The following is a 230,686-nucleotide window of genomic DNA, read 5'->3' on the forward strand; positions in this document are numbered from 1 at the left end:
GCCCGAATTATTGCTTGGGATAAAGTTGTCAGGACAACTTACGAATAGTGCAATAATTGGTATATGGTGCGTCTGAGTGGACTCGAACCACCGACCCCCGCCATGTCAAGGCGATACTCTAACCAGCTGAGCTACAGACGCAAGGGTTTTTGAGCAAACCTAAGAGGTTGATCAAACTTTCATGTTTAAATGGTGCGACCGAGTGGACTCGAACCACCGACCCCCGCCATGTCAAGGCGGTACTCTAACCAGCTGAGCTACGGTCGCATCCTGTGATATCAGTGCAAAGACTTATATCAAAATATGGTGCGTCTGAGTGGACTCGAACCACCGACCCCCGCCATGTCAAGGCGATACTCTAACCAGCTGAGCTACAGACGCAGATTATAACAGTTTCTCTATCAAGAGATGGTGCGACCGAGTGGACTCGAACCACCGACCCCCGCCATGTCAAGGCGGTACTCTAACCAGCTGAGCTACGGTCGCATCCTGTGATATCAGTACTAAGACTCATATCAAAATATGGTGCGTCTGAGTGGACTCGAACCACCGACCCCCGCCATGTCAAGGCGATACTCTAACCAGCTGAGCTACAGACGCAAATTTTTCAGTTTCGATTACGAAAACTGGTACGACCGAGTGGACTCGAACCACCGACCCCCACCATGTCAAGGTGGTGCTCTAACCAGCTGAGCTACGGACGTACTGTGAACTTAGGAATGACTCACTCCTTAAGAACGACACGAATATTAACGAGTGATGATCATTGGCGCAAGTGTTTGAGTTCGCTTTTTTTCATTCCCTTGGCCTGTTTGCTTATGCTTTGAGCGTGCAGGGCTAAATGTGGCCGAAATAATAGGCAGTGGGGTGTCATTTAAAAGAAAAACCGTGCAGGCAATGTTCACAAGCGGTGGGTAAATCTGGTAGTAGGGTGCTGATAACTAAACGAAATATTGTGGAGCCTGTCACAGATCGTGCGTACCCAGTGCTAATGACGTGGTTTCAGTTAGAGAAAATCGCGTGATGTCGGCCATCCTGACGGTGAATCAAGAGGGAGAAAATGGCTGTACAAAAGACAGGTGAGGATAGCGGAAAGGTCAAATGGTGAATAAGGTGGAGAGGAAATGGTGAAAAGGAGAGAGCGGCGAGATAAAAAAGCAGGCCACTGAATGACCTGCTTGGGAAAGATAAGAAAATAGTCGGCAGTGTTTTACGTGGAAATGTCGACAAATCACCGCTTCATAACGGCTCAGGCGTTGAGTGGCACCTGATGAGCTAGGTTGACCGGCGCCTTACCCTGATACTTTTCAATGTCGAGCTGTGCCATCTGACCACAGTTACCCTGTGCCAGCTGAGACGAACCCTGGTCGAAAGTCAGGACATTCACACAGCCGTTGCGGCATAAGCCACCTGCCTGTCCCGGTGTGGCGGAATCGTACCAGGCACCCTCGCAAATCCGTACCACACCTTGTCGGATGTCTTCTGTGACTTTTGCGCCAACCAGAATCTGTCCACGGTCATTGAATGCGCGAACCAGATCACCGTCTTTAATGTTGCGCGCTTTGGCATCGGTCGGGTTGATCAGAATCGCTTCCCGGTTGGCGACGGCATATTTTTCACGCAGCGGGGTATTATCCAACTGAGAGTGCAGTCGCTGTGTCGGGTGTGCGGTGTTAAGCGACAGCGGGTATTTGGCAGCAATCTCTGCTTTATGCCATTCACGCGGCGCGTACCATTTCGGGTGCGGTGCGCAGTCTTCATAACCCATTTTGGCAATGGTGTCTGAGTAAATCTCAATGCGACCTGACGGTGTCCCCAACGGGTTCAGCAGCGGATTATCCCGAAATTCTGCATGGCGAACCCATTGCTTACTGGCTTCCGGAATCGGGAAAGAAATATAGTCGTTAGCATCCCAGAACATTTCAAACGGCGGTAACGGTACACGGTTCGTACGAGCCTGAGTTTTCATGCCGTCATACATTTCTTTCAGCCACTGCATTTCGTTTTTGCCTTCGGTATAGGCGTCTTTCACGCCCAGTTTTTCCGCCAGCGCGACATAAATGTCGAAATCATTCTTTGATTCATGCTGTGGCTCGACGACTTTGTGCATCGGGAAGACATAACGCTGCGAATAGTCGCCACCCATGTCGATGTCGTTACGCTCATAACTGGTGGTTGCCGGTAGCACGATATCCGCATGCTTGGCTGAGGCTGTCCAGTACGGCTCTTGTACGATAATCGTATCGAGTGTCTGCCAGGCCTGAAGCAGGGTGTTGATGTCCTGATGCTGGTGGAACGGGTTACCACCGGCGACATAGACCATCTTGATTGACGGATACGTGACAGTGCGGCCATTAAACTGGATTGATTTACCCGGGTTCAGAATCGCTTCAGCGATACGGGCAACCGGGATAGGTGACGGTGAGCCTTTCGGCGCAGTACCGGCATTAATGCCAGACAGAATGCCGCCTTTGGCTGTTGGACTGCCACCTGACGAGTAGTGGTAGCTGAAGCCAAAACCGCCACCCGGTAAGCCGATTTGTCCCAGCATTGCTGCCAGAGTCACCAGCATCCAGTTTGGTTGTTCGCCGTGTTGCTGGCGTTGCATGCCCCAGCCAGCCATCAGCATGGTGCGGTTTTTCGCAAAGTCGCGCGCCAGTGATTTGATCACGTCGGCATCAATGCCACAGATCTCGGCGGCCCATTCTGCCGTTTTGGCTTCACCGTCGGCGTCGCCGGTCAGATAAGCCTGGAATTTATCAAAGCCAGTGGTGTAGTACTTGATAAATTCTTTATCGTGAAGGTCTTCGCTGAGTAGAGTGTGGGCAATACCCATCATCATTGCGACATCGGTGTAAGGACGCGGGGCAATCCACTCGGCATCCATGTACTCCACGGTTTCATTGCGAACCGGGTCAATGGTAATAACGCGGGTGCCTTTGTCTTTCAGGGCCTTCAGACCTGCCTGACCTTCATGATCCGGAACGTTCCAGGCGTTTTTCAGGGTCACCATGGCATTAAAGCCCCACAGCACAACCAGCTCACTGCTTTCAACCACGACAGGCCAGGCGGTTTGCTGCTCGTACACTTCCATCGAGCCCATCACGTGCGGCATGATCATCTGTGCAGCACCGGTAGAGTAGTCACCGGCATAGCCCAGAAAACCACCGCTCAGATTCATCAGACGGTGCAACAGGGTACGGCTGTTGTGGAACATGCCGGTGCTTTTCCAGCCGTAGGAACCGGCATAAATTGAGGATGGCCCGTACGTTTCCTGCAGGCGGGTGATCTCGCCAGCGACCAGCTCGATGGCTTTATCCCATGGAACACGAACCCATTCATCGTTGCCGCGCAGGGTTTTGCCTGCTCCCGGCCCGCCTTCGAGGTAGCTGCGGCGTACCATCGGGTACTTCACGCGGTTGGTGGCGTGTACCTGATAGGGGGCCATTTTGATCAATTCGTTCGGTGCCGGATCATCGTCAACCGGCAAGGTGTCGACCATTTTGCCGTCTTTGACGATGGCCTGAAACGCCCCCCAGTGGGCAGCCGTCAGAACGCCTTCATGGGCGGTTTTGGTGTACTTGAACTGCGGTAGCGCTTCTTCAATAGCGCGTGCCAGCGCGGTTTTCGGTAGCAGGGCATTAACGGCAGGTACAGCGGCTACGGCGCAAAGTCCTTGCAGAAAACGACGGCGACTTAATACGGTTTGTGATTCTTGAGTCATAAGTTTGTTCATAGTTATTCGCCTCCCTTCATATCGCTGGCGTGTTTCTGGACATACTGAGTCAGGATGCGACTTTGTTCCTTGGTCAGGGAGGTACGGGATTCCATCCCTTTAATTACACCTATCCACTGGTTGGAATTGAAGTGATCAAGCGGTGTCAGGCCGTGGCAACCGGTACAGTTGGCAGACATCAGCTGTGAGCTGTAATCCCACAGTGGTTTGTCGTTATCCAGTAACTTTCCGTTATCCAGCCACACAGTGAGACTGACCTGGTGCCAGGTAATATTGGTGGATTCATCGGTGAAAGACTCACCCACTTTCAAGGCCGCTTTGGCATCGTCGCCCAACAGTGCGCTCAGGATGCGTTTACCACGCGCAGCATAAATCACGGCATCAACCCCGTCTTGCTGCCAGCCAGTCACGGTGACTTCAATACGGTTCTGGCTGCGAGATACGGCAGAAAGCTGAGTCGTTGGCAGCAGGTTACCCTGATTATGGCTTTCGGTTTCACCCAGGTAAAAAGGTGTGGTTTCATAGGTGTAGAGCGTTGCTGCCGTTTTGGAAGCGGATTGCGCTGCTTTGGCCAGCTCTGCGGCACCTGATTGTGCTGAATCTGAGGTATCCGGCAGCAGGTGCGCGATGCCTTTATGGCAGTCAATACAGGTTTCGTTGTTGGCGATGGCAGATTGGTGCATTTCACGCGCAGCCGGGCGCTGATCGAGCAGCGTCATTGCCGTGAATTCATGGCAGCTGCGACAGGTAGCAGAATCATTGGCTTTCATCTGACTCCACACCGTTTCAGCCATGTGCTGACGGCGGGCTTCATAATCGGCGTCGGTATCAAGTGTACCGGCGATTTCATGATAGATGTCTTTAACCGCACGTACCTTGGTCACCACATAGCCCAGCGTATCATTGGGGATATGGCAATCTGCACATTCGGCACGCACCCCGTGCTTATTCTGGAAATGGATAGTGCCCTGATATTCAGCAAGGGGTGTTTGCATGGAATGGCACGAGACACAAAATTCAGTCGAACTGGTTTTATGCATCACCACAGCAGTGGTCGCCAATGCAATTACACCCAGTAAAGCCCCGATGGCCAGTAGCCAGATCAAGGTACTTCGTTTCATCTTTCCAATTGTCATTATTAACCTTTAGATACATTTTGAAATACACTGAAAAATTCTAGGGGTTTATACCTCTAATTGGCTAGGTGCGCCTTCTTTTTTTACGCCATGAATAAAAATAATTTTTTCGTGTTACATGGGTGTAAGTGGTTGATGGGTTGGGTTGATTTTTATTTTAGGAGAGGTGGCTAAGTTGTGTGCTAATTGTGTTGGCTGTAGCGATTTTAAGACAAAAGTGTAACTAATGAGCCATCTTGACAAATAAAAACGCAACAGAATGAGATGCCACCGGAAGAATCTGGCTCCGGTCTTGTTTGGGAATATGACAAGAGGTGACAGGAAATGAATGGACGGGGTAGTGTGGCGAGATGATGCAGAAAAGGCACTCGTGAACAACGAGTGCCAACACCATACTTGATGATTTGAGATAGAACGTTAGAACAACAGTGCCTAATTCGCGGCCGCGTTACCCTCGACCAGAGTCTCGGCTTCCAACTGCGTGTAGAGCTGCTCAAAAGCCTTGGTCAGTTTATGGTTGGGCAGCAAATGCGGCAGCGGCTTTTGGTGATAGTGCGATTCCTTCATTTTCACCGATAATGGCAGGTAAGGCTCCAGTATCGGCAGATCCAGATCTCGCAGATCTTCAATGATCTTTGTCGGGAAATTCGCCTGGGCATTAAACATATTGACGATGATCCCTTCGACGGCCAACGACGGGTTATGATCATCACGCAGTTCTGCGACATTATTCAGTAGCGTCATCAATGCTTGCTGAGAAAAACTGTCGCAGTCAAATGGGATGAGCAGTTTGTGGGCGGCAATCAGCGCTGCTTTGCTATAGAAATTAAAGTTGGGTGGCGTATCGATATAAATGCGGTCAAATTGCTTTTCTAATTCATCCAGCGCATCACGCAGCTTATAGATTTTGTAGCGGCGTTCTAATTCGGCCTCAATCTTATCAAGCTTGGGACTGGACGGAATGAGGTAAAGATTGTCAAAAGCGGTGGGTTGCGGGAAATCTTTGACTGGCGTGGAAACGGAAAACCAGCCAACGGTTTGGTTGAGCAAATCGGCAATGGTGCGGTCTTTGCTGTCTGAAGCATCGTGTCCCAGATAGTGGCTGCTGTTTCCCTGAACATCCAAATCGATTAACAAGGTTCGAAAGCCCTTTGCAGCACTGAGAGCGGCGAGATTGGCAGCAATGCTGGATTTTCCGACGCCTCCTTTCTGATTAAAGATGACACGACGCATATTATTTCCCTGTCCTGGTCTGGTTCTGATTCCTTTTTGTACCATACTTCAGCCGGTTATGCGTCGCAATGGCTATTTCAGTAACTCGTGATCCGGCGGTAATAATCGGGAAATCCACAGCACCAGCTTATGTTTCATATTAGGGCCATCTTCCTGATCAACCGCGAGGGGGGTGATTTGTTTTGCCTGTACCAGCAAGCGGTAAATACATTCCACCCGGTCTGTGGACGGGACTGATTTATCCAAATCAGCAAATCCTTGTTTTTTAGCAAACGCGAAGCCAAGTTCCAGGGCCTTCTTTAACAGTTTTGCTTCGTTTTTGTGCTTTTTCACGGTCGTCTCCGATGAGGAAGTGTTTGTACATACTAGGGGAATCGTTCGGTATTGAGTAGGCGCGTGATGGAATTCTTTGTGGTTTGTCGGCTTTATTGCGCACCAATCTTCATGTTGCATCGTTTGAATGTGCGCTGCCAGAATTTGACATGGTTGAGCGTGGCTGCGCGAAAGGCGGCGTGCAGCTCACCGTCTACATAATACTGGCGGTATCGGGCCAGAACGGTGTTTGCCCCGGTTTCAGGGGCTCCGGGTTTTGTCAGTAACGTTGCCAGTACCGGTTGTATCTGCCGGTACTGGGAATCAAGTTCAGCCAGATAGGGCTGAATGTCAGCCACGAAAAACTTGTAGAACACGTTCTGCAGGTATTCGGCTTTTTGTTGGTTCCGGTTCGGTCCACATATAATGCGGTTTTCATTCTGCTCCAGCAGGCGGGTGCTGGTGTCCAGCCATTCCGTGGCAAACTGAAGGGAATATTCCAGCTGTGCGACGTAGTGGTAGGGGTGAATCTGTTTTTGATGAGTTAATAAAGTGTCAGCTTGCTTGGCGGCGAGTTTTGAAGACTCCAGTGCCAATTCATTTTTGTTTATGTTGTTTTGACTCAGGATCGACTGGACAAACGTGAATGCTGCTAACGCTTCATCAAAACCATAAAAGGTGCCGAGAGGGAAAGGATGGGGGTAAGCGGTGAATTGCTGGCGCCACTCTTCACCTGTCGTCAGCATGTTCCAGGTATGCAACGGGAGCTGGGCGCGTTTCTGGCTGGAGTAACGGGTTAACATCGGCAGTAAATCATTGTCCTGCGGGAGTGTGTCAAGGCAATGCTGCAGGCCATTCAGAAGCAGCAGCTCATAACGGAGCTGGCGGGTTTTATCCTGGACTTTACCCAGAATGGAGTTGCGTTCAGCAATCAGGTGAAACAGCCCGCATTTTCTCAGCTCATAAGCATCGAGCAGATCCACGCGGATTTCTTCGACAGGTATAAATAAAGAACGCGTCGCAGGAAAAGCAAGCGGATCAGTCAGGGAGGGGGCGAGGGGATCGGTATCGAGCACTTTTGCCAGGCGCTGGTGGTAGGTTTCAAAGCCGTTAATGGCCGTGTTTCGCTCGCAGCCGTACAGCCATGCTGCGCTGATGATAGTGAACACGCCGGTCAACAGGATTTTTCGCAATACAGGTCGATACGAAGGCAAAGTTAATCCTTACACAATGAACACAGGCCAATCAGGGTGTACCGGATTTATCTTATCGGTAATTATGGCAAAAAGAACAGGCGGCACGGTGGCCGCCTGTGTTGTCATTATCTCGTTATCGCATAGACATCGCGAGCTGAGCCTCGTCGTCCTGACGCTGTACCCAGTGGAGGCGATAAGCCAGCATGAAGGCTGCGGCACTCAGGCCGACAATGTTACCAATCCAGAAGCCGTGAGGCCCCATTGGCGCTACGATCCAGTCTGTGATACCCAGCACGTAGCCGGTCGGCAGACCCAGAATCCAGTAGGCAATAAAGGTGCGAATAAAGATGGCTCGCATGTCTTTATAGCCACGCAGTGCACCCGCCGCGACCACCTGGGTCGCATCTGTGCACTGATAAATCGCGGCCAGAAACAGAAGTTGGCCGGCAATCATGATGACTTCCGGGTTATCGGTATACATCATGGCGATTTGCTCGCGGAACACGATGGTTGATACTGCCGTGATGACGGAAATGATCAGTGCCACCGCCAGACCGCAGTGGCTGGCTATGCGCGCTTCTTCCAGATCTTCCCGTCCCATCAGGAAGCCCACCCGGATACTCAACGCGGCCCCCAGACTCATCGGGATCATAAAGATCAGCGATGAGAAGTTACTGGCAATCTGATGGGCTGCAACGGTGATGGAGCCCAGCGGCGATATCAGCAGGGCAATGGCCGCAAAAAGTGACACTTCAAAGAAAATAGACGCCGCAACCGGCAATCCCAGTTTAAACAGGCGGGCAATCGCTTTGACCTGCGGGCGGTGCCAGTGAGCAAACAGCCCAAGACTGTTCAGCTTCTTGTTGAGTTTGATGTATACCAGCATAGCCACGAACATCAGCCAGTAGACAATGGCAGTGGCAACACCACAACCGATCCCCCCCATTGCTGGTGCACCAAATTCACCGTAAACAAAAATCCAGTTCAGCGGGATGTTGGCTGCCAGACCAATAAAGCCGATCACCATCGACGGAACGGTGAGTGATACTCCTTCAGCGAAACTCTTCAGGGTCTGGAAATACAGGAAGCCCGGTACGGCAAAGAGAACTGCATGCAGGTAGCCGATGGTTTTGTCGGCCAGTTCCGGCTCCACATCCATCATGTCAATCAGCACACCGGCGTTATACAGCACCAGCATAATTGGCACCGATACCAGAGTGGCAAGGAAGAAACCATGTTGTACTTCAAACGGGATACGGTCTTTTTTACCTGAACCGTTTAACGTTGCAACAATGGGCACTAGTGCGATCAACAGACCCACACCGAACAGAATGGCCGGTAACCAGACGCTGGCTGCCACGGAAACGGCTGCCATGTCGGTAGCACTAACGCCACCGGCCATCACGGTGTCTACAAATCCCATGGATGTCTGCGCGACAGAAGCAATCAGGACGGGAATGGCAAGTTTGAGTAGATGACGCGTTTCGCGCCGGTAGTTTTGCACGTGAAGGCTCCTGACAGGTAGAGGGAAAACGCGTGGATTATAACGGGAAAAGGGGGAGAGACAATTATCTGTGCCAGAAAAAGCGTTAATAACAACTGAGTTAATATCGGATTTTATCAGTGCTATCTGTTACTTATAGTACATTTATCGCACTGTGCCACGGGAATTTCGGGTGGAAAAACACGGTTGTGGTGTCCCTGAATGTGACGAGCTAAGAGCTAAGAGCTAAGAGCTAAGAGCTAAGAGCTAAGAGCTAAGCACAGCCTGATTCTTGCCTTTCTCTTTGGCGTCATAGAGTCGTTGATCCGCCGTTGCATAGGCCTGATGTGGGTCCTGCTGACAGTAGCTGGCACCGATACTGGTGGAAACATATATCGATTGCCCGTTGTGCAGATAAGGGCATTTTTTGAGGCCATCCATCAGCTGTGAAGACAGTTGCTGCACGGTATCTTCATCAATACCCGGCAACCAGAGAGCAAATTCCTCTCCCCCGATACGACCAAACAAGGCCTCGGAATCTTCCAGGTTGTGGCGCAGAATGCCGTCGCAAACCTGAGCAAAGTGTTTGAGAATATTATCACCAATATGGTGGCCGTATTGGTCGTTGACTCGCTTGAAGTTATCCAGGTCCATCAACAGTAACCAACCAGGCTGACATTGGCTGTCATTTTCAAGACGTTCCCAGAATGACCGGCGGTTTGCGATGCCGGTCAGGTAATCGCTGTAAGCCATATGTTTAAGCTTCTGGTTGGCGGCTTTCAGCTCGCGGGTACGGATTGCCACTCGTGTTTCCAGACTGTGATTTTGCTCTTCCAGCAAGGCATTCAATCGCAGTGTTTTATCCTGCTCGGCCCGAAGCGCCTGCAGGGTGCTAACCAGATGATCCGACATCTGATTAAAATTGTCGGCCAGCAGGCCCACTTCATCTCTCCGTTTCAGAGGGATGCGGGTATGCAAGTCCCCTTCACGAATACGGCGGGTGGCCAGAATCAACTGGTGAATGGGTTTGAGAACATGCCGGGTCGCCAGCGCCCCGATAAACAGTGCCAGCAGACTGATCACAATTGTAAACAGCAGGCCCGCTCGTTTTACGGTATTGAGAGGGGGGGAAAAGTCGGACAGTGGCGAATAGAAAAGAATATTAATCACATTGTTTTGTGCCAGCTGATAATAGCTGGTCAGCGCTACCCACTGTTGTTGACCGGTATCGACCAGTTTGACGGTGTCGGTGCTGGCGGTATTCTGTTGAAGAAGTTGAGAAATAACCGGTGTCGCTTGTTTATTTATGCTCGGCAACTGGCCGTTTTGCGGGGTGTGGCGTTTGTCGGTACTGGCCAGAATCTGCCCGTCATTATTGAATAACAGCACTTCACCGTTATCACTGAGTTTGTTACTTTTCAGCTCTTTAATCAGCGAGTTTAAAGTCAGGTCAACGCCCCAAACGCCTAACAGTTTTCCGGCTTCATCACGAAAGGCTTTGGTCAGGCTGATTCCCAATAAGCTGGTATCGACCGCTCCCGGATACATTTTGCTCCAAACCGGCTGGTCGGTTTTCAGCGAGTCTTTGTACCAGTCTCTTTCTCTGGCATCGAAAAAGCCTCGCATCGCAGTAAACTGGCGCTTTTGCCCGTTGAAATTAGTGGTAAAACTGTTGAGCGGCCCGGCTTTTTCCTGTGCCGATTGAAGAAGGGTAAAACCGCCGTTGCTATAGCCAAATGAAAGCAATCCGCCCTGAGGATTGGCAAAGTAGTAATAGTCGACGTTGTAGTGGTGGTTGAGCATGGTCACGATGTGGTCAAGTAACAGACTACTGTCAGCCACAATGTTAATCAGCTCCTGACGAATGCGGGTTTGCTGTTCGAAAATTTGCCTGGCGTCCTGAAACTGTTCATCAAGCCGTTCTTTCAGGTTGGCGCTGGAGTACTGATATAACCGCTCAATGGTCTGGAACATCACTTTTTCCGAGTTGTGATACCAGAGCATGACAATGGGCAAAGCTGTCATTGCCAGCAGTGTCATCAGCATCATTTGAAGCTTGAACGTCAGGTTGTAAGTGAACGTCTTCGTCATAGAAATACTTTTAGTGACTAATGGCAATGACTGTAAGTGATGGCTGGTGGCATTTTTTTGACATTATCAGGGCTGAGAATAAGTGTTTACCAATGATAGTTCAAATCAGATTGTAAAAAGATTTAAGGTAATGGTTTACATCTCGGTTAATTGTATAAAGAGGCGACTAATCCCCAGTCTGAATTGTGATATGGTGGTCGCCAGACAGTATCAGTACGATTCATGAGGAGTATCTATGTTTACCGGGATCGTTCAGGGAACGGCCGAAGTTGTGGCCATTGATAAAAAAGATCGCTTTCAGACCCATGTGATTCAGCTTGATGAGCTGATGCGTGCCGGTCTGGAGATTGGTGCTTCTGTGGCGCATAACGGCTGCTGCCTGACTGTCACCCGTATTGACGGTGACAAGGTAGCATTTGATTTGATGCAAGAGACCCTTGCGGTGACCAATCTCGGCCAGTTGCAGGTTGGCGATCGGGTGAATATCGAACGTGCTGCGAAGTTTGGTGATGAAATTGGTGGACACTCTATGTCAGGCCACATCAATGTGGCGACAGAGATCAGTGAGATCGAGGTGACGCCGAATAACTGCACCATTTGGTTTATTATTCCGGAGATGTATCAAAAGTACATTCTACGCAAAGGTTATATCGGGATTGATGGTTGCTCACTGACAATCGGTACGGTCGAAGAAGGGCGTTTTTGTGTACACCTGATTCCGGAAACATTGCAGCGTACCTTGTTCGGGCAGCGTCAGGTTGGCGAGAAAGTGAACCTGGAAATTGATCCGCAGACACAGGCAATAGTCGATACTGTCGAGCGCTATCTGGCGGCTAAAGATGCCGGGCAATAAACCCCGTTATTTGCGATTGGTCAACCTATCGCTCCCGTCCTCATTATTAAGCAGATAAGCAGATAAGCAGATAAGCAGCTTAACTGCTAAACAGAGAGTGGCGACGTACTCGCAAAAAAAATCCCTGCTTTGTAGCAGGGATTTTTTTCAGAATATTTGTTCGTCGTCTGCATCCACGAATAAGTGAATGGTCTTATGGAGTTCATCCACCTGCATGTTGAGGTGAATGGCATGACAACACGCCGGACAGTCATCATAAAACTCCTGACTACCGGCACTGGCATCAAGGGTGATTCGAATATTGTGTCCACAATGCGGGCAAATTACAGATTGTTCAGTAAAGTTCTTCATTTTCTACTCCTTGAAGCGTGCCAGGCACATTATGAGCAAAAGTCATACTTAACTTTTGCAAACCGGATATGTCGAGGCTTGCCTTGCCCTCACAACACATACTCTAGCGGTGGCGATTCCTTTTTGCCTCAAATTAACCGGAAACTTTGACCCGCTGAAAAGTTTTGGGGCAGCGGAAAGCAGATCTGAGTTAAGTTTATGAAAAATCCCAAATCTTTAAGGTTTTTACCTTACCGATACTGTAAATAATAGGTCATGTTTGCCACAATTTCTCTGGTTAGTGGCGCGGTGGAAATGTGCAACATATCAGGTGAGATACATTGCACACTGAAACAGACGGTGGGGCAGGTTAGATAGCAGCGAAAAGCTGCTGATTTACTTCGAGTAGCGAGTTAAGTTTGCGATCGGCAATTGCCCAGCGCGGGTCATGGGCGAAAGCGGCATCAGGCACGGCTATCCCTTTCATTTGTGCGGCTTTCGCGGCCAGTAGGCCGTTGACTGAATCTTCAAACGCCACACAGGCTTGCGGCATCACACCTAATGCATCCGCAGCATTAATGTAGACTTCCGGGTGGGGTTTCCCAAAGCGCAAGTGTTCGGCAGACAGTACGGCCTGAAATTTACCGGTTAGCGACAGTGAATCGAGCGTTGACTGGATCAACCGCATCGGCGATGACGATGCCAGCGCGATTTTCAGTCCCATTTCTTCACAGGTCGCAATGGCTTCCAGCACACCCGGAAGCATGGGTTTGTGCTCTTTGATCAACTCCTCAACTCGGCAGACAATCATCTCTGTGACTGTCGGAACATCGTGGCCTTGCCAAGGTTGTCGCTGATACCAGTATTCAACCACCTGATCGATGCGCAGGCCCATCGTTCTGTGAGTATCTTCCAGGGTAATGCTGACTCCGACAGAGGAAAAAATATCCACCTGAGCGCGTTGCCAGAAAGGTTCAGAGTCGACCAGCAGGCCGTCCATATCAAATACTGCAGCTTGTAACATGAGACATGTTCCCTTGTGGGCTCGATAACACCATACAAATCGGGCAGGCCGGTCAGCTTGCCGGTTTGTCATTCAGAGCACCAAAAGTAACACAAATCCAGACGGGATGTCAGGGTACGAAATGCCAGAGCAGAAAGAACAGAATCGAAAGCACCGAGTAGCCAGGCCTAAGCAGATAGACCTGAGTGGTAGATAGGCCTGAGTAGTAGATAACGGGGTAGTAGAAAGAGCAGAGCTGAAAAGCGAGAGTAAGCCTTTCAGCTCTTGGCCCACATTCTTGGCGTACCAGTGCCGATGCATAATTGCATCGGCGTTATCCGGGAACACAGTCAAAGAATACCGACGTTAGGGGAAGGCTGGACTAACCTTCGAGTAACCCCAGTTCATCAATCATGCGCTCTGCCTGAGCGATATATGTGCCGCCGAACAGATTGCAGTGGTTGAGAATGTGGTACAGGTTATATAGCGGCTTGCGGGATTCATAGCCTTCATCCAGCGGCCAGACTGACTGATACCCCTCATAGAAGGTGGGAGGAAACCCCCCGAACAGTTCTGTCAGCGCAATGTCACATTCCCGATCGCCCCAGTAACTGGCCGGATCGAAGATGATCGGCCCATTCACGGTGACGGCTGCATTTCCCTGCCAGAGATCCCCATGAAGGAGGGATGGTTTGGGCTGGTGGTTCATCAAAAGCTCAATCACTTTGCCGGTGATGGTATCAATATTGCCAAACGAGATACCTTTTTCATTGCACAGTTGAAGTTGCCAGGCAATACGTTGCTCAGCAAAGAATCGGCACCAGCGGCGACGCCAGTTATTGGGCTGTGGTGTCAGTCCGATATAGTTATCGATATCAAAGCCATACTCGGGCTGATCCCCCCAGGCGTGCAGACGCGCCAGTTTCTGGCCGAGTGTAAAGCCGGATTCGTTATCGAGCACTTTGGTGGGAAGATAATTGAGGATCAGAAACGATTTGTCTTTGCTGGTCCCGAGGTGAATACAGCGGGGAACCAGAATACAGTCAGCTTCGTTGAGGATATGCAGGCTCTCCGCCTCGGTTTCAAAGAGCGAGAGCTGATCACGGTCATTCATCTTCACAAAGAAGCGTTCATTACCATCACCAATGCAGTAGCATTCGTTGATATCACCGCCTTCGACGGGCTCCTTTTCAATGATCCTGAAGGGTCTGTCCAAAACATCAGAAAGTTGGTGAGAAATCGCTTGCCACATAGCATCCTCCACGTCACTTCACGTTGTTGGTGAGGCTGTTGCCTACTCAACATAGTAGCCCATTTAGCCGTGCAAGAAGTGGGTATCTATCAAGGTTTTACATCTGGCACTGACAAAAAAGTGAAACAGAGAGACATTTGGAGTGTGACTAACAGAAAAAAAGCCGGAGAAAACTCCGGCTTTACAGGAAGAAATGAAAGAATCTACGAAGAGATTACAGGCTCGGCAACAGCTCTTCTGGCATCAGGTTGTTGTACTGAGCTTCAGCCAGCAACTGGTTGGCTTTCTCGATATCCGGTGCAAAGTAGCGGTCTTTATCGTAAAAGCTCACGCGTGCACGCAACATCGCTTTAGCTTGTTCCAGACGCTCAGAGCTGCGGTTCGGATGACGGAAATCCAGACCCTGTGCCGCGGCCAGCAGTTCAACAGCCAGAATACCGCGGGTGTTGTCGCCCATGTCTTTCAGGCGACGACCAGCGAACGTGGCCATTGAAACGTGGTCTTCCTGGTTGGCTGAGGTTGGAAGGCTGTCAACCGACGCAGGGTGGGCCAGGGTTTTGTTCTCACTTGCCAGTGCCGCAGAGGTGACCTGAGCAATCATGAAACCGGAGTTAACACCGCCGTTGTCTACCAGGAACGGTGGCAGTTTACTCAGGCTGCTGTCGATCAGCAGGGCCATACGACGCTCTGACAGGCTGCCGATTTCTGCAATCGCCAGAGCCAGGTTATCGGCTGCCATCGCAACAGGTTCCGCGTGGAAGTTACCACCGGAGATGATGTCACCGTCTTCAGCGAAAACCAGCGGGTTATCAGACACTGAGTTAGCTTCCACTTCCAGCACATCTGCAGCGTGACGAATTTGCTGCAGACAAGCGCCCATCACCTGTGGCTGGCAACGCAGTGAGTATGGGTCTTGCACTTTTTCACACTGCTGGTGAGAAAGGCCAATTTCACTGTCCATATCCAGCAGATGGCGGTAGGCTGATGCCGCATCAATCTGGCCACGGTGGCCGCGGACACGGTGAATACGTGGGTCGAACGGGCGACGACTGCCCAGCGCTGCATCAACGGACATGGCGCCACAGACAGTACCGGCTGCGTACAGATCTTCTGCCGCAAACAGTCCTTCCAGGGCAAACGCGGTAGAAGCCTGCGTCCCGTTCAGCAGAGCCAGGCCTTCTTTTGGCGCCAGTGTGATCGGCTCCAGACCGGCAATTTTCAGTGCTGCTGCACCGCTGATGATCTCGCCGTTATGGCGTGCCTGGCCTTCGCCAAGCAGCACGGTGCTCATGTGAGCCAGTGGTGCCAGGTCACCAGATGCACCCACTGAGCCTTTCTTCGGAATGCACGGGTAGATTTCTGCGTTCACCAGTGTGATCAGTGCGTCGACAACTAGCGGGCGGATACCGGAATAGCCACGAGCCAGGCTGTTGATTTTCAGTGCCATCATCAGACGTACTGTGCAGTCGTCCATGAACTCACCGATACCGGCAGCGTGAGACAGTACGATACTGCGCTGCAGGGTTTCCAGATCTTCCACCGCGATACGGGTGTTGGCCAGCAGGCCAAACCCGGTATTGATACCGTAAACGACTTTGTCTTCTTTAATAATGTTATCGACAACCTGAGTACTGGTCAGCATGTCGTCATAAGCGTAATTAGCCAGTGACAGTGTCACGCGTTGACGGCTGATTTTACGAAGCTCTTTTAGTGACAACTTGCCTGGTTGAATTTCTAGCTGGTACATACTACGTCCTTATGGTTATCGAAGATTATTTCTGAGTAGATGGAATCATTGGTAGATCCAGGTTCTGCTCTTCGGCGCACTTAATAGCGATGTCGTAACCGGCATCGGCATGGCGCATTACGCCTGTGCCTGGGTCATTGCGCAGAACACGACCTACACGCTCTGCGGCATCATCGCTACCGTCACACACGATAACCATACCAGAGTGTTGCGAGAAGCCCATACCTACGCCGCCGCCGTGGTGCAGAGATACCCAGGTTGCGCCTGATGCGGTGTTCAGCATGGCGTTTAGCAGTGGCCAGTCGGAAACGGTATCCGAGCCGTCCATCATGCCTTCAGTTTCACGGTTCGGGCTGGATACTGAACCTGAATCCAGGTGGTCACGACCGATGACGATTGGCGCTTTCAGCTCACCGTTTTTGACCATTTCGTTGAACGCTTTACCCAGACGGGCACGGTCTTTCAGACCGACCCAGCAGATACGCGCTGGCAGACCCTGGAACTGGATGCGCTCGCGAGCCATGTCCAGCCAGTTGTGCAGGTGCGGGTTGTCGGGGATCAGCTCTTTCACTTTCTGGTCTGTTTTGTAGATGTCTTCCGGATCACCAGACAGGGCAGCCCAACGGAACGGCCCAACGCCTTCACAGAACAGCGGGCGGATGTAAGCAGGGACAAAGCCCGGGAAATCGAATGCGTTTTCAACGCCTTCTTCCAGTGCCATCTGACGGATGTTGTTACCATAGTCAACTGTTGCTGAGCCGGCTTTTTGCAGATCAAGCATCGCCTGAACCTGAACCGCCATCGACTCTTTTGCGGCTTTCATGACCGCGGCTTCGTCCTGAGTACGCATTTCAGCCGCGTATTCCATAGACCAGCCCTGAGGCAGGTAACCGTTTAGCGGGTCGTGTGCGGAAGTTTGGTCAGTGGTACAGTCAGGTACGATACCGCGGCGCACGACTTCCGGGAACACATCAGCAGCGTTACCCAGCAGGCCGACAGACACAGGTTTACCGGTTTGTTTCGCTTCTTCGACAATCGCCAGAGCTTCGTCCAGAGTTGTTGCTTTACAGTCAACGTAACCGGTACGCAGACGGTAATCGATGCGGCTTTCATCACACTCGACAGCAATCATTGAGAAACCCGCCATGGTTGCAGCCAGCGGCTGAGCGCCACCCATGCCACCCAGACCACCGGTCAGGATCCAGCGACCAGATGCATCGCCGTTGAAGTGTTTATTCGCCATTGCCACGAAGGTTTCGTAGGTGCCCTGAACAATGCCCTGAGAGCCGATGTAGATCCAGCTGCCTGCTGTCATCTGGCCGTACATCATCAGGCCTTTCTTATCCAGCTCGTTAAAGTGTTCCCAGTTCGCCCAGTGAGGCACGATATTGGAGTTGGCAATCAGGACACGTGGTGCATTGCTGTGTGTTTTGAATACACCAACCGGTTTACCTGATTGCACCAGCAGTGTTTCATCGTCTTCCAGCCGCTTCAGCACTTCGACAATCTTGTCGTAACATTCCCAGTTACGCGCTGCACGGCCGATACCCCCGTAAACCACCAGTGAATGCGGGTGTTCTGCCACATCCGGATGCAGGTTGTTCATCAGCATACGCAGCGGGGCTTCAGTCAGCCAGGATTTCGCATTCAGTGTTGTCCCCGTTGGGGCCTTGATAGTACGGCTCTCATCCAGGCGCGAATGTGTGTGGGATGTCGATTGTGTCATGTGGCTCTCCTTGCAAAGCTGCCCGTTATGTAATGGTATGAGTGGGCAGCGTTCTGTCGTTGAATTGATTAACTCAAAAGTCCTTATCGCAGGTTGCGGGCGACGGTCCATGCCAGTCGGGCGGCAAGCCTAGCGGTTTGGTTGTCGATGTCGAAACGCGGGTTATATTCCGCCATGTCGAACACCAGAATTTTGCTGTTACCCTGTGGCGTTTTCGCCGCCAGAATGGTTTTCAGTAGTGGCTCAATAATGTCGAATGACACGCCGCGAGCGGCAGGAGCACTGACTCCCGGTGCTGTCGCCGCCGGAAACACGTCGAGATCGATCGTGAGATACAGATAGTCGCATTGGTCGATAAACTGACCGAGAGACTCCTGAATATCCGGCAGATTAGCCTGCGTCATGTCTTCATCGTCGCGGTACAGCACGCCCAGGGCGTCTGCTTTTTCATACAACGCCTGCGTGTTGCTGGTCCTGCTCAGACCCAGACAGGCGTAACGGAACGGCCAGTTGTTCATTTCGCAGAAGCGGGCAATCTGGTGGAACGGTGTGCCTGAGCTGCCTTTCTGAGATTGCGTGCCCGCTGGCGGGTTACGCAGGTCAAAGTGCGCATCAAAATTGATGATGCCAATGCGCGGGGCCTTTCTTGGTTCACCATTATCTGAACCGTCAACCGCATGTTGTTTTTGCAGCAGGTAGTTGCCGATCCCTTGGAACGAGCCCCATGCCACTTCATGACCACCGCCGAACACCATCACTTTATGGCGCTGGCGCAGGGCATGGCAGACATCTTCACCAAGACGATGCTGGGCCAGTTCAAGGTTGCCGTCATTACAGCTGATATCGCCGCCGTCGTAGACTGGCTCCTGGTGGTGCCAGGCAAGGTTAGCGAGGACTTTGCGAATGGCGACTGGGGCGTCATAGGCGCCTGTGCGGCCTTTATTGCGTGATACGCCTTCATCGCAGGCGAAGCCCAAAATCATGATGCCTTGTTCATTAGCCTGATCAGCCGGCTGCACTTTCTGGTGCCAGCGCAAGCCTTTTGCGCCATCTTCAGGATCAGTCCGGCCTTGCCAGACATGCATATCAACGGCCATGGTGTGCTCCAGTTACTGCTGGTTGGAAAAAGAGGTGCCCGTCTACCACCCGGAATTTCAGATCCGGAACGCCAATTCGATATGACAGTTCGGCAGGGTGGCTGACAGACCAGACGGCAAGGTCTGCATCCATGCCTACTTTGATCTGGCCGCGGCTATCACTGACGCCCAATGCCTGTGCAGCATGCTGTGTGACACCGCGCAGGGCCTCTTCCGGCGTCAGTCGGAACAGCGTACAAGCCATGTTCATCATGGCGCGCAGTGAGGCCAGTGGCGACGTTCCGGGATTAAAGTCGGTGGAAATGGCCATTGGTACCTGATGGCGACGCAGTGCTTCAATTGGCGGCTGTTGAGTTTCCCGCAGGAAGTAAAATGCCCCAGGGAGCAGCGTGGCGACGGTGCCGTGCTGAGCCAGTGCCTCAACGCCTTGCTCGTCCAGGTATTCGATATGATCTACAGACAGCGCGCCCATTCTGGCCGCAATCGCACTACCGCCAAGGTTGGACAGTTGCTCCGTGTGACCTTTAATGGCCAGACCATGTTGCTTAGCCGCTTCGAAAACGCGCTGACACTGGGCAGTCGAGAAGCCGATACCTTCACAGAACACGTCAACGGCGTCTGCCAATTGCTCTTTGGCCGCGACAGGAATGATTTCCTGACAGATAAGGTCGATATAACCATCGGCATTATCTTTAAACTCCGGTGGCAGAGCATGTGCGGCAAGCAAAGTTGTGGACACTTTGATGTCAGCCTGCTGGCCTATTCGGCGCGCCACGCGCAGCATTTTCAGTTCACTGTCCAGTGTCAGGCCATAACCGGATTTAATTTCTACCGATGTGACACCATCATTTTTCAGACCTTGCAGACGTTCGCAAGCCAGTTCATATAGCTCTTCTTCTGAGGCATTGCGGGTTGCATTGACGGTGGCAAGTATGCCGCCACCGGCCTTGGCAATGGTTTCATACGGCACGCCATTCAGGCGTTGCTCAAACTCATTTGCGCGGTTACCGGCAAACACCAGATGGGTATGACAGTCAATCAGCCCCGGGGTAACCAGTGCGCCATGGCAATCAATCACTTCCGGATGGCCGTGGCAGTCATAGTGATCCGCATGACCGGCAAAGGCGATTTTGCCTTGCTCGATTCCAATCATAGCGTTGTCAATGATCTGGTAGCCCGTGTCCGGCATCATGGTGACCATCTTCAGGTTTGTCAGCACTCTGTCCATTTACATGCTCTGGTAAGGTGGTTGTTTATGTATATACAAATTATTAGTCAACAATAGGGTCAAAGACAAGAGATTGTGTAAATGAAATGTGATCAAAATGGCAATAAATCGATACTAACGCAATTTTGATAGTGCTTTATGACCAGGATGAAAGCCCGCCAAACGTGGCTGTCATCGAGTTTGGGAGGAAATGTCGTCAAGGAAGATAGTCAAATGGGGAGCTGTAGTTTGCGAGGTGGCTGAAAGGGAGGAAGGCATGTGAATGGGGGGCTTTGGCTTGCCTTTATCCCCTAACTCTAATTACTCAACAGTTTCAAAGTAGAACTTGTAGTCATGTACACCGTCTATCTGAATGCCTTTTTCTCTTAACTCAAGGTACTGCTGAATCTTAATCGTTCTGAAATCCATAGCCTTCAGCGCAAGGATTATCCGTAGTTCATCCATTGACCGTGACTTAGCAGCAGAGCTGCAGGTACCACAGATAACATGAGCCTTTGCTTTAAAACCAAGCTTATCAAGCCAGTTAAGCTCTTTCGGTTCTTTATGCATACCACAGAAGTAACAGCGGTTGTCTTGCTTCAATGCGGCCTGTTCCCTTGAAGCTTTAGGGCTAAGTGATTTTTTGGGTGGGGTAGTGTTGCTCTTCTTACTACCACTGAACATCGAGAACTGAACGACATTAGACATTTGGATAACTCTTACTCATCAAATACTCATCAAAGTGTATTCGTTTAATTGACTGCGTATAACGACACGTCATTATTACATGTCTTTGTATCCTATTTCTTGTGCAATCAACTAATCAAAGTACCATTAACGTATAAATGGTACTTATTACAGAGTATAAATGTCCGAACGAATGTGATCGGCTCGAGCAAGACCCGATATTCATTTAGGCGAGCTGTGCACTATTACCATGCATTGATGTTTTGCTATTACGCAAAGTCACTGACTCCGTTCTGTCCAATTCTATGCATCAGTCACCGCACAAAAAGGTATCGCAATGTTTGAATCGCAGTACTTAAACCACCTTGGTTCTGGAGCTGAGCTTGTACTTATTCCCCGGATGATAGAGCAGGGCAGTACTGATCAGGTTCTTATTACTCCAGGTACGGCGGTTCAGTAACAGGCAGGGGGATTGCGGGCTGATGTGCAGTAAATCCGCGATACGCTTGTTGGGCAGCAAGGCCTCAACGGTATGCTCGATGTCACTCAGCGGACAGGCTTGTACCAGATACTCGTTCGGCGTTTGAGTGGAGAAGTCCTGTGAGATGTAGTCCGGCGCATAGTCAGGATTTACCCAACGTTCCTCAAGCTGAATAGGGACGTCATTTTCATAATGAACAATTTGGGTAAAGTACACCTCGGTACCGTGCCTGACCCCGAGCCTGAGAGCGACCTCATCGGTGGCTTTAATCGTTGATTGCAGAATCACATCACTGGAGTAAGCATGGCCTCGATTCTTCACTTCTTCAGCAATATTACGAATTTCCATTAGCGGCGATTCTGCTTTTTTATGGCAGACGAAGGTGCCCAGGCGAGGAGTACGCTCAAGTAAGCCCTCGTTCACCAAATCGCGAATCGCTTTATTGGCGGTCATCCGACTGACGGAGAATTGCTCCGACAACATGATTTCGGTCGGCAGCTTATATCCCGGCGGCCATTGCCGAGAATGGATCTTATCTAATAGGTATTGCTTGATTTGAAGGTAACGCGGTGACTGAGCCATAACTGTAACTTTCCAATTGCCTATACAAATGAAAGCAAGTTTCTTTCGCTATAGCAAGTAAAAATGCCTCGAAGTGGGGCGTTTGTCATGGCTATGTAACTGAAAAGTGACTTGATTTGTTGAGAAATAATAACATTACGTCTTTCGTGGGTATAAGGGTGAAATTATGTCTAATTATTTCCGCTCTGGCTTTGCATTCTGTGACAGGCGTTTGTTATAGTGGCGCTCTGCCTTTGCATTGGGATATTGCTCAGTATTGCGGTATCGGTGTAATTGGCCTTCACTCATTAAGCTTATCAAAGCTTTACGTTTAAATTGAACATGTCTTGCTTGGTGTGCAAGACCACTGTTAAAGGATAAATACATGCCTGTAATTACTCTTCCTGACGGCAGTCAGCGTCATTTCGACAACCCAGTTTCAACTATGGAAGTCGCAGCATCAATCGGTCCTGGCCTTGCTAAAGCAACCATCGCCGGTCGTGTGAATGGTCAGCGCGTTGATGCGTGTGATCTGATCGAAGAAGATGCGAGCCTTGAAATCATCACCGTTAAAGATGAAGTCGACGGTCTTGAGATCGTTCGTCACTCTTGTGCGCACCTTCTTGGCCACGCATTGAAACAGCTGTACCCGCAAGCCAAAATGGCTATCGGTCCGACCATCGACAACGGTTTCTACTACGACATTGATCTGGACGAGTCGCTGACGCAAGAAGATCTGGAAAAGATCGAAGCGCGTATGCAGGAGCTGGCGAAGACAAAGTACGAAGTTGTTAAGAAAAAAGTCAGCTGGCAGGAAGCACGTGATACGTTTGAATCACGTGGCGAACCATACAAGATGGAAATCCTGGATGAAAACGTATCTCGCGATGATCGTCCTGGCCTGTACCATCACGAAGAATACGTCGATATGTGTCGTGGTCCACACGTTCCACATATGGGCTTCTGTCAGCACTTTACTCTGCTGAACGTAGCCGGTGCTTACTGGCGTGGTAACAGCGACAACAAGATGTTGCAGCGTATCTACGGTACGGCTTTCCACGATAAGAAAGCCCTGAAGGCGCACCTGACTCGTCTTGAAGAAGCCGCTAAGCGTGACCACCGTAAACTGGGTAAACAGCTTGACCTGTTCCACATGCAGCAGGAAGCTCCGGGTATGGTGTTCTGGCACCACAACGGTTGGTCTATCTTCCGTGATCTGGAAGTTTTCGTTCGTGACAAACTGAACGAATACGGTTACCAGGAAGTGAAAGGTCCGCTGATGATGGACCGCGTTCTGTGGGAACGTTCAGGTCACTGGGACAAATATGCAGATGCGATGTTCACCACGTCTTCTGAGAACCGTGAATACGCGATCAAGCCAATGAACTGTCCGGGTCACGTTCAGATCTTCAACCAGGGTCTGAAGTCTTACCGCGATCTGCCGCTGCGTATGGCGGAATTCGGCTCTTGTCACCGTAACGAACCATCAGGCGCACTACACGGCATTATGCGTGTACGTGGCTTTACTCAGGATGACGCACACATCTTCTGTACTGAAGCTCAGGTACAGCAGGAAGTGACATCTTGTATTAAGATGGTTTACGACACATATCAGACTTTTGGTTTCGACAACATCGTTGTGAAACTGTCTACTCGCCCAGAGAAGCGTGTAGGTTCTGACGAAATGTGGGATAAAGCTGAGTCGGATCTGAAACTTGCGCTAGAATCTATGGAGATTCCTTACGAGATTCAAGAAGGTGAAGGTGCGTTCTATGGTCCTAAGATTGAATTTACTTTGCATGATTGCCTAGATCGAGCTTGGCAGTGCGGTACAGTTCAGTTAGACTTCGCACTTCCTGAGCGTCTTGGCGCAACTTACGTAGGTGAAGATAACGAGCGTCACACGCCGGTTATGATTCACCGTGCGATTCTTGGTTCTCTTGAGCGTTTCATCGGTATCCTTATCGAAGAGTATGCAGGTTTTTTCCCGACCTGGTTGGCTCCTCAGCAGGCCGTTGTGATGAATATCACGGACAGTCAGGCTGAATATGTACAACAAGTGGTCGAAAAACTGCAAAAAAGTGGAATTCGAGTCAACGCAGACTTGAGAAATGAGAAAATTGGCTTTAAAATCCGCGAACATACTTTGAAGCGAGTACCTTACATGATTGTCTGCGGTGACAAAGAAGTCGAAGCAGGCGAAGTAGCGGTACGTACTCGCAAGGGTAAAGATTTGGGTAAATTTAAGATTGACGATCTTGTTGCTTACCTGCAGCAAGAGATTAGCAGTCGCAAGCTCAACGTTTTGGAGGACTAAGGTATTAAAGGCGGAAGAAGAACACAAGCACCAGTAAAGCAAAACCCACACCGTATCAACGGCGAAATCCGTGGCGTACGTGAAGTTCGTCTTACTGGTCTCGATGGCGAATCAATTGGTGTTGTTTCCATCGAAGAAGCAATTACTACTGCTCATGAAGCAGGTGTGGATCTGGTTGAAATCAGCCCTAATGCCGAGCCACCTGTCTGTCGTGTGATGGACTATGGCAAGTACCTGTTCGAAAAGAGCAAGGCTGCTAAAGAGCAAAAGAAAAAGCAAAAACAAATCCAGGTTAAGGAAGTTAAATTCCGTCCTGGTACAGACGAAGGCGATTATCAGGTAAAACTGCGCAACCTGACTCGCTTTTTGGAAGAGGGCAACAAGGGTAAGGTCACACTGCGTTTCCGCGGTCGTGAAATGGCCCACCAGAGTCTTGGTATCGAGCTTCTTAACCGAATTAAGGATGACCTTGGCGACCTAGCGGTTGTTGAGAGCTTCCCGAATAAGGTTGAAGGTCGTCAAATGACGATGATGCTTGCCCCTAAGAAGAAGTAATTACGGCATTCAAGTAGCAAAGGCGCTGCTTAACCGCAGCGCTTTTTGTTCGCCTGATTACTATGTTATTAACAATCAACAATGCGGAGTCTCATCATGCCTAAGATGAAATCCAACAAAGGTGCTGCTAAGCGTTTCAAGAAAACTGCTGGTGGTTTTAAGTACAAGCACGCGACTAAACGTCACATCCTGACTAAACGTACTACTAAGAACAAGCGTCAGCTTCGTCCAAACGCTATCCTTCCTGCATGTGAAGTGGCAGCAGTTGCACGTATGCTTCCGTTCGCTTAATCGTTTTTAGTTATAAATTTATTTAGTTAGGAGTCTCCTATGCCTCGCGTAAAACGTGGTGTACAAGCACGTGCACGTCACAAAAAAGTTCTTAAACAAGCTAAAGGTTACTACGGTGCACGTTCACGTGTTTACCGCGTAGCTTTCCAAGCAGTTACTAAAGCTGGTCAGTACGCTTACCGTGACCGTCGCAACAAGAAACGTACTTTCCGTCAACTGTGGATCGCACGTATCAACGCTGCAGCTCGTCAGAACGGTATGTCTTACAGCCGCTTCATCAATGGTCTTAAGAAAGCATCTATCGAGATCGATCGTAAGATCCTTGCTGACATCGCTGTATTCGACAAAGCGACTTTCACTGTTCTAGTTGAAAAAGCGAAAGCTGCACTGTAATTTCAGTCAGTTTTGATGAGGAAAGGAGAGCTTCGGCTCTCCTTTTTTCTTTTGTGCTTTGTACAACTGGCAGAGCAGCATTAAGCATTCAGTTATCTCTGCTGTGTTTTCCCTGAGCAGTTCCGCTCCCCCTGAGTTTCATCTCTTCTTTTTACCCGATGTTTTTACGCGTCGGTCTAAACTTCTACGCATCGCTCTGATAAGCCGGTAAAGCAGGCCGCTTGTATCCTTACCGTTTTGCTGCGGACTGTATTCAGTCATTCATCACGCACTCCCTTTACTGATAAAAAACTGATAGATAGAACTTACATAAAACGCGCTAGTAGCGCCGCATTCTGTAATAGGCAGCATTCAAGCTTAGTTTCCAGAACCAGTGTCAGAGAGCTCTGAGCCGTTGGGATGGTACGACGTTGCTGTAGGCAACCTAATTTAATGAGATCGTGCGTTGTCTTTAATTGGGTTTCTGTCTTGGTTATCTGTTTTAGCAACGCTTTTTCTCTGCCTCTTAACCGAGCAAGGCGATGTTTAGCTGTCATTGTTTGTTCAATCATCTTGATGAAGCTGGTTGAACTTGTATTTGTTTGGGGAGCTGGCTCCAAGGCAGATTCAATAGCGGACTCGCGGCTAAAAATGTCTTGGGCCACTTGAGCTTGTTTTCCTTCAAGCTGTTGCTTTTGGCGGTTGAGTTGGCGCAGCAGCAGCCGAAGCTGCCGCTGTTGTTTTATAAGGGAATATAAATGCGTGTTCATCACAAACAAAGTTATAGTCGGCTTTCATCCAAATCGTTTAACAGTTGCGCGGTTTTGGCTTCTTCAAGTTTGTTCATTAATCGTTTTGACTCAACCTGATCACGTACCGCTTTACTCAGCGTAATGGTCGCACTGACCAGGAAAAGGCTGCAGATACTGTAGTAACCTTTAATCAGCAGGTCGCCGGGTAATTTGATGATGCTGATGACCATCGCCACAACGGCAATCAGAAATGTCGCTTTGGCATAAATTAACCAGTATTTTTCTTGTGTATTCATTGTATTGCTCCTTATGCATTAACTTTTAGGGTCTGGTGAGTGATACCAAGACTTACAGCCTCATAGTCATTCGGTTATCACATTGAAACAAAACGAATAGTTAAGAGAGTTGGAATACATAACTCATCAATCGAACAGTGTTTTTAATTTAGTGGTATATTTCGGTTAATGCAACATTGTTTTTAATAAAATGTTTAAACAGAACGATTGGATTGAGATCATGCGATGAGACTCACGGTTTTATGTCATTGGATTTTCGACAAACTTTGCGTCTGATTATGATGCCTGCATGATCGAATCAGGTTTAAAAGGATGTGAGGGTGGCAAGCGAACGATTATCCACAGTGACAGAGGCAGACAACATGACGAAGAGAAAGGTGCTGGTGACAGGTTTTGAACCTTTTGGCGGAGAAGCACTTAATCCATCAGCATTGATTCTTGAGCAGTTAGCCCAACCGGAAGCGCAGTCCAGGCTGCATCAGGCTGGCGTGGTTCTTGTTACCCAAAAGCTGCCTGTGGTACGTCGCAGTGCAATTGAGCAATGTATTGTTGCTATCGAAAAGTATCTGCCGGATATGGTGATCATGCTGGGGCAGGCCGGGGGGCGTCCAGCCATTAGCTTCGAAAAAGTGGCTATTAATCTTGATGATTTTCGTATTGAAGACAATGCCGGTAACCAGCCAGTTGATGAACCTGTGGTGACAGATGGACCGGCCGCCTATTTTACAACTATGCCCGTTAAAGCCATGGTGCAGGCGGTGAATGGGGTAGGTGTCCCGGCTGAGATTTCTTACAGCGCCGGCACTTTTGTATGTAACCACCTGTTTTATGGCGTCATGCACTACCTGGCTCAATTCAACCGTAACCTATCGCGTTCAGAACAGAGCGATCTGCACATTCGGGCCGACTTTGTACATGTCCCTTTTTTGCCGGAGCAGACCATGGGTGATGGTCACAAACCTTCACTGACGCTGACGCAGATGACGGAGGGAATCTGCGCCGCAATTGTCTGTGCTGCGGTGACAGGTGACGACATCCGGTCACAAGGGGGAAATCTTCATTAATGCCGGTGAAATGAGCCTTTAATAGGACACCCAATAACAATCGCGGGATCAATGGGCTAAAGACGATTTTTTTCGCCCAATCCCACGCTTTTAGTGCGATTGGATTTGGATTTAGACGCATGTTTCTTTAGTATGTATCGTTACGCGAATTTATATCTCCCTAAAGGACGCCACCTGTAGGTGGATGAGGAAACGATGCAACATCTAGACGAGATTATTGCCAACGCAACGGCAGCTATTGAGCAGGCTGAATCATTAGTCGCTCTGGACGAAGTCCGCGTCCAATATCTGGGCAAGAAGGGCGAACTGACTCTTCAACTTCAGAGCCTGGGCAAACTTCCACCGGAAGAGCGTCGCTCAGCAGGTCAGGAAATCAACAAAGCGAAAGGTGCTGTACAGCAGGCTATTGCAGCGCGTAAAGACGCACTGCAAAGTGCCGAGCTGGAAGCGAAACTGGCCGCAGAAATGGTTGATGTGACTCTGCCTGGTCGCCGCATCGAAAACGGTGGTCTGCACCCGGTTACCCGTACGGTTGAACGTATCGAGCAATTCTTTGGTGAACTTGGCTTCAATGTGGAGTCTGGCCCTGAAATTGAAGATGCTTTCCACAACTTTGATGCGCTGAATATTGCCGCAGATCACCCTGCACGTACGGATCACGATACCTTCTTCTTTAACCCAGATCTGATGCTTCGTACTCACACTTCAGGGGTTCAGATTCGTACGATGGAAAATGGTAAGCCACCATTTCGTTTCATCGCACCGGGCCGTGTATACCGTAACGACTACGACCAGACTCATACCCCAATGTTCCATCAGGTAGAAGGTATGCTGGTAGACGAGAATGTAAATTTCGCACAGCTGAAAGGCATTCTGCATGACTTCCTGTGTAACTTCTTCGAGGAAGAAGTGGAAGTCCGTTTCCGTCCGTCATACTTCCCGTTCACAGAGCCTTCTGCAGAAGTAGACGTGAAAGGTAAAAATGGTAAGTGGCTTGAGGTTCTGGGCTGCGGTATGGTTCATCCGAACGTACTGCGCAGCGTAGGCATTGATCCTGAGAAATACTCTGGTTTTGCATTCGGTATGGGTGTAGAGCGTCTGACCATGCTTCGTTATGGTGTAAACGATCTGCGCGCGTTCTTCGAGAACGACCTTCGTTTCCTGAAACAGTTCAAGTAATCCAGAGGTTTAGACACAATGAAATTCAGCGAATCATGGCTTCGTGAGTGGGTAAATCCTGCGATTACTACTGACGAACTGACTCACCAAATTACTATGGCTGGCCTTGAGGTAGACGACGTGCTGCCTGTTGCCGGCTCTTTCACTGGCGTAAAAGTGGGTCACGTTGTTGAATGTGGCCAGCACCCGGATGCTGACAAACTGCGTGTAACGAAAGTTGACGTGGGCGAAGAAGAGCTTCTGGACATCGTTTGTGGTGCGGCAAACTGTCGTCAGGGCCTGAAAGTGGCTGTAGCGACTGTTGGCGCAGTACTGCCGGGTGATTTCAAAATCAAAAAAGCGAAGCTGCGTGGCCAGCCTTCTCACGGCATGCTGTGTTCATTCACTGAACTGGGTATTGACGTTGAGTCTGATGGCATCATGGAGCTGGCAGAAGACGCAGTAATAGGTACTGACTTCCGTGCGTTCCTGGGTCTGGATGACGTAACTGTTGACGTTGACCTGACGGCTAACCGCGCTGACTGTTTCAGCATTCGTGGCATGGCGCGTGAAGTGGGCGTACTGAACCGTGCAGACGTGACTGAGCCTCAAGCTGATGCAGTTGCGCCTTCTATCGATGACACCGTCTCGATTGACGTGAAAGCGCCAGCAGCGTGTCCTCGTTACCTGGGCCGTATCATCAAGAACGTAAATGTTCAGGCGGAAACACCACTATGGATGCAAGAAAAACTGCGTCGTTGTGGTATTCGCTCAATTGACCCTGTTGTAGACATCACTAACTACGTGCTTCTGGAGCAAGGTCAACCAATGCACGCATTTGATCTGGCGAAGATCGAAGGTGGCATCGTCGTTCGTATGGCTGAGCAAGGCGAGAAGCTGACTCTGCTGGACGGTACAGAAGCAGAATTGAACGCCGATACACTGGTTGTCGCAGACCACAACAAAGCACTGGCAATCGCCGGTATTTTTGGTGGCGAAGCGTCTGGTGTTACTGGCGAAACAAAAGATGTGCTGCTTGAGTGTGCATTCTTTGCACCTGACCATATCCGTGGTCGTGCGCGTAGCTACGGTCTGCACACTGATTCTTCTATGCGTTTTGAGCGTGGTGTGGATTACGCACTGCAGCACAGCGCGATGGAGCGAGCCACTCAGCTGTTGGTTGAGATTTGTGGCGGCGAAGTGGCCCCTGTGGTCGCGGTTGAATCTGACGCAGACCTGCCAAAGGCAAATACTGTATCACTGCGCCGTGCAAAACTGGACAGCCTGCTGGGTCACCACATTGCTGATGCAGATGTGGTTGAAATCCTTGAGCGTCTGGGTATGGCTGTTGCGACAACCGAAGAAGGTTGGTCTGCGATTGCGCCAACCTGGCGTTTTGACATTGCGATTGAGCAGGATCTGATTGAAGAAGTTGGCCGTATCTACGGTTACAACAATATTCCGAATCAGTCTCCGGCTGCTGCACTGAAGATGCACGATCACCAGGAAGCCAACCTGCCTCTGAAACGTGTTCGTCATCTGCTGGTTGATCGTGGTTACCACGAAGCGATCACTTACAGTTTTGTCGAGCCTGAGCAGCAAAAGCTGATCGTACCGGATGTTGAGCCGCTGGTACTGCCAAACCCGATTTCGGCAGAAATGTCAGCAATGCGTCTTGGTCTGCTTCAAGGGCTGCTGAATACCGTAGTTCACAACCAGAAACGTCAACAGCCGCGTGTTCGCCTGTTCGAATACGGTCTGCGTTTCATTCCTTGTGAGTCTGCTGAAAATGGCATGCGTCAGGAGCCGATGCTGGCAGGTGTTATCGCAGGTACTCGCAGTGAAGAACACTGGGATATCGCGACGAACACCGTTGATTTCTTCGATCTGAAGGGCGACCTGGAAGCCATTCTGGAACTAACTTCTAACGAGAAAGCATACAGCTTCAAGGCGGCTAAACATCCTGCACTGCACCCAGGTCAGTCTGCTGCCATCATCGTTGACGGTAAAGAAGTGGGTGTGATCGGTACTGTTCACCCTGAACTGGAGCGCAAGTTTGGTCTGAATGGCCGTACGATCGTGTTCGAAATCGAATGGTCAGCCATCGACTCTCGTGTGATTCCGGAAGCTGTAGCTTTGTCTAAGTTCCCATCTAACCGTCGTGATATCGCGGTTGTTGTAAATGAAGACATTGCAGCTGGTGACATTCTTGAGGCATGCAATGCTAACGGTGGTGAGCTGCTGAAAGACGTTAACCTGTTTGACGTTTATCGCGGTAAGGGCATTGAAGAAGGTCAGAAGAGCCTGGCAATTGCTCTGACACTGCAGTCAGCAGAACGTACCCTGGAAGAAGCCGATATTGCCGCAGCGGTTGAGAAGATTGTTACAGCACTGTCTGAGCAATTTGGTGCCAGCCTGCGCGATTAATGCAAATCCAGCATCGCGAAGGGGTGTTCATCGATCGATTAACAACCAGCCTTCATGATGTTTTAAGTAATTGTTTTATCAAGAGCAGTCCTTCGGGGCTGCTTTTTTTGATCTAACTCTAATTTATCTAACTTTTTGATAGTTAGCGGTTATTCCTATATGTCCATAAATTGATAGTTGGATATTTTGTAAATTATCAACTTTGCAGCAAATGTTATTGCTATCCATTCATCTAAAGCACAACCTGATGCATGTTTTTGACGGTTTGGCACATGCAAAAATCAATAATTTGACAGCAAGTTCACTTAAAAAAGTTGGCGGAAATCAGGAAGTTGGCATAAACTTGTCTCTAGCTAGGATATCCAGTGTCGAAAACGTCCTCCAGTTTTCTGACGCACAGGGTCTTACTGGACTAATACGCTGCAGGTATAGCCCTTGTTATAGCTGCGATCCATTCAACATAGTCTTGAGGGAATTATCTATGGCGCTCACAAAAGCCGATTTGGCTGAGAACCTGTTTGAGAATGTTGGATTAAGCAAACGGGACGCCAAGGATACGGTGGAAGTCTTCTTCGAAGAGATCAGAAAGGCGCTTGAGTGTGGCGAACAAGTTAAATTATCAGGTTTTGGTAACTTTGACCTTCGTGACAAAAATGAGCGTCCTGGAAGGAATCCAAAAACGGGTGAAGATATTCCGATTTCTGCCCGCCGGGTTGTGACTTTCCGACCAGGTCAAAAACTGAAAGCTCGCGTAGAAAATATCGAAATCAAAGAGTAAAACGCGGGACCGGATGATAAGAACCCAGGTAAGGTGTGTAGAACTTACCTGGGTTTTTCTTTGCCTGTTATTTGCTTCACTTGTTCGTTCCACATTTCCACTTCAGGTTAGCGAAAAATTCTTAGCCTACCTCCAATTACAGCGCTTTTTCTGATTAAATTTACTTAAAACGCATCAGATGTGTGATGTTGATGTTAAATATATGTTTTTCTGCGGTTTGATTTACAAGGGGAGAGCGCTAAAATGTCGGCATCCCGATTGAGAAATACTGATTAACAGGGAGAAGTTCAATGGGAATGTTAAAGCTGGTGAAAAGCGGAGACTTTCTGGCAGCAAGCCTGAATATGGAGCTGTCAGTAAAAACAGGAAAGTGGCATACCGCCAGCGGTGTAAAATGTGAGCTTCTTGGGCGAGGGATTTTGCAAATCACCCCGCCGGACCTCGCTGAAGATACAAAAGATATCGTGCTGTCTTCAGGGGTTCACGGTGATGAAACCAGCCCGATTGAATTGGTTCAGCAACTGGCACGACGAATTCTGGTTGATGGTCTGGTACCTGCCCACCGTTTATTGCTGATTATTGGCCATCCTGAGGCGATCAATCTGCACAAGCGGTTTGTGGTCGAAAACATGAACCGACTGTTCAATACCGAAAATCCAACAGAAAATCCTGATTGCCTGCGTGCAAACGAATTGCAGCAAGCGGTTATTAATTTCTATTCTCACCCTGATCGCCAACAGGCTTCACGTTGGCATCTGGATCTACACTGTGCGATTCGCGATTCAGAGCACTATACTTTTGCCGTTAGTCCATTTACGGAAAATCCTACCCGCAGCAAAGCCCTGTTTTCATTTATGCAGCGTGCTGAGTTAGAAGCGGTACTGCTGTCAAGCAGCTCGTCTTCGACGTTTAGCTGGTTCAGCGCGGAGAAATTTTCTGCTCAAGCACTGACGGTAGAATTGGGGAAAGTGGCGAAGTTTGGTGAAAATGACCTGGAGCGTCTGGCCGCTTTTGATCAGGCAATGCTGGAGCTGGTGACCGTACCGCAAGTTGAATACCACTGGCAGGGTGATCTGCTAAGTATTTATAAGGTCACTCGGACCCTGGTTAAACAGACCGATGAGTTTAAGCTGAACTTCCCGAATGATCAGGCTAACTTCACCTTTTTCGATCAAGGTAAGCTGCTTGGCAGTGACGAAGGGGTTGAATACTTCGCGTTAGAAGGCGGAGAAGCCGTTGTCTTTCCGAATGCCAATGTTGCTCTGGGTCAGCGAGCTTGTCTGCTGGTGCGTAAAACAGAGGTGAATCTGGGTGAGCAAATCACCGTGAAGTAAGTCGGATTGATTAAATCGGAGTCACTTTTGTCTGAATAATCATTGGGCTAGTGAGGGTTGCTTTCCATTTCCTGACTGAGCGAGTATGGTAATACCAAACTGGCTGGTCAGTTTGGTTTAAACCTCATTATTGTGTACTCCTGATGCTACTGAATGAACTAAGAGTTCGCCACGAGTCCAGATGGCGACTGGCAATCTTGATAGCAGGCGTCTTGCTAATGGCGGCCTGCTTTTTTTCCCTTGCGGTCGGTGAAATTTTTATCTGGCCGTGGTCACCTGACGGTCTGCTGGAACAGCAGTTACTGACACAATTACGTTTTCCCCGTTTGTTGGCGGCATTGGCGATTGGTGCCTCTCTGGCGGCCTCTGGAGCTGTGTTGCAGGTATTACTGGGGAATCCGCTGGCAGAACCCGGCGTATTAGGCATTTCCGGTGGTGCCAGCCTGGCTTTGGTTGTCGTCCTATTTGCTCTGCCACTCGCACCGACGCCATTGATCATGATGGCAGCGGCAATGGTTGGTGCGTTCTGTTTTACGCTTATTCTGGTCGGGTTGTCTCAGCGACGCAAAGTGTCAACGGCACGGCTATTACTGATCGGTGTTGCACTTGGGATTTTATCCGGTGCTATGGTGACCTGGGCTTTCTACTTCAGTGATGATCTGAATTTACGCATGCTGATGTACTGGCTGATGGGAAGTGTCGCCGGTGTGAGCTGGCCGCAACTGGTGCTGCTGGTCGCGATGATGCCTGTTCTTGTCTGGCTCTGCTTGCAGGGCAAAAAGCTGGATTTACTGATGCTGGGCGAAAACCAGGCCAGACAACTGGGGCTGGATGTCGCGGCATTTCGCTGGCGTCTGATTCTGATTGTATCCCTGTTAGTCGGCGCTTCCGTTGCCCTTGGGGGCATTATTGGGTTTATCGGGTTAGTGGTGCCGCATCTGCTCCGGCTCGCACTGGGGGCGGAAAATCGCTTTCTGTTGCCGCTCTCGGCTTTGTTTGGCGCTTTGTTACTGGCACTGGCAGATACTTTGGCCAGAGTGCTGCTTCCGGCAGCCGAGTTGCCAGTGGGGGTGGTGATTACAACGCTCGGTGCGCCATTGTTTATCTGGATGTTGCTCCGATCTCAGCTAGATTGATGGAATAAGCTTGATGACGTTATCTCAAACACATGCATCTGTGGTGATTCAGGCGCACAATCTGGCTATGCCACATCGTTTACTTCCGGTTTCTTTTGACGTGAAAGCCGGGGAAATTGTGCATTTAATTGGGCCGAACGGCAGCGGTAAAAGTACCGCCATTGCCATGCTATCGGGGCTGGTTGATTACCAGGGAGAGATTCAGTTCTCCGGGAAAGCACTAGTGCAGTTTGATTTGGCCACACTGGCCCGGAACAGGAGCTATCTTTCTCAACAGGACCGGCCCGCTTTTGCTGTGGCGGTGTATCACTATCTGTCACTTTCTCTCTCGGCGATTGGGCAGGTTGATGAAGAGCATGCGCAAGCGGCTGTTAACGAAATTTGTACCGCGCTGAAAATCAGAGACAAACTGAACCGAAGTATTCAGCAGCTTTCAGGCGGCGAGTGGCAACGGGTAAGGCTGGCGGCGGCGTGTCTTCAGGTGTGGCCGGATCTCAATCCGGATGCTCGGCTTCTGTTGCTGGATGAGCCGGCGGCAGCGCTGGATATCGGCCAGGAAGCGGTGATGTACAAATTGATCCGTAAAGTGGCCAACATGGGCATAGCTGTGGTGATGGCCAATCATGATTTAAATCGTACTCTGCGCGAAGCTGACAAAGTGTTGCTACTGAACAACGGTTCCTGTGTTGCCAAGGGGCAGCCCAAAGAAGTTATGACGGTTGAGATGCTGGAGCAGGTGTTTGCGACCCGTATTCAGCGTATAGAGCATGATGGGCGCGCCTGTCTGCTGTTTAATGATTAATAGGGTTCCGGGTGTTACCCGGATCGTCAAGGAGGAAAAATGACAATACCGAGCTGGGATCTTTCCATTGCTTATCGTGATCTGGATGATCCGAAGATCCAACAGGATCTGGCCTTCGCGGAAGAAAAATTGCCTGAACTGGTAAAATTTGAAACCGGGACGCCGGAAGGGCTGGCTGGTGCCCTAAAACTTCTGGCCAGTGTCAAGCTGCGAATTCATACCTTGTCTACATATGTGAACTGCCTGCTCTCTGTGGATGCATCTGATGTTGCTGCCAAGAAAGTGATGGGTAAGGTCAACAAGCTGCTGTCACAACTAGAGCAGGCCATCACACCGTATAACCAGGCAATCGTTAATCTTGAAGACAGTGACTTCAACCTGCTGATGACAACCTACGGCATCGAGGAATGGCGTTTCAGACTGGAATGTGCCCGTATGCTGAAAAATCGTCAGCTGTCCATCGCAGAAGAGCAGTTGATGACAGCTCTGGATCAGGACGGACGTGAAGCGTGGGGAAGGTTGTATGACAACATCACCGGCAGTTTGTCGGTTACCCTGACTTTGCCTCATGGCAAAAAAGAAACCATGGGGCTGTCACAGGCGGCCAGCCTTTTGTATGGCGGAGACAGCCTGCGTCGTGAACCAGCCTGGCGCGCGATTTCAGAAGCGATGACGGTTCATCAGGAAAGTTTTGCGGCGATTCTGAATGCCCTGGCCGGTGCGCGTCTGACTGAGTATGACAAACGCAGTCATACCGAGCAGGTACATTTTCTTGATCCAAGCTTGCATCTTAGCTGCATCCAGAAACAGACGCTGGATTCTATGATGAATGTAGCAAAAGACAGCCGCCCAATCGGGCAGAAAGCCGGTTTGCTGATGGCGCGTCTGTTTGGGACTGAGAAACTGAAGCCCTGGGATGAGCTTGCCTCTATGCCGGCATTGCTGTCGGCAGAGTCGCCGACAGAAACTACGGCCTCGAATGACGGTCAGACATACAGTTTTGAGCAAGGTATCGACATTATTCGTGAAGCCTTTGCTGGAGTGAATCCGGAAATGGGCGAGTTTGTCGATATGATGGTCGAAAACAAGCTGATTGATGCCGCGCCACAGCCAAACAAGCGCTTGGGGGCTTACTGTACCAAACTTGCCGATACCCGTACGCCGCTGGTGTTTATGACCTGGGGTGGAAGTATGTCCGATGTGCTGACACTGGCACATGAACTTGGCCATGCTTTCCATAACTGGGTGATGCGTGATATGCCGTTGCAAAAAACGCAATATCCAATGACGCTGGCTGAAACCGCATCGATCTTTGCTGAAAACGTGGTTCGCGATGCATTAATGGATAAAGCCCAGAGCGATCAGGACAAGCTGTTGATGCTATGGGAAGAAGCCCAGTCGGCATTGGCCCTGCTTATTAATATCCCGGTGCGTTACGAATTCGAAAAAGCGTTTTATGATCAGCGTTCGGCAGGGGAGTTCACTCCGGATCAGCTCAAGGCGTTAATGTCTGAGACCTGGCGTGACTGGTATGGCAATGCAATGGACGAAACCAGTGAGATGTTCTGGGCCAGCAAGCTCCATTTCAGTATCGCTGACATCAGTTTCTACAATTACCCATACCTGTTCGGCTATTTGTTCAGTAAAGGTGTTTATGCGCAACGTGCTGCGAAAGGTGAACATTTCTATGAAGACTACAAAGCCTTACTGCGTGATACCGGCTCTATGATGGCTGAAGAGGTAGTTGAAAAACACTTGGGCATGGACATTCGCCAGCCAGAATTCTGGCAGCAGAGTGTGGATATGGTAGCGAAACAGATCGACGAGTTCGAAAGGTTACTGGCAGCTTATCAGACAGAGAGTAAATAACAGTCAGCCTTTTAGCGTTCTTCATTCTCTATTTTCGTTTCTGATGTTTTGTGTAAACTCAGACTAGCAGAAAGAAAAACAGCCCGGGAGTTACCCGGGCTGTTGCTAAGTACATGTTGTTGCTTTTTTGATTGTCTTACCGACGTGATCAGAAGCTGTAGCGTGCACCCAGTTGGAAGTTCGTTTCTTTCAACACGTCAAAGTCGCGGTGAGCCAGGTTGGCTTCCAGGCTCATGTGCTCAGATACTTTGAAGTTGTTACCCAGACGCAGTTCAGTCATTGATTCATCATAGTTGGCAAAGCGTACTGCAGGCTCTACTGTCCAGTTATTCATTACCTGGTAACGTGCACCCACTTCACCGGTAAAGCCGCTGTCATCGTTGCTGACATTAACTGAGTGGCCAAAATAGTTCACGTCGTAATCAACAGTGATTGTTGACAGACCAGCCAGACCGTACACAGTCAGATCATTGTTAATCGGGAAGTAGTAACCTAGACCCAGCAGGCCCTGAGAAACGGTCAGGTCATCTTTTACCAGTGCTTCACCACGCGTTTCAACAAACACATTACCCGTAAAGTTCCAGCTACCACGCAGATAAAGACCTGTCATGCTGTCTGTAGAATCGTTGAAATTTACAGAAGTGTGGATATCTTCGTTTAACTCACTGTGAGACAGACCACCAGAAATGTAGTTGAAGTTCTGGGTCAGGTTACCATTGTCAGCCTGAGCGGCAAAAGTGGTTGTCAGAAGTGCAGCAAGCGGAAGAAGCATAACCTTTTTCATTTTTTTACCTTATTTTTCTATATTCATTCAATAGTGAACGGTGTTTAATTGATGTTTGCATTTCACCGTTGATGTTGTTGGCAGGATAGTAATCATAAATAAAATAGTGTGCAATAAAATTTTGACCATTGTTTTATTAAGTGGCTAATTTTTGCTCTTATGTATGATTTATGTGGCATATCGAGGTGGTTTCGGAGATAGGAAGTAAATCTCAGACTGCTAATTTTGAAGCGCATTATTAGGGGCTATAGTCTAACTTACTATCGTCTTCGTCTTCGTCTTCGTCTTCGTCTAAGAGTACCTGTTATATGTAAGTTTTCATTACTTGGTCTGAGGTGTGGTTGGAGTATCGCAGATTTTAATGATGAAAAATGGATAAAGCAGTGTATTAATAATATTCATCATAAGCATTGCAAACATTGTGTTCGACTAATTCCCTATAAGAATTTATTGTTTAAAGTGATGCCTTAATGTAATAAATTGAATGAGTTAGATTCATAATTTAAAAATTAGATCTTAACATCGCATTGGCCAAATTTTGAAAATGTGAATAAGCTCATAAGACAGTCATTTAGTGGCTTGTGACTCAATTTTATGCTTTCAATGTTGTTTCTATAGCGATTTAATACCTCCTCATAATTCAGGCTAATAACTTAAAAATAATGCTTTCTGGTATTGGATGAGCAATAAATTAATTAGCTGATACTGATATAAAATAGTTAAAACTCATATAGGATAAAGAAATGTCGATGAAAAAAATGGCTGTTGTAACTGTCTGCACTTTGGCGCTGACGGCGTGTTCTACAATGCAGCCTCCACGTTACTCAACGTCTGTTGATAATATTCAAAAACTTAAAACTTTTGATGGTGCTAAAGCTCGTGTTACAGAGCTTACACAAACGTCGAATTTTAGCGCGAACTGCCGCCTGATGGGGCCTATTGAGCCTGCTGATGGTTTAACCATTCCAGCATTTATCACCAAAGCAATCAATGATGAATTCAAGATGGCAAATATTTATTCAACTGATGGCACCCAAATAACGGGTGAAATCACCAATATTGAATTTTCATCAACATCTGGTCTGACAAATGGGTATTGGGATATTGGAGTGGTATTAAATTCGTCAAACGGTAACTCGATGTCTGTGAGCAATAAATATACGTTCAAAAGTGGTTTTGATGCCATTACTGCTTGTAATGCCACAGCGGATGCCCTGACGCCGGCAGTACAGGATCTCATCAAGACTGCAGTGAATAATCCTGCGTTTTCTGGTTTGATTCAAACAAACTAAGCGTTAGAAATAGTTCGCAATTTTCAGATGACGTTAAAAGGCATATGAGCATTATCATATGCCTTTATTTTTGATCATCAATCGCGATTGATAATATCTGAATACAGAACAGGAAAAGTACAAATGCGTTTGATATTGGCTGTAACCATGATTCTGCTGACTGGGTGCGCCACAGAGAGTAAAAAGAATATGAATATATGTTAAACACCGGAGAACCTGCCTCACCAGAGCAGGTCATCGCCGTTAAACACCACTGTCGATATGATGAGAATATCCAGTTAGTGTCTGAGTACATGGGTATGGCGATTTCCGTCGGGCGATATGAATCACAATTTGGTTCGAAGGCGTCAGCGGGCTATATCAACAAAGCAAGTGAGTTAATGACACAAGTCACTCAATGTTTGCATGACAATGGTTTGTCGACCCGAGAGAAACCTGTGCATGGTTAATGGTCGGGATGTAAAAATGTAAAACTGCTTATAAAGCATTGAAAAATAGAAGATCTTATTAAATAGATGTTATTCTGCTTACAGACTTTTGTATTCCCTTTTTATCATCGAAAACAAGGACGATTTATGAGTGAGAAAGTAGTCATTATTACTGGCAGCAGTCGAGGAATTGGGGCGGCAACAGCAAAATTACTGGCGCGAAAAGGTTATTCAGTCTGTGTTAACTATCGTGATAAAGCTGAACATGCAAATGATGTCGTGGAAGAAATTGCTAAGGCCGGTGGTAAGGCGATAGCGGTGCAGGCCAATGTTGCCAATGAGCAGGATGTGATTCGCCTGTTTGATGAGTCAGAGCGGGCGCTGGGGCCGGTGACTCATTTGGTCAACAATGCCGGTATTTTATTCACTCAATCTCGATTAGTCGATATCGATGTTGAACGATTCAATCAGGTAATGACAACGAACGTAACCAGTTGTTTTCTTTGTTGTCGTGAAGCCGTTAAACGGATGCAAAAAGGGCGATTGGTCAGTGGCTCGATCGTGAATGTGTCCTCTGCGGCGTCAAGATTAGGTGCGCCGTTTGAGTACATAGATTACGCCGCGTCGAAAGGGGCGATGGATGCTCTCACCAAAGGATTGTCGCTGGAAGTGGCCAGTGAGGGAATACGGGTTAACAGTGTGCGTCCAGGATGTATTTATACGGAGATGCATGCTGATGGCGGGGAACCGGGACGAGTGGAACGCCTGAGTCCGATGATCCCGATGAAACGTGGAGGTACTCCGGAGGAGGTGGCTGAAGCGATTGCCTGGCTGTTATCCGATGAAGCGTCTTACGTTACGGGCACGTTTATTGACCTTGCTGGTGGCCGGTAACGGGCTGCGGCCAATTTCACTGGCAGGCACGTAACGTGAAAGCATCAAGACAGAGTAAAGTTTAAGCCGTTAGCCGTTAAAAAAGGCCAGGCCGGAGAAGTGGCCTGGCAACATTTCAAAGTGCCCAAAGTAGCAGGGCAAGGAGTTGCGGAGAGAGGATACGCAAACACATTACAAGAGGATAAACGGTGGCATAGGAGAGCGCCGAGGCACCACTGCTGCTGTGCAGGCTGTTTGCAAAAGCCAGTGCCGGTGGATCCGTCATCGAGCCCGCAAGCATGCCGCAAATTGTCAGGTAGTTCAGTCCGCCAAACATTCTGGCAATCACCCCGACAGCCATTAGCGGCAAAAAGGTGATGAGTATGCCGTAGCCCATCCAACTCAGACCATCGCCATTAATGAGCGTGTCGATAAATCCGCCGCCGGATTTCAGCCCGACTACAGCCAGAAACAGCACGATTCCGATTTCACGTAGTGCCAGGTTGGCACTTGGTGGCATGAACCAGTAGAGCTTACCGATGCTGCCAACTCGAGCCAGAATCAGGGCCACAATGAGCGGACCACCTGCCAACCCAAGTTTGATTGCTGCTGGAAAACCTGGCAGATAGAAGGGAATAGAACCCAGTAACACGCCAAGGCCTATGCCAACAAACACGGGTAGCATTTGAACCTGTTGGAGCTTCTGGTGGGCATTCCCGACAATACCGCTAACTGCTTCAATCGCTTCCTGGCGGCCAACCAGATTCAGAATGTCACCAAATTGCAAAGTCGATTGGCTGGTTGGCACCAGTTCGACCCCGGCACGGTTTAACCGGGATACGACCACGTCGTATTTCTCTTTCAAATCCAAGTCGCGGATTTTTTTGCCTAACACAATCTCATTTGTCACAACCAGACGCTGGACACGAAGTTCGGTTCCCCGTGTAGACAACGAGGTATCCACTTCTTCGCCGATGACAAGGCGGGCTTTTTCGAGCGCTTGTTTTTCCCCGACCAGATGGAGCAGATCGTTGACCGCTATGCGCGTATCGGGCTTTGGAATGTGGAGGGATTCATCACGTTTCAGCCGTGAGCAGACAATATCACCTTCAGTTAATGCCGGAACTTCCTGAAGCATCAAACCGTTCAGGTTTGGGTTTTTGACCGCAATGTTCAGAGTATGCAGGCTGGATTTCTTGTGGCCGTTTGTTTCTTCGAACTGATCTGCTTCCTGGTCTATGTTGACTCTGAAGATCAACCGCAGCACCCACATGGTCAGCAGGATTCCGCAGATCCCGAACGGGTAGGCGACGGCATAGCCCATCCCTGTCATATCAAGCATGCTTTCCTGCGCCCCCAGTTCTGTCAGAATCTGCTGTCCAGCCCCCAGTGACGGGGTATTGGTGACAGCACCGGAGAACACGCCGAGTATTACCGGCAATGGGACATCAAAAATAAGATACAAGGCAATGGTGACCAAGCACCCGAGCAGCACAATCAAGGCCGCAAACGCGTTGAGCTTCAGGCCGGAGCTGCGTAACGAAGAAAAAAAGCCGGGTCCTACTTGTATCCCGATGGTATAGACAAACAGGATTAAGCCAAATTCCTGGATGAAGTGCAGGGTGTGGGTGTCCAGTGCTATGTCCCAGGTATCGGTGAAGTGCCCGACCAGAATGCCACCAAACAGCACTCCGCCGATCCCCAGTCCGACCCCGCAGATGCGCAGGTTTCCGAACCATAGCCCCAGCACTGCCACCAGCGCAAGAATGCTGATTGAAAGTGCAATGTCACTCATAAGAGAGCCTCCTGATTTATGAAAATCCTTTTTCACCAATAACAGGACGAGGAAGGGCGGGTGCATACTCTGGATGCACCTTATCTGATAATGTTCAGGCCAGTTGCTCACGGCAGTGTGGGTGTTGTCGTTTGGCTAAATTATCCCTTGCGAAATACGCTCGTCCTGTTGCGGTGGGTTGTACCCGAGAGGAGTAGCTTGGAGCGCCAGGGGTAGGCGGTAAAACTCGGTAAGAACTGATCCCGTTCCGCTAACGGGAGAAGTGGTTAGGGAGTTGTGTCTACGGCTGGTGGAGCCAAAACATTCGTCATACAACATTGAGAACGCAAAGTGTGAGAACGTTATCAATGCAGTATATCTGTATCGGGCTTAACCTGTTGTCTGAAAACCAAAATACCCCTGTGAAAATCAGGTGTTAAGGGGCAAAGAGGAAAACTGTGCACTTGAGCGGTTATTTCCTTCGCATGAAAACAAGATGTTATTGCCTTGTAATTATTGCGGTTATTTTTGTTTGTTATGCCATGACGGGAGGGAGTCGAACTCGCTTATCAGGTTGCGCAGGCTGTCGATGGCCAGAGCCGGAATAATTTCCATACTGCTGTTAGCTCTTAACAGTTGGTTCTGAGAAGGCGACTCACGCTTATCATCATTGCAGGTAAGTTTGTTAGTGTCAGTAATGCGAGTCACTTCATATTAATAACTCAGCTGATGTAAATAGCAGTAAGTATAATTAGCCCATATTTTCATAGGGTTAAATGGAATTACTGGAATGAAGAAGTCTTTGATTTCGCTATTGTCATTGGTTGTATTGACTGCATGCGGTGGAGGTGGCGGCGGCTCCAATAACGATACACCCACGACTGTGGTTCAAGAGCGGTGTGGAAATATACCAGAGATGTCATGCGCACATAACTTAGATGACCTTACGTTAAACGTTTGGTTGGAAGTGGGTGAACAATATAAATTAACAGCTAAGTCAGATTTTGCTCATATGAATGGCGTTGAGGTTTATTTACACGCCCCCGATAAATTGGAAATCCATGCACAGGGGCAGGTTTATAAGCCAACAGTTCATCATAGCCCAGCGACTGCCGATACATATGACGAATTACCTAGCGATGCCAGCAGCTATGAGGTTTATTGGTGGCGAAATGATACGGTTGTTGCGCAGGGGATTGTTGACAGGCTGCCTAAGCTTGTTGATGGGGTATGGGTTTCCTCTGATCAAACGACGGACAACCTTTCCATTCATTGGAACAATAATAGCGACTTTGTTTATGACATCGACGTGAGATATATGACTTGTACGGCTGCAGATGGCAATAGCGAGCTCTTTTTCCCAGCTACCAGTTATTACCAAGAGTTGACCGCACCCTTTGAGATTCCAGCGTTGACGTTATTTGGAAAGCGTATTTCAGAACTCAAGGAGAGTTATAGCAAGTGCGTTGTCGAATTTAACACGTTTGGTAAGGACACAACTATCAAGCCAGTAAACCTTATGGATGAAAAGATATATTTTCACGTGTTAGCTTATCAGACGCATGTCGGAACTGTTTTTGAGCAATAATATTTTCCAAAATGGCATCACCTAAATAAAAAGCTGCCCAAAGGCAGCTTTTTATTATTACGTTTGGCGGTCTGGTTTAACTCAGCCGCACTTGGAATCACCACAGTTCAGGCAGGTCTGGCAACCGTCTTTGACGATGACTGACTTGTTATGGCATTTGTAACACAGGGTTGCGCTTGGCGGAAAATTACCACTTTCCTCTACTTCTTCTGTTTTGCCTTCCAGTTCTGCTTTTTTGGCTTCCAGAAACGCCTGCTGGTGCTCGTCGACTTCTGGTTTGCCCAGCATGCCGATTTCTGTCAGGTGCTGCTCAATCACATTGCCGATTTCAGCAATCAGAGACGGTACGTATTTTCCTTTGTTCCAGTAGCCACCGCGTGGGTCGAAGACTGAGCGCAGCTCTTCCACCAGGAAAGTACAGTCGCCACCTTTACGGAACACTGCTGACATAATACGTGTTAGTGCCACAATCCACTGGAAGTGCTCCAGGCTCTTAGAATTGATGAACACTTCGAACGGGCGGCGAACTTCGTGCTCGGTACCTTCATTGAGAACCACGTCATTGATCGTGATAAACAGTGAGTGCTCTGAAATGTGTTCCGGGGTTTTCAGTTTGTAAGTCGTACCCAACAGCTTCTCAGGACGTTGCATGTCTTCATGCATGTGCTCAACTTCTACTGCAGGCTGAGCTGGGGCAGCGGCTTGTGGCGCTTCCTGCTCCTGGCTCTTTACTTTGAAGGCAACGATTTTACCGTCAATTTTTCTGGTCATTTTCTCTGAACCTGTCTCTTAAAACTTACCGTAGTAGCCTTCTTTCAGGGCATCGTATAGGTTTGCGGCGCTGTGAATCTCGCCATCATATTCGATTTGCTCGTTACCTTTGGCTTCAAAGGTGGTGCCGTCTTCCAGCGTAAACACGTAGGTCGTGTTTTCCAGATCTTTCTCTTTAACCAGAACGCCCTGGAAGACTTCCGGGTTGAAACGGAACGTTGTACAGCCTTTCAGACCTTTATCGTAGGCATCCATGTAGATGTCTTTAAAGTCTTCGAACGGGAAATCGGTCGGGACGTTAGCGGTTTTAGAAATCGAAGAGTCAATCCAGCGCTGCGCCGCTGCCTGCACTTCAACGTGCTGGCTTGGGGTAATGTCATCAGCCGTGATGAAGTAGTCTGGTAATTGGAATTCTTCTTCTGTGGTGTACGGCATGGCTTTTTTGTTGATCAACTGGCGGTAAGCCAGCAGTTCGAAGCTGTACACATCTACGCTTTCTTTCGACTTCTTACCCGGCACGATGACATTACGGGTGTAGTGATGCGCAAAGCTTGGCTCAATGCCGTTACTGGCGTTGTTTGCCAGAGACAGCGAGATAGTACCGGTTGGCGCAATTGAGCTGTGATGGGTAAAGCGTGCACCGTTTTTCGCCAGTTCTTCGACCAGTTGCGGCTCGACTTCAGCGACCTGCTGCATGTAACGGCTGTATTTGGCGTGCAGTACCTTACCTTTGACTTTATCACCGACGTTAATGCCGTCTTTCGCCATTTCAGGGCGCAGACGCATCATCTTAGCGGTGACTTCGAACTCTTCGTCCATTACCGGTGCCGGGCCTTTCTCTTTCGCTAGGCTTAATGCTTCTTTCCAGCCGGTCAGGGCCATTTCCTGCGCGACCTGTTCGGTGAAGGCGACAGAGGCAGCACTGCCGTATTTGTGTTTCAGCATGGTCAGGGTTGAGCCCAGTCCCAGGAAACCCATACCGTGGCGGCGCTTATGGTTGATTTCGTGACGCTGTTTTTCCAGCGGCAGCTGGTTAATTTCAACGACGTTGTCCAGCATGCGGGTAAAAATCGCCACGACACGACGATAAGTATCCCAGTCAAAATGCGCATTATCAGTAAAAGGTTCACGGACAAACTTGGTCAGGTTCACCGAGCCCAGCAGACAGGCGCCGTAAGGTGGCAGCGGCTGTTCACCACATGGATTAGTAGCTCTAATTTCTTCGCAGAACCAGTTGTTGTTCATCTGGTTCACTTTGTCGATCAGGATAAAGCCCGGTTCGGCATAGTCGTAAGTGGAGGTCATGATGACATTCCACAGGTTACGTGCAGGCATGGTGCGGTAAACCTTGCACGCGACACGGCCTTCTTCATCTTCAACCAGATTTTCTTTGGTCGGCCAGTCCGCCCAGACAATATTTTCGTCGTTGTGCAGATCAAGTTTATCCTGCTTGGCCTCTTTCGCGGTGACCGGGAAGATTAACTGCCAGTCCTGATCGTTTTTGACTGCCTGAATGAAGTCTTCGGTGATCAGCAGCGACAAGTTGAACTGACGCAGACGACCGTCTTCACGTTTGGCGCGAATGAAGTCGATGATGTCCGGATGACGAATATCCATGGTGCCCATCTGGGCGCCACGACGACCGCCAGCAGAAGACACGGTGAAACACATCTTGTCATAGATATCCATGAAAGACAGCGGGCCGGACGTATAGGCACCAGCACCCGAGACGAAAGCACCGCGCGGACGCAGGGTAGAGAAGTCGTAGCCAATACCACAACCGGCCTTCAGGGTCAGACCTGCTTCGTGTACTTTGTTCAGAATGTCGTCCATCGAGTCTTCGATGGTACCGGACACGGTGCAGTTAATCGTTGACGTTGCCGGTTTGTGCTCGAATGCACCGGCATTAGAAGTGATACGACCCGCCGGAATCGCACCGTTACGTAACGCCCACAGGAATTCGTTGTACCAGTGTTCCTTGACCTTGTTTTCTTCAAGATCGGCTAACGCACGCGCGACACGTTTGAATGTGTCGTCCAGCGTGACATCGATCGCATCTCCATGCTTTGATTTCAAACGATATTTGCTGTCCCAAATCTCCATTGACGTCGATTGGTACGCAATATCCATTGCCTGAGAGACTGTCGAAGCCGTAGGGGTTTTCGCCATTATGAATGCACCTTAATGTTTGTCGTAGTGTCTTGCCATCCCATCTCAAACCGCATGAACAACCGGTTTAATATGGGATTCACGCAGCAGTGTCGCGGCGTGGACCATTTTGGCAAGCGGCAGATCAAACCACTTACACTGATGATCTTCAAGTCTTGACAGGGTGATAATCAAGCAATGTAACTAAACGTTAAAACAGCAGAATTTATTAGATTAAATCGTTGTATATAACTCGTAAAAATTGTGACGTATTGTAACGACATCAGATGGAAAAATGCGCATCGCAGAGAAATTGCCACAAGTCGTTCACAAGTCGTTGAGAGTATAGGCCATAACGGGACTGAACAGGTGTGCTTGATGTGTTTGCTGTTAGGCCGTTTGTGTACACCCCGGTATGTCTCTGAATGAATGCCGCAGGCAGAATGTCCCCCCGAGTATTGAGGTTTGAAAGATAAGGGGCAGATAAAGGTGAAATAACCGAAAACAAGCATAGATAAACGCAGCAGTGAGAAGAGCAACATCAGTCGAGAAGAGTAACAGCAGGGAAGGAATATCGGCCCAGAGATATGAAAGTCACTGGGCCGTAATGGGACCGCTGGTTATCTGTTTCGGTGAGATCAGAAAACTATCTGAAATGAACCTAACCCGGAGTAACTCTGACGCGAGTTACTGTTTTTCAGACAGGTAGCGAATGGTATTCGCCAGATCTTCCAGGCTTTCATGCTCGCTGTTTTGCACCAGATATTTCCCTTTCACCAGGAATGTTGGCACCGAGGTAATGCCGGCGTTGGCTTCCAGTTGGTTGGCCTGAGTCAGGTGCTGATAGACTTCTTCACGCTGAGACTCTGAAAGCTGAAACGGGCTTTGCAGCTTGTATTTATCGAAAATGGCATTTAACGCAGTCTGGCGTTCATCTTCACTCAACGCGGTGCTGTCTTCCTGAATAAAACGGAACAGATCTTCTTTCAGTTCAGGGCTCGGCTTACCGTCAGTCTGGATGAACGCTGTGTAATACATGTAGGCAGCAACTTGTGCCCCCTGGTTGAACGTGACATGAACTTGTTCAATATTAACGCCAGCCAGTTTCTGAATGTCCGGTAGCATTTTCTCCATGTTTCGGCAGTGACCGCAACCCAGGGAAAACACTTCAACCACGCTGGCGGCATCGGGTGTTGGGGTTTTGACAACGGTGTATTTCACGCCTTCCTGCGGAATGTTCTGCTCACTGCAACCAACCACCGCGATGAATAGGGCGGTCATAAAACCAATGAGAGTAAGGTGCTTTTTCATAGTTTTCCATTAATCAGAAAGAAAATGTAATTATGGCCGATATTAAGCGGTAAAACGCGAAAATATATCAATATTATTGTGAATTTACGGTCAGATTAGCATCCTGTTTGCAGTTTCCGACAGATGCAGTATGATCGCCCGCTTTTATCAGCGCGGAGGATACGATGTTTATCGGTTTTGATTACGGAACGGCAAACTGTTCAGTGGCTGTTATGGAAAACGGTCAGCCGACGCTGCTGCCGTTAGAAGGCGAGAACACCTTTATCCCTTCGACGTTGTGTGCGCCTACTCGGGAAGCGGTAAGCGAGTACCTCTACCGCTTCATGGGTATCAGCCCGGCTGATTCGATTGGTGAGCAGGTGTTGCGTCGCGCGATCAACATGAACCGCGATGAGGACATAGAGGTTGAGAAAGGCGACTTGCTGTTCGGACAGGCGGCGTTGGATCTCTATCTCGCGGATCCGGAAGAAGTGTATTACGTAAAGTCGCCCAAATCATTCCTCGGCGCGAATGGTCTGCAGGATGTTCAGATCAGTTTTTTTGAAGATCTAGTCTGCGCCATGATGGCTAACATCAAATCGCAGGCAGAGCGGAGTTTGTCGGCCAGTATCGACAGCACCATGATCGGCCGTCCGATTAACTTTCAGGGAACCGGTGGCGAGAAAGCCAACCAGCAGGCTGAAACTATTTTGCGTCGGGCGGCTGAGCGTGCCGGATTTAAACACATTGCTTTCCAGTTTGAGCCGGTAGCGGCAGGACTGGAATATGAAAGCACGCTAAACGAAGATAAAACGGTGCTGGTGGTCGATATCGGCGGGGGAACCACGGATTGCTCGATGATCCAGATGGGACCAAGCTGGGCGGGAAAAACTGAACGTCAGTCGAGCCTGTTGGCTCACAGTGGCTTGAGGGTTGGTGGAAACGACCTGGATATTTATCTGGCATTTCGCCAGATTATGCCATTACTGGGCATGGGGAGTCAGACCAAAAAAGGCATCGACATGCCGGTCAGCCAATTCTGGAACCCGATTGCAATCAACAATGTAGTTGCCCAGTCAGACTTTTACGGATCAGCCAACTTCAAGACACTTGATCAGCTGCGCCGTGATGCTGCTGAACCTGAGAAACTGGCCAAACTGATTCGGGTTTATCATGAAACCCTGGGTTATCAGTTGGTGCGCAATGCTGAAGAATGCAAAATTGCATTATCAGAGCAGGCACTGAATCGTATTGATCTCGGGTATCTGTCTGATCAGCTTCATGTGGATGTTTCTCAGCATGAACTGGCAAGCGCGATTGAAGCGCCGAAAGCCCACATCAGCAAGTTGGTGGAAGAGGCAATGGTGCAAAGTGGTGTAACGCCTGATGTGGTATACATGACGGGAGGAACCGCCCGTTCGCCGGTTTTGCGCCAATGTATCGAACAGTTGTTGCCGGGAACGCCGGTTGTCAGTGGCAGTTACTTTGGTTCGGTTACGGCGGGTCTTGCCCGCTGGGCAGAACACTGCTTTCGATGAGTTAAGCAGTTGCTATTGTCCGGTAATTTAACAAGCCGGGCAGGGACAACACTCATCGCCGTGAGATAAAGACAAGCCTGGTTTTCACCAGGCTTGTTGATTTCGGGAAACGGGCTCATTTACGGCTTTTTGGCCCAGGCTGAACACCAGCCATTCACATTAACGGCTTTACCCGGGAACAGGGCACAAGGCCGCCATTCATCTCCCTCGTTACCTTGCAGCAGAGCACAGTTACCGCAGTGTTTTTCACTGTCAGGTGCTTGCTCGACATATTTTAATGCCTTTGCCTGAGGGTCATCGGAGGTCAGGTGCGGGAGGTCTTCTGCACGAGCAGGTTTTACCAGCAGCTGATTACCAATAGTGATCCCTATCAGGCTGCCAAGACTGAGTTTTAGAAAGCCGCGACGGCTTGATGTTCTATTCATGATTGCTTCCTTTGTTTGTATCACGACGTGCTTTAAAACGACGATCTTTTAAACGACATTACTTTTTATTATTGGTCGTTCTCATCCTAGACGAGTTTTGTCAAAGCGGGCGTGTTAACAGTCAAGAAAAATGAATGTGAATTTAACAATTTTGATACATTTTCACGCTAGATTAGGGTTAATAAAGAACGGTTGACGACTGTATAAAGACCGTTCAGTCCATGATCTCGATCATGGGGTTAAACATAAGTCACTGATAATAAATAGATTGATAGGCGGAAAGATTTACACAAACTATCAATTTATTGCTTGAAACATTTTGTTTACAAGTGCATGATCTTGTCGCGATCAGAATTGGCTCACGCAGGGTGAGCGACACGGGTCGTTTCAGAATAAAAGGTGTATGAGTAATGAACTTGTTTTTGATTGATATTGATGGTGCATTGGTGAAATCCGATAGTGTCGATCTGGATTGTTACTCGAAGGCTGTGGAAGATGTTCTGGGGTTCCGGCCTGAATTTGAATCAGATGATGAGTTGGCGCATTACAAAAGCCTGACGGATGCCGGTCGGCTTGATGAATTGATGATGAAATATCAAATCAGAGAGAGCCGGACACTGGTTCATCGTAAAGTTGAAAGTTGTTATCTCGCCCGGCTGAATGCGGCAATGGGCGATAAGCCTCAGGCATTGGTGGTGAGTCCGGGTGCTCAGGATTTTTTGACGAACATTCGTGAGCGCAAAGATACTTATGTTGCGATTGCAACCGGCGCGTGGGAATCAGTGGCGCGTCTGAAGCTTCGTGCTGCCGGGCTGGATATCGCTAACATGACAATGGCTTCATCGTCAGATGCGCTCAACCGAACAGAGATCATGGCATTGGCCGCTTTTCGTTCCAAACAGGACTCCGGGCAGGTATTCAGCCGTCGCGTAGTGTTTGGGCAAGGAACTCAAAGCCGGCATGCCTCTCAGGAGCTGGGCTATGACTTTGTAGAAGTTGGTGGAGGGACTTACAGTCGCAACCACATTCCTAATCTTGCTCACTATCAGGCCGTTTATTCGCAACTGTCACTGCAGTGCGCTTAGTGCATCACGCTTTACGACCACGGTCTGTAACCGTGACATGATTTTGGCTTCACCCACGATGTGAAGAGCCTTCCAGAATCAAGACCTGGCTGGATGTTGAAAGTCCCCCACGAAACAAATCGTTTTATAGTAGCGTTTCTATCGTTTCGTGGGGTTTACATGCAAGCTTGGCGTCCCATTCACTCTTTCGTTATTACACTTCTGTTCTCAACGGGTTTTATCTTCAGCATTAGCGTTAAAGCGGTAGAGGAGCAACTGCCGTATTGTCATCGTTATGCTGACCTCAATTTTCCGGATTATATGGCACTTTGGGACGAAGATGAGCCAGCGCTGACGGCATCCGCCTTTTTTGCCATGCTCAATATGGCAGCGGCCAGTGCTGACAAAACCTTTTTCAGCGAATTACTCAGTCAAATCGCCCGGACTTTTGTTCTACGCCAACAGTTTGATGAAGCAAACTTCTATCTGGATCAGGCAAGCCAGTATCTGGAACATGCACAGCCAAGAGCGAAGGTGTATTACTGGCGTGAGAAAGCACGGTTGATGGCCTATCAAAAAGATACTCAGGCAGCTGCCTGGTTACTGGAGAAAGCCTGGCAAGAAGCGCGGCAACATGGGTACGATCAGGTAGCGATAGAAACTGCGCTGGATTTGAGCGGGGTGGTCTTTACCCGTCTGCCTGAAAAGGAGCGTGCGGAGTGGAAACAACGTGCTCGGCAACTGGCCAAAACGACGGACGATAATCGGGCGAGACGCTGGCTGGCAGTTCATCAAGAGCGATTATCTATTTAGTTCGATGACTGAGCCTATTGGTTGAAATTGTCTCTGAAATGTCCGTCATTATGACAAAAATATGCGGGATTAGGTGGCAAAGTACCACAAAACTATGCTAATCCATTATAAGGGCCCCAAAACAATGTGGAGTAGTATCACATGGATGAGGATAGACAATGGATACTTCATTGGTTTCATGACGTTTGGGCAAATGCAGACGGGGAATGGTTGCAGCAATTGGCGGCTGAGCCGTTTCACTTTCATCTTCCAGGCGGTAAGTCTTACACGTTAAGCCACTCGGAATATCTGAACTTTGTCGCTATCTGGTGCCAGCGCTTCCGTGATGTCGATTTTGTGATCCGTGATGTGATTCAGGAGGGGGACAAAACGGTGGTATTGTATTCCTGCAATGCAACCTACAGCGGTGGCTGGGTGCGCATTCCGGCGAAAAAACAGCAAGTTGAGATGACCGGGATGGTGTACTTCAAAAAGTGTGGTGGACTGATCACTGACTGCTGGCTTGAAGACAGCAGTTTTGACCTGTATCAGCAATTAACCCGTTACCTCGACTAAGTGACAAGTGACAAGTGACTGTACTGCCGGAACGAGTATCGCAAAGGCTACAGATGACTGAGGTTGCTTGCGTGCTGTGAGAGCAGGTCAGACGCGGGTTAAACAATGCCCCAAATAAAAAACGGCACCTTTGGGTGCCGTTTTGGTGCATGCCATAAAAAGAGACATGTAACTAACGAATGTCTTCAGTGCTCCCTTGGGAATTACACTGTTTGCAGCTCAGCGTCGGATTCTGTGCTTGTAGCCGATAACTGCTGAAAGAACTGACGGGTTTCGCTGATGATCACGTCACGCAGTAACAGCAGGCCAATCAGGTTCGGAATGGCCATCAGTCCGTTCACGATATCGGCGATCAGCCAAATCATATCCAGTTTCAGGAAAGCGCCGGAAGCAATCAGAATCAGGAAGAACATTTTGTACGGCAGAATGGCTTTTACCCCAAACAGGTAAGTCACGCAGCGTTCGCCGTAGTAGTTCCAGCCCAGGATGGTGGTGAAGGCAAAGAACATCAGCCCCACAGTGACCATCATCGGGCCAATGAAGCTGGAGTTCATCCCACTCGCGAACGCATAGCTGGTCATCGCCGCACCCGCATAATCGCTCTGCCAGGCATTAGTCACCACCAGTGTCAAACCGGTCATGGTACAAATGATGATGGTGTCAAAGAAGGTACCTGTCATTGAGATCAGGCCCTGCTTAACACACGAATCAGTTTTAGCTGCGGCAGCGGCCATTGGAGCACTGCCCAAACCTGATTCATTGGAAAAGACACCGCGGGCAATACCAGACTGAATCGCCAGCATGATACCGGCACCGACAAAACCACCGGTTGCAGCATGGCCGGTAAAGGCGGAACTGATAACCAGAGCAATTGCATCCGGCAGGGCGCTGTATTGCGACACCAGTACAATCAGACAGGCAACGATATAGAAGATGGCCATAAATGGCACAACTTTGCTGGCCACGCTGGCAATGGATTTCACACCGCCTAACGTTACGGTCGCAACCAACAGTGTCAGCACAACAACGGTAATTTCTTTGGGCACTGCAAACGACAGCTCAGCCGCATCCACAATGGCATTCGCCTGCGGGAAAGTACCAATACCGAAACAGGCCACGCCCAGCGCGAATAGCGCAAACAGCTTCGCCAGCCATTTTTGTCCGGCACCTTTTTCTAGGTAGTACATCGGACCGCCAATCATCTGGCCATTGGCATCAGTCTCGCGGTATTTCACGGCCAGCAGACACTCAGCGTACTTGGTTGCCATACCAAACAGAGCAGCCAGCCACATCCAGAAGAGTGCACCCGGTCCACCCAATTTAATGGCAGTGGCAACACCGACGATGTTCCCCGTACCAATCGTGGCGGAAAGGGCAGTACACAAGGCGGCAAAACTGGATACATCACCCGCTGCTTTGCTGTTTTTATCGCCTTTAAACAGGTAGCGTAGCGCAAGAGGAAGGTGGCGAATCTGGATCAGGCCTAAACGGATTGTTAAATACAAACCGGTACCCACCAGCAACAAAAGCAGGGGAGGTCCCCAAATAAAGTTATCAATAGATTGTAGGAAGTTATAAAGCGGATTCATTCTCTTTACCTTTAAACATCAAAGGAAGAGATAAAGAACAACAGTTTTTCCCTTCGGTAAGGTGACAGAACAATGCGAAAAATCGACTCTGTGCTGCTGATCTTATCTCCTCTGTCCTTTTGCCTGAGAGTTTCACCTTCAGCAGTGTTTGCATCAGGTTTGCTCCTTCGGCGTCCGATTTAACGGATCTCTCCAGAGGCTCCTCCAACAACAGTCCATACCTTGCTACTCGCTCAGGGCGATCAGTAAGGTGCCTGAAAGATTTACAACCAGAGTTCATCGGGACGACAAACGGCATAGTTGCTTACTTCTTCGGCGGGCTTACACGTTTAGTGCTTGCCACTCTCCTGCTGTCTTCATAGGAACACGAAATTTGCGGATTCATACTAATGGATAAAAATGGGATTGTCTTCAAAAAAATACGGCTCAAAAGGGCTTTTTTAGATTGAAATAGAGTCATTGTGTGGTAAGTGACAATCTATCGGCTGTTTTTTGCACAATTCATAGCAGGGTGAGCGTTTCAATCGTGGCTCTCGAACTGGCGGCGTTGTATGGAGAGCAATAAGGCATCTGGTCTCCCGAGGTCATTTCTCAACGCTCTGCTAAGGCGTGTTGAGGGCGGATTGAGTGGATATTGAGGGAGTATTGATGTCATGTCGGGGCGTTAGTGCGAAGGTAATATACCAATGAAAGGTACTGCTCGCGTAAAAAACAAGCTCACAAAAAGTTCAATGTGGGTGACAGTGTCACCTTTTGGGTTTTATCTTATGCTCAACCAGTTGCGCATATGTGTAGCATGAGATGGTCTTAATCTTGCAAATATGTCTTCGTTGCTTGTTTTTCGCGGCGTAGACGAGACCTGGAAGTCAGGAATAATATTTAATAACAACCACTTTCTACTGATGTTTATAGATTATTTTGAAATATAAGTGTCATGTGATTAGAGAAAAATGACATAGAAAAAGAGAGGATTTATCAAGGAAAGCGAAAATAACTGACTGAACTCAGGGCAATAGCAGAACATCCTTCACGCATAGCCTTAAAGATGCAACAACTCTGTCATCTGGCATTATTGGTTTTTTTAGACGTTAATTATCCATAGGTGGTCACTTTTTTGACGGCTATAAAAATATAACAAAGTGACTTTCATCATTTACGACATGGAGAGTTTTGATGCATGCGCAATTGTATGTACACATAGATCAAGAATAAGGTAAATGCTCGTGATATGGGTTAGTTGTAGTCATTACGATAAAGTGGCAGAGGCCAAAGAAAACCTCAAATTGTCACATGACGTGGTTGATGTATCTCCCTTTGAGCTATTGTCGACGATGACCGGCCAGGAGCTGATTTTTCTGGAAGTAATCGACTCGACATCCAACGGCTTTGAGCTGCTTCGATCTGTCAAAAGTCGGTTCCCACAAGCGAAGGTTGTGGTGGTGTATCATTCACTTGATGCTGACCTTGCCCTCAATGTGTTGCGTGCGGGTGGCGAAGATGTACTGGCAGCCAGTGCCAGCAAACAGGAGATAGATGCCTGCTTCAGTCGCTTGCATACGCACAATGTGAAACCTGAACCTGTTCAGGGATTTGAGCAACGGGAACTGTCCATTCGCCCGGCACTGAAAATTATCGAAGAGAACATCAGTGCGCCGTTAAGGGAGGAAGATCTGGCCAATGCTTGTCATTATTCTCCAACCTATTTTTCCCGGTTGTTTCACAGTGTAATGGGAGTCACTCTAAAACAGTACATTATTAAAAAGCGACTGGATCTGGCGTGTGGATTATTAAGTTCAGACCGAGAAAAGATCTCTCAAATAGCACATTCTGCCGGTTTTAAAGATGTTTCATATTTCTCTCGCGTCTTTAAAAAACACATGGGTTGCTCCCCTGGTGAGTTCAGAATGAGAAAGCTTAATCTGAATGCATAATATCAACTGACCTGACATATCCCGATTATTGCTATGGCAGTCCGCAAGTCGGACTGCTTTTTTCTTTCTTATCAGCGCTTCGTTAGAGTATGTCCGGACTTATATCGAAGGGCTGAACCATAATTAAGACATCCTCCCTGTAGAGCAAAAAGTTACCAGACGAAGCGCAAATTACTGCTATCTTTAACTTTATCCTTGGTTGTAATCAGAGGGTGGTATGAGAGTAAGGTCTGTCCGATTGTTAATCAGCGCAATGCTTGTGATGTTTTCATTGGCGTCAGTCTCTGCTTTCGCAGCGTCAAGTCGGCTGACCGAAATCATAGATCGTGGTGTGTTGCGGGTTGGCACAACCGGCGACTGGAACCCGATGACGATGCGTGATCCTGCCACAAATTTCTACCGAGGGTTTGATATCGACATCACCACTGAGCTGGCAAAAGATTTGGGGGTGACGGTTGAATACGTGCCAACTACCTGGAAAACACTGGTTCACGGTGTGGTGACAGAAAAATATGACATGACAGGAAGTGCTTCACTCAATATGCATCGTGCCAGAGTGGCAGGCTATAGTGATACCTACTTTTATCTGGCGTTTGTTCCGGTGATCCAAAAAACCAACACCCCTCGTTTTCGTCAATGGCAAGACTTTAATTCCTCGTCAGTGATCGTGACGTCTCAGGCCGGTACGGTACAGCAAAATATTGTGAAAGATCTGCTGCCCAATGCCAGGCAGCACAGCGTCGATGGTCCTTCTGACATGCATCAGTTTCTGCTGGAAAATAAAACGACCGCCATTATTACCTCTAACATCGAAGCGGCGACATTGGTCAGCCAATATCCACAGCTGGCGATAGCACGTGTGGATGGAATGCGGCGTCCGACACCTATCGCCATGTTATTGCCCCGGGATGATCAGGCGTGGATTAATTTCGTCAACCATTGGATTGAGTTGAAAAAAACACAGGGATTTTTTGACCGGATTGCGCAAAAGTGGGGGCTGGTCAAACTGGATGTGAAATAAGTGCGGCTAACTGTATTCATTGAAATCTGGTTGGCGATTTTACGTGGTTGAGTTTAAAACGCTTGTCGCATCACTCCGTATGAAAGTCATCGCCACGAATTAACGTGGCGATTATTTTTTGAAGGAAGAGCGTTAACAAGCTCAGATCACTGTCTTGTCCTCTTTATCTTTGCTGTACTCCAGCTTTTTGAACTCCCGTTTGCTGAACCATAGTTGCACGAGTTAGCTAGGCGTTATCACTCGTCAGTTCCGACTGGGTAGTGGTGTGCGATAATTCGGTATGGTGTTGATGCCATTTAGCCAACACATAGACGAAAACTAGCTGGCTGATTAATGCGATACCAAGCACTAACGGATTTGCAAACACCCCGGCGACGATGAAACAGGCAAGGGCAATACCACCATTGAGTAATGCGTACGGCAACTGAGTTTTAAAGTGTTCAAACTGATCACACCCGGAGCCGGTCGAGGACAAGATTGTGGTTTCAGAAATCGGCGAGCAATGGTCACCAAATAACCCACCTGACAACACCGCGCCAATGCAGGCAAATAAAGGTGCATCAATCGCCACTGCGGTAGGAATAACCAGAGGCATCATGATAGCGAAGGTGCCCCATGACGATCCGGTCGCGAAAGAGATAATCGCAGACAGCAGGAAGGCAACAGCAGGCACCAGCCAGTACGGAAATCCGGCCTGAGCCTGTTCGGCAATGTAGGCGGCCGCGCCCAGTTCTTTGCCAATGCTGCTTAATGTCCAGGCCAGAATCAGCACGACAGCTACCTGCATCATATTGCTCATGCCTTTCAGGTACACGCTGATACCGTCCTGCCATTTACGCACTCCGTAATACGCCATCAGGATAATCACAGTCATTGCCGCAAAGAAATAGGCACTGGATAGTGCGGCACGAAAAAAAGACCCCGAGACTTTCTGGAAGGGAAACCCCAGAGGAACCAGCATAATGAGCAGTACTGATGCCATGACAATCAGTGGTGCGAACACAAAAGAGGCTTTTGCATTTTTATGCGTAAAGGGTTTCAGGGTTTCCGTACTTGCTCCGGTTTGAATACCGGCTTTGGCATTGGCTTCAGCCACGGCCATCGGGCCGAAATCGAGTTTTTTAATCGCAACCAGAGGAACAATGCCAATAGCCAGAAACGCGTAAAACTGAAAGGGAATAGCCTGAATAAAGGCATCCCAGTCGGTCACTTCCAACTGCAAGGCCGTGAACTCTTTTTGCAGCAGACCCATGATGTAAACCCCCCAACCGATGAAAGGGATCAGAATAGCCACCGGAGAAGCGGTCGAGTCGATAATGAATGCCAGCTTCTGACGAGAAAGAGACAGCTTATCAAACAGCGGACGAAAGACCGGGCCGACAATCAGTGGCGTACCAAGGTCAGAAAAGAAGATGAAAATGCCGCCGAGCCAGGATGAAATCTGTGCCCGGCACTTTGTGCTGACCCAGTGCGTCACTTTCTTGGCAAATGCGTATCCGCCGCCAGATTGTTCCATCAGCGCAACAAATCCCCCGATAAAGACAAGCAGTACAATGACCCCAGCGTTATAGCTGTCAGTGAGTTGAGGCACCAGATGGCCCTTCACCATGACACCGAAGTTATCCAGCAGTGAAAAACCATTCAGCATCACCACGCCACTGAATACACCACCAAACAGGCCAATAACAACGTTTCGTGTACTCAAAGAGAGAGTGAGAGTAATGATGATGGGTATGAGTGAGCTAAATTCTGGTTGCGCCATAAAACCTTCCTGTCTGTCGCGGGCTTGTTCGGGAAAATAAATACATCAATAAAGTGAATATAAATTTAAAAAATCTGAATGTATACCCTGAGTGAGAAATTTTTTAACAAAAAAGTTCCAGGGGACAGCAGATAGCAACCCAAAGACCATAGTGAACAGCATAAAGTCATAAATGATTTGTTTGTTTTTTGTACATCTTGATGTGCTGAGGTATCTGTCTGCCAAGAGAGCGCTAAACGGCTCAAGTGAACAACGATGAAAAAGGCATGAGAGACGAGAGATAAAAAATAGAGAGTGAGATTGTTGGTTATATGCTTGATTTATATTCACTTCCTATGTGATAACAGAATACAAGGGCTGACGAACTACGGTCGAGAATCTGCTAAATAGAAAGTGGATAACTTGAGAAAATTAAGAGACATAGAGAGAAAACGAGGTAAGTAATCATTAAGGGATTTATTTATGATGTCTTTTGCGGTGAAAACGCATCAGGCAACCCGTGTGGTGTCGTGATGTTAGACTCATGGTTGGATGATACGGCATTACTTCAAATTGCCACTCGGCTTGCCCAACCGGTTACAGCTTTTGTCATTGCGGACCATTTTGACGCAGTGAATGGTAGTGTAAAGGCGATGGAGGATGTCGGGATTAATTCAGAAGCAGAGGCAGATTCCGGCGCGTACCTGATTCGTTGGTTTTCACAGACTGGAGAGATCAACTTATGCGGTCATGGCAGCCTGGGAGCGGGAGCCGCGATTGCGGAACATTGGGGGGACAACCTTGCCCAGTTGCGATGTAAATATGGCAACCTGACCGTAGCGAGATTTGATCAACGCTATCAGATTGAGCTACCGGCCTGGCAAGCACAATATGTCGAACTGGCTGAGCTGTCGGTCAATCTGGATGCCTCACCGCAAGAGGTGTTCACAACCAGAGATCTGGTGGTGGTGGTGAACAGCGAAGAAGACGTTGTGAATTTTGTGCCCGACTATTCAAGCCTGGCTGACATTGACCCTTACCACGCATTTATCGTGACGGCACAGGGTGCCCCTGATGAATATGTATTACGCTACTTTGCCCCTAAAATTGGCATACCGGAAGATATCGCAACAGGTTCGGCGCACTGTTCACTGGCCCCATACTGGTTTGACAGGCTTAAAGCAGACACCTTAAATGTTCGCCAGGTATCCAGCGGCGGCGGCGCTTTCCGGGTCAAGAAATCAGGCTCAGAATCTGTTTTATTGTCATCCTTCGTCAAAAAGCGGGCAGAAATCGATCTGTTTTAACGGCGAACGTTTCGTATCGTTTGTGCAGTAGAGACGCCGACACGTTACAAAAACATGACTCAGTAAGGACACAAGAATGATCCACACACCTCGACTATTGCTGCGACAGTTTGAAAGGCCGGATCAACCGATCATGACTGCTTTATTGGGAGATGCAGAGTTTATGGCATATTCGCCGTCGGGTGCGATGACAACAGCACAGGCCGAGTTGCGTTTTGAGCAATTGTTGAATGCCTACACGTTACACGGCACAGGCAAACTGGCGGTGATCGAAAAATCGACAGGCCAATTAATTGGCTACTGTGGACTTGAGGCATTTGAATACCAAGGGGAACCGTGTGTCGAACTGGGGTATCGGCTGGCAAGGTCAGCCAGAGGGAATGGCTACGCCACGGAAGCCTCTCAGGTCGTGCTTGAATCTGCCAAAAAAGCTGGTTATTCCCGCATACTGGCATTAACCGAACACGATAATGTGCGCTCAAAACACATACTCGCGAGGCTGGGTTTTGTTGCCAGAGAAACCGGAATTTTTGACGGTATGCAGGTTCAGTTTTTTGAAAAACGGTGGTAGCAATCACAGGGCATTACTGATAGTGAGTAAACGCGGTGCAGTTTGATACTGGCGTCTGTTTACTTGTGGGGGCGTATTATTCGGACACCGCTTTTTCGTTCAGTTGTTTATTCATAACAGTTTTGTTGCAGTGAAAAAAGTAAAAACATGAAATCACAAGGAAGAGATTCAGTGAAAATAGGTATTGTCCAAATGCCAATGCAGTGGACGACAGAGGAAAATAGCACAACGATTTGTCAGTACATAGCGCAGCACGAAGATCTAGATTATCTGGTTTTCCCGGAACTGAGCTTGAGTGGTTTCCATCGGAATATTATCGCTCAGTCTGATAAATATACCGTTGATAACGCCATCAATTTAGTTGCTCAGGCGTGCCGAAAGTATCAGGTAAACGCCTTTATCGGTGCACCGGTCACGGTCGAGTCAGCCATATACAACAGTTATCTGGCCATATCCGCAGAAGGAAAATGCCTGACCCGTTGGGACAAAGTTGGATTGACGCCCAGTGAAGCACGCATTTTCTCTGCGGGGACAGCGAGGAATATCATCAAACTGGGTTCATCATACGTCACATCATTTATGTGCCGGGAAGCTGACGATCATGAGTGGTTTATATCTACTGTCGGTCATGCGCCGTTGAACTTTATCCTTTGGCCATCTTACATCTGCCATGGTGACGGCGAAGGGAGCGATGATGGTTCTAGCCAAAGCGGCTATTTTGCTGGCGCTTCATCCATTGCGAGGAACTTACAGAGCGTGGTTATTCAATGCAACTGGCCGTGCTCGGTAAACGATGCGGGTATAAAAGGCATGGGAGGTAGCCGCATCTACGGTTCTGATGGTGAAACTTTATATACCATGCCTCGTGATGAGGTTGCTGTCGGTGTTTTTGACCTCAATGAGAAAACTTTTGCAGTTCGTGTTTAATGGCTTGGCTTTTCATCAATCCAATAATAGCAAGCCGATTCATTCCGCATCTGAAAACGCGATGAGGAAGGCCGGTAAAGGAAGCTTAGCGAAAGAAGCCAAGTTAAAGAAGGTGGTCAGTTCAAGAAGCTCAGTTAAGGCAGGCCCGACAAAAGATTGGGCCACGTTGCAATATAAGTGAAACAAGGTAGAGATACAGTGAAGCCCGGCCCCAAGGGAACACAAGACGAGAGTAAGAAAAGGTCACGGTTAAGGATGGGGGGATGGAGGGAGCAAGCAAGGGTTGCTTTTCAAGCTGCCAAGCGCCTCTTCTCTGGAAAACCTGGACAGTAACTGTTAGAACATTACAAGGCGTTGATAGTACATCGCCTGACCCCTGACGTTATTTTCCCGATGACAGAGCACCGGAGAACGACTTGTGATTTTGTCAAAAATGACAGTGACATTAAAGAGAGACCGCTTATAAAAAACAAGGAGCACTATGGATTTATCACGCTATAAAGGCATTATTTTTGATATGGACGGCACGCTCATTGACTCCATGCCTGCCCACCTCGAAGCATGGGAAAAAACCTGTGCAATTCATGAAATTCCATTCGACAGAGAGTGGTTTTATAGTCTTGGCGGGATGCCGACGTTACGCACGGCTCAAGAAATTAACCGCCGTTTCCGTCAGCATTTCGATGTTGAACGACTGGCCAAAACCAAATCCACCTTTTTTGCAGAACTGGATGAGCAAGGCGATTTGATTCCGGCGACACACCGAGTTTTGCTGGATCACAAAGACAGCAAGAAAATCGCGGTAGGGACGGGATGTGCAATGATGAATGCCGAGCCATTACTCCGTCAAACAGGGATTCTGCCGTTGCTGGATGCCTTAGTGACATCCGATGATGTTGTGAACTATAAACCGGATCCGGATACTTTCCTGGAAGCTGCCAAGCGTATCGGTTTGGAGCCACATGAGTGTGTGGTCTTTGAAGATACAGCATTAGGACAATCCGCTGCGTTGTCGGCTGGGATGGACTGTTACTTGGTCGTCGACGGTAAAATCACAACGCTGACCCGAGCGAAACCACGAGCTGAGTTGGTCGGAAGTCTGTAAGAAACGATGTCTATTTCTATGGTTTGCTTTTTGACTGAGTCATTCATGCCGCTCCCTGGCTATAAAGAGACATAAGGCGCCAATACGGAGATTCACGAAGCACTCAGGCATAAAACGAATTACACATAGTAATATAAAGGGTATTCTTAATGCTCGTCGGAATACCCTGATAGCCATGAACAATTACAATCGACCCCATACAAACAGCAAAGGCCGTAATAACGGTTCGCGCAGCACCAGCACGGACAGCACCTGTTCTAATCGCTCCTGTACCAATAGCAGCGACATGCCTGCCGCGAAAATTTCAGGCTCTGACACTGATACGCCATGTACTGATATTTCACAGACTGCTTCTTCAAGTGCAGATTCTTTAAGTACAGATGCTTCGATTACAGGCACTTCAAGTTCAAATTCTTCCTATAGAGAACCTGCGCGTATAAAACCATTGACCACAAGGGCTTCACTTGCAAGCTCTTCGTCCACAACATCTTCGTCCACAACATCAGAAACGGAACCGTCAGCATCGTACGGCTTATCTGAAACCCGATTCTGGATTCAGAGGTTGAGTAAAACTGCAGTACGCGCTCTGCATATTCTGGGCGTTGCGGGGAGTGCAGGAGGGATCCTGTACGGGCTTGAAAAAGCAGTCTGGATACACTGGTGGATCATGGCGATGGTGACTGGGATCCTGTTGATCACCTTTGAATTGATGCAATCCCGATTATGGCTGATTCAGCTGAAAGGCGTGCTCACTCTGGTGAAGCTTGGGTTACTTTCATGCTTCTTTATTCTCCCCGAGGAAAAAGCGGCGCTTTATGTCGTTGTGATTCTGATGTCCGTCATCGTCGCGCATGGTCCGGCCGGACTGCGGCATTATTCGATCTGGCACCGGCGTCGGATTGATGAACCCAAAGGCAGAAAAAAGTCGATGCACGGTTAGTCAGAAAAATTAACCCTCTTGCCTGTGTTCACAGTCACTACTTGTATTTTCAGTTCCGCCCTTGTTCATCGTTACCCAAGTGAAGAGCCTTGCTGTTGACAGGTACTTGGTTGGTGACGGGTACTTGGTTGGTGACGGGTACTTGGTGACGGGTACAAAATGTCATCACTTTTTTGTGGTGACGCTACACTGATAAGTAGGTGTACTGCGTACGAAAACAGGAGAATAGCTGTGAAAAAACTGCTGAGTATGCTTTTTTTGCCGCTGGTGGTAACGGGGTGTTCACAATCTATCGATGAGCGTGCGGATCACTACGTCGAGGTCAGTTATACCTTGTGCGGTGCCAAGGTGCGTTCTTATTCGCAGGGCGACGACGGTAAAATCCGAATTGTTTGCGACAACAACAGCTATTTTTCAGTAAAAGATGAAGACACACTGGCTTATATGCATGAGCTGAATGGGGCGTATTGTCAGGGTAAAGGCTTTTCCAATTTTCATGAGAGAAGTCGGTATTTTACCTTTACCTGTGAAGATGACAAAAATTTCAATGTCCCTAAATAGGCAGTGATTCTGTCCATAAAGAGTCTCAAGACTAAGTGTAAATACTTGTTCGGATGAGAGCAGGAGACAAACACATCTCCTGCTCGGATGACGGGATGAGGTTGGTTCAGGGGCTGCTCTCGATTAGCTCCATTCCAAGTTTAATCTGTTTTTACGCTGTCTCTAAAGCCCTTGCACTAACTGATAACGGCGTTGCGGGCGGCCACCGGTTTTATAGTTCAGCACCAAGCGGATCATCCCTTCGGTTTCCAGATATTCCAGATAACGTCGGGCCGTGATTCGGCTGACATTCATACGCTGGCCAATGTCTTCGGCTGAAAAATCATCCATTTGTTCGTTACGCAAAATCGCTTTCAGGTTGGCCAGGGTCGTGGCATCAATGCCTTTGGGAGTCTGACGGATGGGAGCCGCCGGACATTTCCGGAGTAACTGGTCAATGTCCGTCTGATCAAGCGTGGTGGCCGCTGTCAGTTTTTCTCTGTAGCGAAGAAAATCCTCCAGCGCTTGATTGACCCGGGAAATTCGAATCGGTTTGACCAGATAATCCATCACGCCGAGCTGCACGGCCTTTTCGATGGTGGCGATTTCTCGCTCGGCGGTGGTCATAATGAAATGGCAACTGGCCTGACGCTCGCGCAGCAGTCGTACTACTTCTAATCCGTTGCCGTCCGGCAGGGTGATGTCGACAAAAATCAACTCAGGACGGTACATCTCAAACTGCCGCACGGCGTCGGCATAGCTTTCACTGGCGGCAATTACAGTAAATTGTGGATGCTGATTGATGGTTGACTCCAGGGTGTAACTGGCGCGGAGGTCATCCTCAATCAGCATGACGGTAATTTTTGTCATTGTATGTTCTTATCCAGATAAACGCTAAACAGGGTAGTGTGATGTTCGGTCCGCTCCCAATCGATACTACCGTGAAAATACTCTACAAGTTGACTGACCAGATAGAGGCCGACGCCATTTTGTTGTTCATCATCCTTGCTGCTGATCCCAAACTCCAGAATGTGGTCATGGATGTTTTCCGGCACACCGGCACCGCTATCCTGTACCTCCATAATGATGTGCTGGCTCCGGTCACTCAGATACAACTGAACGGTCGCCGGCTGCTGATCGCGGTTCTGCCAGGCGGCCAGCAGGGCATTATCGATCAGGTTCCCTAAGATAGTGACAAACTTATCTGACAGCGCTTTTTCGTAGCTGTTCAGGCTACTGTCTTCATCCAGACTGAAAGTTACCCCGAGATCTTTCGCTTTATTAAATTTTGCCAGTAACAGTCCGGCGACTGCACTGTCTTGCACCGTAGTGACGATACTGCGGATGATTGACTGGTAGCTGTCGGTTTCCTGCTGGATGAACTCCACCGCTTCGTCATGGTGGCCAATTTGTAGCATGCCGGACAGAACATTGAGCTTATTGGAATACTCATGCGTTTTGCTACGTAACAACTCGGTATAGTTCTTCAGATAAGTCACCTCACTGGCCAGTTCACGTTGTTCCAGATTGGCGAAGAACACGATCACATGGCCCTGAGTACCTTTTGTTGTCGTGATAGGGTAGATATCGGCGTGATAGGCGTGTTTGCCCATATTGAATGTGTCTTTTACACATGTTGCTTCGGCCGATGTCTGCTGGCTGCATAGCACCAGATGGCTGAGTGATGCGGAATACTGGGACAGGGGTTTACCGATAAAATCTTCGCGGCCAAAAATGCCCATAGACAGCATTTTACTGGCACTGTGGTTGACGGTGGTGATGCGCATGTCAGTATCCACGGCAATGATCGCGTCGCGGATACTGTTCAGGATCATTTCGTGCTCACGGAACTTATTGACGATAACCTCTGGTTCGTAGTCAAGAAATGTCCGCTTCATTTTAAACACGAAGGTGGCGGTTAGGCTGATGCCAATCAGGTACACCAGCGTAATCAGGCTGCCCAACTGGCCAAACTGCTCCAGCAGAATGCTGATACTGCGGTCATACAGGTAGCCAATGCTGACCACGCCAATCACTTTCCCGTCCGCCACAATCGGCGTGAAGTTACGTATAGCTTTACCCAGGGTGCCACTGGCGATACTGGTATGGTCGATGCCTTCAGTTAAGGCCGGGGTAATATCCTCACCGCGAAAAGGCAGTCCTATTTTACTGGGATCAGGGTGAGTCAGACGCAGGGCGTGATTATCTGTAACAACGATAAATGAGGCGTCAGTTTTACTGCGAATCGATTCAATATAAGTTTGGAGGGCGAAAGGCTGCTGGTGGTTTTTGGCCTGTACAGCCTCAATCACCACGGGATCGTGCGCGAGTACCCGCGCCAGTTCCAGACCGCGATCCTGAATACCCGCGATATGCGCATTCTGCAGCAAGTAGAAAATGACCGTTGTCACCACGACGACAATGGTGGAGGTGGTAGCGACAGTAGAAAGGGCAAGGTAGCTCTTCAGTTTCATGATGTTGTTATCCGGAAGCAGCGTTTCGCGTTAAGCCAGCCAGTATAACGTGTTCTTTATCAGGAAGGGTACGGCTTAACCTGAATCCGCATTTAATCGGCGGTATTTGGAACAAGCCTATATTGGCAATAAAATGCCGGGCAAGAGCCCGGCATGTCTGGCGCGAAAGCATATTGCTGCTGAGTTTGCTTGTTGCAGCAAAGATTTCTGCTCTCAGAGTTCTTGATGCCGTTTACAGCAATTCGAGAATCATGGTTGCCAGAATCAGCATGAAAGCACCGCCGATACGGGATGAAATCTGAGCAAACGGCATCAGCTCCATACGCTTACTGGCTGCCAGTACCGCTACGTCACCCGTACCACCCATGTTAGCCATACACAGGCCAGCAGTGATAGAAGCTTCGATTGGGTTAAAGCCCATCAGACGACCGATGATGGCGGTACCGACTACGGCACCCAGTACAGTTGCGAACACCATCAGGAAGTAAACCAGTGTCAGTGAATCAAGAATCTGGTTCAGGTCAGTGTAAGCAACGCCGATACCAACCAGTAGCGCCGGTGTCAGGTTGTCGACCACGAACTTATACCAACCGTGTGCTGCACGTTCCAGTTCACGAGGCATCAGACCTGCCACTTTAACCAGTGCCACGAAAATGATCATCAGTGCGTAAGTGTGCATGCTGATCACCGTACTCAGCATTGAGCCAACGTAGTACATAGTGATCGCCATCAGTGCACCGATACCCAGCACATTGATAGAAATTGGCTGCTCGTTTTCTTCTTCCGCTTTTGGTTCCGCAGCGCCGCGCATCAGCTGGCCGTTACCGGTCAGAGACGGGAACATGTTACCGACTTTATCCAGCATACCTGCCATCACGATGGCCAGAGCATTACCAATGGCCAGTGCCGGTACCATTTTAGACATCAGCATCTCTGCTGACATGCCTGTGTTACCAGACATAATTTCAACCAGTGGAACCGCACCTGCACCCATGCCGCCACCCATAATTGGCAGAGCAATAAGCATGACTGAGTCCATGAAGCCGTGGCCCAGCAGTGAACCGGCAATACCGGCAAACAGGAAGGCAACGGCAACACCACCTAAAATCACCGGGATGTATTTCAGGGCTGCTTTTTTCAGGACGTTTGTGTCCATGCCCAGAATAGAACCGGTTACCAGGCTGGCAATGAAGAAAGAAAGGAAGCCACCGCCTTTAACAAAAGAAGTGATGGATTCTGCGGTTTCTTGCGGAATCAGGCCACTGTGGAAAATGTAGGATGAGCCAAAAATAATGACAATGGCACCGCCACCGAAGAATTGGTTAACGATCGGTGTTTTGTCACCGGCAACGTTCAGAATATAACCCACGACGGCCATAATACCGATTGCACCGATTATTCCTGTTGGCATATTGTTCTGAACTGTTGCCAGAAGGATCACCGCTGCAGACAGCGCAAAGATGATGTTCATCATGCGTTTGTCTTTTAAAGACATGGTGTTATTGGAAAACATAGTTCACCTGTGTAATTCATTGTTGTGATTTCGGGGGTAGTTTAACAACTTGTACACAGGCAGAAATTGAGAACTTCAATTATGTAACTATGTCGCACTTTCGTAACTTTTGTAACCCTGGGTTGGATAATTATCTGGTTATTAAGCGAAAAATTGCGGTTATTTTTGACTTATTTTTGTACTATGCCGTATTAAGTTTATGTTGATAAGAGCTAAAAGCGAGATATTGGTTAGTAAACTTAGCTTATAGAATTTAATGAACCTACAATCATTTTTGAGATGCTTGATAAGTAGAACTTGAAAGTGATTTGTAGGAAGAAGAGGTTGCTGAGTGCGAGAATTTCAATCTCTAAACGGCCTTATTACCAGTCCATTGTAATTCATGCTACATATTTGAGCAGAATGCAACTCCCCCCAAGGTTAAATTTCAGTTTATTTGGCTTGTTTTTCAAACTTTATAGAGATAACCTTAGCGCGATCGGAATAAGTGTGCTGTGTCATATTGGTTGAGTTGCTATCAAGGATTGATATAAATGGTAAAATATTGGCTATCTTGCCTTGTCTTCCTATTTCTTTTCAGTAGTAAATCATTTTCTGACGAATCAGAAAATGTACCTAATAAAATAATTACTTTGGAATATATGGGGATAAATGGTGAGCATTTTGAGTGGTATAAGGATGGCGTTGAAGTCGTTTGGAACCCCCATGCACCCAAGTCAAATATTGATTCAGAACCCAATTTTTTCGGGTGGCTTTACATCAGTCATTTTAGCCCATCATTTTTAAATGAAAATCAGAGTGTTACGATTAGACGAAAAAACGCACTTAAAACAGAGTTATCAACTAAGCCAGCTGCACCCTATGCATTTTTATATAATAGCGGAGGGGCGAACTTATTCCCTTCAGAGTTTCATTTATATGAAAGAAACCCAATACGGTTGTACGTATATGGTTACGAGAAAATAGAGAGAAACACTACGTCAGAAAAGTCTTTCGTTTATGCTGAGCGTTTGGAATATACTATTGATGTTTTTATGAATATAACGGTTGGCGTTGAGTTGGATTACTACCAAAAGATGAAAATTTGATTGGTAGACATTTCTTCAAGTCAAGCATGAAAACTTTCTATCAAAGAAATTTTTGTTGTCAGATTCGTAGGACTGGTAAATACCACGTTATGTGTAAAGTACAATTATTTCACATTGAAGAGGCTACAGAAGCGTGGTGTCAGACTAAATAAAAAATAAAGCTAATTATTTTTTTTGTGCAATATATAATCTATTTGGGGTGTTAATAAACCGCGTTGTATGATTTTTGGGATATTTCTGAGGTTAATCGCTGCTTTCTTGGCAGTATTAATGTTGAAGTGGCTAAATAATAGACTCAATTATTCAATGTCTTATGAAAGCCCTGGGGCTTGTGTGGATTTTTCTTGATAGAGTTTATGTATATGCTGCTATCACCTCAAAAGTCGTTGCTGCTAGTGTCTACCCCACATAATTTTTGTGAAAGTTAGAGTGATACTTTACTCTTCTCGATCTTGTTTTGTTTGAAACTGACGTTAGACCAATGCGGACAATGCATGTCAGGTCAGACCAACAACATGACTTAACCATATAGAGTCCGGAAAACTGATTCGAGTCTATTGCAATATTATTTTTAAGTTTTTTTGTTCAGTTGTGTGCCTGATTGTTGCTTTCTATTCCAGTAAAAATGCAATAAATACAATTGTTTGACTGTTGGATTGCAACCTGTGTCGAGGCAGAGTTGAAGAATAAAACGCCAAACAAATACAATTAAATATAAAATTAAAGGTGAAATCCTGTTTGGAGTGTGGACAATACTCCGCGGCTAAAACGTATTATCCCTTCCGGCACCAGTATGGTGCTCGCTCAATCAAACGACAAAAACAACGATAGACAGGTACACCTTACGTGGTTTTCACGAACGCGCAACTCACAACGATTCATCATGCTCTGACGAAAGGGGCTGTATGTTTAGATGATCACCTGGTACAGGGTGTGCTGGTGTATGTCGAAAGTATAGTGATTAGCCACGGTATTGAGCGGTTCGATTATCTGGAGCTGTCGCAGCTTCAGAATCCGTGTGCGTATATTCGAATGCGGTCATTACAGCCTATCAACTTTTTTAATGACTGTGATGAACCGGATGTTGAAAGGGTATGTCGCGACCAGAACTTTAAACCCATTACGCTGCAGGTGTGTTATCCGGTTTATTATCCCAATGCTGATCCTGAACCTGAATGGCAAACCTATGCCAGATATGAGCGTGCGCAGGTCATCGAGGCGATCAACACGATGCTAAGCCTGCTCTGTGATCAGCAGTTCACAAGCTGTCGTCGTTGTCAGTGCTATTTACCCACGGGTTTTATGACCAATGGAAAATGCCGATATTGCTGTGTTGACCAGCGTCGTCATCGTGAAGTCAATCACCGGTAGGTCATGATAGAATGGCGTCTTATGGCGCTGTTAATGCCATAGGCGATACAGCCCCCGCATCTCATCTTGACGGACGATAGCTTGCTTCCCAGGTATATACAGACAACGTTGTACTATTAACCACGACTGATGACTACGACTGATAGGTCGCTTCAAGATTTCGCTGCATGATTTCCAGTTGCGCAAGCAGAGAAGGAACCTCTTGCGTTTTACCTCTTGAAATAGCCTGGCGAATTTTTTTCTGACAGGAACGAACACGACTGATGTAGTGTTTTCTGGCAAAAATCTTTCTTAGCCCGATTGCTTGGTCCATCACTTTCTCCTTAGCGACATTTGTACTTTTTTATTTAGTATTACCTAGTTTAAAAAAAGAATTGTCGGATTTATGTCAAAATTTTATTGCAACTAATGGCATATTGATGGGATATGGCTCGGTATCTACTTTTGCGTGACCTGTCTTATTGAGAGTTACATCAAAATGTTGATATGGAGCCAGAGTTCACAGTTATTCATTCAGCTTAAATGTTCCCGTGATTGCACGTTATTTGTTCATCTACCTTTTAAAAGCGTCTGTAATTAAAAGGAAAATAACGTGAAACTTAAAACAATCATCATCTCTGCCATGTTGGCAGGTAGTGCTGCCTCTGCCCCCGTTTTTGCGTCAGCCAGCGCATCCTCATTGGAACTATCTGGTTATACCGCAACGAAATACCCTATTGTATTGGTTCATGGCTTATTTGGCTTTGATAGCCTGGCCGGCGTAGATTATTTCTACGGCATTCCCCATTCGTTGACCAAAGATGGTGCGGCTGTATTTGTTGCACAGGTATCAGCAACAAACAGTACAGAAGCCAGGGGGGAGCAACTATTAGCGCAGGTCGAAAATCTGCTGGCCGCGACCGGATCAGAGAAGGTCAACCTGATCGGCCATAGTCACGGTGGCCCAACGGCCCGGTATGTGGCGTCTGTACGCCCGGATCTTGTTGCGTCGGTCACCAGTGTGGGTGGCGTTCATAAAGGATCTCGTGTGGCGGATGTGCTTAGAGGGGCTGTGCCGCCGGGCTCTATATCAGAAGGCGTTGCTGTAAAAATGGCTGAAGGATTGACTACCTTAATTGGGTTGTTGTCAGGCGGCCATAATCTTGAGCAAGATCCTCTGGCTTCACTGGAGGCGCTGACAACTGCTGGATCACTGGCGTTTAATCGTGACTATCCGGAAGGTGTACCTACCAGCGATTGTGGTGATGGCCAATTTCTGGCTGACAATGGGGTGTATTACTACTCCTGGACGGGATCTGCAACATTTACTAATGTGCTTGACCCGACAGATGGAGCCATGACGATGCTCGGCTGGGTGTTTGATGGACCGAGTGACGGGCTGGTTGGGGTGTGTAGTGCGCACTTAGGCAAAGTCATTCGCGATGATTACAAAATGAATCATCTGGATGAAATCAACGGCCTGTTGGGTATTCATCATCTGTTTGAAACTGATCCGGTGACGTTGTATCGCCAGCATGCAAACCGCCTGAAGTTACAAGGTTTGTAAGGGGGGATGTGATGGTGAAACATCGTCAATCTTTAGGTTGGGGTGGCCGTGTCGGTGAGGCCACCCGAAAACTGGCTGTCAGGCCATCGTATTTGCAGGATTTGGCTTTGAAGAATCGGCATGTGCAGAATCAAGCTGGGAACGCAAAAGCGCAAATTAAGAGCAGGCTTGGGGTGTTGTTATGTGCGGGAGTTGCGGCTTTGTCTTTTGCTGGCTACCAAAGCGCGCTTAACAGCCAGGCTTTATTGCCGTACCAGGCTGAACCCTCTTACGCCTCCGATAACCAGGAAGGCGCCGTTCTTGGTTTTGCTAAGGTAGGAGAAACCTCAGCTGAGACATCTGTAGCAGAAGCCTTGAATCTGCCGGTGGCACAAGTGCCTTCACAGCTTAACACTTTGGTTGACACTGCCTCTTACAAGGCGTTGTTTGACTATCTGCTGTCCGGATTGGGTGAGTCGGATCTTACGAGGGTTCGCGAGGCTCTGCAGCAGTATATAGACACCACCTTGCCCCCTGGAGCGCTGCCGACAGCAGACGTGATGAGGCTGTTTGATCAATATGTCGCGTACAAAAGGGCGCTGGCAGATATGTCGTTACCCGCTTCCTCTCCGTCGTCTGTCACAGAGCCAATTATTGCCGAAATTGAATCAGTTGATGTCGTGCCCATGAGTACTGAGGCTGTCGGTGTAGACGCTTTGCGCCAGCTCCATCAGCAAATTCTTGACTTGCAGGCGCGCTATTTTACGGGTGATGAGTCTGAGATGTTGTTTGCTGATGAAAACCGCTTGCGTCAGTTGGCTATTGATAAACGGCAAATAGCTTCCTCGGCAATGGATGATGAAGAGGCTGGCGATAGGGCACAGGTGCTGTTGGCTGGTCAGCCGGACTATATTCAGCAGGCTGAGAGAAATGTCAGTCTGGCGTCTCAGCTGACATCGGGGCAAGCCCTGCCGGAGCAGGAACGTTATATCTTGCGTTCGGCGCTGGTGGGGGAAGCCGCAGCTGAAAGGCTGGCTGATTTGGATCGGTCCAGAGAAACCTTTAATGATCATCTGACAGCGTATCTGGCGGAACGACAGGAGATGCTTGCTACACAGGGGCTCTCTGAATCGGATAAGCAGCTGCAGATAGGGCGGCTGCGCGAGTCTTTTTTTGCCAGAAAACAGTGGCGAAGGGTACAAGCGCTGGAGCGCCTGCATGACCGTGATAGTCTGGTGAATAGCTCTGTAGCGCCTTGAGTTGTGTGTCTTTGTTGCCTGCCTGAGTTTCTATTTTGAGTTGTGGGTTATGAATGCTTGGTTTCAGATAAGCAAAAGGTCGAGAACAATTGGAATGAGCTACAACCTGCGTCAATAAAGACAAACGCCAGGCTACTGCCTGGCGTTCTTTGTCTGCTGACATAAACAGTGTAGGTGTCATGTTTGGGTCTGTTGCTGTGTGACGTGCAAACAGGCCGGCGACAAAACCCTCAGGATTTCTGGGTTGGCTGCAGCAAAGAGCCCAGATAGCGGACAACGTGAGCCGCGTCTTGTGCGGTATGGGTAATCTTCTTGATGATAGCTTCGGCACGTTCTGTGTCATCACCCAGCGCGGAGCGGACTTTTTCATTCATTTCCTGAGCGTGCTCCAGTTTTTGTTTACAGTCTTCAAACAGAGCAGACAGAAACTGGATATCGACCTCACCGCCTTTGATAAACATTTCAGCGGCAAGCTTGTAGACAGTGAAAAACTTTGTCGCCATGTCTTTTTTGCTTGGGTCGCTTTCTTTCGCCCAGTCATTTGCCCAGTCTTTGAAAATAATGGCAATTTCCGGGTTAGGAATGATGTTTACTTGTTGCATCAATGGTGTCCTCAGGCGTTCAGCAAGTGGTTGTGGGGCGTCAGTGTACTGGAGGGGGGAGCAAGGTGAAAGTCAGTCACACCTGACTGTATGAATTATGATCACATTTGTACGGGGCAGCGTATGCCTTGTCAGAGATTCACAAACATTCTGCCTATGAGCCTATCCGTAACTCTGGTATCTGTCACTCGGGTATCAGTATCTCTGGCATCAGAAAATGGGCGTTCGCAGACAGGGCTGGTTGATCAATGATCGTGAGCAGGAGGATGTCGATGAAAATAGGGTTGTTTGAGCAATGCCAATGGTTACTGTTAAGTCAGAGAACTGCACGTACTCACGGACAGTTAGTCAAGCTTGTCAGCGGGCGATTGCTGGAGGGGATGGCACGATTAGGACGTGGTGTATTGGGTTGTACCGTATTGGGGCGTACTGGGCTGGGTTGTAAGGTTCTTGTTTGTACCGTTCTTACGCGTACGATTCTCAGGTGTACTGCTTTATGGCGTCATGTTCTATTTCGTCATGCTCTATGGGGCCATGATCTATGGGGTATAGCCTTCAGGTATGGTGCGCTTGGTTCGATTGCAGTGATTTCAGGTGCAGTATTGGCAGAGACGTATTCACCTGCTACTGAAAACCAGCCAAAGATTGAGCAACAGACATGCAGCAAGTTATTGTCCCATCAATTTAAAAAGCTCAATTCGTCAGATGAGATTGACCTGTGCGCTCAGTTCCGTGGCAAGGTGTTGTTGGTCGTGAATACGGCCAGTCAGTGCGGTTACACGCCTCAGTTTGAACAACTGGAAGCGCTGCATCAGCGTTATCGTCAGCAAGGGCTGTCTGTCATTGGTTTCCCGTCGAATGATTTCCGGCAGGACAGAGGCAGTGAAGCGGATTCTGCCAAAGTGTGCTATCTCGATTACGGTGTGACCTTCACCATGCTTGAACGCAGCCATGTTACCGGTGAGCAGGCGAACCCGGTTTTCAGGCAACTGGCTAATGACGCAGGTGTTGCTCCAAGCTGGAACTTCTTTAAATACATTGTCGATAGAAATGGTAAAGCCGTGGCTGTATTTTCCAGTCGTACCACGCCGGATGATCCATTGATTGTCGCGACAATAGAAAAGTTGTTGTGAGTGCTGACCCTGTGAAACGGGTATGTAACGTGGCATAACAAACACAGCCGACAAAATTGTCGGCTGTGGGGTAACAGACTGATTGTAAGGGCTAAAACCTGAAATGACAGCTTAAGGCAGCGGTGTGTAGGACTGTACCATCATCTCTGAGGCTGCTGGCTGAGACAGAGGCTGATTGGCAGCGGTCATAGCCTTGATGTAATTAATCAGCGAATCCGTGTACAGCAACCCGGTATCTTCACGACGTGCAGGGTCATTGTACACCGGCACCATTGCGTCATAACGGTCACCGCCAGCGGCGATGAAATCATTGGTTACCACGACATATGTGGCATCCAACTGAATTGGAGACCAGACGCTCTCATTACGTCGGCGAACCTCCACATTGCTGATACGACTGCCTTTAGCGGCTGTCATATCCAGGTCAAAGCGTAGATTTGCAGCGGCCGGAAAAGCGCCGGTGGAATTGTTGACAACCACGTTATCAATCGCATCTTCAATGGTATTGAGGATCTCTTGTCCGGTCATATCCAGATTCACCAACAAGTTGGTAAACGGCAGCACATCGAAGGCGTGGCCGACGCTGACGTCACCGGCAGGGATACTGTTACGAACGCCGCCGGTGTTCTGAATCGCAATATCAGAACGAAGTGACATGGCTTTAAAAGCTTCTGAGACAATGCTAGCCATGACACTGCCGTGCTGATTGAGGAAATCCCGCTCCGGTGAATTGGCGAGGCAAATATCCCCGTGAGGGTGGTTCTGGCCCGGAACGCGTTCTGCACACAGGTTGTCGAGACTGGTACCGATAATCTCCGCTTTTTTCTCGTCAATTTTTGATTTGTAAGTGTCGAGCAGAGTGGCGGTTGCTACATCAGCGTCAACAAGGCTCAGCTCCGCAGTATTGGCGACCTGAGTCTCGATAAGGGCTTTATCAGCTTCTGAAACCGGCTGTTTGTCGCGCTGGAAAGTATCACCCAGCATCAGGTGAGGGTGACCGCTACATTCGGTAACCTGACCGGCTGCATTGAAGGATACGGACAGTTCTCCCAGTGCTTTAGCATTTTCCCATGCCTGAACAATACATACCTGATCGCCGCTGGCATTATTGACGATAGTTGGGTAATCACCGGAAGGTAATAAACCGAGTGGTTCAAGAACAGTTTTATTTCCCAGTAAGGTATGGCTGTCACCGCCCACAATCACATCCACATCGCGCAGAGATTTTGCCATGGCAATATCATTCTTGTAGGTGTAATGAGAGAGCAAAATGATTTTATTGATGCCGTCAGCTTTAAGTTGATCAATATATTTTTGTGCCGTTTCGACTTCATCAAGAAAAACCGTATCTTCCGAAGGAGAAGAGGAGGCCTGTGTTTTTCCTGAGATATCCAGCCCGATAATGGCGACTTTTTCGCCGTTAAATTCTTTGATTACGTATGGCTGGTATTTATTAAAGATCGGGTTGGATTCCGGTACTTCAATATTTGCAGCCAGAACTGGCGTTCCGCAATTACCTTCAGCCAGTTTATCCATGAAATGGGAAAGCTGTGTATTCCCATCATCGAATTCATGGTTACCCAGAGCGAAAGCGTCGAAACACACCTGATTCATCATCAGGGTATCCGGCAGCTCTTCACGAAACAGGCTGTAATACATGGTGCCAGTCATCGCATCACCAGCGTGAAGTTTGAGGACGTTTTCATGCTGACTGGCTAACTCATTGACTTTAGAAACCAGTCGAGGGAAACCACCCAGTGACACCTGAGTTTCCTTATCCTGCAATAGCAGTGTGAAGTTGTCAGTTGCATCCAGTTTGGAATGATGATCGTTAATGTGCAGTAATGTGAGGTTGAGGGCTTTGCTTTCTTTGGCTTGGGTATCGTCATTATCTGATGAATTACAACCAGTCAGAGCCAGTGCCAGCGAAAGAGCCAGAAGAGATTTCACTTTTTTCATTATTTGTGCAGTCCTGTCCAATTATTTAAATCAGTCAGAAACAGTAGTGGGCATTTTTTTCAAAACTATGAAGCTGCTATTAGAAATCTAATCAGTAATTTGTTCACGAAGGTGTCATGTAATCGATGACAATAATATCAATGCTTATTTTTTGGCTTTTTATACTGAAAAACATACACCATTGTAAAAACGGCAGATTTTTAATTTTTTTAAAAGTAACCAATAATTGTGGCGCACAGCAGATTAGCAAAATGTCATTCTGGCTTCATATGTTAAGCCTAGGATGCTTTTGTATTTTTTAACGGAGTAAAAGATGAGACCTTTAAAACCATTAAGCGGTGCGATTGCACTTGCATTAATGAGTGCGCCGGTGTCGGCACAGCTTATGATTACGGAATATGTCGAGGGTTCCGGTAATAATAAAGCCATTGAACTGACCAACCTGTCAGCGGCAGAGATTAACCTTTCTGACTACAGTCTACAGCTTGCCGTGAACGGGTCAGACACTTTCAGAGCGCCAATCAGCCTGCAACCGGTAACACTGGCTGAAGGCGAGAGTTATGTGGTTTACCACAGCAGTGCGTCGGCAGAGCTAAAAGCGGCCGGGCATTTTGGTACCAGCCAACTGGCATTCAACGGCGACGACGTAGTGGCGTTGTTTGAAAACGGTACACTGATTGACAGTCTGGGCCAGTTGGGCAAGTCGATCAGCTTCGGTAAAGACGTCACATTGCGCCGTGATCCTTCAGTAACCACGGGGCGTACAGAGGTCGACAGCCCATTCGATGTTAATGACCAATGGGTTGTACTGGCAAAAGACACCTTTGACGGGCTGGGATGCCGCGGGCTGGACGCTTGCGAAGCAGAGCCGCCGGTTGTGTTCCAGTGTCAGCCAGATAAAGCGGTGCCGGTGTACGCAGTACAGGGAAGTGGCAATCGCAGCCCGTTAGTGCCCGACGGCCGTTTTGACAGTGAGGAAACTTACTTTGTGCAGGGCATTGTTACCGCTCGTGGCGAAAGCTTGTACAAAGGTTTCTACCTGCAGGATGCCCAGGGCGATGGGGATGAAGCCACCTCTGACGGCATTTTCGTTTATCTGGGCGGCAACCCGGCTCCGGCTGAGATTCAGCCCGGCGCGGAAGTGTGCGTCGAAGCGAAGGTGAAAGAGTATTACGGGAACACCCAACTGGACGTACAGGACAATGCATATGCTGTGCTGGGAGAGGGTTACCCGATTCCGTCTCCGGTGCGTTTTCGTGTTCGAGAAGGCGAAACACTGCATGACGCGCTGGAGCGCCATGAAGGAATGCAGGTTCTGCTGGATCAGGACAGTCCGCTGGTAGTGACCCGTAACTTCAGTTTTGATTACGGGTCATACCGTAACAACATGATGCTGGCTCATAATACACCGCTGTACAACCCGACCCACTGGTATGCGGCGGAAACGCAAGAAGCTCTGCAAATGGCGGCGGACAATGCGGTCAGCCGGGTGTATCTGGAATCTGACTTCAAAGCAGCGGACGGTGTACTGCCATGGTTTAATAATTTCAATCCGGAAACGGGCTATCTGCGAATCGGTGATCAGCTGACGGGGCTGACGGCAATGGTAGGTTACAGCTATGGTGAGTACCGTCTGGTTGCAACGAATCACATTACCAGCGGCGATTTGCTGCGCACCACAGCCAACGAGCGAAACGATGAACCACAGACGGCAGACGTCAACGGCCTGAAAGTCGCTGGCTTCAATGTCTTGAACTATTTCAACTCTTTTGCTGAATCAGGAAATCCGAACGCAACCTGTACGGAAGCCGTGGTTGCACCTGGTGCGAAATGCTATCGCGGAGCACCGACAACTGAAGAGTTTGCGATGCAACAGGCGAAATTGGTTAATGCCATTATTGCAATGGATGCCGATATCGTCACGCTGATGGAGCTGGAGAATAACGGCTTTGACGAAAACAGTGCGCTGCAATCATTGATTCAGGCGCTAAATGATGCGCAGCCAAACAAGAAAGATCATTATCGCTCGGTGAAAGTCCGTAAGTCAGATCTGACGTTTAAAGATGCGCCGGGATTTGAAAACGTTGCCTATTTCGGTGAAGATGCCATCAAAGTTGGCATTATTTACCGTCATCATAAGGTGAAGGCGAAAAATCATGCCCGTCAGATTCAGATGCCTGAACAGCATGCTCCGCTGAATGATGGTGCTACTAAGAGTGCTTATCAGCGTCACGCGATGATGCAGCGCTTTAATATTCCGGGTGCGAAAGATGACCTGACTGTGATTGTGAACCACTTTAAATCTAAGGGTTCCAGCTGTTGGGAAGATGACACGCAGTTTGCTGAAAAAGAAGATGTACAGGGTAGCTGTAATAACTTCCGGGTTTCTGCAGCAAAAGTGCTGGGCGAAGAAATTCGTCACCTGAACGGAGACGTGCTGGTAATGGGGGATCTGAACTCATACGGAATGGAGGATCCGATCCTGACGCTGACCAGCTTCGATCCTGAAGATCGTGGTGGCAAAATTTATACCGCGTCGCACACAACACTGGGCGGCAAAGAGTATGAAGCGCAAGGGCAGTTGATTGAACGCGGCTATGGCCTGATTAACCTGAAGCATAAAACGGATTACAGTTACAGCTTTGAAGGTGAACTGGGTAGCCTGGATCACGCTCTGGTTACCCCATCGTTGGCGAAGAAAGTGGCAGCGGTCGAAGCATGGCACATTAATGCCCCTGAGAGTAACCTGTTTGAGTACGGCAAGAAGTACACGGGTGAGTTAGAAAAATCTGACAATATCTATTCTTCTTCAGACCACGATCCTATCATTGTGACGCTGGATTACGGCAAACGTGCTCAATGGCCGGGAAAAGGGCATGGTAAAGTCCAGCACTGATAGCCCTTAGCAAACCGGGCGATGGGTAAAACGTGCTACAGGTAATTTGAGCAAAGTAGAACGCAAACAGCCAGCATTATGCTGGCTGTTTTTTTATTGAACATGGGAGTTGTACTGACGATTCCTTCCACAAAGGCCGTAGAACAGAGACCGGGATGATTTGTCTTCATTGGCATGGTGTAATCCCCATCTTCTGCTGACTCACTCACATCTCGGATGAAAAACCTCTTGATGTTTATATTCTCATCTAAACTTGCCTTATATCACGGGCTTACATAATTTTATCGCCGTAAATGTGACGTCGATCTGCTATTAATTTGACGCTTCACGCACTCTGTTATCAATTGTGTTGCATAATGTGGTGCGAAGTCACTATCTCATTAATAACGACAGGGATGCCAAGAATGAATACATTTGTCCGACCCTTGGTAGGGATGCTATTGGGTTCGACATTTTTTATCGCGACAGCCAGTGCCAATGCACTGGTTGGCGAAATGTATGACTATGAGAGTATTGGCCGTTCGTTCAGCCATCAGTTTGATAAGATTCTGAAGTTCGAATCTCGGCTGAATGCGATAAAAAGCAACAAAGTGGCTTTTCTGGATCAGCAGCAAATTGATCGGGTGAACCGGGTGCTGAGGCACATTCGGCAACTCAAGCAAGTTCACAACAAACTGCATAAAGGTAACTATTACTCTGTGGGCAGAGAAATTGTTGATGCCTCGCTGGGTAACCCGAACTGTGAAGTGCACACTATTGCGCTGGCAGCGGCAAAGACGATTCAGGTGTCCTGTACCGGATTAGGTTACGACATTGAGAGTGATACCTACTATTCCGAATATGCCTATTCAGATTTCTTTATGACCGAGAAACAGGGCAGTGGACGGGTAGTCGTAACATCCTTTATTGACGGGCGACTATCTCATCTGGAAGAGCAGATCATCGCCGTTGATGATGAAATGGCGCGGGTTTATGCCCCATATCTGCATGATAAGCAGCGGACATACAAAACGCCCTGAGTGAATCTGGCAGGCGTCAGTTAAAAAGAAAGGCTTTCAGATGATGAAAGCCTTTTTTCTTTGGGCGCTATTAGGAATCAGCTCAACAGAGTTGCCTATGCGACAAGTCTTATAAGCTAATTCAAGCGGTTATTCAGTCACTTCCGCATGACTGATTATTGACAAGGAGTCTGTAATCAGAAGCTTGGTAAAAAGCGCCGTGGAATAAACGACTAATCTTAAAGCGCGCGATTCAGGGTGACCACTTCGTAGCTCAGTGGCGTCAAAACTGGTTTCTTATCTGCAATGTAGTCGATCACTGCCTGGGCGTCGGTATTACAACGGGTATTAGCGGCCTTGCAATCTGGCCCCTGAGTGGCGTAATGCACGTTGTACTTACCGTTTACCGCCTCAATGCGCTGCACTTTAAAGCCTGTCAGCTTACCGTCGACATATGCCAGATCCACCCGGCCTGACTGGTGTTGTTGTGCCGTAAACAGTGGCGTCCAGCCATCATTGCCGCTGGCATTGTAATTATTGATCGCCACATTGTAGGTTTGGTCCGGATTAATGGCTTGCCAGATCGGTTGATCCTCTGTACCTGTCATGACTTCGATATAATCAACGCGCCCCGCTTTATGCGGCACAGTTTCGGTGAACTGGTAACGAAGATGACCGCCATATGGGAATTTGCCTGCGTGTGAGCCTTCTGGCAGCGTGGCCGTAACGGCACCTTCAATCAGGGTTACCACGTCTTTACCTTTGATTGGTACGACAGACATGAAGTTTGAAAATGGCAGCATTTCAAGTGAGACGTTGCCTTCGCGATATTCACCGGCATCAAAGTTTGTACGGATACCGCCAGCACCAATCAGGGCAAAATCCACTTTCATACCGGTGACGGCCTGAACGGCTGGAAGATTAGCCCAGTAGTATTGACCTTCGGCAATCAGAGGCGCGACATCAGAGCCGTGCTTATCCGTGCCTTTATCACCCGGACGACGCTCGTGTTTGATTTCTTCCGGTACGCGGGAAATCACTTTGCCATATGCTTGCTCAACCGCAGGCTTGTACTTGCTGTCGATCAACTGACGCATTGCCGCTGCTTCTGCAGCGATAACAAGGTTATCTTCACCTTCAATAAAGGTTTTGACCGTGTCAGCCTCTGTTGCACTGAACTGGCTGGTGGTTTCACGCAAAGGCGAGTGGAAGTAGGTGTCATTACTGAGCAGGGTGTTATGACCCTTGCAGCTAATCACATTGCCGTTGAGATCGAAACTGACGCTCAGCTGGCCGATAGCCTGTGCGTATTGTCCGGCCTGGACGACACAGGTTTTACTCTGGCCGTTCGGATTGTTAACCATCTGCGCATAGGTGCCACTGTGGTCGTGGCCGATGTTAGTGAAATCACCCAGCAGCGTGTGAGAGTGGCCACCAACAATCAGATCGATTCCGTTAACCTTTGCAGCCACGTCCAGATCTACCGCGTTGCCGATGTGGGTCAGGGCGATGATGTTGCGGATGCCTTTCTCATGCAGGAAATCAACCGTTGCCTGCGCAGAGGTCACCAGATCATGAAATTCGACTTTGCCGGTGTTAGGTGCCAGATTAGGCATATCATCAAGGGCTAAACCGAATACCGCAACCAGATTGGAATTTGCCGGCAGTTTATCCAGATCTGTCACAGGTGTTTTTTTGTAACCGTCATAAGCAAAGACGACAAAAGGTTTCAGATTCGTCTGGTCACGCAGGTCAGGATCCTGACTGGCATCCACATTGGCGGCCAGTACCGGGAAGTTGACCTCGCCGATGAAACGGTTAAGTTTGTCGTTGCTCAGGTCAAATTCATGGTTACCCAGCGCCATCGCATCCAGGCCCATTCGGCTGAGCAAATCGGCGTTCATCATCCCTTCATTCAGCTTGAAATAGCCGCTTCCCTGCCAGGCGTCACCTCCATGCAGAAACAGAAAACTCTGGTTATCAGACGCTGCTGCCTGACGGTATTGTTCTGCCATCGTTTGCAGGCGAGGGTATCCGCCAAATTCGTTGTAGACGCGTAACTCGTTGGCCATGAAACTCGATTTGACCGGATCAAAGTTAGAGTGGGTGTCGTTGATGTGTGCCACAGTCAACGAAAAAGGTGCATCCGATGGTGACTGGGTCTGACAACCGGCCAGAGCGAGAAGTACAGACAAAGAAATGAGAGGCTTTGAAAATGTCATTGTATTACCTATAGCGGCGGGTGTTACCTGAGTGACGGGGATGCCGGCATCAGATACCCACTTATTCTTCTGGTTGATTGCAAAATTTAGCGTCGAAAATGTAGCTAAATTCGCAAAATGCCTGAAATTTTGGCGATGGGACTATATCGGAGATGATTTGCTGCCGCAATCGGGGAATTGTCCTGACTTGTAAGGACATTTATCCGATAGTGAGTGTGCAGTGAGTACGCTGCGATTTAATCGTGAAAGAACTGAGTCCGGTCAGATTGCTTGAGAGCTTGAGAGCTTGAGAGCTTGAGAGCCTGAGAACGGTAGGGTGGAAAAAGAGAAGAGCGTGAGTAAAGGTAATGACTGTCAGAGGAGACAATCCCGGATAACAGATATCGCAAGCTTGAACAGGAGCTCAAAGTTTCATCGCTGTGGCTGGAATTAGCATAAAAAAGAGCCGGTGTGGTCGCCGGCTCATTAACGATGAATCTATTATTTGGTGCTGGTGACAGGCTCAGAGCCTTCCGGGTGCCATGCGCCATCCAGTTCTTCCAGCTCTGGGAATTTAGAGCGGTCAAACTCAGGCGTTTTGCCTTGCTTCAGCTGGGTTTCGTAGTCTTTGATAACTTTGATCGCCAGTTTAGACAAGAGTACCAGTGCAATGATATTGACCAGAGCCATCATACCCATCGAGGCATCTGCCAGGTTCCATACGACAGGCAGCGAAGCCACTGAGCCGAACATTACCATAGCCAGTACACACAGGCGGAAAATAAACAGGCCTTTCTTCGTGTTACCGTTCAGGAACATCACGTTGGTTTCAGCATAGCTGTAGTTCGCGATGATAGACGTGAAACAGAACAGAATAATTGCTGCCGCCATGAAGTAGGTTGTCCAGTCACCCAGCTCGCTGCTCAGTGCCTGTTGCAGCAGGCTGATACCGGTTGCTGCGTCAGGCTGGTTCATCACGCCACTAAGCATAATCATGGCAGCAGAAGCCGTACAGATAACTAGGGTATCAACAAACACACCCAGCATCTGAACAAAGCCCTGAGAAGCAGGGTGGTTTGGGTTTGGTGTCGCTGACGCTGCAACGTTGGCAGCAGAACCCATACCGGCTTCATTCGAGAACAGACCACGGGCAATACCGCTTTGCATCGCTTGTGCAACGGTGTAAGCAACACCACCGGCCGCCGCTTCCTGCCAGCCAAATGCGCTTTTCACGATAAGCATCAGAGCTGCTGGCAGTTCAGACAGGTTCATGATGACAATCAGCAGTGCAATTGCCAGGTAACCGATGGCCATCACAGGCACAATACGTGCTGATGCCGCCGCTACTTTACGCAGACCACCCATAATAAAGAAGGCAGAGAAAGCAACGATGATCATCCCCATGATTGTCTGGTCGAAACCAAATGAATGGCTCAGCGCATCCGTGATGGTGTTAGCCTGTACGGCATTGAACACCAGACCAAATGCAATGATCAGACAGATTGAGAACAGAGTACCCATCCAGCGTTGACCCAGGCCTTTTTCCATGTAGTAAGCCGGACCACCACGGTACTGACCGTCGATATCTTTGGTTTTGTAGATCTGAGCCAGTGTGGATTCGATAAAGGCAGTCGACATACCAAACAGGGCGATCAGCCACATCCAGAAGATCGCACCAGGGCCACCGGCCGCAAGGGCAACAGCCACACCGGCCATGTTACCTGTACCCACACGAGCTGCCATTGAAGTGCAGAAAACCTGATAAGAGCTGATACCGTTATCAACGTCTTTACCGCTTTTCAGAACACTGACCGCGTGACCAAATTGACGAATTTGAATGAAGCCCAGACGTAAAGTGAAGTAAACACCTACTGCAACCAGTAAGTAAACAAGGAGTTGGCCCCATAGTAATCCATTAACAGCACCAATAACGCCATTCAATGCGTCATTCAGCGAAGTTAAGAAAGATCCGTTCGTAACACTCATAGTAATTTCCTGTATATAACGCTTAGCAAATCGAACAATTCCCTAAGCAACTGGAACGTCCATTTATGTGACAGTTCATGAATACGATTCTGAATTTATATTTTTTATTGCTTGCGAAATTGAAGCACTGTGCAACTTGGTGAAGTTACATTTATGAAACATAGAATCAGATGTTTCATCTTCAGACGGGACGCTAAGTTAGCATGAAATATCGAGATTTCAGCGTGATCTAAGTCACATTTTATGAACGGTTTTATGACACAAGTACAATATAAAACGTCGTTCAGTAATTTATTTTCTTTATATTCATAGAGTTAAAATTGTATAAATGGTTACTGAATGTGATCGTTTAAAACGTTGTTCATTATCAAATAATTTCGACTTTTACACCAATTTAACCTGACTTGTTAGGTTTTTTAACTTGTTTTGGGGCGGTGTTTGAGATGATTTCTTAACATATGAGAAGGTATTCAATAAGAAAGGGAACAATTAGTGAATAATTCCAGGTTTAAAAATGATTTGGTATGCAGGACTTATTGTAGTGTGAGAATGGTGCTCATAAGGAAAAGATAAACCGCCAGAGTATGGCGGCTAGATGGGTATTCAAAATGACGGTTTCTCAGGCGTTAATGCAGAAGCGGAGAAACGTAGTTCATTGTCACTTGGTATGAGGATGTCGTGTTGTTATCAAGGGATGATGGGCTAATGGGGTCGGTATGGAATTCATGGCCACAGACACAGATGTATTCCCCTGATTCTGAAACCAGGAACTCCTCATCTTGACCGCATTGACTGCAAACGGGCAACTCTTGCATTGCACTCTCCATTTATTGTTTTATTTGCCGTACGTCGTAACCGGCTTAGTTTCAACCAGTAGCATAAAGGCAGACAGGCTAACAGGGTAACAATGAAGCTAGATTCTTAGAGTAAGGGCTAAATTTACCGAATTGGCGGGAAATTGTGTTTGATATTGATTGCAGTATGATATATGGATTAAATTTTCTCAGTAAATTAAGTCACTTATAGTAAAAAAGCCCGCAAAAATGCGGGCTTTGGGAACAACGATTAAGTAATACCTGGCCGAATAATGGCTGGCGATCAGAAAGAGGTACGCTTGTAGCGACGGTATTCTGATTTCCAGAAGTTGTCGTTAATCTTCTCTTTAATTCGCTCGTCGGTATTTTTCGGTGCTTTACGCTGCTCGACAGCTTTCTTCGCAACAGCAAAGGCAATGTGGCGTGAAACATCCTGAATGTCTTCCAGTGGCGGCAGTAGCGGACCATTGCCGTTAATTGCCAATGGTGAGCACTCAGACAACGCACGGCTACTTTCCATCAGCATTTCATCCGTCACACGACGGGCGCCAACAGCCAGTACACCCAGACCGATACCCGGGAAGATGTAGCTGTTATTACACTGCGCGATAGGGTAGGTCTTACCGTTGAACACAACCGGTTCAAAAGGCGAACCTGTGGCTACCAGTGCTTTACCTTCAGTCCAGCGGATCAGGTCGGCAGGCGTTGCTTCTACGCGGCTGGTCGGGTTAGACAGTGGGAAGATAATTGGGCGCTCACAATGCTGATGCATTTCGCGGATAACTTCTTCACTGAACAGACCAGGTACGCCTGATACACCGATCAGAATCGTCGGGTGGGCATTGCGCATCACATCCAGCAGAGAAATGTTCGTGTCTTCTGTTTCCCACTCGTTAATGCTGGCACGTGGCTGAACCAGTTTCTTCTGGAAGTTAACCAGATTTGGCATATCGTCCAGTAGCAGACCCCAGCGGTCGACCATAAATACCTGGCTACGTGCTTGGGTATCGCTGATACCTTCAGAAACCATTTGCGCAATAATTGCTTCGGCAATACCGCAACCTGCTGAACCAGCACCAAGGAAAGCCACGCGTTGTTCAGACAGTTTGCTGCCTGCCGCTTTACAAGCAGCCAGCAGAGAGCCAACGGTCACAGCTGCGGTGCCCTGAATGTCATCGTTAAAGCAGCATACTTTGTCTTTGTAACGCTCAAGAAGTGGCATTGCGTTTTTCTGAGCGAAATCTTCGAACTGAATCAGAGCGTCAGGCCAACGGCGTTTTACCGCCTGTACGAAATCGTCAACAAACGTATCGTACTCTTTATCGGAGATACGCGTATGACGCCAGCCCATGTACATTGGATCAGATAAACGTTGTGGGTTATTGGTACCCACATCCAGCACTACCGGCAGGGTGTAAGCCGGGCTGATACCACCGCATGCGGTGTACAGAGACAGTTTACCGATTGGAATACCCATGCCACCGATACCCTGATCGCCCAGACCCAGAATACGCTCACCGTCTGTCACAACAATCACTTTCACGTTATGACGAGAAGCGTTGTTCAGCATGTCTTCGATGCGGTCACGGTTAGGGTAAGAGATGAACAGACCGCGGCCACGACGGTAGATATTAGAAAAGTTTTCACAAGCCGCGCCAACTGTCGGGGTGTAGATGATTGGCATCATCTCAGTAATGTGGGTCTCAACCAAACGGTAGAACAGAGTTTCGTTCGTATCCTGGATATTGCGCAGATAGATGTGCTTATCCATGTCATTTTCGAACTTCAGATACTGCTGATAAGCACGCTCTGCCTGTTCTTCGATCGTTTCGATCGCTTCCGGAAGCAGACCTTCCAGGTTAAAGAACATACGTTCTTCAACAGAGAATGCGCTTCCTTTATTAAGGAGGGGAGTTTCTAGTAACGCAGGGCCTGCGTAGGGGATGTAGAGAGGACGTTTATCGTTGTTCATGCAAAACACTCTGTTTCCTAAGGTGAGAGAAAAATGAAAATGACTTTTTTCATTTAGGGCCTAATCGTAGATCTACCGTGCTGATTATTCAAAGGGAATGCGCACATTTTTCGCGAATTTGATCATGTTTTTATGCATCTTTTTACAGGATTTAACACGGTAAAATGAATAATGTTTCATCTTTGTTTGTTTTGTTCTGATTTTGTTTTATATCTGTTTTGTTGTTGTTTTACAAAAATAATTATTCTGTGATCTTTGGGCGGGAAGTGGTGAAGGAAAAGGTCTGGTGTGAGATTAAACTCAATTGTGTGTGATTTATGTTCTTTTTGTTAAAATTTGGTAGATATGTTGTTTTTATTGTGTGTTTTGTATGTTTTGTTCACGTGTCTTTCATCGCAAGAACAGAAAAACATGCCCTGACGAATCCAGGGCATTGAATTTATTGAAATAAAACAATATGGCGAATTAATAATGCCAAGGGAAGCGGCTGAAGTCCTGATCGCGTTTTTCCAAAAAGGCGTCGCGGCCTTCCTGCGCTTCATCGGTCCCATATGCCAATCGTGTGGCTTCGCCGGCGAATAACTGCTGGCCAACTAAACCATCATCAGGCAGGTTGAAGCCGTATTTCAGCATGCGCATTGCTGTCGGTGACTTGCTGTTGATCTCTTTGGCCCAGCGCAGTGCTTCTTCTTCTAGCTCAAAGTGATCAACCACTTTATTTACCATGCCCATTTCGTAAGCTTCCTGGGCGCTGTAGTTAAAGCCACAGAAGAAAATCTCTCGGGCACGTTTCTGGCCAATCATTTTTGCCAGGTAAGCAGAGCCGTAGCCGGAGTCAAAAGAGGCAACGTCTGGATCAGTCTGTTTGAAAATGGCATGTTCTTTCGAAGCCAGTGTCAAATCACACACCACATGCAGACTATGGCCCCCACCCACGGCCCAGCCGGGCACGACAGCAATCACTACTTTAGGCATGAAGCGAATCATGCGCTGCACCTCAAGAATGTGCAGCCGTCCCATGCGGGCGACATCTGCCTTACCGGCTTCTTCACCTTCATATTTGTAGCCGTCTTTGCCACGAATACGCTGATCGCCACCCGACGAGAATGACCACTGACCTTTGTGTGACGGACCGTTACCGGTCAGCAATACGCAGCCAACATCAGACCATTGACGGGCGTGATCCAGTGCGGTGAACAGCTCATCGACTGTTTTCGGACGAAATGCATTCAGGCAGTCTGGACGGTTGATGGCGATGCGGACTGTGCCCTGGTTTTTGGCACGGTGATAAGTGATGTCTTCAAACTCAAAACCTGGGACTTCATCCCACAGTTCAGGGTTAAAAATTTCTTTGCGGGTCATGTGACGAGCCTCTTTGGTTAGATGTTTTAAGGCTAGGGAGTCAGGAATAAAAGTCAATGGGTTATGATCAATCACAACAGCAAAAGTAGGGGATTTTCATCTGAATGGACAAAAAAAAGCCCCCGACAGTGCCAACTGCCAGGGGAACATGGTTACTACCAGATAAAAAGAAGAAGCGAGATTTCAAATATCATGTAAAAAGCAGGCGGTTAATTAGATCTTAACCAGCATCTTGCCTTTATTCTTGCCTTCAAACAGACCAATGAAAGCATCAACCGCCTGATCCAGACCGTGGTAGACCGTTTCTTCCGAAGTGACTTTGCCTTCTTTCAGCCACTGGCCCATCTGCTCGACGAACTCACCGTACTGATCCCAGTAATCCATCACAATGTAACCTTGCAAAGTCAGTTTTTTGGTATTGATCAGTAGCAGATTGCTTGGTCCTGGTTGAGGTGTTTCAGCATTGTAGTCAGCAATCATGCCACACACAGGAATGCGGCCGTAAGGGTTCATCACATTCAATGCCGCTTCGAGATGTGCGCCGCCAACATTTTCGAAGTACACATCAATGCCTTCAGGCGCTGCGTCACGCAGAGCTTGAGTCAGATCATCAACCTTTTTGTAGTTGATGACGGCATCAACGCCCATGGCTTTGACCATGTCCGCTTTTTCATCAGACCCGACAGAACCGATGACTTTACAGCCATGCAGTTTCGCAATCTGGCATACCACACTGCCTACAGCGCCGGATGCAGCGGAAACGAACACGGTGTCTGTTGGTTTAAGCTGGGCAACTTTAAACAGACCGACCCAGCCGGTAAGACCCGGCATGCCAATCACACCCAGAAAATGTTGATCAGGCAGGCCAACCGCTGGCAGCAGAGTCAGATCACTGCCATCACTGATGAATGTTGTACGCCAGCCACTGATGTTGCTGACTTTTGCACCGACTGGGAATTGCGCATTCATCGATTCAATGACTTCACCAATGGCACCGCCTTCCAGCACTTCGTCAATCTGGAATGGGGGGATATAGGAATCTGAAACGATCATGCGGCCCCGCATATAAGGGTCAACGGACATCCAGGTATTTTTAACCAGTACTTCACCTTCCTGCAGAGCAGGCAATGTGACGTCTACCGTTTTAAAGTTCGCTTGCGAAGGCATGCCTGTCGGGCGTGAAGCAAGATGGATTTGTTGGCTGTTCATCATGTTCTTTCTCTCTTTGTTTCCTTGCCCTGTATTGGCTGCGCGTGTTGCGACATCAGGACACAGGGATATTGAAGGCACAATTTTTCAGATTCGATATGTATCAGACTTCATTTCTTGGTTTTCAAATAAGTCACCCGCAAATAATTTGCGCACAAATCATTTGTGGATAACTTACCCGGGTAGGAAAGAGAGTGCAAGATATTTTGCTCAAAAATAATTTGCTCGCAAACTATTTTGCCGAGGTGAAATTTGCTAACATCGTGACCTTGCTTAAGAAACATTGCATTAATCAACAATGCTTTTGTAAAAACAGCTTTTACAGACCCAGTTAATATCGGCTGGGCGTTCAAAAACGGATGAATACATGGCCCAGAAATTATCTGATAGTGTGTGTTTTGCGCTGTATACCGCGACGAACTCTCTGGTGAGAGCGTTTCGTCCCATTCTGGATGAGTATGATCTGACGTACCCACAGTACATTGTGATGCATTCGCTCTGGTGCCAGAATGACGTAAGTTTGAAAGAGCTGTCCAATGATACGCATCTGGATTCGGGCACTCTGACTCCAATTGTTAAGCGTCTGGAATCAAAGGGGTTGCTGACCCGGCGGGTTTCTGAGCTGGATGAGCGAAAAAAAGTGATTTCCTTAACGGCAAAAGGCAGTCAACTGCAAGATGAGGCGAACGAACTCACGGCTCAACTCGAGTCACGTTCCAGTATGACGGCAGAGAGCATTGAAGCACTCCGTCTGCTGTGCCTTGAGCTGGATGAAAACCTGCGCAAAAGCGATTAACCCTGATTTAACCGGCGTTTACTTCATGTTTGTTTCACTTCCTATTGATGATATCCAATCTGAATTTCTAGCCCGGGTTGAACAACAACACTTGGTTGTCGTCGCTGAAACCGGCTCGGGGAAATCAACCCGTCTGCCGGTATGGGCGGCACGGCGTGGTAAGGTGCTGGTTGTTGAGCCGCGGCGGGTTGCCTGTCGGTCTCTGGCTGAATTTGTTGCCGGTGAGCGACAAGAGCCGATTGGTCAGTCGGTGGGGTACGCGATTCGGTTTGAGAACCGTTTCAATGAGGCATCAGACATTGTTTTTGTGACTCCCGGTGTCGCCTTGCGCTGGCTCAGTGAAAATCAACTGGCGCAGTTTGCAACGATCATTATTGATGAGTTCCATGAACGACGCTGGGATACCGATCTTTTGCTGGCGATGCTGAAAGTGCAGAACCGTCACCGGCTTGTGGTGACTTCTGCAACGCTGGACAGTGAGCGTCTGACTGCCTATCTCGGTGGGATTTGCCTACGAGCGGAAGGCCGTCAGTTCCAGGTGACAGTGAATCATTTGGCTGATGATGCGCGTAATATGCCTGATATCCGCCATCTGGAAACGAAAATTCAGCAAACGGTACTGGCACATTACCGCCAGCACCAGGATATTCTGGTTTTTCTGCCGGGGCGAAAAGAAATTGCCCAATGTCAGTCTGCGTTACGACAGGCACTGGCAGCAGAGCTGGACTGCGGAGAAATAGATGTCATTCCTCTTCATGCGTCGGTTTCAGATGATGAGCGGCACAGGGCGCTGACCATTAGCCACAAACAGCGGGTTATTCTGGCGACCAATGTGGCTGAAACCTCGTTGACCATTCCCGGGGTCACCCTGATCATCGACAGCGGGCTGGAACGCCGGACGCATCAGCGAAATGGTCGTACCGTGCTGGGTTTGCATGCCATTTCCAAAGCCAGTGCGGAGCAGCGTAAAGGCCGGGCAGGGCGAGTGGCAGACGGAACGTGCCTGCGTTTGTACGGCAAAGCGGCACCGCTGGAAGCCATAACACCACCGGAATTGCACCGAGAAGAATTGGTGGAGCCGATGCTGGCGGCAGCCTGTAGCGGGTATGTGCTTGATAAGTTGCCGTTTGTTGATCCGGTGCCGGAAAAACCGATGCTACTGGCCCGGGAAAAGCTATTGCAAATGCAGGCCATCAATACGCAGGGGCTGGCAACCGACTACGGAAAAATTCTCTACCCGTTACCCATCGACACGCTTTTTGCCCATTTGATCAGCGCGATGCCGGATAAAGCCAGCCGGGAAGCGATGGTGGATGTGGCCGCCGCTCTGAGTGTGTATCAGAAAGTGTGGCAAATGCCCAATAGCGAAGAAAAGCGAGAGAAACTGTCGCAATGGGAACCGCAGCATTGCGACGCGATGGCGCTGATTAAGCTGCTTCGTCAGGATGTCCCGGACTGGTTGAATATTGATTCTGACGTGCTGACAGAAGCACGTCTGCTGTCGCAGCAGATTCGCGATGCACTGGCTCTGCCAGACCTTGACGTGGCCACCTCGGTAAAGCGTGAAGGGTGGCTGAAAGCGGTGATGAGCACTGCTCCGGAACTGGTGTTTATTCGCAGGGAGAAAAGGCGACAGGCTCTGGGGAACGGGTACGCGGAAGTGAATATCGGCAGGGATAGCCGATTCGCCGAAACAGCAGAAGCGGCGATTGTTTTTGATCAGTTTGCGTTGCCCGGTAAAGGTGTGAAGCAAAATCTGGTGTTGGCAACCTGTATGGCACCGGTTCCTTTATCCTGGCTGAATGAGCTCGGTTTTGGTGAATCGGCCTTTGGCCGGACGCAAGTGACCGACGATGGTTGTCTGGTTGAGCATCAACGCATTTATGCCGGCCGCGTTATCGACTCCTGCTGGCAGGCACCACAAGGTGTCTCTGCACGCGGCGCACTGCTAGATATGGTGCTGAACGGTACGCTTCTCGACGGGCTGGCGGAAAAGCTGCAAGCCGATATCCATCAGTGGAACCTGTATCTGGCTTTGGGGCGTTATCAAAGTGAAACCTGTCAGCGGGACAACGCCCCGGTTGAGATCCGTACGTGGTTAAATGAACAGTTGGAAGCGCTTGGGGTAGAATCGGCTGATGATCTGGATTTATTTTCCGGCGATGACTTTCATTTTGAGGGGATTCCGGCATGGGAGCGGGAGGATTTTGACAGCGAATTTCCGCAGTTTGTTAACCTGACCGATCTGAAAATGCATGTTGAATACCATCTGGCTAAAAAGCAGGTGGTGGCGGTTTACCAGTCCGGAAACCGCAAAGCCGATCCGAAACGCTGGGAGCTACCTCGCTGGCAAGGATGGAAAGTTCGCTATCGCAAAGCGAGCAGACTTATCGACATTAAATAACCCAATGAACTGACTGAAAAGATAAAGCGCGGTGACTGGTCGTATATCCAGTCATCGCGCTTTACTGTTTTAGCTGTTAGCTGTTAGCTGCTAGCTGTCAGTCGCTTCCTGCGCCGATAACTTGGCACGAATAAACGCTGAGTGATCAAGGTAAATCAGTTCTGCGACCTGACGAATGACGGCCTCTTCAATCGGGTCAGCTGTACCGTCGGCATAGGCGACCTGCCACATGGCTTCAATGAGGTCGTAGCGTTGTTCCTGAGAAAGTGACCGCAGGTTCGTAGTGAACTCAAACAGCGACACAGACAGATCGCTCTGCTTTTGTGCTTTTTCTAACAGTGCCCGCGCATTATCCTCACTGATATCCAGTAAATTCACCAGCAAATGCTCTTTTGCCCGGGCTTCTCGGTGATCTTCGACGTGATCAGCACTGGCGACTTCGCACAGCAAACTGGCGATAGCCAAATGCAGAGAGGGGGTGTCAGAAACGCCGCTGGCGTCGCCGTCATTCATGACCTGCTGAAACAGGGTACGCAACTTGTGTAACATGCTTGCCTCTGAACTGCTGAAAATGGAGCTGTATTGAGTGTGGCGTCTGATAATCAATTTAGCCACATAAATTATGACTGCCTCTGGCGAGATGAGTTCCTGAAAAGCGTGATGTTTTTCACGTTTTTCTTAGGCGATAAGTTTTCACGATTAGCTGTTACGAGTAGTTTTTACAAATAGCTTTCAGGGTTTGTTTTCAATATTTAAAAGAGGGCTGTCGATGGGGTATCGAATGGACAGCAGAGCCTGTCATCACAGGTAACGGCATCCGTAAACATGTTGGCTGCAGGCAAGGAAAAGTGCAGGCAGGGATTAATACAGAAAAAATCAACACAATAAACAGCATGAAAAACAGAGAGTCTCAAACTCCCTGTTTTTTTCATCGCTAGCGTGTCTTCGGGTTATCAGAAACGGGCGTTAATGATTGGGAATACCGGCAGATCTTTACTGATGAAGGTACCCGATTTGTCGTAGTTGATCAGACCAATCTGAATACCTTGGTTGATGCGGTCAGTGGCGTTGATAAAGCCAAGCTGCAGGCCGTTCAGGCTGCCTGCGTAGTTAAACGCACCAAATTGCAGACCGGTAAACTGGCCGCCAGTATAGTTAGCAAAACCGAAGTCAGCACCTTTCGCCGTGTTGTCGTTCCAGTTTGCCAGACCAAATTTCACACCTTTCGATGCGCCGGTAACACGTGTTGCACCAAACGCGATACCTACGCTCAAACCTGTGAAATTCTGTGATTCAGCCAAACCCAGAATAGGCAACTGAAGACCGGTCACAGAAGGCGTCTGACCGTAAAGCAGAGAAGCACGGAAACCCTGAACGTTACCATCTGGCAGGTTGTTGCCCGGAACAGACAGCTGAATTGGCTGTGCGGCAAAGGCTGGTGCAGCCATTGCGGCTGCCAGGGTAAAACCTAGTAGCGCTTTTTTCATAACAAAATTACCTTTTGGGTTAAATCAGGACAAAATTTTACTATTGGGATCAAATGAGTGCAATCTGAACAAAATCCTGCTTTCAAATGTTGCCGACAATGTCAATGTTTAGCCGGTATAGGTTATAACGGATCCCCGTTTACCTGTGTTTTCCGTAACCTCGGTGATTTATGGTAGAATTCGCTCAGAACTACCAAGCTGATTTAGCAGGACTTCTTTTGACTCAGTCAACCACTTCTCAGAAAGACGTTTTGAATAACGAAAATACGCTAAAAGCTGCTATCAACGACTGCATGATACGCGACCGTTTCCGGTTGCTGAAACGGGTGCAGGGCGCAGCAAAGATTAAGAACGAACAAGCCCGCCACGCGGTGTTTGACGAAATCGCGATGGATATTGCCAAGTCCATGCAAGTGGCTCAGCTGCGTGCGGCGCAACGCCCGACGATTCGCTATCCGGAACAGCTGCCTGTCAGCCAGAAAAAAGACGACATCGCCGAAGCCATTAAGCACAACCAGGTGGTAATTGTCGCCGGTGAAACCGGTTCGGGTAAAACGACCCAGCTGCCGAAAATCTGTATGGAGCTGGGGCTGGGCACCAAGGGGATGATTGGTCACACCCAGCCACGCCGACTGGCTGCCCGTTCGGTTGCGAGCCGTATTGCAGAAGAGCTGGAATGTGAACTGGGCTCTTACGTGGGTTACAAAGTTCGATTTAACGATCAGGTTTCCGACCGCAGCCAGATTAAGCTGATGACGGACGGTATTCTGCTGGCTGAAATTCAGAATGATCGTTTCCTAAACCAGTATGACACCATCATTATCGATGAGGCGCACGAGCGTAGCCTGAATATTGATTTCATCATGGGTTACTTGCGCGAGCTGTTGCCGAAGCGCCCGGACCTGAAAGTCATTATTACCTCTGCGACCATTGATCCGGAACGCTTCTCTAAGCACTTCAACAACGCACCGATTATCGAAGTGTCAGGCCGGACGTATCCGGTGGAAGTGCGTTATCGTCCGATCAGTGAAGAGAGTGAAGATAACGACCGCGATCAGCTGCAAGCCATTTTTGATGCCGTCGATGAACTGTGTGAGGAAGGGCTGGGTGACATCCTGATCTTCATGAACGGTGAACGTGAGATTCGTGATACCGCGGAAGCACTGGAAAAACGTAAGCTGCGGGATACTGAAATTCTGCCGCTGTATGCCCGTTTGTCTGCGGGTGAGCAAAACCGGGTGTTCCAGTCGCACACCGGCCGACGTATTGTTCTGTCGACCAACGTGGCTGAAACCTCGCTGACCGTACCGGGTATCCGATATGTAATTGATCCGGGGACAGCCCGAATCAGTCGCTACAGTTACCGTACTAAAGTACAGCGCCTGCCGATTGAACGCATTTCACAGGCGAGTGCCAACCAGCGTAAAGGCCGTTGTGGCCGTGTGGCTGAAGGTATCTGTATCCGCCTGTATTCCGAAGAAGACTTCCTGTCGCGTCCGGAATTTACCGATCCGGAAATTCTGCGTACCAACCTGGCTTCCGTTATTCTTCAGATGACTGCAATCGGGCTGGGGGATATTCAGGCATTTCCGTTTGTTGAAGCGCCGGATAACCGCAATATTCAGGACGGTGTTCGCCTGTTGGAAGAGCTGGGGGCGATCAATGCGCAGGCCAAAGATCCGCGCAAACGTCTGACCGCAATCGGCCGTCAGCTGGCCCGTTTGCCGATTGACCCGCGTCTGGCCCGAATGGTACTTGAAGCACCGAAGCAGGGAGCGCTGCGTGAGGTGATGATCATTGCGTCGGCACTGTCGATTCAGGATCCACGTGAACGCCCGATGGAAAAACAGCAGGCATCGGATGAGAAGCATCGTCGTTTCTACGACAAAGACTCCGATTTTGTGACCTTCATTAACCTGTGGGACTACGTACAGGAGCAGCAGAAAGCGCTGTCCGGCAACCAGTTCCGCCGCCAGTGTAAGAAAGATTACCTGAACTACTTGCGGGTTCGTGAGTGGCAGGACATCTACTTCCAGGTACATCAGGTTGTCCGCGAGCTGGACCTGAAGATGAACTCACAGGAAGCCAGTTATGACGGTATTCATACTGCATTACTGTCCGGGATGCTGTCTCATATTGGTCTGAAAGATCAGGAAAAGAACGAGTATCAGGGAGCGCGTAACGCACGCTTTAACATTTTCCCGGGCTCCGGCATTTTCAAGAAACAGCCGAAATGGGTCATGGTCGCGGAGCTGGTTGAAACCTCAAAGCTATGGGGCCGCATTGCCGCCAAGATTCAGCCTGAATGGGTAGAGCCGCTGGCCGAGCACTTGCTCAAACGCAGCTACAGTGAACCTCACTGGGAGAAAAAACCGGCTTCGGTATCCGCTTTTGAGAAGGTGACCCTGTACGGTATTCCCATCATCGCCAAGCGTAAGGTGAACTACGGTCGGATTGATCCTGTGTTGTCCCGTGAGCTGTTTATCCGCTCGGCACTGGTCGAAGGTGACTGGGAAACGAAGCACAAGTTCTATCAGCAGAACCGCAAATTGTTGCTGGAAGTGGAAGAGCTGGAGCATAAATCCCGTCGCCGTGACATTCTGATCGACGATGATGCGATGTTCGAGTTTTATGACCAGCGCATTGACCACACTGTGGTTTCCGGTCGTCACTTTGACACCTGGTGGAAAAAGGCATCGAAAGACAATCCTGAACTGCTGAACTTTGAACGTGAAATGCTGTTCAAGAGCGATGCCAGCCATGTAACGGATCTGGACTACCCGAACTTCTGGCATCAGGGGAACCTCAAGCTTAAGTTGAGTTACCAGTTTGAACCGGGTGAAGATAGTGACGGTGTCACGGTTCACGTCCCGCTGCCGATTCTGAACCAAGTGGAAATGGAAGGTTTCGACTGGCAGATCCCGGGTCTGCGTCAGGAGCTGGTGGTGGCTCTGATTAAGTCTTTACCCAAACCGGTGCGCCGCAATTTTGTGCCGGCACCAAACTATGCCGATGCTTTCCTGGCCCGTGTTGATGCAATGGCAATGCCGCTGCTGGATGCGCTGGAGAAAGAGCTTAAACGCATGACTGGCGTGACGGTTTTGCGTGAAGACTGGAATCTTGAACAGGTGCCGGATCACCTTAAGATCACTTTCCGTGTGGTGGATCATCGCAACCGCAAGCTGCGTGAAAGCAAGGATCTTTACAGCCTGAAAGATGGCCTGAAAGAGAAAGTGCAGGAAACGCTGTCTAAAGTGGCGGATGACGACATCGAGCAGGAAGGTCTGCACACCTGGAGTTTTGGCAAACTGCCTGAGTGTTATCAACAGAAACGTGGCGGCTTTGAAGTAAAAGCCTACCCGGCGCTGGTGGATAACAAAGATTCCGTCGGAATCAAACTGTTTGAGACAGAAGAAGAGCAGCGCACAGCCATGCAACAGGGTCAGCGTCGTTTGATTCTGCTCAATGTGCCGTCGCCGATCAAATATCTGCACGACAACCTGCCGAACAAATCAAAACTTGGCTTGTACTTTAACCCGTATGGTCGGGTGTTGGATCTGATCGACGATTGTATCGCCTGTGGGATCGACAAGCTGATTGAAGAGAAAGGCGGCCTGGTATGGGAGCCGGAAGCGTTTGAAGCACTGAAAGAGCATGTCCGCGCTGAGCTGGGTGATACCGTCGTAGAGATTGCCAAGCAGGTGGAATCTATCCTGACAACGGCATTCAACATCAACAAGCGTCTGAAAGGGCGGGTTGATTTGACCATGGCGTTTGCGTTGTCTGATATTAAAGCGCAGATTGAAGGGCTGATCTTCAAAGGCTTTGCTACGGAATGTGGCTGGAAGCGTCTGCCGGATATTCTGCGTTACATGAAGGCGATTGAGCGTCGGATGGAAAAGCTGCCGATTGACCCGAACAAAGACCGCATGCATATCATGAAGATTGAATCGGTTGTGTCGGACTACAAAGAGCTGCTGAACAAGATTCCGAAAGGTCAGCCTGTTCCGGAGAAAGTGAAAGAGATCCGCTGGATGATTGAAGAGCTGCGTGTCAGCTTCTTTGCGCAGCAGCTGGGGACGCCATATCCGGTATCAGATAAGCGAGTGCGTAACGCCATTAACGAATGTTAATCGCCAACGCGTGCTAACAGATGAAAAACCGGAGCCATGCTCCGGTTTTTTGTGCCTCAATATCAAAAGCACCAACCAAAATGGCATGTTTTCGTTTGTGTTTCCGCTTTGGCGATGGAATCTCTCATAAAAAAACGGAGCTTATTAGCTCCGTTAGTCAGTCTGTAAGTCAGATTGTAAAACGCGGGATTAACGCTCCCAGTATGCTTCTTCCAGACAGTCTTCACGCTCAGGTAAACCGCGAGACAGGCGCGGCGCATGTTGCGTCAGCACTTCATAGCTGACACGGTTAGAGTACTGACAGATTTGAGAAAAAGAGGAATATGTCAGGAACTCAGCCACATGCTTACCGGAATTCGGTACATTGACTTTGTGATAGCGGTTGGCAGACATGTCGTGCAGCAGCGCAGATAGCGCGGCATCACCGGCACCGTTGGTGTTTTTGATCTCAACCGGGCCACCCAGGTAAGGTGCGATGTGCGAGTATACGCGAATTGGATTTTCACACGTTTCACGTTTCATTGGACGGCTGAATTCGTACTTGTTGAAATCAGCAATGCGGCCAGGCAGGATAGGCAGCGTTGATTCACGCTTCAGGGCATCCTCGGTATAACCGGCCATGTAAAGGCCAACCGGACCAGCTGTACACAGAACCAGATCAACCCACTCCAGCGCTTTGTCCGCAGCCAAGAGGGGATCTTTCTCGCCAGTCAGGGCTTCAGCTTCTTCTTCGTTCATCGCCACACAAGTGACGTGCTCTTTCAGAAACTCAATCCACCAGTCTTGTTTGCCTTCGATGACGTATTTTGTGCCCAGCGTCAGCACAACAGGCACATCGTACTTCTTGGCGTATTCAATGGCTTTCAGCGCAGAGTCTTTCATTGGGTCTGTCGGCTTGCCGCGAACCAGATAAGATGAAAGCACCAGGGCTGATGCATTTTCGAATGCACTTTCCGGCACAAATTCCGGACGAAGCTGGTTCATTTCACCTTCATTGATCGCAAAGGTACGTTCACCGTCTTCAGTGATCAGGGTGTAGCAACGACCGATAGGCCCATTAACCGGTTGCAGGTAATCCAGATCCATACGACTGGAGGTATTGCACAGGTAGCGGTAAGCGTAAGAACCAATTTTTAGATCCTGGCTCATAACACCCAGCAGAATTGACTTGTCGTCAGCCAGAACAGAGTAGTTGTGCAGCGTGTTACCAATGGTATCACCCGGGTACTCGTGGCTGATCAGATTACGTTCTTTCAGCTCTTCGTACAGTAATTCGGCTTTGTCTTCGGCAAGAACCAGAGAGTGACCTTTACTCAGGTTATGGCGAGCCAGAAAGGCATCATCAACTCGAGCTTCGATATCAACAATGGTTTGGCCAACCCCCACCAGGTGGGTTCGTGATAGCGGATTTTCTTGCTGGATTTGAGCTACTAATGGATCGCGGGCATTGACAGGGAAGTAATGCTTTGACTTACGCTGACCAGGGAATTTCATGTATGGGGCTATCAGTTAGAGAAAATTTTGTTTCATTCTATCATAAAAATGCGATTCACATCCCATATTGTGATGTGTTGATGACAGCGAACGTTCTTTTGCTCACTTTTTGCTCGGGCTAAAGCCGGCTTATGCATCCACATTTCTATAACTGCCTAGTTTGCAAACAAAAAAACAGCCGTAAAAACGGCTGTTTAATTGAAAGCGAAGGCGTAATTTACCCCAGCTTTACTGAGAAAGCAACTTAGGTTCGAAGGCTTTGGTACCGGAAACAGGACGATTCACTGAAATGGAGCGGCCTTTCTTCATGCCTTTTTCATAATCGTCGGTTAAACCTTTCATCGCTTCCTGTAACTGCTGTTTGAAGGTTTCCCGATCCAGATTTTCGAACTCTTTATCGATGAAGTTAGTCATGCGTGAATCGTGATCATCATCGGTGTTGAGCTCCGGTAATTTCTCCAACGCTCCTTCAATCCAGCCAGCCAGGAAAGAGGAAACACGGCGGTTCACCTCGGCGCTGCTGGTTCCCGAACCCTGAAAACTGTTACGGAACTGACCGGTTTGCTGATTCATTTCGCGGTAAACCACATCAAAGGCAAAAGCGGCAAAAATGGCACGCTCGGCCAGACCGATAAACTCGGCCTGCTTTAAGCCCTTGTGGTTGGTCAGGACGCATTCCACACCAAAGCGGCGGTTAATACCGCGAATGATTTTCAGAATGGTCTGGCTGATATCTGCCGGGAGCAGGGTGGCCGTCTTGGTTTTACCCATCTGGATGAATTCGATATCGTCCTTGTCCAGCCCGTATTTCAGCATCAGACGATGAGCCATTTTGATAGCTTGAGCGGCTTCGTTGACATTGGCAGAGTTACCCAGCTCTAGGCATTTCGCAATTTTTTTCAGCGCCTTTCGCTTCTGTTCTGACATTCGATATCACCCTGATTGAAAAAAGGCCGATATTTTAACGTGAAGCTGGCATCAGCACAATTATCCTCACTCAAAACAGCGGCTGGAATGGTAAAAGAAGAGGGAAAATCAAAGCACTGCAACTTATCGTGAGTTGGGTATAATGAAAGACACGTTTTCGGAATCAGTGTAAATCATGACGTTATCTTATCAAGCGATTGATATCCCCTTCGAATATCGCCATACCTGCTGGTTTTGCGGCGAGCCGTACTATGAGTCGTTCGCCTTCATGCCTTCGCCGAACTATGACAATCAGGCGAGCCCGGTTCTGGTTCCCTGTTGTGAAGAGTGTTACGGGTTTTGTCGGACGATTAAGGTGAGTGGCCTTGATTTGTTGCGGGACAAGGTAAAAGAACAATTACATAAAAAATACCAAAAACACCTGCAAATCGGGGTGAACTGGACAAAAGAAGAGCTTGAAGCGAGTGAGTTTGAGGGTAAAGCCCTGGAAGGTTTTCGGGAAAGTGCCTGGAAGATGTTCGAAATTGCCAAAGGGCGAGTGAATTATCAGGGCTGGCCGCTGGCGATTGATGGTCAGCCTCTTGAGCCTCTGCATGGACGGTTCCATGTCCAGTTTGATGGTATTACTTATACCAGCCTGAATCAGGCTATTGTTCAGTTGGCCAAGGCGTACGATATACCACAACCGTATCTTGAAGCGGTTGTGGAGGTGGTCGGCCGGGATCGCCTTGCGTATGCGATTCGCTTTGCCAAAACCACCTATGGTTATTCCACCGCGGAAAGGGAAGCCAGTATCGCCAGCCTGAAGGCGCTGCTGGCTGAAGAAGAAGTGCTGGCTCAACCAGTGGCGAATGCCGAAGGTATACAGGTCGCGGTAGGGGAAATCAAAGAGCTGATCCTGCATCGCACGTTGATTCCGGCACATGCGACGCAATGGATTCTGGAGAAAGGGATAACATCTCTGGCGCAGCTGGCTGAACATGAAGACACGTTTTTTGAGCACTTTAATCAGGATTCAGAACTTACGGCGTTTACCTATTTTACCGCAATGCAGATTTATCTGGAGCAACGTGAGATTGACCCGTTATGGGCCGATGAGCAGGATCCGAATCGGGCGCTATTCGAGCGACTGCAGCATAATAAATAGCTTTTCTCGCGCTAACGTTATCCCGGAATTGCCATACATCGACCTATAAAAACAGGCGCCAGAGCGCCTGTTTTGTCATCGTCCGTTGCTGATCATCATGTAGCAATGAACGGGGTCTTTAATCGCGGTCTTAAACCACTGTTTTTCGCTTACTGTACCCGGTTATGTCTGGCCCAAATCTGGGTATTGCCATCTTTATCGAAGGCAAGTACATCGTAAGCATCTTTTTGATCCCCATACTCCATGCCCGGTGAGCCCATCGGCATTCCTCCGACAGCAAGACCAATGAAGTTAGCCGGCTTTTCTTTCAGGAAGCGTTGAATATCTTCTGCTGGCACATGGCCTTCAAACGTGTACCCCTCAATGACTGCGGTATGACACGATGCATACTCTGGACGAATCCCTTTATCAATTTTTATCGGGGTCAGGTTTTCTTCAAAAACGACATCCAGCTTGAAGCCGTTGTCTGCCATGTGCTTCACCCAGTCTTTACAGCACCCGCAATACGGGGACTGATAGTTAGTGCCGGTAATGGGCGTTTCGGTAGCGTTAAGCTCAGTGGCGGAAACAGAGGGGGTAGCCCATACGAACTGAGTCAGCGCAAGAAAAAGCATAAAACGGTATTTCATAGTCATTATCCTGTTATCGGTATTCGTGCTCAGCCGGTCTATCAAAATACGCCATGTATCGGCTGTTCAGCCGGCTGAATGGTAAAAGGGTTGGCTGCTTAAAGAACTATTAAATTAGCAGCGAGCGGAGTTAACCGCCGATTTTGTCACAGATGATGAGAATGAAACCGTAGCAGGAGGCCGAAAAATCTGGCGGCTAAAAGAGGTCGGTGAACCGGCAATGGCCGTCAGCAAAGAAGATGTTTGATTTTCCAGCAAGGGCAAGGTGGATACCAGAATGGCAAGCATTGCCGTGCTGCCGACATGGCATTGTCCCGAAAGGCATTTTTCGGAGATGCAGCCCTTCGAAAGGCAGTGGCCGGTAGCATTGAACGTGGAAAAACCCGCCACTTCAGGGCTTAGAGCAATGTTACCAGATGTACTGCCGCAACAGGGGTCTGAAGGCGTAGACGTCTGATCTGATTGATTGGAGGACTCATGCAAGGTAACGGGCATGGCTGTGGCACTACGTTCGCCCTGACAGCAATCCATGCTAACAGCGGAATACAGGTGTGTGTTATTCGCCACACTGCGGGATAGGCCCGGTAGCGAAGTTAGTAACATCAGTATGGTAATACCAAGAGCTATCGCTCTCTGAAGGAAGCCTCTTTGGATAAAGACACTGTTCAGGGAGTGACTTTGAAGGAAAGCCTTTCGGAAATAGGCTACTGGGAGACGGCCAAGATGGACATTGCCTTCTCGAAAGCATGCTCGCTGACTGCTCATCATTTACCCACTATATCCCATTGCTTAAACCTCACTCCATAACCACAAGTATTTTGTGTTTATGGTTTTGTGATTATAGCGATCGCTGTTGAGGTCACTCAACAAAAATATGACGAAACGTACCTGGTTTCTTGAAACTGAAATCTTCTAAGTAATTGTCTGAATGATAAGGCAGTTTAGAATGATAGTCTTTACTACGCTTGTAAGCCTTGTGTGATATAGATTCGATTGACATTAACACTGACTTTTTTCTGACAAACTATCGTGTTCTATACGCTTAAATAAGTGCAATTAAAAAGTACAAACGCTAGGACATTTTTGGGGATGCAATATACAGAACAAGACCGTCAGGTACTTCATGACACATGGATGAGTTATAAGGCGAAGATGCGTGTCACACAGATCGAGATGGCCAAAAAGCTGGGTGTCAGCCAATTGATCTTTTCTGACATTCTACGTGGCCGCGAGCCGCTGGAACCTCGTTTTGTTAATCAGTTTTGTAGTTATATCGGGGTTGACCCGATGTTGACTTTGCCGTCACTGAGAAATCAGATTGGCAACAGCATGCCGAACTCCGTGACGCTGACCAACACATTCATCGTTGATGGTGATATTAAAAGTGTGCGTTACAACGGAAATCAGGTTGTGGTTGAGTACGTTCACAGCGTTGATCTCCACTGATAGCCTTGCCTGTTTGCGATCTTGTTTATCTCTGGATGTTAGATGTTGTTAACATCAGATATTGATAAGCATCGTATCCGCATTAACAGAAGCGCACAAAATAGCCCTCATTGATGAGGGCTTTTTTGATTCACGGGTTTCATCCTGAGTAGCCTCTGTCGCGGCCCTTTTGTCGGTAAACCGTACTAAACGGGGCGACTGGTACTCAGATGCTTGCCTACGATTCAGATGTGAGCCATTACAGGGTTAAACCAATATATTCGGTTAATTTTTCTCATCATCGACTGGCCATTCCGGCACACACAGATACAAAATGGCTGCGCAGAACAGGGCCGCCATTAAATCTGTCGGCCAGTGCATGCCCAGCCAGACCCGGCTGATCCCAACACCTACCCCCCAGGTGATGACACCTGAAGCAGGCAGATAGTGTCTGCGACGCAGGAAAAATCCACCCCAGAATGTCACACATGCAGCCGCAAAAATGGTGTGGCCGGACGGAAAGGAGTAGTTGGTTTCTGATTTCCAGTGATCCGTCCGCCAGTGGCTGACACGGTTACCGGCTTCTTTAATGGCTGTCTGCTGTTGAGATTCATCCATCTGATAAAAAATGTCCGGAGACTCAACAATACCGAGTGCCTGAAGTTGATAGGTGTACGGGCGTGGTATCTCGGTAATATGCTTGATGGCTGTTTTGGCAATCATGCACAGCACCAGGAAAAGGGTAAATTGGATGCCAATTTTTATGATGTGTTGCTTGGGCATTTTCAATATTACCGGCGCTGACATCAGAATGATTACTGTCACGGCAAACCCCGGATTACCGGCAGAGTCAGTAATAAGGGTAAAAAACAACCCGATTGCATTATTGACTGAACCGGTCAGCGTTGCCTGAGAATAAAACATCAGCACGCCAGACAATAACGTTGCGAAAAGAATAAGGGCAATGTAGCCAGGTATTTTCCGGCTGAAAAAATTACGTGGAGACATGATTATAAAGTCGCGAAAAAATAAGACATAAAGTGTAGCAAAGGACTCTTAAGATAAAGTAAAGATTACGTCATTTAACATGCAATCCCAATGAGATAGGTTATCTCTTACTCAGGTGTTGGTGCCGTGTTACCGCTATGCTGGTAGAGTGCTGGTGCGCTGTTGGCGTCGAGTTGGCAGCCTGATAAAAAATTGTTTAAGGATAAATCATGAAAATTGCGCTTATTGGCCTGGGTGATATCGCGGTAAAAGCACATTTACCGGTGTTGAGCCAAATCAGTGAGGTGGAGTGGGTGCTGTGCACCCGAAACGTAGGGACGTTAACGCAACTCGCGGCAAGATTTCGGATCTCAGAATATTATACCGATTACCGTGATCTGATTCGTTGCGGCATCGATGCAGTCATGATTCACAGTGCTACTTCCTCGCATTTCGAGCTGGCTTCGTATTTTTTGAAACAAGGAATGCCAGTGTTTGTCGACAAGCCATTGGCGGATAATTTTGCCGATTGTGAAGCGTTACATGATCTTGCGGAATCACAGCAACAGCCACTGTTTATGGGATTCAACCGCCGCTACATCCCTTTGTATTGTCAGGAATTGCCAGGGTATGCACTACCGGGAACAGCTGTTTGTCATGCCGAAGCTTCGTCGCTCCGTGCGCTTCGTTGGGAAAAACACCGCTATAACCTGACAGGCGAGCCGCGTACTTTCATTTATGACGATTTCATTCACCCGCTCGACAGTGTTAACTTGCATGCCGATTTGAAAGCTGATGACCTGATGGTAACCACCCAGTTTGATGTGAATCAGGCAGGGGCATCATCGATGCGTCTTGCTCGGGTTGATGTTCAGTGGCAGCGAAAAAACACCCTGTTTCAGGCCAGTATGAATCGCCAGCATGGCATGACTTGCGAACATATTAGTGCCGATTATCAGAACATGAGTTTTCGGTTTGAATCATTTACCGAAGGGCGTTGTTGGAGGGAAGGAGCAGAGCGGACGGTTCGGCAGCCTGACTGGACGCCGATGCTGGCATCGAAAGGTTTTGAAGCAATGGCGCACCACTGGCTTACCGTGGCAGAGCAGGGTAAACAGCCATTGGCTATCACGCAGCGAAATTTTCACTCTCACTGGCTGGCCGAACAGGTTTTACGTAAAGTGCAGCCTAGCCTTTAATGACAAAAGTGCCAACGTATAACCCACCTCCTCACACTTGGCTGATTCGCAGCTATCAATTTTCCCGGCCATTGGCCGGGTTTTTTGTTTCTGCACTTTCCTGTTTCTGCACTTTCTGTTTCTGTGCTTATTGCTCCAGTAATTTTTGCATCAGTTTTTTTGTATCTGAACGCTTTGCTACTGCGTGCCACTTCTTTTTGAACAGAAGCAAAATGAAACAGCGTAGAAGCCTGACATTTGCGGAAACAGATCAGCTTAAAACGAGTGGTTTTCAGGCTGTGTAAATCATCGAAAAGGCTATGAACACTAAATATATTTTGCTGGAATTTTATTCTCTTAAAATTATGTTGTTTGAGTTCAAAATATTTTATGGGGTTGGGTGGTGTTATAGTAACTTACTAAATTACTTGGTTATTTTTGTTCTATAGCTTGATTTGTTGGTGTGATCTAAGCGCTAAATAAAAGAATATTAAGAAATATTTCACTGGAAAGTACTGTTTTGAGCTGTTAAGGTGCCGCCCCTCACACAAACCGTGAGAGTAATATGCACTTCAATACCCCTAAAGGTAGCGATAAAAATGTTTTAGTTCTAACGATTGGTTTCTTGGGGCTGTTTCTTGTTTTTTCGCTGTACGATCTCGCCCTCGTCAGTCGATTGATTGAGGCATCTTTTGCATCTGCAACTGAAATCTTCGGCCCATTGTGGCAATGGTTAATGGTTATCAACTTTGGTCTGGCAGTGCTTATCGCTGTCAGTCGATTTGGTAAACTCCGGATGGGAACAGCGGCGAAACCGGATATCGGCACATTTCGCTGGCTGGCCATGATTATGTGTACCTTGCTGGCCGGTGGTGGTGTCTTTTGGTCGGCGGCTGAACCTATCTACCACTTCATGACTGCGCCTCCGACGTTTGACGGTGTGGATGCACTCTCATCGTCTGCTGTTGATGCAGCTCTCAGTCAGAGCTTTTTACATTGGGGATTCCTTGCCTGGGCGGCTCTGGGAACGCTTGCCACCATTGTGCTGATGCATGCTCATCATCAGGGAGGGCTGAAGCTCAGACCTCGTGCGCTGTTGTATCCTCTGGTTGGCGATAAACTGGAAAATCACTGGCTGGGTTCTGTGATCGATGCCTGCTCAATTGTCGCGGTGGCTGCCGGAACAATAGGGCCTATTGGTTTTCTGGCCTCACAACTCGGTTACAGCCTCCAGGAAGTCGTGGGACTGGCAAACGATACTTCGACCCAATTGAGTATTCTGGCCGTCGTGGTTGCGATTTATTCGATCTCGGCCTTCACCGGAATGGATAAGGGTTTGCAATGGTTAAGCCGCTTTAATGTGGTAGGCGCTTTTGCATTGCTGGCACTGATGCTGAGCCTGGGTCCGACCGACTTTATTCTGGCGCATTTTGGCAGTGGTTTTGCTACCTATCTGCAAAACTTCACCACATTAAGCACAAACATCAGCTCTCCTGGCTGGAACCAATGGTGGACGTGGTTCTTCTGGGGGTGGTTTATTGGCTTTGCGCCGATGATGGCGATTTTTATCGCCCGGATTTCTGAAGGGCGAACTGTGCGTGAACTGGTGATGACCGTTGCGATCATTGCCCCTGTCGTGACCAACTTCTGGTTTACCGTTTTGGGCGGGACCGGTATCAGTATTGAACTCAGTTCCCCGGGCAGCATTTCCGGTCCGTTGACGGAATCGGGTCTGCCAGCGGTATTGTTGGCAACACTGGCACAATTGCCGTTTAGTGACTGGATTATTCCTGCATTTCTTGTGTTAACGACCACTTTTGTTGTCACAACCGGAGATTCCATGGCTTACTCGATTGCCATGGTGGTATCCGGCGACAGCCAGCCATCAAAAGCGCAGCGACTGTTTTGGGCGGTTACAATGGGCGTAATAGCGGCGGTGTTGCTTCTGGCAGGCGATGGCGGGCTCAATGCCTTACAATCATTTATCGTCATTACAGCCGTACCTGTTTCTTTGTTGGTGGCCGTCAGTCTGATCACCGGTCCCTTAACCTTGCTCGCGATGCAGGAGACAGATCGCCAGTCGCCAAAGCAATCAGTCCAGATTGTCTCATCGGTACGCTAAATCAGTATTAGCGGTATCACCGGCAACACGTTTTGATCGAGCCGACACTGAATGTGTCGGCTTTTTTATTTTCAGAAATCTGTTACCTGAAGATGTATTCAGGGCAAATAGCATCTTGTGTCACATCGGGTTTGTGCTATTAGTGAAAGTCTGTGATGAACGAAGAGAGCCTGAGGGAGATGGGTATGCGACCGGAAAGTGAACCACAACCCGTGATTGAGACTGAGCGATTAGTGTTAAGGCCGTTTCTGCTGACTGATTGTAATCGGATTGCAGAGCTGGCAGGCCATCGGTTAATCGCGGAGATGACGGCGAATATTCCTCATCCGTATTTTCCCTCAATGGCGGAGCAATGGGTCAGTTCCCACGATGCTTTATACCGTGCCAATGCGGGGGTAGTGTACGCCATCACGCTAAAAGGGGAAGATTTGATCATTGGTGCCGTGAGTTTTCCGACACTTAAGGATAACTGCGGTTTATTGGGCTACTGGTTGGGCGTGCCGTATTGGGGGCATGGTTATACCACGGAAGCCGCAAAAGGCCTTGTGGCTTATAGTCAATTGCACTTTGGGTTGGAAAAACTGCAAGTCATGCACTTGGTTACGAATGACAGATCGAAATCGGTAATCAGAAAACTGGGTATCCCGTATATTGAAAATCGATTTATTAGGGCAAATGGGTATGAGCGGGAGGTCTGTTATTATGAGGGCCGGCTTAAGTAAGACTGACAGAAATCGTATCGCCAGGCGAGAAGTCAAAGTATGCCCAGTGGTGATCAGATCAGGACGTCGAGGGACCGGCTGTTTTTATCCAGAGAATTCAGGCCAGCAGGATTTTGCTCAAATGAACTCGGCTCTTTCAGTGAATGCGCGTTCAGGTATTGAGCTTTTACTGTTCCGCCATCCTATTGCCGGGGTGCAGCTGGTCAAAGGGACACTTGAGCTCTGGGATGAGTCAATTGAAGCGGCGACAGTCAGAGAACTCGAGGAAGAGTCAGGAATACCAGTAAAAACGATTTCTTCGACCTCAATACTGGGCCAATGGGAAAGCGGTTTTCAAAACCAGCAGTGGCATTTTGTACTTTGTGATGGCGAAGAGAAAGCCTTGCCTGACACATGGTCTCATTACACCCAGGATGATGGCGGACATTGGTTTGAATTTTTCTGGTACGAGCTAGAGGGTGAGCCTCAGTGGAAAGCTCACCCTGTTTTTATTGAAGCCATTTCCCAGATTCGGCAGTTACTGCTCACGTCATAAAAAAGTGAACGCCGGTTACTTACGTACCGGCGTTCGTTTCTAATGAGTTTGCCGCATTAATGCTCCATACGGCTTTCGTCATAAGGTGCAGACTTGTATGGTTTTGGCGACTGTACAATTGAGGTGTCGCTAAGGGTTTTCAGATAGGCCACGATTGCCGCTTCTTCATCGGAAGTCAGTCCGAGATTACCAATTGCTACGCCAATAACACTGGTATCCGGAAACTCAGAGGCAGGCCAGCAGTTGTTGGCTAACGCTTCTGCTTGTGTCTGAACGCCTTCCGGACAACGTGTAATACCAAATCCTTTCGCTGTCGCTCCGTTTACATCCGCACTGTTGTAGAAGTGCACCAATGTTTCCAGGTTTTTGAACCAGCCATTATGCGTATAGGCTTTAGTGAAACCATTGCCTGGCCGCAAGTCGACGTTGCGGAGAGTCGGTGTTTTATGAAGACCTTTATCCCTTTCATCTTCTGTGACGCCATAAAGACCCTCATCAGGCTCGGGTGAGCCGGGTAGCTCATAATTCCGGGGCACCCCAATATTATGGAAAGCGTCGTCGGTATAACGTTGGTGAAGTAGTGTGCCGTCAGTATCGACATCCTGGTTGCTACGGTGGCAAATTGCGGCACAACCGGCTTTACCATAAAACAATTCGTGGCCTTCATTTTCCTGTTCAGTTAATCCATTTAGCGGGAAAGTTCGGCTTTCAGTGGCTAATAACGCTTTGTCACGTTTGGAGTCATAGGGGTTGTTTTCAGAAGAAAGCTGCCATGCGCTCAATGCGATCGCGAAGCGGGCAAAAACCGTATCCAGTTTGTTTTTGTCGCTACAATCTAGTGGTTCATCCCAGGCATATTCATACAATTCATTCCCCCAGGCCGATTTAGCCACTTGTTCACAGACCAGCTTGATATCTTCCAGTCGTGTCTCTGGTTTACCTTCCCCAATACCTTGCTCTACATGGTTAATGAAAGGACTGGCAAAGGCCTGATCAGCAACAGGGCCGAGATACTTTTCATACATTCTCTTAAATTCGGACACTTTGGCATTTTCAGAGAAGCTGAAAGCATTGGCTTTTGAATCTTCAATTTCGTGACCGGAAGCACGACCATTCCAGAATGCGCCACCACAAGTAAAGAATAGAGTGATTGGCCCCCTGGGAGTATTTAAGACTGAATTACAGCCGTTGATCTGAAAGTTTTTTAAACCAACGACATCACCGTTTTCATCCATGTGCTGGACATATTTGTTTGTGGGTGGTTTTAGACCACCTGCATTTTTGACACCGGGAGGCGTGTCATTGTTATCACCGTTAGGGTCTGCACCAGTGACGGCAACCTGTTTAAGGTTAACACCGGAGTGCTGGTTTGTACCGCCAGCGGGTGGATAGTGACACGACGAACAGGACTGGCGCTTAGGTTCGGAAATATTTTCAAAAAATAGCCGCTTACCTAATTCTTCAAGATACGTCATTTCAGACGAACTTTTGTTAGTGGCAGCAGGGGTACTTTTGCTCGGCTTGGCCTCTGCATGAGGTATCAGCATTAAGGGCAAGAGTGCGAGAGAAAGGGCTGAGAGTTTAAGCAGTGGCCGGGAAGGTAAAATTGCACTGCTCTTGTCAAATAGAGTTCCAATGTGACTTTTCATTATTTCTACCTCTGAATGGATTATTCAGTGCACCTGCGGTTCGATCTTTGCCGATTCTCAACAGGTACAAGCCAACATCTGTAGCAGTACAACTATATAGTCAGGGTGGAAACACGGATTCTCAAAAATAATAAGAGTCATAATTGATAAACAATTGACTCAAAAATATACAAAAAACGATGATATAAAAGTGCTGCATCACCACGATAAGAACACAGTATTATTTATAACTAACAGAGGGTTACTTTACAGGCCGGGGGATGTAGTCAGAATGCTGTATACTTATTTGGTTATTTCTAGAACAATGAAATCGCTTCAAGTTTCCTTTTTCTGATGTTTTAAAATTTTCTCCATCTTTTCAATGGATTGCCTAATGATAAGTGCAGGCTTATTTTTTTACCGCCTGCTATCGGGGTAATGTTATGTTAGATGCGAAAGTTGTAGAAGAATTTAGACAGGCACTACGGGGTGAACTAGTCACACGTGACGATCCGGCTTATGAAGAAACACGTAAGCTATACAATGGCATGATAGATAAAAAGCCATTATTGATTGCCCGGTGTGTGGATGTTGCCGACGTCATAAACGCGGTGAACTTCGGACGTGACAATCAACTGCTGACGGCTGTTCGAGGTGGTGGCCATAATGGCCCCGGGCTTGGCAGCTGCGATGACGGCTTGGTCATTGATTTGTCGTGTATGAAAGGGGTACATGTTAATCCGGAACACAGAACGGTTACGGTATCACCCGGCTGTACGCAGGGCGACGTCGACCATGCGGCACATGCATTTGGTCTGGCGGTTCCGGCGGGCATTGTCTCATCCACCGGGGTGGCAGGTTTAACGCTGGGGGGCGGACACGGCTATTTGTCTCGGCAATACGGACTGACTATTGATAGTTTGTTGGAAGTCGATGTGGTGTTAGCTGACGGGCGATTTGTGACCGCCAATGCTGAGCAGAACGACGATCTCTTCTGGGCGATACGGGGAGGCGGCGGTAATTTCGGTGTTGTGACCCGGTTTATGTATCAGGCGCATCCGGTCGATCAGGTATACGGCGGCCCGATTTTCTGGGATGCCTCTGATGCCAAAACATTGATGAAATGGTATCGCGATTTTCTGCCTCGAACTCCCCGCGAACTTTGTACTGTATTAGGTATGAAAACCGTCCCTTCAACGGCACCTTTCCCGGAACCTATCTGGGGGCGTAAAATTTGTGCCTTAATCCTTTGTTACAACGGTAATGAAGCGGACGCGACCGCGGCATTGCAAGAAGTCGAGGAAGCGCTGCCAGAACCTATTTTCCGCCATACCGGTATGATGCCGTTCACGTTCTTGCAAAGCCTGTTCGACCCGTTGTTACCACCGGGATTGCAAATGTACTGGAAAGGTGACTTCTTTGATGAACTGACAGATGAAGCCATTGAAGTACATCTTGAACATGCTGCCAAAGCCCCCAGCGAACTGTCACTGATGCACTTATATCCTATCGATGGCGCGGTGCATGAGGTGGGCAGCGATAACATGGCGTGGAGTTTCCGGAATGCGACATGGTCAATGGTGATTGCCGGGATATCACCGGATCCGACTCAGGCAGAAGATCTGAAGAACTGGGGACGGGCGTATTGGAAAGCCCTGCACCCTTATTCGTTAGGTGGGGCATACATTAATTTTATGATGGAAGAAGGCGATGAAAGGATTCGCGCAACTTACGGTCAAAATCATCAGCGGTTGGTGGAAGTGAAGCGTAAGTATGATCCGAATAACTTTTTCCGGGTTAATCAGAACATTAATCCTGATGGTTAAGGTCAGCCGAAAACTCGCTGTTGGTCAGGATGTTGGTCTATATGTTGTTCAATAAATTGACCGATTTGTCGAAACACTATCGCGCATAAACTGAACCGCCTCCGGATTGTGCCCGAGGCGGTTTTTTATGTTTGGGGCTGAAAGTATCTTTTGGTTTTAAAGATGCTCAAGTCAGCCAAAAATGCAGTCAGCCAGAACTCAGTCAGTGTTCATTGGGCCAGTTAATATCATCCCATTCTGGTAGCGTAACCCCCTCGGGCGATCGTAGCCCAGTAATACGGGGCCGTCTAAATCCACAATAGATGCGCGACTGGCCAGTGGCAGTGCCATCTCCATGGCTAAAGATGTCCCCACCATGCAACCCACCATAATATCGAAACCTGCCGCTCTGGCGGTTTGTTCCAGTTTCAGTGCTTCGGTCAGGCCTCCGGTTTTATCCAGTTTGATGTTGACCATTTCAAAACATCCGTTAAGCGCTGCGATGTCCTGCGAGGTATGGCAGCTCTCGTCAGCACAGAGCGGAATCGGATGAGGAATGCTTTTTAATAGTGAGGACTGTTCGGCCGGAACCGGCTGTTCGATCATCTTGATGTCCAGTGGCGCCAATGCATCAAACAACGGGGATAATGGCAGATCGCCCCACGCTTCATTGGCATCGAGAATCAGCGGAATGTCTGGTACCGCTTTACGGATGGCACTTACACGCTCGATAATCGCTTCAGCATCAAGCTTAATTTTGAGCAATGTTGCCCCGTTCACGGCCAGTTCTGCTGCCTGACCGGCCATAACGTCAGCTGTGTCGATAGAGACCGTCATCGCCGTGGGTATCGCAGGCGCAATTTCAAACGCGGGAGAGGGAAAGTGGCTCTGCCATTCCAGCCGCCATAACGCACAGTCCAGAGCATTGCGGGCAGCCCCTGCGGGCAGCAATGACTGAAGTTGTTGCCTGTTAAACGTCAGATTGTGGCCTCTGGCTGAGATCTGCTCAATCTGCCTGATGACACTCTCCACACTTTCACCGTAGCGCGGGTAGGGTGTGCATTCAGCACTGGCACAGCGGTTACCCTCATAAAGAGTGACGGTGACGACATCTTGATGAGTACGGGTACCACGTGAGATGGTAAATGGGCGGGCAAACGGAAAACGTTCATGTTGAACGGTAATTTTCATGCGTCACCTGTTTTATTTGGGTTCTCATTTTGGGTGCGGTGTGTGTTGATTTGGGCGCTCATGGCTGGCTTCAATTGTTTGACGATGTCGCTTACGCCAAAACGTACCGGATCCGTGACTGGCAGTTGGTATTTCTGACGCCAGTTCTGACATAACGTAACGGCTTCGTCATGGGATAAGGCAGAGGTATTCAGGCAAATGCCGACAAAATGGGCGTCAGGGTTTGTCAGTTTGGCTGCCGCCAGATTCGCTGCCAGACAGTCAGCAATATCCGGGATCGCCTTGTGAGGTAAATGACGAATATGCTGTCGCCCGACCTCGTGGCACAGTACCAGTGCGTCCGGCTGTGCGCCGTGCAATAAACCCAGACTTACGCCAGCAAACGACGGATTAAATAGTGAGCCTTGTCCTTCAATGATGTCCCAGTCGTGATTGGTAAATGCGGGGCTGATAGCTTCGGCAGCGCCGGAGATAAAGTCGGCAACAACGGCATCGACGGCAATGCCCTTACCGGCGATTAAAATGCCGGTCTGGCCAGTGGCACAGAACTGGGCGGAGAGGCCTTGCTTTCTCATTTCCTGCTCAAGTGCCAATGAAGTGTACATTTTACCCACTGAGCAGTCGGTACCGACGGTTAACAGGCGCAGACCTGAGCGAGGGGTACCCGTACCCACCTGCAGCGGCTCATCATGGTGTCGTACATCAAAGAGCTGGCAGTGATGCTGCGCAGCGGTATCCCTGAGGGTATCGTTATCGCTCAGGCGTTGATGCATACCGGAAGCAAGATGAAAACCCAGCTCCAGCGCCTGCTTCAGCGTAGATAGCCAGTGCTCGGGAATAACGCCACCGGCATTGGCGGTGCCAATGACCAATGTTTTCGCTCCCTGCTTTCGGGCCAGTTCGAGGCTGGTATCTGGCAAGCCGAGTGAAACCGTGTCGCTATTGAGGCGCAGTTGACCTAAACAGGCATCTGGCCGCCACTGGGCAATACCGGCGGCAGTTTTGGCTGAAAGAGGATCAGTCACATCCCCGAGAAAAAGCAGGTAAGGCTGAGGAATGTGAGCCTGCGAGATGTGAGTAATCGTCGATGAAGATGTCAGTCCGTGCATTGTGAATCCTTGTATAGGCAGTCGATAGGGGCTGCTTGATAACGTCGTCACAATACAGTAGTTACAACACACTGATTTATCGAATACTTATCTGTGAGTTAGTCATAACCTGAAGTTATGGCTTTGCCACCATGATAGTGAATGTCAGGTAAACGCTTCACCCGAATGCCCACATTTTTGCCAGATGAATGTCACTGAGTTGATTGTGTTTGCTGGCTCAGAAAGAGCTGAAATTGCCGGGCGGTGTCGGAAATTGGGGTATGTTCAGCTACCAGGCACGTCAGTGAGACGGGGATGGCCGGAGAGAGCGTTCTGGTGATGAGTTTTTCGGTAAAATACGACGCAGTCCAGGGATCGACAATGGCTGTCCCCATTCCTTCACCAACCAGCTTTGCGGCAGCCATGTAAGATCGGACGGTGACTTGATGATGATAATCTGGTGCGATGTGTTTGATTGCCTGACTGATCTGAATGCCGAGCGGGTCACGGCTGTCCAGACCGATAATTCGCTCGCCATGCAACACTAGCTCGTCAAGGGATACAGAAGATTCGCCTTCCATTGAGGCGCTGCTGGCTGACACTGAATCGTTGGACACTGACATTGCCGCTGTTGCTGGCAACAAAGCAACCATTTCGGATTCTAATATCACAGTGCCACAGGTCCCTGGCGGAATATCTCGGCCAAAGCTGACAACGACATCAATCTCGTTTTGGAGCAGTGCCTGACAAAGGGCACCCCGGTTATCCGTCGAAAGGTCAACTGAAACCGCTGGGTTCTGGCACAGTTTTTTAATCACAGGGGGAAGGAGAGTGGACGCCAGCACAGGCGGTGCGCCAATGCGTAAATGCTGATGGCCTTTTTGTAATTTGCTGGTTAACGACTGCAAGCTGCCCAATTGTTGATAGACCTTTTCCGCTTCAGGCAATAAGCGCAGCGCGGAATCTGTCGCAATCAATCTGCCTTTGTGACGATGAAACAACGGAAAACCGAGCTGCTGCTCAGTATGCGCAAGAACACGGGTCACATTGGGCTGCGAGACATGAAGTTGTTTTGCGGCACCGGAAATACTGCCCGCTTTCATGATGGCGTAAAACACTTCAATTTGACGTAAGTTCACTTTAACTCCTTATAAAGTCAGCCTGAAAACTATACCGTCAAACTGAATAGGAGGAAATCTTCACTTGTTGAAGGTTGTAGCCAGCGCCTCAGCTCTAGATATTGAGATGTTTAGATTCTCAGATGTTTAAAGACATCAAGACATAGCGAAACAAATACATAGAGACCACTTATTGGGATATGTACTTAGCGTGAGCCACAAAACCTGTTAGGCAGTCAGGCATGGCAACAGGCGATGATGTTGCTGTTGATGTGGTTAATAAAGCAGAGAACAAAGTGGTGAGTGACAAACCGAGATAGGAAAGAAAACAGACGAGAAAGAAATCCGGCTCAGGCGATGCGAAATGGCAGGCCGTGAGCCGGAGACCAAGTTTATTTGTCGGCAACCGGGATCATAATGTGAGCGTAAGGGGTATCTTTCCACATGACATAAGGGCCACCTTTGCTTGGGTCATCGGTCAGACCGGTGAGCATTTCTTTAGGCACTATGATCATCATGTGTGGCCCGGTTTCAACATAGTCTGCTGCTTCTTTGGGAGAGGCATGATAAGGATCAGAATTACTGACACCACCACCGGCATCCCCTTGCAGCATGTACGAAATCCCGATTCGGGTAGGTTTATAATCGGCCTTGCTGGTCAGTGCCCCCATCATTTCCAGCCAGACAGCATCGGCACATATTGGAGCATTGTCGCCGGGCATGGTTTCTGGCATACAAGTCCAGCCATTGGTGCCTTTCACTACTTCTTTGCCGTCAACAATGATAGTGGCATCGTTACTGACAGACGGTGGAGCGGCAGATTTCGCCCGGCCAATTTTATCGGTCATCATATCGTTTGACATGGTACTTTCTTCAGCCATGGCAAGGCTGGTCATACAACAGGCTGATATTACGGCTAAAGCACATAATTTTGCCTTGGTTTGAGTAGCCATGATGATTTCTCCAGATTTATTGCTATTCGTATCATGGATCGATCTGTCATTACTGAATGACAACATAAAGTATAGGGAATAAAGAGAAAGTCGTAGGCCGGAAGAAAGGAGAGGAGAGCTTGTTGCCTGTTTTCAAGGTGTGCAGAGATTTGTCAGGCAGACAATGAAAAACCGGCAGGCAAGGCTACCGGTTTTCTTCAAAAGCTATTTTTTGAGAGGCTTTTTTGCAAGGCGATTTCTATGAAAAGGGTATTCACAAAATCTATTGCTGTAAAAGCCACTTCGTGAGATTAAGCCGCAATTTTTGCGCTAAAGTCCACTTTGCGTTGGTTGAAGCGGTTTACCAGATCATCAATGTCATCCTGACAGTAAGGCTTCAGGCCGCTCATCAGCATGTGTTTACGACCAGTACCCACCACTTCACCGTTTTCCTTGAAGCAGAATTTCAGGGTCACGCTGCCACGTTTACCGTCCACTTCAATATCAGAACCGGTTAGTTCAACCGTTGGCGCAGTCAGATCAAGACGTTCAAAATCCAGTTCCATGCTTTCGTAAATGACCAGCGGACGTACCGGATTAATCATAATGTCTTTCGACTGCATCAGCGGAACCATGATGTGCGGGAAGTTCATTCCTGAAAATTGCACATAGCTTTGGGTAACGTGCTCGATAAGTTCGGCGTCGGTCGTGATGTCTCCGTCACGGGTTACGCGCAGGTATTCTTTACCCGCGTTGTCGACAACCGCAAAATTGTTAAACGAACTGTGCGCTGCTTTTAGTTCAATGCCATCATTAATCATACCCGCGAATTCAAAGCGCATTTTACGGCTGATACCGGCTTTAGCGAGTACCACGGAAAAAAGCAAATCGCCCGGTACACAGAAACGCTTATTGTCTTCATCGTGAATGGGATTGAAATCGCCGGCGATTTTCTTAGCAAAGTGGCTCGCCTGCTCACGGGTAAATGTGTAAACACCATTCTGTTCTGAATAATAGGACTCTAAAAACATACGTAACGTTCTGAAAATTAAAGGAGTTAATCAAACTGTCAGGTATTTTACATGATAAGTTCATGATCAATGGTCTAGCCAGTGGAAAGGCATAAAATCATTGACATTGACCTGCTTGTAGATTAGTGCACCATATCACAGATATGGTAATTGCGCATTAAGGGATATTTTGCGAATTGATAGAAATCATGGATTTCATGAATCGCTGTGAAAAACGAATAATTAATGGGTGCAACACCAGACATAATTATGTAGTATCACCGCCAGACAACAAATACAGACAAATTCTGACAAATAATGCACAAAACTAACAGATTTGTTGTTGTCTTAACAGACAGGTTCTTTATTACCATAAAGTAAGACAGAACAATGGCTAGGGTTGCTTTACATTTACTGAGCTAACAAGTGGTTAGGGTTTTTATAACCGTAACTGCAAATAACCATCTTCTAGACGTGTAGAAGCTCGGGAAAATAAAGCAGCACGGAAGCTGCATATAAAAATATGCCCTCAGTAAACGTTGTTAAACAGCGTTTGCTGAGGGCTTCATTATTTATAGCGTCTGATTATGCTTCGTCTGAGCCAATAATACGCCACGCGGCGTCTTTACAGGCTGCAATTATAGCGGTAAAAGCTTAGAACCTTGGTTGAGTGTTGAACCTGGGTCGAGCGTTTGCCTACTAACAATGCATATCTACTAATACGCCTGCGATGCGAGAGTTAAAACCCAAGGCGGCGGAGGTCAGATAAACTGTCGTCCAGTTCTCTTCTGCGTTACACAAGGCGCTTACCGCCAGACTCTCTTGGATTTGAGCCTCGCAGTAAGAACCTCGTGGACAAAAATCTCGAAGACAAAAGCCTCGTAGATATGCCCCTTACAATCGGTCCGTTAACGGAATAACCCGAACACTTTCGCCCACTTCAATTCCCGGTTGTTCCGGCAGAATCTCTATCAGACAATTCGCTTCACTCATAGACCGCAAAATGCCGGAACCCTGTTTGCCGGTACTGCGAACCACCAGACGCCCATTTGCATCTATAGAGTAAAAACCGCGGCTGTATTCAGTGCGTCCCGGACGGGAGCGTAATGGCTGCTCAGCAATCGCGTTAAAAACCGTTGGCTGCCAGTCGGTCATTCCCTGCATTTTTCGCAGTGCAGGCTCAACAAACTGAAGGAAAGTCACCATCACCGCCACAGGGTTCCCCGGCAGGCCAAAGAAAGGAATGCCCTGAATTTGCCCGAAGGCCAGCGGACGCCCCGGACGCATATTGATTCGCCAGAAATTAATGGCACCAAGTTGGCTGAGCACGGTTTTGATGTAATCGGCATCACCCACGGACACACCGCCAGAAGACAGAATCATATCTGCCTGCTCTGCGGCCTGAAGCAAAGTTGATGTCAGCGTTTCTTCACTGTCTTCGATGATCCCCATGTCAATCACCTCGCAGCCGGCTTTTGTCAGCATGGCTGTCAGGGTGTAGCGATTTGAGTCATAGATGCAGTTTGGCTTCTGGGCTTCGCCCGGTGCCTGAACTTCATCACCGGTTGAGAAAATGGCGACTTTCAGGGGAGGGCGAATGGAGACCGTGTCCAGGCCAAGGGAGGCTATCATCCCCAGTTCAGGGGCGGTGATTTTTGTGCCTGCGGCAACGGCAACCTGGCCCAACGCCAGATCTTCGCCGGCCTGACGCACATTCTGACCTTGGCGAATCGCTCCCATTGTGCGATTAAACGTGACAATGTCACCTGTTTGGCTGGCTTGCTCTCGCATGATGACCGTATCGGCATGCTGCGGAACCGGTGCGCCAGTCATAATCCGCACGGCTTGTCCCGGTTCTAATGGCTGATCAAAACAGTGACCAGCCATGACCTGACCGATAACCTGATAGTGGTCACGATCAAGATCGTCCCCACGGATGGCATAGCCGTCCATCGCTGAGTTGGTATGCTGAGGAACGTTGACAGGAGACAGGATATCTTGTGCGACAATTTGTCCCAATGCTTGCTCAAGCGCAACGGACACCTGCTCTTGCGGGGCTGAAAGTTGGCTCAGAATCTGTTCGATCCCCTGAGCGACAGACAGCATTCCTGAGGCATCAACATTGCTGCAACTCAGCGATTGTGCTGATTCTGACTGGCGTTGGCTGTTTTGGGCAAATTCAGCGACAAAGTCGGTGATTTGGTCGAGATCGTTGATATCCAGTGTCGGCAAATGGGTTTCCACCGGAACATTGGCCGCCACCGCTATGATGTTACTGTCTTCCGGGTGCAGCCATGGCTTGCCGACTTCCTGACGGTGAAGTTCAATTTTTGGGAAGTGCAGTTGCTTGAAGCCTTCCACCAGAATCAGATCAAGCTGGGTTTGATCCAGCTGGGCAATCAGCTGGGGCAAAGTGGCTTCCTCATCGGGCGTTTCAGTAACGATTGCGCGGCGATAGCGGGAAGAAATCAGCATTTGTGCAGCGCCGGCCTTACGTAAGCGGTAGCTGTCTTTGCCTTCTTTATCGATGTCAAAATTATGGTGAGCATGTTTGATTACAGCGACACGGATACCACGCGCGACCAGCTTTGGCAGCATGGCTTCAAGGACTGTGGTTTTACCGGTTCCGCTCCAAGCGGCAAAGCCCAGTAGGGGAAGATTCGCAGTTATCTGAGTCATAGCGCTTGTCCGAATTGTTCGAGTTCTTCTGGGGTATTGAGGTTGATAAAGGCATCAGGCTGATCGCTGAAATCAACGGTGACCATGTTGCATTGGCGGTACAGCAGGATAATTTTTCGGTCGCCGGCGGCAAGAAACTGCTCCAGCTTGGGCAGAATACGGCGATTGAGCAGGGTCACGACCGGCTGAATATGCTCGCCGTCGTGGGCTACTGCAATATCGGTGTCAGCATTACAGGCGCGGCTCATTCTGGCCACCAGATCGACCGGTAACTGCGGGCAGTCACACGGTACGAATCCGATCCACTCACTGTCCGGATACTGGTGCAGGGCAGCGTGCATCCCGCCAAGAGGCCCCGGATAATCCTGAATGTTGTCCCCGAATACGAAACCAAAATGGCTGTAACGTTCCTTGTTACGGTTGGCATTGATAGAGATAGCGGATGTTTGCGGTTTAAGGCGGTCGATCACATGCTCGATTAAGGTACGGCTCGCAAGTGGAATCAGGCCTTTGTCATTGCCGCCCATCCGGCTCGCTTGTCCACCCGCCAGGATCACCCAGCGAGTGTTGTCAGGCGTAGGCATAGTTGTTTTTTTCCCCGTCTACCAGTTGTAATTCTGTGCGTTCGATAAGTTTGGCGTCTGCAATGGTCCACTGACGGCGGCACAAAGCAGTTAACGCATTTTGTTGGTGGCTGGTGATTACCAGACTTGTCCCACGGGATAACAGATCTTTGCAGAGTAACACCATGCGATCAATGGATTCTTGATCCAGACTGGCACTTGATTCATCCATCAGTAAAACTCCCGGATTTAGTATCCAGGCGCGCGCCATGGCGACCCGCTGGCGTTCACCGCCGGACAATACCGAAATGTGTTCGTTGGCCAGGGTTTCTAAACCGACCATGCGCAGGGCATTGATGGCGGTCGATCGGCGTTCGCGGCGATTGCGCAGACTGAATTTCAGTCCGTAACTGACATTGTCCAGTACACTGCCGTCAAACATATAAGGCGTCTGGTGCATGTAAATCACGCCGCTGTGGCTTTGGGCGTAAAACAGACGGTGAAGCCAGCCTTGCTGACTGAGGTTAATAGTCCCGGTCGTGGGTTTCAGCAGGCCGCTTAATACCTTAAGCAGCGTGGTTTTCCCCACACCATTGTCGCCGGTGAGGTAGACGGCATCTTGCGGTCCCAGCGACAATTGCGGGATATGAAAAAGTAGCCGGTCTTTAAATCTGACTGAGAGATCATTGGCCTGAATCGAAAGCTGAGTCATCAATTTCCCTGGCTAGTTAGTTCGCAAATGGGCTTTGCCACGCGCGACAGATAAGAAGAAGTTTAGCCCCAGAGCCAGTATCAATAGCACCATTCCTAAGGCGACGCCTTGCGCAAACGCACCTTTGGAGCTTTCCAGCGCAATAGCCGTCGGAATGTTCCGGGTCGCGTTCATGATGTTACCGCCGACCATCATGGAGCAGCCTACTTCGGTAATAATGCGGCTGAAAGCGGCGATCACGGCTGCCAGCAGAGGAAAACGGCTTTCCCACATCAGGCTCATAAACGCGCGGGGAAGGCTGGCACCTAATGTTAAGGCGGTTTCCCAGGCGCGGCGATCACTGTTCTGAAATGCGGCGTGCATCATCGAAACCAGGATAGGCAGGCAAATCAGCATCTGTCCCAGGATCATTGCTTGCTGGGTAAACAGCATTTTCCAGTCGCCAAGCGGCCCGGCGCGCGACAGCAGCATATAAAGTAACAGCCCAATCACCACGGTTGGGATTGACTGGAAGGTGTTGAACAAAGACAGAATCAGCCAGCGGCCGGGAAAGCGGCCATAGGCGAGGGCAAACCCCAACAGCAATGCTGGCAACAGCACAAGGCTGATTGCCAGCAGCGATACGGAAAAGGACACACCAACAATCCCCCAGAGTGCACTGTCGCCGCTCATGAGTAATTGAATTGCCTGTTGTGTCGTTAGCCAAATATCCATGAAGTTACTACAAATCCCGCATTATTGGGTCAGCGCATCGGCAACAAACAGTTGCTCGCCGTGGCGCTTGTAGCTGTTGATCAGGTTCTGGGCTTTGGTGTTTACCAGCCAGTCACTGAAGGCCTTAGCACCCTGATAGTTGATGTCTGGGTAACGGCTTGGGTTGACCAGAATCACCTGATACGGGTTGAACAGACGTTCATCGCCTTGCAGAACAATCTTTAGATCCAGTTTGTTCTGGTACGCCAGCCAGGTACCGCGGTCGGTCATGGTGTAAGCCTGCAGCTCAGAAGCCATGTTCAGTGTTGGCCCCATGCCCTGACCAACTGCTTTGTAGTTGGTAAATGATGGCGCAATGGCGGCCTGAGACCACAGGAACAGTTCTTTTTTATGGGTGCCGGAATCATCACCGCGGGAGACAAAGCCCAGGTTATCGTCAGCGATTTTTTTCAGTGCGATGCTGACATCTTTCAGTTCACCGATATGCGCCGGATCCGCTTTCGGGCCGACAATCACAAAATCATTGTGCATCAGTTTACGCGGCAGGACGCCGAAGCCTTTTTCAACGAACTCTGCTTCCGCTTTAGGCGCGTGCGTCATCACCAGATCCACATCACCGTTTTCCCCCATGCGCAGCGACTTACCGGTTCCCGCCGCCAGCACTTCGACACTGTAACCGGTGTCTTTTTTAAATTCAGGCAACAAGTAGTCCAGCAGACCGGAGTGGTAGGTGCTGGTGGTTGTGGCAAGGCGAATGGTCATGTCTTCTGCAGCGTGCAGCGTGGTCGCTGTGATCAGGGCCATGATGGCCAGAGCAGATTTGAATAGTTTCATAGGTCTTCCTGACTGCGGTTAAAAAATAAACAGAATAAGAATTCAAGGTCATACCAAAAGTAAGAATGACCCAGTGCAGTTAACGCAAAGCAGTTACGCCGTAGATAAAGCAAATATAGTGCCAGCTTGGTTTTGCGTCATATCATATAGATAGATAAATCATTAAAGTTATGATTTAAAACAAATAAATCAGATGAAATCCGAAGGAATGACGGAACATCAGCTATGCTCTTTGACAGCTCTGTCGATACTGGGACAAAATGTCCCATACAAAACCCTAGTATAAGTAAGTACATATGTCCGAAAACACAGCGTCTTTGTCATGGTCTGCAGTTTCTGTTCTGGTGGTTGACGACGAACCGGGAATGCGGGCAATTCTTAAAAAAGCCCTGAGCAAGCAGTTTGCCCAGGTGGATGTGGCCGGCAGCATTGAAGAGGCGGAAGCGCTGCGTAAACGCTGCCATTTTGATTTGCTGATTGTGGACATAAACCTGCCGGGACGCTCCGGCATTGAATGGCATGAGGCCTTTGACCCCTCCAGTCGTCGCAGCGATGTGATTTTCATGACCGGGTATGCTGATCTCGATACCGCGATTAAGGCGTTGCGTGCCGGTGCGTCTGATTTCATTCTCAAACCTTTCAATCTGGATCAGATGATGCAGTCGGTTGAACGCTGTATAGAACGTCGGCTGGTTGAGCGTCAGAATTTTGCGTTAAAGCGCGATGTCGAGCGTCGCTTCCCAGTGGACATTATTGGTGATGCCGCCAGTACCCTGCATATGAAACAGCTAATCACCCGCATTGCACCGTCTCCGGCTGCCGTTTTGGTTGAAGGGGAATCCGGCACCGGTAAAGAGCTGGTGGCTCGTGCGCTGCATCAGCTCAGTAAGCGCAGCGGGCCTTTTGTGCCGTTGAACTGCGGTGCCATTGCGCCGGATTTGCTGGAAAGCGAGTTGTTTGGTCATGTCTCTGGGGCTTTTACCGGTGCCAAGAAAGGGCGTGAAGGGCTGTTTCGGGTCGCGAACAACGGCACCTTATTTTTGGATGAAATCGGGGAAATGCCCCTTGCCATGCAATCGTCCCTGCTTCGGGCGCTGGAGCAGAAAGCCATACGTCCAGTGGGAGCCGAGCGGGAAGTTCAGGTTGATGTACGCATTGTGGCGGCGACTAACCGGAATCTGAAAGAAGAAGTGGAAGCCGGGCGCTTTCGTCGAGATCTGTACTACCGCCTGAATGTGCTGACGATTGATCTGCCGCCGCTGCGCGACCGGCTGGATGATATTCCGGCACTGGCGCACCATTTCACACAGCAACTGGCAAGGGACATGGGGCTGGAGCCGGTTAGCTGGACTCACGAAGACATTCACGCCATGCAGTGTTACGACTGGCCGGGGAATATTCGTGAGCTAAGAAACCTGATGGAACGCTGTCTGCTGTTAGGCAAACCCCCGGCAGAACACTGGCACGAACTGGGTATGGACGGCAGTCTCCGTCAGCCATCCGTCGATCTGTCTACCGTCTCTCTGGCTTCATCAGAGCCTGAATCATTGGATGCTTTGCTGGATGATGAACCTGAACACGCTGAAAAAATCCTCTCCTCTGATGAAGGACGCAGCTTTGACGCTGGCAGCGGTTGCTATCCCTCTGACTGGTCACTGAAAGATGTGGAAAAAGCGCATATTCTTCAGGTTGTGGATGCCATGCAGGGCAACAAATCGGCGGCCGCCCGCCAATTAGGCGTGGCGAGAAAAACGCTGGAGCGCAAATTTAAAGAGTGGGCAGAAGAATCAGAGACTGATTACAGGGATTAAAGGGATGTCAGTGAGACAGTTTTTTTCAATGTGGATTCGCCGGTTTCGTACCATGGTCCGTTATCGGCTGTTATTACTGACTTCTGTTCCAATCATTATGACGCTGCTGGTTTTAATCGCTCTCACCATGTACTGGACTGTGCGATACACCTGGCAGAGCGCCCTGATGAACGTGCGGGCAGATTTGGCCGTGGCCCATCACAGTATGGTGTTGCTCCAGCAGGAGCAGCGCATGCGGCTTATTGCATTAACCCGATCATACGACTTTCAGTATTTTCTGCGGGAACACCCTGAGCAACTGACTTACTGGGCACGGGAGCAGTTTCAGAAGAATGAACTGGATTTTGTCAAAGTGCATCCGGCATCGGCCATCGGTGAGTTTTCCAAATCCAGCCGTCAGCAACTGCTTGCCGGAAAAGAGCAGACTTTTTTTGAAGTTCTGGATGCCGATGCGCTGAGTGCACTGCATCCGGATTTGCCGGCGAAGGCGCAAATCCCGCTGTTGCAGGAAAATACGGTGATGACCAAAGGGCTGGTCAGCCGCAGTCTGATCCCGGTTTTCGATGCCCGTCAGCAACTAAAATGGATCGTTGATGGCGGCATCCTGCTCAATAACAGCACCCAGTTGGTGGATCAGATGCGGGATCTGGTTTATGCCGCAAATACACTCCCTGAAGGCAGTATCGGTACGGTAACCTTGTTTTTAGGCGATATTCGGGTCAGTACCAATGTGCCGCTTGATAGTCTGGAACGAAATGGCAGAGCGGTCGGTACCCGGGTTTCGCAGGATGTACACGACGCTGTCTTGAAAAAAGGAGAAACCTGGGTAGATCGCGCTTTCGTCTATGACGACTGGTATATCTCGGCTTATGAGCCTTTGCGTGATCATCAGGGGCATGCTATCGGCATGCTGTATACCGGCTATCTGGAATGGCCGATGATGAGGATTTACCTGACCAATATTGTCGAATTGGGCATTGGTATTCTCATTATCCTGCTGATTTCCGGTGTGATTGTATACCGTGGTGCCCGAGATCTGTTTCGTCCGATTGAAAGGATGCATAAGGTGGTCATTGCTAACAAGCTGGGGCTGGATAAACGGATAGGCTCGCTGAACCTGACACCGCAACATGAACTGCAAATTCTGGGGCAGCAATTCGATACGATGCTGGATCAGCTACGTCAGCGCAATGAGGCGATCAGACGCGCTTCTCTGGAGCTGGAGGACAAAGTCCGGGAACGAACTCAAAGTCTGCAGGAAAAAACGAAGGAGCTGGAGCAGCACATTCACTTGTTGAATCAGGCCCGCAGCCGGTTAGTCAGCAGTGAAAAGCTGGCTGCACTTGGCGAGTTGACGGCAGGCATCGCGCATGAAATTAATAACCCGACCGCTGTGATTCTGGGGAACGTGGAACTGCTGCAATACGAGCTGGGCGATGATGTAAATCGGGTGGAAGAAGAGCTGACGGCCATTCATGAGCAGATCGATCGCATCCGAAACATCACCCGTAGTTTGCTGCAATACAGCCGTCAGGGCGGGGTACAGGATGAAGTCACCTGGCAACACCTGAATCCGATTGTTGAAGAAAGTCTGACGCTGGTTCGCTCCGGCACCAAGAAAATGGCCGTCCGGATTGATTCCCAGCTGGATGCGCATTGCTGTGTGGAAGTCAATCGGCATCAGCTGTTGCAGGTGTTGGTAAATCTGCAAATGAACGGGGTGCATGCCATGGATGATGAAGGACAATTACTGGTGAAAACCGAAGACTGGGTAAATGAACATGGCGAGACGTTGGGGGCTGTTGTGCACATTACCGATCATGGCTGTGGTATCAGCTTGGATGTGTTGCCTCGTATCTTTGACCCATTCTTCACGACTCGCCGCAGTGGTACCGGGCTGGGACTTTCTGTCAGTCAGGGCATCATCAGCGGCATAGGCGGAGAGATTTCTGTTGTCTCGGTACCTGGTGAGGGCTCAACTTTTTCGGTTTATCTGCCTGAAAAAGCGATTTGCAGTAACCGAACCCTGCTGGCGTTGGAAAATCTGTGAGGTTTATTCGGGGCCAAGGGCTTGGATTCAGTGCTAAGAGCTTTGGACTAAGCTTTGGTCTGAACGCTGAGATAAAATGGGATAAAACGATCAGTGGATTAATAAAAGTGGATAAATAACGCTGTCATTAAAGTTAGACAAGCTGGTGTAATTATAAAGGCATGTCGTAACATGCCTTTTTTATTTCTTACTTTCGCCGGTTAAAGGCTGCATGAGAAAATCCCGTAACGTTTACATGATAATTAAACCCAGCAACATAAATGAAAAGGCGATTAATACAGAACGTGTAATAATGCCGACATGGGTAGGATGAATGATTTCTTGGTGCATTTTTTACCTCCTTGTGACAGCGGGATGACATTTTTAATTTTTGTGTTACATCTTAATAGTAGTTCAAAGTTTTCAACCTAATACAAAATATTTTCAGAGCAAATATCGACATGCCCCGTAAGGTTGTCAAAGTTTGTCAATCAGATAAGGGAAAACGTTGAGCGTGGTGTTCTTGAAAAATATGATTCGCCGTTTTTATGTCAACGAGAACATGATGGGATGTAGAATGAAGACGTTAAAGCTGACTATGTTATTATTTGGTCTGATGCTGCAATTAATAGCGCTTTATATTGCTTTTTTCGAAGAGTTTTATGGAAATATCTACTTAGCTACGTTGTTGGTAGTGCTTTCTTTAGTTGGCTTGCTTCTGTTTAATGGGCTGGTTGCCCCCGTTTGCTTACTGGCCGGGGTTGTGATCGGGTTGTCGCTTTCACATAACCAGGCTGACAGGCAGATACTCACGCATTTGCAGGGAGATTTTTTCCTGACTGTTCATTTGATAGTCAATGGGAAGTTTCAGCCGGTGCCTGTCCCCGCAGACACCGATTCTCCTTTTCGTCCCGAAATTGTACCTGAGCCGTTACCATTATCGCCTGACGCTATCCCTGTAGTGCAGAACATCGATCTGGCTTTCGAGGGTACGGCTTTTTAGGGTATCGTTTTCGAGGGTAAGGCTTTCAAGAATAATGTGCCATAGCGTTATGGTGTCCGTTGATTGCACCTGAAATCCAGATACTTGCTACCTTTTAATGCAGTAAACAGAGGGGAATTTAATTTACATAGAAAATCTTATGTAAAGAAAAGGATACTGAGAGAAAAGGCTGCCTGGATATCACGAAATTTCTTCTGTTACTGCTTTATCATTCCCGATTTTTTCTTTATTGCATTGCAGTCTTATTTCATTGTCTTGGGATTAACAGTTTCTGTCCGACAAAAATAACTGAATCCGGCAAGTTGTTTATTTCTTTTATCAGTGAAACAGAAGTGTCATTTAATGATGCCAATTCACTTAGCGTATCACCCGCCTGAATATCATAAACCTCGAATTTATTTTTCACATAATGGTAGCTTTTTTCATTTTCATATAATGTTGCTTTATGTGTCCGAGGCAGAAGAATCTTATTTTCCCGATTTTTGAACGTATACCCACCGGTATATCCCGGGTTAAGCTGATAAAGCTGTTTACTGCTGATACCAGCATGGTTGGCGATTGTTTTTAATCGCACCCTGCGATCGACAACAATTTCATCCACCACCGGTTTTGCTTCTATCGCGACAATAGGCAATTCGTGCTGGTGGCGATGCTTAATCAAATCTGCCATGGCCAGCAGTTTAGGTACATATTGTCGCGTTTCGTTGGGTAATTGCAGTGACCAGAAATCAGTGGCTTTGCCCTGCTGTCGGTTTTGTTTGATCGCATTGCGAACCCGTGCTCCGCCGGTATTGTAAGCCGCAATGGCATGAAGCCAATTGTTATCGAACTTATCATACAGGTACTCTAATAAGTCCAGCGCAGCCTGCGTAGCCTCGATAACATCACGTCTGCCGTCGTAGCCCTGAGCCATTTCCAGACCAAATGTTTTGCCTGTGGGCGCGGTGATTTGCCACAGCCCGGCTGCACCTTTGGGCGAATAGGCAAACTGATCGAAACTGCTTTCAATAAAAGGCAGCAAAACCAGTTCAACCGGCAGCCCTCTGGCTTTTACTTGTTGATATATGTAGTAAAGAAAAGGTTCAGCCCGGTTTGTGACGGTTTCAACGTGAAGTGGATTCTCCAGGAACCAGCGCTTGTATTTAGTGACTCTGTTATTTTTCGGCACTTTGAATGAAAACTGATTGGCTATTTCTGACCACAAATCATTTTGACTTGACGTTGAGCTGTTTAGAGTGAGTGCATTTTTTTCGGTATCCAGACTTTCGGCGTCTGGTAAAGCGTCAGTTAAAGGCATGACCTGCCAGGGTTGGGTCGCAATGTAGCGTCCGTCAGTATGTTCGTGGGTGATTGAGCACTGATGGATGTCTGCCGGCCTAAAATTCGGGCGTAAGGGGCTGACCTGATAAGCCGGAGAGCGGTCTTGTCTGGTTGTTGGCGACATGTTGGCTTGCGAGTACCTGTCAGGTGAGGTCTGGCATGCCGTTATTGTCAGCGTGAGACAGATTAAAAGCAGACATTGTTTCAACATAAGCAATTTACAACGTATAAAATTTTGCTAAAACGTTCGTCATAATTTTGTCATCTGCCTTCAAGCGTAGCAGTGAAAGTTGGAGAAGAGAGGTCGAGGCTGAGAGAAAAACGGCGATTGTTGAAACTTCAACATGCATCTCAACACAGAGACACAGATCACAGTGTGCTGAAGATCAGCAGACACTAAAGTTGTAACTACAGTTAAAAGAGATCAGTCATCAACGCTGGGTTGTAAGCACAGGTTAAGACGTAGGCTTACTGAGGTGACTGTGAGTGGGGAGAGGAAGTATGCAGTTTACTCACTATCCGGCAGGCACTGTGCTGCGCGTTCGGTTCAGTACCTATTGGCATTATGGGATTGCCGATGGGCAAGGATGTGTTATTCATAATTCCAAAAAATGGCGGGAAGTACGGCGGGAACCGGAAACTGAATTTGCGGAAGGTCGCGCTATAGAAGTCAGTAAAATCAAGGGGGATGACCCAGATCAGGCTGTTGCCCTTGCAACCAGTCAGATAGGCCGTCCGTATGATTTATTGCAGCACAACTGTGAGCAGTTTGTGCGTGAAGCTCATGGATTGCCGGCTGAATGCACGCAAATTCAACGTCTGCTGGCGGCGGCTGCCGGAGGCTATCTTACTCTGAAGGCAGAATCGCATTTGGAGCGATTGGCGGGAATTGGGATGTTGGTGGGCGCTGTTTCTGCATCATCTGAAATGACACCCTATCCGAAAGCGGCTGCAGGGGCGCGTCTGGCGGTTGGGTCAGGGCTGATACTCACGACGTTATACCGAACGCTGCTGAAAAAGCGCTGATCGGTGAATTGGTGCAACACTCTGCGCGTTAGTCACAAAACCGCTTACAAGTCTAAAGAGCCTTATTGATTTCACTCAGTCTCAATCGGTCTGACATGAGTCCTGAGAGGTAAGTACTGATTGTTGGATCTCGTCCACAGATTTCTGGTCGGAATACCGTTATGTTAAAAAAAGGTGACTGAGTAAAAACACTAATCTGTGAGAGCCACTGTGACAATTTTAATTGAACGTCGTCATGACCGTACCCCTGAAGATATCACATCAATATCCGAGCAAATCGCAGGGGAGCTTGCCCGTGAATACGGCCTGAGGTGGACCTGGCAGGAAGATAAACTTCATATCCAGCATTCGTCGGCAAAAGGGTATCTGCATGCTGAAGAGGGGAAGATAACAATCAGTCTGCAATTGGGGTTCGCTGCCAGCTTTTTTTCTGGTGCGATTGAAAGCCATATTAATGAGCGGCTGGACCGAGTGTTTAACGCCATTGGCTGATGTCAGTTTTCCTCTTTCCAAATAAATAAAAAGCCAGTGTTTTCGCTGGTTTTTTTATTTATAAGTATCGTTGTTGCGTGTTATTTCTTCTGCTTCTTCTTCTGTTTGATATCCATATATCTATCGTATCGCCCGACATGTTGTAGCAATAAGATGTTCCGCTATCTTATTTAACTCTTTGATTTTAATGTTAAATTTTCGAGGTGGGTTGTCATTAATCAAAAAGATGATCCTGATCACTCAATCACGGGGTTTTAGGACGAACATTCTAATTGCAATTTGTACATTACACATAAGCAGTCAGGAAAGAGAAACCCACTGGCTGGCAAAGTTGCAATCGAATGGAGGGGATAAGGATGAGCATCTTTAAACAGGCTGCGGGGCAATCTAAAAAAGAGCACATTCGCGACGCGATGGTTTACAACATTTGGCTGGCCGGTTTAGGTGCTTACGCCAAAAGCCGCGAAGAAGTGAATCAGATTTCCGGTAAAGGGAAAAGTTTATTTGATGAACTGATTGAGCGTGGTCGCGCTGTGGAATCGCAAACTAAAGAGCGTGTTCATACTGCACGTAGCCAAACATCAGTTGCCATTGAAGAACGTATGCATTCTATGGTGCAGAAGTTTATCGGGATTGATAACGATCGTCTGGATCGTGTGGATGACAAAATTGATCAACTAACCGCAAGCATTGAAGCGCTTCTGGCTCGCCAGCAAGAGGCTGAAGCTGCAAAACCGGCGCCACGTAAACGCGCAGCAGCCAAAGCCAGCACCAAAGCGGATGCGCCGGCTGCGAAAAAGCCAAGTGTGGCTCGCCGTAAGAATGTCAAAGCGGCTGAGCCGGTTCAGGCAGCAAAGGCTGATGGCACTAATGTTGATGGGGCGGGCGTTAAGGTTGAAGAAGCCAACACTAATGCACCGACAAACGCTGAAGTAAAAGCCGCTGCAGTGCAGGCGGAAAAGCCGCCGGTAAAGACTGATACCGTTTCAGCTTCCACGAGTGCATCGACTGAGACGGTAACGAAAACCGAAGTGGCCAGCTAACCGGTTCTACCCAGTAAAGTATTGTCGTCATATACCCTGTGGGCTTTTAGGTATGTGACAGGAAAAGCAAAGAGTGCGTCTTAACGCAGGGGAGATTGAATTATGAGCGATAAAACAGTTGTGAAAGCGGCAAAAAATGTCGTTGAAAGCGGTGAAAGCATTGCGCGCAACATCTGGCTTGCGGGGCTGGGTTTATACAGCCGTAGCCTGGAAGAAGCGCAACAGCTGAATGAAAAAACCAGCAATGTGTTTGATGAGCTGGTAGAACGCGGTAAAGAAGTGGAGGTGCAGGCGAAAGAATGCATTGGTCGTAACACTGAAAAAGCGTCAGAAGAAGTCGAAGCAGGTATGAATGATCTGTTTTACCGACTGAGCGGCGTCGACCGTGAAAAACTCGAACGTATGGACGAGAAAATCGATAAGTTGACAAAAGCCGTTGAGAAATTGGCAGCAGCAGAGTAACTGCCGATACGGGGCTCGATCTCAGCCAGCCAGATCATCGAAGCCCCGAGGCACAGCCGCCTAACCCAGTCTGCTGGTGGCTTGCCTTTCAGGTTGCGCGTGGGCCATGCACGCGCACCTTTTTTCGTTTATTAACCTGATGATCCGTGGCCAAATTTGACCAAACCCCTCAATTAAATCTAACTTTGTAATTGAGTTGTAAGAAAGGTGGCGCTTATGGATAGTTGGCGAAATAGAGCTTTTAACAAGGTTTTATTCCGGATCATGCGGCAGCGTCTTGCAAACTGTACTTCCACATTGGAAATGCGAGATCTGATCTTATCCATTGATAACTATGGGCCGTTTATCTCTGCGCCAAAGGGAATGGACGTAGTGCCGACGAAACTGGCTAAAATTCCTTGTGACTGGGTGGACATGCCGTCCAGCAGCGGCAACAAAATCATTCTGTATTTTCATGGTGGCGGATTTTGTTTTCACAGTCCCCGAATTCATAATGCCTTTCTCGCCAGACTGGCGGGGCTGACCAAATCGCGTGGCCTAATGGTCAATTACCGCTTAGCACCTGAACACCCATATCCGGCAGCACCGGATGACAGTTTCGCGGTTTACCGTGCTTTGCTGGTAAAGGGGTATCAACCTCATCAGATTTTTCTGGCAGGCGATTCTGCCGGGGGAAACCTTGCTTTGACGACGATGCTACGCCTAAGGGAGGCCAAGCTACCTCAACCGGCCGGGGCAATTATGCTTTCTCCGGTGTCTGATATGGCTGTCACCGGTGAATCTGCGTTTAAAAAATGTAAAGACGATCCGTTCTTTGACTTAAGTACATTGCTTCTGATGCGCAATAACTATATCGGGATGCGTAATCCCTGTGAGCCTGATATATCACCTTTTTATGCGGATCTTCGTGATCTTCCGCCAAGCTTTATTACGGTTGGAACGGAAGAGCTATTGATGGATGATGGTATCCGGCTGGCCGAAAGAATGGGTGAGGCGGGTAATGATGTGACGATTCATATAGCCAAAGGCGTCCCACATGTTTACCCGCTGTTTTATCAACTCAGCGAATCACGTGAAGCACTTAAACTGATGGCCAGTTTTGTTAATGACAAGTTCAAACAAGCCAAGTCTATGGACAAAAAAGCCAGTTAACCCGATTCCAGACTATCCAAGTAGATGTAGTAGCCCACCTGCATGTGTTCCAAGCATATGCTGAATAGCTGAATAGCTGAATAGCTGAATAGCTGAATAGCTGAATAGCTGAATGCTATTGAGTTTTCTGTATTCAGCGGAGTGTCAGGTAAACTCAGTCAGCCGAACTTTGTCGTTAGCAGATTATTGCTGTGCGTGATCATCATTTTGTGCCATGTTCTCACCTGATACCGCTAGTGTTCTCCGCCGTTTTCGACTCGGTATCTTACGAGAACAAACTGAGAACAAACGCCAGAAGGTTTTACTAACAAGCATCAAAAACGGCCTTACCAAGTTATTCAGTGTGATTATCCAGTCAGAAGAGATATCAAAAGGACGACACCATGTTACAGCAAGAAATTGAAGACTACCTGGACTTGTTTCCTGAGGCTGAAAGCGGCTATCCATTTGGCCCTGAAGCCCGGGTATATAAAGTGTTGGGTAAAATGTTTGCATTGCTGGCCATTCATCGGGGTGAGCTCAGTATGACTGTGAAGGGTACACCAGCGGACAATGAACTGCTCGTCAGTCAGTTTAAAGGCATTATTCCGGGATATCACATGAATAAACAGCATTGGGTGACAGTGTCACTTGAAAGCGATGTGAATGACGGGATGATAAGGGATCTGGCGGCGCAATCTTATAAGCTGGTGGTCAGCACTCTACCAAAAGCGCAGCAAAAGCGGTTACAGCTATTAGGGGCATAAATCCGTGCAGCACGCACAGGCAGGGATGATTTGTCTTACTGTCAGCCTGACACACTGTAAACCTTGCCCATTCTATACTCAGCTCAGCTCAGCTCAGCTCAGCGTTTTGTCTGTTGGGGGTTATGGCTGTATCGGGAAATGGATTTCTATTTAAGAGGGGCACACTATTTAAGCGGCCGCTCTATTTAAGGAGTATCAATGAACATCGAAACACTGGCATTGTACTGTGCTGTATCATTCTTTTATATCATCAGCCCCGGGCCGGCGATTTTCCTGGCCATTTATAATGGTTCAATGAACGGAGTAAAGTCGGTGATGGCGTCGGCGCTAGGTAACATCATAGGCTTGATGCTGCTCTCCAGTCTATCTATCAGTGGGTTAAGCGCCATCTTGTTGGCATCGTCGACGTTGTTCATGGTCTTCAAAATTGTTGGTGCCAGCTATCTTATTTTCCTTGGTTGCAAACAGTTGAAATCCAGCTTTAAGAAAAGCGCACACTCTGTTCAATCGCCGGCCAGGCATCATTCCAGTTTGTTGTCTTATTTCAGGGAGGGGCTTTTTGTCGCCGTGACGAACCCGAAACCGATCCTCTTTTTCACGGCGTTGTTCCCGCAGTTTATTGATACCAGTCAGCCGATATTTTTCCAGTTTATAGTGATGACGCTAATCTTTATGCTGTTTTCATTCCTGTCACTGTCTACCTATGGGTATTTAGCGGGTAAAGCCTCGGGGTATTTGGCAAAACCTGACACGATGCGCTGGTTTACTCGAGTAAGTGGGGGGCTGTTTGTCGGAATGGGAACCAGTCTTTTTTACGTTAAAAACACAAGCTCATAGTGACGGGTTTAGAGCCAGTGGCCCTGTCGTGCTCGGTGAAGAGACACTGATCTACCAAGCATAGCGGGTCTAAAAAGAAAAGCCTGACTGAGTGAGCAGCCAGGCTGGTGGATTGGTGAGTCTCAGCTGACTAACTCGTCAACCAGATCCTGATGGGTAAAGAACGGGGAGGTGGCATTTTCTGTCAGGTAAGGTTCTACCATGGAGATCAGGCGTAACACCCCGGTGCGCACCAGTTCACTTTCACTGTAATGGTCATCCAGCAGCGTCTGGTAATTCAGCCAGTTCAGGCTAACCAGCAGCAGGTTATCGGCCAGTAATGGCAGACTGCTTTCATCACACCGCAGTTTGCCCAGTTCGACCAGATGTTTGAGCATATCATTACTCAGATGACGCAGTTTCAGAATCAGGGTTCTGATTTTACGCTTGATTTGCGGATTCTGGCCGTTGAGATTATCCAGGTTGCGGAACAAGAACCGGTAATGGGTAAATAAAGCCATCACGGTGTGCATGAACGGCCAGTAATCATCGAAATCTTTTACCTGGTCGGCGTACTCGTTACAGACGCGGGTCAGAGAGTTTTGCAGCTCATTGATGAGCGTTGCAATTATTTCGTCCTTGCCTCTGAAGTGATAGTACAGGTTACCCGGGCTGATCCCCATTTCGGTCGCGATGATCAGTGTGCTGACCTGAGCAACGCCATCACGATTAAACAACTCAAGGCTGACCGCTAAAATCCGATCTTTGGTTTTCATCGTTCTTTCCTTGCTTGTCAGGCCCGACATTGAACTCCATGTGTGCCGGGCCCGGTTTGCTTGCTGTCGGAATGACTATTCTTCTTCTGTCATCAGCTGTGGCAGTTTGTCACAGAGAAACACATATTCAGCCTGCATCTGGTTTTTAATGTCGTTACAGATGAAAGATACCAGCGTGCTGCCAACCAGAGGGACAGAAGAGTGAACCTCTACCGATACATGGTTGGATGTCGCCACACCCGGGCGTGCAGTTGGCTCGCTGAAGTTCATCTGTCCCTGAATGGTGGCAGGGACGCCGACAATGTCCACGTTGAACTTACACAACAGCTGGCCGTTTTCCTGCCAGTGCCAGGATTCAGACTGCTTGATGGTATTAAAACTGCCCAGCAGGCTTTTCAGTACGCCCGGCACATTGGCCGGCATGTCACGCTGGGTTCGTACCGAGAAACCGTCCTCAGTGTCGGTAATGTCCGTGACGGAGATGTTTTTGGCACCCAGAGCCTGATACTTTTCGGCGATCAGGTCTTCTTCGCTGAAATACCGTAGCAGGGTATCCAGATCTTCTTTGTAGTCGTGAATAGCGGTAACTTGCATAGGGTATCCTTACATGTGTATTTCACGCATGATGCTAGAGAGAGCCACAACGTCGGCGGTTGGTTTTTTTGATTTCGCGTCAGGGTTATCCTGCTCGCCATCGTCATCAGGGTCATAGCCGGTTGCCATCAGCAACTCACCCAGCTTCGGATAGACACCATGGACAAACGCGCCCAGTAGCCCCAGTTTAGTCGCTATCCGCTTCGGTTTTTCGATAATTGCTTTCACAATGAGATCTGCGGCTTCTCCCGGAGTCAGCAGCGGCACGCCGCCTTCATTCTGGCGGTAGTGATCCGAAATCATCCGGGTTTCCACAAGCGGCATGTTGATGGTGGTAAAGTTAATGCCCTGACTGCCCAGCTCGATGCTGGCGGTGCGTGAAAAGCTGTCCAGCGCTGCTTTCGAGGCAGCGTAAGCCGAGAACAGTGGCTGGTTAGTCAGTACCGCAATGGATGAAATATTAATGATGTGGCCTTCTTTGGCCTCAGCCATGCCCGGCAGACAGCCCAGAATCATGCGCAGGGAACCGAAGTAGTTAATCTGCATGGTACGCTCGTAATCATGCAGGCGGTCTGTGGCGTGGATAACCGCACGGCGAATTGAGCGACCAGCGTTGTTAATCAGAATATCCACCTTGCCGTGATCTTTTCGGATTTGCTCCAGTGTCGCTGCCGCACTGTCATCCAGTGCCAGATCGCTCTGGTAGATAAAGGCTTGTCCACCAAGGCGCTCAATGTCATTGCGGGTTTGCTGAAGGCGCTCCAGGTCTCGGGCAATCAGCACCAGTCGGGCTTTGGTTGGTGCCAGCTTCAGTGCGGTCGCATAGCCGATACCGGAAGACGCGCCGGTAATGACCACGACCTTTCCGTTCACACAACCTTTCAGCGTTTTTTCAACGTGCAGATCCGGATCCAGGTTGCGCTCCCAGTAATCCCAAATCTTATCGGCATAATCCGGCAGACGAGGGCAGGTGATCTGGCTGTCAGCCAGCGCATTCAACGTATTGGAGCAATCAAACTGCGTCGGATAGTTGAAAAAGCCCAGTGCATCTTTCGGGATGTCCATTTCGTTGCTGATTGCATCAATAAAGCGTTTCAGCACCGGAATCTGCCCCAGTTGATTCCAGAGATGCGACGGAATCATCCGGAACACCCGCATATCCAGTCGCATTGCCATCCGTGGGGCGTGTCCGGCTTCGGCAAAAATGTTGAGGACTTCACCGGAGCGGTAGGGATCTGGGTCCACAATATGGAAGCACTGGTTATCTAACTCCGCTTTGTGGGCAATATGATCAATCGCGTCAGCAACATAATCGACCGGCACCAGGTTCAAGCGGCCACCTTCCAGACCCAGCAACGGGGCCCATTCAGGCAGCGCACGGCGGATTTTCTGAATCAGCTTGAAGAAATAATACGGACCGTCGATACGTGCGGCTTCACCGGTTTTGGAATCACCAATGACAATCCCCGGACGGTAAACCCGCCATGGAATTGTCGCCGATTCCTGAACCACTTTTTCTGCGTTGTGTTTGGTCGTGAAATACGGATGATCCAGCCCGGTGGCTTCATTGAGCATGTCTTCACGGAACCAGCCCCGGAACTGACCTGCGACAGCTATCGAACTGAAGTAGTGAAAACAACCCGCGTTCAGCCGCTCGGCGAAGCGCAGTGTATTTTCTGTCCCTTCGATGTTGGCGCGCATCATATCTTCTTCACTGGCCGTTAAATCGTAAATTGCGGCCAGATGGAAAAAGTGGGCGATGTTGCCGGTCAGGGCTTTGATAGTATCGGTGCTGACACCCAAATTGGGCTCGGTTATCGATCCTCGAACGCAGTGAAACTTGTGCTTCGGTAGCCGGTGCTTCTCAAGAAGGGCCTGCAGCCTGTCTTCTGACGTCTGGTCATAGGTGAGAAGGTAAATATCGCCAGACCGTTTTGCCAGCCGTTGCAACAACTGAGAGCCGATAAATCCTGTAGCGCCGGTAATGAAATAATTCATGACCACTCCTTACGCGTATTTGACATTCATTTGCAGAGCAATTAACTGGTCGGATGACCTGATTTAAGTGTGCAGCGCACCGGGCATTTCCTCAAACAAAACCTGAATAAAAATTGCGCTGGCTCAAGATTCCTTTCGGGAATTTTCAGGATTGGAGTGTTTGCTCACAAAAAGTACAGCTCGTTTCATTGATCTCATCAGACCAGTGATAGATGCGGTCGTAACTATCTCAACTAGCAGGGAATTTTTTCAGGCTATAGAGATTTCTATCACTTTTCTGATCCTGAACCTGTTTTTCTTTATGGCTTTGGTGTGTAGCGGTAATGTAAATATGTTGTTGAGTTATCGCTTGTTAGAATGATGTGCTAGATAGGCTGTTTATTTCACAAACCACAGCCCTGATTAAAAGTCGAAAATAAAAGCGCGGTCACTTTTATTACTGGGGCATATTTTATGACCATGGTATGCCATGACAAAGTGAAAGCATAGTTAAGGTGGGATGTTTTATTTGTTTGGTAAAAGATGGCAATTTACCTAGGGCTCAATTATTTGTCTTGCTGTAAAATGCCATCAATTGAATGATTCTGGTCTTCGGCCTGATTTTCGGTTTCGGGATTATTTGCCGCTCCAGACCTGACGACCGGTTCTGGCAAAATTATAGCCACCAAGCTGATCGCCTTTGGCCTGAATATCCGGTTCGGACAAAAGCTGTAACAGTTGCTGTTGCAGGGTTCGGAAGTAAATATTACGGGGCAACACCAGTTCAAAGGCTTCCGTACAGAGGGGAATAAACCCGAGTCCGAATTCTCCGGCGGTACTCTGACTGGCACAGCCGACATCAGCCTGACCACGCGCGATACATGACGCCAGTTCACGCTCGCTGTTACACACATCGACCTGGTTCAACATTTCCAACGTGCAGGCATGGTTATGCAGCCACTCACTCAGCGCCCGCATACTCCCGGCCCCTTCCTGACGCATCGCCCAGCGCCAGCGTGAAGCCAGTAACTCCTGCGGCAGAATAGAACGGTTATTGACGCACTCTGCAATATCGTGCGCCACCACCAGACCTTGCTGACGTTCAAACGCATGAATCAGCACCCAGTTTTTATGTCCTGCGTACTGCTGGATTAAAGCCGGATGGCGCAAAGCGGCTTCTTCTGCATGTCCCCAGTGAATTGCGCACATGTCCACATGGCCTTTGCTCAGCATAGCCAGCCCCTGACGGGTTCCGGTTGAGGTATAGCCGACCAGTGCGGTGCTGCCCAGCTTATTGGCCATCTCGCCAACGACCATCTGTAATAGCGGATCGTCAGACCCCGCGATCAGCAGGCGATCGGTCAGCGCGCCATGGTGGCAGGACTCCAACAGCCACTTATCGAGCATTGCCCGCGGAAATAACCATTTGCCGGTGACTTTGGTCGCAGGTAGCAGGCCATCATTGGCAAGGGCATACACTTTCTTTTCGTTCAGGTCGAGGTACTCTGCGACCTGCTTCGCATTCATGAATGTCGGGAAAGCCTCAGTCACTGCGCACTTCCTCGCGAAGGATCTTTCTGGGTTTGGGTAAGTTGAGGCAGAGCATCAGAATCGGTTTCGCCTTTATGGTCCGGTTTATCGCGGTCGCCGGGCTGCATGTCAGGGCGAGTATCGTTGGTGTCACAGCCACCTTTCACATCCAGAACCAAATTTTCCATCCCGTTAAACACCTGGAAACGGTGACCCTTTGCGCGGGCGATCATGGTAATCCCCAACTGTTTGGCCAGTTCGTAACCCATTTGAGTTGCGCCGGATCGTGAGAGCAGCACAGGAATGCCCATCTGCGCGACTTTAATTACCATTTCAGAAGTAAGGCGCCCGGTGGTATAGAAAATTTTGTCGGCACCGGATTCGCCCTTCAACCACATTTCACCCGCCAGCGTATCCACCGCATTATGACGGCCCACATCTTCGACAAAAGAGAGAATGGCAGTGCCCTGACACACGGCGCAGCCATGCACGGCACCTGCCGCTTTGTACGTTTCATTATGATGGGTCAGCGCTTCCAGCAGGCCATAGAGCATCGATTGTGGCAGCGTCGGCTGGGGGAGCGTCACACCTTCCAGCTTTTTCATCACATTGCCAAACATGGTGCCTTGTCCACAGCCGGAGGTGACGGTTTTCTTTTCCAGCTTTTTCTCCAGACCGGCGGTGTTCTCTCGGGTGATGACTGCGGCAGAGTTGGTCTCCCAGTCAATAATGACAGACTCAATGGCATTGATGTCTTCTATGAATCCCTGATTTTTCAGGTAGCCCAATACCAGCGCAGCCGGTCGTTCACCGAGCGTCATCAGCGTGACTACTTCAATCCAGTTAAGGTAAACCGTCAGCGGGTGCTCGCAGGCGATATGTTTTTCCATCATCTCGCCATATTCATCCATGACGTTTACCGCCATCGTCTGATTGACCGAGGACTTGGTTTTAATGATTTTTGGCAACTGATTCATGACCCTTCCTGTTTCAACTTGCAAAGTGGGCCGACTGACTCTGTGGTACGCGATGATCTGGTAAGCATTCAGAACTGTTAAGCAATGAGAACTAATGAAAACCCGAAAGCGACAAATCTTTAAGAGTATGCCGGAACGGTAGTCGCAGAGTCAGTTATTGCCCGTCACTGCATTCAGTTAAGCAAAGATCGTTCCAGAACTATTGGTCAAACAGAACTATTGGTAAAAGTTGGTCTAATCTTTGCTTAATGCTTAAGTGGATAAAGCGTTAATCATGTCATCGATAAATACTATTCTCTGATCTCTGATGAAGGTCGATAGCACAGCTCTATGGCATAGGTTGATGGCAGAGGTTAATGGCATAGTGTTTGATGGTACAGGTTTATGCCGCTGGTGGTTTTCGCTCGTCACGGTGATGACGTTACGCAGATTTGGTTTGAGCAAATCGCCCTGCGTGTGAACCAAGATAATGTTGGATTGAGAAATTAGTAAGAAAGGAGCGGACGTGCTGGAACAACTGAAAGATGAATCAGTCTGGCCAATCGGATTCCGTTTGGTGGGTAAAGAAAAACAGGTTGGCCGCTGGATGACCGTTGTCTGGACGATTGAAGATGTCTGCCTGTATGGTGAGGAACAAAAGACAACGCTGGCGCAACAGCCTGATGGTTACGTACTGCCGCTTCAGCTTCAATTACATGAGCGAAGCGATTATCGGTTTAACCTGAGTTCACGCGATCCTCATCTGTTTGTCGTGTGCTCAGAAGAGGGAGAGCGGCTTAAACCGCTGCTGATTACGGCTGCGCAGGGTCTGGCTGCAGGGTATATGGATGGCGAATATCAGATCCTCGATATGTCGATTCCGCTTCCTGTTCAGGCCTGGATGGAAGCCTTTATCGGGCGGCATGGTGAGCAACTGGATGTTCGTCGTAAGGGAAACAAAGACAAGCGTAAAGAGAAAAAGGGGTTGATTAGTGGCAACTAATTTTTTCCAGCGCTGGTCGAGTCGCAAGCTCAAAGCCCGGGAGAGTGCAGAGCAGGAGACCGAACTGGGAACGGAGCAAGCGACAGCACAAACCGAAGAAGGGTGTACTGCTTCCACTGGTGGTCAGACGGCGAATCCGGAACATGCTGATTCTGAGAATTTGGATCGCACTGCTGCAGCCACGGCAAGTGAGCACATGGCAAGCGATTCCGCGTTGGATGCGGGTTCTGTTTCTGAGAATGATTCAGAACATCGCTCAAAAGCGGTTTCAGAAGAAGCTCTTTCAGAAGGCGGTGAGGTCGTTGCCGATCCGTTACCCACATTGGCAGACGTTTCACGCGTTTCGTATGAATCCGGTGTGACGTCGTTTATGCAGCAAGGCGTGGATAAATCGGTAAAAAAAGCCGCTCTGCGTAAATTGTTTCATTCTGAAGAGTTCAACTATATCAGTGATATGGATGACCATACGGAAGATTTTTCTAATGTGCCTGTATTGGATAAAGGGGTTACCCAACAACTGCGTAACTGGTTTGGCGACAAAGTAGAAACAGCGATTAACGAGGCCGGAAAAGAAGCGACAGATGCAATGGCGCAAGCGAGCCCTCAGACGGTCTCCCGAGCTTATCATGAGGAACTTCAAGCACCACATACGCTTGAATCGCAAAGTCAGGCATCAAGCTCTTATACTGCAACTACTGAAACATCGCCTGATTCTGATGGCAAAGCGGGGAATGATGAGAAAGAGGAGGCGATTAATACAGATGAAGCGGTGTCTGTCACACTAACAAATGGCGACATGGCTGATGCGCAACCTGCGGAATCTGTCAAATCTGTAAAGGCAAACCCTATCACTGCCTTGCCAGATGATTCTCCGGTAACACGTCCTAATCTTACTAAGACCCAATCATGAACGGGTGAGCCCGTTTACTCATTTCCAGAATTCTAAAAATAAGTCAGTCATAAAACGCCAGTGGCGAACAGAAAAGCGGAGTTGGGACAAAAAGGGAAAAATACCCTTATTGATAATCGGGACATTTTGGCGCAGTTCATAAAATGCAATGCGTCAAAATGTCTCAGTGTCCGATGTTGTTTTTGCTTTGAACAGACTCTGACTCCTTCAGTGTCATTTTCTTCCGTGGAAAGTTGGATCGGTTATTGCCTTTATAAGGGGCGCTAAATGCAGGCTTTCAATTTAACTCATAACTATCAGAAAGCTGAAGCGTTTTAATCGCCACTGAAACACGGTGACGAGTAGACAGGAATAGCAATGTTAAAAACTACACTAGAAGCATATGCGGACAGCTTATTTGCTGATCGCAACGGGCAAGCACGACTCACGGCCTTAAAGGGCACGGTTGAGCTTGCCAACCTCATTCCGCCAACGGTTTCTTATGAAAGTCGGGGGAATGTGGTCATTATCGGGGCTGAAGCTGAAATTGTTGCTCTGGCTCCGCAATTCTCAGCGTTGAATCCTGTCACATTACTGGCGACGGAAGTGGCTGAGACTCCTGAACGCCGTGGCAATGCTGACAGTGACACTCTGAATCGAAACAATGTGTATTTTGCCAACGCCCCGAGAGTCAAAGGCTATCTGGGCGCGTTTGACGTTGAGTGTGACATTCAAGGCGAGGTGCTGGCAGCGAATCTGGCGAAAGTGGCTATCGGACGTGAGTGTTTCGACCTTGTCATTGATTTGACACCAACCGGCATGATTGCGTCGGAAATTCCGCCTCCGGGGTATTATGCCATTGGAGCAGGCAAGGCAGATCTGGCACAAGTTGTTGAAGACTTGCCAGATATGATGGGCACGTTTGATAAGCCTAAATACTTTCGTCTGAACACTGATCTCTGCGCGCATTCTTCCCGTGGCGTTGAAGGATGTGATCGCTGTCTGGATGCATGTCCGGCTGGCGCGCTATCCAGTACCGGCCATTCCATTGAAATTAATCCCTACCTATGTCAGGGCGTAGGTACGTGTGCAACGGCCTGTCCGACTGAAGCTATTCAATATGCTTTACCTGAAGCAGAGAAGACGCAACATTTTGTGTATCAGCTACTGGCTAATTATCGTCAGGCTGGTGGCGAATCACCGGTTCTGATGTTTTATGGCCTGCGTGATGAAGCTGCTGTCAGCAAACGTCTAGAAACCCTGCCAACCTGTGTTTTGCCTGTTGCACTGGAAGAGTTGGCAACGGTAGGTATTGATACCTGGTTCAGTGCGCTGGTTTATGGTGCACATCAGGTTTTACTGGCGGCGCACACCGCTTTCATTCCACCCACCATCGATCGTGTTCTTGCACATGAGTTGCAGACTGCCCATGCGTTTTTAACGGCGATGGGGTATGACGAAAAGCGTCTGGATCTGTTTGATCTGAATGATCAGTCTTCGTATGCCGGATTTAATGCGCCATTACTTGTTCATAACCCAGCGACTGACTCAGCTCTTGATGGTTCAAAACGGGACAAATTGTTCGCAGCCCTGGATGCACTCTATGCCATTGCGCCTGAGCAACCTGCCACGTCTTCGGTTCCGGCTACCGCTCCTTATGGTTCGGTCACTTGTCAGACAGACGATTGTACTTTGTGCATGAGCTGTGTGGCAGTTTGTCCGACTCGTGCATTGCATGCCATTGGTGATCGCCCGGGTTTACTTTTTGTTGAACAAGATTGTGTTCAATGTGGCTTGTGTGAAAAAGCCTGTCCGGAAAAAGTTATTTCCCTGGCGCCTGGTATGAATTGGGACGCTGACGCGCGTCAGGCATCACGTCTGATTCACGAAGAAGAAGCCGCTTGTTGTATTACCTGCGGGAAGGCGTTTGCACCAGCATCTATGGTGAAAATGCTGACAGAAAAACTTCAGGGGCATTCGCATTTTCAGGGAGAAGCCATTCGGCGTTTGTCCATGTGTGAAGATTGCCGTGTTCGTGACATTTTCAGCACGATTGTTGATGACCCGGAAAGTCAGTTAAGGGTTTAGGAGCGCACTAATGATTCAACCAAATTCACCCCAAGATACGCTGCTGAAACCCGCTAGACAGCAAGACGATATCGCCTTGCGCGTCGATATTTACGCCATGCTGGCGCGTTTATTCAGACAGCCGCCCAATCAGCAGATCCTGACCTGGCTTTCAGAACTGGATGTGCAGATGCCGGAAGGCTCGATGCACGACAAAGCGCAGATGCAGGGAATGGCTGCGACCTGGTCGGTACTTCGACTGGCAGCCCAGACTACCTCGCTGCTCGCCGTTGAAGAAGAATATCAGGATCTGTTTATCGGTATCGGTCGCGGCGAAATTGTGCCATTTGGCTCCTGGTATCTGACCGGTTCGCTGATGGAAATGCCACTGGCGCATCTGCGTCGGGATCTGGCAATGATGGGGTTTGAGCGCGATGAAAGCGTGAAAGAGCCCGAAGATCATATTGCAGCACTGCTGGAAGTGATGGCGATGCTGGTGGAAAGCGGCACTAAAGAACAACAGCAACAGTTTTTTAATCGCCACATTGCCACCTGGTTTGAACGCCTTTGCAGCGATCTGAAAGCCGCCCAGAGCGCCGTGTTTTACAGCGCGGTTGCCGAGCTGGCATTGCAATTTCTGAATCTGGAGAAAACGCAGTTTGCTGCGTACCACTAACATTAAGATCGCCCGACAACAGTGCAGACTGAGATCGGGAGACGACATTAAGGAGCAATCTTCTTATGAGTGAGCAGAAGAAAACCAATCAGAGCCGCCGTCAGTTACTGAAAAGTGTTGGCCTGACTGTTGCAGCAGGTGCTGTGGCAGCCGGAACCACCCGAATCGTTCACGCTGAAGTGATTCAGCCTGAGGAAAACAACAAAAACAACGAAACCCGATATCGCGAAACGCAGCACGTTCGTGATTATTACGAGACTTTGTAAGGCGGAGCCATCCATGAAATTGACAAAACGTTCCGACAACGTAAGCAAGGATGAAAACCAGTTTGGTATTTCACGTCGCTCATTTTTGCGTAACTCGTCACTGGCTGCGGCTGGTGGTGTTGCCGGTGCCGGTTTATTTGCGCCGGGAATGATGAAAAAAGCCGAAGCTAAAACCGTCGATCCCCAGTCTCCGACAGAAGTTAAACGGACAATCTGTTCACACTGCTCGGTGGGTTGCGGTATCTATGCTGAAGTTCAGGAAGGGGTCTGGACTGGGCAGGAGCCAGCCTTTGATCACCCGTTTAATGCCGGTGGCCATTGTGCGAAAGGGGCCGCGCTGCGTGAACACGGACACGGTGAACGCCGAGTGAAATACCCGATGAAGCTGGTGGACGGCAAATGGAAAAAGCTGAGCTGGGAACAGGCACTGGACGAAGTCAGCCAGCAGGTGATGAAAATTCGTGAAGAATCCGGCCCGGACTCTGTGTACTGGCTGGGTTCGGCAAAACACAACAACGAGCAGGCTTACCTGTTCCGTAAACTGGCGTCGATTTGGGGAACCAACAATATTGACCACCAGGCGCGTATTTGTCACTCCACCACGGTTGCTGGGGTAGCCAATACCTGGGGTTACGGTGCGATGACCAACTCACTGAACGACATGCACAATTGTAAGTCGATTCTGTTCATTGGCTCTAACCCGGCGGAAGCGCACCCGGTTGCGATGCAACATATCTTGATCGCTAAAGAGCAGAACAGTTGCAAGATCGTGGTGGTTGACCCGCGCCGTACCCGTACCGCGGCGAAGTCGGACTTGTATGTGTCTTTACGTCCGGGTTCCGACGTGGCCTTTATCTGGGGCGTGCTGTACCACATCTTCAAAAACGGCTGGGAAGATAAAGAGTTTATTCGTCAGCGTGTCTGGGGAATGGATCAAGTGCGCGAAGAAGTTGCGCGCTGGACACCGGATGAAGTAGAGCGCGTCACCGGCGTGGCGGAATCCGATGTGTATCAGACCGCAAAAATGCTGTCTGAAAACCGTCCGGGCTGTGTGGTTTGGTGTATGGGGGGGACTCAGCACACCACAGGTAACAACAACACCCGTGCGTACTGCATTCTTGAACTTGCGTTGGGTAACCTCGGCAAGTCGGGCGGTGGCGCGAACATTTTCCGTGGTCACGATAACGTACAGGGCGCGACGGACTTTGGCGTGCTGTCTGACAACCTGCCGGGCTACTACGGTTTGGCGGATGGGGCATGGCAGCACTGGTCAACCGTCTGGGGTGTGGATTACGAGTGGCTGAAATCGCGATTCGATAACAACGAATATAACGGCAAGAAACCGATGAACAGTGCTGGTATTCCGGTATCACGCTGGATTGACGGGGTGCTGGAAGATAAAGCCAACATCGAGCAGAACGACAACATCCGCGCTATGTTCTTCTGGGGCCATGCGGTGAACTCGCAAACCCGTGGTACTGAGATGAAAAAGGCGATGGAAAAACTGGATATGATGGTGATTGTTGACCCATATCCGGGCGTTGCCGCCGTAATGCATGGCCGTAAAGACAATGTGTACATTCTGCCGGCGACAACCCAATTTGAAACCACAGGTTCAGTGACGGCAACCAACCGTTCTGTTCAGTGGCGAGATCAGGTGATTGAGCCGCTGTTTGAGTCTAAACCTGACCATGAAATTATGTACCTGCTGGCGAAGAAACTCGGTCTGGCCGAGCAACTGTGCAAAAACATTCGGGTGGAAAATAACCAGCCGGTTATTGAAGACATCGTGCGTGAATACAACCGAGGAATGTGGACGATCGGCTATACCGGTCAAAGTCCGGAGCGACTTAAAGCGCACCAGCAGAACTGGCACACCTTTAACAAGACCACGCTGGAAGCAGAGGGTGGTGTGGCCAACGGGGAAACCTATGGTCTGCCTTGGCCGTGTTGGGGCACCCCGGAGATGAAGCACCCGGGCACCCATATCCTGTATGACACATCCAAAACCGTCGCCCGTGGGGGCGGTAACTTCCGTGCCCGCTTTGGTGTGGAACGCAACGGAGAAAGCCTGCTGGCTGAAGACAGCTTCTCGCTGGGTTGTGAGCTGGAAGATGGCTTCCCCGAGTTTACCAACAAAATGCTCAAGCAACTGGGTTGGTGGGATGATCTGACCGAGGAAGAAAAAGCGCTGGCGGAAGGTAAAAACTGGAAGACCGATCTGTCCGGCGGTATCCAGCGTGTTGCGATTAAACATGGTTGTATTCCGTTCGGTAACGCCAAAGCCCGTGCGGTGGTCTGGACATTCCCGGATGCCGTTCCTCTGCATCGTGAGCCGCTGTATACCCCTCGCCGCGATCTGGTCGCGGATTATCCGACCTGGGAAGACAGTCAGGCAATGTTCCGTCTGCCGACATTGTACAAGTCTATCCAAGATAAAGATGTGTCCGGCGAATACCCAATCGTACTGACTTCCGGTCGTTTGGTGGAATATGAAGGGGGCGGTGATGAAACCCGCTCGAATCCTTGGCTGGCTGAGCTGCAGCAGGAAATGTTTGTTGAAGTGAACCCGAAAGATGCCAACGATATCGGCTTCAAAGATGGTGACATGGTGTGGGTAGAAGGTGCTGAGAAGGGCCGTATCCGCGTGAAAGCCATGGTAACCCGACGGGTGAAACCGGGAATGGCCTTCATTCCTTTCCACTTCGGTGGGTATTTCGAAGGCACCGACCTGCGTCCGAATTATCCGGAAGGCTCGGCACCGTATATTTCCGGTGAGGCGGCTAACACCGCGACAACCTATGGTTATGACCCTGTGACTCAGATGCAGGAAACCAAAGTTACCCTTTGTAAAATCAGTAAAGCATAAGGAGTCACTCAGATGGCACGTATGAAATTTCTTTGTGACTCAAAGCGTTGTATTGAGTGCAACGGTTGTGTGACAGCTTGTAAAAACGAAAACGATGATGCACTGGAATGGGGTATTCAGCGCCGCCGCGTGGTGACACTGAACGACGGCGAGCCGAATGAAAATTCAATCTCCGTTGCCTGCATGCACTGCAGTGACGCGCCTTGTATGGCGGTGTGCCCGGCTGACTGCTTTGTTCAGACGGAAGATGGCATTGTGCTGCACAACAAAGATCTCTGCATCGGTTGTGGTTACTGTCTGTTTGCTTGCCCGTTTGGTGCGCCGCAGTTCCCGAAACAAACGGCATTTGCTGAACGTGGCAAGATGGACAAGTGCACCTTCTGCGCCGGTGGGCCGGAAGTGGAAAACGGCTCGGTGGAAGAGCGTCAGAAATACGGAGCCAACCGTATTGCGGAAGGTAAACTGCCAATGTGTGCATCTCTGTGTTCAACCAAAGCGCTGCTGGCTGGTGATGCGGCGAAAATCTCTGACGTCTATCGCCAGCGTGTTGTTGCGCGTGGAGCGAAAGAAGCCGGATGGGCCAATGCGGATGATCTGGCGTACGACGCCGGTCAGGTACGCAAAGCCTGAGTGAACGTGCTGACCGGCTCTGAGCTTGTTTCTGACAGGGGCAGGGCTGGTCAGCCTCAGAGTTAACACTGTTTTTTACAGTCGGGAGTTTTATGACTAAGCGAATGCAACGCTGGCTGACGATGCTCTGCACCGCTTTTGTGTTGATGCTTTCTGTATCGGTGTTCGCCGCCGACGAATCCGATGCCAGCAAAGAAAGTACGCGTCTGGGTGAATCGGTTGTACAGCGTGAAGCCGTTGGCTTTGCGGGGGCTGACTACTGGCGCATGGTAAAAGATGGCCAGGAAGGCTATACCACGTCAAAATCACCAGAACATGGCGTGTTGATTCGGGTGCCGGGGCAGACCTGGTACATTCTGAAAGAAAAATGGATGTCGCCGTTAGGGGCACTGGCGATTTTCGGCAGCCTGGTACTGGTTGGGCTGGCTTACGTTTTGGTCGGACCCATCAAACTGAGCGCCCCGAAAACCGGGCGAAAAATCAAGCGCTGGAGTCGCTGGGACAGGGCACTGCACTGGAGTATGGCCTTTACCTTTTTGACGCTCGCTTTCAGTGGCCTCACTATTGTGTACGGCAAACACTTTATTAAGCCTGTGGTACCAACGGAACTGTGGGGTTGGATTATCTATGCAGCCAAACAGTACCATAACTACATGGGGCCGCTGTTTGCCGTACTGCTGACTGTGATGTTGCTGAAATGGTGGAGAAAGAGCCTATTTACCAAAGTGGATCTGCAATGGTTCATGAAAATGGGCGGCATGATGGGGAAACACAAAGGGTCGCATCCGTCAGCCGGATTCTCGAATGGCGGTGAAAAGGTGATTTACTGGCTGTTGATTTTCTTCGGTCTGTTCATTGCTGTCAGCGGCTTTGTGCTGGATTTTCCTATCTTCGGGCAGACCCGTGCTGATATGGAGCTTTCTAATCTGGTGCATATGTTCTCAGCACTGATTCTGATTTGTGGATTTATCTTCCACATATACATCGGTCTGTTCGGGATGGAAGCTGCCCTTGATGGCATGGTCACAGGTGAAGTGGATGAGACATGGGCGAAAGAGCACCATGATCTGTGGTATGAAGAGGTCAAAGATCTGCCTGAAAACCAGCCGGGTTATGATGTAAACGCTGAAGCTGCCCGTAAAGGGAAGACCGTAAAGGATAACGTGTAACCATTTACGCCGGAGGGTGTTCATTGAGTCATAGCCGCTACGTCTTGTCGCAGTGGCAATGGATGAATTGAAACCCAAACGGAATACACTCGGCATAGCAGGCCAACTACGTATCGTGGTTGGCCTGTTTTTATTTCTGCTGTGTTTGTCGGTCTGTATCTTCATAAAAAGGTGTCTAGTGCACTATAACTTTGTATTTGATGATAACTTTAAGACTAATGTCGTAAGCCTCAAACTTATATCAACATAAAAACAATGGTATAAAGTCTATAGGAGAATGATTTTGTAAGGATGCCATCATGAAATTCCCATATCGAAATATTGTTGTGTTAACCGGCGCCGGTATCTCAGCTGAGTCAGGCATTCGTACCTTTCGAGATCAGGACGGCTTATGGGAAAACCACCGTATAGAAGATGTGGCTACGCCGGAAGGCTACCACCGAGATCCGGGTTTGGTGCAGAGCTTTTATAATCAACGCAGGCAGCAGCTGGAAAGCGGGACGGTGTTTCCCAATGCTGCGCATAAAGCTTTGGCTCGCCTTGAAAAAGAGCTGGACGGTAAAGTCACGGTCGTCACGCAGAATATTGATAACTTGCATGAAGAAGCTGGCAGTAAAAACGTCATCCACATGCATGGTGAATTGCTGAAAGCGCAATGCAGCCGAACCGGCCAGACAATTGAATGGAGTGGCGACCTGTCTCAGGATGATCATTGCCATTGCTGTCAGCTGCCTTCGCCACTACGACCTAATGTGGTGTGGTTTGGTGAGATGCCAATTGGCATGGACCGTATTCACCAGGCGCTAATGGAAGCTGACTTGTTTATTTCTATCGGGACATCGGGTGCAGTATACCCGGCAGCAGGATTTGTCCATGAAGCTGCCTTACATGGCGCACACACGGTTGAGTTAAATCTCGAACCCAGTGAGGTAGAAAGTGAGTTTACTGAAAAACGCTATGGCCCGGCTTCAGTAATCGTCCCTGAGTATATCCATGAGATTCTGGAAGGCTAATTCACGTCGCTAGTTCGCTTGTATCTTGCAGACGTATATCCATGACGAAAAAGCATCAGGCAAAACCTGATGCTTTTTTATTTAGCACGATACTTGTTCCGGATGATTAACGCTTTTTGACTCTTCGGTGAATGATGCGAGAAAGCTGAACAAGCTAGAAGCAGGCAAGGAGATCGTTGTATGAATGAAAGGAAAATGATAAGTCATATTGATCACGTGGTTCTGACCGTCTCTGATATCGACGTTTCACTGCAGTTTTATGTGCGGGTGCTTGGTATGGAAGCCATCAGTTTTGCTAACGGGCGGAAGGCATTACGATTTGGCAATCAGAAAATTAATCTGCAAACCCTCGGACAAGAACCCAGAAATCATGCCCAAGTCGGGTCGGGGGATCTGTGTCTGATTACCCATTGGTCACTTGAAGCGGTGATTGCGCATTTGGTTCAGGAAGGTGTAGAGATTGTCGAAGGCCCGGTCAGCAAGTCAGGTGCGGTTGGGGACATTGAATCTGTCTATTTCCTGGATCCGGATAAGAACCTGATTGAGGTCAGTGTCTATGTTTTGTAAACAAACAGGTAAACAGAGCAGGCGGAAATACTGTCCCGCCTGCTCGTTCACTGCTTAGTGTTTCGAGATATGTTCTTTATGCTTCAGCGTACTGCCCGAACCATTTCACACGCAGAAGATCGTAGCTCCAGTTAAAAATCAGCGCATAGACCAGGAAAAACAGGACTACGCTGATATCCAGAATCAGTACCGTCCAGAAATCCAGCTGTAAGGCCCACATCAGGAACGGAATGGTCACAAGCAATAACCCGCCTTCAAATCCCAGCGCATGCGAAATACGTGTAATCAGCGTTCGAGATAACCGTTCTGCACCGAACAGGCGGTCGAACATCAAGTTGTACAGGTAGTTCCAGGTCATAGCCATAAGCGACAAGGCAAAACCGATAGCGCCGATTTCAGCGGGGTTATGCTGAGTAAACAGTTTCGCGCCCAGCATCATGAGACTCAGTGCAAATAATTCGAATAATACAGAGTGAAGAATACGTTCTTTAACAGACATGTTGTTTTCCTGCTGACTAAAGTATGCCTCTAATCTATCTTGATATATGATTGATACCAGTTAGTTAATATCACTTTTATTGATAGAACGATGAATCTTGAACACCTCAACATGTTTGTGGCGGTTGCTAAAACCGGTTCATTTTCAGCCTGTGCCAGACAGTTAGGTAAGGTACAGTCGGCGGTCAGTCAGGGAATCGCCAACCTTGAGATTGACCTTAACGTCACCTTGTTTGATCGCTCAACGCGCAAACCAACGCTGACTCCTGAAGGGCAACATCTGTTGTCTTTTGCGGAGGCTATCCTTCAGCAAACACAGGAAATGGAGCGCGCTGCCAGTGCATTGAGTCGGCAGGAAGAAACTCAGCTGACACTGGTCACCGATGATGGCTTGGAAGTTGACCGACTTTTCTCGGTGATTGATGAATTCGCAGTGCAGTTTCCCTCAACATCTTTGAATGTGATCAGTGCGGCCAGCTGTGACATCGTCGGATTAATCAGTCAGGGGAAGGCGAATATTGGCTTAATGCTGAGCGAGCTGACGCTTAACCAGGATGCCAGCGTGTGTTATATCGGCAACATGACGTTTATGGCTGTGGTTGGTGTAGCGCATCCGCTGGCTAAAGTGGGGCGGATAGAGCCGACCGACTTAATTCCCCATCGTCAGCTCGTTATCCAGAGCGGCAGCGATAAAATCCAGCCGCACTTCGAGCAGGTTTCCGCGCAGCTTTGGAGCGCCAGTAGCTTTGCAATGCTGATGAAATACACAGAGCGCTGTCTGGGGTGGGCTTATTTACCGACGCATATGGCGAAAGCCGGTATTGCCGCAGGTAATCTGCATGCCTTACCGGTGACTTTTGATCATAAGCCCTGGAGCGTACCGGTTGAATGTGTAACCCCTAAGCGATTAAAAACAGGCCCGGCAGCGACTTGGCTCCGGCAGGCGTTACTGACGCTGCTGGATGAGAAATAGCTCCAGCAAGCAGATATAAAAAAGCCCGGTAACCGGGCTTGGTATAAAAAGTGCTGTCTCAGATAGGCGAGGCGATTACTGGCCTGCTTTCAGCTTCTGGAAGTACTCTTCGTACAGTGTGTTTGCTTCACCCACACTGTTTTGCCATTCGCCAGCGTCCATCACTGCTTGTGGCGGGTAGATGCTAGGATCGTTCACGAACTCCGCTGGCAGCAGTTTTTTCGCTGTTGCAACAGGTGTCGGGTAGCCAATTTCCAGAGCCAGTTTGGCTGCGTTTTCAGGGCGTAGCAGGAAATCGATCATCTGATGGGCAGCGTCAACGTTTTTGGCGGTTGCTGGGATAGAAATGCTGTCCATCCAGAAAATCGCGCCTTCTTTCGGCCATACGATATCGATTGGTGCGCCTTCCTGACGCGCCATGTAGGCCGAGCCATTCCACAGCATGCCCAGCGACGTTTCACCCGCCATATATGGGTTAGCAGGGTAATCAGAGTTGAAAACCAACACATTTGGCATCAGTTTTTTCAGCTCTTCGTAAGCGGCTTTGATTTCTTCAGGTTTCGTGGTGTTTGCAGAGTAACCTAGCTTGCGCAGAGCAATGTGGAAGAACTCGCGAGCATCATCCATCATCATCAGCTGGCCTTCCCACTTAGGATCCCACAGATCTGCCCAGCTGGTGATTTCAGCTTTGTTCATCACTTCTGTGTTTACACCAATACCGGTCGCGCCCCAGATGTAAGGGATAGAGTAATCGTTTTGCGGGTCAAACGGCTTGTGCAGGAAGTTAGGATCGATGTCTTCGAAATGCGGCAACTTCGATTTGTCGATTTTTTGAAGCATATTTTCTTCACGCATCTTTGTGACGTAGTAGGTAGAAGGAACGACTAAATCATAACCGTCACCGTGCGTCTTCAGTTTTGCGTACATGGTTTCATTCGACTCGTAAGTCGAGTAAATCACTTTAATGCCCGTTTCTTTGGTGAACTGCTCCAGAACTTCCTGAGGAATGTATTCAGACCAGTTGTAGAAATACAGTTCTTTGTCTGCCGCGTTAGCCAGGCCGGAAAACATTGCCATGGCACAGACACCACCGGTCATTAAAGAAGACCATTTTTTCATTGTGATATGCTCCAATTAACAGGATTTTTGAGAGTGCTCTCTAGCGAATGTATCCAAATAGGTTCATGAATTACATGATAGGCTGAATACTTACCGCTTCTCCTACAAAGTGATGAATAATCCAGTGTTCGACCGGATCATGAACGGATTACTGCTACTGCATCTTGCGCCGATTGGCAGCAAAAAGCCTGCTAAACACAGGCATTTAAGGACTGATTATAACAGGGAACAGGGACGAAAAGATAAGGTAAATCAAAACCATCACTATCAGGTGGGGTATTAATACACAGTTAGCTCAGCAATCAGATACAAAAAAGGCAGCCATGTAGGCTGCCTGAAATATCTTGTTACAGAACGAAGATTACTGACCTGCTTTCAGTTTCAGGAAGTAGTTTTCGTAACGGACGTTCATGTCGCCAACCGAGTCCTGCCACTCACCACGGTCAAGATCTTCTTGTGGTGGGAACAGAGTAGGGTTGTCTTTGTATTTCGCGTTCGAGGCTTCAACCGCAGTCAGGTAGCCAGTATCTTCAGAGATTTTGGCTGCAATTTCCGGACGCAGCAGGAAGTCAATCATCTTGTGAGCAGCCTCGACGTTTTTTCGCGTTTTTCGCGATTGCCAGGCTGTCTACCCAGAAGATACCGCCTTCTTTTGGCCAAATCAGTTTAATTGGCAGACCTTCACGCTGAGCCGCGGCTGCAGAGCCGTTCCACAGCATGCCCAGACCCACTTCACCTGCCATGTAAGGCGCAGCAGGGTTGTCTGAGTTGAACACCAATACGTTTGGCATCAGCTTTTTCAGCTCTTCGTAAGCTTCGTCAATTTGCTTCGGATCTGTTGTGTTACCAGAGTAACCCAATTTACGCAGTGCAATGTGGAACACCTCACGGGTGTCATCCATCAGCATCAGCTGGCCTTTCAGCTCTGGATTCCACAGATCAGCCCAGCTATCGAAATCATCTGGGTTGTACATGTCTGTGTTGACTGCCAGACCTGTCATCGCGATTACGTGAGGAATTGAGTAATCGTTTTTCGGGTCAAAAGGCTTGTCCAGATAGTTCTTATCAAGCTCTTTAAAGTTGGCTAGCTTTGATTTATCGATCTTCTGTAACATGCCTTCATCGCGCATTTTGGCCACGAAGTAAGTTGATGGCACAACCAGGTCGTAACCTTCAGGGTGCGCTTTCAGCTTAGCGTACATAGTCTCGTTCGACTCGTAAGTCGAATAAATCACTTTAATACCAGTTTCTTTAGTGAACTGTTCACGAAGTTCCGTAGAAATGTACGGACCCCAGTTCATAAATACCAATTCCTTGTCTTCTGCATGAGCAAAGCTCGTGAACATTGCTGCTGCGCATGCAGTACCGGTGAGAAAAGCGGACCATTTTTTCATTGGATTATCATCTCCAAAACCCGTTTAGGGTGCTGATAAAAAACAAGTGGCCTGAACAGGACCACTTGCTCGTTTATTGGCTGATTGCCAAATTATTTAATCTTTTCGCGTGCAAGAAGCTGTGAGCTGACGACCATCACCAGAGATACCAGCAGCATAATCGTTGCCAGTGCATTCACTTCCGGTGACACGCCGACTTTCACCATTGAGTAAATCTTCAGCGGCAAAATTTCGTAGCTCGGACCCGTCACAAATGAGCTTACAATGACATCGTCCAGAGACAGTGTAAAGCTCAACAACCAGCCTGCAAAAACAGCAGGTTTCGCCAGTGGCAGAATGATCTGTTTCAGAATCACCCACTCGCTGGCGCCCAGGTCACGGGCAGCTTCCAGCATTTTCACATCAAATCCTTTCAGACGGCTGTAGACCGTCACAACCACAAATGGCAGACAGAAGGTGATGTGAGACAGAAGCAGGGTCAGGAACCCAAGTTCTGCGCCAATCAGGATGAACAAAGCCAGCAGCGAGATTGCCATTACGATATCCGGAGACATCATCACCACAAACAGCATACCGTTAACAAAGTTTTTGCCACGGAACTGGTAGCGGAACAGGGCTACGGCGGTCAGGCTGCCAATAATGGCTGCGGCTGTTGCTGAAAACACAGCAATGTTCAGCGAGTGCCAGGCGGCCTGCATCAGGCTGTCGTTGCTCACCAACTGGTGATACCACTTGGTTGTGAAACCACCCCATTTCATACCAAACTTGCTGGCGTTGAAGGAGTTCACAATCAGGATAATAATCGGAGTATACAGAAAAGCATACACCACAGTCATAAAACTGAATTTAAAGGCGCGTCCCATTATTCCAGCTCCACTTTACGGTTCAGTAACTTGCCTGCACGGTAGTAGGCATACAGCATTACGGCCATGGCTACAGTCAGTGCGATACTGGTTGCCGCACCGAATGGCCAGTCACGCGCATTAAGCACCTGGCTCTTAATCACGTTACCGATCAGCAGGTTCTTCGCGCCGCCCAGCAGGTCAGACACATAGAACATACCCAGCGCAGGTAGCAGTACCAGCAGAGAGCCGGCAATGATCCCTGGCATAGTCAGCGGGATAATGACTTTAATAAACGTCTGGAACTTGTTGGCACCAAGATCGCGCGCCGCCTCGATGTAGTTGTGATCCAGCTTTTCAATCGCCGAATACAACGGCAGCACCATGAATGGCAGCAGGATGTAAACCAGACCAATCATGACTGCATACTCGGTGTACATAATACGCAGCGGACGATCGATGATATTCAGGTACATCAGGCTCTGGTTCAGGATCCCTTGAGTACCCAGCATAATCTTCAGGCCGTAAGTACGAATCAGAGAGTTCGTCCAGAACGGTACGATTACCAGGAAAAGCATGAACGGACGCCATTTTTCCGGCATTTTCGCAATCGCATAAGCGAACGGGTAACCCACCAGCAGACACAGCAGGGTAGCCACCAGCGCCATGTAGAACGAGTGCAGCATCACCTTCGCGTATAGCGGATCAAACAAGCGGATGTAGTTATCCAGCGTGAAGGTCATGTCGATCAGGTTCGCTTCATCCCGAGTCAGGAAACTGGTTCCGATGATCATCAGGTTCGGTGCGAACACAAACACCAACAACCAACTAACAATGATTGTGATGATGATGTTCTGAAGATTAAGCGTCTTTTTCATCTGCCAGTACCACTTCCCAACTATCAACCCAAGTAATGGCCACTTTCTGATCCAGGGAGTGGTCGACGTCCGGATCATCTTCGTTGAAGAATTCGCTGACCATCACGGAAGTGCCGGATTCCAGCTCAACAACAGAATCCAGTGTCATGCCCTTGTAGGTACGATCACGTACGTATCCAATCAGGCCTTTCGCTTCATCGCCATTGTTGATCTCTTCGAGTCGGATATCTTCCGGACGAAGCAGAACTTTCACGCTGTCGCCAACCATAACAGGCAGATCACAGTGAAGCAGGGCAGGACGACCTTCAACATTCGCCATGATACGTTTGTCGTCCAGACGTTCTGTCACAACGGCATCAAACACGTTGATCTCACCGATAAAGCGAGCAACAAACAGGTTAGCCGGCTCTTCGTAAATTTCACGAGGGCTGCCGTCCTGCTCAACTTTACCTGAACGCATAACAATAATACGGTCAGACATTGACAGGGCTTCTTCCTGATCGTGCGTGACGAAGATGAAAGTGATACCCAGCTTACGTTGCAGCTGTTTTAGCTCAATCTGCATTTGCTTACGCAGTTTGTAATCCAGAGCTGACAGCGATTCGTCCAGCAGCAGAACTTTCGGCTTGTTCACAACGGCACGTGCAATTGCAACACGCTGCTGCTGACCACCGGAAAGCTGATGGGGTTTACGTTGGGCAAACTGATCCAGCTGAACCATGCGCAGGGCTTCCAGTACACGCGGTTCGATTTCATTCGCGGCAACTTTCTGCATGCGCAGACCGAATGCAACGTTTTCAAAAACCGTCATGTGTGGGAAAAGTGCGTAACTTTGGAAAACCGTATTAACGTTGCGGTGCTCGGCAGGAATGTAAGTCACATCCTTACCCGCAAGAACAACTTGACCTTCGTCGGCATTTTCAAAGCCGGCAATCAACCTTAGTACAGTTGTTTTACCACAGCCTGATGGACCCAGGATGGTAAGGAACTCACCATCGTTAACATTCAGATCAAGACCGGCGATGATTTGTTTGCCATCGAAGCTTTTGCTCAGCCCTTTAAGCTGAACTACCGGTGCTTTTGTTGTTTCTGCAGCGTTCAATTCTACGAGATCTCCACCTAGGGGTGTCATAGGTCATTCCCCCCTGATTGTTTGGATGAATTTAGGGGGCGCATGATAGACCCCTAAACGTGTAATTTAAAGCGTTTTTTGCCGATTTTTTTCACCAATTTCGATCATTCTTTAGCACTCAAACTTTTCTGGGCGTCAGGATGAGGTGTGGTTGGTAAAAAACATAATAAAATCAAAGTCAAAGCGTATCTTTTGCGTACGGTGTATGGATTGGCTTTTAGCCCTGATTTTCATAAAGTTTTACACCTTTAGTCAGCCAGTTGGGTGTGTCAGGCTGATGACGATGTCATGCTATATTTCTTTCTCGTCGCTGTCTGGCGTACAATCTCCAATCTTAGTATCAAAAAATAGTGAAAATGTGATGAATAACAAAACATTCCATGTCGGTGGTTCAATCGATAAAGCGGTTAAAGGTGAAGTTGAACTTCGTTCACTCGATGTATTGCAGGAAGCTTGGCGCATTACCGCCAAAAATTTTCTGACCTTTTTACCGGCCATCATTGGTTTGTTTCTGGCACAGCTTGCATTGCTGATGCTGGCATTACAGGTTCAGCTGGGAAGTCCCGCAGTATTCTTTGACGCCATTATTCAGGGTGGTGAAATTTCGGGTGCGATAGTTGAAGCTGGCTATATGGCTAACTTCTGGTCAGATGTACTCAGTGCGCCGCTTTATGCCGGTGTCAGCCTGATGGCACTGAACCATGCTGTCGGCTTGCCGAGTAAACCCAGCCATCTGGTTAAAGGGTTCCCTTATACCATCGTGTCGATAGTGACCATGCTTCTGGCATCGTCGTTACAGGGTATCGGCAACGCGCTGTTCCCGATTCTGGGGCTGATGCTGTCGATGGGCTTTAGCATGGCGATCATTCTGGTGTGTGAAAAGCGTGTTTCGCCGCTGAAAGCTATCCAATTCTCGTTGATGGCAACTGTACGTAAATTACTGCCGATGACCGCCATCTTCGTTGTGATCCTGACAATGTTCATTGTGTCGTTTGCAACAGCAGGGATTGGCCTGATCTGGACGCTGCCGTTTTTCTTTAACGTGAAAGCGATTATTTACCGTAACTTGTTCGGTATCACGTTGCAGGTAACAACGGTTAAAAAAGGAAACGACGATCACCATTCTGACAATGGTGATAACTCTAAAGTTTTCAACGCGTGACAGAACAATGTAAGGTGTCACCCAAATCGGATTTACATGTGATTGTTAGTGCCAAGGATATAGGATGAAGTACACCCATTGGCTGTTAGTCGGTTGCCTCGCCGGCTCTGCGATGATGACATCGACAGCATTTGCTCAAAATATTGAGATGCGCTACAGCACCTTATTTGGCAAGCTGAAACAGAATGCCGAAGAAGGGCATGATGATGTCAAAATCGCGTTTTATCTGCTGGATCAGCGTGACGGTAGCGTCTGTAAAATCCACAAAGGCTGGATGCAGAAAGACAAACATTATGAAGAACTCAACATACCGGCTGACAATGCGCTGGTCGTTCCTCTGGATTCAAACTTGCGTCAGGCCAATCCGGATGTGACCTTTGTGGTCGATGATGGCATTACCTGTGATGTGTCGATGCAAGTGATCGCAACATCGGAATACGGCCGTCAGATCAGCCAGGCGCAGGTACAGTCCCTGGCACCTCAGATGGACAAACTGCTGTCGGATTTAGGTGGCATGTTCTCTAAGTGGTTCATGCCTAAAGTTGGCGGTGTGGTACTGCATTTTGACCAGCCTCTGCAGGCTGGTATCAGCCTTGCCAGTGGCGGTGTCGCTGAAGCTCAGGGTAATAAAGTGATCCTGAAACTTGATGCGCTATCAGCGGGAGAAGTGGTTAAGTTACCGGATGATGTGGTTAAGGTGACCCCCTGGATCCCAAAATCCTGAGAGTTTGACGAACGCATAATCAACTCGCCCAATTAAACGCGCTAAAACAAAAACGGCCTGATTCACTCAGGCCGTTTTTTTGTCACTGAAGTAGGTATTAAATCAGGCGTTAATAGCTCTCTGCCATCAGTACATGTATTTCTGACTTGATGTGATCTGACTGGGTGCCGAAGATTGCCTGCAGGTTGTCACCAATCACCAGCACTTCCCGTGCACCCAGCGATTTGATTCCACCGATATCAGCCCGTTTAATATCATGCAGAGTAACCCGAAGGCGGGTAATACAAGCGTCCACGCTTTTAATGTTCTCTTTACCACCCATTTTCTGAATCAGTTGTTCAGCCAGTTCAGAATCGACAATGTTCAGCTCATTTACCGTTTTGGATTCAGACTCGCGCCCAGGAGTCATCAGATTGAGCTTAATGATCAGGGTGCGGAAAATTGTGTAATACAGCAGGAACCACATCGGGCCGATAACAATGAACAACCAGGCATTTTGTGAAAGCGGATAATAGATAAGAAAATCGATCGCGCCATGGGCAAAAGTGACACTGTGATGGATATCTAGAGCACTTACCAGCGCAAAACCGATTCCCGTTAACAGGCAATGAATCACATACAGCACGGGCGCAACAAACAGGAACGAGAATTCCATTGGTTCTGTAATCCCCGTCAGCCAGGAAGTCAGTGCGGCAGAGGCCATGATACCACCCACCATCGCTCTGTTTTCAGGTCGTGCCGTACGGTAAATAGCCAGGCCAACCGCCGGCAGAGCCCACATGGAATACATATAACCACCAGCCAGATTCCCTGCCGTCGGGTCACCCGCCAGATAACGTTGAATTTCCCCTTTAATGACCGCACCGGTTTCCGGATTAACATACTCGCCGACTTCAAAGAAGAAAGGTACGTTCCAGATATGGTGCAGGCCGAAAGGAATCAGAGATCGCTCGACTAGGCCGTAAATCCCGAAGGCCAGCGTCGGGTTCTGGTACGCCGCCCAGTGAGAGAAACTGTCAATGACGCCGCCGATAGGTGGCCAGACGTAACTCAACACAATACCGAGCACGATAGCACTGATGCCGGTAACTATCGGCACGAAACGTTTTCCTGCGAAGAAACCAAGGTATTCCGGAAGCCGGATATTGTAGAACCTGCGGTACATCACTGAGGCAATAGCACCGATGATAATCCCGCCAAATACCCCGGTATTGAGGGTCGGTATACCGATGACGGTGGTTGTTTCGATTCCGTGAAATTTTGCCATCACTCCCATGGTTGCCGTCAGAATGGCAAATCCGACGGTGGCGGCCAATCCGGCAACCCCGTCATTGTCACTTAACCCAAGGGCAACACCGATGGCGAAAATAATGGCCAGGTTGCTGAACACCGCATCGCCGGACATGGCCATGATGTCGGATACCAGATCCGGTAACCAGGAAAAATTCGCTGAGCCAATTCCGAGCAACAGCCCGGCAATCGGGAGTACCGCGACGGGCAGCATTAATGACCGCCCGATTTTTTGTAGGAGTCCAAAGGTTGCATTTATCATGATTTATTCCTTATTCATGCTGTCTTTTCAGAGTCCTTATCACTGTAATTAACTCACTGCTTCGTTAAGTAAGATATGGTTGTCGGTTTGTAAGAGAACGCTTACAAAATAAAATGAAAACCGCTGTATCTGTGATTCATGGGGTTGATAAACTCTTTCACAGATTCAAACTCTTTTCGTAATGTCACTGTTCTTCAGGATGAGAGAAAGTTTTGCAGTCAAAAACGATATTAGTGGTCGACGATAGTGAAGATATCAGGGATGCACTCAGTGAATATCTTGGGCGTTCTGGTTTTCGCGTGTTTACCGCCGAAGATGGCGATGAGATGTGGAAGGTCCTGCAACAGCATCAGCCTGATCTGATTGTTCTGGATATTATGCTTCCCAGTGATGACGGGTTCACTCTATGCAGGGAGATCCGCCAGCACTCACACGTGCCCATTATCATGTTGACCGCCGTCTGTGATGAAATCGATCGAATTGCGGGTTTGGAAGTCGGTGCCGATGATTACATCACTAAAACTTTCAGCCCGAGAGAACTGCTGGCAAGAATTAAAGCCCTGTTAAGGCGGAGCCAGTATCGCTCGGAAGGCGCGTTAAGTCGCCGTATTCGCTTTTTGGACTGGACGTTTGAGACCGTCAAACGGCAGCTTATTCATATTGATGGCGATACGATCCAATTGTCAGGCGCGGATTTTTCTTTACTCAGTTTTCTGCTGCAGCACATGAACCAAACCGTCAGTCGTGATGATATCGCTCGGTTTGTCTGGGGGCGGGATGTTGATCCGCTGGAAAGAGGCATTGATGTTCAGATAAGTCGGTTACGCAAGCATCTTCGGGATGAAGATCGGACCCTGATTCTGACCGTTCGCAACAAGGGCTATATGCTGGCTCTGGAACACATTTCAGACTGCTAGCCCGTTTGGTTGTAACTAATACGGTATACAGAGATAAACCATATAGGGATAAGCGATAAAGGGAATGGCTTATCGCTACTTGTTTTGCAACCGCAATCATAAAGCTTGGTAAGAAAGCTTGATTTAAAACAGTATTAAAACGCGGTAATAACGGAGAGCATGGATGTGAGAGGGAAGTTCTACCAATCTATTACCTTCCGTATTGGCATTACATTGTTCGGGGCCATACTGGTCGCGGAACTGTTGGCAGGGGTGATCTGGTACCAGACTTCGGCCGCTTCGCGAGAGGCCAGTGCACAGCATACACTGATGAATGTCGCAGAAGCAGCTTCTGAAACTTACTTGTATTTCGAGTCGTTACCCAAAAATTATCGTCACTTAATCCTCAATCAATTGCGAGAGTCGAGTGGTACACGTTTTTTCATTTCGATTAACCAAAACCCGCTCAACATCGATCCTATCCAGGATATTTCCCTGTTACCCAAACTGACCGGTTTCGTTGAACAGGCAATCACGAATCAATTTAGCGGGTTAAGCAATGTCAGGGTTGTCATTACCGATAAAGACAATATTCGGTTATTTAATTCGGGGATCAGACTGTCTGAGTTACCGGAAATCTGGACGCGTTACAGTTTGTCTCTGGGCGAGCTTGATTTGCCGATTTTGGTGATGCAATTAGAAATGGCTGAAAATGAGTGGTTTTACATCGCCTCTGCCATACCGCTACCCGAAAGCGTATTAACCGAGCCGATTATCAGTCAGCGGCAATTAATCTTTTTGTTTCTGGCATCGGTCATGCTGATGATGTGCATTTCGCAAATTATCCGTCGGGAACTGAAGCCGGTGAAATCACTGGCCAAGGCGGCAGCGCTGACAGGCTCGCCATTGAGCCTGCCTGAGCTTGAAGAAAGCGGGAGCAATGAAACGCGCAGTGCTATTCATGCCTTTAACAAGATGAGCAGGCGGGTAAAAGCCTATATTCGTGACAGAGAAATGTTGTTCAGTGCATTGTCACATGACCTGAAAACCCCGCTGGCCTGTTTAAAGCTTCGTACCGAGATGCTGGAAAACGACACAACCAAAAAGCAGTTCGAAAAGCTGCTCAATGAGGTCGATATTATGCTCACTGGGGCTTTGCAGTGCTTGCGGGAGACAAATATCCACGAAGAGTCAGAGTGGCTGGACTTACAAACGTTACTTGGTGATTGTGCTGAGTATTTTAATCAGCTAGCTGAGCGTAATTGCCGTCTGGAGTCTTGCACCCTGAATTCATGGGGTAATCTATTTCCCAGTGTAAATATCCGGTGTGAGCAACCAGTTTCCATCTTAGCGAAGCCTTTGGCCCTCAAACGCTGCATTTTCAACGTGGTCGAGAACGCGGTGAAATATGGTGAGCGAGTGGAAATCGATGTTTGTGAACAACAGAGCTCCATTTTACTGACTTTCAGGGATTATGGTCCCGGTATTCCGAAAAAAATGCAGGAAAAGGTCTTTGAACCTTATTGCCGCGCCGGCCGGAAGGATGCGAACGGTTCTGGGTTGGGGCTGACCATTGCGAGAAGCATTGCCCGTACGCAGGGCGGGGATTTGGTTCTGAAAAATCATGCTGCTCAGGGGCTGATTGTTGAGTTGACGTTATCGAGGAATTCATGAAACGGATTATCAGGCTATTGTCTCGGCCTACTGCACAGTTGTGCATCTCTCTAGTTTTCACTCTATTACTGCCAATGCGGTCAACGGCTGCAACAGCGACAACGATCAGCGCCGATATCCATTTTCTTCATTGGTGGACGTCAAAAGGGGAAACTAAAGCTGCGGAAAGTGTGAAAACAACACTGTCTGAATCTGATATTGCTCTTGCGAATGTTCCTATAGAAGGCGGCGGTGGCGCGACAGCCAAAGCGATTCTACAGGCCAGAGCTATAGCCGGTAATCCACCGGAAATGGCGTTAATCGAGGGGCCCGCGATTAAATCTTGGGCGGCGCTGGGGTTTCTTCATCAACTCAATCGCGCGGCTGAAAACGGCGGATGGCACGAAAAACTGCTGCCGCTGGTCAAGGATATTCATCAATTTGAAGGTCGGTTTGTTGCGATACCGGTAACAATTCACCGCCTGAACTGGCTGTGGGTAAATACTGATGTGTTACATCGTCACGGAATCGTAATGCCAGAAACCTGGCCCGCGATTATCTCGGCATTCCACACATTAAAAAGTCGTGGCGTCTCCCCTCTGGCAATTGGTAACGAGCCTTGGCAGATTGTGCAGCTGTTTGAAAATATCGCGTTTGGATTGGGCGGTTCGGCTTACTATCGACAAGCGTTTATCGAACTGGATCCGAAGGCCATTGACAGTGACGTGACCCGACAGGCATTAGCGCTGTTTCGCGAGATCAGTGACATTGTTGCAGAAGATCTCAGTAATCAGTCCTGGGACGTCGCAACACAAGATCTGATGGCCGGACGGCGGGCGTTTCAGATCACCGGAGACTGGGTGGCTGGCGAGTTAATGGCCCTGAACGGGCGATTGCCGTTAGGTATTTCCTGCTATCCGGTACCGTCCAAAGAGTCGGGGTTTATTTATAACATGGACAGCTTCGCGTTGTTCCATACTCAGCAACTTGATAGCCATGATGCGAATAAACTGGCTGAGCGGATTGCTTCCCCCGATTTTTTACAGCGTTTCAATCAGGTAAAAGGCGGTATTCCTGCCTGGCAGGGCATTGAACTGAATGGTTTCAATCATTGTGCCAGACAGTCTATGACAGACTTCCAGTACGCTGCATCAACTCATGCCTTAATTCCAAGCATGATCGATTCGATGGCGGTCAGTCCGGTGATTCAAAAGGCGGTAAGTAGTGAGCTGTACCGTTTTTTCAATCATGCATCGGTGACATCAGAAAGTGTCATCGCGCATATGAAAAATCTGGGGGCGAGCCAGATCAACCTGTAACCAAAGTGGAGTTTGTGGTTATTTTTCCTGAACAGTTGGCAACAATCTGATTTGAGAGCGAAGTCATTTTACGCAATTAGTTCACTAAAAACTGATTCATCGCAATTCATTTGGTGCCTTATCCCCTGATACTTGACGTCCATAAATGGCAGTTATCAAGGCAGAGTGGGATATGGATAACTTAATTGAGCGTTTTCTCCAGTACATCAGCATTGATTCTCAATCTAACCCCGCTAATTCACAGTGTCCCAGCACCGAGGGACAGCTAACTCTTGCCCGCTATCTGGAGCAGGAACTTAAAGATCTGGGGCTTGTTGGCGTAGATCTGGACAGTAATGGGTATCTGATGGCCCGCTTACCGGCAAATGTAGATTATCCCGTGCCGGCAATTGGTTTTATCGCCCATATGGACACCGCACCGGACGCGTCGGGAAAAGATGTACACCCTCAACTGGTGGAAAACTATCAGGGCGGCGATATCGCCTTGGGCATCGGCGATGAAGTGCTGTCGCCGATCCAGTATCCGGATCTGAACGGTCTGCATGGCCACAACATTATCACGACAGACGGGACAACCCTGTTGGGGGCGGATAACAAAGCCGGTATTGCTGAAATACTGACCGCGATTGAGTATCTGATAGCGCATCCTGAAATTAAGCACGGCGACATCTGCATTGGTTTTACGCCAGACGAAGAAATTGGCCGTGGTGCTGATAGGTTTGATGTGCAGAAATTTGGTGCACAATGGGCTTACACTGTCGATGGTGGCCCGATTGGTGAACTGGAATATGAAAACTTCAATGCCGCTGCAGCCACAGTGATCTGTCATGGCGTGAGTGTTCATCCGGGTACCGCAAAAAACAAGCTGGTGAATGCCATGAATATTGCGGCTCGTTTTCAGATGATGATGCCTGCTGATGAAACGCCTGAAACCACCGAAGGGTATGAGGGTTTCTATCACCTGTCGACCATGACGTCATCAGTGGCTCGCACTGAACTGCATTATATTCTGCGTGATTTTGACCAAGAGGGGCTCGCGTGTCGCAAAGCTTTCATGGAGCAGCAGGTCGCAGCACTGAACAGCGAACTGAAAAAAGGGCGAGTCGAACTGATACTTCGCGATAATTACAGCAATATGCGAGAGATGGTGGAGCCGCATCCTCACATCATTGAATTGGCGAAACAGGCGATGGTTGAATGTGATGTGAAGCCACTGATCAAGCCTATCCGAGGCGGGACAGATGGTGCACGTCTGTCTTTTATGGGCTTACCATGTCCGAATCTGTTTACTGGCGGCCATAATTTCCATGGTATTCATGAATTTATTACCCTGGAAGGAATGGAAAAGGCGGTCGAGGTAATTGTTAAACTGGCTGAAAATACGGCCAGTGCTTATCGGCGCTAGTTTTCTGCTAGCGGTATAAGCCGTCAGCTTTTATCAATCCCCAGAATTTGTCACTTTTTACAGCCCTGGCGTGTTCCGCCGGGGCTTTTTTGTGCATCATCCGCCATTGTGGTTAGTTGCCTGAGCTGACACCTATCAGTATGCCAATGCGCTGAGAAGGGCTCAATCAGGAGAAAAATCACTATATTGTTCATATATGGACGTCAATGACCTGAGTGCCTGAATGATTTTCCCGGCTGATCGATCTAAATTTCAGACTCATTTCTGAGTAAGAAATTACGTACTGATACGAGTTAAGACATAGAGTCTGTATGAATGGAGCATTTTGATATACGTACTTTGATAAGTGCGCTTTGATAAATGCACTTTGATATGGTTGCTTTGATATAAAAACACTTATGTGCTAAGTTTGTCCATAAATATACATGTGTGTATCCGGTGATAGGTCTGATGACCCACTGAGAGTTGGCTAAGTTATGAGGGCCAGAAGATGAATGCAACGCATCGCGCAAGTTCGCAAGACCTCACAGATGTAGGGAATAAAGTCCTGCCTGTGGTGTTTAATATTCTGGATAAATGGTGTTGCAGCCAGCAGCAGCAAATGGCATTGCTTGGGCTGAGTAGTCGTTCCACGCTGAATAAATACCGCACACACCCAGAATCTGCCAAGGTCTCAAAAGATCTATTGGAAAGAATGAGTTATATCCTCAACATTCATAAGTGCCTGCGGATTATGTTTACTGCCGAAGACAGTGTTTATCACTGGGTGCAGAAATCGAATAGCCATCCGTTTTTTGCTGGTCGTTCCGCGATGGATGTGATGTGTGAGGGTAAAGTGGTCGATTTGTATCAGGTGGCTTCACGGCTCAATGCATGGCGAGGCGGGCAGTCGTAAATGGACATGGATGAAAAAACAATCGCGCTGACGTCTTTTAATAATCAGCATTGTTATCGCCTGATTCCGTCAAAATATCCGCCAATCAATCTGTATGAAGATGTGGCAGATGCAGAACAGCTGGAAGCTGTGTTTGCAATTGAGGCACTGACTAATCCGAGGCTGGCAGAAGAAACCGGTGATTTTAGGCGTATACCGGCAGAAGAGCGGCTGGTTGGTATTCCGCATTGCAGCTATGTGATGGCTGCGTTCACACATGTTAACCCGGACGGGGCGAGGTTTAACACGGCTGATTTTGGCGTTTACTACGCGTCACCGGAAGTGAATACAGCCATTAAAGAAACGGTACATCATATGGAACGGGTGATGGGATACACCAATGAGCCTGCTCAGGACATTCAGATGCGCTGTATTGAAGCCTGGTTCAATGCGGATTTGGTCGATATTCGTGAGCAGTCGCATCTGGACTCCGGGCTGTACCACCCGACGAACTACGCCCAATCCCAAGCACTGGCTTGCAGCATTAAATCGCAAAGTAAAGACGGTTTGGTTTATCAATCGGTACGTCATCAGGGGCACAGCTGCTTTGCACTGTTTAAGCCAAACCTGGTCAGCAAGGTTTGCCAGAGTCGTCATTACACATATAAGTGGAATGGCACATCTGTTAACTCGATTTTTGAAATGCAGTTGGTCTGATCGCCTAACCGCGTTGTGTTTGCTGTCGCCAGCATGATCTCGAGTCTCTTATGCAGTGTATTCGTTTTTGGTTGGGGTCTCTTCGTAAACAAGCATATAAAGAGAAAGCCGCCGTGAGGGGTTATCACGGCGGCTTTTTAGTAACAAATATCGTCGCTGGCGTTTATTTCAGGTAGCGATGAACCAAATGCTCTTTGAAGAATTGGGCATTGAGCGTTTCACCGGTCGCATCCTGTAGAACTTTACTGGTTGATACCGTAGAGCCACGTTTCCAGACATGGCGATCCAGCCAGTTGAAGATAGGTTGCAGGTTACGCTCTCGAATCAGGTTTTCAATGTTCATTTCACGACGCATTGCCGCCATAAATTGTGCCGCGTACATGGCACCCAGCGTATAAGACGGGAAGTAACCGAAGCTACCCATCGGCCAGTGAATATCCTGCATACAGCCGTCAGTAAAATTCCCCTTGGTATTAAGACCAAGGTATTCAGACATTTTTTTGTCCCACAGCTCAGGAATGTCCGCGACTTCAATGTTGCCTTCAATCAGATCTCGTTCGATTTCGTAACGCAGAATGACATGAGCCGGGTAGGTGACTTCATCCGCATCAACGCGAATGTAGCCTGGTTTGACTCGGGTATTAATCAACGTCATGTTTTCCGGCGTCAGGGCTGGATCGTCAGTGCGGCCAAATGTTTCTGCAGCAAGAGGAGCAAGAATACCAATAAAAGCCTCGCTGCGAGAGAGCTGCATCTCGAAGAAGAGGCTTTGGGACTCATGAATCCCCATGGAACGTGCTTTACCCACCGGTAATCCGGCCCATTTAACCGGCAGCCCTTGTTCATAACGGGCATGGCCTGTTTCATGAATAACCCCCATCAGGGCACTGGTAAAATCATTCTCATCATAGCGTGTTGTAATACGAACATCCGTTGGCACACCGCCACAAAACGGGTGAGCGCTGACATCCAGTCGTCCATGATTAAAATCGAAACCCAGCTTATCCATGATTGCCAGACTGAGCTGCTTTTGCTGCTCAACCGGGAAAGGACCGACAGGCTGAATAATCTGGTCGTGAGTCTGTTTTTCTCGGATTTGACTGATTAGCTCAGGCAGCCATGACTTAACATCGGCAAATAGTGCGTCCAGTTCTTTTGTGGACATACCCGGTTCATAGAGATCCAGCAGGGCATCGTAGCGACTGAGACCTGTTGCCTCAGCACGAATTTGAGCCTCACGGCGCGCCAGTTCGACAACCTTTTGTAGGTTTTCACTAAAGCCCGGCCAGTCATTCTGAGCACGTTGTGACCGCCAGGCATGCTCACAGGTCGAGCTGGCAAGCGATTTTTCTTCAACCAGGTCGGCTGGTACAACCGTGTGTTGCTGCCACTGACGTTTCATTTCACGCAAGCTGGCTTTTTCTTCTGCGGTCAACGTTTCGCGCTCTGCGCGCTCAAACCACTCTGCCAGATATGGTGCGGTTGCCAGCTCGTGACTGATCACTGCCAGTTCTGCCATCGCTTCAGAGCGAGCAGTATTACCGCCTTCAGGCATCATTGCTGCCTGATCCCAGCCGCAGATGGCCTCTAAGTGGTCAAGTTTTGACAGTTTCTTATGATGTTGTGCTAGTTTTTGATAAAAAGTCATTACCTATCCTTTTGTTGACTCGTATCGGCATCAGATTATACCACTCAATCTGAGCATAACCGCATTTCCCAAAGCATAACAGTGCAGGGAAAGAATTTCTTGTGCAACAGCATTTTAATGCTTGTTCAAACGGTGTGAGCGATGCGGTGGAAGTCTCAATAAACCGATGTAGGATGTGTCAATTGGTACCTGAATACTGGGGGGAGATGTAACGTTTTTTACAATAACGTAAGACTTCGTAAAGGTCACATGATATGACATTTATCTTCGATATACTGCTGTGTAATTGACCACTAATGGCGAAACAAGACGATGATTTTCAATAAAACTTATCGCATTTTGGCGGCCGGCAGCATGCTGCTTTCTGCCTCGGCATTTTCAGCGCCTGGCGTGATTCCTGATGCCCCGGTACTCGGAGCAAAAGGCTATGTGTTGATGGATTACCACACCGGACAAATTCTGGTAGAAAAAAATGCGCATTCAAAACTCAACCCGGCCAGCCTGACCAAACTGATGACCAGTTATGTCGCAGGTCAGGAAATGAAGCAGGGGAATATCAGTAAAGATGACGTGGTCGTCATCAGCCGTAATGCGTGGGCCCGAAACTTCCCGGATTCGTCCAAAATGTTCATTGAGGTGAATACCGAAGTGAAAATGATGGATCTGTACCGAGGGATGATTATTCAGTCAGGTAACGATGCCAGTATGGCCATTGCCGAGCATGTGGCAGGGTCGGAAGGGGCGTTTGTCAGCCTGATGAACAGTTGGGCACAGAAACTGAATATGACCAATTCTGCTTTCACTAATCCGCACGGGCTGGACAGTGATGGACTGTATTCGACGCCATATGATATTGCTCTGTTGGGGCAAGCGATTATTCGGGATTTACCTGATATTTATTCGCTCTATAGCGAAAAATCCTTCACATATAACAAGATAACCCAGCACAACCGTAATGGCTTATTGTATGACCGCAGCCTGAATGTGGATGGCATGAAAACCGGATTCACCAGTGGCGCCGGGTACAGCCTTGCAACGTCCGCGACATCCGGCAATATGCGGTTAATTTCGGTCGTAATGGGCGCTAGCAGCAAGAAAGCCCGTGAGGCGGAAAGCAAACAATTGCTCAATTACGGCTTCCGTTTCTTTGAAACCGTATCGCCACATAAGCAAGGTACCACGGTTCTGACCGAGAAAGTTTGGATGGGGACTGCCGATACATTGGCGCTGGGGACACAGTCTGATACTTTCGTGACACTGTCACGCAATGATGCCAAGAACTTGCAGGCAAGTGTTGAATTGACTCAGGAACTGGTTGCGCCGATTGAAAAGGGGCAGATCGTGGGTAAGATTTTCTATCAGGTTGATGGTACCGAAATCGCCCAGGCTCCGTTGGTTGCGTTAGAGTCTGTTGAACAGGGCGGCTTGTTCAGCCGACTGATCGACTACATTAAGCTTTTCTTTGTCAACCTGTTCAAATAATTACAGTCGGTTACTATTTCTCATCACTATTGATGTAATTACACCGATAAGAAACAGAAAGAGCCGCATTAGCGGCTCTTTGTTATTTTGTTTTCGCTGCCATTTCCCTAATATCAGGAAAAATGACCTGGATAAAAATCAGTTTACCTGAAGTACATCCAGTTGTTGGCTTGGGTCAAACTCAGCAACGTCTTCACTTGATACTGGTGTTGCTGGAATGTCTTGCTTATCAAAAGCTACATCACCGCCGTCAATCGCACCAGAGTCTTTGTTAATGCTCTTAAAGTCAAACAGATTGAAGTCAGCCAGATGTGAAGGCACCACGTTTTGCATTGCGGTGAACATAGTTTCGATACGGCCCGGATAACGCTTGTCCCAGTCACGTAGCATTTCTTTAATCACTTGGCGCTGAAGGTTCGGCTGTGAACCACACAGGTTACAAGGAATGATAGGGAACGCCTTCATTTCGCTGAAGCGTTCAATATCTTTCTCACGGCAGTAAGCCAGTGGGCGGATAACAACGTGCTCACCGTTATCTGAAACCAGTTTAGGTGGCATACCTTTCATTTTGCCGCCGTAGAACATGTTCAAGAATAGTGTTTCCAGCATGTCATCACGGTGGTGACCAAGAGCAATCTTGGTTGCACCCAGCTCTTTCGCCGTACGGTACAGAATGCCGCGGCGCAGGCGTGAGCACAGAGAACACGTCGTTTTACCTTCTGGAATTTTGTCTTTAACGATAGAGTAGGTATCTTCGTTAACGATCTTGTATTCCACGCCCAAATTATCCAGGTACTCAGGCAGAATATGTTCCGGGAAGCCTGGTTGTTTCTGGTCAAGATTGACAGCAATAAGCTCAAAGCTGACAGGCGCGCTACGTTGCAGACTACGCAGGATATCCAGCATCGCGTAACTGTCTTTACCACCGGACAGGCAAACCATGATGCGGTCACCGTCTTCAATCATGTTGAAGTCAGCAATGGCATTGCCTACGTTACGGCGTAATTTTTTCTGCAGCTTGTTAAAGTTGTATTGCTGAGCTTTGGTTAGCTCTTGAGTATCGCTCATTCTCAATCTCTCGTTGACAAAACGGTCGTATTACATCGTAAATTTCGACACTCACCGTCTGTTCAGAAACCTTGGACGTCTTCTTCTGCCGCTTATGGGGCAGAAAGTTTGTGGCGTGTATGATACGGATTAGCTCGTCAGATGCCAGTAACTTTTCACTTAAATCCGTTTGTTCGATGAAAAAACACCAGGTTAGCAGCTGCACAACTCACAAGAAAAAGGCCTCCCGAAGGAGGCCTGAGTCGTTAATTGAAAGTATTGACGGTCTTATGTATAGAATCGCTGTAACAAGGCTCTATGAATCGGTCAGGTTCGGGCTCAGAGGGCTGATGTAACCTTCTGGTTTCAGTGCCAGCAAATCACAGTTAAGGCTGTCTATGGTGTGCTCAGCGGTATTCCCGATAAAGACCGCAGATAAACCGGTTCGTCCTGTGGTGCCCAGAATGACCAGTTCGGCGTCCAGATCTTCAGCGACCTGAGGGATGATATCCTCAGGCAGCCCCTCTAAAACATGGGTCTGCTCTTCAGGAAGCCCGTGTTTGTGTCGCAGCGCTTTCATCGCTTTCAGATGGTGACCGCGAACCGCATCCGTGTAGGTTGCCGGGTCAAACTCAGGTAACTCAATCGTAATGTTGACAGGTGTAGCCGGGTAAGCGTTGACGATATTGACTTCTGCATTGAGAAGCTCGGCAAAGCTAATACCCTCCTCAACAATAGCATCGTTGAGTTTGTCATGGGTTTCATCTTCAGAAGCCAAATTAACACAGGCCATCACTTTGCCGTTTTCCGGCCAGCTGTGTTCTTTCACCAGTAGTACCGGGCAAGGACACTTACGGAGCAAATGCCAGTCTGTCGGTGTAAAAATGACAGAGCCGATTTTGTCGTGATCATGGGTAGCTTTGATCAGCAAGTCATGGTGCTTACTGAAAACCTCGGCAATAATTGCCTCGTATGGCCGATTATGCCATACCACGATCAACTCAATATCAAAACCATCATCGACATATGGCCGGATGATGTCTTGAAGCCAGGCTTCTCGTTGCATCACAACGCCACGACGCATTGCCTGACGTTCATCTGCGGACAGCATCGATGTCATTTCGTAAGAGAAATCATAAATAGCCAGAAAGAGCGTAATTTTAACGTTCTCACATTTACGAGCGAGATGAATAGCGCGAGATAGTGCTGGCTGATGATCTTGTGCCGGATCGGCCACAACAAGGATATTCTTGTACTTGGTCATAACTGCCCCCTTACACAAATTGTGTTGGCATCGAAACCAGTCTCTGTTCCCCAAAGGAATATTACCTGTCTAAAGAAAGTCGCTGACAGATAAAGTGCTTTACCAAATCAACGATTTGCCTCATATCGTTAAAGGTAAATCCATTACAGAGATAATCGATTTGGTACTAATAACTGTAACGTATAGGGGAGAAATTGGGGAGCAGCGGGCATAAAAAAAGTGATATGGCTCATAGCTCATATCACTTCTTTTCAATCAGTTAAGATAAAAATTAGGCTTTATCTTTACTAATGCCAGCCAGTGCCGACAGGGCATCGTGATCCAGGATAGTAATGTACTTGCCTTTTACACTTAGCATTCCGGATTTCTGGAAACGGCCCAGCAGACGACTAATTGTTTCAACTGTCAGGCCCAGATAGTTACCGATGTCGCCACGTGTCATGGTCAGACGGAACTCGCGAGGTGAGAAACCACGCTGTGAGAAGCGCAGAGAAAGGTTGTACAGGAAAGCTGCCAGACGCTCTTCCGCGTTTTTCTTGGACAGCAGCAAAATCATTTCCTGATCGCCTTTAATTTCGTTACTCATCAGACGCATGATTTGCTGACGAAGTTTTGGCATTTTCCCTGACAGATCATCCAGAATCTCGAATGGAATTTCACAAACCATTGACGTTTCAAGAGATTGCGCAAAACTTGGGTGCATCATTTCGTTAATGGCATCAAAACCGACCAAGTCACCGGCAAGATGGAAGGCCGTGATTTGCTCATCACCTTGTTCGGTAATGGTGTAGCTTTTGATGGTGCCAGAACGAATGGCGTATAGCGATTTCAGTTCATCGCCAGCTTTAAAGAGCTCTTGTCCTTTCTGGATAGGCTTCTTACGTTCGATAATTTGATCCAGCTGATCTAGCTCAGACTCATTCAACGTAAAAGGAATGCATAACTGACTGATACTACAATCCTGACAATGGATTGCACACCCGCCAGCCTGGACGCGTTTGGTTGCTAGTTTGTCCGAAATCATAAGCCTGTCTAACCAATTTGATGTAGGTCAATATTTTAACACAATATGAATCATTATGACGAGAGTTAAAAAACACTACATAATTTGTTTGATTGCGATATAACCAGTATGAACCCCATATATCAATAACAGCAAGGCGCTTGCTCGTCTGAAATAGAGGTTGCGTAACAGCTTTTGTAATTGTTGTGCCATCGTACCGACTGCCAACATTGCTGGCAAGGTACCAAGACCAAAAGCCAGCATTACAGCCGCGCCTGAGATGGCGCTGCCTGAAACCGCTGACCAACTCAGAGTGGAATACACCAATCCGCATGGAAGCCAGCCCCACAGCGCGCCGAACGGCAATGCAGCCAGGGGAGATTTCAGCGGTAATAGCGATTTGGCGCGGGGGGACACGTAACGCCATAACCATTTACCGGCGTATTCCAGTTTGCTGACCCCCGACCACCACTGACCGATGTAGAGCGCCAGCAGAATCATTAGCAATGCCGCGACAAGACGAAGGCTGACCAGTGCCATGGCGTGACCGCTAAAGCTGGCCATACCGGCAAAAGCGCCTCCGATGATGGCACCGGCAATCATGTAGGAAACAATCCGCCCTGTGTTATAGCAGAGCAGATAGGGCCACCGTCGGGTTGTCTGGTTGCCGGGCATGCCGAGTGTAATGGCGGCAGCAACGCCGCCGCACATACCCAGACAGTGTCCGGCTCCCATCAGACCAATCACAAAAGCGGCGTAAAAATCACTGTTCACGCGACTTCTCGTTTGACGGTTTGTGTTGCTGGCTCACTTTCTGTTCGCTGTCGTTTTCATCAAACAGAATGTTGTAGCCCTGACGTTCGAGATCCTCAAATTGTTCACTGCGGACGGCCCAAAGAAAGATGCCGACAGCGATGCAGACAAAAATGATGGCGATGGGAATCAGGATGTACAGACTAGCCATTTTCTTTTAGCAACCTTAAAGAGTTCGAGACAACGATGATTGAGCTGGCTGACATGCCGGCAACGGCTATATACGGTGCCACAAGGCCCGCGACAGCCAGAGGCAGGATAACCACGTTGTAGCCCAGTGCCCATGCCAGGTTTTCTCGAATAATTTTGCGTGTTTTCAGCGCAAGCGCTCTCGCACGGAGAATTCGGGAAAGTTGGTCACCCAGTAATACCATATCGGCAGAGGACTTGGCTACATCAGTACCGCCACCCATGGCCACAGAAAGGTGAGCGCCTGCCAGAACCGGAGCATCGTTGACGCCATCACCGACCATCAATGCAACCTGATGACGGTCCAAACTGTGCAGATAGTCCAGTTTACCCTCTGGTGAGGCTCCCGCGACCAGATGGTCAACTCCCAGCGCCTTTGCTACTTTGGCAGCGTTTGCAGAGTTATCACCGGTCAGCATAGTGACATTGATACCGGCCGCCTGGAACTGCTGAATCAGCTCAGGGCTGTCTTCCCGAATAGGGTCATCCAGCTTGAACGCGGCGATACAGATGTCATCACGGCTGAGCCAAACCTGGTACTGATCCAGCTGTTCAGCAGCAGGTTGGTGTTCGGCAGCGACACGCTCCAGCACAAACTCAGCTTTACCTATTCGCCATTCCCGTCCCTGGTCGGAACCTTTCAAGCCACTACCAATAATGTTCTCCACATCACTGAACTGCGGCACTTCCAGTCGGTGTCCAACAAATGCACGGGCAATAGGGTGATTGGCAAAACGTTCTAACTCGGCCGCCGTTGTGAGTACCTCTTGCTCCGTCAGGTTTGACGCAAACAAGCGAGTTTCAACCAATCGGACATTACCTTCTGTCAGGGTGCCTGTTTTATCGATCACTAACTGGTTCACGTTGCACAGGGTTTCTAACACATGACCACGACGTAAAAGCATTCCCATCCGACCCAGACGCGATGTTGCGCAGGTCAGGGCAGTCGGTGTGGCCAAAGACAGGGCACATGGGCAGGTCGCAACCAGAACAGCCAGAGTGATCCAAAGCGCATCTTCCGGTTTGTGCTGATGCCAGAACAGCCAGGTGCCAGCCGCGATAATCAGGATAATCCCGACAAAGTAACGAGCCACAATGTCAGCAATTTCAGCGACTTTAGGCTTGGTGCTTTGGGCTTCATCCTGAAGGCGGATAATGTTCGAAATTAGGGAGTTTTGACGATCCTGCGTGACACGCAAGGTGACGTTCCCGTCACCATTGATCGTTCCGGCATAAACCAGATCACCGGCTGAGCGTGGCACCGGCATTGGCTCACCAGTCAGCATTGATTCGTCAATGGCGGTACTACCCCGAATGATCTCTCCATCTGCAGGCAGGCTTTCACCTGGCAGAACGGTGACAACGTCACCGACTTTTAGTGTTTTCGCGGCTACCTGACTGCCATCTTCCAATGTCGCCATGGTTGGCACCAGTTTGAGAAGATTGGCACTGGCGGCGGCGGCTTGTCGTCGGGCGCGCATTTCAAGGAAACGTCCCAGCAGCAGGAAGAAGGTGAACATGGAGATCGATTCAAAAAAGACTTCACCTTTTTGCGCCACCGTTGCATACAGGCTGGCGACATATGCAAAGAGCAAGGCAATTGAAACCGGTACATCCATGCCAAGAGTTCGGGCTCTCAGATTACGCCAAGCATTGAGGTAAAACGGCAGGGCTGAATAAAGCAGAACCGGGGTGGCAAAAATCAGGCTGACCCAGCGCAGGTAGTTTTTGAATTCGGCATCAAGGTCACCAAAAATTTCAAAATACAGTGCGACGGCCAACATCATCACCTGCATGGTGGCGATACCGGCAATGCCTAACCGGTACAAATAGCCTTTCATGGTGCGATGATATTGCTGCTCTTGAGCATCAGCTTCAAACGGCGCCGCTTTATACCCCAGTTTGTGGATGACGCCTAATAAATGGCTGAGTTTGGTTTTTTCCGGATCCCAAGTTAGCAGGGCGCGGTGTGTGGTGGTGTTCACGCGAATATTCTGGACACCGTCTTCACGAGTCAGCTGCTTTTCGATCAACCAGGCACAGGCAGCACAGGACACACCGTCGAGAGACAGAGCGGCTTCCTTGAAATTCTCGTTTTCACGTACAAATTCCTGCTGAATTTCATCGTGGTCGTAAAGAAGCAGGGATTGGAGTTGTTGAGGTACGAGATCCGCTTTTTCAGCCGGGGTGGTGCGGTATTCGTAGTAGGAGGTCAGGCCACTGTCGACAATAGTCTGAGCGACCGCTTCACAACCCGGGCAGCACATATCACGAAGTTCGCCCAGGATTTCAATTTGATGGTGGTAATCCTGAGGAACAGGATCACCACAATGATAACAATTACTCGTCATTCCTTGTTCTGCCCGTACAGCGGAATCGGGTCGGACGTTGGTAGGTTAACGCGTCCCTGCAACATCCAGTCGCCATCGAAAGGCTCGATTTCGACAAACCATGGCCCATCCAGGGTTTCAGGAGCCTCAAAATGGTATTTACCGGACAAATCGGCGCTGACCATTTGAGTGAAGTCTTTGTTTGATAGAGTACGGTGTGTGAAAGTCACACGCAAGTTCGGGTTCGCTTTCAGTTCACCTTTCTGGAAATTGACATTAATTTCATTTCCTTCAACGGCGATGTTCGCGGTTATGTTGAGGGCGTCAGCCACACGTAGGCGTGAGAGGTCCTGATTGATGGCTTTGCCTTTCTTGTAATAGTCTTCTGCCACTAAGTCGACTTTATTCTGAGAGAAGATGTAGACGGCTGTCAGGCTATAGACAATCGATATGAAAGGGATTGAGAAAATGAACCAAGGCCAAAACTGCTTATACCAAGGCTTACTCATATTGATTACCTTTAAAGCTAAGATGGAATTAGCCCCTGAAAATAACAGGGGCTAGTCGTTAAGTCTCAGATTTTATTACAAGTAATTTGTATAAAATGTAACTGAGTGTATCGGCGGAATTATTTGCTGGTTTCGTTGCTCAGACCCCAGACATAGGCAGAGATAAGCTGGATTTTTTCTTCGCCCAGAATATCTTTCCATGCTGGCATCACGCCGTGACGGCCGTGAGTGATCGTTGCTTCAACCGCGCGGCGAGAGCCGCCGTACAGCCAGGTGTTATCCGTCAGGTCAGGCGCACCAAAGGCAGGGTTACCCTTACCATCAGTACCGTGACATGCCGCACAAACAACGAAGCGTTGTTTACCTGCTGCTGCATCTTTGGCGTTTACGCTACGGCCTGACAGGCTCAGAACGTAAGTTGCGACTTCTTTCACACCATCTTCACCCAACGTGTCGATCCACGCAGGCATCACGCCCTGACGGCCGTGCATGATAGTGGTTTTGATCGTTTCAGCTTCGCCACCGTACAGCCATGCATTGTCAGTCAGGTTAGGGTAGCCGCTTTGACCGCGGGCATCCGAGCCATGACATTGTGCACAGTTCTGCAGGAACAAACGCTGACCCACTTTGATTGCTTCAGAGTCACCTGCAATTTCCGTAATCGGGCGCAGGGTTTTACCTTCAGCATCATAAGCCAGTGTTTTAAACGTTTCACCAAAGCGCGCTTCAGCGTCATCCAGCTCTTTCGCGTACTGGTTCAGGCGTTTTTCTTCCTGAGCACGAGCGATAGCAAGCTTAGATTCTTCTACCGAGCGAACAGTCTGATCTGAGCTCTGCCAGCCAAGGAAACCTTTGTAGTTACCCAGACCAGGGAAAAGGAACAGATAAGACAAGCCGAAAGCGATAGTGATCCAGAACATGTAGGACCACCATTTTGGCAACGGGTTGTTGATTTCACGAATACCATCGTATTCGTGGCCCATATCTTCACCTTCTTCAACACCCATTTTGTCCTTGCTACACCAGTAAAGGATGACAGCAATACCAAAAATGGTGCCAAGCGTGATGATTGTTATCCATAGACTCCAAAACGTCGTCATGCGTACTAACTCCTGTCATTCTCACGCGTTGCCAAATCTTTTTCTTCGTCAGCAAACACCAGGTTTGCTGCTTCCTCGAAGCGGGATGTTTGGCGTTTACTGTAGGCCCAGAGGACGATACCAATAAAGCTCGCGAACAGAATGACTGTCCAAATGCTATGAATGGTTCCAATTTCCATGGTGCCCCCTTATTTCATTGCGTGACCGATTGACTGAAGGTAAGCAATCAGTGCGTCCATCTCAGTCTTGCCTTTAACAGCGTCGCCGGCATTAGCAACTTGCTCGTCGGTGTAAGGTACGCCGAAAACATCGCGGAAAGTCGCCAGTTTTTTCGACGTTAGCTTACCGTCAAGCACATTCTCCTCCAGCCAAGGGAAACCCGGCATGTTGGATTCAGGTACTACGGCGCGTGGGTTGCGCAGGTGAACACGATGCCAGTCATCAGAGTAACGACCGCCAACTCGAGCCAGGTCAGGACCTGTACGTTTGGAGCCCCACAGGAATGGGTGTTCCCAAACACTTTCACCAGCAACAGAGTAGTGGCCATAACGCTCAGTTTCAGAGCGGAAAGGGCGAACCATCTGGCTGTGACAGACGTTACAACCTTCACGGATGTAAATGTCACGTCCTTCCATTTCCAGCGCCGTGTATGGGCGCAGGTTCTTCACAGGCTCAGTGGTCTGATCCTGGTAAATAAGCGGCGTGATTTCTACCAGCGCACCAAAGCTAATAGCAATGATGATAAGAATCGCTAGAAGGCCGACATTTTTTTCTACAATTTCATGACGATTACTTGCCATTGTCGGTTCTCCTTATGCTGGTTGTTCAGTAACTTTTAGGCTTTCTTTAGGGGCTGAAATAGTCTTGTATGCGTTGTATGCCATCAGAAGCATACCAGACAAGAAGACTGCACCACCCAGGAAGCGTACAAAGTAGAACGGGTAAGAAGCCTGCAGAGACTCAACGAAGCTGTAAGTCAGCGTACCGTCGGTATTTACCGCACGCCACATCAGGCCTTGCATTACACCAGAGATCCACATCGCTACGATGTATAGCACTGTACCAATGGTTGCCAGCCAGAAGTGTACGTTGACCAGTTTGACTGAGTACATACGTTCCTGACCGAACAGTTTTGGAATCAGGTGGTAAACAGAACCGATTGAAACCATGGCAACCCAGCCCAGAGCGCCTGAGTGTACGTGACCAATGGTCCAGTCTGTGTAGTGAGACAGGGCGTTAACCGTCTTGATTGACATCATCGGGCCTTCGAACGTTGACATACCGTAGAAGGACAGAGATACAACCAGGAAGCGCAGAACAGGGTCATAGCGCAGCTTGTGCCATGCACCAGACAGCGTCATGATACCGTTGATCATACCACCCCATGATGGTGCGAACAGGATCAATGACATCACCATACCCAGAGACTGAGTCCAGTCTGGTAGGGCCGTATAGTGAAGGTGGTGAGGGCCAGCCCAGATATAAAGGGAAATCAGCGCCCAGAAGTGAACAATAGACAGACGGTAAGAATAAACCGGACGGCCTGCTTGCTTAGGTACGAAGTAGTACATCATACCCAGAAAACCGGCTGTTAGCAGGAAACCTACCGCGTTGTGTCCGTACCACCACTGAACCATCGCATCCACAGCACCAGAGTAAATCGAGTACGATTTAGTCATAGAAATCGGGATAGCCATACTGTTCACAATGTGCAGGACTGCTACTGTAAGAATGAAGGCACCGAAGAACCAGTTTGCCACGTAGATATGTGACGTTCTACGCTTAATCATGGTACCGAAGAACACAATTGCATAGGCAACCCATACCACAGCAATCAAAATGTCAATCGGCCATTCCAGTTCAGCGTATTCTTTACTGGTTGTATATCCCAGCGGCAGTGAAATCGCTGCTGACAGGATAACGGCTTGCCAACCCCAGAAGGTGAATGACGCTAATTTACCGCCGAACAACCGAGTTTGACATGTACGCTGTACTACGTAGTAAGACGTAGCAAACAGGGCACTGGTACCAAATGCGAAGATCACTGCGTTGGTATGCAGTGGACGCAGACGGCTGTATGTCAACCAAGGGGTATCGAAGTTTAGCGCCGGCCACACCAGCTGAGCGGCAATCAATACACCTACGCCCATTCCGACGATTCCCCATAGTATGGTGGCTATGGTGAATTGACGAACGACCGTATAGTTGTAGTTTTGTTCAAGCTGCTTTACTTGGCTCATGTTGCATGCTTCCAATTTTAATTTTCAACTACACTCTCTTTCCTTGTGCGAACAACAAGTTGTCGCAATGCCACCCAAAAGCAAAAAACTACCGCGATGCTTTTTTGAACACCAGAGCAATTAAATTGCTATTTTGTTGTAAAAGTGGCATTTTCAGTGCCATATACTACTGGTTTTAAAATATGAATGACAGAGTCAAGCCCACACATCCTTTACGGTTAAGCAACATTTATGTGAAAACTTTGACCTCTGTAACACGAGAAGTGCGATAAATCATGGCAGCAGAAAAACTGACAAAAGGCAGATTGATTCAAATTCTCTTTCTAATGGCAGTACTGATTACTGCATTTGTATGGAGAACAATCACCTACGAGCCAACCCAACCATCAGATCAACTGGAAAACAGCTGCCAACTGATGGCAGAGGAATGCACTAAATTGAATGGTGAAGGTGCTTATAACATATCGTTAAGTCCATTTCCTGCGGTTGCTAACAGTGAATTATTCCTACAAGTTGGTAACACTGATGTTAAACCCAATGCGGTTGTTGAAGGGCTAAGTATGTATATGGGCTCTATCCCGGTTGTGTTTGAAAAACAAGCTGATGGATGGGTAGGCAGGTTTACTGTTCCTGAGTGTACCCACGCTGAAATGGAATGGGTGATAAAGCTCAATACAGGCAGTGAAACTATCTCTGGTGTTTTTACTGTTAAAAAATAAGTAAAATTAATGATTTAAATGCTTATTTTGTAAATTGAAGGGGGTTGGTCTGCCAACCCCTTTTTTTGTGGTGTTTAATAAATTGATCTGCATCAAAACGGGACAGGTTGTATCACCTTCACTTCTAATCAGCGTTCTGTCATCAATCCTGATAGATCATTTTCCGTGTCATACCGCCGTCAATGATAAAATTTTGTCCTGTAATGAATCTTGCTTCTTCTGAGATCAAATATTTCACCATTGAGGCAACATCATCAGGTTGACCGACATGGCCGACAGGGTGCTGGTGATGATCGATATCGCGTAATGGGGCATGGCTGACATCAATCCAGCCCGGAGAGATACAATTAACCCGGATATCGGGACCCAGCGTGACCGCCAAAGAGTGGGTCAGGGCAACAAGCCCGCCTTTGCTAGCACTGTATGCTTCAGTGTTAGGCTCAGACTGGAGTGCGCGGGTTGAACTGATATTGACTACCGACCCATGTTGTTTTCGAAGGTGAGGAGTGCAATGTTTTGCCATTAACAGTGGCGCGGTCAGGTTGACCGTAAGTACTCTGTGCCATTCATCAAGCTCTAATTCTTCGACAGGGGCATTATATGAATGGCTGATTGCGGCGTTGTTGATTAATGCGTCAAGCTGTCCGTGCTGTTGAATGATCTCGAGAATCAGTGAGTTGACGCTAGCTTCTGAAGTCACGTCTACACATTTAAACCGCAATAACGGATTTTCAGATACGCATTGATAACCGGCATCCTCATCGTTGTCCGCAATAATGACGACAGCTTGCTCACATAAATAGGTCGCTATTCCTTTGCCGATTCCTTTCGCGCCACCGGTGACCAATACCACTTTTTTATTCATGATGTCCTTATGCTCCCTTTCGTGAAATCATCAATCAATAGCGGTCAAAGACACGATATCTTTAATGATATACCACAAAAAAACGACAGATATTGCTGAATCAAAAAAAGAAAATGACTATGATTGTTACTAGTTAATAACAACACCTGCTGCATAAATGGATATCGCCACAAGTTTTTCTTCCAGTCATGATGCGAGCACAGCGATAGCTGAGGCAATATCACGATTAAAACTGCAAATCATCAACCCAAAGCTTATTCTGGTTTACTTTTCAGAAAGCTATGAAGTTGCGCCGTTTCAGGAAGCGCTGCATTCGGCTTTCCCTGAAGCACAAATTCTGGGGTGTTCGTCATGCCAGGGTGTAATGACCGATGAAGGTTATCACGGTGGAGCAGGCGTAGCATTGTGGGCGATTTCCGATTATTACGGTGCATATGGCAGTGCGATTGTGGCGACGTCGCAATCCAAATATGAGATGGCGAGACAAGCGTTATTGAAGGCTATTGCCAATTGCCAGCGTTTTGGCGAAATGCCCTCAATGATTCTGCTCCATGCCAGCCCAGGAGAAGAAGAAGACATTATCCGAGGAATTGAAGACGAACTCGGAACCTCTGTTCCTATTATTGGAGGTAGCGCAGCGGATAATTTCATTCAGGGCAACTGGATGATCTTCAATCAGGAGCAGCAATCGAGAAATGGTGTCGGAATCTGCGTCTTTTATCCATCGTGTAAAATTAGTTTTTCTTTCCATTCCGGCTACGCCAGCACCGGATCCAGTGCCGTTGCAACTCGAGTGAACGGCCGAGAACTGCTTGAACTTGATGGTCGGCCTGCTGTTGAGGTTTATCAGGAATGGCTGGGCGAGGCACTTATTGAACAGCAATTTAATTTCGCCAGCAGCTTAAACCCGCTGGGCCGCATTGCAGGGCAAATTCACGATTTACCTTATTTTAAACTGGCACATCCGCTAAGAATAACAGAGCAGGGGGGGATTGAATTATTTGCGACTATTACTCCCGGTGAGACGTTGTATTTTATGGAAGGTACCGAAGAGCGATTAATTACCCGTGCCGGTCGTGTCGTGGGCTCCGCTTTCGAGTTGTATTCTAATAGCCAGTTGCATCCTATTGGTGGTATCACCATTTACTGCGCTGGCTGCATGTTACGGGTGCAGCATCGGATGGCAGAAGTAGCGGAATACGTCAATAAGGCGATGCAGAATGCGCCATTTGTCAGCCCGTTTACCTTGGGTGAACAAGGGCAATTTGCCGGCGGCGAAAATGCTCATGGTAATCTGATGATTTCCGCTGTTTTATTCCACAAGGATTAAGTGATGCCAAGTTACGAATCAGAAAAGCTACAGGAAACATTACTTGATCTGATGCGAAGTCGGGAGCGCGAAAAACAGCTGCGAGACGAAAACACCGCAATCTTGTCAGGCATTGCCGCAATGGCCGGAGCGAACAATAAGCGACAGGTATTCAATAGTTTACTTTCAGTTCTGAGAAAATATATCGGGTTTGAACATGCGCTGGTATTAACTCGCGAAGATGAAACGACACCGTTACAGGAACTTGTGACAACGTGTCGTTTTTTTGAATCCAGTATCTGGCCCGTTGGCGACACGTTTACACGTTCTATGAACGGGGCGAGTATCGCCTTATTTGCGCCGCGGCAGGTTTATGAATTTAAAGACCTGCCTGATGAAATGCTGTATTTCTGTCAGTCAGTATTATTAATTGGAGTAAAAGTCAGTTCGGGCGACGCCTTGCTGATGTTCTTCCACTCGCAAAAAGGTCAGTTTTCTCCAGACTGCCAGCGTGTTCTGGAGCGTTTTCGCCCTTTGCTTGAGCGAGCCATTATAGATATTGATTACCGAGAACGTTTGCAATCTTTAGTTACCGCTCGAACCCAAGAGCTGACACACAGCCAAAAACGATTCAAAGATTTTGCGAAAACAGTCGGGGATTGGTTCTGGGAAATCGACCCGGATTATCGCTTCACTTATATATCTTCACCTAATCTTGCCAACCACACGATTGATCATTCGAATATGTTGCGTGCATTTGGGGAGCATGGTGATTTTGCTGAAAAACTCAAAGCGAAGCTTGAAGCAGAAGAAGCCTTTGAAGATCTAGAATGGCAATTCGAAGACCATGGACAAATTGTTTGGTTCAGTATCAGTGGCACGCCATTTTTTAACAAGCAGGGTACGTTTCTTGGATTCCGGGGAACTGCGAAAGATATTACCAGTCGCAAGCAGCAAATCTTTGAGTTACAGCAGGCAAGGCAACAGGCGGAATCTGCCAATAAAGCCAAGTCACAGTTTCTAGCCATGATGAGCCATGAGATTCGAACGCCGTTAAATGCGGTGTTGGGCTTGTTGGATATGCTGGGCAGCTCCGGTCTGGACAACAAGCAGATGTCCTGGATAAACCAGATGGATCAGTCAGCGCAATTACTACTGACCATCATTAACGACATTCTGGATTTATCTCGTATTGAATCAGGCAGTTTTGAGCTGTACTACGACAAAATGAGCCTCAGCGATTGTGTCGATCTGGTAGTCACTCAACTACAGGAGCAGGCGACAAAAAAACACATCCGATTTAATACGACGATTAAGTCCGATGTGCCAGATGCTATTGTTGGTGATAAAAACCGAATCTCTCAGGTTCTGTTTAACCTGGTGGGTAATGCCATTAAATTTACCAATGAAGGTTCCGTCAACGTAGATATTCACCGTGATGGCAAACAGTTAAAGATAGAAGTCTCTGATACCGGTATTGGTATTGCGCCAGAAGCGCAGAAAATTTTGTTCAATCCGTTTATCCAAGCTGATGGCAGTATCACCCGCAAATATGGCGGCACCGGTTTGGGATTGGCTATCAGTCAGCATCTGATCCAAAAGATGCAAGGTGAGATCAATCTGCGTAGTGTTACGGGAAAAGGCAGTTGTTTTACGGTTACGATTCCATTGAAAGAGTCACCGCAAAATGACAAACACCGAATGTGCATGCCTCAAGATAAGCAATCTCTGGTGCCGCTCAATATTCTGGTAGCAGAAGACAGCCCGACAAACCAATTGGTTGCAAAGCTCATGTTGGAGAAACGCGGGCATCAGGTAACTATTGTCAGTAATGGCCAGCAGGTGGTTGATATGGTTCCGCTATGCTTGGCAGAGTTCGATCTTATCCTTATGGATATTTCCATGCCGGTTATGGATGGTATCCAGGCCACAAAGGCTTTACGAGACAGCGGAATTATTACGCCAATTATCGCGCTGACAGCAAATGTGATGCAGGCCGATCAGGAAGAATATTTACGGGCCGGAATGAATGATTTTATACCAAAGCCGATCATTGCCAAAGACTTGGAAATGGTTTTGGCAAGGTATCAAACTATCACGTCATTATCTGCTCAGTGTTGAATCTATATTATTAAAAACTAGATAAGGCTTGGCATTTGCCAAGCCTAGGTAATTAACGTAAATTTTAAGTACATAGCAATCGAACGATTTGCCGTAGTACTTAAAATAGGTGTTAATTACCTATTTTATGGTAAATACTCAATACTGTTAAATACCGGGCAGACTTAGCTCGGTGGACTAAAGCTAAGGGGGAGAGAAGAGTTAAAGTGATATCAGAATTTGGCGATACTCCTGTTCACAAACACTTAATTTAACATAATATACATAATGCGCACTGAAGCTTCGGGTTGTTAAATACCAGCAGCCCAGTCATACCAAGGGCTAAACCCTTAAACCCTTGGCGGCTTAACTTTGCCGTGATGTCATTCCAAATCTGTTGTGCCTTGTAATTTTTGGCCTTGTCCGCCGCCAAAAAGATTAATGCTTCGTGCGGGTCGATATTTGAATTTTCAGCTAGAAAAATTGCTTCTGCATCAGTTAGATAGCGTTCACCTTTTCGAATTTTACTAATCTTCTGTGGGCTAATTGCCAAATCATGGGCGATTTGTTTGTCTTGGATGTAGTTTTTCGCTGTTTTATAAGCATCTAACAGTGTGTTTGCATACATAATTTTTCCTCCGTTTTATCTATTCTAGCGCGTTAATCCCGAAAATAGGCTATTTACAATCCCGATTATCGTCATCTAGGCTATACGGAATTCGGGATTAATAGGCGCTGAGGCACACATGACAATGAAGACCCCTGCACAATTAGCGGCTGATTGGCTGGTAAATGATTGCGTCATTCTGGATACCGAAACCACGGGCTTGGATAACCAAGCTGAAATCTGTGAAATCTCTATCATTGATGCCTCTGGTGCTGTCCTGTTTGATACGTTGGTTAAGCCGGTCCGCCCAATTCCTGCTGAGGCTATCGCGATTCATGGCATTACCAATGACATGGTGGCCGATGCGCCAGCGTGGGCTGAAATCTATCAGGATGTGTTAGCTCTGCTGGCTGGTCGTTGCGTGGTTATTTATAACGCGGCATATGATTTAAGGCTCATTGCTCGATGCACTTTGCGTGCTGGTGTTGATGTGAGTTCGGGTTTGGATATTGATGACGTTGCTCGCCTTCTTAAGGGGATTGAGGGCAATGCTCAATGTGCCATGCTGACCTATGCCGAATTCTACGGTGATTGGGATGACTACCGTGATAATTACCGCTGGCAGCGTTTGACCAATGCGGCTGACCAGCAAGGCGTTGTCGTTGATGGACAAGCTCACCGGGCTTTGGCGGATTGTCGAATGACGCTTGGTGTCGTTGAGGCTATGGCTCAGGGCAAGTAGTTATGACTCATCAGCTCTATTACGAAATCAATGATGACGGAACGGGATTCGCCTTTATCAGTGGCGAGCCTGAATACTTCCGAAATTGGAACGAGCTGCACGAAATTGGTCGCGAATTTTACCCTGCCGGATATGAACTGCACCTTGTAACGGCGGATAACTGGCAAGAACTGTATGACATGGGGGCGTTTGATAATGAGTGCGATTATTGATTATTTGTCCCTGTCTTGGTCGCCAGAAGAATTAAGCCAGATTGTTGAACTGGCAAAAATGGGCGCTTCTATCAAGGCCATTCGTGGTTTTGAGTTTAACGAATACGGTGACGCCCTAAAGCACGATGCACTAGATACGGGTGCGATTGATTATGCGGCGGCTGTCCGTGCGCAGTTTCGAGATACTGAGTTTGCGATTGGGTCTGACTCTCGCAAGTTTCATGAGGTCAAGCGCGACCTGTTCGACCACTTCGGCCTGAATACGTTGGATTGTTTGTGTCGTGGTGAAGTGACCCGCTTTATCAACCGTCTTAATCACGGTTTGGGTCTGTTTGGTAATGAATGGTCATTTGAAATGCGTCCGGGTGGCTTCTCTGGCTATAAGCATTCCGCCAACATTTTAGTTAACGGTCAGCAAGCTGGCCTGTGTGCTTGGGGCGCAAAGAACCACGGCTGTTATGTCTCGTTCTCCGGTACGGGTACGGCGGTATTGGATTTACAGGAAATGCACAAGGTTCTACACGAATTGCCAGGTGCGAAAATTACCCGTGTGGATATCGCCTTTGATTCGTTGGACGGCAAATATGACATTAAGACTGCTCGCAAAATGGCTGAGCAAGGTCAGTTTGTTACGCGTGGTCGTCCGGCTTCATATTGTTATATCGAGTCAGGTCATTTGTCCAAAGTGGTCAGTTATCAGAAAGAATCCGGTAAATCGGAGTCTCTGAAAAGCCGTTATGGCTTCGTGGCGGACAAAGGGAAATCGTTTTATGTCGGCTCGCGTGATGCAGGAAAAATGCTGCGCGTGTACGAAAAAGGCAAACAACTGAAATCACATCATAAGGATTGGGTGCGCTGGGAACTGGAATTACGCTCTAAGGATAGAGTGCTGCCGTTTGATGTGTTGATTTCGCCGGATAAGTACCTGACAGGTGCTTACCCTGCCCTAGCCTTTGTTGGTTCGGCTGAGCAATGTGTTATTGCTACTCACAAGCGCAAGTGGTTCACCAGTGTCGATAATGCCGTGCGTAACGGTGCGACCCAATGCGGCAAACTGGTTAATTTCATGCGTCAATGTCTGGATTTAAGCGATTCGCAAATTGTGAATATGCTGACCAGTCATTTAGAAGATTTCGAAATACCAAGCAGATTAAATCAGCCTGTGTATCAAGATACGGCTGATTCAAGTGAAATTAAATTACGATGTATGCGGTTAATAGAGCCGGATAATCACGATATATATTCCATTGCTTAATTTATTCTCCCGCCAAACATAGGCGTTTTTAAAAAGGAAAAGTGTCATGTCTACTCTGAATGTATTTGTTACTGCGGTAACTAAAGGTGCTGGTATCTCTAAAAAATCTGGCGCACCTAAGCCTTATTCTTTTGCGCAGGTTCATTATCTGGTGCCTGCAAAGGGCTTTGTGAATGATGACAATAATATTCAAAAGCTGGGCTATGAAGAAAAAACCATTTCGATGAAAGATGACCAGTCTTTATTTAATCAGTTCGGCTCTGTTCAGTTCCCATGCAATCTGCAATTGATTATGGAATCTGACCCTGAAAACCCTTCGCGCAATATTGTGACGGACTTTTCCGATGTGGCGAAATGATGATTTATTTGAATCGCAGTTTTTCACTGCGGTTCTTAAAGCGGTAAATAGTTACGGGTATTTATCGTTAGAAACGTTGGCAGATTCGCAAAGGAACTGCCGTTTAAATTCCTCCAGGTCAACATCGTTTCGGCCTGTAGAAAAAGCAATAACGGTTTAGGGTGGCATCATGGCAACTGACAATGTTTGTGTAACGGTAAACGAACAAGGTTTTCTGTATGCCACCTCTCAGCCAATTTCGGAGTGTGCCAGCTATGTGATGGTGAGCCGCTCCACCTATGACAGCTTTATTGCTGATATGTCGGTGACGGGTGAGCAGCTTACAGAGGCGTTTACCTATGGTTTTGCTGCCGTCATCGTGTTTGGCTATTTTGCTGCGTATCCTGTCGGAATTGCGAAAAAATTGATTCGCAAAGTGTAATGTAATTAATTGGAGAAAAAGAAATGACTGATATTTTTGCTGCTGTTGAACTGGGTGACGTTGCGACTTTCGTTGGTACAACTGGCGTTATTATCATCGGTATCGCAATGGCGTTTAAAGGGATTTCCCTTGCTAAACGCGCCGTTAACAAGGCTTAATTAATGACCGCCCTATTGCATGATTTAATTATTACCGTCTGGTCATTGATTGGGGCTATAACGGGGTATGCCGTCTTGCAAGGTTGGCGGTAAATAACGGCATATGAATAAGGCGGCTTCGGTCGCCTTTTTTATTGGTGAGAAAATGAAAAGAATATTTCTTTTATTCCTCTTGGTTTTTTATTCTAGTTATTCTTATTCAGCCTACTATTACGTTGTCGCTTCGTCGGCCAGTGGTAATTATTCGAGTTTAGACCAAGCTATTTCTAAAGAAAAAGCCTATTTGCAAGGCTTTAATGAGATTGTTGGTGAGGTGGAAGTTAAGGAAAGTACGGCCATTAAAAATCATGGCTCAGTTTATATTTATTATAAGCCTTATGAAAGTTATTCATATTATATGAAACATTCATTCACTTGGTGGATTAAAGAGGATTATTGTTCTACTTCGTCTGCTCGTTCGGATTTAAATAATAAAATAAATGAGTGTTTTGATAATACTCCGTTAAATAATGAAGCATCACACAATTATTATTGTAGTGAGGATGCGGTTACTATCCTTGGTTCATGTACTTATACGCCAATTGAGGGTGAATGTACTGGTGATGCCTGTGGAGGTGATGGCTCTGGTGAGGGCGGTGAAGGTGGTGATGGTGGTGATGGTTCAGGCTCCGGTGGCGATGGTTCAGGTTCCGGTGGTGATGGTTCAGGTTCCGGTGGTGATGGTTCAGGTTCCGGTGGTGATGGTTCAGGCTCCGGTGGTGATGGTTCAGGTTCTGGTGGTGATGGTTCAGGTTCTGGTGGTGATGGTTCAGGCTCCGGTGGTGGCGGTTCAGGCTCCGGTGGTGGCGGTTCAGGCTCTGGCGGTGATGGTTCCGGCTCTGGCGGTGATGGTTCCGGCTCTGGTGGTGACGGTTCGGATGGTCAGGGTTCGGGTAGTGTGGATTTGTCCCCTGTCCTCAATAAATTGGGCAGCTTGCAATCTACCGTTGACCAAAACGCGTCAACTATCAAGGCAGCTTTGAAGGATGCGCAAAGTGCGAATACTTCGGCTTTGGCAGATATTGAATCGGCTACTCGCGGCCTTGGGTCTGACCTTGCTGGCATTGAATCAGCTACTCGCGGCCTTGGTGGTGACTTGTCTGATATTGCTGATAGCACGGCCTCTACCGCAACTCGGGTTAACAATCTGGCGGAATCAAACCGAAATGCGTTAGCAGGTGTTGAGCAAGCGACCACGGATGCAGGTAACAAGTTAAGTGTTGACCTGAATAAAATCCTTGATGCTGATAAGAAAATTAACGCCACGTTGGAAGAGCAATTAGCGCTATACAACAAGTATATGGAAACGGCTGAACAGTCCAGAAGCTCTCTTGAGCATATGGCGCAATTTACGGAGGAGGAATTAGCGGTTTTGCGTGAAATGCAAGGTCAGTTCATGACGAATTTCGACCGCCAGTATGACCAGTTGGCGGGGATTCATTCAGCGGTTGGTGATATGGCGCAGTCCATTAGTGACGACAATCTGACAATGATTAATCAGGCCGTTGATGAATTTAAGCAACTGGAATCACTCAATAACACTGCCCGGCAATCGGCGGATGAACTCGCCAACATTGCAGACTTAACCAAGGGGCTTGGCGACAGCCAGGTGCAAACCAATGACAAGCTGGATGGTGTCAAAGATGCTGTTAATCAGGTCAATGATACTTTGCTTGCCAATGAACAGCAGGAATCGGCTAGAGCGCAAGAAATGATTGATGCCATTCGTGATTCGGCATTACCGCAAGGTGAGTTAGAGGGGCTTCGCAATAGCGTTGATGCGATTGGTGATGATGTGGCTGACATTGGTGACACGCTCGATGGCATAGCCGCAAATCAGGATGCCCTTGCTAATCTGGATGTGTCCGGTGCGGGTGTGGTGCCGTGTTTTCAATCCAATGATTGTCATGGCTTCTACACCTCCAAGTACCCTGACGGGATTAGCGGCATTATGACGGCCTTCACCAATGATTTACGTGCCGGCGATTCGTTTGCCTTCCTTGACCAATTTAATGTGGATATTGGTAATGCGGCTGCACCGGATTTTGAAATGAATTTCAATCTGGGAAAAATGGGTAATTTCGGCACCCATAGTTTCAATATCAGTCCGGATGTGTGGCTGTTTATCCGGCTTTGTATCATGTTTGGCGCGGCCATTCTGGCGCGTGCGTTAGTGTTTGGGGGTTAATATGTACGATTGGATTGTTGAGTTGTTCAATACCCTGCTCGACTTCCTGTATCGGCTGGTCTTGTCGTTGGTCGAGATGATGAAAGATATGTGGTTCGCTATCTTCGAGCAACTGCTTCAGGCTGGCAAGGGTCTGATTGCGTTGGTGTCGTCTATGCTCGCTCCGGTGGATTTGTCGCAGTATATGACGGGCTTCCCGCCCGGTGTGTCGTGGGTCTTGGGTCAAATTGGTCTGCCGCAAGCGTTGGGCATTATTGTTGTTGCTATCACTATTCGCCTGATTCTCCAGTTGATACCGTTCGTCCGTTTGGGGTCTTGATATGATTAACCTGATTGTTGGTCGTCCCGGTGGCGGCAAAAGCTATGAAGCGGTGGTTTTCCATATCATTCCGGCCATTCAGAACGGGCGCAAGGTGGTGACTAACCTCCCCTTGAATATTGACCATTTCGTCAAGGTGTTTGGTGAAGATGCCCGGTCACTGATTCGCACCATTGATACCAAGCTGGATGACTTCGGTAACATGAACCGCGCTTTCAGCAAGCCGGAGGATTATCAGGACGACTGGAAAAACGACAAAGGGCAAGGTGTGCTGGTTGTCGTGGATGAGGCACATATGGTTTTACCCTGCTCTGGCACCTCTAAGGAGGTGCTGGAGTTTCTGAGCTTACATCGCCACTACGGGATAGATATCATTCTGATTACTCAGTCTGACCGGAAATTACATCGTGATGTGCGGGATATGGTTCAGCTGCTTTATCGCTGCTCTAAGAATACGGCACTCGGCAGCAATGACAGTTACACCCAAAAGGTCAAGGATGGTGTGCGCGGGGAAATTGTAAATACCAATATCCGGCGCTATAAAAGTTCTTATTTCCCGTTCTATCAGTCTCATACGGCGTCTAATGCTGCGGTTAAAGAGGCAATGGCCAATGACGTTAAACCACTCTGGCAGCACTGGAGTTTTATCGGTGCGGCGTTGTGTTTGGTGTTTGTGGTATTCATGTTCGCCACTGGTGCGGTAAAAAATCCGTTGGCTGTATCTGAGCCAGCCAATAAGGCTGACCAGCAAGTTAAATCACATCCTCCAGGTGCAAATGAAAATACGGCGGTGCCTGTAACGCCAGCTGCTCCGGCCAAACCGAAAACCAAACATCCCCTATCGGATTATTCATTGTTTGTGACAGGCTTTGCTAAGCAAATCGCAATCCGGACGGATAGCCGTTTTGATTTGGATTTGTCGTTTGACCGGGTTTATCTGGTTGCCTTCCAGAATAACGTTCGTCAGTTCGCGCTCGATTCCGGTGATTTGCAGCGTTTGGGGTACACCTTCCGGCGTTTGGGCGATTGCATCTACAGTCTTGAGTTCGAGGCATTTTCAAGCCTTGTGGTATGTACCAGCAATGACCAATACCGCCCGGACGAAACTGTCCCTCAACTAATGCCAATATAAGTGCGCGGAACGGGAGGGGTTCCCCGCCTTGCGGGGAGGGGCTCGTTACCGCCGCACTCTCTATCGCTCTTATCCCGCAGGGATGCTAAGGGCATCAGCACCCTAGCCTTTACTTTCCTCACACCTGATATGCCCGAGCCCAGCTCCCGCCGATGGAATCATAAAAAGCCTCCATACTGCTAAGCCTGAATACTGGGTTGCGCTCCCTTAACGGCGCGAACGGTTATCGATCGTCGGAGACACTATGAATCAATAGCTTGCACCATTATGCTCTCAAGTGTATAGATCTCTGGCCGTTATTAATTAGCATTGAGTGATAGAAATGGAATTATCTATACAGACTGCATTATTTGTTGCTGTGGGCTTTATCGTTGTATCAGCTGTTGTGGGTTTACTCATTCGTTCTAAAGGCACTACGGATGACACCACTGATACTCAATACCAGCCCATCAAACGACTTCTAACTCCTGCGGAACGTTCGTTTTATGGTGTCCTGTCCACCTGTTTAAAGGATGATTATTTAATTTTTTGCAAAGTAAGAATTGCCGATGTAATTAAGCCAGTTTCTGGTCTGAATCGGTCGGAGTGGCAGCGCGCATTTAATAAGATATCTAGTAAGCACCTTGATTTTGTTATCTGCGATAAGAAGGATTTATCAATTTTATGCGCTGTTGAGCTTAATGATTCTAGTCATGAAAAGGCAACTCGTGCCAAAAGAGATGCGTTTGTTAGCAAATCTCTGGAGTCTGCGGGCGTTTCTTTTACTGAATTTTCAGCAAAGAAGTCGTATAGCATTAGCGATGTGTCTGAGCGTTTATCTACCTACCTGAAAGATGCTGACAAATCAGTTAAAAAGAGTGAAATGGATTCTGTTGCTGATGACTGTGCTTTGTAACAAGCACCTAAGTGCGTGGTTTGTCTCGTAACATGGCCTTTGTAGGCTATGTATCTATAAACAAGGCTGCTAGCCTACTCTCAACATTCATTTTTTGCGGTTTCAGCCCCTGCACAGCTCCCGTTAAATAAGCTTGCTGTTACCGACAAATTCCCGCCAAAACTGCCACTAATTTCTATGCATCAATGTACATTTATGTGCAATAATCTTCGCCTGTGTACGTTATCAAGCCAAGGTCGAGGTTTTGGTTACTGAAATCGGCTGTATAACGTAATGGGCGTAATATGTACAAATATGTGCAAATAACTTACTTGGTTGCTGTATGACTCAATCAATTTATAACAATGAGACTTTGACGGAGTCGGTACAGGCAGAAGGGTTGCTTACGGCACCTACTGTGGGTACTTGGCAGGAGGACTTTAATTTGTCTGAAGCTGACTTTGTAAGGTTAAAATCTGGTAAACCTGTAACATTTAACTGGGCTAATAGTATTCTATTAACTTCTATTGGTTGGGGTTTTAATATATTGTCAAAGTGGTTCCCAACTTTTAAGGACCCAGCAGTACAAAGTAAAATAACGGATGGGGAAATATACACATTGGTGGCTGGTTGTAGTCTTGCCGTAATTCTATATTTAATTGGTTTAACAATGCCAAACGATAGAAAAACTGTGATGAAATCTATAGAAACACATTTTAAAAATGCAGAAAAATCAAAGCATGTGAGGAAAAGCTAATGATTACAACAAGTAATTTCCCTCCATTGTATAAGCCATTGGATGAACTTGAAATATGTAGCAATAAGTTGATTGGTGGTGGTAACTTGATTTCTATTGGTGATGTTCTGCCGATTCTAATTGGAGCCGGAAGGAAGCCTAAGGTTTGGTTACAGGCGATGCAAAATAAGACTAGGGAATCATTCGTTACTATCGTTGATAATTCTAAATCAATGCATCCTTTTGTTGACGTTAAAAATAAAAATAAAATTACAGAGTTTTATGTAAAGGATATCCTTATTTTACGTGTAAATAATAGAACTCGTACTCGAGCTGTTGTTGATTACGTTAATTTACAACCTTTAGGTATTAACGTAATTGGAGATAAAAGTAAATTAGTCGCGGGTAATGCAACTTTTAGTAATTCTACTTTCATGAACGTAGGCACAGTTCTTAATTTTGATATCTTCTAGAACACCCCGCCTAGTAATACGGGGTGAAAGGTTTTGGAGGATTGCAGACTGTCAGCGAGTACCCTTTCGGACTGTCCACAACCTCCAGGCTAATTTATCGAGATACCTTCCTTAACAGTCTGGCGGCCTTCATGATGGCCGCCTTTGTCTTTCTGTCATCTTCCGCATTGATTTCGAGTAGCGCATTACCCGTCACTATCCTATCTGGTGTCAGTGACCAGCCGTTCGGCGTAACCAGTTCACCGTGTTTTATCTTCCAGCCTCTCCAATTCTCGTTTATGGCTTCCAAATCACGGCAACTGTACAATTTCATTAATCTTCTACACACGGGCGGTATCTCCTGCCCCTCATCCCAACGCGTGACCGTTCTCACAGTTTTGAAACATAATTCAGCGGTCTCTTCTCTGCTCAAGCCACAAGTGAATTTCCGAAAAATGTAGTTGTTCGTTATTTTTTTGGACATGGTGTCACTTTTTGCATTCCTTGTTACACAAGGATTTGCATAGTAACGGCATGAATATAGCGGCTTGAACGGTTTCATGACTTATCTGTTATTTACCATAACATGGTCATAATGCGCACTGAAGCTTCGGATTGTTAAACGCCAGAATCCCAGCCATACCAAGGGCTAAAACACCGTTATTTAAGGTTTTTCTTGTGGTGCGCACTCGTAGTTTGATGAATATCATTCCTAAAGCGGTGTGCCGGTACGCTCTAACGTGGTTACGCCACAGCCGTTTCGTGGTGGTCGCCGCATGACACAGCCCCAGCAGCAAACTGTGACAAAGGAAAAGAAAAAGGAAGTCAGGAAAGCCCAAGCTAAACGTGCGAGCCGAGCATCACCACCATAATGGCTAATAAGCAAAAATGAGAAAGCGTGCTATTTTTAAAATTGTAAATAACATGATATCTCGATTTAATTAACAGTTGATACAGTCCAAGCCATGAACTTCACTTTAGCTGTTAATAAAGGCCCCTTACCGGGGCCTGTTTTTTACTTTTGTTTTTTTGTGGAAATCGAGCAATAGAAACAGCGCTGGAATAAGTGAGAAAAAATAGATAAACCCAGCGAATTTGATAATGAAAATCAATGCGATGCTGAAGGTATCCGGTATTCCTTTTTGATACTCCCAGCTAACAATGACTGTTGCTATACCGACCCACCATACGAACAAAAAGCAAAAAGGCATTTGGCGTTCCCTCGCTTTTTATTTGACATTGCCTACAAAGATAATCCATCTTCTAACGAGATGGTGGCATATTTTATGGGGAACGTGAGTTGAAGTTCAATTAGTGCTTCTATTTATTTTTTGTCTCCTGACTCCCACTCTAATTTCATGATCCGCTTCTCATGCAATTGCAGCATTTCCTTTAATTCGCCCAACACCGATTCATGGGCTTTGACGGCGCGGAACAGCAGATAACACATGATGAGAGTTGGAGGTGTCACCCCCAACTCAGCAAACAGCTTGATGAGCTCTCGCATACAAAACCGTGTCAAACAGGCCGCGATGAGTGCCGCCGCAATGGTCGGAATCAGGCCGCCAATTTGCGCGCATTTTTCACCGATAGTGACCTGGACTAACTCGCTGTGCCGGTTATAAGACTAGCTGCCATGATTTTTCGTGTTTCGCGAGGAATATAGTCAAAGGGTGACAGTGTCACTATTGGATTGTATGCTTTATCCCGTAAGCTGTTTGAGGAAAACTCTTCATCCAAGGCTCCGTGGAAATTCAGATTTGTGAGGTGGCGTGCTGATAAATATCTAGTGGGTAATGCAACCGCTTTGCTTTTAGCTAAACTCTTTTGGTCCAATCTTGTAGCATTCTCTGTTTTCCAAAAGGCACTTATCAAACATCAGCGATTAGTTATGTAAAAAATGCCAGGTACAAAAAAGCCCGCTTAACCGAGAGGTTTACGGGCTTTGGTCGTTGTGATATGAATCACGGAGTTCAGTTCAGTAGTTGATAAAACTTCCTGAGTATAAATTGTCTTAGTTCGTCTTCTTTACCGCTTGATACAGACTGCAACCACATAAATTGTGACTTGGTGGACATTTTCAGGAAAGCACATGAATCGATTTTATTCTCGCTAGGTACGTTGATAAAAGCTCTTTCAAGAGAAGTTTGTATGGCAGAAGAGATAAAAATATTTGTCGACTCTAGGTAGTCGTCCAGTTTTGACAGATCTTCCAATGGTAAGCGAGACTTCCTACTCATGTATAACGTTTATAATTTTATTTTTGTTTCTAAACCAGCATTGTAAACCTTATAAAATTTAATGACAATGCAATTAATGTTGCTTTGCTTAACACTGACTCTGACCCTCACCTATCCTAATCACTTATCAGCACTTGATTTAGCATTTGTGACACCGTGACATTTTAAAAAATTACGGAGCATATATCCTATGATGCTGACCTCTTCTTGAAGGACCAACCTATCTCCTTAATTGACAGTGATTAAACGGGCTGTGTTTCATGGGTATTGGAACAACAGTGCTCACAGAGTGCTGCGTTTTGATAAATTTTTCTTGCATGTTCGCTGGCCACATGACTTGAATCAAAATAGCCGACACAAGTTATGCTTTCCGGAGAAGGTAGATGTAGGCAATCATTTCTATGTACTTCATGAATTTTAGTGTTTCTTTGTGGCTTATCACTTACAAAATATACAGAATACGTCATTTCTTACACCATATAACGTTCGATGACACTACTATTATGGCTCGGTAAACATGAAGGAATGATTACTTGCTTCAGAGAAACGTCTAAGCAAAAACTAATTTGTAAACTCTGCCAATGCTTCCATCGCTTCTTCTGCTCTCTGGCTTGGAACAAAAATATGATCGTGGTAATACGCGGCAATGACATTTGCACTGATACCCCGTTCACTTAGTTTTGATGCAACACTCGCGGTAAGCCCTACGGCATCCAGGCTTGAGTGAACGGTTAAAGTGATCATTTTGTATGTACTAGAGAAGAAAAGATCTTTATCTTCAGCCACATTTTTAGGAAGGATGATAGTTAACCCCTCTTTTTCCAAGAATGTCGCAATGGGTTGTAATGCCAACATTTCGGACAAAGTGTTTGGAACTGAACAAAAAACATATTCTTGAGGTTGGAGTTCCGGTGATAAAGACTTGAGTAACGATTCTAGCTCTAGAATTCCAGACATTGACATCCCTCTCTTTTTGCAAGACTTTGTATAAGCTAAAACACTATTCACGTTTTTCAAAGAAGTTTATTTTTTTCTTAAAACAAAAGTTATAGTGCATTAGGTGATATGTTGAAATTTATAATTCGCAATTTGCGAACCTCAAAAAAACATAAGCATCTGTTTTAAAAGGATAATATTTCTGGCCAAAATATTGCTTTAAGAGCTATATGGCTAGAAAAGGATTACGGTATATAAGGATGAGACATAAGATCAGTAAGTCTCTAATGCTTCTACTAATACTCATTCCAATGGTGCTATCGGATATGACAGTGCCAGGTAGTCACGACCAATTAAATGAGAACATAATTGATGCGTCTCAACTGTCGAATAACAATGTGTTTAAACATGTTTCCAATAGTTCTTTTATTGAAAGTCAGCGTGAAGAGTTTACTCAACTCTCAGATCTGTATGCCACCTTACAGCAGAATGAAGTCAGAAATGAACAATTGCTATTTGGTGAATCAAATAGCGCTTCTTTACTTCCCTTACCTGGTTTTTTGTTCGATACAGCCACCAGCAGTGGTACTCCTTTAATTCAATTACCTGTCATACAGTTTATGTTTCCTTTTACTGTCTCCGACTTTCTACCACAGATGTCCAATCAGGTAGGAAATATGTTTAATCATCAAAGCCACACTTCCACCGGAATCCGCTACTCTGCTTCAATAGGTAATAATCTTGCAGCAGCAGCCCCCTCACTTTCAGTATCTCCAGCGCAATCCAGCTCGGTGAACTCAGGTAATATGACATTGAGTGGCGTGGGAGGCAGCACTGCTTCACCACAGCAAATGCAAGAGGACCCTGACCAAAACGAGGCTCAAAATAATAATACAAATACCAGTTCCAGTAGTAACGAGGCTAACTATAATAAACCAGCTCCGAGTGGTAACGAGAGCAGCACGGCAGTATTACCATTAAACGAACCAATAATCACAGCGCAATCTACCCCATCCCACAAGGTGTCTAATGTTCCAGAGCCTCCTTCATGGGTACTATTTCTTTTTATAGTGATGTACATTCTTATTCAAAAAATTAATTGTTACCACGTCACTACCCTGTTACGGTCAAAGCCTAACAAAAGGCCAAGAAATTTATAAAAAACAGTCATGCCCTTTCATTTATCTGCTAATAAATCTCTTATCTTCGATGGATTAGCCTTTACTGATGATTTCATGATTAAGTGGTGGTTATAGATAAACCCAAGTTATAGTGCATTAGATATTTGTGAGTGGGTTTGGGTCACATTTCTTCTGCTCAAATTTGAGCATTTGGTTAATAATCCTCCTCCAGATAGCTTATGATTAGAAAACGGTTGTTAGTTGTTTAAGGGATTCTGCATGAGCCGCTTTCTGATTATTGAAGACAATAAGATGATGACGCATATTCTGGCGCAATTGTTACGTAAGTCGACAAAGATAGAAAAGTTGCTTTACGCCACTACTGCGCAGCAAGCATGTAGTCAGCTTAATCGGTTTGAATTCGACTGCATTTTTTTAGATTTAAACCTCTCCAAGCCATTGGATGGTATTGAGGTGCTTGAATTTATTCACTCCCACCAGCTACAGATTCCCGTAGTAATAGTCAGTACTGATAGTGAAATGGACGTCGTCAAACAAGTGATAAAGTACAATCCAAGTGATTATCTGGTGAAGCCGATTTCTCTGCAAAAAGTAAAAAGGTGTATTGAAAAGCTTCGCCAGTCTCGGCAGGTTTATTTACTGGGCTAAACTACTCTTATCTATTTTATGTTCACTCTTTTTCACTGTGTAGTCAGCTTCTTAAATGACAGCTTAGAACCATCAAAGATAAGTTTGGATAGTAAAGATTTGGCATTTTCCCCTCCATTCACATCAAACAACACGCCACATTGATTTGCATTACCAGACTTCACAATGTTCTTTGTCACTCCAGACAAACGATACGGTTCCCCGCTCGACGGATGAACCACCCGAATGCTAAGCGGCATTCCTGGCGAAAATTGCGGGCCATGAAGCTCTGTCAAAAAACAGCAACCACTGCTTGATATATCTTTAAGCTCAACAGTCAGCTTTCTGCTCCCTAGTTGAATTATCCCTGTTAGATTCACTTCATAACGTGGCTCCTGACGCAATTGCGTCAGTGTGGCCGAGACAGGAATATCCACTACGACTAAACGAACAGGGTCTGTCACGAGATGCTTAATACGTGTTTTAAGAGTGATCTGAGCACCTTCCCCATGCTCCGAGATCGCTTTAATAGTTATCCAGTATCCCTGTTGAAAGAATTCTTCGCACTCGATTTTCGATATTTTTGGAGGCGCCAGATAAATCCGGTCAAGACCATCCGACCCGATGAACGTGGTTTCAGTCCGGTACAAATGCCCTAACGGAGTTTTAACGCTCACCATAACATCAGAGCCATGACGAATCATTTTTACACTTTTCAGGCCTGGTGCGTCTTCCTCTCGCGCTCTATTGGCCAGAATTTTTTGTTTCAACATTTCCGCTTGTTGATTCATGCTAAGCCCTATGTTTTTACTCTCCGTATTCACCGATTTTAATATTAGCGGTTCCCTATTTACAATCTGCTTACTTTTATTTCTGAGCAAAAAGACATCAATTAAACATCGTTGACTCCTTTCCCGCTGTAGCTTGTGATATCACCGACGAGGTAATTTGATTGCATTCTGTATTTCATCGATTTTTACCAACCCTCATATAAAGCTATCTTTTAGTTGAATAAGATAAAAATATAAATGACAATGCTATCAAACAAAAGCAATACAATAACTTATGGCAATTACAATTAGAAACATTGAAAAACATGCTTATATGATTGAAGAGCTAAAATCTTTAACAGAAAGCAATGTCACGACAAAAGCCTTAATCAAAGGTGGCTATTTAGCCGTCGAGTTAGGAAAGACCTTGGAGGAAGAACGAAAACAGCGGCTTCTTGCCGAAGAAAGGCTCTCTGCTCTGCAGAACAAAATACAACAATATCTCGTAAGCCAAGCTGCACTGGTTGATGCCGTGAATACAGCACCCGGCAAAACCCAAGACTAAATATTTGACGATGAGTTACCCTGATTAGACCATTCATCATTTGTTTTCGTCATATACAATGAACACTCCAAAGCATTCCCATAACCTTTTGCAGAATTTGCAGGTTTTACAGCTCTTGCTTTCTAGAGGTCATTTACAGCCTCTGTTTTACCCTGGCAGTGATACCCATATGAAAAGAAACCAGTAAATGATTTTGTAGACCGTCAATATACTCGGGTGAAACTTCAAAGCTTCACCCGAACGATGTCACCCAGACGCTTATTTGATAGCTTTAACGACCAGCTCCGTGAACCCAGTTTGATTGTCCAGCTCACGACTGAAGCTCAGGTTACGATACTCGGCAAGACAAATTTCTGCCGTAAACGAAACTAGCGTTCCTTCCAGCAAGTGGCCTCCATACATCTTACCTTGCTTGTCAGCGACGGATATATGTAGGTGAACATGCTCGGGGGTTAATGTGCCGGACAGTGTCAATATTTCCAGAGGCCCGTCTAAAAGTAATGAATCTGCCTCATTCGCTAACCTAATCGTCGCGGCAGATAAGCAACCGACACCACTCAGTAAAGACCCGGCTTGAATCCCCGTTTCCTGAACATACTCTAAAATGGCATTACGTAAATCAGCACCTTGGGTTAGCCTGAAAGCATGCGGAATTAACATATGAAAGTGACCTCCCTGAAAGTCAGCCAATGCACTCACAAATTTAATCGATGAAAAAGGCTTCCGAAGAAGCCTTGATAACTCACCCATTGTAACGCCCTAGAACCAAAGACGCTCAGACATAATCACGTAGAAATATGAGTAGATTGCGCTATGCGCGTTTACCTGAACGTTTTTTGCTACCGCCAGAGTATGGAAATACGTTATGAACGCGTTGTTTAACTTTCGCGGGTACGGTTTTCGAAAAAACCAGCTTTGTGGTGAAACGGTTCTTGTAGACTTTGATTTTCCCGCTGAATGGCTGCTTATGAGCGATATCTTTACACCCATTCAGAAAACCAGCCGGAATTGTGCCTTTCTGTTTGGTGAGCTTACCGTCTTCAAACTCCATCACCATAACCGGGCGGTCTTTAAACACCAGAATAAAAACGACAATAGCCAGAACGATGACATATTCCATAGTGCACTCCCTATAAAAACACGGACGCGTTCAGTACATCGTATTCTGGGTTAACCAACAATTCTTCAGGTAAGAACACCATCTAATGGTATGAACGCAAAGTAATCTCAAATCAGTCGAGATTCAGCAACTCGTGCAGATCCTGTTTCAGGTCATGCACCTGACGACTTGCCATCTCAGTTTTACTGGACTCACTTAACAAGTATTCGATAGCATCTGACAAAGTACAGTCTAACTCACGGGATTTTTCCGCCAGTTTTTCCCATACCCGGTAGTCCAGGTCGATAGATTTCTTCCGCGTATGAACCTGCTCAGCATTAAAATGTCGCTTACGCTTGGCACGGATCGCTTGCTTCAACTTGTTGTCTAGCTCCGGTGACATATGCTTATCAATCCACTTCAGCACTCGAGTCGGTTCATGCTCGATAGCAAAAAGTTCATTGATGGCAGCCTCTGCTTCACTGGTATCGATATAGCTGGTAATGGCTTCGCCTTCCTTCCACTTCTTAACCAGATACTTCCATTTCCAACCGGCTTCCAGATTTTCAAGCTGCTGATATTTCATAGTCGTCAGAATATCTCAATATGTCTACACTTAAGAGTGACAGTGTAACCTCAGTGTATTAAAAGCACAATTCTTTTCGGTTTTAAGCATTTGTTTTTAAGCCAGTCTCGCCTGACCTGCAAAACAGCTAAATAACATCACGTCACCGCTATTATGCGGCTATTGATTCCATTATACTGCTGTCTTTTTCACACTAACGATAGAAAAGCACAAAGCCTATGCATGAAGAAACCTGGCGTACGATGAGCCCAGATTATTCCCCGTACCACGCTATTTTAGCGCAGTATGACGATCTCTCCCCCGCTGTAACAGGAACGCTGCAAGATCGCCTGAAGGATGCTGTACGCCGGTTTACTGCTATTGAGCTACAACCTCGAGTGCTTTGCATTACTGCACCCGATAACAAAGTATATCGCGATTATGTCATTGAGCTGATTAATTTAACGGCACCTCAACGCGACGAACCACCAGTGATTGTAGCGGGTGAAAATGTTACTGAGCTAAACTTGTTTGGCGCGGTCTACCCGCCTGAAGATGGCAATACGATGGCCAAACATCAGGTTAAGCATGGTTTAGTACATCAAGCTCATAATGGCTATCTGGTACTATCGATTGGGGCGATTTTATCAAACCCCGGCTTGTGGCCACGACTGAAAAGCATACTAATGAATGGCCAACTGGAATGGCAGCCATCAACGAATAAGAGGCTCTACCCACTGCCACCAGCAGAATCACTCAATATTAAGCTGGTTCTTATTGGCGATCGTTACCTCATGGCTGAGCTTGAAAATGCGGAACCGGATATCTCTTCCGGATTTAGCATGTACGGTGAATTTGAGCAGGACCTGCTGCTTAGCGAAGATAATCTGCCACAATATATGGCTTACCTGAAAGCCATCATCACCAATGCATCTCTACCGGACTTGGCTGACCAGCAAGCTCTGGAAGCCGTAATGAAAACTGGCGCCCGCTATGCCGAAGATCAGGAGCGTCTTCCTCTATGTCCTATCTGGCATCTCAGTTTGCTGAGTGAAGCCAGCATTGAGTCTCAGGGTGCGCCGATTACGGCAGAGCATATAAAAGCCTCACTGAAGGCCCGTGAGTATCGTGAATCCTACCTGCCGGAACGCGCTATCGAAGATATTCATCACGGTCAGGTATTGATTGACTGCCAAGGCCAAGAAATCGGCCAGGTCAATGGCTTGACTGTGGTTGAAGTGCCGGGTCATCCCCGTGCGTATGGCGAGCCGGCACGAATTTCCTGTGTTGTCCATTTCGGTGACGGGGATATTTCCGATGTTGAGCGTAAAGCAGAGCTTGGCGGTAACATCCATGCCAAAGGTATGATGATTATGCAGGCTTTTGTCAGCACAGCACTGGATTTGGACCAGCCGCTGCCATACTCCGCGTCCATTGTTTTCGAGCAGTCATACTCTGAAGTGGACGGAGACAGCGCATCGCTGGCTGAATTGTGCTCTTTAGTCTCAGCTTTGGCTATGCAACCTATTAATCAGCAAATTGCCGTGACGGGTGCGGTCGATCAGTTCGGCCGGGTGCAGGCTGTAGGTGGTTTAAACGAAAAGATCGAAGGTTTCTTTAAAGTGTGTGCCTATCGTGGCCTGACCGGTACCCAAGGTGTCATTTTACCGAAAACTAATTTGACTAACCTATGCTTAAATGACGATGTACTTGAAGCCGTAAAAGCGGGTCAGTTCCATCTGTGGGCTGTCGAAAGTGTTGATGATGCTCTGCCATTATTAACCGGTAAAGTGTTCCGCAGTGACGATATGGAAGCCGACACCCTTCTGGCCCGAATTGCGGTCCGGATTGATCACTTCCATAACGGCGATCACGATAATGAAGTCAATTGGTTATCGCGTATCAAAAACTGGTTTGTCCAGAACTGATCCGAGTTGTATGGCGTACATGTGTAAGCTAAATTGCCAGCATACTTTTTAAGGAGCTTAAAAGTCTGATGAAACGCCAACAATCTTATAACTACGACGAACTTGTTGCCTGTGGTAAAGGTGAGCTTTACGGTCCTGAATTCCCTTCACTGCCATCTGACAATATGTTGATGATTGACCGTATTCTTACTATCACTGACGAAGGTGGTGAGCACGGTAAAGGCTTCATCCAAGCAGAGCTAGATATTCGTCCTGACCTGTGGTTCTTTGATTGCCACTTTAAAGGTGACCCGGTAATGCCAGGCTGTCTGGGTCTGGATGCTATGTGGCAGCTGGTTGGCTTTTTCCTGGGCTGGGCTGGCGGCGAAGGCAAAGGCCGTGCGCTGGGTGTGGGTGAAGTGAAATTTACTGGCCAGATCCTGCCGGAAGCGAAAAAAGTCACCTACGAAATTCAGCTAAAGCGTGTTATCAATCGTAAGCTGATTATGGGTGTGGCTGATGGTCGCGTGCTGGTTGACGGCAAAGAAATCTACGTAGCGAAAGATCTGAAAGTCGGTCTGTTCAAAGACACGTCATCATTCTAATCAAGATTACGCTTACGAATAATAAAGAAAGGTCGCCCAGGGCGGCCTTTTTTGATCTCTGCTCTCGAAAAAAGTGACATCGTCACATGTAATACTACCGACTCTGCTAGCCAATGGGTTAACAAAGCAGGAAAAATGGCAATCACGCCCAACCTATCAATAACATACAGACCATAAAATACAGTCGGCAAAAACAGTCCATATGTGACAGCGTCACCCAAGTGCACACCTCTTCTTCAAATACTACTGAATGATTGGATGATGAATGATTGGCTGAAAGTCTGAATGTATTTGGAAAATACCCAACCTAGCGCCTCAGAACCAAGAAGCACCAACGAAACGACAGATAAGAAGTAGCAGATATGATAGAGCCCCTATTCCTGGTAGGGGCTCGATAAGGGTGATAAGACGGAGGGATTTATTTATAGAGGCCAGATTGCAGATCTTGTCTTGCTTCTCGCCAGCCACCTAGCCAATTCGTACGGGCGTCCGTAGCATGATACGGACAATCTTCGCTGGAGCGACCATTAATACCAGCTTTATAACCTTGCGATTGAGCGCGTTCCAGGCGATCCCGCTTTTGTCTCTTCATAGTTCGATCCTCATCCTTATCGGTTCAGTCACTACTATTGCATAATGATGGAGCTTTTGTGACTCCACTATTAAGAATTGGCCAAACAGACTTTCAAATCAACCCTTGAAATGAAACAGGCTCACGATTTGTGAGCCTGTAGAAGTTTTGCGCAATATTTACACAAAAATCACTTGCGACGACGGAACCCTAACCAGCCTAGCACTGTCAAAGCCAATACACCCAAGCTACCACCGCCAGAACGTTCGATTGACGCTTCCTGCGTAGGACGTGACTCAACCGACGGAGATTGTGCTGCGTCAATTGGTACCAGTTTAACCGCAACAATACGCTCGACATTTGACGCGCCGCCCTGACAGAACGACTCTTTCGTCAAATCATCGTAACCGCCTTCACATTTGTAAGCCGTCGCTGAAATGACACCCGCATCATTGATACCTGTAGCTTCAAAGATACGGTATTGATTCGCGACATCGCCTTTCACAACGCCATCGTTGGTCAAGTCATCCAGCAGATACACATCGCCCTTCTTCAGAGCAGCTGAACCAGGAATGTCAGACATTACATATGTAAACGCACGCTGGCGACGGAATCGGCCATCAACCTGGTTGACAGACTCAGCATCCAGACGACCAACAATCTGATCATTGTTGTTAATTGCCGCTGCGTAACCATTCGCACCTTTGAAGAACAAAGATGAAATGCTGCTATCCAGGAACGTTGGGCTAGCACTTGGGTTGTTATTGTCATACACAAACATACGTTCAGAGTATGAACGGTTATCAACAAGGTAATTCTTCGCGACACCGATTACCTTGTTGTTTTCATTCACGTCGGTCGCGATGCTGTAAGTCAGCTTACGCTCGCCGCCCCCGTCTTCGATATCCAGCCCAGGGATAATCTTACGGGTGAATGACTCGCTGCTGGCGGTTGTTGAACCATCTGGCAGTTCCCATACAGAAGCACGAATCGCGTAGTAATCTTTATCCGCTTCATCGATGGACGTCTTATCAATAGAGTCAGTCGTGAAACCAACCACCACTGGCTTGCCGGAAACCAGAGCAACAGCACGCGCACCTGCTTGATAGCTGCGATCGTTATTATCAGGGTCAAGCGTGCGATACTCCAATTCAGGATTCCCTTTAGCTACCCGTTTTGACAATAGATTTGCTTCAGTGTTGTTGGCAGAAGAGCCATCAACAGTCCAGAAGACCGCGTCATTAGCAAAGACGGACAACTGGCACTCTTTAGTATTGTAGAATTGTTCTAGTTTACCTGGGATCAATTCATCACAGCCACGGAATGCGCTATCACTGAAGGTCGGGTCACCACGATCACTGCGGTTATTTGGCACCTTCAGATCAGAATCATCAAAGTCACTGGGTGCAAAAGAGGCACTGCCCACCACCAGCAGTTTTCCGTCAAACTCTACCGCATCAAACGCCAGAGACTGACCTGCAGTTTTGGTCAGCTCGTTGGCTGAGCTAACCGCTCCCAAGCTCAATGGCGAACCGTTAACGTTCACAAAGCCACGTTTGGCAAATTGACGAGCATAGCGGCCGTCTTTACCAAAATACGCACTGCTGGCAATACCCAATTCGTAAGGCTGACCACTCAGATTACCTACGTGAGTCACCACAGAATTCGAAGTCTCTCGGTCAGCAACCAGATCACCCAGCGCTGCGGATGCGGAATAATTAGCGGAATCAGACGCAAAAGTCTCAACCACGCTAAACTGGTTACCATTGGTCAGTAACGCCTGTGAGTTTGCATAGAAGTTTTTAGTCCAGGCTTCTTGCTCACGAACTAAACCACCCAGCCCGGAACGGTCACCAATGTCATTGGTGTTATACCCCTTTCCGTAAAATTCGCTGCGCGCCCATGTATCACAGGTATTCGGCCCTAGATTGCGATCACAGTAACGGTACAGGCGATCTTCATCGTTGATCTCCTGATAGTTATCGCTGATGAACGGAACCACATCACGCATGCGAAGACCTTCAGCCCCGAAACGGCTTTCGCCGAAGACCTGATAGTTATCACTGCTACACCCGCCGCTGACAAAACAGTTTTCACCGTCAGCAGAAGGACTAATACCCTGACCATGATATTCAATCTGGCTGCGCGCTTTATTTTGATCTACATTCTCAGGGAAGTAATCGCGACTTGCGACAGTCGGGTCTGCGTCAATTTCTACAACCTTATAAACGGCCGCATTTGCACTTGTGGCACCGGCGATCAGTATCGCCAGTGTAGATAGCTTCAAGGTGTTATGTTGCATTAAGATTCCTTTTGCATCGCTTCAAGTTCTTCCCAACGTTCAAATGCCTGCTCAAATTCCGCTTCGGCATCAGCTAAACGGGCCAGGACCGCTTGGGTATCATTTTTGACGTCCTGGAAGAAGGCAGGATCATTGATTTTTTCCTGCAAATCAGCAATTTCATTTTCCAGTTGTTCAATTCGTTGCGGCAGGTCTTCCAACTCTTTCTGCAATTTATAAGAGAGCTTCTTAACATTGCGGGGGCGATCAGCCTGACGCTGTTTGTTGTCTTCTTTCTTCTTCGCAGTTTCAATTTGAGCCGCTTGTTCTTTGGCTCTCTGGCTGTGCGAATTGGCACGCTGTTCCTGAGCGTCATGGTAACCACCGACATATTCTTCAATGACACCATTACCTTCAAAAATCCAGCTGGTTGCGACTGTGTTATCCACAAACTGACGATCGTGGCTCACCAACAACAAAGTACCTTGGTAATTGGCAAGTATATCTTCCAAAAGTTCCAAAGTTTCAATATCTAAATCGTTGGTAGGTTCATCTAGCACCAACAGGTTGTTAGGCTTCAGGAACAACTTGGCCAGTAACAGTCGGTTTTTCTCGCCGCCGGACAAGGCTTTTACCGGTGTACGTGCACGTCGCGGATGGAATAGAAAATCCTGCAGGTAGCCCAGTGCGTGGCGCGTACGGCCATTAACGGTCACTTCCTGTTTACCATCTGCCAGGTTATCCATTACCGTTTTTTCCGGGTCCAGCACTTCGCGGTACTGATCGAAATACGCGACTTCCAGCTTGGTACCACAGTGGAAATGCCCCTGGGCTTGCAGATCGCCCAACATAATTTTCAGCAGGGTACTCTTACCGCAACCGTTCGGACCAATCAGAGCAATCCGGTCACCACGCATTACATTAAAGCTGAAATCATTAATGATTGGCTTGTCGCCGTAGCTGTAGCTGATGTGTTCAGCTTCAAACACGATCTTACCGGAGCGATTGGCTTCCTGAAGCTGCATGTCAGCCTTACCCTGCACATCTCGACGCTCGCTGCGTTCACGACGCAGTTGTTTCAGCGCACGTACACGGCCTTCATTGCGGGTACGACGGGCTTTAATACCCTGACGAATCCACGCTTCTTCCTGAGCCAGCTTCTTATCAAACTCTGCGTTTTGCTCTTCTTCAACCCGCAGCATCTCTTCTTTGGTTTCCAGGTACTTGTCGTAATCACCCGGGAAAGAAGATAAGTTCCCGCGGTCCAAGTCGACAATACGGGTCGCCATGGAACGAATGAATGCACGGTCGTGCGAGATAAAGACAATAGAGCCTTTAAACTCTTTCAGGAAGCCTTCCAGCCACTCGATAGTCGAGACATCCAGGTGGTTCGTCGGCTCGTCAAGCAGCAGAATGTCTGGATCGCACACCAGAGCTCGCGCGAGCGCCGCTTTACGTTGCCAGCCCCCGGACAAATCTTTCAGCAATGTCCCTGGCTGTAACTGCAGGTGCTCCAGCACAGAAGTAATTTTGTTATCAAACTGCCACGCGTCGGCATGGTCAATTTTTTCCTGAGCACGAGCCAGCTTGGCAAAGTTTGACTCTGTTGGTTCATGAGAAATCAGATCGAGCAAGTGGTGATATTGCTTCAGAACTTGACCAATTTCAGCCAGCCCTTCAGACACAAAGTCAAACACCGTCCCTTCGGCGTCACGAGGCGGATCCTGCTCAAGGCGAGACACTCGCAGTTCAGACTGCTGTTGGATGCTACCATCATCAAGTTGAACGTCGCCGGCAATCACTTTCATCAAAGTGGATTTACCCGTGCCATTACGGCCTACCAGACAGACACGTTCGTTAGGTTGAAGAATAAACTCTGCTTTATCGAGTAAAGCATGGTCGCCATACGCCAGTTGGGCGTTACTGATGTGAATTAAAGCCATTATTGTTTAACCATGCAGCCAGCTTCTCGGCATCAAACGGCCAGCCGAGTTCCGGACTTTGTTGTTCAGAATCAGGATATTGAATTGCAAGCACAGGAATAGTGACACCGTAACGAGCAAAGAGCGTATCATCAAAGGCGATATCAACCACCTCAACGCGATTTGATACGCCGGCATGAACGAGCAGGCCATAGGCCTGCTCGCATAAGTGACACCCTTCTGTGCTATAGAGCGTAATTAGCACTTAACCTTCCTTGTGGGTAATGATCCAGCAGTTATGAATATGCTTGTTACGACCGAAATCCAAAGGCAACGTTTTATCAGAAATGTTCTGCGCTTGTAACCCAAGTGCTTCAAGTTTCTCGAAATCCATTTTGAAATGGCGCTTATTGTTCGAGAAAACAATCTGACCATTCGGACGCAGCATACGTTTCAGGTTTTCCATCAACATGATGTGGTCACGTTGAACATCAAAACTTTGATTCATACGCTTTGAATTCGAGAACGTCGGCGGATCGATAAAGATCAAATCGAAACTACCGTCCGCTTCCTGCAGCCACTGCAGGCAATCTGCCTGGATGAACTGATGCTGACGACCTACTTTACCGTTCAGTTCCATATTCTCCTGCGCCCAGCGCAGGTAGGTGTTAGACATATCAACGGTTGTCGTCGATTTTGCCCCACCGCATGCGGCATGACAGGTCGCCGAACCTGTGTAAGCGAACAAGTTCAGGAAGTCTTTCCCTTCGGCCATTTCACCCAGTTTGCGACGGGTAATACGGTGATCAAGGAACAGGCCGGTATCCAGATAGTCAAACAGGTTAACTTTCAGTTTCACGCCGTATTCATCAACGACCATGTGACGCTCAGCACTCGACAGTTTCTGGTACTGGCTCTTGCCTTTCTGGCGTTCACGGACTTTGAGTACCACTTTGCTGGTATCAACACCGGTTACCTGAATTGCAGCACGCATAACATCCATCAGGCGGCGACGTGCCGTTTCTTCAGGGATAGATTTTGGCGCAGCGTATTCCTGAATAACCAGATAATCCTGGTATTTATCAATCGCAGCGTTGTAATCAGGCAGATCCGCGTCATACAGACGGTAGCAATCCAGCCCTTCTTTGTTTGCCCACTTAGACAACTTACCGATGTTCTTTTTCAGACGGTTGGCAAAATCCGGCGCAACCTGAGTTTCTTCAAGTGTCCCTTCTTGCTCGCCTTCTACGTGTTTCACGCCACCTGCCGAGATCAGGTACGTTTTCAGCACACAGTCCAGCGCACCATTTCGCAGCTTGAATTGCTTATCAGCACGCATACGCAGGCAGCTAAGCAACTCGTTTGATGACGAGTATATCGCAGCCGTTGAACCCGCAAATGCCAGTTTCAGGCGATTACCAAACAAGGTGTAAAGAGAAATCAGCTCAGGTGTTGTACCCAGACGCTCACCGTATGGCGGGTTACACAGGATGACACCTTCTGCAAATCCTTCAGGACAAGTCAGCTGAGTCGCATCTTCCTGCTTAAATTGGATCAGTTCAGAAACACCAGCACGACCGGCATTATCACGCGCAATGCTCAGCACACGCTGATCTTTTTCACGACCAAAGAACAGTGGTTCAACGTTCGCAGGACCACGGCGAGCTTTTACTTTCGCTTCAGCATGAATTTCCATCCAGGCTTCTTTATCGAAATCGCTGATGAACTCAAAGCCCCACTGTTTACGCTTAAGACCTGGGGCAATGTCTGCCGCGATCATCGCCGCTTCAATCAGCAAAGTACCGGAACCACACATAGGATCCAGCAAAGGCTTGCCAGGAACCCAGCCAGATTTCAGAACCAGTGCTGCGGCATGGGTTTCGCGAAGAGGCGCTTTACCAGCATCAGTACGATAGCCACGCTGGTGCAGACCGCTACCGGCCATATCCAGACCCAAAATGCCGTTTTCGCCTGACAGACGCATATGAATACGGAGCTCAGGACGGACGCGGTCAATACTCGGACGAGGAAGATCAGCCTTTGTGAATTTATCCACAATGGCATCTTTTACTTTCATTGCGCCATACTGGCTGTTACGAATTTCGCGGTTAGTACCGTTGAAATCGACAATGATTCGAGTATTGAAGTGGAAGTAAGACGGCCAGTTGATAGCTGTCGCACCAAGGTACAGATCCATATCATCACGAACAGTGAATTCACCCAGTACCTGAATGATTCGTGAAGCCAGTCGTGTCCATAGACAGCAGCGGTATGCCGTACCCTGTTCCGCCTTAAAACGCACGCCGGCGTGAACAACTTTAATTTGTTGAGCACCAAGTTGCTCGAGTTCTTGGGCCAGAAGATTCTCAAGGCCACGGGAAGTGATTGCTAGATATTGATTCATGAGGTTCATTTCGCACTTATGTTGCGGTGAATTATAACTGAAAACCCTCTAAATACCTTGCACCAAAGGGATCTCCCGACCCATTTAGTTAAAAAAACAGCAATTATTTCACTCAAATTACGCTGCCCTGATTCAGCGTACAGATTCAAAGGTAATGTCAAGGGCAATTCAAGCTAAAAGATTCACCCTGAGTTCATGTCAAAGAAGAAGCAAAACAGGCCACATGAGCACTCAATAGTATACAACCCCACCCATCTGAATTGTTCACTCCGGGAAACAACAAACAATCATCACGAACGTTTCCATTTAGAAACGGTCAGGGAAACCTTAGCAAAACAACGCCCACCATCCCCTCCACAATCGTCCACCCTTAGAAACAAACAAATATAACCATTAATTATCAATGAATTGAAATCATAAAACAACAAGATGACTACGCACTTCCTGTCTGAGGTGATTCATGCTTTCCCCGATTAATAAGTTTGTACTGACTATCACCAAAGGCGAATCAAAACAAAACACTCGTTAGTTTCCCGATTGGAAATAGTTCAGGTTTGTAACGGATATCTCTCATACATCACTTGTAATTTAATTACACTAATAAGGAAATTGAGGAAATAAAACAAATCACCATGTAGATTCAGGTGCAAAATATTGGTGTTTTTTTGCCCTCAGAAGACAAAAAGAGGCAGAAAAAACATTAAAAAAAGATAACTTTTTTAGACCCAGCTCACTAATTTTGAACATATTTTGAACAAGCAAATGGGCATTCCCTTACCTTCACGTCTGCTCAGGCAGACAGTTTTTGACGCGCAACGTCAAAAATACGCCACATGCTGACTCTGTTACTTGGTGATGCCCCGGTAATGAAATACTTCAGACCAGAGCATTGCCTTTATTTTTCCCTTAGATTCATCCTGCTTTTGTGGTGTAGAAAAGATCGCTCAAGAGCATACAATTTATCTGTCTACTAAGGCTGAGTAGGCCAACTATGTGTTGTAAACACACCCACTTCAGATATATGTGAACAAAGCGACGAAAAAGTATTTGGTAGACTTGCTGACACTCATTGGGGCTAATGTGCTTAGGGATCCACTTGAACGACGCATTAACATACCGACAGAACTCGTCCATACATGAGTATAAAAACCTAACGGCTCTATTTTCGACTTCCCTACCCTTTCTCATTAATATACAAACAGTTATGACCGCCACATGGTAAGTAACCACTCGTCTCTTTTTTGTTCAGTACATGGGGGATTTCGTTAGAAATTGCACCTGATGGTTTGGTCCGTGCATTGAGAGTCGTTCAGAGGCCATGAGTGAAAGTCGTTTTAGTGAGAGATGTCGACCATGGGTAACGAGTCAATTGAGATAGACAGGCACTCTCTCTCCAGTTGGTACACAAGCGATAGCGATTGGCTTCTGGTAGAGATTGAACTCAGGTAGCAATTGGCCACAAAATGAAGGGAGACTAGAGTACGCAGCTGTGGTTTGGTTGCCTGTGGCTGCTTAAAGTTAATGGAGGTTAATGTTTCCAGGGTTAGTTTTTCGGGGCAATGGACAAGCTTACAACTCGCTATTTTCAGCGAGGAAGGAGATATAACACTGTTTCATGTGCAGTTATCAGGCAGAAATAAAGGTAACAATTGAGCTGGTACGCGCTGGCTGTGAATGCCACGGAGAAACATTTCAGAAGGTAAATCAGCCTACCAGTGCGAAACTGACAGGCATTTCTACGTGCGCCTCGAATGCTTCCATACGGTCATTCATCACTTTGATCGTATCGCAGAACTGCATTTGCTTCGCATTGTTAAGGTTAACGGCCTCCACTTCAGCCGACATACACAGGCTGGCGTTTCCGTTATTTTCAATCACCAGGAAGTTAGCCTGGCCATCTTCCGTATACAACGTGACAACGTCACCTTCAGACGGGCAATGTGCGTTTTTAAGGTCTTTAAAAAACCAGCTTTTCGGCATCATTGGTTTATGAAAGCGGTTTGCAGCCACTGCATTCAGAGCAATTTCAACTTTGCGCGGTGCTGGCAGATCGAGCGAAGAAACGCCCTCAAGGTAGGTTTGGTAGGTACTGGCGTCGTCAACAGTAAATACAGAACGGGTAAATGCACAAGGCACCAGATTTTTGGTTGGAATAGAGACGCGAAAAATCATCTCCTCCCCTAGATCCAGCATCAGAGCGTCATGTTTTTGGTCGTAGTACCACATCCATGAATTGTTAGGTTTCAACATGTTCTCGCTCCAAAATCCGTTCGTTATACTGCTTTATCCAACGTTCGAAACAAAACTTTAGAACAATTTTACTGTGGTCAGGCCAAATAAAAAGAGGAAATAAACAGGGCTAAGTAGATGAAAAAAGGTGTAAGTTTGACAATTGCCCCTGACTTGAGTGTCTGTCATATACCTTAAACAAAAAAAAGTGCCTGCCGATGAACATCAACAGGCACGATATACATTTTTTCTCGAACCGCTTACTTCAGGTTAGAGACAATGTCCTTAACCAGTTTTGGTCCGTGGTAAATAAAGCCGGAGTAAACCTGCACCAGACTTGCGCCAGCCATCATTTTTTCTCGAGCGGCAATAGCAGAATCGATACCACCCACCCCAATGATAGGTAATGCGCCATCCAGTTCTTGTGCCAACAAACGAATCACTTCGGTGCTGCGGTTTTGAAGCGGACGACCACTCAGGCCACCCGCTTCATCGCAATGAGGCATCCCTTCAATCAGCGAACGATCCAGAGTCGTGTTCGTCGCGATGACACCATCAATTTCATTTTTGATCAGTGACTGGGCAATCTGGGCAATTTCGTGATCTTCAAGATCCGGTGCGATCTTCAATGTCAGCGGTACATACTTGCCATATTTCTCACACAGCTCTTTCTGCTTCTCTTTTAGCTGTGCCAGCAGCTCATCAAGCATTTCACCGTATTGCAAGCTTCGCAGGCCCGGTGTGTTAGGAGATGAAATATTGACTGTGATATAGCCAGCATGTTCATATACCTTCTCCATACAGATCAGGTAGTCCTCTGCCCCTTTCTCAATCGGTGTATCTTTGTTTTTACCGATATTGATCCCGATGACACCGTCATACTTTGCCTTCTTGACGTTTTCAATCAGGTTATCAACGCCCAGGTTATTAAAACCGAAGCGGTTAATAATGCCTTCGGCAGGAATGACACGAAACAAACGAGGCTTATCATTACCAGGCTGAGGGCGTGGTGTGACTGTACCGACTTCGACGAATCCAAAACCCATCGCGCCAAATGCATCAATACATTCGCCGTTTTTATCAAGGCCAGCAGCCAGACCAACAGGGTTTTTGAATTTGATACCCATCACTTCGACAGGATGATCAGGGACGTGTTGACGATAGAAGAGATCGAGAGGTGTACCGGTGAAGCGAGAAAAGTTCTGAATAGCAAGATCATGCGCCTTTTCAGCGTCTAGCTTAAAAATAGCGGATCGTGCGAGGCGGTAAATCATTGTACCTCCTAGTAAAAGCCCCGTATAAACGGGAGAACATTATTCCTACTTTGTGCCACCAATTCAACGATTATTTTATAGTTTAACGATAAAAATACTCGCTACCCTATAAATTGACTGGCTAATGCAAATAATTAACAGTTTGTTTTTTAACAGAAATAGCAAACGATTAACTTACATGTTAACCAGAGATAAAAAAAGGCCACCTCACAGCTGTGGGTGGCCTGAAAATCAAACAATTTGAGCAGTTGCTATGGTTTATTCACCAATTTTGCAGAATTACATTGCCGGACGGCAGTGCAGATTCAGCAGCATCAGTTCACGCAGTGCAACAGAGAACTTGGCAAATTCATGAGTTGTACCTACCTTGAACTCAGTCAGCACGGTATTCCAGCGACGAATCGCCTTCTTGTGTTCCTTCATCCAGCTCTCAATCAGGCCTTCTGCGTCACCCCCTACTAAACCACTGCTGATAACAGCAGAAGTCAGCTGACGCTGTTGCCAATCCAGATCTTCGCGGAATGAAGCACGCGCCAGTGCCTGCCAGTGGTTTTCTACAGGCTGATTATGAACCTGTTTCAGGAACCAGTGCAGTGACAATTCAGCTCCCAGGACAAAGTACACTCGAGAGATAAGGTCGATATCTTTATCCATCTCACTGGTAATTTGTGCAATATCCATTGCTGAGTACAGGCTGCTCAGGCGCGCAATATTATGCGCCAGTTCTGCCGGTACACCCTGTTTGATCATCGATTCAGCCTGATCGTTGTGCTCTTTCACTTCTTCAGTGACAAGGTAACGTTCCAGATTTTCACGTAGTTTGCTTACTACCGGCTGGTAGAATGCAATTTGCTCTTCGATGCTTAGCTTACGGTCGCGGTTACGCAGAATCCAGCGTGTCGCACGACGCAACATACGACGGCAACGGTACATAATGTCATACTGCACATCGGCCGGTATTACGTTATCCAGCTCACGAACCTGCTCGAAGTACTGAGCAAAGTCGAAAATGGCACGGCCAACTGAGTAGGCAGATGAAATTTCGGCCACTGTTGCACCGGTTTCTTCCTGCAGACGAGTAACAAAGTTACAACCCATCTCATTCGACATCTGGTTAGCCAGAGACGTCGCAATCAGCTCTTTACGCAGTGGATGCTGATCCATTTGCGTGCGGAATCTTTCTTGCAGCTCTTTCGGGAAGTAAGCCGGCAGCAAACGCGCGTGGTACGGATCATTTGCAATTTCATCCGTTGCCATTTCTTCTTTCAGAACCATCTTGCCGTAGGCAACCAGTACTGCCAGTTCAGGGCGGGTCAGACCCATACCTGATTTTTCACGCTCAGCCAGTGCATCGTCATCCGGGATATTTTCCAGAGCGCGATCCAGCTTCCCTGCTTTTTCCATGTGATGGATAAAGCGGATTTGCTCTTTCAGCAGTTGGACTTCCTGATGCTGTGTCACGGAGATTGACTCGCTCTGACAGTATGCATCATCAAGAACGATTTCAGACACTTCGTCTTCCATACGTTCCAGCAGTTCATTACGCTGCTTGTAAGTCAGATCTCCGCCGGCAACCAGTGTGTTCAGCAGGATCTTAATGTTCACTTCGTTGTCTGAACAGTCAACACCGCCTACGTTGTCGATAAAGTCGGTATTAACACGACCACCGTTCTTCGCGAACTCGACACGGCCCAGCTGAGTCATACCCAGGTTACCGCCCTCGCCCACAATCTTCGCACGTAGCTCACTACCGTTAATGCGCAGACCATCGTTTGCACGGTCGCCCACATCAGTGTGCGTCTCAGCCTGAGATTTCACGTAAGTACCGATACCACCGTTCCACAGCAGATCCACTTCCATTGTCAGGATCAAACGGATCAGCTCATTTGGCGGCATGGTTTGCTTACGGGTGCCCAGCAGCTTCTGAATTTGTGGCGTCAGCTTGATCGCTTTACTGCGACGAGAGAAGACACCGCCCCCTTCAGAAATCAGCTCTGGGTTATAATCTTCCCAGCTTGAGCGAGGTAGATTGAACAGACGGTTACGCTCTTCCCAGCTGGTTGCAGCATCCGGATTAGGATCCAGGAAGATATGCATGTGGTTAAAGGCAGCGACCAGGCGCGTATGCTTAGACAGCAGCATGCCGTTACCGAATACATCACCAGCCATGTCACCGATACCGGCACATGTAAAGTCTGTATTCTGGCAGTCAATACCGATTTCACGGAAGTGACGCTTGACTGATTCCCAGCCGCCTTTCGCGGTGATACCCATGGCTTTGTGGTCATAACCGTTAGAGCCACCGGATGCAAATGCATCACCCAGCCAGAAGTTGTAGTCTTCCGACACTGAGTTAGCCAGGTCAGAGAACGTCGCAGTCCCTTTATCGGCTGCAACAACCAGATACGGGTCGTCTTCATCATGACGAACAACGTTCGCTGGTGGAATTAGATCGCCGTCAACAATGTTATCAGTCACATCCAGCAGCGCACGAATGAAACGTTTGTAACAACGTTGACCTTCAGCCCAGATCTCTTCACGAGTTGACAGCTGAGGCTGACGTTTACAGATGAAGCCACCTTTTGCACCTACCGGTACGATAACAGTGTTCTTAACCTGCTGCGCTTTTACCAGGCCCAGAATTTCTGTACGGAAGTCTTCCTGACGGTCAGACCAGCGCAGGCCACCACGCGCAACTTTACCGCCACGAAGGTGTACACCTTCCATATCCGGTGCGTACACGAAGATTTCGAAGAACGGAACCGGTGCCGGGATTTCAGGGATCTCAGACGGACGCAGTTTCAGTGACAGCCATGGTTTCGGCTGACCGTTTTCGTCCAGCTGGTAGTAGTTAGTGCGCTGGGTAGCACGGATCATTTCCATGTAACGACGGATAATACGGTCGTCATCCAGGCTTTCTACTTCATCCAGCTTCTCATGCAGTTTTGCAATCAGATCCTGCTCTGCTTTTTCTGTGTGCTTGATTTCAGGATCAAAACGCAGTCGGAACAGCTGAACCAGATCACGAGCCAGATCATTGTGATTTGACAGCGTTTCTTCGATGTAGTGCTGGCTGAATGGGAAGCCAACCTGGCGCATGTAACGGGCAAAACTACGCAGAATCGTGATTTCACGACCTGTCAGACCGGCACACAGTACCAAACGGTTGAAGCCATCACTTTCGATTTCGCCGTGCCAGATAGCAGAAAATGCTTCCTGGAAACGATCGCGGGCTTCAGCCAGATCAATCCCTGTGCAGGCATTGTGGAGCATCGCAAAGTCCAGGATCCAGTACACGGTACCGCTCGCAGTCTTCACTTCATACGGTTCTTCACCAATCACGCGCAGGCCAAGGTTTTCCAGCATAGGCATAACGTCTGACAGGTGGATCGGCTCATCACGGTGGAACAGCTTCAGTTTCACGTAACGTGAATCGGTCGCTTCTTCCTGCGGACGGTAGAACAGCATGCCCAGCTTGTTATCTTCGCTCAGGCTTTCCAGCTGCTCGATATCCGCAACCGCGAAACCTGGCAGCATCTGCTCTTTGTATGAACGCGGGAATGCGCGGGCATAGTTTTTCGCCAGCAGCGTCCCTTGGCTTTCACCAAAGTTTGCGATCAGAGATGAGCTCAGACGGTCTTCCCAAGAAGAAGCCGCTTCAACCAGATTGTGTTCGATGGCTTTAACGTCGACATCGAAGTTATTGTTTTCTACGCGCACGATGTAATGGGTTCTTGCTAGTGGGCTCTCAGAGAAGAAAGTAGTGAATTCAACGTCCTGTTCAGAACCAAAGTATTCTTTCAGTACGCGCTGCGTCTTACGACGAAGCTCAGTGTTGTAACGCTCTTTCGTGACATACACCATGCAAGAGAAGAAACGACCGAATGGGTCGCGGCGAACAAACAGACGTAGCAAATCACGATCCTGCATACGTACAACACCACAGCCCACATCCAGCATTTCTTTTTCGCTGGCCTGGATCAGTTCGTCACGCGGATACGTTTCCATCAGGTTATTCAGCGCTTTCCAGGAGTGAGAACCAGCAGAATAGCCACTCTCTTCCAGAATACGGTTAACCTTATTGCTGATCAGAGGAATGCTCATGATCGACTGATTATAAGCCGTTGACGCGTACAGACCCGTGAAACGGTGCTCACCGATCACATTGCCATCTTTATCAAAACGCTTGATCCCGATGTAATCGGTATAAGCCGGACGGTGGATCTTCGACTTCACGTTGCCTTTTGTCAGGATCAGCAGATCCGGCTTACGCGCTTCAAAGCGGGCAGTCTCAGGCAGCTCAGACAGACGCAGTGTTTTCACCTTGCTTGACTTGCTCAGCAGGCCAAGGCCGTCTTCATTCGTCGGGCGCAGTTCATAATCACCTTCAATCGGCACCAGATCATAGTTGTGGTAACCCATGAAGGTGAAGTTGTGGTGAGTCACCCAGTCAAGGAAAGCAATCGCTTCTTCGCGCTTGTCTTTCTTAACTGGCATATTTGCATTTTTCAATTCTTCAACGATTGACTGCAGTTTTGCCTGCATCAGTTGCCAGTCATTGACGACCAGATCAACATCCTGAAGCACTTGTTCTAGTTCTTGTTTTAATGCTTCCAACTCTTGTTTGTCGTTCAGGCGGTCCACTTCAATGTGGAACAACGTCTGAAGATCGCCGTCTTTACCACACGCTTCAGTAATGACACCTTCCGCGTTGCGTTTGAAGAAATACGGGCCGTTCAGCATCAGGTGACTGGTGATACCCAGACGGTTCAGTGTCATGCGTACTGAATCAACCAGGAATGGGCGGTCCGGAGTAATAATTTCAACAACAGTGTGGGTAGACTGCCAGCCGTAACGGCTCAAAGTTGGGTTGTAGACACGTACTGAGATTTGATCAGGTTTATTTTGTACCAGGTGGTGCCACAGACTTAGTACAGCACCGTAAAGGTCAGATTCATTCCGTTGAAGCAGATCATCTTCTGCCAGTTGTCCTAACAATCGCTGAGCAAACACTTCTACTAATGACTGCTGAGGGGTCTCAATCTTGTCCTGGATTAAGCCATAAACTTTCTCAAGCAATACCGGCACTATAGGGTCAGGTGCGGTCATAGCAATGCTCCATCGTTATATTTTTACAATAAAGTATAGAATTTTTATAAAAACACTCATGAGCAGAATTGGGGATAAACAACTCACGAATGACGGGTAATCCGCGAGTGCTATTGTAGGGCCTTTTGTTGCGAAATGGTTACGTTAATATCACTGTCTGAGCAGGAAAAAATCGAATATGTGACTAAGGTAGAGATTTTGACTGGTCGGATTATCTGGGTCTGATGAAAATAGCGTCAAAATTCCCACAGGCCCTTGTCAATTGGTCTAACCATTTATTTTTAGGGTTATTTTCAGCTTTTATTCAGTTAAATAAAACTAATGCAAATTAACTGCATAACTTTTATTTTTGCTCTTTCATTAAATTCATTAGTTACAAAAATGTTATCAAGATATTAGCAGCAGTTTTATGCCAGCTTCTCCAGTGAATGGAATCGATTTTCACTGTTTACTGTTAAACGAAAACGCCCTTTTATTCCTATTTGGCTTAAAAATGGCCGCAACCGGGCCGCAGGTAACTGCAACCTTAACCCTTCATCTGTGACCACCTGGACCGTGCTGGCTGCGCCGTTGTAGTAGTTAAGGTAATTCTGATATGTGATATAGATTGAAAAAGTATACGCTTTCATGGTTTTTCCTAACTCGGCCTCCTGTACCTTCTCACGCTATGTCCAAAGAACGTTCTGTATGGCATGACGTAAGCATACCGACTGCTCAAAAAATAAAGGGCAGGTCTCCCTGCCCTTTATAACGGTTAAAACATAACTGCTAAACCATCGCGGTTAAATCAGCGTTTAAAGCCGCTGGTTTACTGTTGCAGCGCTTTTTGAACTTTCTCGTACAAATCTTTTGCCAGATTTTCCAGCTTAGCCAGTTTCTCAAGCTCAGCGCGCATCAGTGACTGGCGGGCTTCGTCATACTGACGATACTTTAGGAACGGCTCAATCAGACGAGAGGCGACCTGCGGGTTGCTGGTATTCAGCGTTGTCAGGATTTCAGTCAGGAACTGATAGCCTGAACCGTCTTTCGCATGGAAACGAACTGGGTTATTGGCACAGAAGCTGGCAACCAGACTACGGGTACGGTTCGGGTTTTTCAGATCAAACGCCGGATGCTTCATGGTTTCACGCACATTCTCCAGCGCATTCTCCGCCGGGTTCTTACCTTGCAGAATGAACCACTTGTCCATTACCAGACCATCGTGCGTCCATTTATCACTGAAATCAGTCATCTGAGCTTCGCGACAAGGAAGTTCCGCGTCATTCGCGACAGCCATCGCGGCCATGGTGTCAGTCATGTTATCAGACACCTGGTATTGCTTGCTGACCAGCTGATTACCTTGCCCAGTATGACCCAGATAAGCCAGACAGGTATTCCGCAATGCACGTTTGGCCATCGCGTCATGCTCAATGGTGTAAGCCCCCTGATTCAGGGCATGGTAGATCGCAGTAAACTCATCTTCCATTGCCTTCGCAAAAGCAACTTCCAGCTCTCCAACAACCTGGTGGATCGCATCCACATCCACCGTTTTGTACCAACCGGCAATTTCGTTTTCGTTTGGCAGTGTCAGGACTTCAGCGATGAAAGCAGGATCCAGCTTCTCATCCAGCAGCACGCCACGGAAGGCATCAATCACGGCTTCAGGCAGTTCAAACGCCTCACCCTGGCGAACGCGCTCTACATTGCGCTTAATGTACTTCGCCAATAGCATCTGACCCGCATCCCAACGTGCAAATTCGTTACGAGCATGCACCATCAGGAAAATCAGCTCGTCGTCGCTGTAATCGTATTCCAGGATCACCGGAGCAGAGAACTCACGCAGCATAGAGATCACAGGTTGCTCGTCGATGTTTTCGAACTCAAACACCTGCTCGGCTTCAGTCACATTCAGCACATGATGCATGGCTTCACCGTTACATTGTAACGGAAGAACATCACCCTGGCGGTTATACAGCTCAATATCAAATGGAATATGAAGCGGCAACTTCTCTTCCTGCTCAGGTGTTGGTGCAGTGTGTTGTTTAACAGTGACACGGTAACGCTTAACATCCGCCAGATACTCAGTATCAACCGTCACAACCGGTGTACCGGCCTGGCTGTACCAACGACGGAAACGCTCAAGGCTGATGCCCGATGCGTCTTCCATCGCCTGAACGAAATCGTCACAGGTTGCCGCAGTGCCGTCATGGCGCTCAAAGTACAGCTTCATGCCAGCCTGGAAGTTTTCTTCGCCCAGCAATGTGTGCATCATACGAATAACTTCGCTGCCCTTCTCATAGACGGTCAGGGTGTAGAAGTTATTCATTTCGATCACTTTGTCCGGACGGATCGGATGAGACATCGGGCCACGGTCTTCCGCAAATTGCGGGCCACGCATAATACGAACGTTGTTGATACGGTTAACCGGACGAGAACCCAGATCAGAGGAGAATTCCTGATCACGGAAAACCGTCAGGCCTTCTTTCAGGCTCAGCTGGAACCAGTCACGGCAAGTCACACGGTTACCGGTCCAGTTGTGGAAATACTCGTGACCAATGACCGACTCAATACCCTGATAATCGGTGTCCGTCGCAGTATTCGGGTTAGCCAGTACATATTTAGAGTTAAAGATGTTCAGGCCCTTGTTCTCCATGGCGCCCATGTTGAAGAAATCAACAGCAACGATCATGTAGATATCCAGGTCATATTCCAGACCGAAACGCTCTTCATCCCACTTCATGGAGTTGATAAGCGAAGTCATGGCATATTCCGCACGATCCAGGTTGCCTTTGTCGACAAAGATTTCCAGATCAACCACACGACCGCTTTTCGTCGTGTACTTATCACGCAGTACGTCAAAATCACCGGCAACCAGTGCGAACAGATAGCTTGGTTTCGGGAACGGATCCTGCCACTGAACCCAGTGACGACCATTATCCAGATCACCGCTGTCAACACGGTTACCATTACTCATCAGGTACGGATACTGGGCCTTGTCGGCAATCACTTTTGTGGTGTAACGCGCCAGTACATCCGGGCGATCCAGATAGTAAGTGATATTGCGGAAGCCTTCAGCTTCACATTGCGTACAGAAGGCACCGCCTGATTTGTACAGACCTTCCAGCAGCGTATTTGCTTCAGGGTTGATTTCTGTTTCGATCAACAGTTCAAACTCAGCAGGCACATTATAGACAGACAGTTTGCCCTCGCCTTCAGCAAAGTCGCTCCAGGCTACACCGTTAATTTCAATGCGCACCAATTTCAGGTGGTCGCCATCCAACTCCAGCGTCGTTGCGGTGTCTTTCTGACGGATAACCTTGCTGACCGCCAGTACTTTCGTGGCAGTGTCATACAGGTCAAATTCCAGGGAGATATCGGTGATGGTAAAGTCAGGAGACTGGTAGTCAGAACGGTATTTTGCCGTAGGCTGAGTCATCGTAGGTTGTTCGGCCATGTAAATTCCTTATTTCTATCCGCACAATTACCATAAAGGCAGAGCGAGAAGTCGCTGGCGGTTGTTTCCATTATTCTGTCTTTAACTGCGACAGACAAGAGCCACTGCCAGAATCGCTCTGAAGTTCAACACCAGATATGACAAGTGGTGAATATTCATGCAATGCAGGCAGACTTCAAACTAGTTATTCAGCTAAATGACAGGGCATCATTTTTACTATAATTAGTTTTATAAAAGATAATGGTTACCCAAAATCTTTCTCGCAGCAAGATCCTCGCATAAACATAGTGTTAACACTATGACACCAATTACCATAAAAAGTGCTTGGTAGGCTTGTCGTTGATGGCTTTTCAGCGTATGGTACTCGCCCTAAAAATTTCAACTATCTGAAACATTTTGAGGCAATCTCGGCTCAAAATAAGGTAAAATCCTCGGATTGCAAAAAACGACCAAACTAGTTATGAATCAATTAGGACACATTGGGATTATCGACTCCCTGCTTGATACCGATGCATATAAATTACATATGCAGCAAGCAATTTTTCATCAATACCCAGATATTGAGGCGGTCGCAGAGTTTCATTGCCGGAGCGAGGAAGACCTTCGTCCTTATTGCCAAGAGATTCAGGATCACATCAACCGTCTTGCCGGCCTGTCATTCACCGGTGAAGAGATTGCGTACCTGTCGACACTCAGCTTCTTTAAAGAAGACTACCTTGAGTATCTCAAGTCATTTCAGCTTAAGAGTGAGCAGGTACATATCGATGCAACCGGCGATCAGCTTGCTATCACGATCACCGGTAAGTGGCTGGATATCATTCTGTGGGAAGTCCCGCTACTGGCTATCATTTGCGAAATTCGCTGCAAACACCTCTACCCTGATGCCAGTTCAGACGACGCCCTTGCACAGCTGAAAGGAAAACTTGACCAGTTTTACCACCGTGCATCCGAGGAAGGTATTGATCTTGACGCCTTTGCACTGGTCGATTTCGGCACTCGTCGCCGCTTCTCTAAAGATGTGCATCACCATGTTGTGGATTATCTGAAAACAAACGTGGCTGAATTTAAAGGCACCTCAAACTATCACCTGGCGCGTACACGTGGTTTGACACCTGTAGGCACACAAGCGCATGAGTGGTTCCAAGCGCATCAGCAACTGTCCGGTGAACTGGCGGATTCCCAGCAACTGGCTCTGAATCGCTGGCTACAGGAGTACCCGGACTCACTGGGTATCGCCCTGACGGACTGCATCAATATGGATGCTTTCTTGCGTGATTTCGATCTGCGCTTGTCTGAGCGTTTTATTGGCTTACGCCATGACAGCGGTGACCCGATTGCCTGGGGTGAAAAGGCCATTGCTCACTATGAAGCACTGGGCATTGATCCGAAAACCAAGTCTCTGGTGTTCTCAGACAGCCTGACTCTGGACAAAGCACTGACAATTTACAAACACTTTGCACATCGCATCAATATCAGCTTTGGTATTGGTACACAGTTGACCTGCGACTTACCCGGTGTGAAAACGCTGAACATCGTGCTGAAACTGACCGAGTGTGAAGGCCGCCCTGTGGCGAAAATTTCTGACGAACCCGGCAAAAGCATCTGCCGCGACGAAGATTATCTTTCCCAGCTGCGTCAGGCTTTCAAGATTGTTGGATGATGATACAGCACCGAGCGTTATTGACTGAGGCAAAGAACTAATTACCTCTGACCGCCAATTTACGTTCAATGCTCTTCCAAAAAAATAAAAAAGGCTTGTGAAAACAAGCCTTTTTTACATCGCTATTTCACCCTAACCTTGCGTCTTTTGTTGCTTGATTCGTGTTGCTTGATTCGTATTGCTTGGTTCGGTGACCGATCAGCCAGCCACTCACCACTGTCCTCTCATAACCAATCTTTCATATGGACAACAACGCGATCAAGAAACCGTTATTCACGTTGCATGATAGCTTCCAT

General features: G+C 48.1%; 196 protein-coding genes, 7 tRNA genes, 1 pseudogene and 2 riboswitches (2 of these 206 running past the window's edge). Of the genes and pseudogenes, 97 read left to right on the forward strand and 107 right to left on the reverse strand.

What is annotated here, in order from left to right:
- The 14 genes from FH974_RS06990 to FH974_RS07055 form a co-directional block, all read right to left on the reverse strand.
- Nucleotides 1-4: transfer RNA gene (locus tag FH974_RS06990), tRNA-Val, on the reverse strand; it reaches 72 nt to the left of the window's first position.
- A gap of 60 nt (nucleotides 5-64) precedes the next feature.
- Nucleotides 65-141 (reverse strand) — tRNA-Val (locus FH974_RS06995).
- A gap of 49 nt (nucleotides 142-190) precedes the next feature.
- A tRNA-Val gene (locus FH974_RS07000) sits at nucleotides 191-267 on the reverse strand.
- 37 nt (nucleotides 268-304) lie between these two features.
- Nucleotides 305-381: transfer RNA gene (locus FH974_RS07005), tRNA-Val, on the reverse strand.
- Between the two features lie 28 nt (nucleotides 382-409).
- Nucleotides 410-486, reverse strand: a tRNA-Val gene (locus FH974_RS07010).
- A gap of 37 nt (nucleotides 487-523) precedes the next feature.
- Nucleotides 524-600: transfer RNA gene (locus FH974_RS07015), tRNA-Val, on the reverse strand.
- Between the two features lie 27 nt (nucleotides 601-627).
- Nucleotides 628-704: transfer RNA gene (locus tag FH974_RS07020), tRNA-Val, on the reverse strand.
- Nucleotides 705-1,249: 545 nt separating this feature from the next.
- Nucleotides 1,250-3,736: a trimethylamine-N-oxide reductase TorA gene (torA, locus tag FH974_RS07025; RefSeq protein WP_207103618.1), complete on the reverse strand. Its 2,487-nt coding sequence runs from the start codon at nucleotides 3,734-3,736 to the stop codon at nucleotides 1,250-1,252.
- A gap of 2 nt (nucleotides 3,737-3,738) precedes the next feature.
- On the reverse strand, nucleotides 3,739-4,857 hold the full coding sequence (locus FH974_RS07030; protein ID WP_242551859.1) for a NapC/NirT family cytochrome c: 1,119 nt from the start codon (nucleotides 4,855-4,857) through the stop codon (nucleotides 3,739-3,741).
- A gap of 447 nt (nucleotides 4,858-5,304) precedes the next feature.
- Nucleotides 5,305-6,105 carry a ParA family protein gene (locus FH974_RS07035; protein WP_207103619.1) on the reverse strand — a complete coding sequence of 267 codons (801 nt, stop codon included), beginning with the start codon at nucleotides 6,103-6,105 and terminating at the stop codon, nucleotides 5,305-5,307.
- Between the two features lie 72 nt (nucleotides 6,106-6,177).
- Nucleotides 6,178-6,438 (reverse strand): DUF5062 family protein, encoded by a 261-nt coding sequence (locus tag FH974_RS07040; protein ID WP_047885312.1) that lies wholly within the window; start codon nucleotides 6,436-6,438, stop codon nucleotides 6,178-6,180.
- A gap of 92 nt (nucleotides 6,439-6,530) precedes the next feature.
- Nucleotides 6,531-7,631: a DUF3080 domain-containing protein gene (locus tag FH974_RS07045; RefSeq protein ID WP_242551860.1), complete on the reverse strand. Its 1,101-nt coding sequence runs from the start codon at nucleotides 7,629-7,631 to the stop codon at nucleotides 6,531-6,533.
- Nucleotides 7,632-7,746: 115 nt separating this feature from the next.
- A complete protein-coding gene (locus FH974_RS07050; protein WP_047885314.1) occupies nucleotides 7,747-9,117 on the reverse strand; it encodes an MATE family efflux transporter in 1,371 nt (456 codons plus the stop codon).
- Between the two features lie 246 nt (nucleotides 9,118-9,363).
- The gene (locus FH974_RS07055) at nucleotides 9,364-11,187 is read right to left on the reverse strand and encodes a diguanylate cyclase domain-containing protein (protein WP_207103621.1); all 1,824 of its coding nucleotides are present in this window, start codon (nucleotides 11,185-11,187) and stop codon (nucleotides 9,364-9,366) included.
- A 235-nt stretch (nucleotides 11,188-11,422) separates the two neighbouring features.
- Here FH974_RS07055 and FH974_RS07060 point away from each other — a divergent pair, with 235 nt between their 5' ends.
- Entirely contained in the window at nucleotides 11,423-12,040 is a 618-nt protein-coding gene (locus FH974_RS07060; RefSeq protein WP_207103622.1) for a riboflavin synthase subunit alpha, read from the forward strand.
- A 147-nt stretch (nucleotides 12,041-12,187) separates the two neighbouring features.
- Here the strand turns inward: FH974_RS07060 and FH974_RS07065 are convergent, their stop codons facing one another.
- From FH974_RS07065 to hutC, 9 genes are all read right to left on the reverse strand, one after another.
- The gene (locus tag FH974_RS07065) at nucleotides 12,188-12,391 is read right to left on the reverse strand and encodes a CPXCG motif-containing cysteine-rich protein (protein WP_047885317.1); all 204 of its coding nucleotides are present in this window, start codon (nucleotides 12,389-12,391) and stop codon (nucleotides 12,188-12,190) included.
- A 349-nt stretch (nucleotides 12,392-12,740) separates the two neighbouring features.
- Entirely contained in the window at nucleotides 12,741-13,394 is a 654-nt protein-coding gene (gene hxpB / locus FH974_RS07070) for a hexitol phosphatase HxpB (RefSeq protein WP_047885318.1), read from the reverse strand.
- A 361-nt stretch (nucleotides 13,395-13,755) separates the two neighbouring features.
- Entirely contained in the window at nucleotides 13,756-14,625 is an 870-nt protein-coding gene (locus tag FH974_RS07075) for a fructosamine kinase family protein (RefSeq protein WP_207103623.1), read from the reverse strand.
- 214 nt (nucleotides 14,626-14,839) lie between these two features.
- Entirely contained in the window at nucleotides 14,840-16,372 is a 1,533-nt protein-coding gene (hutH, locus tag FH974_RS07080) for a histidine ammonia-lyase (RefSeq protein ID WP_047885320.1), read from the reverse strand.
- 25 nt (nucleotides 16,373-16,397) lie between these two features.
- Nucleotides 16,398-18,098, reverse strand: a complete 1,701-nt coding sequence (gene hutU / locus FH974_RS07085; protein ID WP_047885321.1) for a urocanate hydratase — start codon at nucleotides 18,096-18,098, stop codon at nucleotides 16,398-16,400.
- Nucleotides 18,099-18,181: 83 nt separating this feature from the next.
- A complete protein-coding gene (hutG, locus tag FH974_RS07090; RefSeq protein ID WP_207103624.1) occupies nucleotides 18,182-19,195 on the reverse strand; it encodes a formimidoylglutamase in 1,014 nt (337 codons plus the stop codon).
- On the reverse strand, nucleotides 19,185-20,423 hold the full coding sequence (gene hutI / locus FH974_RS07095; RefSeq protein WP_207103625.1) for an imidazolonepropionase: 1,239 nt from the start codon (nucleotides 20,421-20,423) through the stop codon (nucleotides 19,185-19,187). The genes hutG and hutI overlap by 11 nt, the downstream gene beginning before the upstream one ends.
- Nucleotides 20,424-20,723: 300 nt before the next feature.
- Nucleotides 20,724-21,110 (reverse strand): hypothetical protein, encoded by a 387-nt coding sequence (locus FH974_RS07100; RefSeq protein ID WP_207103626.1) that lies wholly within the window; start codon nucleotides 21,108-21,110, stop codon nucleotides 20,724-20,726.
- A gap of 334 nt (nucleotides 21,111-21,444) precedes the next feature.
- Nucleotides 21,445-22,152, reverse strand: a complete 708-nt coding sequence (hutC, locus tag FH974_RS07105) for a histidine utilization repressor (RefSeq protein WP_047885325.1) — start codon at nucleotides 22,150-22,152, stop codon at nucleotides 21,445-21,447.
- Nucleotides 22,153-22,516: 364 nt separating this feature from the next.
- Between hutC and thrS the strand changes: the two genes are divergently transcribed.
- From thrS to rplT, 4 genes are all read left to right on the forward strand, one after another.
- Nucleotides 22,517-24,448: a threonine--tRNA ligase gene (gene thrS, locus FH974_RS07110; RefSeq protein ID WP_047885326.1), complete on the forward strand. Its 1,932-nt coding sequence runs from the start codon at nucleotides 22,517-22,519 to the stop codon at nucleotides 24,446-24,448.
- Between the two features lie 3 nt (nucleotides 24,449-24,451).
- Nucleotides 24,452-25,003 carry a translation initiation factor IF-3 gene (gene infC / locus FH974_RS07115; protein ID WP_084712557.1) on the forward strand — a complete coding sequence of 184 codons (552 nt, stop codon included), beginning with the start codon at nucleotides 24,452-24,454 and terminating at the stop codon, nucleotides 25,001-25,003.
- 96 nt (nucleotides 25,004-25,099) lie between these two features.
- Nucleotides 25,100-25,294, forward strand: coding sequence for a 50S ribosomal protein L35 (gene rpmI, locus FH974_RS07120; RefSeq protein WP_047885328.1), 195 nt, complete (start codon nucleotides 25,100-25,102; stop codon nucleotides 25,292-25,294).
- A gap of 39 nt (nucleotides 25,295-25,333) precedes the next feature.
- Nucleotides 25,334-25,687, forward strand: coding sequence for a 50S ribosomal protein L20 (gene rplT / locus FH974_RS07125; RefSeq protein ID WP_007469869.1), 354 nt, complete (start codon nucleotides 25,334-25,336; stop codon nucleotides 25,685-25,687).
- Between the two features lie 305 nt (nucleotides 25,688-25,992).
- Here the strand turns inward: rplT and FH974_RS07130 are convergent, their stop codons facing one another.
- Together FH974_RS07130 and FH974_RS07135 are read right to left on the reverse strand one after the other, a co-directional pair.
- The gene (locus FH974_RS07130; RefSeq protein WP_047885329.1) at nucleotides 25,993-26,436 is read right to left on the reverse strand and encodes a hypothetical protein; all 444 of its coding nucleotides are present in this window, start codon (nucleotides 26,434-26,436) and stop codon (nucleotides 25,993-25,995) included.
- A gap of 11 nt (nucleotides 26,437-26,447) precedes the next feature.
- Nucleotides 26,448-26,714 carry a YiaA/YiaB family inner membrane protein gene (locus tag FH974_RS07135; protein WP_047885330.1) on the reverse strand — a complete coding sequence of 89 codons (267 nt, stop codon included), beginning with the start codon at nucleotides 26,712-26,714 and terminating at the stop codon, nucleotides 26,448-26,450.
- A 362-nt stretch (nucleotides 26,715-27,076) separates the two neighbouring features.
- Here FH974_RS07135 and pcp point away from each other — a divergent pair, with 362 nt between their 5' ends.
- The 8 genes from pcp (at nucleotide 27,077) to FH974_RS07175 (ending at nucleotide 37,282) form a co-directional block, all read left to right on the forward strand.
- A complete protein-coding gene (gene pcp, locus FH974_RS07140) occupies nucleotides 27,077-27,778 on the forward strand; it encodes a pyroglutamyl-peptidase I (protein WP_047885331.1) in 702 nt (233 codons plus the stop codon).
- A gap of 195 nt (nucleotides 27,779-27,973) precedes the next feature.
- The gene (gene pheS, locus FH974_RS07145) at nucleotides 27,974-28,957 is read left to right on the forward strand and encodes a phenylalanine--tRNA ligase subunit alpha (protein ID WP_047885332.1); all 984 of its coding nucleotides are present in this window, start codon (nucleotides 27,974-27,976) and stop codon (nucleotides 28,955-28,957) included.
- A gap of 18 nt (nucleotides 28,958-28,975) precedes the next feature.
- Nucleotides 28,976-31,363 (forward strand): phenylalanine--tRNA ligase subunit beta, encoded by a 2,388-nt coding sequence (gene pheT / locus FH974_RS07150; protein WP_047885333.1) that lies wholly within the window; start codon nucleotides 28,976-28,978, stop codon nucleotides 31,361-31,363.
- 481 nt (nucleotides 31,364-31,844) lie between these two features.
- Complete coding sequence (gene ihfA / locus FH974_RS07155; protein WP_047885334.1) at nucleotides 31,845-32,141, forward strand: integration host factor subunit alpha; 297 nt, start codon at nucleotides 31,845-31,847, stop codon at nucleotides 32,139-32,141.
- 290 nt (nucleotides 32,142-32,431) lie between these two features.
- Nucleotides 32,432-33,475 (forward strand): succinylglutamate desuccinylase, encoded by a 1,044-nt coding sequence (gene astE, locus FH974_RS07160; protein WP_053061821.1) that lies wholly within the window; start codon nucleotides 32,432-32,434, stop codon nucleotides 33,473-33,475.
- Between the two features lie 143 nt (nucleotides 33,476-33,618).
- The gene (gene btuC, locus FH974_RS07165) at nucleotides 33,619-34,611 is read left to right on the forward strand and encodes a vitamin B12 ABC transporter permease BtuC (protein WP_207103627.1); all 993 of its coding nucleotides are present in this window, start codon (nucleotides 33,619-33,621) and stop codon (nucleotides 34,609-34,611) included.
- Between the two features lie 13 nt (nucleotides 34,612-34,624).
- Entirely contained in the window at nucleotides 34,625-35,413 is a 789-nt protein-coding gene (gene btuD / locus FH974_RS07170) for a vitamin B12 ABC transporter ATP-binding protein BtuD (RefSeq protein WP_169776028.1), read from the forward strand.
- Nucleotides 35,414-35,452: 39 nt separating this feature from the next.
- The gene (locus FH974_RS07175) at nucleotides 35,453-37,282 is read left to right on the forward strand and encodes a M3 family oligoendopeptidase (RefSeq protein ID WP_047885336.1); all 1,830 of its coding nucleotides are present in this window, start codon (nucleotides 35,453-35,455) and stop codon (nucleotides 37,280-37,282) included.
- A gap of 148 nt (nucleotides 37,283-37,430) precedes the next feature.
- Here the strand turns inward: FH974_RS07175 and FH974_RS07180 are convergent, their stop codons facing one another.
- A complete protein-coding gene (locus tag FH974_RS07180) occupies nucleotides 37,431-38,066 on the reverse strand; it encodes an outer membrane beta-barrel protein (RefSeq protein WP_047885337.1) in 636 nt (211 codons plus the stop codon).
- Between the two features lie 743 nt (nucleotides 38,067-38,809).
- Here FH974_RS07180 and FH974_RS07185 point away from each other — a divergent pair.
- The 3 genes from FH974_RS07185 to FH974_RS07195 all read left to right on the forward strand — a co-directional run bounded on the left by FH974_RS07185 (nucleotide 38,810) and on the right by FH974_RS07195 (nucleotide 40,680).
- Complete coding sequence (locus FH974_RS07185; protein WP_047885338.1) at nucleotides 38,810-39,358, forward strand: hypothetical protein; 549 nt, start codon at nucleotides 38,810-38,812, stop codon at nucleotides 39,356-39,358.
- Between the two features lie 197 nt (nucleotides 39,359-39,555).
- Nucleotides 39,556-39,807 (forward strand): hypothetical protein, encoded by a 252-nt coding sequence (locus FH974_RS07190; protein WP_047885339.1) that lies wholly within the window; start codon nucleotides 39,556-39,558, stop codon nucleotides 39,805-39,807.
- 126 nt (nucleotides 39,808-39,933) lie between these two features.
- Nucleotides 39,934-40,680: a glucose 1-dehydrogenase gene (locus FH974_RS07195; protein ID WP_047885340.1), complete on the forward strand. Its 747-nt coding sequence runs from the start codon at nucleotides 39,934-39,936 to the stop codon at nucleotides 40,678-40,680.
- Nucleotides 40,681-40,795: 115 nt separating this feature from the next.
- Here FH974_RS07195 and FH974_RS07200 read toward each other — a convergent pair whose 3' ends face one another.
- Nucleotides 40,796-42,454, reverse strand: coding sequence for a putative transporter (locus FH974_RS07200; RefSeq protein ID WP_047885341.1), 1,659 nt, complete (start codon nucleotides 42,452-42,454; stop codon nucleotides 40,796-40,798).
- Between the two features lie 769 nt (nucleotides 42,455-43,223).
- Here FH974_RS07200 and FH974_RS07205 point away from each other — a divergent pair.
- On the forward strand, nucleotides 43,224-44,021 hold the full coding sequence (locus FH974_RS07205) for a hypothetical protein (protein ID WP_047885342.1): 798 nt from the start codon (nucleotides 43,224-43,226) through the stop codon (nucleotides 44,019-44,021).
- A gap of 81 nt (nucleotides 44,022-44,102) precedes the next feature.
- Here FH974_RS07205 and FH974_RS07210 read toward each other — a convergent pair whose 3' ends face one another.
- The 3 genes from FH974_RS07210 to FH974_RS07220 all read right to left on the reverse strand — a co-directional run bounded on the left by FH974_RS07210 (nucleotide 44,103) and on the right by FH974_RS07220 (nucleotide 48,251).
- A complete protein-coding gene (locus tag FH974_RS07210) occupies nucleotides 44,103-44,792 on the reverse strand; it encodes a TSCPD domain-containing protein (RefSeq protein ID WP_047885343.1) in 690 nt (229 codons plus the stop codon).
- An 18-nt stretch (nucleotides 44,793-44,810) separates the two neighbouring features.
- Nucleotides 44,811-46,961 carry an adenosylcobalamin-dependent ribonucleoside-diphosphate reductase gene (locus FH974_RS07215; protein ID WP_047885344.1) on the reverse strand — a complete coding sequence of 717 codons (2,151 nt, stop codon included), beginning with the start codon at nucleotides 46,959-46,961 and terminating at the stop codon, nucleotides 44,811-44,813.
- A gap of 666 nt (nucleotides 46,962-47,627) precedes the next feature.
- Nucleotides 47,628-48,251 (reverse strand): thiol:disulfide interchange protein DsbA/DsbL, encoded by a 624-nt coding sequence (locus tag FH974_RS07220; protein WP_047885345.1) that lies wholly within the window; start codon nucleotides 48,249-48,251, stop codon nucleotides 47,628-47,630.
- Between the two features lie 164 nt (nucleotides 48,252-48,415).
- Between FH974_RS07220 and yegD the strand changes: the two genes are divergently transcribed.
- Entirely contained in the window at nucleotides 48,416-49,768 is a 1,353-nt protein-coding gene (gene yegD, locus FH974_RS07225; RefSeq protein ID WP_047885346.1) for a molecular chaperone, read from the forward strand.
- Between the two features lie 119 nt (nucleotides 49,769-49,887).
- Here yegD and FH974_RS07230 read toward each other — a convergent pair whose 3' ends face one another.
- Nucleotides 49,888-50,193: a high-potential iron-sulfur protein gene (locus tag FH974_RS07230; RefSeq protein ID WP_047885347.1), complete on the reverse strand. Its 306-nt coding sequence runs from the start codon at nucleotides 50,191-50,193 to the stop codon at nucleotides 49,888-49,890.
- A 410-nt stretch (nucleotides 50,194-50,603) separates the two neighbouring features.
- Here FH974_RS07230 and FH974_RS07235 point away from each other — a divergent pair, with 410 nt between their 5' ends.
- From FH974_RS07235 to FH974_RS07245, 3 genes are all read left to right on the forward strand, one after another.
- Entirely contained in the window at nucleotides 50,604-51,278 is a 675-nt protein-coding gene (locus tag FH974_RS07235; protein WP_047885348.1) for an HAD family hydrolase, read from the forward strand.
- Between the two features lie 159 nt (nucleotides 51,279-51,437).
- Nucleotides 51,438-52,070: a hypothetical protein gene (locus FH974_RS07240; RefSeq protein WP_047885349.1), complete on the forward strand. Its 633-nt coding sequence runs from the start codon at nucleotides 51,438-51,440 to the stop codon at nucleotides 52,068-52,070.
- A 141-nt stretch (nucleotides 52,071-52,211) separates the two neighbouring features.
- Nucleotides 52,212-52,625 (forward strand): ester cyclase, encoded by a 414-nt coding sequence (locus FH974_RS07245; protein ID WP_047885350.1) that lies wholly within the window; start codon nucleotides 52,212-52,214, stop codon nucleotides 52,623-52,625.
- 203 nt (nucleotides 52,626-52,828) lie between these two features.
- Here FH974_RS07245 and FH974_RS07250 read toward each other — a convergent pair whose 3' ends face one another.
- A complete protein-coding gene (locus tag FH974_RS07250; protein WP_047885351.1) occupies nucleotides 52,829-54,214 on the reverse strand; it encodes an alanine/glycine:cation symporter family protein in 1,386 nt (461 codons plus the stop codon).
- Between the two features lie 101 nt (nucleotides 54,215-54,315).
- A riboswitch (glycine riboswitch) is annotated at nucleotides 54,316-54,420 on the reverse strand.
- Nucleotides 54,421-54,447: 27 nt separating this feature from the next.
- A riboswitch (glycine riboswitch) is annotated at nucleotides 54,448-54,574 on the reverse strand.
- 857 nt (nucleotides 54,575-55,431) lie between these two features.
- Here FH974_RS07250 and FH974_RS07255 point away from each other — a divergent pair.
- Complete coding sequence (locus tag FH974_RS07255; protein ID WP_242551861.1) at nucleotides 55,432-56,145, forward strand: response regulator transcription factor; 714 nt, start codon at nucleotides 55,432-55,434, stop codon at nucleotides 56,143-56,145.
- A gap of 253 nt (nucleotides 56,146-56,398) precedes the next feature.
- A complete protein-coding gene (locus FH974_RS07260; RefSeq protein WP_242551879.1) occupies nucleotides 56,399-57,166 on the forward strand; it encodes a transporter substrate-binding domain-containing protein in 768 nt (255 codons plus the stop codon).
- A gap of 226 nt (nucleotides 57,167-57,392) precedes the next feature.
- Here the strand turns inward: FH974_RS07260 and FH974_RS07265 are convergent, their stop codons facing one another.
- Entirely contained in the window at nucleotides 57,393-58,928 is a 1,536-nt protein-coding gene (locus FH974_RS07265) for a Na+/H+ antiporter NhaC family protein (protein ID WP_047885354.1), read from the reverse strand.
- Between the two features lie 443 nt (nucleotides 58,929-59,371).
- On the opposite strand from FH974_RS07265, the gene FH974_RS07270 reads away from it, so the two are divergent.
- The 4 genes from FH974_RS07270 to FH974_RS07285 all read left to right on the forward strand — a co-directional run bounded on the left by FH974_RS07270 (nucleotide 59,372) and on the right by FH974_RS07285 (nucleotide 62,817).
- Nucleotides 59,372-60,214 (forward strand): PhzF family phenazine biosynthesis protein, encoded by an 843-nt coding sequence (locus FH974_RS07270; RefSeq protein WP_047885355.1) that lies wholly within the window; start codon nucleotides 59,372-59,374, stop codon nucleotides 60,212-60,214.
- Between the two features lie 76 nt (nucleotides 60,215-60,290).
- The gene (locus FH974_RS07275) at nucleotides 60,291-60,785 is read left to right on the forward strand and encodes a GNAT family N-acetyltransferase (protein ID WP_047885356.1); all 495 of its coding nucleotides are present in this window, start codon (nucleotides 60,291-60,293) and stop codon (nucleotides 60,783-60,785) included.
- A gap of 147 nt (nucleotides 60,786-60,932) precedes the next feature.
- Nucleotides 60,933-61,712 carry a carbon-nitrogen hydrolase family protein gene (locus tag FH974_RS07280; protein WP_084712558.1) on the forward strand — a complete coding sequence of 260 codons (780 nt, stop codon included), beginning with the start codon at nucleotides 60,933-60,935 and terminating at the stop codon, nucleotides 61,710-61,712.
- A gap of 481 nt (nucleotides 61,713-62,193) precedes the next feature.
- On the forward strand, nucleotides 62,194-62,817 hold the full coding sequence (locus FH974_RS07285) for an HAD family hydrolase (RefSeq protein ID WP_047885359.1): 624 nt from the start codon (nucleotides 62,194-62,196) through the stop codon (nucleotides 62,815-62,817).
- A 183-nt stretch (nucleotides 62,818-63,000) separates the two neighbouring features.
- Here the strand turns inward: FH974_RS07285 and FH974_RS07290 are convergent, their stop codons facing one another.
- Nucleotides 63,001-63,216, reverse strand: coding sequence for a hypothetical protein (locus FH974_RS07290; protein WP_047885360.1), 216 nt, complete (start codon nucleotides 63,214-63,216; stop codon nucleotides 63,001-63,003).
- Between the two features lie 163 nt (nucleotides 63,217-63,379).
- Here FH974_RS07290 and FH974_RS07295 point away from each other — a divergent pair, with 163 nt between their 5' ends.
- Both FH974_RS07295 and FH974_RS07300 read left to right on the forward strand, forming a co-directional pair.
- Nucleotides 63,380-63,757, forward strand: coding sequence for a hypothetical protein (locus FH974_RS07295; protein WP_242551862.1), 378 nt, complete (start codon nucleotides 63,380-63,382; stop codon nucleotides 63,755-63,757).
- Nucleotides 63,758-63,988: 231 nt separating this feature from the next.
- A complete protein-coding gene (locus FH974_RS07300) occupies nucleotides 63,989-64,318 on the forward strand; it encodes a hypothetical protein (protein WP_053061824.1) in 330 nt (109 codons plus the stop codon).
- A 162-nt stretch (nucleotides 64,319-64,480) separates the two neighbouring features.
- On the opposite strand, the gene FH974_RS07305 is transcribed toward FH974_RS07300, so the two are convergent.
- The 3 genes from FH974_RS07305 to FH974_RS07315 form a co-directional block, all read right to left on the reverse strand.
- Nucleotides 64,481-65,167, reverse strand: a complete 687-nt coding sequence (locus tag FH974_RS07305) for a response regulator (RefSeq protein ID WP_047885361.1) — start codon at nucleotides 65,165-65,167, stop codon at nucleotides 64,481-64,483.
- Nucleotides 65,164-66,771, reverse strand: coding sequence for an ATP-binding protein (locus FH974_RS07310; protein ID WP_047885362.1), 1,608 nt, complete (start codon nucleotides 66,769-66,771; stop codon nucleotides 65,164-65,166). Before FH974_RS07310 ends, FH974_RS07305 begins: the two co-directional genes overlap by 4 nt.
- A 232-nt stretch (nucleotides 66,772-67,003) precedes the next feature.
- Nucleotides 67,004-68,284 carry a 2-hydroxycarboxylate transporter family protein gene (locus FH974_RS07315; protein ID WP_047885363.1) on the reverse strand — a complete coding sequence of 427 codons (1,281 nt, stop codon included), beginning with the start codon at nucleotides 68,282-68,284 and terminating at the stop codon, nucleotides 67,004-67,006.
- 533 nt (nucleotides 68,285-68,817) lie between these two features.
- Here FH974_RS07315 and FH974_RS07320 point away from each other — a divergent pair.
- Both FH974_RS07320 and FH974_RS07325 read left to right on the forward strand, forming a co-directional pair.
- Complete coding sequence (locus tag FH974_RS07320) at nucleotides 68,818-69,372, forward strand: hypothetical protein (RefSeq protein ID WP_047885364.1); 555 nt, start codon at nucleotides 68,818-68,820, stop codon at nucleotides 69,370-69,372.
- 846 nt (nucleotides 69,373-70,218) lie between these two features.
- Nucleotides 70,219-70,743, forward strand: a complete 525-nt coding sequence (locus FH974_RS07325) for a hypothetical protein (RefSeq protein WP_047885365.1) — start codon at nucleotides 70,219-70,221, stop codon at nucleotides 70,741-70,743.
- A gap of 133 nt (nucleotides 70,744-70,876) precedes the next feature.
- Here FH974_RS07325 and FH974_RS07330 read toward each other — a convergent pair whose 3' ends face one another.
- Nucleotides 70,877-71,056, reverse strand: coding sequence for a hypothetical protein (locus FH974_RS07330; protein WP_047885366.1), 180 nt, complete (start codon nucleotides 71,054-71,056; stop codon nucleotides 70,877-70,879).
- A gap of 309 nt (nucleotides 71,057-71,365) precedes the next feature.
- Here FH974_RS07330 and FH974_RS07335 point away from each other — a divergent pair, with 309 nt between their 5' ends.
- Entirely contained in the window at nucleotides 71,366-72,289 is a 924-nt protein-coding gene (locus FH974_RS07335; RefSeq protein ID WP_047885449.1) for an esterase/lipase family protein, read from the forward strand.
- Nucleotides 72,290-72,300: 11 nt separating this feature from the next.
- Entirely contained in the window at nucleotides 72,301-73,527 is a 1,227-nt protein-coding gene (locus FH974_RS07340) for a lipase secretion chaperone (protein WP_053061825.1), read from the forward strand.
- Between the two features lie 230 nt (nucleotides 73,528-73,757).
- Here the strand turns inward: FH974_RS07340 and FH974_RS07345 are convergent, their stop codons facing one another.
- Nucleotides 73,758-74,129: a hypothetical protein gene (locus FH974_RS07345; protein ID WP_047885367.1), complete on the reverse strand. Its 372-nt coding sequence runs from the start codon at nucleotides 74,127-74,129 to the stop codon at nucleotides 73,758-73,760.
- Between the two features lie 587 nt (nucleotides 74,130-74,716).
- Here FH974_RS07345 and FH974_RS26160 point away from each other — a divergent pair.
- Complete coding sequence (locus FH974_RS26160; protein WP_422894362.1) at nucleotides 74,717-75,262, forward strand: glutathione peroxidase; 546 nt, start codon at nucleotides 74,717-74,719, stop codon at nucleotides 75,260-75,262.
- 111 nt (nucleotides 75,263-75,373) lie between these two features.
- Here the strand turns inward: FH974_RS26160 and FH974_RS07355 are convergent, their stop codons facing one another.
- Nucleotides 75,374-77,221, reverse strand: a complete 1,848-nt coding sequence (locus FH974_RS07355) for a bifunctional metallophosphatase/5'-nucleotidase (protein ID WP_053061826.1) — start codon at nucleotides 77,219-77,221, stop codon at nucleotides 75,374-75,376.
- Nucleotides 77,222-77,534: 313 nt separating this feature from the next.
- Here FH974_RS07355 and FH974_RS07360 point away from each other — a divergent pair, with 313 nt between their 5' ends.
- Together FH974_RS07360 and FH974_RS07365 are read left to right on the forward strand one after the other, a co-directional pair.
- Nucleotides 77,535-80,117, forward strand: coding sequence for an ExeM/NucH family extracellular endonuclease (locus FH974_RS07360; protein WP_207103628.1), 2,583 nt, complete (start codon nucleotides 77,535-77,537; stop codon nucleotides 80,115-80,117).
- Between the two features lie 404 nt (nucleotides 80,118-80,521).
- Entirely contained in the window at nucleotides 80,522-81,136 is a 615-nt protein-coding gene (locus tag FH974_RS07365; protein ID WP_146149693.1) for a hypothetical protein, read from the forward strand.
- Nucleotides 81,137-81,354: 218 nt separating this feature from the next.
- Here the strand turns inward: FH974_RS07365 and FH974_RS07370 are convergent, their stop codons facing one another.
- From FH974_RS07370 to FH974_RS07390, 5 genes are all read right to left on the reverse strand, one after another.
- Nucleotides 81,355-83,337 carry a bifunctional metallophosphatase/5'-nucleotidase gene (locus FH974_RS07370; RefSeq protein ID WP_047885370.1) on the reverse strand — a complete coding sequence of 661 codons (1,983 nt, stop codon included), beginning with the start codon at nucleotides 83,335-83,337 and terminating at the stop codon, nucleotides 81,355-81,357.
- Nucleotides 83,338-83,817: 480 nt separating this feature from the next.
- Complete coding sequence (locus FH974_RS07375; protein ID WP_207103629.1) at nucleotides 83,818-85,302, reverse strand: alanine/glycine:cation symporter family protein; 1,485 nt, start codon at nucleotides 85,300-85,302, stop codon at nucleotides 83,818-83,820.
- Between the two features lie 1,098 nt (nucleotides 85,303-86,400).
- Nucleotides 86,401-88,089 carry an NAD-dependent malic enzyme gene (locus FH974_RS07380; RefSeq protein ID WP_047885372.1) on the reverse strand — a complete coding sequence of 563 codons (1,689 nt, stop codon included), beginning with the start codon at nucleotides 88,087-88,089 and terminating at the stop codon, nucleotides 86,401-86,403.
- 465 nt (nucleotides 88,090-88,554) lie between these two features.
- Nucleotides 88,555-89,451, reverse strand: a complete 897-nt coding sequence (locus FH974_RS07385) for a 1,4-dihydroxy-2-naphthoyl-CoA synthase (RefSeq protein ID WP_047885373.1) — start codon at nucleotides 89,449-89,451, stop codon at nucleotides 88,555-88,557.
- Between the two features lie 213 nt (nucleotides 89,452-89,664).
- Nucleotides 89,665-90,663, reverse strand: a complete 999-nt coding sequence (locus tag FH974_RS07390; RefSeq protein ID WP_242551863.1) for an NADP-dependent oxidoreductase — start codon at nucleotides 90,661-90,663, stop codon at nucleotides 89,665-89,667.
- Nucleotides 90,664-91,027: 364 nt separating this feature from the next.
- On the opposite strand from FH974_RS07390, the gene FH974_RS07395 reads away from it, so the two are divergent.
- Nucleotides 91,028-91,456, forward strand: coding sequence for a MarR family winged helix-turn-helix transcriptional regulator (locus FH974_RS07395; protein WP_047885374.1), 429 nt, complete (start codon nucleotides 91,028-91,030; stop codon nucleotides 91,454-91,456).
- A gap of 25 nt (nucleotides 91,457-91,481) precedes the next feature.
- Entirely contained in the window at nucleotides 91,482-93,860 is a 2,379-nt protein-coding gene (locus FH974_RS07400) for a helicase-related protein (protein WP_047885454.1), read from the forward strand.
- Between the two features lie 90 nt (nucleotides 93,861-93,950).
- Here FH974_RS07400 and FH974_RS07405 read toward each other — a convergent pair whose 3' ends face one another.
- Together FH974_RS07405 and FH974_RS07410 are read right to left on the reverse strand one after the other, a co-directional pair.
- Nucleotides 93,951-94,409, reverse strand: coding sequence for a tellurite resistance TerB family protein (locus tag FH974_RS07405; RefSeq protein WP_047885375.1), 459 nt, complete (start codon nucleotides 94,407-94,409; stop codon nucleotides 93,951-93,953).
- Between the two features lie 404 nt (nucleotides 94,410-94,813).
- Entirely contained in the window at nucleotides 94,814-95,347 is a 534-nt protein-coding gene (locus tag FH974_RS07410; protein ID WP_047885376.1) for an LA_2272 family surface repeat-containing protein, read from the reverse strand.
- A gap of 218 nt (nucleotides 95,348-95,565) precedes the next feature.
- Here FH974_RS07410 and hrpA point away from each other — a divergent pair, with 218 nt between their 5' ends.
- Nucleotides 95,566-99,480 (forward strand): ATP-dependent RNA helicase HrpA, encoded by a 3,915-nt coding sequence (hrpA, locus tag FH974_RS07415; protein ID WP_107193868.1) that lies wholly within the window; start codon nucleotides 95,566-95,568, stop codon nucleotides 99,478-99,480.
- Nucleotides 99,481-99,669: 189 nt separating this feature from the next.
- Here the strand turns inward: hrpA and FH974_RS07420 are convergent, their stop codons facing one another.
- Nucleotides 99,670-100,974, reverse strand: a complete 1,305-nt coding sequence (locus FH974_RS07420) for an inosine/guanosine kinase (protein WP_047885377.1) — start codon at nucleotides 100,972-100,974, stop codon at nucleotides 99,670-99,672.
- 228 nt (nucleotides 100,975-101,202) lie between these two features.
- A complete protein-coding gene (locus FH974_RS07425) occupies nucleotides 101,203-101,901 on the reverse strand; it encodes a DUF2786 domain-containing protein (RefSeq protein WP_047885378.1) in 699 nt (232 codons plus the stop codon).
- Nucleotides 101,902-102,076: 175 nt separating this feature from the next.
- On the opposite strand from FH974_RS07425, the gene FH974_RS07430 reads away from it, so the two are divergent.
- Nucleotides 102,077-103,048 (forward strand): hypothetical protein, encoded by a 972-nt coding sequence (locus FH974_RS07430; RefSeq protein WP_047885379.1) that lies wholly within the window; start codon nucleotides 102,077-102,079, stop codon nucleotides 103,046-103,048.
- A 149-nt stretch (nucleotides 103,049-103,197) separates the two neighbouring features.
- Here FH974_RS07430 and FH974_RS07435 read toward each other — a convergent pair whose 3' ends face one another.
- Entirely contained in the window at nucleotides 103,198-103,677 is a 480-nt protein-coding gene (locus FH974_RS07435; protein WP_047885380.1) for a DUF411 domain-containing protein, read from the reverse strand.
- Nucleotides 103,678-104,766: 1,089 nt separating this feature from the next.
- Between FH974_RS07435 and FH974_RS07440 the strand changes: the two genes are divergently transcribed.
- Complete coding sequence (locus FH974_RS07440; RefSeq protein ID WP_047885381.1) at nucleotides 104,767-105,123, forward strand: helix-turn-helix domain-containing protein; 357 nt, start codon at nucleotides 104,767-104,769, stop codon at nucleotides 105,121-105,123.
- Nucleotides 105,124-105,387: 264 nt separating this feature from the next.
- On the opposite strand, the gene FH974_RS07445 is transcribed toward FH974_RS07440, so the two are convergent.
- Nucleotides 105,388-106,026 carry a phosphatase PAP2 family protein gene (locus FH974_RS07445; protein WP_242551864.1) on the reverse strand — a complete coding sequence of 213 codons (639 nt, stop codon included), beginning with the start codon at nucleotides 106,024-106,026 and terminating at the stop codon, nucleotides 105,388-105,390.
- Between the two features lie 293 nt (nucleotides 106,027-106,319).
- On the opposite strand from FH974_RS07445, the gene FH974_RS07450 reads away from it, so the two are divergent.
- The 4 genes from FH974_RS07450 to FH974_RS07465 all read left to right on the forward strand — a co-directional run bounded on the left by FH974_RS07450 (nucleotide 106,320) and on the right by FH974_RS07465 (nucleotide 110,646).
- Nucleotides 106,320-107,288: a Gfo/Idh/MocA family protein gene (locus tag FH974_RS07450; protein ID WP_207103630.1), complete on the forward strand. Its 969-nt coding sequence runs from the start codon at nucleotides 106,320-106,322 to the stop codon at nucleotides 107,286-107,288.
- Nucleotides 107,289-107,832: 544 nt separating this feature from the next.
- Nucleotides 107,833-109,389, forward strand: a complete 1,557-nt coding sequence (locus tag FH974_RS07455; protein ID WP_047885383.1) for a BCCT family transporter — start codon at nucleotides 107,833-107,835, stop codon at nucleotides 109,387-109,389.
- Nucleotides 109,390-109,574: 185 nt separating this feature from the next.
- Nucleotides 109,575-110,111, forward strand: a complete 537-nt coding sequence (locus FH974_RS07460) for a GNAT family N-acetyltransferase (protein ID WP_047885456.1) — start codon at nucleotides 109,575-109,577, stop codon at nucleotides 110,109-110,111.
- 121 nt (nucleotides 110,112-110,232) lie between these two features.
- Complete coding sequence (locus tag FH974_RS07465; protein ID WP_207103691.1) at nucleotides 110,233-110,646, forward strand: NUDIX domain-containing protein; 414 nt, start codon at nucleotides 110,233-110,235, stop codon at nucleotides 110,644-110,646.
- A 56-nt stretch (nucleotides 110,647-110,702) separates the two neighbouring features.
- Here the strand turns inward: FH974_RS07465 and FH974_RS07470 are convergent, their stop codons facing one another.
- Nucleotides 110,703-112,295, reverse strand: coding sequence for a cytochrome-c peroxidase (locus FH974_RS07470; RefSeq protein WP_242551865.1), 1,593 nt, complete (start codon nucleotides 112,293-112,295; stop codon nucleotides 110,703-110,705).
- 422 nt (nucleotides 112,296-112,717) lie between these two features.
- On the opposite strand from FH974_RS07470, the gene FH974_RS07475 reads away from it, so the two are divergent.
- Entirely contained in the window at nucleotides 112,718-114,100 is a 1,383-nt protein-coding gene (locus FH974_RS07475; RefSeq protein WP_207103631.1) for an FAD-binding oxidoreductase, read from the forward strand.
- A gap of 198 nt (nucleotides 114,101-114,298) precedes the next feature.
- Here the strand turns inward: FH974_RS07475 and dgcA are convergent, their stop codons facing one another.
- The 10 genes from dgcA to FH974_RS07525 all read right to left on the reverse strand — a co-directional run bounded on the left by dgcA (nucleotide 114,299) and on the right by FH974_RS07525 (nucleotide 124,890).
- Nucleotides 114,299-115,270: an N-acetyl-D-Glu racemase DgcA gene (gene dgcA / locus FH974_RS07480; RefSeq protein WP_207103632.1), complete on the reverse strand. Its 972-nt coding sequence runs from the start codon at nucleotides 115,268-115,270 to the stop codon at nucleotides 114,299-114,301.
- Nucleotides 115,267-116,379 carry an N-acetyltransferase DgcN gene (gene dgcN, locus FH974_RS07485; protein WP_207103633.1) on the reverse strand — a complete coding sequence of 371 codons (1,113 nt, stop codon included), beginning with the start codon at nucleotides 116,377-116,379 and terminating at the stop codon, nucleotides 115,267-115,269. The genes dgcA and dgcN overlap by 4 nt, the downstream gene beginning before the upstream one ends.
- Nucleotides 116,380-116,570: 191 nt before the next feature.
- Nucleotides 116,571-117,497: a LysR family transcriptional regulator gene (locus tag FH974_RS07490; RefSeq protein ID WP_207103634.1), complete on the reverse strand. Its 927-nt coding sequence runs from the start codon at nucleotides 117,495-117,497 to the stop codon at nucleotides 116,571-116,573.
- Nucleotides 117,498-117,868: 371 nt separating this feature from the next.
- Nucleotides 117,869-118,339, reverse strand: a complete 471-nt coding sequence (locus FH974_RS07495; RefSeq protein ID WP_207103635.1) for a hypothetical protein — start codon at nucleotides 118,337-118,339, stop codon at nucleotides 117,869-117,871.
- Nucleotides 118,340-118,719: 380 nt separating this feature from the next.
- Nucleotides 118,720-119,439 carry a DUF3581 domain-containing protein gene (locus tag FH974_RS07500; RefSeq protein WP_047885387.1) on the reverse strand — a complete coding sequence of 240 codons (720 nt, stop codon included), beginning with the start codon at nucleotides 119,437-119,439 and terminating at the stop codon, nucleotides 118,720-118,722.
- 873 nt (nucleotides 119,440-120,312) lie between these two features.
- Nucleotides 120,313-122,097 carry a bifunctional molybdopterin-guanine dinucleotide biosynthesis adaptor protein MobB/molybdopterin molybdotransferase MoeA gene (locus tag FH974_RS07505; RefSeq protein ID WP_047885388.1) on the reverse strand — a complete coding sequence of 595 codons (1,785 nt, stop codon included), beginning with the start codon at nucleotides 122,095-122,097 and terminating at the stop codon, nucleotides 120,313-120,315.
- The gene (gene mobA, locus FH974_RS07510) at nucleotides 122,094-122,681 is read right to left on the reverse strand and encodes a molybdenum cofactor guanylyltransferase MobA (RefSeq protein ID WP_047885389.1); all 588 of its coding nucleotides are present in this window, start codon (nucleotides 122,679-122,681) and stop codon (nucleotides 122,094-122,096) included. The genes FH974_RS07505 and mobA overlap by 4 nt, the downstream gene beginning before the upstream one ends.
- On the reverse strand, nucleotides 122,668-123,372 hold the full coding sequence (locus tag FH974_RS07515) for an ATP-binding cassette domain-containing protein (RefSeq protein WP_047885390.1): 705 nt from the start codon (nucleotides 123,370-123,372) through the stop codon (nucleotides 122,668-122,670). Before FH974_RS07515 ends, mobA begins: the two co-directional genes overlap by 14 nt.
- Before the next feature lie 12 nt (nucleotides 123,373-123,384).
- On the reverse strand, nucleotides 123,385-124,086 hold the full coding sequence (locus tag FH974_RS07520) for an ABC transporter permease (protein WP_047885391.1): 702 nt from the start codon (nucleotides 124,084-124,086) through the stop codon (nucleotides 123,385-123,387).
- A gap of 21 nt (nucleotides 124,087-124,107) precedes the next feature.
- Complete coding sequence (locus tag FH974_RS07525; protein WP_373689487.1) at nucleotides 124,108-124,890, reverse strand: ABC transporter substrate-binding protein; 783 nt, start codon at nucleotides 124,888-124,890, stop codon at nucleotides 124,108-124,110.
- Nucleotides 124,891-125,216: 326 nt separating this feature from the next.
- Between FH974_RS07525 and FH974_RS07530 the strand changes: the two genes are divergently transcribed.
- The 3 genes from FH974_RS07530 (at nucleotide 125,217) to FH974_RS07540 (ending at nucleotide 129,763) form a co-directional block, all read left to right on the forward strand.
- Nucleotides 125,217-126,731: a sigma-54-dependent transcriptional regulator gene (locus tag FH974_RS07530; protein ID WP_207103636.1), complete on the forward strand. Its 1,515-nt coding sequence runs from the start codon at nucleotides 125,217-125,219 to the stop codon at nucleotides 126,729-126,731.
- Between the two features lie 4 nt (nucleotides 126,732-126,735).
- On the forward strand, nucleotides 126,736-128,781 hold the full coding sequence (locus tag FH974_RS07535) for a sensor histidine kinase (RefSeq protein ID WP_047885394.1): 2,046 nt from the start codon (nucleotides 126,736-126,738) through the stop codon (nucleotides 128,779-128,781).
- 556 nt (nucleotides 128,782-129,337) lie between these two features.
- Nucleotides 129,338-129,763 (forward strand): hypothetical protein, encoded by a 426-nt coding sequence (locus FH974_RS07540; RefSeq protein ID WP_146149694.1) that lies wholly within the window; start codon nucleotides 129,338-129,340, stop codon nucleotides 129,761-129,763.
- A 247-nt stretch (nucleotides 129,764-130,010) separates the two neighbouring features.
- On the opposite strand, the gene FH974_RS26165 is transcribed toward FH974_RS07540, so the two are convergent.
- Entirely contained in the window at nucleotides 130,011-131,294 is a 1,284-nt protein-coding gene (locus FH974_RS26165) for a transglycosylase SLT domain-containing protein (protein WP_084712561.1), read from the reverse strand.
- A gap of 290 nt (nucleotides 131,295-131,584) precedes the next feature.
- Between FH974_RS26165 and FH974_RS07550 the strand changes: the two genes are divergently transcribed.
- The 7 genes from FH974_RS07550 to FH974_RS07580 all read left to right on the forward strand — a co-directional run bounded on the left by FH974_RS07550 (nucleotide 131,585) and on the right by FH974_RS07580 (nucleotide 136,841).
- Nucleotides 131,585-132,109, forward strand: a complete 525-nt coding sequence (locus tag FH974_RS07550) for a lecithin retinol acyltransferase family protein (RefSeq protein WP_047885395.1) — start codon at nucleotides 131,585-131,587, stop codon at nucleotides 132,107-132,109.
- A 210-nt stretch (nucleotides 132,110-132,319) separates the two neighbouring features.
- The gene (locus FH974_RS07555) at nucleotides 132,320-132,601 is read left to right on the forward strand and encodes a polyhydroxyalkanoic acid system family protein (RefSeq protein WP_047885396.1); all 282 of its coding nucleotides are present in this window, start codon (nucleotides 132,320-132,322) and stop codon (nucleotides 132,599-132,601) included.
- Between the two features lie 356 nt (nucleotides 132,602-132,957).
- The gene (locus FH974_RS07560) at nucleotides 132,958-133,644 is read left to right on the forward strand and encodes a phasin-related domain-containing protein (protein ID WP_084712562.1); all 687 of its coding nucleotides are present in this window, start codon (nucleotides 132,958-132,960) and stop codon (nucleotides 133,642-133,644) included.
- 102 nt (nucleotides 133,645-133,746) lie between these two features.
- Nucleotides 133,747-134,106 (forward strand): phasin family protein, encoded by a 360-nt coding sequence (locus FH974_RS07565; RefSeq protein ID WP_047885397.1) that lies wholly within the window; start codon nucleotides 133,747-133,749, stop codon nucleotides 134,104-134,106.
- 216 nt (nucleotides 134,107-134,322) lie between these two features.
- Nucleotides 134,323-135,258 (forward strand): alpha/beta hydrolase, encoded by a 936-nt coding sequence (locus FH974_RS07570; protein ID WP_047885398.1) that lies wholly within the window; start codon nucleotides 134,323-134,325, stop codon nucleotides 135,256-135,258.
- 383 nt (nucleotides 135,259-135,641) lie between these two features.
- Nucleotides 135,642-136,004, forward strand: a complete 363-nt coding sequence (locus FH974_RS07575; protein WP_047885399.1) for an MmcQ/YjbR family DNA-binding protein — start codon at nucleotides 135,642-135,644, stop codon at nucleotides 136,002-136,004.
- Nucleotides 136,005-136,202: 198 nt separating this feature from the next.
- Complete coding sequence (locus tag FH974_RS07580) at nucleotides 136,203-136,841, forward strand: LysE family translocator (protein ID WP_047885400.1); 639 nt, start codon at nucleotides 136,203-136,205, stop codon at nucleotides 136,839-136,841.
- Between the two features lie 122 nt (nucleotides 136,842-136,963).
- On the opposite strand, the gene FH974_RS07585 is transcribed toward FH974_RS07580, so the two are convergent.
- The 5 genes from FH974_RS07585 to FH974_RS07605 all read right to left on the reverse strand — a co-directional run bounded on the left by FH974_RS07585 (nucleotide 136,964) and on the right by FH974_RS07605 (nucleotide 142,674).
- On the reverse strand, nucleotides 136,964-137,596 hold the full coding sequence (locus tag FH974_RS07585) for a TetR/AcrR family transcriptional regulator (RefSeq protein ID WP_047885401.1): 633 nt from the start codon (nucleotides 137,594-137,596) through the stop codon (nucleotides 136,964-136,966).
- Nucleotides 137,597-137,671: 75 nt separating this feature from the next.
- A complete protein-coding gene (locus tag FH974_RS07590) occupies nucleotides 137,672-138,190 on the reverse strand; it encodes a DUF2505 domain-containing protein (RefSeq protein ID WP_047885402.1) in 519 nt (172 codons plus the stop codon).
- 9 nt (nucleotides 138,191-138,199) lie between these two features.
- Nucleotides 138,200-140,188 (reverse strand): SDR family oxidoreductase, encoded by a 1,989-nt coding sequence (locus FH974_RS07595; RefSeq protein ID WP_207103637.1) that lies wholly within the window; start codon nucleotides 140,186-140,188, stop codon nucleotides 138,200-138,202.
- Nucleotides 140,189-140,803: 615 nt separating this feature from the next.
- A complete protein-coding gene (locus FH974_RS07600; RefSeq protein WP_207103694.1) occupies nucleotides 140,804-141,694 on the reverse strand; it encodes a helix-turn-helix transcriptional regulator in 891 nt (296 codons plus the stop codon).
- A gap of 20 nt (nucleotides 141,695-141,714) precedes the next feature.
- The gene (locus FH974_RS07605; RefSeq protein WP_207103638.1) at nucleotides 141,715-142,674 is read right to left on the reverse strand and encodes a formate dehydrogenase accessory sulfurtransferase FdhD; all 960 of its coding nucleotides are present in this window, start codon (nucleotides 142,672-142,674) and stop codon (nucleotides 141,715-141,717) included.
- A 505-nt stretch (nucleotides 142,675-143,179) separates the two neighbouring features.
- Here FH974_RS07605 and FH974_RS07610 point away from each other — a divergent pair.
- From FH974_RS07610 to FH974_RS07655, 10 genes are all read left to right on the forward strand, one after another.
- Nucleotides 143,180-143,656: a DUF3305 domain-containing protein gene (locus tag FH974_RS07610; RefSeq protein ID WP_207103639.1), complete on the forward strand. Its 477-nt coding sequence runs from the start codon at nucleotides 143,180-143,182 to the stop codon at nucleotides 143,654-143,656.
- Nucleotides 143,646-144,566: a DUF3306 domain-containing protein gene (locus tag FH974_RS07615; RefSeq protein ID WP_207103640.1), complete on the forward strand. Its 921-nt coding sequence runs from the start codon at nucleotides 143,646-143,648 to the stop codon at nucleotides 144,564-144,566. The genes FH974_RS07610 and FH974_RS07615 overlap by 11 nt, the downstream gene beginning before the upstream one ends.
- 357 nt (nucleotides 144,567-144,923) lie before the next feature.
- Nucleotides 144,924-146,633 carry a 4Fe-4S binding protein gene (locus FH974_RS07620; protein ID WP_207103641.1) on the forward strand — a complete coding sequence of 570 codons (1,710 nt, stop codon included), beginning with the start codon at nucleotides 144,924-144,926 and terminating at the stop codon, nucleotides 146,631-146,633.
- A 10-nt stretch (nucleotides 146,634-146,643) separates the two neighbouring features.
- Entirely contained in the window at nucleotides 146,644-147,288 is a 645-nt protein-coding gene (locus FH974_RS07625; RefSeq protein ID WP_207103642.1) for a TorD/DmsD family molecular chaperone, read from the forward strand.
- Nucleotides 147,289-147,353: 65 nt separating this feature from the next.
- Nucleotides 147,354-147,554 (forward strand): twin-arginine translocation signal domain-containing protein, encoded by a 201-nt coding sequence (locus FH974_RS07630; protein ID WP_207103643.1) that lies wholly within the window; start codon nucleotides 147,354-147,356, stop codon nucleotides 147,552-147,554.
- 13 nt (nucleotides 147,555-147,567) lie between these two features.
- The gene (locus tag FH974_RS07635) at nucleotides 147,568-150,423 is read left to right on the forward strand and encodes a formate dehydrogenase subunit alpha (RefSeq protein ID WP_207103644.1); all 2,856 of its coding nucleotides are present in this window, start codon (nucleotides 147,568-147,570) and stop codon (nucleotides 150,421-150,423) included.
- Between the two features lie 12 nt (nucleotides 150,424-150,435).
- On the forward strand, nucleotides 150,436-151,053 hold the full coding sequence (gene fdh3B, locus FH974_RS07640) for a formate dehydrogenase FDH3 subunit beta (protein WP_047885409.1): 618 nt from the start codon (nucleotides 150,436-150,438) through the stop codon (nucleotides 151,051-151,053).
- A 92-nt stretch (nucleotides 151,054-151,145) separates the two neighbouring features.
- Nucleotides 151,146-152,222, forward strand: a complete 1,077-nt coding sequence (locus FH974_RS07645; protein WP_047885410.1) for a formate dehydrogenase subunit gamma — start codon at nucleotides 151,146-151,148, stop codon at nucleotides 152,220-152,222.
- Between the two features lie 299 nt (nucleotides 152,223-152,521).
- Complete coding sequence (gene cobB / locus FH974_RS07650) at nucleotides 152,522-153,235, forward strand: Sir2 family NAD+-dependent deacetylase (protein WP_047885411.1); 714 nt, start codon at nucleotides 152,522-152,524, stop codon at nucleotides 153,233-153,235.
- A 195-nt stretch (nucleotides 153,236-153,430) separates the two neighbouring features.
- A complete protein-coding gene (locus FH974_RS07655) occupies nucleotides 153,431-153,802 on the forward strand; it encodes a VOC family protein (protein ID WP_207103695.1) in 372 nt (123 codons plus the stop codon).
- Nucleotides 153,803-153,878: 76 nt separating this feature from the next.
- On the opposite strand, the gene FH974_RS07660 is transcribed toward FH974_RS07655, so the two are convergent.
- Nucleotides 153,879-154,301 (reverse strand): PACE efflux transporter, encoded by a 423-nt coding sequence (locus FH974_RS07660; RefSeq protein ID WP_047885412.1) that lies wholly within the window; start codon nucleotides 154,299-154,301, stop codon nucleotides 153,879-153,881.
- A gap of 90 nt (nucleotides 154,302-154,391) precedes the next feature.
- Here FH974_RS07660 and FH974_RS07665 point away from each other — a divergent pair, with 90 nt between their 5' ends.
- On the forward strand, nucleotides 154,392-155,273 hold the full coding sequence (locus tag FH974_RS07665; RefSeq protein ID WP_207103645.1) for a LysR family transcriptional regulator: 882 nt from the start codon (nucleotides 154,392-154,394) through the stop codon (nucleotides 155,271-155,273).
- Between the two features lie 75 nt (nucleotides 155,274-155,348).
- Here FH974_RS07665 and FH974_RS07670 read toward each other — a convergent pair whose 3' ends face one another.
- The 5 genes and pseudogenes from FH974_RS07670 to potA form a co-directional block, all read right to left on the reverse strand.
- Entirely contained in the window at nucleotides 155,349-156,392 is a 1,044-nt protein-coding gene (locus FH974_RS07670) for an extracellular solute-binding protein (protein ID WP_047885414.1), read from the reverse strand.
- 361 nt (nucleotides 156,393-156,753) lie between these two features.
- Nucleotides 156,754-157,786 (reverse strand): annotated as a pseudogene (locus FH974_RS07675) (extracellular solute-binding protein).
- A gap of 92 nt (nucleotides 157,787-157,878) precedes the next feature.
- Nucleotides 157,879-158,649 carry a spermidine/putrescine ABC transporter permease PotC gene (gene potC / locus FH974_RS07680; RefSeq protein WP_047885416.1) on the reverse strand — a complete coding sequence of 257 codons (771 nt, stop codon included), beginning with the start codon at nucleotides 158,647-158,649 and terminating at the stop codon, nucleotides 157,879-157,881.
- A complete protein-coding gene (potB, locus tag FH974_RS07685) occupies nucleotides 158,649-159,506 on the reverse strand; it encodes a spermidine/putrescine ABC transporter permease PotB (protein ID WP_047885417.1) in 858 nt (285 codons plus the stop codon). Before potB ends, potC begins: the two co-directional genes overlap by 1 nt.
- Nucleotides 159,490-160,608, reverse strand: coding sequence for a spermidine/putrescine ABC transporter ATP-binding protein PotA (potA, locus tag FH974_RS07690; RefSeq protein WP_047885468.1), 1,119 nt, complete (start codon nucleotides 160,606-160,608; stop codon nucleotides 159,490-159,492). Before potA ends, potB begins: the two co-directional genes overlap by 17 nt.
- A gap of 391 nt (nucleotides 160,609-160,999) precedes the next feature.
- Between potA and FH974_RS07695 the strand changes: the two genes are divergently transcribed.
- Together FH974_RS07695 and FH974_RS07700 are read left to right on the forward strand one after the other, a co-directional pair.
- Nucleotides 161,000-161,800: a DUF2189 domain-containing protein gene (locus FH974_RS07695; RefSeq protein WP_047885418.1), complete on the forward strand. Its 801-nt coding sequence runs from the start codon at nucleotides 161,000-161,002 to the stop codon at nucleotides 161,798-161,800.
- A 64-nt stretch (nucleotides 161,801-161,864) separates the two neighbouring features.
- The gene (locus FH974_RS07700; protein WP_047885419.1) at nucleotides 161,865-162,524 is read left to right on the forward strand and encodes a DUF2987 domain-containing protein; all 660 of its coding nucleotides are present in this window, start codon (nucleotides 161,865-161,867) and stop codon (nucleotides 162,522-162,524) included.
- Nucleotides 162,525-162,633: 109 nt separating this feature from the next.
- On the opposite strand, the gene ptsG is transcribed toward FH974_RS07700, so the two are convergent.
- The gene (ptsG, locus tag FH974_RS07705) at nucleotides 162,634-164,076 is read right to left on the reverse strand and encodes a glucose-specific PTS transporter subunit IIBC (RefSeq protein WP_047885420.1); all 1,443 of its coding nucleotides are present in this window, start codon (nucleotides 164,074-164,076) and stop codon (nucleotides 162,634-162,636) included.
- 212 nt (nucleotides 164,077-164,288) lie between these two features.
- Here ptsG and FH974_RS07710 point away from each other — a divergent pair, with 212 nt between their 5' ends.
- From FH974_RS07710 to FH974_RS07735, 6 genes are all read left to right on the forward strand, one after another.
- Nucleotides 164,289-164,993, forward strand: coding sequence for a response regulator transcription factor (locus tag FH974_RS07710; RefSeq protein ID WP_207103646.1), 705 nt, complete (start codon nucleotides 164,289-164,291; stop codon nucleotides 164,991-164,993).
- A 165-nt stretch (nucleotides 164,994-165,158) separates the two neighbouring features.
- Nucleotides 165,159-166,646 (forward strand): ATP-binding protein, encoded by a 1,488-nt coding sequence (locus tag FH974_RS07715; RefSeq protein ID WP_242551867.1) that lies wholly within the window; start codon nucleotides 165,159-165,161, stop codon nucleotides 166,644-166,646.
- A 170-nt stretch (nucleotides 166,647-166,816) separates the two neighbouring features.
- Complete coding sequence (locus FH974_RS07720) at nucleotides 166,817-167,944, forward strand: ABC transporter substrate-binding protein (protein WP_242551868.1); 1,128 nt, start codon at nucleotides 166,817-166,819, stop codon at nucleotides 167,942-167,944.
- 172 nt (nucleotides 167,945-168,116) lie between these two features.
- On the forward strand, nucleotides 168,117-169,349 hold the full coding sequence (pepT, locus tag FH974_RS07725; RefSeq protein ID WP_207103647.1) for a peptidase T: 1,233 nt from the start codon (nucleotides 168,117-168,119) through the stop codon (nucleotides 169,347-169,349).
- 490 nt (nucleotides 169,350-169,839) lie between these two features.
- Nucleotides 169,840-170,244 carry an antitoxin Xre-like helix-turn-helix domain-containing protein gene (locus FH974_RS07730; protein ID WP_047885425.1) on the forward strand — a complete coding sequence of 135 codons (405 nt, stop codon included), beginning with the start codon at nucleotides 169,840-169,842 and terminating at the stop codon, nucleotides 170,242-170,244.
- Nucleotides 170,245-170,250: 6 nt separating this feature from the next.
- Complete coding sequence (locus FH974_RS07735; RefSeq protein ID WP_047885469.1) at nucleotides 170,251-170,940, forward strand: RES family NAD+ phosphorylase; 690 nt, start codon at nucleotides 170,251-170,253, stop codon at nucleotides 170,938-170,940.
- Nucleotides 170,941-171,103: 163 nt separating this feature from the next.
- Here FH974_RS07735 and FH974_RS07740 read toward each other — a convergent pair whose 3' ends face one another.
- Entirely contained in the window at nucleotides 171,104-172,588 is a 1,485-nt protein-coding gene (locus FH974_RS07740; RefSeq protein WP_047885426.1) for a carboxypeptidase M32, read from the reverse strand.
- 312 nt (nucleotides 172,589-172,900) lie between these two features.
- On the opposite strand from FH974_RS07740, the gene FH974_RS07745 reads away from it, so the two are divergent.
- The gene (locus FH974_RS07745; protein ID WP_047885427.1) at nucleotides 172,901-174,070 is read left to right on the forward strand and encodes a D-alanyl-D-alanine carboxypeptidase family protein; all 1,170 of its coding nucleotides are present in this window, start codon (nucleotides 172,901-172,903) and stop codon (nucleotides 174,068-174,070) included.
- A gap of 138 nt (nucleotides 174,071-174,208) precedes the next feature.
- On the opposite strand, the gene ttcA is transcribed toward FH974_RS07745, so the two are convergent.
- The 11 genes from ttcA to ccoN form a co-directional block, all read right to left on the reverse strand.
- On the reverse strand, nucleotides 174,209-175,138 hold the full coding sequence (gene ttcA, locus FH974_RS07750) for a tRNA 2-thiocytidine(32) synthetase TtcA (RefSeq protein WP_207103648.1): 930 nt from the start codon (nucleotides 175,136-175,138) through the stop codon (nucleotides 174,209-174,211).
- Nucleotides 175,139-175,433: 295 nt separating this feature from the next.
- On the reverse strand, nucleotides 175,434-176,381 hold the full coding sequence (gene uspE, locus FH974_RS07755) for a universal stress protein UspE (RefSeq protein WP_047885429.1): 948 nt from the start codon (nucleotides 176,379-176,381) through the stop codon (nucleotides 175,434-175,436).
- Between the two features lie 271 nt (nucleotides 176,382-176,652).
- Entirely contained in the window at nucleotides 176,653-177,405 is a 753-nt protein-coding gene (locus FH974_RS07760) for an FNR family transcription factor (RefSeq protein WP_047885430.1), read from the reverse strand.
- 75 nt (nucleotides 177,406-177,480) lie between these two features.
- Complete coding sequence (locus FH974_RS07765; RefSeq protein WP_047885431.1) at nucleotides 177,481-178,158, reverse strand: sulfite exporter TauE/SafE family protein; 678 nt, start codon at nucleotides 178,156-178,158, stop codon at nucleotides 177,481-177,483.
- A complete protein-coding gene (gene ccoS, locus FH974_RS07770; protein WP_047885432.1) occupies nucleotides 178,148-178,348 on the reverse strand; it encodes a cbb3-type cytochrome oxidase assembly protein CcoS in 201 nt (66 codons plus the stop codon). The genes FH974_RS07765 and ccoS overlap by 11 nt, the downstream gene beginning before the upstream one ends.
- Nucleotides 178,341-180,737: a heavy metal translocating P-type ATPase gene (locus FH974_RS07775; RefSeq protein WP_207103649.1), complete on the reverse strand. Its 2,397-nt coding sequence runs from the start codon at nucleotides 180,735-180,737 to the stop codon at nucleotides 178,341-178,343. Before FH974_RS07775 ends, ccoS begins: the two co-directional genes overlap by 8 nt.
- The gene (locus FH974_RS07780; protein WP_047885434.1) at nucleotides 180,734-181,225 is read right to left on the reverse strand and encodes a FixH family protein; all 492 of its coding nucleotides are present in this window, start codon (nucleotides 181,223-181,225) and stop codon (nucleotides 180,734-180,736) included. Before FH974_RS07780 ends, FH974_RS07775 begins: the two co-directional genes overlap by 4 nt.
- A gap of 119 nt (nucleotides 181,226-181,344) precedes the next feature.
- Nucleotides 181,345-182,325 (reverse strand): cytochrome-c oxidase, cbb3-type subunit III, encoded by a 981-nt coding sequence (ccoP, locus tag FH974_RS07785; RefSeq protein WP_047885435.1) that lies wholly within the window; start codon nucleotides 182,323-182,325, stop codon nucleotides 181,345-181,347.
- A 5-nt stretch (nucleotides 182,326-182,330) separates the two neighbouring features.
- On the reverse strand, nucleotides 182,331-182,504 hold the full coding sequence (locus FH974_RS07790) for a cbb3-type cytochrome oxidase subunit 3 (protein WP_047885436.1): 174 nt from the start codon (nucleotides 182,502-182,504) through the stop codon (nucleotides 182,331-182,333).
- A 9-nt stretch (nucleotides 182,505-182,513) separates the two neighbouring features.
- Nucleotides 182,514-183,125 carry a cytochrome-c oxidase, cbb3-type subunit II gene (gene ccoO, locus FH974_RS07795; RefSeq protein WP_047885437.1) on the reverse strand — a complete coding sequence of 204 codons (612 nt, stop codon included), beginning with the start codon at nucleotides 183,123-183,125 and terminating at the stop codon, nucleotides 182,514-182,516.
- 12 nt (nucleotides 183,126-183,137) lie between these two features.
- Entirely contained in the window at nucleotides 183,138-184,565 is a 1,428-nt protein-coding gene (gene ccoN / locus FH974_RS07800; RefSeq protein ID WP_047885438.1) for a cytochrome-c oxidase, cbb3-type subunit I, read from the reverse strand.
- A gap of 275 nt (nucleotides 184,566-184,840) precedes the next feature.
- Between ccoN and FH974_RS07805 the strand changes: the two genes are divergently transcribed.
- Nucleotides 184,841-185,284 carry a hypothetical protein gene (locus FH974_RS07805; RefSeq protein ID WP_047885439.1) on the forward strand — a complete coding sequence of 148 codons (444 nt, stop codon included), beginning with the start codon at nucleotides 184,841-184,843 and terminating at the stop codon, nucleotides 185,282-185,284.
- Between the two features lie 142 nt (nucleotides 185,285-185,426).
- Here the strand turns inward: FH974_RS07805 and FH974_RS07810 are convergent, their stop codons facing one another.
- On the reverse strand, nucleotides 185,427-186,149 hold the full coding sequence (locus tag FH974_RS07810) for an SDR family oxidoreductase (protein ID WP_207103650.1): 723 nt from the start codon (nucleotides 186,147-186,149) through the stop codon (nucleotides 185,427-185,429).
- A 157-nt stretch (nucleotides 186,150-186,306) separates the two neighbouring features.
- Between FH974_RS07810 and FH974_RS07815 the strand changes: the two genes are divergently transcribed.
- Together FH974_RS07815 and FH974_RS07820 are read left to right on the forward strand one after the other, a co-directional pair.
- Nucleotides 186,307-187,479 (forward strand): FIST signal transduction protein, encoded by a 1,173-nt coding sequence (locus tag FH974_RS07815; protein WP_047885441.1) that lies wholly within the window; start codon nucleotides 186,307-186,309, stop codon nucleotides 187,477-187,479.
- Between the two features lie 3 nt (nucleotides 187,480-187,482).
- A complete protein-coding gene (locus FH974_RS07820; protein ID WP_047885442.1) occupies nucleotides 187,483-189,579 on the forward strand; it encodes a hybrid sensor histidine kinase/response regulator in 2,097 nt (698 codons plus the stop codon).
- A gap of 250 nt (nucleotides 189,580-189,829) precedes the next feature.
- On the opposite strand, the gene FH974_RS07825 is transcribed toward FH974_RS07820, so the two are convergent.
- Complete coding sequence (locus FH974_RS07825; protein ID WP_207103651.1) at nucleotides 189,830-190,186, reverse strand: DUF3693 domain-containing protein; 357 nt, start codon at nucleotides 190,184-190,186, stop codon at nucleotides 189,830-189,832.
- A 118-nt stretch (nucleotides 190,187-190,304) separates the two neighbouring features.
- On the opposite strand from FH974_RS07825, the gene FH974_RS07830 reads away from it, so the two are divergent.
- From FH974_RS07830 to FH974_RS07880, 12 genes are all read left to right on the forward strand, one after another.
- A complete protein-coding gene (locus FH974_RS07830) occupies nucleotides 190,305-190,907 on the forward strand; it encodes a 3'-5' exonuclease (protein WP_242551869.1) in 603 nt (200 codons plus the stop codon).
- Between the two features lie 2 nt (nucleotides 190,908-190,909).
- Nucleotides 190,910-191,119 carry a hypothetical protein gene (locus FH974_RS07835; RefSeq protein WP_207103652.1) on the forward strand — a complete coding sequence of 70 codons (210 nt, stop codon included), beginning with the start codon at nucleotides 190,910-190,912 and terminating at the stop codon, nucleotides 191,117-191,119.
- Nucleotides 191,103-192,374: a replication initiation factor domain-containing protein gene (locus FH974_RS07840; protein ID WP_207103653.1), complete on the forward strand. Its 1,272-nt coding sequence runs from the start codon at nucleotides 191,103-191,105 to the stop codon at nucleotides 192,372-192,374. Before FH974_RS07835 ends, FH974_RS07840 begins: the two co-directional genes overlap by 17 nt.
- A 46-nt stretch (nucleotides 192,375-192,420) precedes the next feature.
- The gene (locus FH974_RS07845; RefSeq protein ID WP_207103654.1) at nucleotides 192,421-192,732 is read left to right on the forward strand and encodes a hypothetical protein; all 312 of its coding nucleotides are present in this window, start codon (nucleotides 192,421-192,423) and stop codon (nucleotides 192,730-192,732) included.
- 169 nt (nucleotides 192,733-192,901) lie between these two features.
- Nucleotides 192,902-193,153, forward strand: coding sequence for a single-stranded DNA-binding protein (locus tag FH974_RS07850; protein ID WP_207103655.1), 252 nt, complete (start codon nucleotides 192,902-192,904; stop codon nucleotides 193,151-193,153).
- Between the two features lie 23 nt (nucleotides 193,154-193,176).
- Nucleotides 193,177-193,311 (forward strand): hypothetical protein, encoded by a 135-nt coding sequence (locus tag FH974_RS26320; protein WP_277991783.1) that lies wholly within the window; start codon nucleotides 193,177-193,179, stop codon nucleotides 193,309-193,311.
- A gap of 103 nt (nucleotides 193,312-193,414) precedes the next feature.
- On the forward strand, nucleotides 193,415-195,538 hold the full coding sequence (locus FH974_RS07855) for a coiled-coil domain-containing protein (protein WP_207103656.1): 2,124 nt from the start codon (nucleotides 193,415-193,417) through the stop codon (nucleotides 195,536-195,538).
- Nucleotide 195,539: 1 nt separating this feature from the next.
- Nucleotides 195,540-195,857: a DUF2523 family protein gene (locus FH974_RS07860; RefSeq protein ID WP_207103657.1), complete on the forward strand. Its 318-nt coding sequence runs from the start codon at nucleotides 195,540-195,542 to the stop codon at nucleotides 195,855-195,857.
- 1 nt (nucleotide 195,858) lies between these two features.
- Entirely contained in the window at nucleotides 195,859-196,989 is a 1,131-nt protein-coding gene (locus tag FH974_RS07865; RefSeq protein ID WP_207103658.1) for a zonular occludens toxin domain-containing protein, read from the forward strand.
- A gap of 322 nt (nucleotides 196,990-197,311) precedes the next feature.
- Nucleotides 197,312-197,884, forward strand: coding sequence for a DUF2726 domain-containing protein (locus tag FH974_RS07870; protein ID WP_207103659.1), 573 nt, complete (start codon nucleotides 197,312-197,314; stop codon nucleotides 197,882-197,884).
- 322 nt (nucleotides 197,885-198,206) lie between these two features.
- The gene (locus FH974_RS07875; protein ID WP_207103660.1) at nucleotides 198,207-198,620 is read left to right on the forward strand and encodes a hypothetical protein; all 414 of its coding nucleotides are present in this window, start codon (nucleotides 198,207-198,209) and stop codon (nucleotides 198,618-198,620) included.
- Complete coding sequence (locus FH974_RS07880) at nucleotides 198,620-199,072, forward strand: hypothetical protein (RefSeq protein ID WP_207103661.1); 453 nt, start codon at nucleotides 198,620-198,622, stop codon at nucleotides 199,070-199,072. Before FH974_RS07875 ends, FH974_RS07880 begins: the two co-directional genes overlap by 1 nt.
- Nucleotides 199,073-199,166: 94 nt before the next feature.
- Here FH974_RS07880 and FH974_RS26170 read toward each other — a convergent pair whose 3' ends face one another.
- From FH974_RS26170 to FH974_RS07895, 3 genes are all read right to left on the reverse strand, one after another.
- Nucleotides 199,167-199,385, reverse strand: coding sequence for a DUF3653 domain-containing protein (locus tag FH974_RS26170; RefSeq protein ID WP_242551870.1), 219 nt, complete (start codon nucleotides 199,383-199,385; stop codon nucleotides 199,167-199,169).
- 990 nt (nucleotides 199,386-200,375) lie between these two features.
- Nucleotides 200,376-200,558, reverse strand: coding sequence for a hypothetical protein (locus tag FH974_RS07890; protein WP_047886723.1), 183 nt, complete (start codon nucleotides 200,556-200,558; stop codon nucleotides 200,376-200,378).
- Nucleotides 200,559-201,852: 1,294 nt separating this feature from the next.
- Nucleotides 201,853-202,248 carry an ACT domain-containing protein gene (locus tag FH974_RS07895; RefSeq protein WP_047886743.1) on the reverse strand — a complete coding sequence of 132 codons (396 nt, stop codon included), beginning with the start codon at nucleotides 202,246-202,248 and terminating at the stop codon, nucleotides 201,853-201,855.
- A 305-nt stretch (nucleotides 202,249-202,553) separates the two neighbouring features.
- On the opposite strand from FH974_RS07895, the gene FH974_RS07900 reads away from it, so the two are divergent.
- Both FH974_RS07900 and FH974_RS07905 read left to right on the forward strand, forming a co-directional pair.
- Nucleotides 202,554-203,387 carry a hypothetical protein gene (locus FH974_RS07900; protein ID WP_207103662.1) on the forward strand — a complete coding sequence of 278 codons (834 nt, stop codon included), beginning with the start codon at nucleotides 202,554-202,556 and terminating at the stop codon, nucleotides 203,385-203,387.
- A 240-nt stretch (nucleotides 203,388-203,627) separates the two neighbouring features.
- Nucleotides 203,628-204,017, forward strand: a complete 390-nt coding sequence (locus tag FH974_RS07905) for a response regulator (RefSeq protein WP_047886720.1) — start codon at nucleotides 203,628-203,630, stop codon at nucleotides 204,015-204,017.
- A 32-nt stretch (nucleotides 204,018-204,049) separates the two neighbouring features.
- On the opposite strand, the gene FH974_RS07910 is transcribed toward FH974_RS07905, so the two are convergent.
- A complete protein-coding gene (locus FH974_RS07910) occupies nucleotides 204,050-204,787 on the reverse strand; it encodes a PilZ domain-containing protein (protein ID WP_146149647.1) in 738 nt (245 codons plus the stop codon).
- 274 nt (nucleotides 204,788-205,061) lie between these two features.
- Here FH974_RS07910 and FH974_RS07915 point away from each other — a divergent pair, with 274 nt between their 5' ends.
- The gene (locus FH974_RS07915; protein WP_047886719.1) at nucleotides 205,062-205,331 is read left to right on the forward strand and encodes a hypothetical protein; all 270 of its coding nucleotides are present in this window, start codon (nucleotides 205,062-205,064) and stop codon (nucleotides 205,329-205,331) included.
- A 258-nt stretch (nucleotides 205,332-205,589) separates the two neighbouring features.
- Here the strand turns inward: FH974_RS07915 and FH974_RS07920 are convergent, their stop codons facing one another.
- From FH974_RS07920 to matP, 3 genes are all read right to left on the reverse strand, one after another.
- Nucleotides 205,590-205,991: a PPC domain-containing DNA-binding protein gene (locus tag FH974_RS07920; RefSeq protein WP_047886741.1), complete on the reverse strand. Its 402-nt coding sequence runs from the start codon at nucleotides 205,989-205,991 to the stop codon at nucleotides 205,590-205,592.
- A 151-nt stretch (nucleotides 205,992-206,142) separates the two neighbouring features.
- The gene (locus tag FH974_RS07925; protein ID WP_047886718.1) at nucleotides 206,143-206,451 is read right to left on the reverse strand and encodes a DUF3634 family protein; all 309 of its coding nucleotides are present in this window, start codon (nucleotides 206,449-206,451) and stop codon (nucleotides 206,143-206,145) included.
- Between the two features lie 112 nt (nucleotides 206,452-206,563).
- Complete coding sequence (gene matP / locus FH974_RS07930; protein ID WP_047886717.1) at nucleotides 206,564-207,016, reverse strand: macrodomain Ter protein MatP; 453 nt, start codon at nucleotides 207,014-207,016, stop codon at nucleotides 206,564-206,566.
- Nucleotides 207,017-207,234: 218 nt separating this feature from the next.
- Here matP and FH974_RS07935 point away from each other — a divergent pair, with 218 nt between their 5' ends.
- Nucleotides 207,235-208,923 (forward strand): AAA family ATPase, encoded by a 1,689-nt coding sequence (locus FH974_RS07935; RefSeq protein WP_047886716.1) that lies wholly within the window; start codon nucleotides 207,235-207,237, stop codon nucleotides 208,921-208,923.
- A 68-nt stretch (nucleotides 208,924-208,991) separates the two neighbouring features.
- Nucleotides 208,992-209,507: a bifunctional 3-hydroxydecanoyl-ACP dehydratase/trans-2-decenoyl-ACP isomerase gene (fabA, locus tag FH974_RS07940; RefSeq protein WP_047886715.1), complete on the forward strand. Its 516-nt coding sequence runs from the start codon at nucleotides 208,992-208,994 to the stop codon at nucleotides 209,505-209,507.
- 418 nt (nucleotides 209,508-209,925) lie between these two features.
- Here fabA and rmf read toward each other — a convergent pair whose 3' ends face one another.
- From rmf to pepN, 10 genes are all read right to left on the reverse strand, one after another.
- Nucleotides 209,926-210,099 carry a ribosome modulation factor gene (gene rmf, locus FH974_RS07945; RefSeq protein WP_084712662.1) on the reverse strand — a complete coding sequence of 58 codons (174 nt, stop codon included), beginning with the start codon at nucleotides 210,097-210,099 and terminating at the stop codon, nucleotides 209,926-209,928.
- 169 nt (nucleotides 210,100-210,268) lie between these two features.
- The gene (locus FH974_RS07950; RefSeq protein WP_047886714.1) at nucleotides 210,269-212,380 is read right to left on the reverse strand and encodes a DUF3466 family protein; all 2,112 of its coding nucleotides are present in this window, start codon (nucleotides 212,378-212,380) and stop codon (nucleotides 210,269-210,271) included.
- The gene (gene uup / locus FH974_RS07955; RefSeq protein WP_047886713.1) at nucleotides 212,380-214,302 is read right to left on the reverse strand and encodes an ATP-binding cassette ATPase Uup; all 1,923 of its coding nucleotides are present in this window, start codon (nucleotides 214,300-214,302) and stop codon (nucleotides 212,380-212,382) included. Before uup ends, FH974_RS07950 begins: the two co-directional genes overlap by 1 nt.
- Nucleotides 214,280-214,546, reverse strand: a complete 267-nt coding sequence (locus tag FH974_RS07960; protein ID WP_047886712.1) for a glutaredoxin family protein — start codon at nucleotides 214,544-214,546, stop codon at nucleotides 214,280-214,282. The genes uup and FH974_RS07960 overlap by 23 nt, the downstream gene beginning before the upstream one ends.
- Nucleotides 214,547-216,685, reverse strand: coding sequence for a bifunctional 23S rRNA (guanine(2069)-N(7))-methyltransferase RlmK/23S rRNA (guanine(2445)-N(2))-methyltransferase RlmL (rlmKL, locus tag FH974_RS07965; RefSeq protein WP_047886711.1), 2,139 nt, complete (start codon nucleotides 216,683-216,685; stop codon nucleotides 214,547-214,549).
- Between the two features lie 1,704 nt (nucleotides 216,686-218,389).
- A complete protein-coding gene (locus FH974_RS07970) occupies nucleotides 218,390-218,935 on the reverse strand; it encodes a cell division protein ZapC (protein WP_047886710.1) in 546 nt (181 codons plus the stop codon).
- Nucleotides 218,936-219,174: 239 nt separating this feature from the next.
- Nucleotides 219,175-220,188, reverse strand: coding sequence for a quinone-dependent dihydroorotate dehydrogenase (gene pyrD, locus FH974_RS07975; protein ID WP_207103663.1), 1,014 nt, complete (start codon nucleotides 220,186-220,188; stop codon nucleotides 219,175-219,177).
- A 279-nt stretch (nucleotides 220,189-220,467) separates the two neighbouring features.
- Nucleotides 220,468-225,297, reverse strand: a complete 4,830-nt coding sequence (locus tag FH974_RS07980) for an NAD-glutamate dehydrogenase (protein ID WP_047886708.1) — start codon at nucleotides 225,295-225,297, stop codon at nucleotides 220,468-220,470.
- Nucleotides 225,298-225,704: 407 nt separating this feature from the next.
- Entirely contained in the window at nucleotides 225,705-225,926 is a 222-nt protein-coding gene (locus tag FH974_RS07985) for a DUF2835 domain-containing protein (RefSeq protein WP_047886707.1), read from the reverse strand.
- 179 nt (nucleotides 225,927-226,105) lie between these two features.
- Nucleotides 226,106-228,712, reverse strand: coding sequence for an aminopeptidase N (gene pepN / locus FH974_RS07990; protein ID WP_047886740.1), 2,607 nt, complete (start codon nucleotides 228,710-228,712; stop codon nucleotides 226,106-226,108).
- A gap of 478 nt (nucleotides 228,713-229,190) precedes the next feature.
- Here pepN and pncB point away from each other — a divergent pair, with 478 nt between their 5' ends.
- On the forward strand, nucleotides 229,191-230,390 hold the full coding sequence (gene pncB, locus FH974_RS07995; protein WP_047886706.1) for a nicotinate phosphoribosyltransferase: 1,200 nt from the start codon (nucleotides 229,191-229,193) through the stop codon (nucleotides 230,388-230,390).
- 269 nt (nucleotides 230,391-230,659) lie between these two features.
- On the opposite strand, the gene FH974_RS08000 is transcribed toward pncB, so the two are convergent.
- Nucleotides 230,660-230,686, reverse strand: the final stretch of a protein-coding gene (locus FH974_RS08000) for a lipocalin-like domain-containing protein (RefSeq protein WP_047886705.1). The gene runs 639 nt beyond the window's last position; only the last 27 of its 666 coding nucleotides appear in the window; its start codon lies beyond the right edge, outside the window; it ends in the stop codon at nucleotides 230,660-230,662.

It is taken from the genome of Photobacterium ganghwense (assembly GCF_017329545.1).
In the GTDB taxonomy this organism is placed as follows: Bacteria; Pseudomonadota; Gammaproteobacteria; order Enterobacterales; family Vibrionaceae; genus Photobacterium; species Photobacterium ganghwense.

Excerpts from the sequence above, each read along its gene's own strand:
- ccoN (WP_047885438.1), bottom strand. The coding sequence starts at position 184,565 with ATGAGCCAAGTAAAGCAGCTTGAACAAAACTACAACTATACGGTCGTT.
- rlmKL (WP_047886711.1), bottom strand. The coding sequence starts at position 216,685 with ATGAATCAATATCTAGCAATCACTTCCCGTGGCCTTGAGAATCTTCTG.
- FH974_RS07440 (WP_047885381.1), top strand. The coding sequence starts at position 104,767 with ATGCAATATACAGAACAAGACCGTCAGGTACTTCATGACACATGGATG.
- FH974_RS07475 (WP_207103631.1), top strand. The coding sequence starts at position 112,718 with ATGTTAGATGCGAAAGTTGTAGAAGAATTTAGACAGGCACTACGGGGT.
- FH974_RS07925 (WP_047886718.1), bottom strand. The coding sequence starts at position 206,451 with ATGGAATATGTCATCGTTCTGGCTATTGTCGTTTTTATTCTGGTGTTT.
- FH974_RS07360 (WP_207103628.1), top strand. The coding sequence starts at position 77,535 with ATGAGACCTTTAAAACCATTAAGCGGTGCGATTGCACTTGCATTAATG.
- FH974_RS07580 (WP_047885400.1), top strand. The coding sequence starts at position 136,203 with ATGAACATCGAAACACTGGCATTGTACTGTGCTGTATCATTCTTTTAT.
- FH974_RS07375 (WP_207103629.1), bottom strand. The coding sequence starts at position 85,302 with ATGAGTGTTACGAACGGATCTTTCTTAACTTCGCTGAATGACGCATTG.
- FH974_RS07355 (WP_053061826.1), bottom strand. The coding sequence starts at position 77,221 with ATGAAAAAAGTGAAATCTCTTCTGGCTCTTTCGCTGGCACTGGCTCTG.
- FH974_RS07850 (WP_207103655.1), top strand. The coding sequence starts at position 192,902 with ATGGCAACTGACAATGTTTGTGTAACGGTAAACGAACAAGGTTTTCTG.
- FH974_RS07895 (WP_047886743.1), bottom strand. The coding sequence starts at position 202,248 with ATGTCTGGAATTCTAGAGCTAGAATCGTTACTCAAGTCTTTATCACCG.
- pncB (WP_047886706.1), top strand. The coding sequence starts at position 229,191 with ATGAATCAATTAGGACACATTGGGATTATCGACTCCCTGCTTGATACC.
- FH974_RS07740 (WP_047885426.1), bottom strand. The coding sequence starts at position 172,588 with ATGACTTTTTATCAAAAACTAGCACAACATCATAAGAAACTGTCAAAA.
- FH974_RS07515 (WP_047885390.1), bottom strand. The coding sequence starts at position 123,372 with ATGACTCAGCTTTCGATTCAGGCCAATGATCTCTCAGTCAGATTTAAA.
- pepN (WP_047886740.1), bottom strand. The coding sequence starts at position 228,712 with ATGACTCAGCCTACGGCAAAATACCGTTCTGACTACCAGTCTCCTGAC.
- FH974_RS07245 (WP_047885350.1), top strand. The coding sequence starts at position 52,212 with ATGGATGAGGATAGACAATGGATACTTCATTGGTTTCATGACGTTTGG.
- FH974_RS07575 (WP_047885399.1), top strand. The coding sequence starts at position 135,642 with ATGTTACAGCAAGAAATTGAAGACTACCTGGACTTGTTTCCTGAGGCT.
- FH974_RS07985 (WP_047886707.1), bottom strand. The coding sequence starts at position 225,926 with ATGAAAGCGTATACTTTTTCAATCTATATCACATATCAGAATTACCTT.
- torA (WP_207103618.1), bottom strand. The coding sequence starts at position 3,736 with ATGAACAAACTTATGACTCAAGAATCACAAACCGTATTAAGTCGCCGT.
- FH974_RS07810 (WP_207103650.1), bottom strand. The coding sequence starts at position 186,149 with ATGAATAAAAAAGTGGTATTGGTCACCGGTGGCGCGAAAGGAATCGGC.
- astE (WP_053061821.1), top strand. The coding sequence starts at position 32,432 with ATGGGAATGTTAAAGCTGGTGAAAAGCGGAGACTTTCTGGCAGCAAGC.
- btuC (WP_207103627.1), top strand. The coding sequence starts at position 33,619 with ATGCTACTGAATGAACTAAGAGTTCGCCACGAGTCCAGATGGCGACTG.
- FH974_RS07215 (WP_047885344.1), bottom strand. The coding sequence starts at position 46,961 with ATGGCGAAAACCCCTACGGCTTCGACAGTCTCTCAGGCAATGGATATT.
- FH974_RS07460 (WP_047885456.1), top strand. The coding sequence starts at position 109,575 with ATGCGACCGGAAAGTGAACCACAACCCGTGATTGAGACTGAGCGATTA.
- FH974_RS07505 (WP_047885388.1), bottom strand. The coding sequence starts at position 122,097 with ATGACTCAGATAACTGCGAATCTTCCCCTACTGGGCTTTGCCGCTTGG.
- FH974_RS07865 (WP_207103658.1), top strand. The coding sequence starts at position 195,859 with ATGATTAACCTGATTGTTGGTCGTCCCGGTGGCGGCAAAAGCTATGAA.
- FH974_RS07255 (WP_242551861.1), top strand. The coding sequence starts at position 55,432 with ATGCTCGTGATATGGGTTAGTTGTAGTCATTACGATAAAGTGGCAGAG.
- FH974_RS07560 (WP_084712562.1), top strand. The coding sequence starts at position 132,958 with ATGAGCATCTTTAAACAGGCTGCGGGGCAATCTAAAAAAGAGCACATT.
- FH974_RS07935 (WP_047886716.1), top strand. The coding sequence starts at position 207,235 with ATGCATGAAGAAACCTGGCGTACGATGAGCCCAGATTATTCCCCGTAC.
- FH974_RS07890 (WP_047886723.1), bottom strand. The coding sequence starts at position 200,558 with ATGCGAGAGCTCATCAAGCTGTTTGCTGAGTTGGGGGTGACACCTCCA.
- FH974_RS07390 (WP_242551863.1), bottom strand. The coding sequence starts at position 90,663 with ATGATGAACAGCCAACAAATCCATCTTGCTTCACGCCCGACAGGCATG.
- FH974_RS07695 (WP_047885418.1), top strand. The coding sequence starts at position 161,000 with ATGAATAACAAAACATTCCATGTCGGTGGTTCAATCGATAAAGCGGTT.
- FH974_RS07600 (WP_207103694.1), bottom strand. The coding sequence starts at position 141,694 with ATGAATGCGAAGCAGGTCGCAGAGTACCTCGACCTGAACGAAAAGAAA.
- fdh3B (WP_047885409.1), top strand. The coding sequence starts at position 150,436 with ATGGCACGTATGAAATTTCTTTGTGACTCAAAGCGTTGTATTGAGTGC.
- FH974_RS07275 (WP_047885356.1), top strand. The coding sequence starts at position 60,291 with ATGATCCACACACCTCGACTATTGCTGCGACAGTTTGAAAGGCCGGAT.
- FH974_RS07665 (WP_207103645.1), top strand. The coding sequence starts at position 154,392 with ATGAATCTTGAACACCTCAACATGTTTGTGGCGGTTGCTAAAACCGGT.
- FH974_RS07880 (WP_207103661.1), top strand. The coding sequence starts at position 198,620 with ATGATTACAACAAGTAATTTCCCTCCATTGTATAAGCCATTGGATGAA.
- ihfA (WP_047885334.1), top strand. The coding sequence starts at position 31,845 with ATGGCGCTCACAAAAGCCGATTTGGCTGAGAACCTGTTTGAGAATGTT.
- FH974_RS07470 (WP_242551865.1), bottom strand. The coding sequence starts at position 112,295 with ATGAAAAGTCACATTGGAACTCTATTTGACAAGAGCAGTGCAATTTTA.
- uspE (WP_047885429.1), bottom strand. The coding sequence starts at position 176,381 with ATGACCAAGTACAAGAATATCCTTGTTGTGGCCGATCCGGCACAAGAT.
- FH974_RS07700 (WP_047885419.1), top strand. The coding sequence starts at position 161,865 with ATGAAGTACACCCATTGGCTGTTAGTCGGTTGCCTCGCCGGCTCTGCG.
- FH974_RS07400 (WP_047885454.1), top strand. The coding sequence starts at position 91,482 with ATGTTTGTTTCACTTCCTATTGATGATATCCAATCTGAATTTCTAGCC.
- rpmI (WP_047885328.1), top strand. The coding sequence starts at position 25,100 with ATGCCTAAGATGAAATCCAACAAAGGTGCTGCTAAGCGTTTCAAGAAA.
- FH974_RS07395 (WP_047885374.1), top strand. The coding sequence starts at position 91,028 with ATGGCCCAGAAATTATCTGATAGTGTGTGTTTTGCGCTGTATACCGCG.
- FH974_RS07380 (WP_047885372.1), bottom strand. The coding sequence starts at position 88,089 with ATGAACAACGATAAACGTCCTCTCTACATCCCCTACGCAGGCCCTGCG.
- FH974_RS07345 (WP_047885367.1), bottom strand. The coding sequence starts at position 74,129 with ATGCAACAAGTAAACATCATTCCTAACCCGGAAATTGCCATTATTTTC.
- hutC (WP_047885325.1), bottom strand. The coding sequence starts at position 22,152 with ATGGCTCAGTCACCGCGTTACCTTCAAATCAAGCAATACCTATTAGAT.
- FH974_RS07920 (WP_047886741.1), bottom strand. The coding sequence starts at position 205,991 with ATGTTAATTCCGCATGCTTTCAGGCTAACCCAAGGTGCTGATTTACGT.
- FH974_RS07500 (WP_047885387.1), bottom strand. The coding sequence starts at position 119,439 with ATGTTTTTAGAGTCCTATTATTCAGAACAGAATGGTGTTTACACATTT.
- FH974_RS07405 (WP_047885375.1), bottom strand. The coding sequence starts at position 94,409 with ATGTTACACAAGTTGCGTACCCTGTTTCAGCAGGTCATGAATGACGGC.
- FH974_RS07525 (WP_373689487.1), bottom strand. The coding sequence starts at position 124,890 with ATGGCCCTGATCACAGCGACCACGCTGCACGCTGCAGAAGACATGACC.
- mobA (WP_047885389.1), bottom strand. The coding sequence starts at position 122,681 with ATGCCTACGCCTGACAACACTCGCTGGGTGATCCTGGCGGGTGGACAA.
- FH974_RS07205 (WP_047885342.1), top strand. The coding sequence starts at position 43,224 with ATGAAGAAGTCTTTGATTTCGCTATTGTCATTGGTTGTATTGACTGCA.
- FH974_RS07590 (WP_047885402.1), bottom strand. The coding sequence starts at position 138,190 with ATGCAAGTTACCGCTATTCACGACTACAAAGAAGATCTGGATACCCTG.
- FH974_RS07605 (WP_207103638.1), bottom strand. The coding sequence starts at position 142,674 with ATGAATCAGTTGCCAAAAATCATTAAAACCAAGTCCTCGGTCAATCAG.
- FH974_RS07790 (WP_047885436.1), bottom strand. The coding sequence starts at position 182,504 with ATGGAAATTGGAACCATTCATAGCATTTGGACAGTCATTCTGTTCGCG.
- FH974_RS07065 (WP_047885317.1), bottom strand. The coding sequence starts at position 12,391 with ATGAAGAACTTTACTGAACAATCTGTAATTTGCCCGCATTGTGGACAC.
- FH974_RS07430 (WP_047885379.1), top strand. The coding sequence starts at position 102,077 with ATGACGTTATCTTATCAAGCGATTGATATCCCCTTCGAATATCGCCAT.
- FH974_RS07565 (WP_047885397.1), top strand. The coding sequence starts at position 133,747 with ATGAGCGATAAAACAGTTGTGAAAGCGGCAAAAAATGTCGTTGAAAGC.
- FH974_RS07830 (WP_242551869.1), top strand. The coding sequence starts at position 190,305 with ATGACAATGAAGACCCCTGCACAATTAGCGGCTGATTGGCTGGTAAAT.
- FH974_RS26165 (WP_084712561.1), bottom strand. The coding sequence starts at position 131,294 with ATGTTGAAACAATGTCTGCTTTTAATCTGTCTCACGCTGACAATAACG.
- FH974_RS07855 (WP_207103656.1), top strand. The coding sequence starts at position 193,415 with ATGAATAAGGCGGCTTCGGTCGCCTTTTTTATTGGTGAGAAAATGAAA.
- FH974_RS07030 (WP_242551859.1), bottom strand. The coding sequence starts at position 4,857 with ATGAAACGAAGTACCTTGATCTGGCTACTGGCCATCGGGGCTTTACTG.
- ccoO (WP_047885437.1), bottom strand. The coding sequence starts at position 183,125 with ATGGCAAGTAATCGTCATGAAATTGTAGAAAAAAATGTCGGCCTTCTA.
- FH974_RS07075 (WP_207103623.1), bottom strand. The coding sequence starts at position 14,625 with ATGTGGCAAGCGATTTCTCACCAACTTTCTGATGTTTTGGACAGACCC.
- FH974_RS07305 (WP_047885361.1), bottom strand. The coding sequence starts at position 65,167 with ATGACAAAAATTACCGTCATGCTGATTGAGGATGACCTCCGCGCCAGT.
- FH974_RS07860 (WP_207103657.1), top strand. The coding sequence starts at position 195,540 with ATGTACGATTGGATTGTTGAGTTGTTCAATACCCTGCTCGACTTCCTG.
- hxpB (WP_047885318.1), bottom strand. The coding sequence starts at position 13,394 with ATGTTACAAGCTGCAGTATTTGATATGGACGGCCTGCTGGTCGACTCT.
- hutI (WP_207103625.1), bottom strand. The coding sequence starts at position 20,423 with ATGGACAGAGTGCTGACAAACCTGAAGATGGTCACCATGATGCCGGAC.
- FH974_RS07815 (WP_047885441.1), top strand. The coding sequence starts at position 186,307 with ATGGATATCGCCACAAGTTTTTCTTCCAGTCATGATGCGAGCACAGCG.
- thrS (WP_047885326.1), top strand. The coding sequence starts at position 22,517 with ATGCCTGTAATTACTCTTCCTGACGGCAGTCAGCGTCATTTCGACAAC.
- hutU (WP_047885321.1), bottom strand. The coding sequence starts at position 18,098 with ATGACACAATCGACATCCCACACACATTCGCGCCTGGATGAGAGCCGT.
- cobB (WP_047885411.1), top strand. The coding sequence starts at position 152,522 with ATGAAATTCCCATATCGAAATATTGTTGTGTTAACCGGCGCCGGTATC.
- rplT (WP_007469869.1), top strand. The coding sequence starts at position 25,334 with ATGCCTCGCGTAAAACGTGGTGTACAAGCACGTGCACGTCACAAAAAA.
- FH974_RS07385 (WP_047885373.1), bottom strand. The coding sequence starts at position 89,451 with ATGACCCGCAAAGAAATTTTTAACCCTGAACTGTGGGATGAAGTCCCA.
- dgcN (WP_207103633.1), bottom strand. The coding sequence starts at position 116,379 with ATGCACGGACTGACATCTTCATCGACGATTACTCACATCTCGCAGGCT.
- FH974_RS07670 (WP_047885414.1), bottom strand. The coding sequence starts at position 156,392 with ATGAAAAAATGGTCTTCTTTAATGACCGGTGGTGTCTGTGCCATGGCA.
- ccoP (WP_047885435.1), bottom strand. The coding sequence starts at position 182,325 with ATGACGACGTTTTGGAGTCTATGGATAACAATCATCACGCTTGGCACC.
- FH974_RS07625 (WP_207103642.1), top strand. The coding sequence starts at position 146,644 with ATGATTCAACCAAATTCACCCCAAGATACGCTGCTGAAACCCGCTAGA.
- FH974_RS07465 (WP_207103691.1), top strand. The coding sequence starts at position 110,233 with ATGAACTCGGCTCTTTCAGTGAATGCGCGTTCAGGTATTGAGCTTTTA.
- FH974_RS07195 (WP_047885340.1), top strand. The coding sequence starts at position 39,934 with ATGAGTGAGAAAGTAGTCATTATTACTGGCAGCAGTCGAGGAATTGGG.
- FH974_RS07585 (WP_047885401.1), bottom strand. The coding sequence starts at position 137,596 with ATGAAAACCAAAGATCGGATTTTAGCGGTCAGCCTTGAGTTGTTTAAT.
- FH974_RS07620 (WP_207103641.1), top strand. The coding sequence starts at position 144,924 with ATGTTAAAAACTACACTAGAAGCATATGCGGACAGCTTATTTGCTGAT.
- FH974_RS07980 (WP_047886708.1), bottom strand. The coding sequence starts at position 225,297 with ATGACCGCACCTGACCCTATAGTGCCGGTATTGCTTGAGAAAGTTTAT.
- hutG (WP_207103624.1), bottom strand. The coding sequence starts at position 19,195 with ATGGCCGTTGATATGCATGTCTGGCAAGGCCGGACTGATCCTGAAGAT.
- FH974_RS07805 (WP_047885439.1), top strand. The coding sequence starts at position 184,841 with ATGGCAGCAGAAAAACTGACAAAAGGCAGATTGATTCAAATTCTCTTT.
- FH974_RS07285 (WP_047885359.1), top strand. The coding sequence starts at position 62,194 with ATGGATTTATCACGCTATAAAGGCATTATTTTTGATATGGACGGCACG.
- hutH (WP_047885320.1), bottom strand. The coding sequence starts at position 16,372 with ATGTACCAGCTAGAAATTCAACCAGGCAAGTTGTCACTAAAAGAGCTT.
- FH974_RS07210 (WP_047885343.1), bottom strand. The coding sequence starts at position 44,792 with ATGACCAGAAAAATTGACGGTAAAATCGTTGCCTTCAAAGTAAAGAGC.
- FH974_RS07630 (WP_207103643.1), top strand. The coding sequence starts at position 147,354 with ATGAGTGAGCAGAAGAAAACCAATCAGAGCCGCCGTCAGTTACTGAAA.
- FH974_RS07450 (WP_207103630.1), top strand. The coding sequence starts at position 106,320 with ATGAAAATTGCGCTTATTGGCCTGGGTGATATCGCGGTAAAAGCACAT.
- FH974_RS07660 (WP_047885412.1), bottom strand. The coding sequence starts at position 154,301 with ATGTCTGTTAAAGAACGTATTCTTCACTCTGTATTATTCGAATTATTT.
- rmf (WP_084712662.1), bottom strand. The coding sequence starts at position 210,099 with ATGAAGAGACAAAAGCGGGATCGCCTGGAACGCGCTCAATCGCAAGGT.
- FH974_RS07250 (WP_047885351.1), bottom strand. The coding sequence starts at position 54,214 with ATGAATCCGCTTTATAACTTCCTACAATCTATTGATAACTTTATTTGG.
- FH974_RS07445 (WP_242551864.1), bottom strand. The coding sequence starts at position 106,026 with ATGTTTTATTCTCAGGCAACGCTGACCGGTTCAGTCAATAATGCAATC.
- FH974_RS07185 (WP_047885338.1), top strand. The coding sequence starts at position 38,810 with ATGTCGATGAAAAAAATGGCTGTTGTAACTGTCTGCACTTTGGCGCTG.
- FH974_RS07730 (WP_047885425.1), top strand. The coding sequence starts at position 169,840 with ATGAATGCAACGCATCGCGCAAGTTCGCAAGACCTCACAGATGTAGGG.
- FH974_RS07135 (WP_047885330.1), bottom strand. The coding sequence starts at position 26,714 with ATGAATACACAAGAAAAATACTGGTTAATTTATGCCAAAGCGACATTT.
- FH974_RS07200 (WP_047885341.1), bottom strand. The coding sequence starts at position 42,454 with ATGAGTGACATTGCACTTTCAATCAGCATTCTTGCGCTGGTGGCAGTG.
- pheT (WP_047885333.1), top strand. The coding sequence starts at position 28,976 with ATGAAATTCAGCGAATCATGGCTTCGTGAGTGGGTAAATCCTGCGATT.
- FH974_RS07220 (WP_047885345.1), bottom strand. The coding sequence starts at position 48,251 with ATGAAAAAGCACCTTACTCTCATTGGTTTTATGACCGCCCTATTCATC.
- FH974_RS07950 (WP_047886714.1), bottom strand. The coding sequence starts at position 212,380 with ATGCAACATAACACCTTGAAGCTATCTACACTGGCGATACTGATCGCC.
- FH974_RS07425 (WP_047885378.1), bottom strand. The coding sequence starts at position 101,901 with ATGTCAGAACAGAAGCGAAAGGCGCTGAAAAAAATTGCGAAATGCCTA.
- ptsG (WP_047885420.1), bottom strand. The coding sequence starts at position 164,076 with ATGATAAATGCAACCTTTGGACTCCTACAAAAAATCGGGCGGTCATTA.
- fabA (WP_047886715.1), top strand. The coding sequence starts at position 208,992 with ATGAAACGCCAACAATCTTATAACTACGACGAACTTGTTGCCTGTGGT.
- FH974_RS07335 (WP_047885449.1), top strand. The coding sequence starts at position 71,366 with ATGTTGGCAGGTAGTGCTGCCTCTGCCCCCGTTTTTGCGTCAGCCAGC.
- FH974_RS07840 (WP_207103653.1), top strand. The coding sequence starts at position 191,103 with ATGAGTGCGATTATTGATTATTTGTCCCTGTCTTGGTCGCCAGAAGAA.
- potB (WP_047885417.1), bottom strand. The coding sequence starts at position 159,506 with ATGAAAAAGACGCTTAATCTTCAGAACATCATCATCACAATCATTGTT.
- pcp (WP_047885331.1), top strand. The coding sequence starts at position 27,077 with ATGACGAAGAGAAAGGTGCTGGTGACAGGTTTTGAACCTTTTGGCGGA.
- FH974_RS07230 (WP_047885347.1), bottom strand. The coding sequence starts at position 50,193 with ATGAATAGAACATCAAGCCGTCGCGGCTTTCTAAAACTCAGTCTTGGC.
- potC (WP_047885416.1), bottom strand. The coding sequence starts at position 158,649 with ATGGGACGCGCCTTTAAATTCAGTTTTATGACTGTGGTGTATGCTTTT.
- FH974_RS07175 (WP_047885336.1), top strand. The coding sequence starts at position 35,453 with ATGACAATACCGAGCTGGGATCTTTCCATTGCTTATCGTGATCTGGAT.
- FH974_RS07970 (WP_047886710.1), bottom strand. The coding sequence starts at position 218,935 with ATGTTGAAACCTAACAATTCATGGATGTGGTACTACGACCAAAAACAT.
- FH974_RS07745 (WP_047885427.1), top strand. The coding sequence starts at position 172,901 with ATGATTTTCAATAAAACTTATCGCATTTTGGCGGCCGGCAGCATGCTG.
- FH974_RS07340 (WP_053061825.1), top strand. The coding sequence starts at position 72,301 with ATGGTGAAACATCGTCAATCTTTAGGTTGGGGTGGCCGTGTCGGTGAG.
- FH974_RS07260 (WP_242551879.1), top strand. The coding sequence starts at position 56,399 with ATGCTTGTGATGTTTTCATTGGCGTCAGTCTCTGCTTTCGCAGCGTCA.
- FH974_RS07820 (WP_047885442.1), top strand. The coding sequence starts at position 187,483 with ATGCCAAGTTACGAATCAGAAAAGCTACAGGAAACATTACTTGATCTG.
- FH974_RS07060 (WP_207103622.1), top strand. The coding sequence starts at position 11,423 with ATGTTTACCGGGATCGTTCAGGGAACGGCCGAAGTTGTGGCCATTGAT.
- FH974_RS07280 (WP_084712558.1), top strand. The coding sequence starts at position 60,933 with ATGAAATCACAAGGAAGAGATTCAGTGAAAATAGGTATTGTCCAAATG.
- matP (WP_047886717.1), bottom strand. The coding sequence starts at position 207,016 with ATGAAATATCAGCAGCTTGAAAATCTGGAAGCCGGTTGGAAATGGAAG.
- FH974_RS07495 (WP_207103635.1), bottom strand. The coding sequence starts at position 118,339 with ATGTCAAACGATATGATGACCGATAAAATTGGCCGGGCGAAATCTGCC.
- FH974_RS07825 (WP_207103651.1), bottom strand. The coding sequence starts at position 190,186 with ATGTATGCAAACACACTGTTAGATGCTTATAAAACAGCGAAAAACTAC.
- FH974_RS07645 (WP_047885410.1), top strand. The coding sequence starts at position 151,146 with ATGACTAAGCGAATGCAACGCTGGCTGACGATGCTCTGCACCGCTTTT.
- FH974_RS07655 (WP_207103695.1), top strand. The coding sequence starts at position 153,431 with ATGATAAGTCATATTGATCACGTGGTTCTGACCGTCTCTGATATCGAC.
- pheS (WP_047885332.1), top strand. The coding sequence starts at position 27,974 with ATGCAACATCTAGACGAGATTATTGCCAACGCAACGGCAGCTATTGAG.
- FH974_RS07310 (WP_047885362.1), bottom strand. The coding sequence starts at position 66,771 with ATGAAACTGAAGAGCTACCTTGCCCTTTCTACTGTCGCTACCACCTCC.
- FH974_RS07435 (WP_047885380.1), bottom strand. The coding sequence starts at position 103,677 with ATGAAATACCGTTTTATGCTTTTTCTTGCGCTGACTCAGTTCGTATGG.
- FH974_RS07130 (WP_047885329.1), bottom strand. The coding sequence starts at position 26,436 with ATGAACACGCATTTATATTCCCTTATAAAACAACAGCGGCAGCTTCGG.
- FH974_RS07265 (WP_047885354.1), bottom strand. The coding sequence starts at position 58,928 with ATGGCGCAACCAGAATTTAGCTCACTCATACCCATCATCATTACTCTC.
- FH974_RS07240 (WP_047885349.1), top strand. The coding sequence starts at position 51,438 with ATGCAAGCTTGGCGTCCCATTCACTCTTTCGTTATTACACTTCTGTTC.
- FH974_RS07550 (WP_047885395.1), top strand. The coding sequence starts at position 131,585 with ATGCAGTTTACTCACTATCCGGCAGGCACTGTGCTGCGCGTTCGGTTC.
- FH974_RS07530 (WP_207103636.1), top strand. The coding sequence starts at position 125,217 with ATGTCCGAAAACACAGCGTCTTTGTCATGGTCTGCAGTTTCTGTTCTG.
- ttcA (WP_207103648.1), bottom strand. The coding sequence starts at position 175,138 with ATGAGCGATACTCAAGAGCTAACCAAAGCTCAGCAATACAACTTTAAC.
- FH974_RS07235 (WP_047885348.1), top strand. The coding sequence starts at position 50,604 with ATGAACTTGTTTTTGATTGATATTGATGGTGCATTGGTGAAATCCGAT.
- FH974_RS07835 (WP_207103652.1), top strand. The coding sequence starts at position 190,910 with ATGACTCATCAGCTCTATTACGAAATCAATGATGACGGAACGGGATTC.
- FH974_RS07915 (WP_047886719.1), top strand. The coding sequence starts at position 205,062 with ATGGCAATTACAATTAGAAACATTGAAAAACATGCTTATATGATTGAA.
- pepT (WP_207103647.1), top strand. The coding sequence starts at position 168,117 with ATGGATAACTTAATTGAGCGTTTTCTCCAGTACATCAGCATTGATTCT.
- FH974_RS07760 (WP_047885430.1), bottom strand. The coding sequence starts at position 177,405 with ATGATTTCGGACAAACTAGCAACCAAACGCGTCCAGGCTGGCGGGTGT.
- FH974_RS07535 (WP_047885394.1), top strand. The coding sequence starts at position 126,736 with ATGTCAGTGAGACAGTTTTTTTCAATGTGGATTCGCCGGTTTCGTACC.
- yegD (WP_047885346.1), top strand. The coding sequence starts at position 48,416 with ATGTTTATCGGTTTTGATTACGGAACGGCAAACTGTTCAGTGGCTGTT.
- FH974_RS07035 (WP_207103619.1), bottom strand. The coding sequence starts at position 6,105 with ATGCGTCGTGTCATCTTTAATCAGAAAGGAGGCGTCGGAAAATCCAGC.
- FH974_RS07910 (WP_146149647.1), bottom strand. The coding sequence starts at position 204,787 with ATGAATCAACAAGCGGAAATGTTGAAACAAAAAATTCTGGCCAATAGA.
- FH974_RS07315 (WP_047885363.1), bottom strand. The coding sequence starts at position 68,284 with ATGTTTTCCAATAACACCATGTCTTTAAAAGACAAACGCATGATGAAC.
- FH974_RS07780 (WP_047885434.1), bottom strand. The coding sequence starts at position 181,225 with ATGAGTAAGCCTTGGTATAAGCAGTTTTGGCCTTGGTTCATTTTCTCA.
- ccoS (WP_047885432.1), bottom strand. The coding sequence starts at position 178,348 with ATGGCTAGTCTGTACATCCTGATTCCCATCGCCATCATTTTTGTCTGC.
- FH974_RS07905 (WP_047886720.1), top strand. The coding sequence starts at position 203,628 with ATGAGCCGCTTTCTGATTATTGAAGACAATAAGATGATGACGCATATT.
- FH974_RS07870 (WP_207103659.1), top strand. The coding sequence starts at position 197,312 with ATGGAATTATCTATACAGACTGCATTATTTGTTGCTGTGGGCTTTATC.
- btuD (WP_169776028.1), top strand. The coding sequence starts at position 34,625 with ATGACGTTATCTCAAACACATGCATCTGTGGTGATTCAGGCGCACAAT.
- FH974_RS07365 (WP_146149693.1), top strand. The coding sequence starts at position 80,522 with ATGAATACATTTGTCCGACCCTTGGTAGGGATGCTATTGGGTTCGACA.
- FH974_RS07540 (WP_146149694.1), top strand. The coding sequence starts at position 129,338 with ATGAAGACGTTAAAGCTGACTATGTTATTATTTGGTCTGATGCTGCAA.
- FH974_RS07320 (WP_047885364.1), top strand. The coding sequence starts at position 68,818 with ATGGTAAAATATTGGCTATCTTGCCTTGTCTTCCTATTTCTTTTCAGT.
- FH974_RS07370 (WP_047885370.1), bottom strand. The coding sequence starts at position 83,337 with ATGACATTTTCAAAGCCTCTCATTTCTTTGTCTGTACTTCTCGCTCTG.
- pyrD (WP_207103663.1), bottom strand. The coding sequence starts at position 220,188 with ATGATTTACCGCCTCGCACGATCCGCTATTTTTAAGCTAGACGCTGAA.
- FH974_RS07520 (WP_047885391.1), bottom strand. The coding sequence starts at position 124,086 with ATGGATATTTGGCTAACGACACAACAGGCAATTCAATTACTCATGAGC.
- uup (WP_047886713.1), bottom strand. The coding sequence starts at position 214,302 with ATGGCTTTAATTCACATCAGTAACGCCCAACTGGCGTATGGCGACCAT.
- FH974_RS07595 (WP_207103637.1), bottom strand. The coding sequence starts at position 140,188 with ATGAATTATTTCATTACCGGCGCTACAGGATTTATCGGCTCTCAGTTG.
- FH974_RS07420 (WP_047885377.1), bottom strand. The coding sequence starts at position 100,974 with ATGAAATTCCCTGGTCAGCGTAAGTCAAAGCATTACTTCCCTGTCAAT.
- FH974_RS07845 (WP_207103654.1), top strand. The coding sequence starts at position 192,421 with ATGTCTACTCTGAATGTATTTGTTACTGCGGTAACTAAAGGTGCTGGT.
- dgcA (WP_207103632.1), bottom strand. The coding sequence starts at position 115,270 with ATGAAAATTACCGTTCAACATGAACGTTTTCCGTTTGCCCGCCCATTT.
- FH974_RS26320 (WP_277991783.1), top strand. The coding sequence starts at position 193,177 with ATGACTGATATTTTTGCTGCTGTTGAACTGGGTGACGTTGCGACTTTC.
- FH974_RS07455 (WP_047885383.1), top strand. The coding sequence starts at position 107,833 with ATGCACTTCAATACCCCTAAAGGTAGCGATAAAAATGTTTTAGTTCTA.
- FH974_RS07635 (WP_207103644.1), top strand. The coding sequence starts at position 147,568 with ATGAAATTGACAAAACGTTCCGACAACGTAAGCAAGGATGAAAACCAG.
- FH974_RS07900 (WP_207103662.1), top strand. The coding sequence starts at position 202,554 with ATGACAGTGCCAGGTAGTCACGACCAATTAAATGAGAACATAATTGAT.
- FH974_RS07190 (WP_047885339.1), top strand. The coding sequence starts at position 39,556 with ATGTTAAACACCGGAGAACCTGCCTCACCAGAGCAGGTCATCGCCGTT.
- FH974_RS07735 (WP_047885469.1), top strand. The coding sequence starts at position 170,251 with ATGGATGAAAAAACAATCGCGCTGACGTCTTTTAATAATCAGCATTGT.
- FH974_RS07410 (WP_047885376.1), bottom strand. The coding sequence starts at position 95,347 with ATGAAAAAAGCGCTACTAGGTTTTACCCTGGCAGCCGCAATGGCTGCA.
- FH974_RS07180 (WP_047885337.1), bottom strand. The coding sequence starts at position 38,066 with ATGAAAAAGGTTATGCTTCTTCCGCTTGCTGCACTTCTGACAACCACT.
- FH974_RS07100 (WP_207103626.1), bottom strand. The coding sequence starts at position 21,110 with ATGTCTAATGTCGTTCAGTTCTCGATGTTCAGTGGTAGTAAGAAGAGC.
- FH974_RS07055 (WP_207103621.1), bottom strand. The coding sequence starts at position 11,187 with ATGACGAAGACGTTCACTTACAACCTGACGTTCAAGCTTCAAATGATG.
- FH974_RS07875 (WP_207103660.1), top strand. The coding sequence starts at position 198,207 with ATGACTCAATCAATTTATAACAATGAGACTTTGACGGAGTCGGTACAG.
- FH974_RS07570 (WP_047885398.1), top strand. The coding sequence starts at position 134,323 with ATGGATAGTTGGCGAAATAGAGCTTTTAACAAGGTTTTATTCCGGATC.
- FH974_RS26170 (WP_242551870.1), bottom strand. The coding sequence starts at position 199,385 with ATGAAATTGTACAGTTGCCGTGATTTGGAAGCCATAAACGAGAATTGG.
- FH974_RS07330 (WP_047885366.1), bottom strand. The coding sequence starts at position 71,056 with ATGGACCAAGCAATCGGGCTAAGAAAGATTTTTGCCAGAAAACACTAC.
- FH974_RS07775 (WP_207103649.1), bottom strand. The coding sequence starts at position 180,737 with ATGACGAGTAATTGTTATCATTGTGGTGATCCTGTTCCTCAGGATTAC.